General features: G+C 34.3%; 191 protein-coding genes, 27 pseudogenes, 2 riboswitches and 3 other annotated features (2 of these 223 only partly in view). Of the genes and pseudogenes, 69 read left to right on the forward strand and 149 right to left on the reverse strand.

Annotation, left to right across the window (positions count from 1 at the left end; all coding sequences use genetic code 11):
* The 8 genes and pseudogenes from fdhF to MHH45_RS06765 all read right to left on the reverse strand — a co-directional run.
* A protein-coding gene (gene fdhF, locus MHH45_RS06735; RefSeq protein WP_088094371.1) for a formate dehydrogenase subunit alpha crosses the window boundary here: on the reverse strand, window positions 1-1,386 show its start. The gene continues 1,554 nt to the left of window position 1, outside the view; only the first 1,386 of its 2,940 coding nucleotides appear in the window; the start codon lies at window positions 1,384-1,386; its stop codon lies beyond the left edge, outside the window.
* Window positions 1,355-1,546, reverse strand: a complete 192-nt coding sequence (locus MHH45_RS06740) for a hypothetical protein (protein WP_088094370.1) — start codon at window positions 1,544-1,546, stop codon at window positions 1,355-1,357. Before MHH45_RS06740 ends, fdhF begins: the two co-directional genes overlap by 32 nt.
* A 160-nt stretch (window positions 1,547-1,706) precedes the next feature.
* A pseudogene (locus tag MHH45_RS28025) lies at window positions 1,707-1,827 on the reverse strand (MarR family transcriptional regulator); the annotation flags it as partial.
* 859 nt (window positions 1,828-2,686) lie between these two features.
* Window positions 2,687-3,816, reverse strand: a protein-coding gene (locus tag MHH45_RS06745) for an IS3 family transposase (RefSeq protein ID WP_088093830.1) whose coding sequence is annotated in 2 segments (ribosomal slippage) — window positions 2,687-3,561 and window positions 3,561-3,816 — 1,131 coding nt in all. Because the reading frame shifts where the segments join, the coding sequence is not laid out codon by codon here.
* 70 nt (window positions 3,817-3,886) lie between these two features.
* Window positions 3,887-5,965, reverse strand: coding sequence for a nuclease-related domain-containing protein (locus tag MHH45_RS06750; protein WP_088094581.1), 2,079 nt, complete (start codon window positions 5,963-5,965; stop codon window positions 3,887-3,889).
* A gap of 245 nt (window positions 5,966-6,210) precedes the next feature.
* Complete coding sequence (locus MHH45_RS06755; protein WP_088094582.1) at window positions 6,211-8,379, reverse strand: DNA topoisomerase III; 2,169 nt, start codon at window positions 8,377-8,379, stop codon at window positions 6,211-6,213.
* 46 nt (window positions 8,380-8,425) lie between these two features.
* On the reverse strand, window positions 8,426-9,004 hold the full coding sequence (locus MHH45_RS06760) for a recombinase family protein (protein WP_088094583.1): 579 nt from the start codon (window positions 9,002-9,004) through the stop codon (window positions 8,426-8,428).
* A gap of 189 nt (window positions 9,005-9,193) precedes the next feature.
* Window positions 9,194-10,501, reverse strand: coding sequence for a GIY-YIG nuclease family protein (locus tag MHH45_RS06765; protein ID WP_088094584.1), 1,308 nt, complete (start codon window positions 10,499-10,501; stop codon window positions 9,194-9,196).
* A 181-nt stretch (window positions 10,502-10,682) separates the two neighbouring features.
* Between MHH45_RS06765 and MHH45_RS06770 the strand changes: the two genes are divergently transcribed.
* The gene (locus MHH45_RS06770) at window positions 10,683-10,913 is read left to right on the forward strand and encodes a helix-turn-helix domain-containing protein (RefSeq protein WP_088094585.1); all 231 of its coding nucleotides are present in this window, start codon (window positions 10,683-10,685) and stop codon (window positions 10,911-10,913) included.
* A 314-nt stretch (window positions 10,914-11,227) separates the two neighbouring features.
* On the opposite strand, the gene MHH45_RS06775 is transcribed toward MHH45_RS06770, so the two are convergent.
* Both MHH45_RS06775 and MHH45_RS06780 read right to left on the reverse strand, forming a co-directional pair.
* The gene (locus MHH45_RS06775; RefSeq protein ID WP_088094586.1) at window positions 11,228-11,479 is read right to left on the reverse strand and encodes a hypothetical protein; all 252 of its coding nucleotides are present in this window, start codon (window positions 11,477-11,479) and stop codon (window positions 11,228-11,230) included.
* 99 nt (window positions 11,480-11,578) lie between these two features.
* Window positions 11,579-12,490, reverse strand: a complete 912-nt coding sequence (locus tag MHH45_RS06780) for a restriction endonuclease (protein ID WP_088094587.1) — start codon at window positions 12,488-12,490, stop codon at window positions 11,579-11,581.
* A gap of 165 nt (window positions 12,491-12,655) precedes the next feature.
* Between MHH45_RS06780 and MHH45_RS06785 the strand changes: the two genes are divergently transcribed.
* The 4 genes from MHH45_RS06785 (at window position 12,656) to MHH45_RS06800 (ending at window position 18,863) form a co-directional block, all read left to right on the forward strand.
* Window positions 12,656-15,409, forward strand: a complete 2,754-nt coding sequence (locus tag MHH45_RS06785) for a type I restriction endonuclease subunit R (RefSeq protein ID WP_088094588.1) — start codon at window positions 12,656-12,658, stop codon at window positions 15,407-15,409.
* Between the two features lie 161 nt (window positions 15,410-15,570).
* The gene (locus MHH45_RS06790) at window positions 15,571-16,161 is read left to right on the forward strand and encodes a restriction endonuclease subunit S (RefSeq protein ID WP_088094589.1); all 591 of its coding nucleotides are present in this window, start codon (window positions 15,571-15,573) and stop codon (window positions 16,159-16,161) included.
* A 22-nt stretch (window positions 16,162-16,183) separates the two neighbouring features.
* A complete protein-coding gene (locus tag MHH45_RS06795; protein ID WP_088094590.1) occupies window positions 16,184-17,737 on the forward strand; it encodes a type I restriction-modification system subunit M in 1,554 nt (517 codons plus the stop codon).
* A gap of 4 nt (window positions 17,738-17,741) precedes the next feature.
* The gene (locus tag MHH45_RS06800; protein WP_140386107.1) at window positions 17,742-18,863 is read left to right on the forward strand and encodes a restriction endonuclease subunit S; all 1,122 of its coding nucleotides are present in this window, start codon (window positions 17,742-17,744) and stop codon (window positions 18,861-18,863) included.
* 159 nt (window positions 18,864-19,022) lie between these two features.
* Here the strand turns inward: MHH45_RS06800 and MHH45_RS06805 are convergent, their stop codons facing one another.
* The 8 genes and pseudogenes from MHH45_RS06805 to MHH45_RS06835 all read right to left on the reverse strand — a co-directional run bounded on the left by MHH45_RS06805 (window position 19,023) and on the right by MHH45_RS06835 (window position 28,408).
* Window positions 19,023-19,403 (reverse strand): DUF6262 family protein, encoded by a 381-nt coding sequence (locus tag MHH45_RS06805; RefSeq protein ID WP_088094591.1) that lies wholly within the window; start codon window positions 19,401-19,403, stop codon window positions 19,023-19,025.
* Window positions 19,396-19,733, reverse strand: a pseudogene (locus MHH45_RS28030) (tyrosine-type recombinase/integrase); the annotation flags it as partial. The gene MHH45_RS06805 and the pseudogene MHH45_RS28030, both read right to left, overlap by 8 nt.
* A gap of 3 nt (window positions 19,734-19,736) precedes the next feature.
* Window positions 19,737-19,889 (reverse strand): annotated as a pseudogene (locus MHH45_RS06810) (tyrosine-type recombinase/integrase); the annotation flags it as partial.
* A gap of 364 nt (window positions 19,890-20,253) precedes the next feature.
* Entirely contained in the window at window positions 20,254-20,595 is a 342-nt protein-coding gene (locus MHH45_RS06815; protein WP_249922738.1) for a HEAT repeat domain-containing protein, read from the reverse strand.
* A gap of 414 nt (window positions 20,596-21,009) precedes the next feature.
* Window positions 21,010-21,819: a hypothetical protein gene (locus MHH45_RS06820; protein WP_088094592.1), complete on the reverse strand. Its 810-nt coding sequence runs from the start codon at window positions 21,817-21,819 to the stop codon at window positions 21,010-21,012.
* Window positions 21,816-24,266: a tyrosine-type recombinase/integrase gene (locus MHH45_RS06825; protein WP_088094593.1), complete on the reverse strand. Its 2,451-nt coding sequence runs from the start codon at window positions 24,264-24,266 to the stop codon at window positions 21,816-21,818. The genes MHH45_RS06820 and MHH45_RS06825 overlap by 4 nt, the downstream gene beginning before the upstream one ends.
* A gap of 3 nt (window positions 24,267-24,269) precedes the next feature.
* Entirely contained in the window at window positions 24,270-26,975 is a 2,706-nt protein-coding gene (locus MHH45_RS06830) for a site-specific integrase (protein ID WP_088094594.1), read from the reverse strand.
* Between the two features lie 14 nt (window positions 26,976-26,989).
* The gene (locus tag MHH45_RS06835) at window positions 26,990-28,408 is read right to left on the reverse strand and encodes a hypothetical protein (RefSeq protein WP_088094595.1); all 1,419 of its coding nucleotides are present in this window, start codon (window positions 28,406-28,408) and stop codon (window positions 26,990-26,992) included.
* Between the two features lie 79 nt (window positions 28,409-28,487).
* Here MHH45_RS06835 and MHH45_RS06840 point away from each other — a divergent pair.
* Window positions 28,488-29,617 (forward strand): IS3 family transposase gene (locus MHH45_RS06840; protein ID WP_088093830.1). Its coding sequence is split into 2 segments (ribosomal slippage): window positions 28,488-28,743 and window positions 28,743-29,617, totalling 1,131 coding nucleotides; the frame shifts between segments, so codons are not numbered across the junction.
* Here MHH45_RS06840 and MHH45_RS06845 read toward each other — a convergent pair.
* From MHH45_RS06845 to MHH45_RS06865, 5 genes and pseudogenes are all read right to left on the reverse strand, one after another.
* The gene (locus MHH45_RS06845) at window positions 29,601-30,086 is read right to left on the reverse strand and encodes a hypothetical protein (protein ID WP_088094414.1); all 486 of its coding nucleotides are present in this window, start codon (window positions 30,084-30,086) and stop codon (window positions 29,601-29,603) included. The genes MHH45_RS06840 and MHH45_RS06845 overlap by 17 nt on opposite strands.
* 229 nt (window positions 30,087-30,315) lie before the next feature.
* Window positions 30,316-30,462: pseudogene (locus MHH45_RS06850) on the reverse strand (DNA topoisomerase); the annotation flags it as partial.
* Window positions 30,463-31,054: 592 nt separating this feature from the next.
* Entirely contained in the window at window positions 31,055-32,032 is a 978-nt protein-coding gene (locus MHH45_RS06855) for an HD domain-containing protein (RefSeq protein WP_088094415.1), read from the reverse strand.
* Between the two features lie 77 nt (window positions 32,033-32,109).
* Window positions 32,110-32,292 carry a hypothetical protein gene (locus MHH45_RS06860; protein WP_088094416.1) on the reverse strand — a complete coding sequence of 61 codons (183 nt, stop codon included), beginning with the start codon at window positions 32,290-32,292 and terminating at the stop codon, window positions 32,110-32,112.
* Window positions 32,293-32,573: 281 nt separating this feature from the next.
* Window positions 32,574-33,614, reverse strand: a complete 1,041-nt coding sequence (locus tag MHH45_RS06865) for a YheC/YheD family endospore coat-associated protein (RefSeq protein ID WP_016132732.1) — start codon at window positions 33,612-33,614, stop codon at window positions 32,574-32,576.
* A gap of 198 nt (window positions 33,615-33,812) precedes the next feature.
* Here MHH45_RS06865 and MHH45_RS06870 point away from each other — a divergent pair, with 198 nt between their 5' ends.
* Complete coding sequence (locus MHH45_RS06870; protein ID WP_016114449.1) at window positions 33,813-35,045, forward strand: ATP-grasp domain-containing protein; 1,233 nt, start codon at window positions 33,813-33,815, stop codon at window positions 35,043-35,045.
* 174 nt (window positions 35,046-35,219) lie between these two features.
* Here MHH45_RS06870 and MHH45_RS06875 read toward each other — a convergent pair whose 3' ends face one another.
* Both MHH45_RS06875 and MHH45_RS06880 read right to left on the reverse strand, forming a co-directional pair.
* Window positions 35,220-36,068, reverse strand: coding sequence for a YitT family protein (locus MHH45_RS06875; RefSeq protein WP_088094417.1), 849 nt, complete (start codon window positions 36,066-36,068; stop codon window positions 35,220-35,222).
* A gap of 59 nt (window positions 36,069-36,127) precedes the next feature.
* A complete protein-coding gene (locus MHH45_RS06880) occupies window positions 36,128-37,024 on the reverse strand; it encodes a LysR family transcriptional regulator (RefSeq protein WP_088094418.1) in 897 nt (298 codons plus the stop codon).
* A gap of 502 nt (window positions 37,025-37,526) precedes the next feature.
* Here MHH45_RS06880 and MHH45_RS06885 point away from each other — a divergent pair.
* Window positions 37,527-37,757: a DUF896 domain-containing protein gene (locus tag MHH45_RS06885; RefSeq protein WP_088094419.1), complete on the forward strand. Its 231-nt coding sequence runs from the start codon at window positions 37,527-37,529 to the stop codon at window positions 37,755-37,757.
* A 141-nt stretch (window positions 37,758-37,898) separates the two neighbouring features.
* Here MHH45_RS06885 and MHH45_RS06890 read toward each other — a convergent pair whose 3' ends face one another.
* The 16 genes and pseudogenes from MHH45_RS06890 to MHH45_RS06965 form a co-directional block, all read right to left on the reverse strand.
* The gene (locus tag MHH45_RS06890) at window positions 37,899-38,501 is read right to left on the reverse strand and encodes a nucleotidyltransferase family protein (RefSeq protein ID WP_088094420.1); all 603 of its coding nucleotides are present in this window, start codon (window positions 38,499-38,501) and stop codon (window positions 37,899-37,901) included.
* Between the two features lies 1 nt (window position 38,502).
* Complete coding sequence (locus MHH45_RS06895) at window positions 38,503-39,453, reverse strand: XdhC family protein (RefSeq protein WP_088094421.1); 951 nt, start codon at window positions 39,451-39,453, stop codon at window positions 38,503-38,505.
* Entirely contained in the window at window positions 39,453-39,920 is a 468-nt protein-coding gene (locus MHH45_RS06900; protein ID WP_088094422.1) for a (2Fe-2S)-binding protein, read from the reverse strand. The genes MHH45_RS06895 and MHH45_RS06900 overlap by 1 nt, the downstream gene beginning before the upstream one ends.
* Window positions 39,920-40,759 (reverse strand): FAD binding domain-containing protein, encoded by an 840-nt coding sequence (locus tag MHH45_RS06905; protein WP_088094423.1) that lies wholly within the window; start codon window positions 40,757-40,759, stop codon window positions 39,920-39,922. The genes MHH45_RS06900 and MHH45_RS06905 overlap by 1 nt, the downstream gene beginning before the upstream one ends.
* Window positions 40,746-43,097 carry a xanthine dehydrogenase family protein molybdopterin-binding subunit gene (locus MHH45_RS06910; protein WP_088094424.1) on the reverse strand — a complete coding sequence of 784 codons (2,352 nt, stop codon included), beginning with the start codon at window positions 43,095-43,097 and terminating at the stop codon, window positions 40,746-40,748. The genes MHH45_RS06905 and MHH45_RS06910 overlap by 14 nt, the downstream gene beginning before the upstream one ends.
* Window positions 43,098-43,421: 324 nt before the next feature.
* Window positions 43,422-43,817 (reverse strand): cytidine deaminase, encoded by a 396-nt coding sequence (locus tag MHH45_RS06915; protein WP_016114440.1) that lies wholly within the window; start codon window positions 43,815-43,817, stop codon window positions 43,422-43,424.
* 39 nt (window positions 43,818-43,856) lie between these two features.
* Complete coding sequence (locus MHH45_RS06920) at window positions 43,857-45,158, reverse strand: pyrimidine-nucleoside phosphorylase (RefSeq protein WP_016114439.1); 1,302 nt, start codon at window positions 45,156-45,158, stop codon at window positions 43,857-43,859.
* Between the two features lie 48 nt (window positions 45,159-45,206).
* Window positions 45,207-46,388: a NupC/NupG family nucleoside CNT transporter gene (locus MHH45_RS06925; RefSeq protein ID WP_016114438.1), complete on the reverse strand. Its 1,182-nt coding sequence runs from the start codon at window positions 46,386-46,388 to the stop codon at window positions 45,207-45,209.
* Window positions 46,389-46,499: 111 nt separating this feature from the next.
* Entirely contained in the window at window positions 46,500-47,171 is a 672-nt protein-coding gene (gene deoC, locus MHH45_RS06930; protein ID WP_088094425.1) for a deoxyribose-phosphate aldolase, read from the reverse strand.
* 468 nt (window positions 47,172-47,639) lie between these two features.
* The gene (locus MHH45_RS06935; RefSeq protein ID WP_088094426.1) at window positions 47,640-48,587 is read right to left on the reverse strand and encodes a sugar-binding transcriptional regulator; all 948 of its coding nucleotides are present in this window, start codon (window positions 48,585-48,587) and stop codon (window positions 47,640-47,642) included.
* Window positions 48,588-48,970: 383 nt separating this feature from the next.
* A pseudogene (gene nheC, locus MHH45_RS06940) lies at window positions 48,971-50,052 on the reverse strand (non-hemolytic enterotoxin subunit C).
* A gap of 432 nt (window positions 50,053-50,484) precedes the next feature.
* Window positions 50,485-51,585, reverse strand: a pseudogene (locus MHH45_RS06945) (hypothetical protein).
* A 38-nt stretch (window positions 51,586-51,623) separates the two neighbouring features.
* Entirely contained in the window at window positions 51,624-52,730 is a 1,107-nt protein-coding gene (locus MHH45_RS06950; RefSeq protein ID WP_088094427.1) for a hypothetical protein, read from the reverse strand.
* A gap of 219 nt (window positions 52,731-52,949) precedes the next feature.
* Complete coding sequence (locus tag MHH45_RS06955) at window positions 52,950-53,624, reverse strand: response regulator (protein WP_088094428.1); 675 nt, start codon at window positions 53,622-53,624, stop codon at window positions 52,950-52,952.
* On the reverse strand, window positions 53,587-55,110 hold the full coding sequence (locus tag MHH45_RS06960; RefSeq protein WP_088094429.1) for a sensor histidine kinase: 1,524 nt from the start codon (window positions 55,108-55,110) through the stop codon (window positions 53,587-53,589). The genes MHH45_RS06955 and MHH45_RS06960 overlap by 38 nt, the downstream gene beginning before the upstream one ends.
* Window positions 55,111-55,738: 628 nt before the next feature.
* Window positions 55,739-57,565, reverse strand: coding sequence for an APC family permease (locus MHH45_RS06965; RefSeq protein WP_016114433.1), 1,827 nt, complete (start codon window positions 57,563-57,565; stop codon window positions 55,739-55,741).
* 141 nt (window positions 57,566-57,706) lie between these two features.
* A riboswitch (cyclic di-AMP (ydaO/yuaA leader) is annotated at window positions 57,707-57,855 on the reverse strand.
* 378 nt (window positions 57,856-58,233) lie between these two features.
* On the opposite strand from MHH45_RS06965, the gene MHH45_RS06970 reads away from it, so the two are divergent.
* Complete coding sequence (locus MHH45_RS06970; RefSeq protein WP_088094430.1) at window positions 58,234-60,666, forward strand: PAS domain S-box protein; 2,433 nt, start codon at window positions 58,234-58,236, stop codon at window positions 60,664-60,666.
* A 418-nt stretch (window positions 60,667-61,084) separates the two neighbouring features.
* Here the strand turns inward: MHH45_RS06970 and MHH45_RS06975 are convergent.
* Both MHH45_RS06975 and MHH45_RS06980 read right to left on the reverse strand, forming a co-directional pair.
* Window positions 61,085-61,237: pseudogene (locus MHH45_RS06975) on the reverse strand (phospholipase); the annotation flags it as partial.
* Between the two features lie 387 nt (window positions 61,238-61,624).
* Window positions 61,625-62,539: a ketopantoate reductase family protein gene (locus MHH45_RS06980; protein WP_088094435.1), complete on the reverse strand. Its 915-nt coding sequence runs from the start codon at window positions 62,537-62,539 to the stop codon at window positions 61,625-61,627.
* Window positions 62,540-62,711: 172 nt separating this feature from the next.
* Here MHH45_RS06980 and MHH45_RS06985 point away from each other — a divergent pair, with 172 nt between their 5' ends.
* Window positions 62,712-63,257 carry a GNAT family N-acetyltransferase gene (locus MHH45_RS06985; RefSeq protein WP_088094432.1) on the forward strand — a complete coding sequence of 182 codons (546 nt, stop codon included), beginning with the start codon at window positions 62,712-62,714 and terminating at the stop codon, window positions 63,255-63,257.
* A gap of 144 nt (window positions 63,258-63,401) precedes the next feature.
* On the opposite strand, the gene trhO is transcribed toward MHH45_RS06985, so the two are convergent.
* The gene (gene trhO, locus MHH45_RS06990; protein WP_088094433.1) at window positions 63,402-64,376 is read right to left on the reverse strand and encodes an oxygen-dependent tRNA uridine(34) hydroxylase TrhO; all 975 of its coding nucleotides are present in this window, start codon (window positions 64,374-64,376) and stop codon (window positions 63,402-63,404) included.
* 550 nt (window positions 64,377-64,926) lie between these two features.
* Here trhO and MHH45_RS06995 point away from each other — a divergent pair.
* Complete coding sequence (locus MHH45_RS06995; RefSeq protein WP_016114427.1) at window positions 64,927-66,222, forward strand: Nramp family divalent metal transporter; 1,296 nt, start codon at window positions 64,927-64,929, stop codon at window positions 66,220-66,222.
* 41 nt (window positions 66,223-66,263) lie between these two features.
* Here the strand turns inward: MHH45_RS06995 and MHH45_RS07000 are convergent, their stop codons facing one another.
* The 3 genes from MHH45_RS07000 to MHH45_RS07010 form a co-directional block, all read right to left on the reverse strand.
* Complete coding sequence (locus tag MHH45_RS07000; RefSeq protein ID WP_016114426.1) at window positions 66,264-67,163, reverse strand: M23 family metallopeptidase; 900 nt, start codon at window positions 67,161-67,163, stop codon at window positions 66,264-66,266.
* 83 nt (window positions 67,164-67,246) lie between these two features.
* Window positions 67,247-68,341 carry a HAMP domain-containing sensor histidine kinase gene (locus MHH45_RS07005; protein ID WP_033671115.1) on the reverse strand — a complete coding sequence of 365 codons (1,095 nt, stop codon included), beginning with the start codon at window positions 68,339-68,341 and terminating at the stop codon, window positions 67,247-67,249.
* Window positions 68,307-69,005: a response regulator transcription factor gene (locus MHH45_RS07010; protein WP_016114424.1), complete on the reverse strand. Its 699-nt coding sequence runs from the start codon at window positions 69,003-69,005 to the stop codon at window positions 68,307-68,309. Before MHH45_RS07010 ends, MHH45_RS07005 begins: the two co-directional genes overlap by 35 nt.
* A gap of 312 nt (window positions 69,006-69,317) precedes the next feature.
* Between MHH45_RS07010 and MHH45_RS07015 the strand changes: the two genes are divergently transcribed.
* Window positions 69,318-69,773, forward strand: coding sequence for a GNAT family N-acetyltransferase (locus MHH45_RS07015; RefSeq protein ID WP_088094434.1), 456 nt, complete (start codon window positions 69,318-69,320; stop codon window positions 69,771-69,773).
* On the opposite strand, the gene MHH45_RS07020 is transcribed toward MHH45_RS07015, so the two are convergent.
* The 7 genes from MHH45_RS07020 to MHH45_RS07055 form a co-directional block, all read right to left on the reverse strand.
* Window positions 69,759-69,977 (reverse strand): helix-turn-helix domain-containing protein, encoded by a 219-nt coding sequence (locus MHH45_RS07020; RefSeq protein ID WP_077295453.1) that lies wholly within the window; start codon window positions 69,975-69,977, stop codon window positions 69,759-69,761. The genes MHH45_RS07015 and MHH45_RS07020 overlap by 15 nt on opposite strands.
* A gap of 455 nt (window positions 69,978-70,432) precedes the next feature.
* A complete protein-coding gene (locus MHH45_RS07030; protein ID WP_016114421.1) occupies window positions 70,433-72,061 on the reverse strand; it encodes a peptide ABC transporter substrate-binding protein in 1,629 nt (542 codons plus the stop codon).
* A 182-nt stretch (window positions 72,062-72,243) separates the two neighbouring features.
* A complete protein-coding gene (locus tag MHH45_RS07035) occupies window positions 72,244-73,569 on the reverse strand; it encodes a bifunctional S-methyl-5'-thioadenosine deaminase/S-adenosylhomocysteine deaminase (RefSeq protein ID WP_170927960.1) in 1,326 nt (441 codons plus the stop codon).
* Window positions 73,570-73,661: 92 nt separating this feature from the next.
* Entirely contained in the window at window positions 73,662-74,006 is a 345-nt protein-coding gene (locus MHH45_RS07040) for a YunG family protein (protein WP_016114419.1), read from the reverse strand.
* Window positions 74,007-74,033: 27 nt separating this feature from the next.
* Window positions 74,034-74,480 carry a GNAT family N-acetyltransferase gene (locus MHH45_RS07045; protein WP_016114418.1) on the reverse strand — a complete coding sequence of 149 codons (447 nt, stop codon included), beginning with the start codon at window positions 74,478-74,480 and terminating at the stop codon, window positions 74,034-74,036.
* 78 nt (window positions 74,481-74,558) lie between these two features.
* Window positions 74,559-75,164, reverse strand: a complete 606-nt coding sequence (locus MHH45_RS07050) for a pentapeptide repeat-containing protein (RefSeq protein WP_016114417.1) — start codon at window positions 75,162-75,164, stop codon at window positions 74,559-74,561.
* Window positions 75,165-75,221: 57 nt separating this feature from the next.
* Window positions 75,222-76,145, reverse strand: coding sequence for an alpha/beta fold hydrolase (locus MHH45_RS07055; protein ID WP_016114416.1), 924 nt, complete (start codon window positions 76,143-76,145; stop codon window positions 75,222-75,224).
* 232 nt (window positions 76,146-76,377) lie between these two features.
* On the opposite strand from MHH45_RS07055, the pseudogene MHH45_RS07060 reads away from it, so the two are divergent.
* Together MHH45_RS07060 and MHH45_RS07065 are read left to right on the forward strand one after the other, a co-directional pair.
* A pseudogene (locus tag MHH45_RS07060) lies at window positions 76,378-76,587 on the forward strand (dioxygenase); the annotation flags it as partial.
* 548 nt (window positions 76,588-77,135) lie between these two features.
* The gene (locus MHH45_RS07065; RefSeq protein WP_033671114.1) at window positions 77,136-77,504 is read left to right on the forward strand and encodes a DUF6262 family protein; all 369 of its coding nucleotides are present in this window, start codon (window positions 77,136-77,138) and stop codon (window positions 77,502-77,504) included.
* Window positions 77,505-77,600: 96 nt separating this feature from the next.
* Here MHH45_RS07065 and MHH45_RS07070 read toward each other — a convergent pair whose 3' ends face one another.
* The 4 genes and pseudogenes from MHH45_RS07070 to MHH45_RS07085 form a co-directional block, all read right to left on the reverse strand.
* Window positions 77,601-78,260 (reverse strand): serine/threonine protein kinase, encoded by a 660-nt coding sequence (locus MHH45_RS07070; protein ID WP_141497420.1) that lies wholly within the window; start codon window positions 78,258-78,260, stop codon window positions 77,601-77,603.
* 140 nt (window positions 78,261-78,400) lie between these two features.
* On the reverse strand, window positions 78,401-79,021 hold the full coding sequence (locus tag MHH45_RS07075; protein ID WP_340862176.1) for a recombinase family protein: 621 nt from the start codon (window positions 79,019-79,021) through the stop codon (window positions 78,401-78,403).
* Window positions 79,022-79,386: 365 nt separating this feature from the next.
* A pseudogene (hfq, locus tag MHH45_RS07080) lies at window positions 79,387-79,573 on the reverse strand (RNA chaperone Hfq).
* A 365-nt stretch (window positions 79,574-79,938) separates the two neighbouring features.
* Window positions 79,939-80,301 (reverse strand): MerR family transcriptional regulator, encoded by a 363-nt coding sequence (locus MHH45_RS07085; protein WP_016132729.1) that lies wholly within the window; start codon window positions 80,299-80,301, stop codon window positions 79,939-79,941.
* 111 nt (window positions 80,302-80,412) lie between these two features.
* Between MHH45_RS07085 and MHH45_RS07090 the strand changes: the two genes are divergently transcribed.
* The 4 genes and pseudogenes from MHH45_RS07090 to MHH45_RS07105 all read left to right on the forward strand — a co-directional run.
* On the forward strand, window positions 80,413-81,174 hold the full coding sequence (locus MHH45_RS07090; protein WP_016132728.1) for an SDR family NAD(P)-dependent oxidoreductase: 762 nt from the start codon (window positions 80,413-80,415) through the stop codon (window positions 81,172-81,174).
* A 49-nt stretch (window positions 81,175-81,223) separates the two neighbouring features.
* Complete coding sequence (locus MHH45_RS07095) at window positions 81,224-82,069, forward strand: hypothetical protein (protein ID WP_016114406.1); 846 nt, start codon at window positions 81,224-81,226, stop codon at window positions 82,067-82,069.
* Window positions 82,070-82,541: 472 nt separating this feature from the next.
* Window positions 82,542-83,228 carry an IS6 family transposase gene (locus MHH45_RS07100; protein WP_016114405.1) on the forward strand — a complete coding sequence of 229 codons (687 nt, stop codon included), beginning with the start codon at window positions 82,542-82,544 and terminating at the stop codon, window positions 83,226-83,228.
* 48 nt (window positions 83,229-83,276) lie between these two features.
* A pseudogene (locus MHH45_RS07105) lies at window positions 83,277-83,507 on the forward strand (DDE-type integrase/transposase/recombinase); the annotation flags it as partial.
* Window positions 83,508-83,643: 136 nt separating this feature from the next.
* On the opposite strand, the gene MHH45_RS07110 reads toward MHH45_RS07105, so the two are convergent.
* Both MHH45_RS07110 and MHH45_RS07115 read right to left on the reverse strand, forming a co-directional pair.
* Window positions 83,644-84,504 carry an HAD-IIB family hydrolase gene (locus MHH45_RS07110; RefSeq protein WP_088094682.1) on the reverse strand — a complete coding sequence of 287 codons (861 nt, stop codon included), beginning with the start codon at window positions 84,502-84,504 and terminating at the stop codon, window positions 83,644-83,646.
* Window positions 84,491-85,812: pseudogene (locus tag MHH45_RS07115) on the reverse strand (DegT/DnrJ/EryC1/StrS family aminotransferase). Before MHH45_RS07115 ends, MHH45_RS07110 begins: the two are co-directional and overlap by 14 nt.
* 98 nt (window positions 85,813-85,910) lie before the next feature.
* Between MHH45_RS07115 and MHH45_RS07120 the strand changes: the two are divergent.
* Window positions 85,911-86,900 carry a LacI family DNA-binding transcriptional regulator gene (locus MHH45_RS07120; RefSeq protein WP_016114401.1) on the forward strand — a complete coding sequence of 330 codons (990 nt, stop codon included), beginning with the start codon at window positions 85,911-85,913 and terminating at the stop codon, window positions 86,898-86,900.
* Between the two features lie 484 nt (window positions 86,901-87,384).
* On the forward strand, window positions 87,385-87,660 hold the full coding sequence (locus MHH45_RS07125; RefSeq protein ID WP_016131314.1) for a hypothetical protein: 276 nt from the start codon (window positions 87,385-87,387) through the stop codon (window positions 87,658-87,660).
* Between the two features lie 67 nt (window positions 87,661-87,727).
* On the opposite strand, the gene MHH45_RS07130 is transcribed toward MHH45_RS07125, so the two are convergent.
* From MHH45_RS07130 to MHH45_RS07140, 3 genes and pseudogenes are all read right to left on the reverse strand, one after another.
* Window positions 87,728-87,961, reverse strand: coding sequence for a YuzF family protein (locus tag MHH45_RS07130; protein ID WP_002068860.1), 234 nt, complete (start codon window positions 87,959-87,961; stop codon window positions 87,728-87,730).
* A gap of 425 nt (window positions 87,962-88,386) precedes the next feature.
* Window positions 88,387-88,764 (reverse strand): annotated as a pseudogene (locus tag MHH45_RS07135) (DDE-type integrase/transposase/recombinase); the annotation flags it as partial.
* Window positions 88,765-88,810: 46 nt separating this feature from the next.
* Entirely contained in the window at window positions 88,811-89,515 is a 705-nt protein-coding gene (locus tag MHH45_RS07140; protein WP_016114399.1) for a YoaK family protein, read from the reverse strand.
* Between the two features lie 373 nt (window positions 89,516-89,888).
* Here MHH45_RS07140 and MHH45_RS07150 point away from each other — a divergent pair, with 373 nt between their 5' ends.
* Window positions 89,889-90,575 (forward strand): IS6 family transposase, encoded by a 687-nt coding sequence (locus MHH45_RS07150; protein WP_016131757.1) that lies wholly within the window; start codon window positions 89,889-89,891, stop codon window positions 90,573-90,575.
* 154 nt (window positions 90,576-90,729) lie between these two features.
* Here the strand turns inward: MHH45_RS07150 and MHH45_RS07155 are convergent.
* The 6 genes and pseudogenes from MHH45_RS07155 to MHH45_RS07180 all read right to left on the reverse strand — a co-directional run.
* Window positions 90,730-92,700, reverse strand: a pseudogene (locus MHH45_RS07155) (Tn3 family transposase); the annotation flags it as partial.
* A 90-nt stretch (window positions 92,701-92,790) separates the two neighbouring features.
* The gene (locus tag MHH45_RS07160) at window positions 92,791-93,345 is read right to left on the reverse strand and encodes a recombinase family protein (RefSeq protein WP_016132722.1); all 555 of its coding nucleotides are present in this window, start codon (window positions 93,343-93,345) and stop codon (window positions 92,791-92,793) included.
* Between the two features lie 405 nt (window positions 93,346-93,750).
* Complete coding sequence (locus MHH45_RS07165) at window positions 93,751-94,122, reverse strand: ATP synthase subunit I (RefSeq protein WP_016114392.1); 372 nt, start codon at window positions 94,120-94,122, stop codon at window positions 93,751-93,753.
* Window positions 94,123-94,156: 34 nt separating this feature from the next.
* Window positions 94,157-94,612: a MarR family winged helix-turn-helix transcriptional regulator gene (locus MHH45_RS07170; protein ID WP_016114391.1), complete on the reverse strand. Its 456-nt coding sequence runs from the start codon at window positions 94,610-94,612 to the stop codon at window positions 94,157-94,159.
* A gap of 151 nt (window positions 94,613-94,763) precedes the next feature.
* On the reverse strand, window positions 94,764-96,293 hold the full coding sequence (locus MHH45_RS07175; RefSeq protein WP_088094624.1) for a cardiolipin synthase: 1,530 nt from the start codon (window positions 96,291-96,293) through the stop codon (window positions 94,764-94,766).
* Window positions 96,294-96,530: 237 nt separating this feature from the next.
* Entirely contained in the window at window positions 96,531-97,715 is a 1,185-nt protein-coding gene (locus tag MHH45_RS07180) for a YhgE/Pip domain-containing protein (RefSeq protein WP_016114389.1), read from the reverse strand.
* A 205-nt stretch (window positions 97,716-97,920) separates the two neighbouring features.
* Here MHH45_RS07180 and MHH45_RS07185 point away from each other — a divergent pair, with 205 nt between their 5' ends.
* The 4 genes and pseudogenes from MHH45_RS07185 to MHH45_RS07205 all read left to right on the forward strand — a co-directional run bounded on the left by MHH45_RS07185 (window position 97,921) and on the right by MHH45_RS07205 (window position 100,484).
* Window positions 97,921-98,535 (forward strand): TetR/AcrR family transcriptional regulator, encoded by a 615-nt coding sequence (locus MHH45_RS07185; RefSeq protein ID WP_016114388.1) that lies wholly within the window; start codon window positions 97,921-97,923, stop codon window positions 98,533-98,535.
* A gap of 17 nt (window positions 98,536-98,552) precedes the next feature.
* A pseudogene (locus MHH45_RS07195) lies at window positions 98,553-99,065 on the forward strand (AAA family ATPase); the annotation flags it as partial.
* Window positions 99,040-99,630, forward strand: a complete 591-nt coding sequence (locus tag MHH45_RS07200) for an ABC transporter permease (protein WP_088094625.1) — start codon at window positions 99,040-99,042, stop codon at window positions 99,628-99,630. The pseudogene MHH45_RS07195 and the gene MHH45_RS07200, both read left to right, overlap by 26 nt.
* 125 nt (window positions 99,631-99,755) lie before the next feature.
* Window positions 99,756-100,484, forward strand: a complete 729-nt coding sequence (locus tag MHH45_RS07205; RefSeq protein WP_077295659.1) for an ABC transporter permease — start codon at window positions 99,756-99,758, stop codon at window positions 100,482-100,484.
* Between the two features lie 59 nt (window positions 100,485-100,543).
* On the opposite strand, the gene MHH45_RS07210 is transcribed toward MHH45_RS07205, so the two are convergent.
* Window positions 100,544-101,257 carry a DUF554 domain-containing protein gene (locus MHH45_RS07210; protein ID WP_016114384.1) on the reverse strand — a complete coding sequence of 238 codons (714 nt, stop codon included), beginning with the start codon at window positions 101,255-101,257 and terminating at the stop codon, window positions 100,544-100,546.
* 464 nt (window positions 101,258-101,721) lie between these two features.
* Here MHH45_RS07210 and MHH45_RS07215 point away from each other — a divergent pair, with 464 nt between their 5' ends.
* A complete protein-coding gene (locus tag MHH45_RS07215) occupies window positions 101,722-102,819 on the forward strand; it encodes a CapA family protein (RefSeq protein ID WP_016114383.1) in 1,098 nt (365 codons plus the stop codon).
* Between the two features lie 46 nt (window positions 102,820-102,865).
* Here the strand turns inward: MHH45_RS07215 and ilvA are convergent, their stop codons facing one another.
* The 7 genes from ilvA to MHH45_RS07250 form a co-directional block, all read right to left on the reverse strand.
* Complete coding sequence (gene ilvA / locus MHH45_RS07220) at window positions 102,866-104,128, reverse strand: threonine ammonia-lyase IlvA (RefSeq protein WP_088094626.1); 1,263 nt, start codon at window positions 104,126-104,128, stop codon at window positions 102,866-102,868.
* 32 nt (window positions 104,129-104,160) lie between these two features.
* The gene (gene ilvD / locus MHH45_RS07225; RefSeq protein WP_016114381.1) at window positions 104,161-105,834 is read right to left on the reverse strand and encodes a dihydroxy-acid dehydratase; all 1,674 of its coding nucleotides are present in this window, start codon (window positions 105,832-105,834) and stop codon (window positions 104,161-104,163) included.
* Between the two features lie 43 nt (window positions 105,835-105,877).
* Window positions 105,878-106,891, reverse strand: coding sequence for a ketol-acid reductoisomerase (locus MHH45_RS07230; protein ID WP_088094627.1), 1,014 nt, complete (start codon window positions 106,889-106,891; stop codon window positions 105,878-105,880).
* A 15-nt stretch (window positions 106,892-106,906) separates the two neighbouring features.
* Window positions 106,907-107,137, reverse strand: a complete 231-nt coding sequence (locus MHH45_RS07235; protein ID WP_016114379.1) for an ACT domain-containing protein — start codon at window positions 107,135-107,137, stop codon at window positions 106,907-106,909.
* Complete coding sequence (ilvB, locus tag MHH45_RS07240) at window positions 107,134-108,858, reverse strand: acetolactate synthase large subunit (protein WP_016132718.1); 1,725 nt, start codon at window positions 108,856-108,858, stop codon at window positions 107,134-107,136. Before ilvB ends, MHH45_RS07235 begins: the two co-directional genes overlap by 4 nt.
* A 24-nt stretch (window positions 108,859-108,882) precedes the next feature.
* Window positions 108,883-109,782 carry a branched-chain-amino-acid transaminase gene (gene ilvE, locus MHH45_RS07245; RefSeq protein ID WP_016114377.1) on the reverse strand — a complete coding sequence of 300 codons (900 nt, stop codon included), beginning with the start codon at window positions 109,780-109,782 and terminating at the stop codon, window positions 108,883-108,885.
* 464 nt (window positions 109,783-110,246) lie between these two features.
* Window positions 110,247-110,492, reverse strand: a binding site (T-box leader).
* 225 nt (window positions 110,493-110,717) lie between these two features.
* Entirely contained in the window at window positions 110,718-111,776 is a 1,059-nt protein-coding gene (locus MHH45_RS07250) for an FUSC family protein (RefSeq protein WP_016114376.1), read from the reverse strand.
* Between the two features lie 265 nt (window positions 111,777-112,041).
* On the opposite strand from MHH45_RS07250, the pseudogene MHH45_RS07255 reads away from it, so the two are divergent.
* The 4 genes and pseudogenes from MHH45_RS07255 to msrA all read left to right on the forward strand — a co-directional run.
* Window positions 112,042-112,401: pseudogene (locus tag MHH45_RS07255) on the forward strand (RNA-guided endonuclease InsQ/TnpB family protein); the annotation flags it as partial.
* A 251-nt stretch (window positions 112,402-112,652) separates the two neighbouring features.
* Window positions 112,653-113,069: a DUF1259 domain-containing protein gene (locus MHH45_RS07260; RefSeq protein ID WP_016114374.1), complete on the forward strand. Its 417-nt coding sequence runs from the start codon at window positions 112,653-112,655 to the stop codon at window positions 113,067-113,069.
* A gap of 593 nt (window positions 113,070-113,662) precedes the next feature.
* Window positions 113,663-113,767, forward strand: a pseudogene (locus MHH45_RS07265) (SDR family oxidoreductase); the annotation flags it as partial.
* Window positions 113,768-113,857: 90 nt separating this feature from the next.
* Window positions 113,858-114,394, forward strand: coding sequence for a peptide-methionine (S)-S-oxide reductase MsrA (msrA, locus tag MHH45_RS07270; protein ID WP_016114373.1), 537 nt, complete (start codon window positions 113,858-113,860; stop codon window positions 114,392-114,394).
* Window positions 114,395-114,580: 186 nt separating this feature from the next.
* On the opposite strand, the gene speB is transcribed toward msrA, so the two are convergent.
* Window positions 114,581-115,525, reverse strand: coding sequence for an agmatinase (gene speB / locus MHH45_RS07275; protein ID WP_016114372.1), 945 nt, complete (start codon window positions 115,523-115,525; stop codon window positions 114,581-114,583).
* A gap of 518 nt (window positions 115,526-116,043) precedes the next feature.
* Here speB and MHH45_RS07280 point away from each other — a divergent pair.
* Entirely contained in the window at window positions 116,044-117,120 is a 1,077-nt protein-coding gene (locus tag MHH45_RS07280; RefSeq protein WP_088093767.1) for an N-acetylmuramoyl-L-alanine amidase family protein, read from the forward strand.
* A 157-nt stretch (window positions 117,121-117,277) separates the two neighbouring features.
* On the opposite strand, the gene MHH45_RS07285 is transcribed toward MHH45_RS07280, so the two are convergent.
* Together MHH45_RS07285 and MHH45_RS07290 are read right to left on the reverse strand one after the other, a co-directional pair.
* Window positions 117,278-117,916, reverse strand: a complete 639-nt coding sequence (locus tag MHH45_RS07285) for a FusB/FusC family EF-G-binding protein (RefSeq protein ID WP_016114369.1) — start codon at window positions 117,914-117,916, stop codon at window positions 117,278-117,280.
* A 142-nt stretch (window positions 117,917-118,058) separates the two neighbouring features.
* A complete protein-coding gene (locus MHH45_RS07290; RefSeq protein ID WP_016114368.1) occupies window positions 118,059-118,322 on the reverse strand; it encodes a CD3324 family protein in 264 nt (87 codons plus the stop codon).
* A 340-nt stretch (window positions 118,323-118,662) separates the two neighbouring features.
* On the opposite strand from MHH45_RS07290, the pseudogene MHH45_RS07295 reads away from it, so the two are divergent.
* Window positions 118,663-118,926: pseudogene (locus MHH45_RS07295) on the forward strand (polysaccharide deacetylase); the annotation flags it as partial.
* A 51-nt stretch (window positions 118,927-118,977) separates the two neighbouring features.
* On the opposite strand, the gene MHH45_RS07300 reads toward MHH45_RS07295, so the two are convergent.
* The gene (locus MHH45_RS07300) at window positions 118,978-120,315 is read right to left on the reverse strand and encodes a sodium-dependent transporter (protein WP_016114366.1); all 1,338 of its coding nucleotides are present in this window, start codon (window positions 120,313-120,315) and stop codon (window positions 118,978-118,980) included.
* Window positions 120,316-120,618: 303 nt separating this feature from the next.
* Window positions 120,619-120,842: a binding site (T-box leader), on the reverse strand.
* 230 nt (window positions 120,843-121,072) lie between these two features.
* Here MHH45_RS07300 and MHH45_RS07305 point away from each other — a divergent pair.
* Window positions 121,073-122,707 carry a putative polysaccharide biosynthesis protein gene (locus MHH45_RS07305; RefSeq protein WP_016114365.1) on the forward strand — a complete coding sequence of 545 codons (1,635 nt, stop codon included), beginning with the start codon at window positions 121,073-121,075 and terminating at the stop codon, window positions 122,705-122,707.
* A gap of 50 nt (window positions 122,708-122,757) precedes the next feature.
* Here MHH45_RS07305 and cysK read toward each other — a convergent pair whose 3' ends face one another.
* The 5 genes from cysK to MHH45_RS07330 all read right to left on the reverse strand — a co-directional run bounded on the left by cysK (window position 122,758) and on the right by MHH45_RS07330 (window position 129,757).
* Window positions 122,758-123,675, reverse strand: coding sequence for a cysteine synthase A (gene cysK / locus MHH45_RS07310; RefSeq protein WP_016114364.1), 918 nt, complete (start codon window positions 123,673-123,675; stop codon window positions 122,758-122,760).
* Between the two features lie 15 nt (window positions 123,676-123,690).
* Window positions 123,691-124,899 (reverse strand): MFS transporter, encoded by a 1,209-nt coding sequence (locus MHH45_RS07315; RefSeq protein WP_088093768.1) that lies wholly within the window; start codon window positions 124,897-124,899, stop codon window positions 123,691-123,693.
* A 361-nt stretch (window positions 124,900-125,260) separates the two neighbouring features.
* On the reverse strand, window positions 125,261-126,823 hold the full coding sequence (locus MHH45_RS07320) for a Vga family ABC-F type ribosomal protection protein (RefSeq protein WP_016114362.1): 1,563 nt from the start codon (window positions 126,821-126,823) through the stop codon (window positions 125,261-125,263).
* 330 nt (window positions 126,824-127,153) lie between these two features.
* Window positions 127,154-128,413, reverse strand: a complete 1,260-nt coding sequence (gene hflX, locus MHH45_RS07325; RefSeq protein ID WP_016114361.1) for a GTPase HflX — start codon at window positions 128,411-128,413, stop codon at window positions 127,154-127,156.
* Window positions 128,414-128,962: 549 nt separating this feature from the next.
* The gene (locus tag MHH45_RS07330) at window positions 128,963-129,757 is read right to left on the reverse strand and encodes a polyphosphate kinase 2 family protein (protein WP_077295106.1); all 795 of its coding nucleotides are present in this window, start codon (window positions 129,755-129,757) and stop codon (window positions 128,963-128,965) included.
* Between the two features lie 114 nt (window positions 129,758-129,871).
* Between MHH45_RS07330 and MHH45_RS07335 the strand changes: the two genes are divergently transcribed.
* The gene (locus MHH45_RS07335) at window positions 129,872-130,693 is read left to right on the forward strand and encodes a YwqG family protein (protein ID WP_088093769.1); all 822 of its coding nucleotides are present in this window, start codon (window positions 129,872-129,874) and stop codon (window positions 130,691-130,693) included.
* Between the two features lie 559 nt (window positions 130,694-131,252).
* On the opposite strand, the gene MHH45_RS07340 is transcribed toward MHH45_RS07335, so the two are convergent.
* The gene (locus MHH45_RS07340; RefSeq protein ID WP_016114358.1) at window positions 131,253-131,726 is read right to left on the reverse strand and encodes a MarR family winged helix-turn-helix transcriptional regulator; all 474 of its coding nucleotides are present in this window, start codon (window positions 131,724-131,726) and stop codon (window positions 131,253-131,255) included.
* Between the two features lie 153 nt (window positions 131,727-131,879).
* On the opposite strand from MHH45_RS07340, the gene MHH45_RS07345 reads away from it, so the two are divergent.
* The 4 genes from MHH45_RS07345 to MHH45_RS07360 all read left to right on the forward strand — a co-directional run bounded on the left by MHH45_RS07345 (window position 131,880) and on the right by MHH45_RS07360 (window position 135,173).
* Window positions 131,880-132,464 carry a DUF3238 domain-containing protein gene (locus tag MHH45_RS07345; RefSeq protein ID WP_016114357.1) on the forward strand — a complete coding sequence of 195 codons (585 nt, stop codon included), beginning with the start codon at window positions 131,880-131,882 and terminating at the stop codon, window positions 132,462-132,464.
* Between the two features lie 129 nt (window positions 132,465-132,593).
* Window positions 132,594-133,178 (forward strand): DUF3238 domain-containing protein, encoded by a 585-nt coding sequence (locus MHH45_RS07350; RefSeq protein WP_016114356.1) that lies wholly within the window; start codon window positions 132,594-132,596, stop codon window positions 133,176-133,178.
* 74 nt (window positions 133,179-133,252) lie between these two features.
* On the forward strand, window positions 133,253-133,879 hold the full coding sequence (locus MHH45_RS07355; protein WP_016114355.1) for an FMN-dependent NADH-azoreductase: 627 nt from the start codon (window positions 133,253-133,255) through the stop codon (window positions 133,877-133,879).
* A gap of 163 nt (window positions 133,880-134,042) precedes the next feature.
* Window positions 134,043-135,173, forward strand: coding sequence for an MFS transporter (locus MHH45_RS07360; RefSeq protein WP_088093770.1), 1,131 nt, complete (start codon window positions 134,043-134,045; stop codon window positions 135,171-135,173).
* Between the two features lie 102 nt (window positions 135,174-135,275).
* Here the strand turns inward: MHH45_RS07360 and MHH45_RS07365 are convergent, their stop codons facing one another.
* The 4 genes from MHH45_RS07365 to MHH45_RS07380 all read right to left on the reverse strand — a co-directional run bounded on the left by MHH45_RS07365 (window position 135,276) and on the right by MHH45_RS07380 (window position 139,314).
* Window positions 135,276-135,404 carry a hypothetical protein gene (locus MHH45_RS07365; protein WP_016114353.1) on the reverse strand — a complete coding sequence of 43 codons (129 nt, stop codon included), beginning with the start codon at window positions 135,402-135,404 and terminating at the stop codon, window positions 135,276-135,278.
* A gap of 388 nt (window positions 135,405-135,792) precedes the next feature.
* Window positions 135,793-137,076, reverse strand: a complete 1,284-nt coding sequence (locus MHH45_RS07370; RefSeq protein ID WP_088093771.1) for an MFS transporter — start codon at window positions 137,074-137,076, stop codon at window positions 135,793-135,795.
* A gap of 395 nt (window positions 137,077-137,471) precedes the next feature.
* Window positions 137,472-138,035 (reverse strand): undecaprenyl-diphosphatase, encoded by a 564-nt coding sequence (locus MHH45_RS07375; RefSeq protein WP_016114351.1) that lies wholly within the window; start codon window positions 138,033-138,035, stop codon window positions 137,472-137,474.
* A gap of 682 nt (window positions 138,036-138,717) precedes the next feature.
* Window positions 138,718-139,314 carry a DedA family protein gene (locus tag MHH45_RS07380; RefSeq protein WP_033671108.1) on the reverse strand — a complete coding sequence of 199 codons (597 nt, stop codon included), beginning with the start codon at window positions 139,312-139,314 and terminating at the stop codon, window positions 138,718-138,720.
* A 636-nt stretch (window positions 139,315-139,950) separates the two neighbouring features.
* On the opposite strand from MHH45_RS07380, the gene MHH45_RS07385 reads away from it, so the two are divergent.
* Window positions 139,951-140,352: an SMI1/KNR4 family protein gene (locus MHH45_RS07385; protein ID WP_016114349.1), complete on the forward strand. Its 402-nt coding sequence runs from the start codon at window positions 139,951-139,953 to the stop codon at window positions 140,350-140,352.
* Window positions 140,353-140,433: 81 nt separating this feature from the next.
* Here MHH45_RS07385 and MHH45_RS07390 read toward each other — a convergent pair whose 3' ends face one another.
* Both MHH45_RS07390 and MHH45_RS07395 read right to left on the reverse strand, forming a co-directional pair.
* Window positions 140,434-142,146 carry an MFS transporter gene (locus MHH45_RS07390; RefSeq protein ID WP_044880802.1) on the reverse strand — a complete coding sequence of 571 codons (1,713 nt, stop codon included), beginning with the start codon at window positions 142,144-142,146 and terminating at the stop codon, window positions 140,434-140,436.
* A 74-nt stretch (window positions 142,147-142,220) separates the two neighbouring features.
* Entirely contained in the window at window positions 142,221-142,763 is a 543-nt protein-coding gene (locus MHH45_RS07395) for a PadR family transcriptional regulator (RefSeq protein WP_033671831.1), read from the reverse strand.
* A 293-nt stretch (window positions 142,764-143,056) separates the two neighbouring features.
* On the opposite strand from MHH45_RS07395, the gene MHH45_RS07400 reads away from it, so the two are divergent.
* Entirely contained in the window at window positions 143,057-143,518 is a 462-nt protein-coding gene (locus MHH45_RS07400; RefSeq protein ID WP_016114346.1) for a hypothetical protein, read from the forward strand.
* A gap of 44 nt (window positions 143,519-143,562) precedes the next feature.
* Here the strand turns inward: MHH45_RS07400 and MHH45_RS07405 are convergent, their stop codons facing one another.
* From MHH45_RS07405 to MHH45_RS07420, 4 genes are all read right to left on the reverse strand, one after another.
* On the reverse strand, window positions 143,563-144,825 hold the full coding sequence (locus tag MHH45_RS07405; RefSeq protein ID WP_088093772.1) for an MFS transporter: 1,263 nt from the start codon (window positions 144,823-144,825) through the stop codon (window positions 143,563-143,565).
* A gap of 227 nt (window positions 144,826-145,052) precedes the next feature.
* Window positions 145,053-146,669 carry a YndJ family protein gene (locus tag MHH45_RS07410; protein ID WP_016114344.1) on the reverse strand — a complete coding sequence of 539 codons (1,617 nt, stop codon included), beginning with the start codon at window positions 146,667-146,669 and terminating at the stop codon, window positions 145,053-145,055.
* Entirely contained in the window at window positions 146,657-147,286 is a 630-nt protein-coding gene (locus MHH45_RS07415; protein WP_016114343.1) for a DUF4166 domain-containing protein, read from the reverse strand. The genes MHH45_RS07410 and MHH45_RS07415 overlap by 13 nt, the downstream gene beginning before the upstream one ends.
* Before the next feature lie 4 nt (window positions 147,287-147,290).
* On the reverse strand, window positions 147,291-148,199 hold the full coding sequence (locus MHH45_RS07420; protein WP_016114342.1) for a DoxX-like family protein: 909 nt from the start codon (window positions 148,197-148,199) through the stop codon (window positions 147,291-147,293).
* Window positions 148,200-148,412: 213 nt separating this feature from the next.
* A riboswitch (Lysine riboswitch) is annotated at window positions 148,413-148,599 on the forward strand.
* A gap of 232 nt (window positions 148,600-148,831) precedes the next feature.
* Here MHH45_RS07420 and MHH45_RS07425 point away from each other — a divergent pair.
* The 3 genes from MHH45_RS07425 to MHH45_RS07435 all read left to right on the forward strand — a co-directional run bounded on the left by MHH45_RS07425 (window position 148,832) and on the right by MHH45_RS07435 (window position 152,014).
* The gene (locus MHH45_RS07425) at window positions 148,832-150,061 is read left to right on the forward strand and encodes an aspartate kinase (protein ID WP_016114341.1); all 1,230 of its coding nucleotides are present in this window, start codon (window positions 148,832-148,834) and stop codon (window positions 150,059-150,061) included.
* Window positions 150,062-150,206: 145 nt separating this feature from the next.
* A complete protein-coding gene (locus tag MHH45_RS07430) occupies window positions 150,207-150,926 on the forward strand; it encodes a response regulator transcription factor (RefSeq protein ID WP_016114340.1) in 720 nt (239 codons plus the stop codon).
* Window positions 150,923-152,014, forward strand: a complete 1,092-nt coding sequence (locus MHH45_RS07435; protein ID WP_016132712.1) for a sensor histidine kinase — start codon at window positions 150,923-150,925, stop codon at window positions 152,012-152,014. The genes MHH45_RS07430 and MHH45_RS07435 overlap by 4 nt, the downstream gene beginning before the upstream one ends.
* Window positions 152,015-152,204: 190 nt before the next feature.
* On the opposite strand, the gene cyoE is transcribed toward MHH45_RS07435, so the two are convergent.
* From cyoE to asnA, 6 genes are all read right to left on the reverse strand, one after another.
* The gene (gene cyoE / locus MHH45_RS07440) at window positions 152,205-153,128 is read right to left on the reverse strand and encodes a heme o synthase (protein ID WP_016114338.1); all 924 of its coding nucleotides are present in this window, start codon (window positions 153,126-153,128) and stop codon (window positions 152,205-152,207) included.
* Between the two features lie 275 nt (window positions 153,129-153,403).
* A complete protein-coding gene (locus MHH45_RS07445; RefSeq protein WP_077295096.1) occupies window positions 153,404-154,207 on the reverse strand; it encodes a DUF4097 family beta strand repeat-containing protein in 804 nt (267 codons plus the stop codon).
* Between the two features lie 21 nt (window positions 154,208-154,228).
* Window positions 154,229-155,806 carry a hypothetical protein gene (locus tag MHH45_RS07450; RefSeq protein WP_016114336.1) on the reverse strand — a complete coding sequence of 526 codons (1,578 nt, stop codon included), beginning with the start codon at window positions 155,804-155,806 and terminating at the stop codon, window positions 154,229-154,231.
* Window positions 155,790-156,680 carry an ABC transporter ATP-binding protein gene (locus MHH45_RS07455; protein WP_016114335.1) on the reverse strand — a complete coding sequence of 297 codons (891 nt, stop codon included), beginning with the start codon at window positions 156,678-156,680 and terminating at the stop codon, window positions 155,790-155,792. Before MHH45_RS07455 ends, MHH45_RS07450 begins: the two co-directional genes overlap by 17 nt.
* A 605-nt stretch (window positions 156,681-157,285) precedes the next feature.
* Entirely contained in the window at window positions 157,286-159,301 is a 2,016-nt protein-coding gene (locus MHH45_RS07460; RefSeq protein WP_016114334.1) for a class I SAM-dependent methyltransferase, read from the reverse strand.
* Window positions 159,302-159,817: 516 nt separating this feature from the next.
* Complete coding sequence (asnA, locus tag MHH45_RS07465; protein ID WP_016114333.1) at window positions 159,818-160,801, reverse strand: aspartate--ammonia ligase; 984 nt, start codon at window positions 160,799-160,801, stop codon at window positions 159,818-159,820.
* 70 nt (window positions 160,802-160,871) lie between these two features.
* Window positions 160,872-161,132: a binding site (T-box leader), on the reverse strand.
* A gap of 603 nt (window positions 161,133-161,735) precedes the next feature.
* Between asnA and MHH45_RS07470 the strand changes: the two genes are divergently transcribed.
* Window positions 161,736-161,873: a DUF3934 family protein gene (locus MHH45_RS07470; RefSeq protein WP_016114332.1), complete on the forward strand. Its 138-nt coding sequence runs from the start codon at window positions 161,736-161,738 to the stop codon at window positions 161,871-161,873.
* Between the two features lie 144 nt (window positions 161,874-162,017).
* On the opposite strand, the gene MHH45_RS07475 is transcribed toward MHH45_RS07470, so the two are convergent.
* The 7 genes and pseudogenes from MHH45_RS07475 to MHH45_RS07505 all read right to left on the reverse strand — a co-directional run bounded on the left by MHH45_RS07475 (window position 162,018) and on the right by MHH45_RS07505 (window position 172,714).
* Window positions 162,018-165,239, reverse strand: a complete 3,222-nt coding sequence (locus MHH45_RS07475) for a DEAD/DEAH box helicase (protein WP_016132711.1) — start codon at window positions 165,237-165,239, stop codon at window positions 162,018-162,020.
* Between the two features lie 208 nt (window positions 165,240-165,447).
* A pseudogene (locus MHH45_RS07480) lies at window positions 165,448-165,735 on the reverse strand (LysE family transporter); the annotation flags it as partial.
* A gap of 136 nt (window positions 165,736-165,871) precedes the next feature.
* Window positions 165,872-166,804: a response regulator gene (locus MHH45_RS07485; RefSeq protein WP_016114329.1), complete on the reverse strand. Its 933-nt coding sequence runs from the start codon at window positions 166,802-166,804 to the stop codon at window positions 165,872-165,874.
* A gap of 1 nt (window position 166,805) precedes the next feature.
* A complete protein-coding gene (locus MHH45_RS07490; RefSeq protein WP_016114328.1) occupies window positions 166,806-168,110 on the reverse strand; it encodes a sensor histidine kinase in 1,305 nt (434 codons plus the stop codon).
* 82 nt (window positions 168,111-168,192) lie between these two features.
* Window positions 168,193-169,926 carry an oxaloacetate-decarboxylating malate dehydrogenase gene (gene malS / locus MHH45_RS07495; RefSeq protein WP_098116885.1) on the reverse strand — a complete coding sequence of 578 codons (1,734 nt, stop codon included), beginning with the start codon at window positions 169,924-169,926 and terminating at the stop codon, window positions 168,193-168,195.
* A gap of 52 nt (window positions 169,927-169,978) precedes the next feature.
* A complete protein-coding gene (aspA, locus tag MHH45_RS07500; protein ID WP_088093775.1) occupies window positions 169,979-171,418 on the reverse strand; it encodes an aspartate ammonia-lyase in 1,440 nt (479 codons plus the stop codon).
* 24 nt (window positions 171,419-171,442) lie between these two features.
* Window positions 171,443-172,714 (reverse strand): cation:dicarboxylate symporter family transporter, encoded by a 1,272-nt coding sequence (locus tag MHH45_RS07505; protein ID WP_016114325.1) that lies wholly within the window; start codon window positions 172,712-172,714, stop codon window positions 171,443-171,445.
* Between the two features lie 517 nt (window positions 172,715-173,231).
* Between MHH45_RS07505 and pyrH the strand changes: the two genes are divergently transcribed.
* Window positions 173,232-173,975: a UMP kinase gene (pyrH, locus tag MHH45_RS07510; protein ID WP_088093776.1), complete on the forward strand. Its 744-nt coding sequence runs from the start codon at window positions 173,232-173,234 to the stop codon at window positions 173,973-173,975.
* Window positions 173,976-174,152: 177 nt separating this feature from the next.
* Here pyrH and MHH45_RS07515 read toward each other — a convergent pair whose 3' ends face one another.
* Window positions 174,153-174,821, reverse strand: coding sequence for a uridine kinase (locus MHH45_RS07515; RefSeq protein ID WP_088093777.1), 669 nt, complete (start codon window positions 174,819-174,821; stop codon window positions 174,153-174,155).
* A 350-nt stretch (window positions 174,822-175,171) separates the two neighbouring features.
* On the opposite strand from MHH45_RS07515, the gene MHH45_RS07520 reads away from it, so the two are divergent.
* Window positions 175,172-175,594: a GNAT family N-acetyltransferase gene (locus MHH45_RS07520; protein WP_016114322.1), complete on the forward strand. Its 423-nt coding sequence runs from the start codon at window positions 175,172-175,174 to the stop codon at window positions 175,592-175,594.
* 171 nt (window positions 175,595-175,765) lie between these two features.
* Here MHH45_RS07520 and MHH45_RS07525 read toward each other — a convergent pair whose 3' ends face one another.
* The 6 genes from MHH45_RS07525 to MHH45_RS07550 form a co-directional block, all read right to left on the reverse strand.
* On the reverse strand, window positions 175,766-176,977 hold the full coding sequence (locus tag MHH45_RS07525; protein WP_140385975.1) for a phospholipase D-like domain-containing protein: 1,212 nt from the start codon (window positions 176,975-176,977) through the stop codon (window positions 175,766-175,768).
* A 110-nt stretch (window positions 176,978-177,087) separates the two neighbouring features.
* Complete coding sequence (locus tag MHH45_RS07530; protein ID WP_088093778.1) at window positions 177,088-178,251, reverse strand: ABC transporter permease; 1,164 nt, start codon at window positions 178,249-178,251, stop codon at window positions 177,088-177,090.
* 1 nt (window position 178,252) lies between these two features.
* Window positions 178,253-179,362, reverse strand: coding sequence for an ABC transporter permease (locus MHH45_RS07535; RefSeq protein WP_016114319.1), 1,110 nt, complete (start codon window positions 179,360-179,362; stop codon window positions 178,253-178,255).
* A gap of 32 nt (window positions 179,363-179,394) precedes the next feature.
* Complete coding sequence (locus tag MHH45_RS07540; RefSeq protein WP_016114318.1) at window positions 179,395-180,333, reverse strand: ABC transporter ATP-binding protein; 939 nt, start codon at window positions 180,331-180,333, stop codon at window positions 179,395-179,397.
* A gap of 133 nt (window positions 180,334-180,466) precedes the next feature.
* Window positions 180,467-181,570, reverse strand: coding sequence for a sensor histidine kinase (locus MHH45_RS07545; protein ID WP_016114317.1), 1,104 nt, complete (start codon window positions 181,568-181,570; stop codon window positions 180,467-180,469).
* 4 nt (window positions 181,571-181,574) lie between these two features.
* The gene (locus tag MHH45_RS07550; protein ID WP_044880819.1) at window positions 181,575-182,213 is read right to left on the reverse strand and encodes a response regulator transcription factor; all 639 of its coding nucleotides are present in this window, start codon (window positions 182,211-182,213) and stop codon (window positions 181,575-181,577) included.
* 325 nt (window positions 182,214-182,538) lie between these two features.
* On the opposite strand from MHH45_RS07550, the gene MHH45_RS07555 reads away from it, so the two are divergent.
* Genes MHH45_RS07555 through MHH45_RS07570 form a run of 4 tightly spaced genes read left to right on the forward strand, consistent with a single transcriptional unit; the run spans window position 182,539 to window position 185,444 of the window.
* Window positions 182,539-182,979, forward strand: coding sequence for an RNA polymerase sigma factor (locus MHH45_RS07555; RefSeq protein WP_420482319.1), 441 nt, complete (start codon window positions 182,539-182,541; stop codon window positions 182,977-182,979).
* Window positions 182,976-183,428 (forward strand): hypothetical protein, encoded by a 453-nt coding sequence (locus MHH45_RS07560; RefSeq protein WP_016114314.1) that lies wholly within the window; start codon window positions 182,976-182,978, stop codon window positions 183,426-183,428. The genes MHH45_RS07555 and MHH45_RS07560 overlap by 4 nt, the downstream gene beginning before the upstream one ends.
* A complete protein-coding gene (locus tag MHH45_RS07565) occupies window positions 183,421-184,491 on the forward strand; it encodes a hypothetical protein (protein ID WP_088093780.1) in 1,071 nt (356 codons plus the stop codon). The genes MHH45_RS07560 and MHH45_RS07565 overlap by 8 nt, the downstream gene beginning before the upstream one ends.
* Window positions 184,488-185,444 carry a LiaF transmembrane domain-containing protein gene (locus tag MHH45_RS07570; protein WP_016114312.1) on the forward strand — a complete coding sequence of 319 codons (957 nt, stop codon included), beginning with the start codon at window positions 184,488-184,490 and terminating at the stop codon, window positions 185,442-185,444. Before MHH45_RS07565 ends, MHH45_RS07570 begins: the two co-directional genes overlap by 4 nt.
* Before the next feature lie 87 nt (window positions 185,445-185,531).
* Here MHH45_RS07570 and MHH45_RS07575 read toward each other — a convergent pair whose 3' ends face one another.
* The 3 genes from MHH45_RS07575 to MHH45_RS07585 all read right to left on the reverse strand — a co-directional run bounded on the left by MHH45_RS07575 (window position 185,532) and on the right by MHH45_RS07585 (window position 189,262).
* Window positions 185,532-186,779, reverse strand: a complete 1,248-nt coding sequence (locus tag MHH45_RS07575) for a DUF445 domain-containing protein (protein WP_088093781.1) — start codon at window positions 186,777-186,779, stop codon at window positions 185,532-185,534.
* A gap of 191 nt (window positions 186,780-186,970) precedes the next feature.
* Complete coding sequence (locus tag MHH45_RS07580; RefSeq protein WP_016114310.1) at window positions 186,971-188,326, reverse strand: D-serine ammonia-lyase; 1,356 nt, start codon at window positions 188,324-188,326, stop codon at window positions 186,971-186,973.
* 381 nt (window positions 188,327-188,707) lie between these two features.
* On the reverse strand, window positions 188,708-189,262 hold the full coding sequence (locus MHH45_RS07585) for a TlpA family protein disulfide reductase (protein ID WP_088093782.1): 555 nt from the start codon (window positions 189,260-189,262) through the stop codon (window positions 188,708-188,710).
* Window positions 189,263-189,431: 169 nt separating this feature from the next.
* Here MHH45_RS07585 and MHH45_RS07590 point away from each other — a divergent pair, with 169 nt between their 5' ends.
* Window positions 189,432-190,130, forward strand: coding sequence for a Type 1 glutamine amidotransferase-like domain-containing protein (locus MHH45_RS07590; RefSeq protein ID WP_016132706.1), 699 nt, complete (start codon window positions 189,432-189,434; stop codon window positions 190,128-190,130).
* Window positions 190,131-190,203: 73 nt separating this feature from the next.
* Here the strand turns inward: MHH45_RS07590 and MHH45_RS07595 are convergent, their stop codons facing one another.
* Both MHH45_RS07595 and MHH45_RS07600 read right to left on the reverse strand, forming a co-directional pair.
* Window positions 190,204-191,613, reverse strand: coding sequence for an MATE family efflux transporter (locus MHH45_RS07595; protein WP_016114306.1), 1,410 nt, complete (start codon window positions 191,611-191,613; stop codon window positions 190,204-190,206).
* A 30-nt stretch (window positions 191,614-191,643) separates the two neighbouring features.
* Entirely contained in the window at window positions 191,644-192,408 is a 765-nt protein-coding gene (locus tag MHH45_RS07600; protein WP_016114305.1) for a DUF2087 domain-containing protein, read from the reverse strand.
* Between the two features lie 411 nt (window positions 192,409-192,819).
* Between MHH45_RS07600 and MHH45_RS07605 the strand changes: the two genes are divergently transcribed.
* Window positions 192,820-193,578 carry a nucleotide disphospho-sugar-binding domain-containing protein gene (locus MHH45_RS07605; protein ID WP_229165998.1) on the forward strand — a complete coding sequence of 253 codons (759 nt, stop codon included), beginning with the start codon at window positions 192,820-192,822 and terminating at the stop codon, window positions 193,576-193,578.
* On the opposite strand, the gene MHH45_RS07610 is transcribed toward MHH45_RS07605, so the two are convergent.
* From MHH45_RS07610 to MHH45_RS07635, 6 genes and pseudogenes are all read right to left on the reverse strand, one after another.
* Window positions 193,533-193,922, reverse strand: a complete 390-nt coding sequence (locus tag MHH45_RS07610; protein WP_016114303.1) for a hypothetical protein — start codon at window positions 193,920-193,922, stop codon at window positions 193,533-193,535. The two genes, MHH45_RS07605 and MHH45_RS07610, sit on opposite strands and share 46 nt — an antisense overlap.
* Before the next feature lie 92 nt (window positions 193,923-194,014).
* Window positions 194,015-195,403 (reverse strand): class II fumarate hydratase, encoded by a 1,389-nt coding sequence (gene fumC, locus MHH45_RS07615; RefSeq protein WP_016114302.1) that lies wholly within the window; start codon window positions 195,401-195,403, stop codon window positions 194,015-194,017.
* Window positions 195,404-195,553: 150 nt separating this feature from the next.
* Window positions 195,554-195,787, reverse strand: a pseudogene (locus MHH45_RS07620) (TerC family protein); the annotation flags it as partial.
* 192 nt (window positions 195,788-195,979) lie between these two features.
* The gene (nhaC, locus tag MHH45_RS07625; RefSeq protein ID WP_016114300.1) at window positions 195,980-197,383 is read right to left on the reverse strand and encodes a Na+/H+ antiporter NhaC; all 1,404 of its coding nucleotides are present in this window, start codon (window positions 197,381-197,383) and stop codon (window positions 195,980-195,982) included.
* Between the two features lie 339 nt (window positions 197,384-197,722).
* Window positions 197,723-198,253 carry a cysteine hydrolase family protein gene (locus MHH45_RS07630; RefSeq protein ID WP_016114299.1) on the reverse strand — a complete coding sequence of 177 codons (531 nt, stop codon included), beginning with the start codon at window positions 198,251-198,253 and terminating at the stop codon, window positions 197,723-197,725.
* 96 nt (window positions 198,254-198,349) lie between these two features.
* A pseudogene (locus MHH45_RS07635) lies at window positions 198,350-198,877 on the reverse strand (TIGR03943 family putative permease subunit); the annotation flags it as partial.
* Between MHH45_RS07635 and MHH45_RS07640 the strand changes: the two are divergent.
* Window positions 198,868-199,427, forward strand: a pseudogene (locus MHH45_RS07640) (CobW family GTP-binding protein); the annotation flags it as partial. The pseudogenes MHH45_RS07635 and MHH45_RS07640 sit on opposite strands and share 10 nt — an antisense overlap.
* 36 nt (window positions 199,428-199,463) lie before the next feature.
* Here MHH45_RS07640 and MHH45_RS07645 read toward each other — a convergent pair.
* Window positions 199,464-199,799, reverse strand: coding sequence for a DUF3784 domain-containing protein (locus tag MHH45_RS07645; protein ID WP_016114296.1), 336 nt, complete (start codon window positions 199,797-199,799; stop codon window positions 199,464-199,466).
* A 155-nt stretch (window positions 199,800-199,954) separates the two neighbouring features.
* Here MHH45_RS07645 and MHH45_RS07650 point away from each other — a divergent pair, with 155 nt between their 5' ends.
* Window positions 199,955-200,920 (forward strand): DMT family transporter, encoded by a 966-nt coding sequence (locus MHH45_RS07650; RefSeq protein WP_016114295.1) that lies wholly within the window; start codon window positions 199,955-199,957, stop codon window positions 200,918-200,920.
* 16 nt (window positions 200,921-200,936) lie between these two features.
* Window positions 200,937-201,608 (forward strand): GntR family transcriptional regulator, encoded by a 672-nt coding sequence (locus tag MHH45_RS07655; RefSeq protein WP_016114294.1) that lies wholly within the window; start codon window positions 200,937-200,939, stop codon window positions 201,606-201,608.
* Window positions 201,609-201,670: 62 nt separating this feature from the next.
* Here the strand turns inward: MHH45_RS07655 and fbpA are convergent, their stop codons facing one another.
* Both fbpA and MHH45_RS07665 read right to left on the reverse strand, forming a co-directional pair.
* Window positions 201,671-201,841, reverse strand: coding sequence for a Fur-regulated basic protein FbpA (fbpA, locus tag MHH45_RS07660; protein WP_016114293.1), 171 nt, complete (start codon window positions 201,839-201,841; stop codon window positions 201,671-201,673).
* 216 nt (window positions 201,842-202,057) lie between these two features.
* A pseudogene (locus MHH45_RS07665) lies at window positions 202,058-202,236 on the reverse strand (cation transporter); the annotation flags it as partial.
* Between the two features lie 223 nt (window positions 202,237-202,459).
* Between MHH45_RS07665 and MHH45_RS07670 the strand changes: the two are divergent.
* Entirely contained in the window at window positions 202,460-203,533 is a 1,074-nt protein-coding gene (locus tag MHH45_RS07670) for a WD40/YVTN/BNR-like repeat-containing protein (RefSeq protein WP_016114291.1), read from the forward strand.
* A gap of 46 nt (window positions 203,534-203,579) precedes the next feature.
* On the opposite strand, the gene MHH45_RS07675 is transcribed toward MHH45_RS07670, so the two are convergent.
* From MHH45_RS07675 to MHH45_RS07685, 3 genes are all read right to left on the reverse strand, one after another.
* Window positions 203,580-204,680, reverse strand: coding sequence for a DUF4179 domain-containing protein (locus tag MHH45_RS07675; protein WP_088093784.1), 1,101 nt, complete (start codon window positions 204,678-204,680; stop codon window positions 203,580-203,582).
* Entirely contained in the window at window positions 204,677-205,243 is a 567-nt protein-coding gene (locus MHH45_RS07680; RefSeq protein ID WP_016114289.1) for a sigma-70 family RNA polymerase sigma factor, read from the reverse strand. The genes MHH45_RS07675 and MHH45_RS07680 overlap by 4 nt, the downstream gene beginning before the upstream one ends.
* A gap of 254 nt (window positions 205,244-205,497) precedes the next feature.
* Window positions 205,498-206,292: a protein phosphatase 2C domain-containing protein gene (locus tag MHH45_RS07685; protein ID WP_033671830.1), complete on the reverse strand. Its 795-nt coding sequence runs from the start codon at window positions 206,290-206,292 to the stop codon at window positions 205,498-205,500.
* 162 nt (window positions 206,293-206,454) lie between these two features.
* On the opposite strand from MHH45_RS07685, the gene MHH45_RS07690 reads away from it, so the two are divergent.
* The 3 genes from MHH45_RS07690 to MHH45_RS07700 are packed head-to-tail and all read left to right on the forward strand — an operon-like array spanning window position 206,455 to window position 208,126.
* Complete coding sequence (locus tag MHH45_RS07690) at window positions 206,455-206,865, forward strand: MarR family winged helix-turn-helix transcriptional regulator (protein WP_016114287.1); 411 nt, start codon at window positions 206,455-206,457, stop codon at window positions 206,863-206,865.
* A complete protein-coding gene (locus MHH45_RS07695) occupies window positions 206,849-207,178 on the forward strand; it encodes a DUF3147 family protein (RefSeq protein WP_016114286.1) in 330 nt (109 codons plus the stop codon). The genes MHH45_RS07690 and MHH45_RS07695 overlap by 17 nt, the downstream gene beginning before the upstream one ends.
* Before the next feature lie 12 nt (window positions 207,179-207,190).
* Complete coding sequence (locus MHH45_RS07700; protein WP_077295086.1) at window positions 207,191-208,126, forward strand: alpha/beta hydrolase; 936 nt, start codon at window positions 207,191-207,193, stop codon at window positions 208,124-208,126.
* A gap of 46 nt (window positions 208,127-208,172) precedes the next feature.
* Here the strand turns inward: MHH45_RS07700 and MHH45_RS07705 are convergent, their stop codons facing one another.
* The 8 genes from MHH45_RS07705 to MHH45_RS07740 all read right to left on the reverse strand — a co-directional run bounded on the left by MHH45_RS07705 (window position 208,173) and on the right by MHH45_RS07740 (window position 214,626).
* A complete protein-coding gene (locus MHH45_RS07705; RefSeq protein ID WP_016114284.1) occupies window positions 208,173-208,562 on the reverse strand; it encodes a hypothetical protein in 390 nt (129 codons plus the stop codon).
* Between the two features lie 119 nt (window positions 208,563-208,681).
* Window positions 208,682-209,245 carry a histidine phosphatase family protein gene (locus tag MHH45_RS07710; protein ID WP_016131308.1) on the reverse strand — a complete coding sequence of 188 codons (564 nt, stop codon included), beginning with the start codon at window positions 209,243-209,245 and terminating at the stop codon, window positions 208,682-208,684.
* A gap of 144 nt (window positions 209,246-209,389) precedes the next feature.
* On the reverse strand, window positions 209,390-210,478 hold the full coding sequence (locus MHH45_RS07715; protein WP_016131307.1) for a serine hydrolase: 1,089 nt from the start codon (window positions 210,476-210,478) through the stop codon (window positions 209,390-209,392).
* Window positions 210,479-210,613: 135 nt separating this feature from the next.
* The gene (locus MHH45_RS07720; protein WP_033671093.1) at window positions 210,614-211,240 is read right to left on the reverse strand and encodes a cupin domain-containing protein; all 627 of its coding nucleotides are present in this window, start codon (window positions 211,238-211,240) and stop codon (window positions 210,614-210,616) included.
* Between the two features lie 171 nt (window positions 211,241-211,411).
* Window positions 211,412-211,573 carry a hypothetical protein gene (locus MHH45_RS07725; RefSeq protein ID WP_016132696.1) on the reverse strand — a complete coding sequence of 54 codons (162 nt, stop codon included), beginning with the start codon at window positions 211,571-211,573 and terminating at the stop codon, window positions 211,412-211,414.
* A gap of 165 nt (window positions 211,574-211,738) precedes the next feature.
* Entirely contained in the window at window positions 211,739-212,533 is a 795-nt protein-coding gene (ucpA, locus tag MHH45_RS07730) for an SDR family oxidoreductase UcpA (RefSeq protein WP_088093785.1), read from the reverse strand.
* Between the two features lie 164 nt (window positions 212,534-212,697).
* Window positions 212,698-213,222, reverse strand: a complete 525-nt coding sequence (locus tag MHH45_RS07735) for a DUF4398 domain-containing protein (protein ID WP_016114279.1) — start codon at window positions 213,220-213,222, stop codon at window positions 212,698-212,700.
* A 135-nt stretch (window positions 213,223-213,357) separates the two neighbouring features.
* Window positions 213,358-214,626, reverse strand: coding sequence for an MFS transporter (locus MHH45_RS07740; protein WP_016114278.1), 1,269 nt, complete (start codon window positions 214,624-214,626; stop codon window positions 213,358-213,360).
* Window positions 214,627-214,744: 118 nt separating this feature from the next.
* Here MHH45_RS07740 and MHH45_RS07745 point away from each other — a divergent pair, with 118 nt between their 5' ends.
* The 6 genes from MHH45_RS07745 to MHH45_RS07770 all read left to right on the forward strand — a co-directional run bounded on the left by MHH45_RS07745 (window position 214,745) and on the right by MHH45_RS07770 (window position 217,815).
* A complete protein-coding gene (locus tag MHH45_RS07745; protein ID WP_088093786.1) occupies window positions 214,745-215,959 on the forward strand; it encodes a helix-turn-helix domain-containing protein in 1,215 nt (404 codons plus the stop codon).
* Between the two features lie 68 nt (window positions 215,960-216,027).
* Window positions 216,028-216,207 carry an H-type small acid-soluble spore protein gene (locus MHH45_RS07750; protein WP_006094378.1) on the forward strand — a complete coding sequence of 60 codons (180 nt, stop codon included), beginning with the start codon at window positions 216,028-216,030 and terminating at the stop codon, window positions 216,205-216,207.
* A gap of 226 nt (window positions 216,208-216,433) precedes the next feature.
* Complete coding sequence (locus MHH45_RS07755) at window positions 216,434-216,769, forward strand: antibiotic biosynthesis monooxygenase family protein (protein WP_088093787.1); 336 nt, start codon at window positions 216,434-216,436, stop codon at window positions 216,767-216,769.
* A 3-nt stretch (window positions 216,770-216,772) separates the two neighbouring features.
* Entirely contained in the window at window positions 216,773-217,378 is a 606-nt protein-coding gene (locus MHH45_RS07760) for a dienelactone hydrolase family protein (RefSeq protein ID WP_016132692.1), read from the forward strand.
* A 12-nt stretch (window positions 217,379-217,390) separates the two neighbouring features.
* Complete coding sequence (locus MHH45_RS07765; RefSeq protein WP_016114273.1) at window positions 217,391-217,570, forward strand: hypothetical protein; 180 nt, start codon at window positions 217,391-217,393, stop codon at window positions 217,568-217,570.
* Window positions 217,571-217,635: 65 nt separating this feature from the next.
* Complete coding sequence (locus tag MHH45_RS07770) at window positions 217,636-217,815, forward strand: DNA mismatch repair protein MutT (protein ID WP_229161556.1); 180 nt, start codon at window positions 217,636-217,638, stop codon at window positions 217,813-217,815.
* Between the two features lie 526 nt (window positions 217,816-218,341).
* Here MHH45_RS07770 and MHH45_RS07775 read toward each other — a convergent pair.
* Window positions 218,342-219,688 carry a SpaA isopeptide-forming pilin-related protein gene (locus tag MHH45_RS07775; protein ID WP_016114271.1) on the reverse strand — a complete coding sequence of 449 codons (1,347 nt, stop codon included), beginning with the start codon at window positions 219,686-219,688 and terminating at the stop codon, window positions 218,342-218,344.
* Between the two features lie 827 nt (window positions 219,689-220,515).
* Between MHH45_RS07775 and MHH45_RS28035 the strand changes: the two are divergent.
* Both MHH45_RS28035 and MHH45_RS07780 read left to right on the forward strand, forming a co-directional pair.
* Window positions 220,516-220,596, forward strand: a pseudogene (locus tag MHH45_RS28035) (IS6 family transposase); the annotation flags it as partial.
* Window positions 220,582-220,743 (forward strand): annotated as a pseudogene (locus MHH45_RS07780) (IS6 family transposase); the annotation flags it as partial. The pseudogenes MHH45_RS28035 and MHH45_RS07780, both read left to right, overlap by 15 nt.
* A gap of 58 nt (window positions 220,744-220,801) precedes the next feature.
* Here the strand turns inward: MHH45_RS07780 and nrdG are convergent.
* Together nrdG and MHH45_RS07790 are read right to left on the reverse strand one after the other, a co-directional pair.
* A complete protein-coding gene (gene nrdG, locus MHH45_RS07785) occupies window positions 220,802-221,251 on the reverse strand; it encodes an anaerobic ribonucleoside-triphosphate reductase activating protein (protein WP_016114269.1) in 450 nt (149 codons plus the stop codon).
* The gene (locus MHH45_RS07790) at window positions 221,248-223,116 is read right to left on the reverse strand and encodes an anaerobic ribonucleoside triphosphate reductase (protein WP_016114268.1); all 1,869 of its coding nucleotides are present in this window, start codon (window positions 223,114-223,116) and stop codon (window positions 221,248-221,250) included. Before MHH45_RS07790 ends, nrdG begins: the two co-directional genes overlap by 4 nt.
* A gap of 442 nt (window positions 223,117-223,558) precedes the next feature.
* On the opposite strand from MHH45_RS07790, the pseudogene MHH45_RS07795 reads away from it, so the two are divergent.
* Window positions 223,559-224,266 (forward strand): annotated as a pseudogene (locus MHH45_RS07795) (IS6 family transposase).
* Window positions 224,267-224,397: 131 nt separating this feature from the next.
* On the opposite strand, the gene MHH45_RS07800 reads toward MHH45_RS07795, so the two are convergent.
* The gene (locus MHH45_RS07800; RefSeq protein ID WP_016114266.1) at window positions 224,398-225,765 is read right to left on the reverse strand and encodes a glycosyl hydrolase family 8; all 1,368 of its coding nucleotides are present in this window, start codon (window positions 225,763-225,765) and stop codon (window positions 224,398-224,400) included.
* Window positions 225,766-226,179: 414 nt separating this feature from the next.
* Window positions 226,180-226,410: pseudogene (locus MHH45_RS07805) on the reverse strand (IS4 family transposase); the annotation flags it as partial.
* Window positions 226,411-226,606: 196 nt separating this feature from the next.
* Between MHH45_RS07805 and MHH45_RS07810 the strand changes: the two are divergent.
* Window positions 226,607-226,960, forward strand: coding sequence for an SdpI family protein (locus tag MHH45_RS07810; RefSeq protein ID WP_016114264.1), 354 nt, complete (start codon window positions 226,607-226,609; stop codon window positions 226,958-226,960).
* Between the two features lie 470 nt (window positions 226,961-227,430).
* On the opposite strand, the pseudogene MHH45_RS07815 reads toward MHH45_RS07810, so the two are convergent.
* Both MHH45_RS07815 and MHH45_RS07825 read right to left on the reverse strand, forming a co-directional pair.
* Window positions 227,431-228,738 (reverse strand): annotated as a pseudogene (locus tag MHH45_RS07815) (N-acetylmuramoyl-L-alanine amidase); the annotation flags it as partial.
* Window positions 228,739-229,419: 681 nt separating this feature from the next.
* Window positions 229,420-230,686, reverse strand: partial view of a glycoside hydrolase gene (locus MHH45_RS07825; RefSeq protein ID WP_016114260.1) — the 3' portion only. The gene runs 1,064 nt beyond the window's last position; 1,267 of the gene's 2,331 nt are visible here — the last part of the coding sequence; its start codon lies beyond the right edge, outside the window; the stop codon is at window positions 229,420-229,422.

Below are 230,686 nucleotides of genomic sequence, written 5' to 3' on the forward strand. Positions count from 1 at the left end.
TTCAGTTTTACGAAGATCTGCGACAATTAGTTTTTGACCGTGAAGTTTATGTGCACGTTTCACTCGAGTAGCTAAAACAGGGTGGCCTTCTGTTGGATTACAACCAACGATAATAACGAGACCTGATTGTGCGATATCTTTAATCGTTCCTGCATCTCCGCCCATACCAATTGTACGGAATAATCCATCTGTCGCTGGCGATTGACAATAGCGTGAGCAGTTATCAACGTTATTCGTTTCGAACACTTGACGCGCTAATTTTTGAATGACATAGTTATCTTCATTCGTAATTTTAGAAGAAGAAATAAAGCCTACGGAACCACTGCCGTATTGTTGTTTAATGTAACCTAATTTATTTGTGACTACATTAAGCGCTTCTTCCCAAGTCGATTCAACAAACACTCCATTTTTACGAATTAAAGGTTTAGTAAGTCGTTTTTCAGAATTAACGAAATCCCAACCAAATTTCCCTTTCACACAAGTAGAAATTGCATTAACCGGTGCTTCAGAATTTGGTTGTACTTTAAGAATTTTACGTCCCTTCGTCCACACTTCAAATGAGCAACCTACACCGCAAAATGTACATACTGTTTTCGTCTTCTTCGTACGAGTATCGCGCATCGCAGCTTCTACTTCTGAAACAGCGAAAATACCGCTATATCCAGGTTCAACTTCTTTTATAAGATCAACCATAGGCTCAAGAATATCAGGTTTCAGCCCTGTCATAAATCCAGCTTCACCAAGCATCGATTTCTCCATTAATGCATTACAAGGACAAATCGTTACACATTGACCACAGCTTACACATGAAGAATCGTTAATATCCACTCCATCGTCCCAAATAACACGAGGACGCTCCGCTTCCCAATCTATAGATAACGTTTCATTTACTTGTAAGTTTTGACACACCTCTACGCATTGACCGCACGCGATACACTGGTTAGGATCATAGCGATAAAATGGATGAGACATATCAACTTCACTTGCATCAACTTTTGGCTCATAAGGATATTTTTGATGCTCAATTTCCATTAATTCTGCCGTATTATGCAATTTACAATTCCCATTATTGTTGTCACAAACCGTACAGTAAAGTAAATGATTTTCCAATAATCGGTCCATCGCCTCATGCTGCGCTGCCTTCGCACTAATAGAGGACAACTCAATATTCATACCGTTCGTCACTACTGTAGAACAGGATCGCACAAGCTTCCCATTAACTTCTACAATACAAGTATCACACGTTTGAATAGGATCCACTTCCGGCACGTAACAAATTTGCGGATGTTCAATTCCGTTCTCATTAATAATGCCCAGTATAGTTGAACCAGGCTCAGCACTATATTCTTTGCCGTCAATTGTAATATGAACCATGCTGTTGTTCATGGTTACTCCCCCTTTTTGAGAATAAAAAAACTCCACCACGAAAATATACGCACCACATTTTTGGTACGCTATCATCATGGTGGAGTAGTTTATTAGCACATCTTGCTAAAATACCAATCCATTTATTCATAAATAAAATGATAGATTCATAACAGGTCATATCACGATTCCATCTTTAACACTATAATTATAGCGTTTAATCCAAAAATACACAATATAAAAATGATAAAAAAGTCACGGCACTCAATGCTCTGACTTGTTTGGATATATTCGTTTAATCAGGGAGCCATGCATTGACAAGCATAATTGCACCGCATGCTACTGAGCTTTCGGTGAATTAACTTTGCAGTCTCCATCCGTTTCAACATAGGGGTAAGCGTTCCTTTATCCAGCCTTCACCGTGCTTTGTTTGCTTTCCCAAAGTACCAGAGGAACAAGATATTACAGATGAGTCAAATTCAGTTCTTTGATAGCTGTAGGACTAATTATTTATTTTTGTTATTCCCGTAATAAAAGTTCACTTAATAATAAGTATTAGCTCACATAAAAAAATAAATGTAACTTAATTTTAAATACACGGTTATTTATTAAGCTAAAGGATTTCTTATAAAAAATCCTCCAGCTTTTTTATAATCATAATTTGAATTAGCAAACTTTGATGAAACATATCTTTGTACAACAAAAAGAAAGCATAAATCTGCATTTTATGCAAAGTTATACTTCATATCACACGTTGTTTTATATTAGAATCAACGTGCAATGCTATTTTATTATCTTTTAAATGGCTTTATTATTTGTTAAACACCGTTTTAATTCGTGAACATTAATTCTCCAAATAAACCCTTTGTATAGTTATTCTTATTCTGAATGGCTTATATTGTCTTGACGCAAGATATACGAAAAAAAGCACTCCATCTTGCTACAGAACCTTTTTACCTAGTAAAGAACTTTTTTATCTTTTACCACATAATAAAATTCAAGCTAAAAAGTGTCTTAAGTAAAAAACTTTTTTATTCTAACTTATTTTTAAATATTTTCAGATTATATCATATTCCATATGCCTATATTTTATCATTATGTACTGTTGTTTATAATCTTTATTGCACAATATTAGATAGAAAATACACCTAGATTTTGAATACACAATGATATAAATAAGCATATATCATTGTGTATTCAAAAATTTTCAGGATTACTCCATCGTCCTAAATAAGTTGAATGATCTACATTAAATATATTCTTCATAGAGATAAATACTTTCGCACCTTTCAGAATAAAGAAGTGGTGTGTCAACACGAAACTAGACAATTTTTTTAAGGTGCTCCTGCCTGTACTGAACAGGGCTCAAATAGCCTAATGTGCCATGGATTCTAACATTGTTAAACCAGTTTACGTAGTCGTTCAATTCTAAAATCAATTCTTCTAAACTTGTGAAATGACGATCGCGAACGAACTCTGTTTTAAAGATTTTGTAGGTTGCTTCCGCTACCGCATTATCATATGGACAGCCTTTCGCACTTAATGAACGCTGGATTTTGAAGGTCTCTAACGTGTCATGGATCAGCTTGTTTTTGAACTCATTTCCTCGATCTGTATGAAATAAGGTAATCCGATTTAAGTTTGTTTTCACCGTTGCGAAAGCTTGTGAAACAAGCTCGGCATCTTTCTTTTGGCCTGCGCTATGGCCTATGATTTCTCGATTAAAGAGATCGACTAATAAACATACGTAATTCCACTTTTTGTTCACACGGACGTATGTTAAATCACTTACGACTACAGCCAGCTCTTCTTGTTGGTTGAACTGACGATTGAGTTCGTTTGAAATGTTTTCTTCGTTACAGCTAACTCTCTTCGGCTTAAATTGTGCAATCGTATAGTTCGATACTAAACCTTGGTTCTGCATGATTCGCCCAATACGGCGACGTGAAATCACATATCCTACCTTTTTTAGTTCTACTTTTATCTTTCGTGTTCCATAGTTCTGACGGCTCTCTCGGAAGATTTCTTTCACGAGTGGTGACAATTCATCTACTGTATCTTGTGCTTGTTTGGCTTCATAATAATACGTTGCTCTTGATAATTGTAGGACATTGCACATTGCTGATATTGAGTATTTATGTAGGTTATTCTTCACTACTTTTACTTTCGTCCTAGTATCAGCGCTGCTTGCTTTAAAATATCATTTTCCATAAGAAGTTGTTTGTTTTGTTTTCTCAACGCTTCCAACTCTAGTTGTTCAGCGGTCTTATTATCTTTCTCTTTAAACGAGCCAGACGTATGATTTTGATTGATCCATCGATCCAATGATGATGGTGTTAATCCATATTCCTTAATGATGTCTTTCCTTGGTTTACCATTCTGATACAGTTGAACCATTTGGTGCTTAAATTCCGCTGTAAAGGTTCTTCTTTCTCTTTTATTGTTCGTCATAGTAGATTCTCCTCAAATATATTAGTTGTAGTCTACTTGACCTTAATTTTTTTGTCTAGTTCAGTGTAGCCTATCCACTTAGTGGTATAGTTTTGTTAGTTTGTTTTTGTCGTTCTAACAAATCTGTAAGATGTACACTAAGTTTTCGTCTTGTTTCTCCATTTAAATTAAGAAAAGAACTGGAAATTTTAGCTCGCCCATCCTTATTTTTTATATCTAACCATTTTATTATCTCCTGTATCTTCTGAGGTACTTCCTGTTTAGGTTTTGGTGGTGCTGAATTATCAAAAATTAGTTGATTGAAATATGCATCCAAGTCCTCCCGGTATCCTTGCCAAAAGACTCTTACTCCTTTTTTCTCTTCTGCCAATTGAGCGTAGTCATTATGATGTATGTACATACCTAAATGATCAAGTTCATCAAATAATTCTAATTCCTCAGTTTTTGCCCCCTTTATTCGTTGTTCTAAAAAATGTGTAAACATACTTGGTGATTCAAAGTAGTTTGTATATACCCTTAAATCATCGATAGAGAGACTCCAAACCGGAAATTCATTAATTTCAATACCTAAAGGCTTTAATTTTTCTGCTCTTGCTGCAAACGAAGTGAAATTATCTATTGTTAAACAACAAATGGTTATCTGTCGAAAATCATCTTTTCTCAGCTCTCGAATCGGCTTATGCGATTCATCATAAATTGTAACCGCATTATCACTAAAAATATAATCAATAAATCTTTTAGCTTGTTCATGTGGATTCTTAATAAGAGCCTTAATTGATTTAATATAAGCTGGAAAGTCAGTAGCTGGCGAAGTATAAGTAAATGAACCAGCTTTAACTTCGATAACTATAATGTGATCATCATATATAATGATCCCATCATTTTCACACCACTGTTTTTTCTTTCCAATTCGACTCGGATAATAAATAGATTTGTACATTTCAGGTTTATTCAGTAACTTATTAAATAAAGTGAAGGGCAATTCTTCCGAAATTTCTTTTTGTTCTTCATTCCATGTTTCCTTATAATCCGGTTTAAGATTAAAAAGAAGTCTCTGTATTACCCTATATAAATTTTCAAACATGCTATAAACATCAAAACAATAATACTTATCGTTTATAAAAATGAAAGGACGTTCTTCTATAGGCATTCTTCTAAGAGGCCATCCAGCATATTCACCTTCAGCAAAGAAACTCTTTTCCTCTCCAGGAGCCCATGATAAATTTCTTAATAAAACATCTGGTAATCCAGTAATCTTTTGAACGTCAAATAAATCATAACCAAACATTTTACCCAAGGCAGAGTCTCTCAACTCCTCTAAACCCAATTTTTCAATTAATTTCTGCATTTCTTTCTGAGGTGTCATATCTAAATTTGCACTAACATTAAACTCCAAAGCTGGTAAAGTTTTTTCTCTTAATAATTCCATATCATTTTTACCATCATTAAAACCTTGCATTAATGAATATTGTAATTTTGAAATTCCAGTCAAGAAATCTTCAACAGTTATGTTAAAAAGCTCCCTAAAAATGTTATCATGAGGACTTAGTAAATCACGTAAATGAGGAATTTCATGAATTGAATATCTCTGCCCTCTTACATGTGCTCTTAACCCTTGTGCCTGTACATATATTGAATCATACTCTGGATCGTAGTTTGGATCATTAATTTGAAGGTGCGCGCTTTTAGTAAGATGATATTCCTTAAGATTAGAATATAACTCTGATACTTTGACAGAGATTTCACCCCATAGTTGTTCAGAGATATCTTTATCACTTTCTTGTTGCTGTGGTTCAGATGAAACAATAATACTTTGTACATAATCTAGCATTCTCACTGAAACACTATCGTCAAATTCACCTTGAAACTCTGATGTTATATTCATTTGTGTCATCAGTAGCATGAAATAACTTTGATGTAATATTCGTAATGGATCTCCCTTAGTCACCAAATTACGTATAGAGTTTACTAAATCATCAATTTTTTTATATATAGTAGGATGCTGTTCTGCTAAAGATTGTATAAGTTTACGATGTTCTTCCTCTGACATATTATTCTGCATAATTACTGCGTTTTCAAGTTGAAAAACTTCGATTGGACTAGTATTCTTACTTATCTTAGTATTTTTGTATTTTTCTGCTTTTTTCAAAATTGCTTCCCCCTTATATATAGCTAATATATCAATATTTATATATCCCTTGAATTACAAAGGAGTTTTTTCTTAAAATCCTTCTTTATTTTATATATTATAGAATAAAGAAGCATGACATCAAATTGTCATGCTCTTGTCCTAAGGTTTAAAACTAATACTTTTTTCAATGTAAACCCTTCTTCCACCCTAACTTGTTACAGAGTTTTTTACTCAGTTAAGAACTTCATTCTTTTTTGATATTTTCACTTCTCAAACACAAAATTAATTTTATCATCTTTCCACTCTAGCTTCGCATCGAATGCTTTATCATTTTTCTTAAACCCTTTAATTAAATCTGTCTGTTCACCATGTAATAATTTCTTCATATTCTTCTGTGAAATTGTCTTTCCTAATATTTTTTTCGAAATTGTAAAATCACATTTTGTTGTGGAATAATTCGAGCATCCATAAAAAGTGGATTTGTCAACGACATCTCCATCACACTTTTTACATCTCCCAACTTTTGTTCCCATTGATGATTTCTTTTTAGAACCTGATTTACCTTGAAATTGCGTAAGATCAAACTGTTGGAAATTCCATTCTGTACTTTGTTCTGTTGCATCATCAATAAGCTTTAGAGTAAGTTTCTTCGTTTGTTCCATAAACACACTTGGTGATGCAACTCCATCTCCAATTTCATCTAACCTTTGTTCCCATTTTGCTGTCATCTCTGGTGAAGCTAAAATGCTATCACCAATGGCTTCTATTAAAAGTTTTCCCTTGTCAGTAGCTGATACCTGGTTCTTCTTAACCTCAATATATTTGCGATCTTTTAGAACACCTATAATACCAGCTCGAGTTGCTTCTGTTCCTAATCCCTCTGTCTTATTTAATACCTTTGTTAACTCTTCATTATCTAAATATTTACCTGCCGTTTTCATAAGTGTAATGAGTTGTCCTTCTGTATATCTCTTAGGAGGTTGTGTTTTGCCCTCTTTTACAGTTACATCTTGAACAATACCCTGTTCTCCCTTTTCTAGTGAAGGTAAATCTTGTTCATCCTCATCTTTATTCTTTTCCTTCTTATTACCATAAATAACTTTACGCCAGCCAGATTGAATTTCTTCTTTTCCTTTAGATATAAACGCTGCTCTTCCATCAACCAATGTGTTAACTGTGGTATAGTCAAAGATTGCTTTATCATAGTGTGCAGCAAGTAAACGTCTAATAATTAAATCATATATTTTTTGTTCTTCTCCAGACAATCTAGACGGATTTATTACTTGTTCTGTTGGAATAATAGCGTAGTGATCTGTTACTTTTTTTTCATTTACGTAGCGCTTATTTTCCATAATTGAAGAAAAAGGCAATGGATATAATGAACTATATGCCTCTATACTACTTATTTTCTGTAGTATATCCGGGAACATTGATGCTTCTTCTTTGGTCACAAAGCTTGAATCCGAACGTGGATAAGAAATAATCCCTTTGATATACAACTTTTGAGCGATATCTAATGTTTGTTGTGGTGAATATTTAAAGCGTTTATTTACCTCAGCTTGTAGCGAGGAGAGATTAAATAGAAATGGTGGCTGAAATTCCTTTCTTTCCTTTTCAAGCTCATGAACTTCAGCATCTTTTCCTTTACAAAATTGTGCAATTTTATGAGCCATAGCTGCTTCTTTTATTCTCGAGTCATTATCTTTATGCCATTTGCCCATATAAACCTTACCATCCATATTAAATGTAGCATTAACCTCCCAAAAAGGTTCAGACTTAAAGTTCTCAATTTCCTTTTCTCGTTTAACAATTAAAGCAAGTGTTGGTGTTTGAACTCGTCCTGTTGAAAACACATCTGAAATACCTTTTTGTTGTAATAAAAGTGTATATGCGCGTGAAGCATTCATACCAACAAGCCAATCTGCACAAGAACGACTATATGCTTCATAGTAAAGATTTCGAGTCTCTTTTTCATCTAACAAATTTTTAAATCCATTTGTAACCGCATTTTGAGTTAATGAAGATATCCATAAACGCTTCATCGGTTTATTATTTCTACACAACATCAACGTTAACCTAATAATAGCTTCCCCTTCTCTTTCGGCGTCTCCCGCTATTATTATTTCGTTAACTTCATTATGATGGACTAATTCCTTGACTATATTAAATTGCTTCCATTTTGATTTTGTAACTCTATGATTAAATTTCTCCGGAATAATGGGTAAAGTATTTAAACTCCACTTTTTCCATTTTGGATCATATTCCTCAGGTGGAACCAATTCACATAAATGGCCAACTGCCCAACTTAAATATGCTCCTTTAGGAAATACATCATTTGGAGCAATTTCAATATACCCATTTCTTTTTTTATGCGAAAAAGGTGCTGCCAGTTTGGCACCTTGATCTGGTTTTTCAGCGATTATTAATTTCATGTCTTTCTCCTTTGATTTAAACCTAGAGCACATCTCTTTTACATTTTCATCTTGTAATATTGTTACTTCTCAAATATTGATAAAATGAAGCTCTTCCAATTTTAGTTATATCACATATTTCTTTTACTGTTTTTTCTCCCTGTTTATACAACTCAATTGCATGTAGAAGGGATTTGTTTTTTTCGTTATATGTTTTCACACGACCACGATATTTCCCTTTTTCTTTCGCAATAGCAATCCCTTCTTTTTGACGCATATTTATTAAGTCACGCTCTAATTGATTAACTCCAGCCATGACTGTTAATAAAAATGTACTATAGGGATTATCACTGGACATATCTAACCACGTATCCTTTAAACTTTTTAAAATAACACCTTTACTTTTAATTAACTCCAACAAAGAAAATAAGTCTTGGGTACTACGCGTAATACGTGTTAAATCCGTAACTACTATTATATCTCCTTCTTGGAGTTCTCCTAGCATTTCTTGTAACACGATTCGATTTGTTGTGGATCCGCTAGTCTTTTCTCTATATATTTTTTCACATTTATATTCTTGTAACTGCTTTAATTGTCGAGCTAAACTTTGTTTTTCAGAACTTACTCGTGCATAACCTAAAATCATTGAAAGCCTCCCCTAGGCAATTCTGTCATTACTATTTTAGCACTTAATTTCTAGACATTCTATCTAGACATTAGTTTCCTTTAAATACTCTATTCTTCTTTTTGTCTAGATAGGGTGTACTCCATTTACACATTATGATTTTAATTAGGCAATACTATTAATAGAAAAATTTACATCTAAAAAAATTAGTTAATCGTTCTTAATTTTAAAAATATAATTATACACATTCATGAATTCTTTATCTTGAAGATATTCTTCACTTAGAAGATATACAATTTGATTTTTCTGAAGCGTAAACCATTCTGTGGAATTAAAAAGTGGATGTCTGTGATTTAAAAATTTCTTTTTAATATATGCTTCCAAATTATAAGCATTATCATTACAAATAACCTTTAATTTTTTCAGTTCTCCATTAGGATATTTATGTTTATAACTTTCTTCAGCCTCAAAAAAACGTCTTAAAAGTGAATTGTATGTAACCCCTACCTTATAAGTACCAGTGCCATGATCACCAAATAAATATAACATTCTTGCATTTCCATAAGTCTTTATAAGCTTAAAATTATATGTTAAATTAGCAAAATGATTTTTATAACAATATACATCACCTGGAAAATGACGCCTTACAATAAATTCTTCCTTTTCAAATTTTTCTTTCAGAGATATTATTTCCTTTTGAAATCTATGCTTCGTATAACCAAGAAGATCATTAGTAGTTGCTAATAAATATTTATATAAAATATCAATATGTACAATTCGTGATTCAGAAATATAAAACCTTTTATATCGAGTTAAAAATATCAGATTTTCTAGTAGCGTCAAAACTTCAGATAAATCCTTCTCTTCTATGGATTTAGCATTTGCTATCCACTTATATCCCTTATAGTAGCTAGTCCAATTGTTTAGCTGATAATCTATCTTGTTACATATATCCTTTGCCTCTTCATCAAAAATTAAGTTATTTCCAAGAAATCCAGATTCATATTCCCCTAACTTATTCCTTATATTATTTATTACTTCTATCCTTTTTTGTTTCAATTTACCCATATTTAATAACGACTTGCACATAACCTTTGATTCTACAACTAGAACACACATCTTTTCTCTAACTGTAAAGCTTAACTTACTATCATTTGTGTAGCAAGAATCTAACTTTTTTTCGAGCTCTATAATTTTAAGGTTGTGATCAGATATTTGCTTTATTAAAGAGACGTTTTTAGTTAATAATTTTGTATACGCTCGTTTATATTCTATTTGTTTATTTGATGCTACATATAATTTTTGATTTAATTGTGTGATTTTAGCACTCTGATGTCCTTTTTCTTCTTCTAGTTCTATTATTATTTTTTCTGCTCTCCGAACTTTCTGTTCGAGAAAATTTATATATGTATCATCTAACTCCATTTCTTGTAAATAACTCCTAAACTCTTTCTCATACTCCAACAATCTTTCCAATGCTGAAATACGTGTATAAAACCATTCAACAAACACAAGCATCCTAGCATCATCTCCATATATAAGTACTGTACTAAAATTCATAATTTCTTATGTTGAACTTTTTTCAGAATTTACTGTATATAAAATTATACAGCAAGCACCTATATGTAGACTATAGTCTGTAGATAATTCATTCTCACTCTTTGAAAATAAAACTATACTGCGTTGGAGAGTGAGTCTCTTGGACATTGAACAAGCATTTGGATTTGTTATAAAAAAATACCGAACTGAACTTTCAATGAGCCAGGAAGAATTGGCTTTAGAATCCGGTTTAGATAGGACTTACATAAGTATGCTAGAAAGAGGAAAACGTAGACCCACTATAAATACGTTATTTTCAATTTCCAGCACATTAAATGTTAGGCCTTATAAGTTAATCAAAGAAATTGAAGAATTCATTGAACAATCCTAGCAAATTTAACTATAAAAAGAGGAGTAATCAAAAGAACACTCCTCTTTTTGTTTATTATTAGGCTCTGTTAATCTTTAGTGTTGATTGAGCCCTTTTGTATTTCTTATTGAACTAGAGAGCTCATTTTGTAGCTTTATAAAAAAATTGATTATGGATCTTTATCAAGACCTAAATCCTAGAAAGTCATAAAAAATAAAGGGTGATACATATTATACATGAATAATATGTATCACCCTTTTACTTCTTGCTTAACAATCACGCCCGATTGTTAAACCATCCAACATTGTTTGCGAACTACAAAGTAAAGGCTTAGTTTATTTTCTTTTATTTTTACCAAATTTCTCATTACCACGTTTAAAGTTACCCGTAATTTTAGCTACCAATAACTGTACTTCTGTTATATTATCTCCACCTTCTTTGATTCTTGCTATAAGACGCCCTGCCTCCCTATCCTTTACAATTTTAATTTGTTTACCTCCGTAATAGATTACTATCGTTCCTTTTTTCGTTATTTGATAAGCAAAAGGTTCTTTACTTAATCTGTTTTGTTTATTTACTTCGCTCACTGCACCGTCTCCCTACCTATTTTAGTTTCGAACAAGATTCAGACATGATTCGTTGCCGTCATTATGATACGGCTCAGCGTAATGTAGCTAAGTGAGGTTTTATTCTTCAAAGAAGTCCAAATCGATTTTTTTGGTAACAAAAACTTCTTCATCACTAACACCAACATTATATTTAAACATTAAGTCTGTTAGCTGTTGACCATCAATCAGTATTACTCGCTTATCAATAGAATTGGCATATTCAATTGCGCTTTGTGAAAACTTTGCAGTAGTAATAAAAATACCTTTTGATGCTTGTTTACCTACAAGGCTACCTACAAACGTTTGAATATCTGGTCTAGATACAGTAGATTCTTTCTTCCATCTCTTAGCTTGTAGATATATCATGTCTAGCCCTAAAACATCTTCCTTTATAATACCATCTATACCTTCATCTCCAGATTTTCCAATAGCTTTTCCCGCATCTTTAACAGACCCTCCGTAACCCATGGATATAATTAATTCAACAATCAATCTCTCAAAAAAGCCTGGTGAACAACTACGTATTTTTTCTAATAGTAAATCTTGAATTTCATTTTTTAATATATTAAAGTTCTCGCTCATCAGTTCTAATGGTGTTTTCTCTTCTGTATCTTCAATATCCGAATCAGTATTTTCTTTAGAAACTTTATTAATAAATTCATTAAAGCTTGCATACTTAGTTAAAAATTTTCGATCAATCTTTGTTATAGTCGGATCATTAAGTACTCTTAATCCTTCATCTGTTATTTGAAAAACAGCTCTTCTTACAACTTTTATCAACCCTGCTTTATATAGATGTGTCCTTGCCCACCCTACTCGGTTAACCAATAAGGTTTGTTTTCCGCTAGGAAGTGTCTCAGCAATATCCTCATCACTTAAATTGAAATATCTTGCTAAAATCGTATACAAATCTTGTAATCGATACTCTTGCCTATCTTCTAACTGATTCAAGAATGGGTACATAAAGTCTTGATAACCTGGTACTGCCATACGTTCATCCCCTTTTATTATCTTACTTCCACTATAACAAAATATGGATTTTAAATAGCTACTAAAATAGAAAAAAATAATACTTGAAAGTTGCTATTAATATAACACCCATATATTAAATTTTTAGTATAATAAAAGGATGATGGTATTAAGGAGGTTTTCAGCATGGCATACCAACCTGAAGCAGAACTTGAAAAAAAATTACATACCCAGCTTGTAAATCAAAGCTACAAATCGGTTAAGATTGCCGATTATGACGCATTGTTAGCCAATTTTAAGCAGCAACTCAATACATTCAATGAACATAAATTAAACGGAAAACCGTTAACAAATATAGAATTTAAGAGAATTCTTACATTAATTGAAGGCAAAAGCATATATGATTCAGCGAAGATTTTGCGTGATAAGTTATTGATTGAACGTGAAGATGGTACACAGTTATATGTAGAACTTATGAATACAAAAGACTGGTGCAAGAACTTATTCCAAGTAACTACGCAAACAACAGTAAAGGGTACCTATACAAATCGTTATGATGTGACCATTCTTATTAATGGTTTGCCGCTTGTACAAATTGAATTGAAACGTCGTGGTTTAGATTTTAAAGAAGCGTTCAATCAAATTCAACGTTATCGTCGTCATACGTTGAATGGTCTGTATCGATTTTTACAAATCTTTGTCGTAAGTAACGGAGTAGATACGAAGTACTTCTCCAACTCAGACTATGACATTCAGTTTGGCTTTACGTTCTTCTGGACAGATGAAAAGAATGAACTGATTACGAACTTACAAGATTTTGCAAGTGCGTTCTTAAAGCCGTGTCATTTAGCCAAAATGATTAGTCGTTATATGGTCATTAATGATACAGATAAAGCGTTAATGGTTATGCGGCCCTATCAAGTATATGCAGTTGAAGCACTAATACAGCGTGCAACAGAAACAAATAACAATGGATTCATTTGGCATACAACAGGTTCTGGTAAAACCTTAACCTCTTTTAAAGCTGGTCAAATCTTAGCAGATGAAGAAAGTATCAAAAAAGTATTCTTCCTTGTCGATCGCCAAGACTTAGACAGCCAAACCATTTCTGAATTCAACAAGTTCCAAAAAGGCGCGGTTGATCGTACAGATAAAACAGAAATTCTTATCGAGCAAATTCAAAATCCAATGAAGCGATTTATTGTTACAACCATTCAAAAAATGAATAATGCTGTTAAAAATCCTAAATATGCAAAAGTCATGGAACCATACAAACAAGAGCATGTTGTGTTCATCATTGATGAATGTCATCGCAGCCAATTTGGTGATATGCGAAAAGAAATTGATCAACATTTCCAAAATGCACAGTACTTCGGCTTTACAGGTACCCCACGCTTTGTCGAGAACAAGAGCCAAGATGGACGTACAACTGCTGACCTTTTTGAGAAGTGTCTGCATCATTACCTCATTAAAGATGCGATTCGTGATGGTAACGTATTAGGTTTCTCAATCGAATATATTCGTACATTTAACGCCAATATTGATGAAACAGATGATACAAAAGTACAAGCGATTAATACAGATGAAGTATGGCATGATGAACGACGTTTAAATCTCGTAGCTGACCATATTATTGATAATCATCCACGACGTTCGAAGAGTAAAGGTTATTGTGCAATGTTCGCAGTAGATTCCATTCCAACTTTAATTAAGTATTACGATATTTTTAAATCGAAAAATCACGACCTAAAAATCGCAGGTATTTATTCATATGGGCAAAATGAGGATAGTGATGGAACAGGTGAACATTCTCGTGAAGCGTTAGACCGCATGATTGCAAATTATAACAAAATGTACGACACAGACTTCTCGACAGAAATATGGAATCGCTATTTTTCTGATGTATCCAAAAAAGTAAAAAATGCCCAAATCGATATTTTACTTGTCGTAAAAATGTTCTTAACTGGATTCGATAGTAAGCCACTCAATACACTCTATGTAGATAAGAACATGGTGTATCACGACTTGTTGCAAGCATACAGCCGTACAAATCGTGTAGAGAAGTCGACTAAACCATATGGTAATATCGTTTGTTATCGAAATTTAAAAGACAATACAGATGATGCAATTAAGTTATTCTCTCGAACAGACAATGTTGATACCGTTCTAATGGGGAGCTACGATGAATACTTAAAAGCGTTCAAAGAGGCTGTGAAAAATTTACGAAACATTACAGTCATCCCAGAAGAAGTAGATGAGCTAGAACGTGAAGAAGACAAACGTCAATTCATCATTGCATTCAAAAATGTGACGAAACTACTTCAACGTTTACAGTCATTCTCTGATTTTGAGTTTGATGAAACTGAATTGAAGATTTCACAGCAAACATATGAAGATTTCAAGAGTAAATACTTTAAGGTATACGAAGATTTTAAACGTAGTGAAGTACCAAAAGAATCGATTTTGCATGACATCGACTTTGAGTTAGAGCTAATGCATACAGACAAGATTAATGTCAGCTACATTTTGAATCTGATTGCGAGCCTTAATACTGAAAATGAAAAAGAACGTGCCAAAGAGATTCGTTTCATCAAACAAGAATTAGACCATGCATCTGATCCGAAGTTACGTCTCAAAACTGAATTGATTAAAGGTTTCTTAGATAAGGTTGCGCCAATGTTAGCACCTGATGAATCTGTTATAGACGCATACAATCGTTATGAAGAAGAAATGAGTGAGCAGGAACTCTCAACATTTGCGAAAGAAGTACATATTGAAGATAGTGTATTACGTAAACAAGTATCAACGTATGAGTATTCCAATTTAATTGAAAAAAATGCGATTATGGATTCTTTATCAGGATCATTCTTGAAAAAGAACAAAGCAATCAAAGCCATTACATCATTTATCCGTGACTTTACTGAAAAATATGGCGCATAGACTATATATTTGATTAAAGAGCGCTAATCAGGCGCTCTTTTTATGTTATTTTAAAAAATATCAAAAAACGCCTTAAATGTATTGATATTTTTTAAAATATCATTTATATTTAAGGCACTAGATATGATATATTAAAAAATATCAAAAAAGTGGGGTGTGCGATGAAACTCTATCAAATTGCCGAATTTACACAAGGTGCATTTACAAACCGTTTAGAAACTTTAACTTCTGATATTGAAACGTCAAAAGTTAAACCTCTGTCATTAAAGGAATTCAACGAAACACTTGGTTTATCTTATCGAATTTCAAATGAAAAAAATGCGGAAATTACTGTACTGAAAGAAAAATTGGTACCACAGCTACTAACTGACACAAACAGTCTTATTCTACACACACATACACAAAAAATTGCTTTGTTACCTGAAAAATATAGTGGATTATTGTTAACAAATAACTTTATCAAAATTCAATTAACAAGTGATGTAGATGAAGCCTTTTTTGAATGGTACTTTAATGAACATCCATCCATTCAAAAACAATTGACGGTATTAAGTGAAGGAACAGTCATTTCATTATTGAAACTATCGCATTTAAAAGATTTAGAAATTGACTTACCACCTATCCGACAGCAAATTATGATCGGAAAAATCGCTCAGCTTAAAAAGAGAAAAGAATCACTAATGGCTGAAAAAGGTGAATTACAGCAGCTGTATATTCATCAAAAACTAATCCAAAGTATTACTAATAACTAATCCACCTTAGGAGGGAATTACGATGACAACAAGTGAAAAACAACGTCAGCAACAAGCTGAACTGCATAAAAAATTATGGACAATGGCAAATGACCTACGAGGTCAAATGGACGCCAGCGAATTTAAAGATTATATTTTAGGATTAATTTTCTACCGTTACCTTTCCGAAAAAGTAGAAGTACGTGCAAATGTATTATTAAAAGAAGATAATATTTCATTTGCAGATGCATGGAAAAACGAAGAATACCGTGAGGACTTAGCAGCGTACTTAATCGATGAATTAGGTTATGTTGTAGAGCCCCAATTCCTATTCTCTCACTTCCTTGGAGAAATCGAAAAAGGAGCTAATGGTAACTTTGACGTCGAAATGCTTCAAAATGGTGTCAAAGCGATTGAAGCCTCTACCTTAGGAACAGACAGCCAAGACGATTTCCAAAATCTATTTGATGATATGGACTTAACATCATCACGTTTAGGACGTACAGTAAAGGATCGTACAAACTTAATTAGTAAAGTAATTGTGAACATTGCAGACATTCCATTTTTACAAGATGATATAGAAATTGATATTTTAGGCGATGCTTATGAATATATGATTTCTCAATTCGCAGCAAACGCTGGGAAGAAAGCTGGGGAGTTCTATACACCACAGCAAGTATCGAAAATTTTAGCGAAAATCGTCACTGCTGGGAGAACGGAAATTCGCGATGTATATGACGGTACCTGTGGATCAGGTTCTTTGCTATTACGTGTAGGAAAAGAAGCGAAAGTACACAAATACTACGGACAAGAAAAGGTATCAACAACATATAACTTAGCTCGAATGAACATGTTGCTACATGATATTCCGTATCAACGCTTCAATATTGAAAATGCAGATACATTAGAAGATCCACAACATCTAGATCATCGCTTTGAAGCAATTGTAGCCAATCCTCCATATAGTGCGAAATGGAGTGCAGATGACAAATTTAAAGAAGATGAGCGTTTTAGTGCCTATGCGAAACTAGCACCAAAATCAAAAGCAGACTTCGCATTTATTCAACACTTTATTCATCAATTAGATGATAACGGTACAATGGCTGTTGTGTTACCACATGGTGTCCTATTCCGTAGTGCAGCAGAAGAAGCGATTCGTAAATACCTAATTGAAGAAAAAAATTACCTAGATGCAGTCATTGGCTTACCAGCAAATATTTTTTACGGTACAAGCATTCCAACGTGTATCCTTGTATTCAAAAAGTGCCGCAGGCATGATGACAATGTATTATTTATTGATGCTTCCAATGAATTTGAAAAAGGGAAAAATCAAAACCTTTTATCAGATAAACATGTTGAAAAAATCATCGCCACATTCTTAAGTCGTAAGACAATCGATAAGTATTCATACGCAGCGACACTAGAGGAAATTAAAGAAAACGATTATAACTTAAATATTCCTCGCTACGTGGATACATTTGAAGAAGAAGAGCCGATTGACTTACAAGCTGTTGCACAACGTCTGAAAGAAATCGATGACGAAATTACAGAAGTGGATCGTGAGTTAGAGAACTATTTTAAAGAGTTGGGGGTTTAATTTAATGTACCAACTTGATAAAATTATATCCCCATCTTCCCACTATAAATTAAAAGATATTGTAGAAAGAGTTGTTAATCCCGTTGAAGTGATTCCTGAAAAAAAATATACACAAATTGGGATTCGCTCTCATGGTAAAGGGATATTTATAAAAGAAGGAGTTACTGGTAAAGAATTAGGTAATAAACGTGTCTATTGGATAGAACCAAATTGTTTCATTGTAAATATCGTTTTTGCTTGGGAAAGAGCCGTAGCTAGAACAACATCTAATCTAAATGGTTTAGTAGCTTCACATCGCTTTCCTATGTATAAATTAGATGATACAAAAGTGGATTTAGATTACTTTACAAGATTATTTTTAACTAAAAGAGGACAAACACTTTTAGAATTAGCCTCTCCTGGAGGAGCAGGGCGAAATAAAACTCTGGGACAAAAAGAATTTTTAAATTCAGAAATCATTTTACCTAATATCCGAATACAAAAATTTATATCTTCATTCTTGGAAAAACTAGATAATAAAATCCACCTTCAACAAGTAAAGATCGACTTGCTAAAAGAACAGAAAAAAGGCTATATGCAGAAGATTTTCAGTCAGGAATTGCGATTTAAAGATGAGGATGAACAGGAGTTACCTAAGTGGGAGTTAAAGACTTTAGGAGATGTTATTAAAGTAAATTCAGGACGAGACTATAAGCATTTAAATTCGGGAAACATCCCTGTCTACGGTACAGGTGGTTATATGCTTAGTGTTGATAAATCTCTATCTGATGAAGATGCTATCGGTATAGGACGAAAAGGTACTATCAATCAACCTCAAAAACTAATAGCTCCATTTTGGACAGTGGATACACTTTTTTATTGTACTTCTAAGAAAAGTAACGACTTAGATTTTATTTATACTCTGTTTCAGTTTATAAATTGGGAAAAATATAATGAATCAACTGGAGTTCCTAGTTTATCAAAAAAAATAATTGAAACTATTGAATATGCAATTCCCTGTTATGAAGAACAAAAGAAAATTGGTGCATTTTTCAAGAAAAATGATGAAAGAATATTTTTAGAATTAGAAAAACTAACTGAATTACAAAACCAAAAACAAGCCTTCATGCAACAAATGTTCATTTAATGAAAACAGCACCGTCCATATATGTTGGAATGGTGCTGTATCTATTTTTCAGAAAAAACCTCATTTACTTATGGTACGGTTCCCCATTGTTAATGCTAAACTACATCTACAAAAATCTGGCCCGTTTGTTGTAGAAGGAGAACATCGTTCTCCTATTGACTATAACTTTTTATAAACATCTGCGTAAGCTACTTTCAGTTGGTCTCTTAATTGCTTGTTTTCATCTTCTAATTTCTTATTTTTCCTTTGAAGTGATGCGATAAGTGCACCCTTGTTGCTTTCATTCATTTCTCGCTTTGCTTGTTTCGGTGTAGGTACTTGTGATTGTTGCTGTCTTAGTTTTTCAATTCTTTCACGAATATCCACATTATTATACAGCGTTGCCTTAGTCACACCTGATTCATTTGATACGCTGTTAAAGTTTATTCTTTCATTGGCTCGTATGAGCCTTTTAATAGCTTCATCTACTTTCTGATGGGTGTTTGCTTTCCGATGGGCATGGATAGATTTTAAATGTTCAATACGGTCATATTTAGACATTTATGACACCTTGCTTTTGTTTTAAGCGTTCCAATCGACCAAAGATGATGTTACACCTTCAATAGTATTTAAAATGTTTTGATAGCGTTCTAAGTTCTTTTTGTTTTTTTCTACAATTTCTTCTCTCCCACGTTTTTCTAATGCTTCAACGGTCCTTGTAGTGGTTTTTATTAGTAGCTCATACTTTTGTTGATCTAATTCAGAAAAACCAATAGCTAAGTCCTTACATGGACTGCCACCGTTACACGTTAGACATGGATGTTCTTCGGCATAAGGACAATTTCCATTGATTCGTGCATGGCACGTTCCATATGGATTGTCTATCGCATTTCATTTTGCTCCGTTCTCTAATTCTCCCCGATCTACTAATCGTATACGATGTCCGTTCTTATGATCAAAAATAAAATCCTCAATGAACAATGAAAGCACTTCTCCAATACGTAATCCTGTTTCAAAAAGAATTTGAATTAATAATTTATCTCGAATATATGAAAAACTTGAGGATTAATAATCATTATTAACTTCTTATTACAAATAGCTAAAAGGTATCGAGTTTAAATTTTAAAAATGAACACTCTCATATAGAATTACTTTTCTTATTGAACTAACGGGGTGCTTTAGTTGAATAAGGGGATTTAAAACACTCAATCTTTTTTATAAAAAACAGTTCTTAAAAATAAAAGAAAGCTACCGTTTTGATCAATCTTTATTCAAAACGATAGCTTTTTATATGCAGTAAAATCAAGGGTTTAAGGTGATTTATAATCAAACTTTATTCTAAACCAACACATTTGTTTCATAAAACTGTTATTATAACTTTGTTGTGGTTCCTTAGCTAAAAACATTCGTCCTATTTCATTTTTTTAAGTCTTTCTAATTTTGAGATGGCTTGCTTTAATTCCTCACAAACTTCTTCATCATGTTCGCTCAATAGCTTGTTATGTAATATAGGTAAAACCGATTTATCACCAATTTTACTTAATACATAAACTTCATATCCTCGAATATCACCGTTTGAATCGTCAATACAGGTCAGTAAAGAACTTATTAATCTTACATCCGGAAAGAATATAGCTAATTCTGTTCCCCAGTATCTTCTACCTCCATGGCTATCTTGTATAGCCGTAATTAAGTGTGGAACTATCTCATCATTACTAAACTCACGCAAAATACATGTTGCATGTTCATTCACACCATAACAATCATCTACACTGAAGGGCATCATAATAGGTTCTATGTAACTTGGATGGGGATTGTCTTCAAAATATATAATTGCGCTCGCATATTCATCTTCATTTCAGTAAAGGTAAATTTCCCCTCAACACATTATTCGTCCAACGGGGAAAACTCCGCTATCGATTACTTAATACAGAGTGAGAATAACATCACCTGAATAAAAAGTTTACAATAGTTTGAAGAAAGCCCCTGTATTTTATTCGTACTGCTACATAGACTAATACCAGCGGAGCTGACATAGACCGCAAAATAATTATGTGTGAGTGAAGGGTAACTTGTTCACTATAATAATAGTATCAATTTAATTTTTCTATGGTGTTTAGCTCAACTTAATTCAACTAAATTAAAAAGCGTATTCCTAATTTCACTTTTATTTTTTACAATATTCTACTATTTCTTTCATAAAACTATAAGCATTAATATCTTTTGGCAATTTTTTTTTAAACAAATTTAAATAACTATATAATAAATCTTTATCAATGGTTGTTTGTGTTAAGGTATTTCCATCACCAACTATAAAAAAAGCATCATTTATCTCTTCATTATTAATATGAAATAAACCACTTATTAAATTTTTATTTACTTTTTTCAACCTTTTATTTTCTTCTCTTAAATGTGCCAACTCTTTAACAGAGACAACCTCTTCAGAATCATTTGCATTAGTTAATAGCGAGCTTGTATTTAAACGCTTTACAGCACGTTCATAAATAGAATTGTAAGTCTCCAACGACAAAGTAGCTTTACTTATTTTCAATCCTTTTTGTTCCTTCTTTTTTATTAATAAGTCTGTAAGAAAAGCTTTTGACATTTTTTCGCATTTTAAATTTCCTTTTATTATTGAATCAACAATCTCATCCACAGACTGTTCGATCTTTTTATAATTTTGCATAACTAATTTTTTACGAACTTCTAGCGCTTTTTTACGAACCTCTTCCATTTTTTTGAGTTTCAATCCTGTTTCTTCTTCAATCCACTTCTGAAGATTAGACTTATAGTACTCTTTTTTTGACAATGTATTAACAGCTATTTGCTTGTTTAAATCATTTGGAAATAAGTCTCTTGTTGTATTTGATATCATTTTATTGGAAATATTCAGAATTCCCTTCCCATCTAAATGGCGAATGGCAGCCCTAATCCCTTCTTCTTTTTCTCTCCGAAGTAAATCATTTTTATTATTCATTTAAATACCACCCTGTTTGTTTTTGAGCGATATAATAAAAGATTAATATCTTCAAATTCCCCATTCTTTTTTAATCCCTTAATATGTTTTATAATTTCTTTATCTAAATCACTCTGTCTATACTTGAGCATTAGATGATAAATAAATTTATCTGCCCGAGCTTCTTCCAAGCCAAAACCCGTTTTATTCGAAATAAGTGTTATCTCTTTAGCTGCTTCAATACTTTCAAAACGACTCACAAGGCTTAAAAGAGCATTTTCCAAAATCACTTTACCTCTTTTGGATATCATGCTCCGTTTAAATTTATTGATATTATTAATTTGATAATCAATCGCTTTTATTTGCTCTACTAATATCCTAGATATATTGTCTATCTTTTCCTCACTATACTGTCCAGCTCTAAAATCATTACACCCTAAACACGAAATACCAGTTGCTGAACAAGAAATAATTACTTCACAAGCTGTATTTTTATCAATATAGGCCTCCGCATCTCTTATCTCTATCCGATCATGCCTTTTTTCAAACTCACTTAAGTATTCATCAATATCTTTTAAGAGGACATACTCTTTTCTATTAACTTCCTTATCAATCACTTGATAATTAGAAGTAACTAATTCATTTTTTGCTCCATAATGATTATGTTCTTCCATCATTTTTGCTACTTTGAACATCATTGCTGTCGATTTTTGATACTCATCCTGACTATTTATATTCCTATGTCCTATATAATCTTGAATTTCATATTTATTTAGACCACCATGTAATAATAACCAATTTATCTTTGCGTGTCTAAGATCATGTGTAACAAATAAAGCCTTTCTTTTTTCCAAATTCCCTTGTAAGTATGGCATTCCTTCATATAGCTCTCTATTCAAAACATCGTAATGGGAACCACACACTATCCCATTTTTTAATTGAATTTCTATTAGTCTTATATAAACTGAAGTCGTATCGGTTTTCCCGTTCTTTCTATTAGGAAATAAGAATCTATCCTTCATCTCTAAACCATGATACATATTTTCAGCAGCTTCTATTGATTCCTTGATTATCTCAAAATGTATTAAATCAAACTCATAACGATTTTCTCCAATTTTTTCTCCCCTATACAATTCAAATGCTCTATCATTATTCCCTTTTAAAGTTTTAATCAAAATATAAGGTTCCTTATAATCAAGTGATCTTTTTACATCATCAAGCTTCAAATTACATATTTCTCCAACCCTTGCTCCAGTTAACATGATTAGCCAAATAAGACGTACATGTATAAAATGTATTTTTTCAGATTCTTTCATTTTCGAAAACCTATTTAATCTTGACTGAATAATTTCACTTCCTACTGAAGAAATTAAAGCTTTAATTCCAGTTTCCATAATTCCTGTATGATTTACATTTGTGGGCTTTCTAGGTAATTTACTTGAAGAAAATAGAGAAATAATTTTTTGATTATCATATCCTTCAAACAACACATCATTATAGAACTTCAAAATATCTCTTATAGACTGAAATTTCCCATGCGATTGAGAAATATTCACTAGTGCAAAAAAATCTCTATGTTGAACATTTACCTCACTAATTTTTGTAATGTTGTGTTCTACACAAATCCCTGTAAGTTGAGACCAATGAGTGATTATTACTTTTATTCTCTTAGGATCATATATTTTTTTGAATAGACACTCTTCTATAAATTTCGTACACACATCATAAAATTCCGTGTTAGTATAGCTTCCCATCTTTTTTTTGAAAAAAAGCCTTACATCTTCCACTATATCAATAGGTTTATTAGCCCACCTTTTAGATAAATACTCTATAACGTTATCTTTTTCACTCATCAAGGTATGTTCCTTAAAAACCGGGTAAAACAGCTGTGTGAATTCATTAAATCGTTTTCCTAAATTTCTTGCTCGATTTGAATGAAGCCTGTAATAATAAAGTAGTTGTACAACGATAGTCTCCTCATCTAACGCATCCCACTTATAAAAGATTACAATAGATATAATAAACCATTTATTTTTGTTTTCCTTAATATAATTAATATCAGGAAGTTCACTTAGTTTTAATAAGTCGTACAGATAGCATAATGCTTCAAACCTCCCCAAACCAATAAACCCTTCGGTATATATGTATTTTTCAATAAACTCTCTATTTATATCAATTCTATCGAAAATCATATTTAACAAAATATAATCCAAAAACACCTTCTTTTTTCTTTTTGAATACGAAGAAATAATAGTTTCACTTTCCTCTGAAGTTATTATTAATGGATTGATGAGTCCATCTTTGGCCCATAACTCAAAACATAAATTAATATTTGGAACAAATGAATTAGACACAAACCCAAAATGTTTTCTTAGAATTTTATACTCTTCAATCGTTAGTAACCCAGCAGAACGTTTACGTTTAGGAAGTTCTGATTTTACAAACTCCTTTTTTATGACTTTCTCCAATTTTTACACCTCCCGTTTTCTTTTCTTTGCAAGCATTTCCAATATTCGAGTTGGCGTGTAATTAAGTTCTTTTGTTAATCGTTCTGATAAAGAAGTAATTCTACTGCGTAAAGATTTTAAGTGGTCTATTGCTCGAATATCCCCAGAATATAGCTTATAAATTTCTTGAATTGTTTCATTACATCTGAGAATTTCATCAATCATCATAGGAACATCTTTGTCTTGTAAAATATGATCCGTACAACTTACACACGTAATATTTTCTTTCAATTTAGGGCAACTAAAGTTAATACACATACCAAAATATGCTGCTCCCTCTGGAACAAGTCCTCTATTTCCATCTACATGTGGTAAATAATCTAAGATACTTTTAAATGATTTATTACTGGATAATTTCTCTAAGACATCATCACCTATAATGCCATAAGGTAAAGTAAGTAATTTAATCACTTTATCAATATTTGGATTAGTTAAGTCCACTTCCAAATCTTTTTTTATTTTCTCTTTTATCGAATGTGTATGCATTTTCGCATCTACATTCGAATATTGCATAACATCAGGTAAACTTTTCATAAAAATCAATTTACCTTCTGTTAATAAATCTAATAGTGCAGACCAATTATATTCCTTTGTCATTAAATTACTTCTATGCCTCAGCAATCTCTTAACTACCATCTCTTTATATTCATAGTCGTCTCTATATTCAAAATCATAATAACTCATACAAAAGAAAAAATACTCTGCACTTCTATGTCGTAAAGCATGAAATCTCTCTCCAGGTTGTCGAGATATATTAGCTTGTTTACAAATTTTATCTAGATGTCTTGTTAGGGTTTGTTCGCTAATATACGTTACTTTTTTATGCCTTGGATGTATATGTACAAACTGTAAAACATACTCAGCTTGTGACTTTACCTTCCCTTTTGTCCTATCTAAAATCGGCAGTGCTATTAGACTGTCTTGATATTCTCTTCGTATTTTCATACATTTCTCCATCATTTTAGCCGTTTCTTTTCCAATGGGTACGACACCAAACCTTTCAAATAACTTTGACCAGCCTAGCACGCAAATGTGAACATCCTCTTCTTTTAAGTATGATAGTGCACCATATGGGGCATTGATAACCTCACTAACCCGAACACCGCTATCTGCAATAACTCTTAGCATTGTTGTCATTTGTAATTCATTAAAATACTTGATAGTTCCTGGTTCTTCTTGAATATTATAGTTATAAATAGCTCTTACTAATTGATCCACTTCAGCTATATCATGTTTCAATGTACCCTTTCTTATTTCTTCATTCATATTTTCTTGTTTTTTGATACTATATTCCATCAGATTCAATGTTTGATTGGCAATATTCACTGATCCATTTAGATTATTATTCCAACGATAAGTCTTGTTCTCTGATCTTATTTCATAATTTTGAAAAGGGAAATTTACAATCAATCGTAAAAAAGCTCCCGTTTCAAATGTTATTTTTAACTCTTGCAAAATCGTACAAAAATAGTTTACTCTTCTCCATGCTGTTTGTTTTTTCAGCCCATTAGCAGCTGCATATTCTAGATAACAATCGATCCATCTTTTTAAATTTTCAACTGTTAAGTATTCAATTTTTTTAATATCTTTAGGCTTATGTTTCAATAGTTCTTGAGCTTTTTGGTATGCATTTATTCCTCTTCGGTTCATAATCAAATAGTTTCTATACGATTTAAATACATATACTATTTCATCCTCTAATAGCAAAACTTCTTGATCATAAGAATTAATTAATTGTAATCCCCCTTCAATACCCAACTTTTGATAATATATATAATTCAAAGCTACTATATCATTGTTTTTTGACAACTCAGAATATTTAATATACAACAGATTCCTTATATCAAGATCTTTAAACTTTATTTTCTCCCAATCATTTCTAATTTCACCTTCAGCATTTAGAAGGAGAACGATGACAAAATAATATAAATTATTCGTACGTTTTAATAACGTAAATCTCTTTTTCTCATTAATTAAAGGTATTAGCTCCTTTTCAATTGAGTCTGTATTTTTAGTGTAAGATAATATAACTTTTACATAGCAATTGATATTTAAGCTGTCTAATGTTTTTAAACTTTTCGTTTTATTAATATTTTCAGTTATAGAATTATAATAAAACTTTTTAAAAGCACCAATAGAAGTATCCATTTGAATTTTGATATTATGTTTTAAGGCTATACAAAATCCGACAGTATTAATGCACATTGTCATATGCGGTTTAAAACTCGCCTTCCCTTTTATACTAAATTCCACCATTTCCTGTGTTACTAATAATGAATCTAAAACATGATTTAAACATTCTGTTATATATACAGCTATACGGTATTTATGAGTCTCAGTTAATTTTATATAATCGGCGGCCTTATATTTTTCTATCTGATTTAGTATTTCAATAACCTCATCTCTAGAAATCAAATCATTCGAAGCTTCCCACTGTATACTTGTATTTGGCTTCAATATTTTTTCTCCTAACCAATACAGCACAGCTATATTGGCATCATCATCTATTTCACCATCAACTACCCAGCCATCTTGTCCTTGATATCTCATAGGTGTATGGATTTTCAATATTCTATAAAAATTACTTTCACTGACTCCCATTTTCGTAGCTATATCCGATATTCTCTTATTATCTTTTATCAACATATCTTTAATGTCTTTTAATAACATATTTCCCCCCCTCCCTATTCATCCTTCTTCTTTTCTTCATAAAAAATTACTTTATTAATATTCTCTCGCATATAATTAAAAAGCTTAGTTTGAGCTTCCTTAATTACTTCACCATTTGAGAAAAAATACGTTGTTGCTGCTACAGTGGATGTAGGAACATGTCCAATTTCTCTTTTCATTAAGGCATCATTATATATACAACTTTTTGTTTCTACTGTTATCCGAGCTGAAATATAGGTATGCCGAAAGGAATGTACACTCAATCCTTTCTTTTTGGCATGTTGTAAAACGCGATTAGGTATATATAAATCCCTTACTATTTTAGGCTCAACAGTACTACAAATCTTATCAAACCAATGAATTTCTATAGTTTGTGGTTCAATAGGATTACATTTATTATTTTTAAAATTTATAAAAAGATAATCTTTATTTATTTGATTATTAATGTGTTTTTCAAATAGTAATTGTCTCTCTATTAAATATTGTCTTATTAAATTTCCTAGCCAAGATTGATTAATTAAATTTCTAATTTTTTGAATTCTATAGCTATAGATTGACGAATACTCTGGATCAAATATTGAGATTCCCTTACGCTTTTGTTCATAGTGATAAACCATTATATCTTTTATAAATTCTGCTGGGGCTTTTTCTCTACTTTCTAAAATTAGCTCTTTTTCAAATGTTTTCTCTATATCTTCCTGTGTAATAAAGATGCTCTTACACTTAAGATTTAATAAATCCGGAAGAGAAAAATAATCCTTTAATACTGTAATCCTTGGTGTCTTCGTCTTATTCTTTCTCCTAGCAGATTCATAAAGTGGTCTTTTAGCAAAACGTAGTGTGAAATTAAGATATTTATTAAGGAGTATATCAACGTCTTCATCATTCTGCGGTTCATCAAACATATCTTCCCAATGAACTATAGTTTCTTCTGAGAGTGGTTGACACTTATTTTTTCGGGGAATTGAAACTTTTACATTTTTAATTAGTAAATTAAGACATTCTGATACACGAGCACCAGATAACAATAAGAAAATAAAAAATAATTTTCTTTGTGAATGACTTTGTAACATATAGGATTCAAAAAATCTTTTTAACTCTGTTTCATAAAAAACTCTCTTTCTTCTCTGATTTATCATAGAATCTTCTACATCGGCTATCTTTTTTATTCTATGATTAACATCCCAAGTTACATATTCTTTTCTACTTCGAGGATTATACTCAATTGATCTTCGTGTGACCTCAGGGTTAATTATTTTATATCTATGCCGCCATTCCTGTGCAACACTTAGCCAATTTAAATATTCTAGTACATGCTTTACAGTTGCTTCAATATATTTAATGTTAAAACTCCATAATTGTTTGTCTTCTTTAAATTTTGTAATACGTGGGTTGTATAAGGCACTTACATTTCTCTTTTCTTCTGAATACAACCTGGATAGGCTACACTGAACTAGACAAAAAAATTAAGGTCAAGTAGACTACAACTAATATATTTGAGGAGAATCTACTATGACGAACAATAAAAGAGAAAGAAGAACCTTTACAGCGGAATTTAAGCACCAAATGGTTCAACTGTATCAGAATGGTAAACCAAGGAAAGACATCATTAAGGAATATGGATTAACACCATCATCATTGGATCGATGGATCAATCAAAATCATACGTCTGGCTCGTTTAAAGAGAAAGATAATAAGACCGCTGAACAACTAGAGTTGGAAGCGTTGAGAAAACAAAACAAACAACTTCTTATGGAAAATGATATTTTAAAGCAAGCAGCGCTGATACTAGGACGAAAGTAAAAGTAGTGAAGAATAACCTACATAAATACTCAATATCAGCAATGTGCAATGTCCTACAATTATCAAGAGCAACGTATTATTATGAAGCCAAACAAGCACAAGATACAGTAGATGAATTGTCACCACTCGTGAAAGAAATCTTCCGAGAGAGCCGTCAGAACTATGGAACACGAAAGATAAAAGTAGAACTAAAAAAGGTAGGATATGTGATTTCACGTCGCCGTATTGGGCGAATCATGCAGAACCAAGGTTTAGTATCGAACTATACGATTGCACAATTTAAGCCGAAGAGAGTTAGCTGTAACGAAGAAAACATTTCAAACGAACTCAATCGTCAGTTCAACCAACAAGAAGAGCTGGCTGTAGTCGTAAGTGATTTAACATACGTCCGTGTGAACAAAAAGTGGAATTACGTATGTTTATTAGTCGATCTCTTTAATCGAGAAATCATAGGCCATAGCGCAGGCCAAAAGAAAGATGCCGAGCTTGTTTCACAAGCTTTCGCAACGGTGAAAACAAACTTAAATCGGATTACCTTATTTCATACAGATCGAGGAAATGAGTTCAAAAACAAGCTGATCCATGACACGTTAGAGACCTTCAAAATCCAGCGTTCATTAAGTGCGAAAGGCTGTCCATATGATAATGCGGTAGCGGAAGCAACCTACAAAATCTTTAAAACAGAGTTCGTTCGCGATCGTCATTTCACAAGTTTAGAAGAATTGATTTTAGAATTGAACGACTACGTAAACTGGTTTAACAATGTTAGAATCCATGGCACATTAGGCTATTTGAGCCCTGTTCAGTACAGGCAGGAGCACCTTAAAAAAATTGTCTAGTTTCGTGTTGACACACCAACCATTCATTGTACCACTCATTGTAAATTTTTTTTATTATTTTCTCATCATCAGTAATATAAGGATGAATAGGTAGAAATTCAATCTCTGAAGGATGAATACGTATCCGCTTAAATATCCTTTTGGGAATTACACTTAAATATTTTATAAATCCATTAAGTGCTGTATTAGTTAACTCCTTTTCTATATCTATACCGCATAATCTACAATAATTGTAATAATGACATATAGCATCTGTCTCTTTTTTTAATTGTGTCTTACTTATCCTATCCTTGAATCTAGACCTCAAATAATCTAGTGCGGGTTTAACTATATAATGATTAGGATGAAAAATAATCCATACCCCATTTTCATCTTCTTGAAATGTTTTATTTATCCCATGGCCGCTTTCTACATAATACATACCATTAATCTTCCTAGCACTCTTTCTTAAGTAATTAATCTCTTTCATTTCATACCTCTTCTCTTATCCTCCAATATTAATATTCAACTTCCACCAAATTAAGTTAGCGTAGAATTCATTCACATTTCTATTCATAACATATAAAAAAACAATAATCAAAATAAATTTAATTTTCAAACAATAAAGACCTATCATTTTATCTATTTTGATAGGTCCCAACTTAATAATAAGTGTCTAATTTTTATTTTTATTTTTATTTTTAAAATAGTGTATTAATCAAATGACCAATTGCCCATGTACAGTAAGCTCCATTTGGAAATAACTCATTTGCTTCTACTTCTAAATAGCCGTCTTTTCGGCGATATTTAAATTGAGAAACAAGGGCCAAACCTTGATCTGGTTTCTCGGCTATGATTAGTTTCATTTTATAACTCCCTATCTAAATTCCAGTGCTACTTTCATTTTATCTCTGTTTTATAAGTGATGAAAAATATCTATCATTTTTATCATTCACAATTTGTCTTATATTTTTTAGACCTATAATATTATACGCTTAACCTTCACACCTTCACAATAGGAGACTATATAAACCATAGATTTAATAAAGATATGGAATTCATATAGGGTGCGGGAGATCCAAAGAAAAACCATGCAAATAAACCATCTTTTGCGGAGAACCCGTTCCTTTTCCCTTAGATATAAAAACATCCCTTTAGATATTCGAACCTAAAGGGATGAAACCATGCAACTTTTTTTACAAACACCGGGGCTTTGTTCTAAACATATTAACTCTATTTCAAGTCTGCACTAGGATTTTTTTTGCATGCCCTCAAATTTTATATATATTTTTCCTTAAAAACACAAAAATAAAAAATGATCCAAAATTGCATTGATCTTATAATAATAAAGACAATTAATAGTTACCATAGCGCTTGAAGTTCATAACCTTTTAACAATAAACCGAATTTTTATACAGCTATTGACAAAAAACAGAAAGTAAAGACGAGCCTTATAAATTAATTAGAAATTACCTTTACATACATTCCTCTTATAGATTTTTCATAAGCTATATTACTCATATTTCTTACTTCTTCTGATAAAATAGACGCTTTAACTAAGCCTTTTCTAATAAAAAGTGAAGGGTCAATAAGACGAACTTTCTTTTTACGATATAAATCGTAATCATTTCTATCCTCTTTTACTTCTACATTTGGATGAAGTTTCCTTAATAAAGCATGTACTTCTTTATCTTTAGATAATTTCATTTTATAAATCACTTCATGATCTTCGGCAAGAAAATCATCAGGATGAATAATTTTTTTATCTAAAGATAACTTTAGAGCCCTAGCTAAAATATCATTTCCATAAATATTTAAAGGATTCATGAAAAAATCTATAACTTCTTGATAATAAGTTTTAACAAACCATTCAGCTATTTCAATGTTTTGAAGAATCATTTTCCCCTCAACAACTATTAAATCACTTAAGAAATCTTGAACCTCTTTTAAAGAAATATATCCATATTCATACATATCTCGTAATGTATAATCTACTCTATCAGCACATAGGTCAGGTGCTGACTGCTCAAGCAATGTCCACTTTGAATCATCAAATAAAATATCTTCATAATTGTAATCATATTTCGCAAGAATTCCTGGAATTTCTGAGTTTTTGATTACAGTACTGTATATTTTTTCATGATAATCCTCATCCTTATTATCAAAGACAAAATCAATTACATGAGAAAATGCAGTATGCGATATATCATGTAACAAACCTGCAATTTGTTCTTCTACTGAACCACCGAGTTTTTTTATTAAAAGCATTACACCAACTGAATGATCAAAGCGAGTTACATTCCATTTCTCATTAATCAAGTAACTCGCTCCAGCTTGGTGAACACCTTTTAATCTCTGAACAGGCTTACTTAAAATTAATTCTTCTAATACTTTATCAACTTCAAATTCTCCATATATTATATCCGATATAATCACTCAACAAGCCCCCTTAATTCAAATAAAACTCGGCTCTAGTATATAGATAAATTCCCCTTCTATCAAGAGAAGCATTATCACTTTAATTGAGCCTTCCAATTACTATACATCTCTTCTGATAGTCTATTGTTAACTAAATAACTAACTCCACCGATTATTAATTCTGCCAAACCTGCAACAAATGAAGCAATTGTTAGTGCGTATACCCGTATATTCATTTCGACTGCAAATTCTTTTTCTCGCCATTTCCACTCAGACATGCAAATACTATAATTAATCCTAATAAGACAGCATAGAAAATACACAATTCTCCAACTTGATGCTGAATATCCTGACGAATAAATAGTGTATATCGTTAATCATTGTTTTGAATAGGGACTCCAATACTGTTCAATACCATATTATCAAAAAAGCCAGTAGCAAATAAACGATTGGGATATGTTGCAATCCCATTGTATAGATTGCCATGTAGTACATTCTCAATCATCTCTTCACTAATATTGATTTTTTAAAAAGCATCACCCTATCGTTTCCCTTGTTTTTATCCTCTATTTTGTTTGTATTTATTGGCCAAATATCTAGCATAGTGAATCGTGTTTCTAACTACATCTAATTCGAGATTAAATATACTAGGTGCACCTGGTCTCCAATTCACTTCAAACAGCCACAATTTTTGGTCCGCATCAATTCCAACATCAATTCCTAATTCATCAAATGATACACTGTCATATAAAGAATCAAAATGGTTAACAAAGCTTACCGCAAACCGCTCTAAATACCTTTGAATATTGTACCAGTTGTCATCAAACTCTGTTTTCAAAAAAATTTCTAGATACGTGCTATAACCACCACTACCCATATTTGATACAATGCTTCCCAATGGACCTATCCTTGGAAAAATTGAAGTAATGACCCATTTTCCTTCTCCGTTTCTTTGGACATGCAGCCGGAAATCATAAACATGACCAGATTTCATTTGACATGAAATAAATTGTTGAACTAGGTAAGCTTGTTTTTGTATTTTATGAGATATAAAGTCTATTAATTGTTTTTCATTAATGGATGAGACTTGCCCTGCCTCATTCATTTTGTAATGCTCTTGCCCTTGTTTTTCAATAAAAACGATGCCTCCGCCTTGATGTCCAGACATTGGTTTGATAATAACTTTTTTATAGCGCTTAATCACGTCAAAAAACTTCCTAGCATCAGTTAATTTATAAAAAGGAATAAGATATTGTTCAAACTCTTTTGCTTTTTTAATTCTGTTATATACACTTAATTTATCTCCAATCGAATGACTTGTGAACGGAATCCTATCGTATAGATAATCAAAGATTTTCTCAGTTTTATCACTAACAGGAGCGCTTGCATTATAAATGACATCGGGAAAAGGAAATTCTTTTTCAATCCACTCGCCGTTTTCATAGATTTTCCCTAAAATCGTTTGATTTTCTATATTTACTTTCCCTGGGGTAAAGTAAAAGAAGTTGACACCTTCAGCTTTTGCTACAGCGGCACAAGCATATGCTTTCCTTACGTTTCTTGGATCTTCTCGATGATGAAGCATACCAATTATAGTCATATTGGTTCCCTCCCCCTCTTTCTAAAGTTCTTTTTCAACATACAGATCAAATTCAACTTATATATATTCATATTTTTTCCGTATTTAACCAATTTTCAAAAAATCAAGAACAATCTTTGTCCCATTTTTATATTCTATTTATATAGATAACAGAGCTTATTTTTATAAAAGCGATTAAAGATAGGGTGGGGTAAGATTATGAATACTATTGTTTTTATTGAAACAAATAAATCTGGATCGAGTAGGGAAGCAATTAAAGTAGCAGAGAAACTTAATTTCTTTACGATTTTGTTAACAGAAAAAAAAAGATTTCTTGAAGAACGAAGTGAATTTCCAGATGTACATCAGATGATTTTTACTGATATAAACGATTATGATAATTTAAGTACAATAATCCAAAATCTAGAAAAAACAGGAAAAAATATAAAAGGAATTTTTAGTTTTATGGATTCTTTTGTTTATGTCGCTGCATGTTTGTCCGAGAAGTTCTGTAAAAGTATGGTATCTACTGAATCAATTTATCATATGGAAAATAAAATATTGACCCGTAAAGTGCTTCAGAATTTACCGATCTCGCTCAATTATTTAATTTACAAACCAACAGAATCCTTATCATCTTTTCTTAAAACTAAAAAGATGACTTTTCCTCTTGTCGTTAAATCTCCTGAATCAGCAGGGTCAAAAGATGTATTATTAGCAAAGGATAGAAATCAGTTAATTTCATCTATGCAAACCCTTTTAAACAAACGGCCTAATGAAGAAATTCTACTTGAGGAATATGTAGATGGACCGCAGTACTTAGTTGAAGTTTTAGTTCACAATAAAAAGCTTCATATTATTGCAGTAATTGAACAAGAAATTACATTTGGTGAACGTTTTATCGTCACTGGTTATTCTTTGTTAGGACGCTTAGACCCGAGACTATATTATAGTCTTCTCAACGCTACTCATTCTATTATACAAGCTTTTGATATGAAAAATGGTGCTTGTCACCTAGAGCTCCGTAGAGTACATGGTATTTGGAAGTTAATTGAGATAAATCCGAGAATATCAGGCGGAGCTATGAATCGTATGATTGAAGTTGGACATGGAATCAACTTAGTACAGGAAACGATTCAGTTAATGTTAGGAAATAAACCTTCGCTGAATAAAAAACATTATAAATATGTGTATACGCACTACTTAACAGTCGATTCTAGAGGGAGATTAATTCGAGTTACAGGAAAAAAACGCAGTTCTAAATATCCAGGTGTGGAAGAAATATATATAAAACCTAAAAAGGGAACTATCCTAAAACCACCTAAATCAATGGGAGATCGATGCGGCTACATTTTAGCAGCATCATTTTCTAAACAAGAAGCTAAAAGAATAGCTTTAGAAGCAGCTAAAGAAATTTCTTTTGACATTGAACCAATGAATACAACAGCATAGATTATGCTGCATTCAAACGATACTCAAAATACAAGCGAAACCCTTATATATTAAAGTGTTTCGCTTTTTTTATCGTATTTGTTATGACGTTGTTTCTTAAAACTATAAACTAATGATTATTTTTTACTTACTTAAACAAAAAAGCTGGTCCTCAAAATTTGAAGACCAACTTTTTTAACTCGCTTTAAAGCCGCCACCTAATACATCACGTACATCGTGAATGACAACGAATGCATTTTCATCTTTTTGGCTCACGACTTTCTTTAATTGAATGAGCTCTTGTTTATTGATGACAACATATAATACTTCTTTGTTATTTCCTGTGTAACCACCTTTCCCCTCTAGTACTGTTACACCACGTATCATATTCTTCATAATAGACTCTCTAATCATGTCTGGATAGTTTGAAATAATTGTTACAGCGGTCTTTGTATTCAATCCTTCTACAATAAAATCAATAACCTTTGCACCGATAAATACCGCTACAAGCGTATACATCGCTTTTTCCTGTCCAATAATAAATACTGAACCTGCAATAACGACGATATCAATAATTAGTACACCTTTTCCAACACTCCAACCTAAATATTGGTTTGCTAATTGTGCTATAATCGCAGATCCGCCTGATGTACCACCTGCACGGAACATAAATCCTAAACCAACGCCAACGAAAACACCCGCAAATAGAGCTGCTAACAATGTATCATGATTTACCGGAGTCGCAATACCTTCTGTGATATATAAAAAGAAAGATGAAGAGACAATACCAAGTATTGTATACACCATTGTCTTTTTATCAAAAAACTTATACCCAATTGCAAGTAATACTGCATTTATTAAAAGGTTTACAGTACCTGGTGACCATTCAAACAAATAATATGTAATAACTGTAAGTCCAATAATGCCACCTTCAGATAATCGATTTGGAATAGCAAAAAAGTTAATTCCAATCGCAAACAATAATGATCCAATTACGACAAGTGCTACTTCTTTTACTCTCTCATTCATTACTCTTTCATTCATTACTTCTCCCCCTATCTACCCCAATGTATATTTTTCCAGCCTACTTTCAGATCAGAGAATCAAGTAAATCCTTTCCATTTTTCTCCATGTCTCTCTATCATTTCAATTAATTTCTTCATTGTAGGAGTTAACCATTTACTCTTATGATATGCCAATTCAGTTGTAACGAAATCTTCGCTATACGTCCATGGTAGTACGCTTAGCTTGCCTTGCTCGATTTCTTCCTTTACCGTTATAAACGGTAAATAAGATATCCCTAGCCCACACATAACGGTTTGCTTAATCGCTTCAATACTCCAAAAATGAATATGAGAACAATTAATACCATCTTCTTTAATCCGTCTTTCTAACAAATCTCGGTAACTCCCTGGCTCTGTAAGCAACAACATTTCTCCTTCTAAATCAGCAGGACTAATGTTCACCTTTTTTGTTAGTGGATGTTTGGGCGGAGCAATAAGCACAATCTTCTCTTGAACAAGAGAATGAGTAACAATGTCTGTACCCAGTTGTTCCGGATGTGTAAATAAAGCAAAATCAAATTTTCCTGATTTTAGCTCATTGTGTAATTCTTGACTCTCTGATGGTTGTAAAATGATATGTACTTGCGGATACTTCCTTTTAAATTCATATAAAACAGCAGGTAATCGATAAATCATTAAAGACTCATTCGCTCCAATGCGTATTGTCCCTGAAAATTTCCCGTTCATTTGAGATGATTCCAATGCTTCATTTGATAATTCCAATATTTTATGCGCATAAGAAAGCATATGCTCCCCTACATCAGTTAAAATTACCTTTTTTCCAAGACGATCAAATAATGGATTTCCAATCTCTTCTTCTAATGATCGAATATGATTAGTAATTGTCGATTGCGTATACCCAAGTTGTTCTCCAGCCCGTGTAAAGCCACCGCTTTCCGCTACAATAATAAAAGTTTTCAAATGGCGCAGCTCCATACTTACTCCTCCTGTTGCACGATCATATAATTTCTTGATGTTTTTCTTGTTATAACCCTATCTCCATAATAATGAGAAAATGAATATGTAAGTTACATAGTTTTCTTCTTACGCGAAAATGCAGTCCATTGTTTAACGAGATATCAAAAATAATCATTCTCATGAAATTAGTTGGTTTTAGCAACAATCTCATATATTTTCAAATTAAGTGATTCTCTAAAAAATCATTTATTCTCTATCCTAACTACTCATTAAGTAGCTGTTCCTTTGCACTCACCTAATCGCTATTATATATTTAGAACACAAATAAATAAAATGAATTATTTTAATAGAAATCATTTATAAAAATGATGGGTGAATCTAATGTACTATAGTTAACCACCCTTCTTGGCGAAAAGGATGGCTTTTTCATTTACAACTATTGACATAATCAAAAAGAAACATTAAAATAACTATAAATTAGTAAGTTGATAATTTATAGTTATTAAAAGGAGTGAGCAAAATGAAAAATATATTATTTCGTATTAATGAATTAGCGAAAAAAGAAAAAACTTCCGGACTCAAAGAAACTGAAAAACAGGAGCAACAAATGTTAAGACAAAGCTATATGAAAGAATTTCGCGGGAGTTTAGATTCCATTTTATTAAATACAACAATTATAGATCCTAATGGAGAAAATGTTACTCCACTTGCTTTACAGCATGTACAAAGTCGTATGAACCTTAAAAAATGAGATCCAAAATCGATTCAAACGACCAATTTCACAAAATAGTATCAACATAAAAAGAGCCCAATTTCTAAATCGAGAAATTCTGGCTCTTTTTATAGTATAGACATTGTTCTATACCTACTACATTGTAATTTAAATATCATATCAATCCGCATATTCTTGTTTCACCTGTTGATACTTTTCCCATGTATCGATATCGAAAAATATTTTGTCATTTTGAGACAACAATGAAATTCCATTTATCGTAGGCTTCATAAAAATCGCGCGTGCTCCTACATCTCCTTTCAATGCTTGAAAAAGTGGAAATACTTTCTTTGTAAATAAAACAGGAGGTTGCCTTATTCCCCTATAACTCGCTGCTACAAAATGAATGTTTTTATTTTGCTCATAGCCATCTATTATCTTATTAATAAATTCAGCTGTCACAAATGGTTGATCAGCCAGAAGGACCATCACTCCATCTACATTCATTCGTTTCGCCTTCTCAATGCCGCATTGAAGAGAGTACGACTGTCCTCTACAAGCATTTGGACAAGAAAGAATGTGCACATTTTCACGGTGCATTCTTTTTAACATCCAAGCAGGCTCATTCGTAACAACAATAATATGTGAGAGCCTTGAAGAAATTGCTGCTTGTAACGCTAAATTCCCAAGTGGCTCCCCTTGTAATGGAAGGTGCAGCTTGTGTATTCCGGGTCCCATCCTCCGACTGTTTCCAGCAGCTAAATATATCCCTGCAATCTTTATTTTACTTCCCCCTTAATTCTTGGATGATTTCAGCTATTATACTAATCGCTATTTCAGTTGGCCCTTTTCCCCCAATTGCAAGCCCTACCGGAGAATGAACATTTTTAGGTATCGCCTTTCCTTCTAACAGACGAGCAGTGCGGTGACGTGGACCTAAAATACCGATATAGCGAACACATTGTTCCAATAAAAGTTCAACCAACTGCCGATCGCGTTGAAAGTGATGAGTCATAATCACAACAAAATCTTCTTCTCTTAATAGAAGTTGTGGTACAATCTCTTTTGGAAAACCATTCATACAAACATCTGCACTCGGAAAATGTGAAGAATTACATAACGATTCACGCCAATCACAAACTGTTACAAAAAAGTTTACTTCTTTTGCAAACCGAACAAGCGGTGTTGCATCCTCTCCCGCTCCAAAAATAAAAAGTCTTGGCCTTGGTGTAAAGTGTTGATAAAACCATTTACCGTGTAAACCATGTAAGGAAAGAGTTGGAAACAAAGCTTCTTCATTCCCAAACGTATCACCATTCTCACTAATAAATAATGTTTGTATTAAAGAAATATTTTTTATCATCCGAACTGAAATACCCTTCTTGAGATATTCATATAGTGTTTGCAAAAAAACTTGGTACTCCTCATCTATATACTCAACTAATATATGAATGATACCATTACATCCCATTCCCCAAGATAAATCATCTTCTGCCCTCGTATTAAATTGATGAATAGACCATGTTTGATTCTCCATTACTTCGGCTGCATAAATAGAAACCTCTTCTTCTAAACAACCTGCACTTAACATTCCGACTTTTGTTCCATCTTCACAAAAAAGCATGATAGTTCCTTCTTTACAATATGCAGAACCTTCCACATGGATAATAGTTGCTAAGGCACACCGTTGTTCACACGATAGTAGTGCTTCTAGTACAGTATGAACAGAAGTCATTATTGATTCTCCCGTTGCTTTTGCAAGATAGATTTCACAGCTTCTTCAATCTCTTGATAACTTGTGCACCGACAAATATTAGAACTTAACCATTCTTCAATAACTGAATCATCCACATCCATTTTTTGTGTAACAAGCGCATGACAATTTATAATAAACCCAGGCGTACAATACCCACACTGAAAAGCCCATTTGTCTTCAAAAACTTTCTGAATAGGAGTTTCTTGTAAACCTTCCACTGTTATAATCTGCTTACCAATTGCTTCTACTGCTAATATAATACAAGACTTAATAGGTATCCCTTCAACAAGAACGGTACAAGCACCGCAATCACCATTTTCACATCCTGGCTTGGCTCCTGTTAGACCAAGTCGATGTCGCAATGTATATAATAGCGTATCCGCCATTCTAACAACGACCTCTCTGTCCTCGCCGTTCACATGAAGACTTAATTGCCCCTTTCCCATTATCCCCTCACCTCTTCAAACTTTATTAATACATCATAAAGCACATGTTTCAAAACAAACTTACGATACTCACGCGAACCTCGTATATCATCCAATATAAGTGCAGGAATATGAAAAAGGGCGTGCTCAATTCTCTTCTTGACTGGTATACTTCCATCGTTTAACACCGATTCTACCGCGCGCGACCGAAATGGAAATGCGCACAATCCACTAAATGCGATTCGAATGGTATCATCACTTTTGAGTGCAGCAACCGTTACAAGTGGGTAATCGATTTTCTCTAATTGCCTTTTTTTCACACTGTAATAAGGAGATTCTATATATTTTTGATTGGTGATAATTTGTATAAGAAACTCACCTTTTTGCAATTGTAACTTCTCAATAAACGCTTGCTGTGACTTGATATACTTTATACCTTCTTTTCCTGCAATAACAAATGTGCTATCAGCTAGTAAAAAAGGGAGCACTGCTTCTCTATAAATAATTTCCCCTGCAATATTACCACCAAGCGTAATTTTATTTCTTGCTGTGTGATCTGCAGCTCTTCCGGCAGTCTCTCCAAGAAGAGGGAATACTTTTTCCTCTTGAACTTTTGTTAATGTTAATGTAGCTCCAAGAATAAGCTTTTGGTCATTCCATTCACAAATGTTACATTCGGGAATATCTTTCAAATCAATGACCGCATTCGTAATCATTTGCTGCAGACGCCCCATTGTAATAATTTCAGTGCCTCCCCCATAATAAATGGGCCTTTTTCCCTCTTTATCCAGCTGATGAAATAATCGGATTGCTTCTTCGATACAATTCGGACGATAATATTCAAAGTCAAATGGTATCATATACACCATTCTCCTCCGCTTGTTTTACTTTCCAAATCAATTCAGGATTAATAGGTAATTGACGAAGTGAAATACTAGCTGCAATAGATAACGCATTCGCTAAAGCAGCGGGCATACCGATAATTCCATGCTCACCAAGCCCTCTTGATCCAAATGCAGCTTGATCATGCGGTACTTCCACAAATTCAGCGATATATTTTGGATGTTGCCCATAATGCATCACTTTATAAGAACGAAACTGATTATTAAGAACTCTCCCATACAAGTCATAGTGAAATGTTTCTCTCGTCGCAAAACTTAATCCCATACTCATAGCCCCTATAATTTGTGTTTCTGCTCCCTTTCTATTTAAAATCCTTCCTGCATCTACAACCGTTACTGCTTTAATTAATTTATACGTATATAATTGTGGATCAAATTCAACCTCTATTGCCTGTGCTCCCACTCCCCACTCTGGTCCTTGTTGTCCTTTTCCTGTTTCATAGTCAATCTTTGTTATTCCTTCAAAGATATATGTACCTCTTCCGATTATTTGCGCCCCTGCTACATTCCCACTCGAATCAACATATCCAAAAACAATTTTTGAAAATGGTACGTAAATATCTGGATTTGTTTTTACATATACAGTCTTGTTTGCAATTGTTAATTCACCTGCTGATATTCCAAATACATTAGCCGCCGTATCTAGTAACTGCTTCATTACATCTTCCGTCGCTTTTACAACTGCATTTCCAACAAGGTGTGTCGTCCGACTGGCAGCTGTTTTCCAATGTTTTGGCGCTATTTGTGTATTGACTTCCATCATAATAGATACATCTTTAACATTCATATTCATTTTTTCTGCAACCATTTGTGTTAAAGTTGTTTTCGTTCCTTGTCCAATTTCCACTGCACCACAATTGACATTTACACTCCCATCACCATTAAAGGTTATAGTCGCACCCGCTCCAGCATTATTTGGTGTAGTCGAATTTTTCCAAAAGCAACTAATTCCTTTTGCCCGTATCCTCCCATTTGGTAAAACAATACGATTCCCTTCTTCCCAACTAATAAGCGATTTTAACTTTTGTAAACACGCCCGAATATCCCCAGTATTACTTTTTGTGACTAATACTTGTGTTGGTGTTGTATCTCCTCGCTCAATTCTATTTTTCATACGAAACTCAAGCGGACATATATTTACTTTATTTGCCAATATATCTATCATTCTTTCAATTACAAATGTATACTCGGCATGACTAAATCCACGAAACGATGTCGCATATGGATGATTCGTGTACATACAAAGCGAATCACACGATACATGCTGAATTGAGTATGGACCTGTACAGTCTAATCCGGCCGCTTTACTCATGGTCACTGCCCGATCAGCATATGCACCGCCATCAAATAAATATAAAATCTCGGCAGCTTGCAATTTCCCATTCTTTGTACATCCAAGCTTTACTTTTGCTTGTAAACCAATATGAACAGGCGATGTTACAAAATCTTCTTCTCTACTATTCCGAAGGGTAACACGCCTCCCCCCCACTGCTTTAGAAGCAAGATATACTAAATACTCAAGTTGTACCGTTGTTTTTCCACCATACGCCCCTCCAACTAAAGGCACATGTACAATTATTTTTTCTTCAGCAATTTGAAACGCCTTACTAAGCAATCTTTTAATTTCAAAAGGGGCTTGCGAAGTAGAATGAATAATAACCTCTCCATTTGGCTTAATTTCTGCTTTCGCACATCGCGTCTCTATTGCAGTATGATCAGATTGCCGAAAAGAAAACGTTTCCTCTACAACAACTTCACTATTTGCAAACCTTTCTCGAATATCTCCCTTACGAATTTTTGTTCTATTTGCAATGTTTGTATGTGCTTCTGGGTATACTTCTTCTTCTAATTCATATTGCTCTACGTTTTCATGTACGAGTATATCTCTTTCTAAATAGGCTTGTAGCGGGGCATGAACCACAGGGAGTTTCTTATATGTAACACGTATTTGCGCTGATGCATGTTTAGCAATCGCTTCGCTATCCGCTACGATAAGTGCAATAGGCTCACCAAAATACCGAACTTTTTCATAGGCTAACGGGGGACGATCTACAATACTAGAACCGACAAGAATAGGATAATCTGCTCCTGTTATCACAGCATGAACACCAGGGATTTCCTCAGCTCTCCTTATATCAATACTTTCAATAACAGCATGCGCATACACACTCGTTAAGAGTTTTGCGTATAAAGTACCTATCTCAATCTCGTCATCTACATATTTTGCTCTTCCCGTTACTTTGTCCGCACCTTCTTTTCGTTTAATACTTTTTCCAATGATGTGATACGGTTTCATTTTAGACCTCCCTCCCTTCCTTCTACTCTTCTACCAACCTATTCGTGGCCCCCCTCGTTTAGTACGAAACTCTTTATAGATGTACAATACATTAAGGCGAACTTCCCCTAACCTTGTGGACAGTTTACGAGGTTGAACTAGATAAGAAGCAGACAGAAAGAGTAATCCTGCAAAACGTTCGATCACCCCAGCAAATTCTCATTCAAATAGAAAAATGTCTTTCATGAACAGAATTCCAATGGTTAATAAAAATATATTCTTCACAAAAAAAGAAGCTCTCCCAACATATTTTTAGGACAGCTTCTTTCGTATATTCATTTGAAATTAGATTAAATCCTCTATCGAAAAAGCACCTGGCAACAATTGTTCAACCGTTACTTCTTTTTCATCGCCTTTTTGATTTGTTAATAAAACTGGCATTTTAGGCTTACAAAACTCAGCAATGACTTGTCTACAAGCTCCGCATGGTGAAATAGGCCCATCTGTTTTACCTGTAATTACTAAATAACTAAAATCACGTTCCCCTTCTGATACTGCTTTAAATATAGCTGTTCTCTCAGCACAATTACATAAACCGTAAGAAGCATTCTCTATATTACAACCTGTATAGATTTTACCTTCTTTCGTAACTAGCGCTGCGCCAACTGGGAATTTAGAATACGGAATATAAGCTTTTTCTAACATTTTTGTCGCTTCTTCAATATATCTTTTTTTATCCATATTATTTCCTCCTCAAAGTAAATTCCATTCTACGAATCATTAATCAGTTATAATTGTATGAATTAAGTTAGGAGTTTCAGCTTTTTCTGATACAGAAATGTTTTCATAAATTTTAGCTTTTACATCTTCCACGTTTTCACGATTCGCGTAAATCGTAACAAGTGGTTCCCCTTCTTTTACAGCTTCACCAACTTTTTTACGTAGCATTAAACCAACTGCTAAATCAATTTCATCTTCTTTTGTTGCACGACCTGCCCCTAGAAGCATGGCAGCAATACCTATTTCATCTGCCACAATGTTAGAGACTACACCTGAAGTTTTAGCAGGTACATCAATTACATATTTAGCTTGTGGTAACTTTTCTGGATGATCTACAATTGAGCTATCTCCACCTTGATTACTCAAGAACTCCTTAAACTTCTCAATTGCTTTTCCATTTTTCATAACTTCTTTTAGCATTTCACGTGCTTCTTCTAACGTATTCGCTTTTTTCCCAAGTACAACCATTTGACTACCTAATACAAGTACTAATTCCGTTAAATCTTCTGGACCTTCCCCTTTTAATGTATCAATCGCTTCTTGTACTTCAAGAGCATTACCAATTGCAAAACCAAGAGGTTGTGACATGTCTGAAATAACAGCCATCGTTTGACGTCCAACATTATTTCCGATTCGTACCATTGCGTGTGCTAATTCTTTCGCATCCTCTTCTGTTTTCATGAATGCACCAGCACCTGTCTTAACATCAAGAACAATTGCATCAGCACCAGCTGCAATTTTTTTACTCATAATCGAACTTGCGATTAACGGAATTGAATTTACTGTTCCCGTAACATCACGTAGTGCATATATTTTTTTATCAGCAGGTGTTAAATTTCCTGTTTGTCCAATAACCGCAACCTTATCACGATTCACTAATTCAATGAACTGCTCTTTCGTAATTTCAACATGGAAGCCTTCTACCGCTTCTAATTTATCAATCGTACCACCTGTATGACCTAAACCACGACCAGACATTTTTGCAACTGGTACATCTAAAGCAGCTACTAATGGTCCTAACACTAATGTTGTTGTATCACCAACACCGCCAGTTGAATGTTTATCTACTTTAACTCCTTCAATCTCAGATAAATCAATTGTTTCTCCAGAATGCACCATAGCCATCGTTAAATCGGCACGTTCACGGTCAGACATGTCTTTGAAAAAGATAGCCATTGCCAGTGCACTTACTTGGTAATCAGGTATTGATCCATCTGTATACCCTTTGATAAAGAATTGAATCTCCTCTGTTGTTAATTCTTTACCATCACGTTTTTTCGCAATAATATCTACCATTCTCATCTGAATCACCAATCCTTTTTATTTTTTATTCGTCTAGCTCTTAAATTCTTAATATATTAAACCAACTATTGTTGCTGATAAAAAGCTTACTAAAGTTGCACCAAAGAGTAATTTCAAACCAAATCTTGCTACTACATTCCCTTGTTTTTCATTCAAACTTTTAACAGCACCGGCGATAATTCCGATTGAAGAGAAGTTTGCGAATGAAACAAGGAACACTGATATGATTGCTGTTGTTCTGCCTGAAAAATTAAAATTCCCTTGTGCTAAATTTGTCATAGCTACAAATTCATTTGATACAAGTTTCGTTGCCATGATGTTACCTGCGTTAACAGCTTCATGCCAAGGGACACCTATAATAAAAGCAAATGGCGCAAATACATAGCCAAGGATTTCTTGGAATGAGATACCAATTACTCCTTTAAAAATTGCATTAATGAAAGCAATTAATGCAACAAACCCAATTAACATAGCCGCTACTGTAATAGCAACTTTAAAACCATCTATTATATATTCCCCTAACACTTCAAAAAAGCTCTTTTTCTCTTCCTCTTGTACTTCTAACATATCTTCTTCTTCAGTAACCTCATAAGGATTAATAATCGAAGCGATAATAAAACCACCAAACAAGTTAAGCACTAAAGCGGTTACAACATATTGCGGTTTTAATAACACCATATATGATCCAACTATAGACATAGAAACCGTAGACATTGCAGACGCACATAATGTGTATAATCTTCTTTCTGATAGTAGACCTAGCTGCTTCTTAACAGAAATAAACACTTCTGATTGTCCTAAAATCGCTGAAGCCACAGCGTTATACGATTCAAGTTTCCCCATCCCATTTATTTTACTTAAAGCTAAACCAATGTATTTCACAATAAATGGCAATACCTTAATATGTTGCAGGATACCAATTAAAGCTGATATAAAAACAATTGGCATTAATACCCCTAAAAAGAATGAAAATTCTTTTTGGTTTACCAAACCACCAAATACGAAATTAACACCATCGCCAGCATACTTTAACAATTGTCCAAAACCATCTGCAATTCCAGCAATTAGTACATTCCCGATGCTTGTATTTAATAGTAAGAAACCTAAAATAAACTGAAGTACAATCATCGTTATAATAGGACGATATTTCACTTTTCTTCTATTATTACTAGCAAGCCATGCGATACCTAAAATAATTACGAGACCTATGATACCTACTAAGTATTTCATAAAACTTCCCTTCCTTTTCCGTATCCGCTTACATATTTTTCAATTATTAAAGCAATAGATACACCATGCCTTTTTAACACTCGTGTACCTATTGCTTCTAGCTTTTATTGATTAGTAATTATCTGAAACACCATTTTTGTCATCTAATACGATTGCAACACTTGCACTTGCACCGATTCTAGAAGCTCCAGCTTCAATCATTTTTTCTGCATCTTCACGTGTACGAACACCACCAGATGCTTTCACACCAACGTTTTCTCCAACTGTTTTACGCATTAATGCGATATCTTCAGCAGTTGCTCCACCAGTTGAGAATCCAGTTGAAGTTTTTACAAAATCAGCTCCAGCTTTTACAGATAATTCACAAGCACGAACTTTTTCTTCATCTGTTAATAAGCAAGTTTCAATAATAACTTTTACAAGTGCTTTTCCTTTTGCAGCTTCTACAACTTCACGAATATCGTTTTCAACAAATTCATTATCGCCATCTTTTAAAGCACCAACATTGATTACCATGTCTACTTCAGTTGCACCTTTTGCAATTACATCTTTCGTTTCAAATACTTTTGTTTCAGTTGTATTTGCACCTAAAGGGAATCCAATAACTGTACAAACATCCACATCATGGCCTGCTAATTCTTCAGCGGCTAATTTTACCCATGTAGGATTAATACAAACAGAAGCGAAATTATATTTCTTTGCTTCTTCTAAAACTTTCATAACATCTTCTTTTGTTGTATTCGGTTTTAAAACTGTATGATCAATTAATTTTGCAATGTTCATTTTCTTCACTCCTCATATCTTTTAACAACTTCATTCTAACTCCACTTTGAACAAATGTAAACGAACTTTTGAAATTTTGTTCAACATTTTTTGAGATATTGAAATAAGTTTTTAAAATTGACACAAAAAGGGCGCCGCCATATTAACAGCTCCCTCATAAAACACAAAATTTATTCATTCATAAAGTGAAACTTTAATTAGTGGGGGTTTTTTTCATCCCACTGATTATTAGCCCTCACCAATCGAGCTTTTACGGGCAGCTTATCTCCCACCCAACTTCTTTGCTTTTTCCCAATTTTAAGGTGGGAGTTTTACTGCCCGTTAATACGGGATAAAAAAATCTATTTCACAAATTTCTTATCCAAACCATTATTTCATCATGAAATTTTCATTGAAAAACGCACATGTTGCACAGCCACATACGAAAAGAAGGTTTCTCAAATTTATACTTTTGAGAAACCTTCTTTTTTAACCTTTTTTATAATTTAACAGTTCTTTCGCGGTATGCTGATCTATAATCAACACATTTGCATACCCACCGCTTAACGCACCATCAATTGCCTTCACTTTTCGAGAACCTCCAGCAACCAGAACAGAACGTTTCTTTAACCTTAATTCTTCTAAATCAATTCCAATTGTACGCTTATTAATTTCCTCACTACAAATATTACCGTCTCCATCAAAGAAGCGTGAACAAATGTCACCAACAGCTTGATTTTTCAATATGTCCATTTCGTTCTTATCCAAATAACCTAATCGAAATAATAACGCTTCATCTCGTACAGTTCCCACAGTAAAAATTGCAATGTTCGCTTGTTTTCCCATTTCAATAATGTGATGAATATGTCTATCCTGTTCTACTAATTCCTTTGTCACTGCATTATCAAAGATAACTGGGAGTGGCAAATTTCGAGGTGTCGTTTGAAAGGCATCTGCAAATAAAGCAATTGTTTCATTCGCATACGTATTAACACTTGAGTGACTAATACCCCCTTTTAATTGAACAACCTCTACCCCTTTTACATGTTGAGGCACAATTTTTCTCGCGATTTCATACATAGTGGTTCCCCAGCTCACACCAACGATATCACCATTTGTAACAGTCTTCTCCATATATTCAGCAGCATACTTACTAATATACTCCGTAATCGCCGTGTACTCTGGTACAGGGGAAAATAGGACGTGCGCTTCTAATAAATTATATTTTTCTTTAAGTAGGTTACCTACATTATCTAAATCAGCAAATGGATCCGCTATATGAATTTGAACAAACCCTTTTTCTTTCGCATATTTTAACAGTCTTGAAATGGTTGGTCTGGAGATATTCAATTTATTAGCAATTTCTTGTTGGCTATAATCAGATTGGTAGTATAATCTTGCAACTTCAACGCTTAGTTGTTGTTTTTCTTTATCCATACTAAATATATCCTTCCTTACATTTTCTATACTCAAATACATCATACTTACAAGCATTATACCGCTTTATTCCAGAAAATTCGACCATCTAAATTGATAGCCAACATTTTCAGAGTAACTGCATTCAAATTTATCACGCTATTTGTAGGCAGTAAGACTCCCACCTTAAAATTCGGCAAAAGTAATGAAGTTAGATGGGAGTCTTACTGCCCGTAAAAGCCTTCACTTTATTTATTTTGGAAAAAATCTCTATTAATAAATTTCTTTTTTCCGTCCCTTGAATTAAAGCATATGAGGTTCCTTAAACCTCTATTTATCCTCGTTTCAAACTTCAACCAAAACAAAAAATCAGTGGAGGCCACCCCACTGATTAGAGTCTTACTTTATTTCACTACATCCTCATGTAATTTTTCTGTATAATTCTTGACATCCTGCCAGCTATCTCTAGCTGTATTCAGATCTTCTTTAATAAAAGTAAACTCCTCAGGACTGATACTTTTTACATTTTGTAACAAGTTATTATACTTAGCACCAATTGTATACCACTGATTCGAAATATTTTGAAGAGAAGTAATGGCTGCATCAATTGTTTCCGTCATGTTTATTGTTTTATTTTTCACATCAGTCAAAATAGCTACCTCTGCCTGCGCCCCAGAAATTCTCGCCTTTAAATTTCCGATTTCTCTCTCTGCATTTGCAATATCTTTCTTGGCAACAGCAATCATTGGTCCACCTGCAAGACACGTAATTAACGCCGCGCAAAGCACTGACCCAGCAATCACCATATCATTACTTTTTTTAATTGAATCATTATAAGTATTGATTTGCTGCTGCAAAAGTGGAATTCCAGCATTCGTACTTGCTAAAATTGCTGTTAATTGATTTGCATCACCTTTAAAGCTTTTTGTATCTTCCGCCATTCTATTTCGAAACGTTTTTAGATTTTCTAATAGCTTATCCACTTCACTCTGATTAGTCAAAATGATATTGTATAATTTTTCTAAATCGGATTTCAATTTCTCTCTGTTTTTCTGGTCAACAGCTGCTATTAGACTGCTGTAATAAGATTGAAACGTCCCATTAAATTCCACTATATTTTGATCTGTTTTCATAATTTGAGGTTTCATTTCATCTAACCAATATGTTGCATTCGTTTTTTCCTCTTTTTGATGCTTAAGCATATTTTCTTTTAAATCACCATTTATTGAACTTATCTTACTCAAATCTGTTTCTTGTTGATTCCGAATTGTTTTCGCATACGAATCCATTGCAAATACACTAGATGTTGTTTGCGCCATTACATCTTGAAATCCAGCAGGACCAAGGGAATAGTTTTTATCACTTTCTTGTAATGAATGGATTTTTTTGGTTCTGCTGCAAGAGGATGCAATGGTACAATATTACTTGTCGTAACCCCAAGAACCATCATTGACAACATGATTTTCTTATAAAGCCTCTTATTCATATCTCCACCTACTTTGTATAAAGTACAACTTCTATCAGCTGAGATTCTCTTTATCTCAATCATTCTCTGTGTCTCTCTGTTCACGAATAATGAGATTAAAAATCTCCTGCTCAAAATTGAACAGGAGACCTGCATCCCATACTTTATATGTCCGAAAAAATTACCAAGTATCTCTATATAGAGCATTAGTGATTTATTACGCTTTTGTATCCACTACTTTAATAACTCATTTTCTCTTTTTATAAAAAAAGAAAATGAATTAATCATCCTCCTGATGAAAGCATTCCCTTTCTGCTCTTTTATTCATAGGTAGTAAGTCCCATCTATCTCCTATATTCATTACCTAAAAGCGAGCGATTACTGTACTCAATTAAATGGTAAAATTTACTGAAGAACCCTATTTTATTTCTACTTTTTGATTAGCAAAGTACGCTACAAACTACCACAGTGTCTACATCTATTACGCCTACGATAATAATATGCAATCGTAGCACCAAACAGAGCCAATCCCCAAATTGGCCATAATAACTCTGGACCTTCCAATGCCCATCCCCTATGATCTAAGCCCCCTTTATTAATAAAACCTCGGATGTACATCAAACCAGCTGAAGTAACCATAATGGAAACCAGTGAAGCCGGGATAATCGCTAATGAAAGAGGTACACGCTTACCAGAAACGAATGGAAACCAACGCGGAAAAATTTCTCCCCATCGCTGAATAAGCCCTAGCGTAAGAATTGCCCCTCCAAGCGCTACTGTTGCCAAAGACGCACCCATTAATCAAATTCCAGGTGAATCACGTTCAAAAGAATCAAGTAATTCTTTAGTCGTTCCTAGTGGAATGCCTATCGCCCAACACCATCTTGTTATGGAATAACAGATAGGAATTATAATAGCAATGTAAGTGCACCATTTCCCCCAAGATGCTGCTCAGGATTGTGATGTCCATTTAGAAGGATTACTATTTCGGCCACAATACAGACAAGCATTTCGTGTTTGACGTTGGTAGGCTAAAGCAGTAGTAATCCATAGAAAGGATCCGAGCATACTAACATATTGATTTACAACCGTCCCATACATCATATGTTCAAAAAAATTAGCTCCAGGTGGAAAATCAAATGGCGCTCCAACCAGAAAGACAATTCCATATGCCGTAGTCGCCAAAATACGGTAATCGATAACTGCAAATAATAGAATCGCTACTAACATATACACAAACGTAAGCAATATTATTCGGAAAAGTCCCTTGCCCCAGCCAAGAATCATCAGGACAGCTACAATGACTCCCATTAATCCAAATCCAACCATCATAGGTGCACCAATCTCAGGCCTCAAACCAGCTAGCATTGAATATTCAGAATGTGGATCCCCTTTCCCAAGTGGAAAACCTTTTCCTCCCAACGCCCAATACTGACCTAGTATCAAATACATCAATGACCAAATACCCGCAGTATACCCCATCCATTTGGGCCATAATGATAACCATCTAAAAATATGAATTCCGTTTTCGCTTTTTTTCTCAGTATTTAACAACATGAAAGAACAACTCCTTCTATTAGAAAGTTATAATACTAAAATCTTCTACAATATTTACACTGTCCCCGCCTTCTTTGATAATAAGCAATAGTTGCTAGCCCTAATGCTACTCCCCATGGAAGCCAAAATAGTGAAGGTCCTAATTCTCCCCAATTTCCAGTATTGATTGAACCGTCCAATATTTTCAAAATGATAATCGGACTTATTTTTAATCCCGCAAGAGTGATAAGAACAGATGCACATGTTGCCGGTATCACCGCGAACCAAATAGGAACACGTTTTCCAGCCAAATAAAGGAACCAACGAGGAAACTTTTCTCCCCACTTTTGGATAAGTCCCAATGTAAGAATAGCGCCGCATATAGGTAATCCACCAAGTACGGCCTCTATCAAACGTTCCGTAAATGATTGATTGCTAATTAATGTTGCTGCTGCATCACTTACTCCCAATGGAATCTCTGCAGCCCACGCTAAGCGGACAATACCATAAGGAAGTGCCATAACGATAGCAATGTAGGTTGCATATTTCCCCAAACTGTTTCCGGCAATTGATGTATTTTGAGTCCCCTTTTGGCGTCCGCAATTCACACAAGCTTCCCGGCTCCGCCTCTGATAGGCCAAAGCTGTTGCTCCCCACAAAAATCCTCCTACCATACATAGAAGTTGATTTATTACAGGCCAATCAATGAGTTGGAAATGTAGCATGAATGAATAAGCGAAATTCTGTAATACCCGGACATCAGGAATCACAAATACTAGAGTGATACTCATTATCCATGCGAAAATGAGCAGGACTGCACGTGGAATCATTTCCCCCCATATTCGGATTGTAGCCAATGCAGCGATTGCTCCAATCCCTCCAATGTAAGCGATTGTCACTCCTCCTACATCCGATCGTATGTTTGCTAAAAATGATCCCATCATAAACCCTCTTGAATCATTTTCACCAAAAGGAAATCCTGCGCCTCCTAAAGCCCAATAAAGCCCTAGAGATCCGTAAAAGAAGGACCAAACTGCAGTTATATAGGCAATCCATCGATGCCAATTTGATAGCAAAAAATTCCGCTTTCCCCTCCCATCTTTCAATGTATTTTGTGAATAGTGATCAGCCGACTTTCGTATATCATTTAATTTAAAAACCATATTCTTCAACTCCCTAGTGTATATTGATGAATAAGTTCATATTATGATAAGAAAGCCAGTTTGAAACGAATCCACAGAACTGTTTATAAACAGTTCTAGAGGTCTGTTTATAAAACAATTTTCATAGTCAAAGTTGCAGATTAACAAACTGGAAAGACGGAAAAATAAAAATACCAATTCCGCGTAATGGAATTGGTATAAGAAAATTTCTAATCTATATTAATAATTTTTTTCCTGATTCGGACGCATATACCCTTGTTCCCAAGCAAAAACAGCAGCTTTCGTTCGATCAAGCATATGAAGCTTACTTAAAATGTTACTAACATGGCCTTTAACTGTCTTTTCACTAATGAAAAGACCTTTAGCAATTTCAGCATTCGTGAGACCCCTAGCAATCAATCGTAATACTTCCAATTCTCGTTCACTCAGCTCGGAAAATGGATTAGGAGATGCCTGTTTCGTAGCACGAATCTCAGTAACAACCCGTGCAGCCACTCGTGGATGCATAATGGATTCGCCTTGTACGCCTCTCCTTACCGTTTCAACTAATTGATTAGGCTCAATGTCTTTAAGCACATATGATATTGCCCCTGCACGTAATGCTGGAAAAATGTACTCATCCTCATGATACGAAGTCAACACAATCACTTGAGAACGAGGACTAACTTGTTTAATCATTCGAATCGCCTCTATACCATTAGTACCTGGCATCACTAAATCCATTAGTACGATATCCGGCACAAGTTCAGCAGCTAGAGCCGTAGCAATTTCACCATTTTCTGCTTCTCCAACTACCTGAAAGTCAGATTGAATTGTGAATAGAGTATTCAATCCTTGTCTTACAATTGCGTGATCATCAACAATTAAAATCGAAATTGGATCTTCCTTCTCCATTTTCTATCCCCTCTTCTAAATAACAATCGGCATTCGGATTGGTATCTTCTCGAATATCTGTCTGTTTACATTGAACGGTAATTTTCACACCTTTCTTTATTTCACTTTGGATATCAATATCCCCCTTTAACGCATGCATCCGTTCACGCATAGAGGACAAACCTACTCCTTGTCGAGCTCCCCTTTGAATATCAAACCCACAACCATTATCATAAATAGAAAGAGTCACAACTTCTTCACAATCTAGATGAATCACTACCATATTTGCCTGACTGTGACGTGCAACATTATTCAGTGCCTCTTGTGTGATACGAAAAAATGTTTCTTCAATAATAGGAGATACTTGTTGCTGTCCACTTGTCTCCAAATTAACTATAATACCCGTTTGTTCTTGCCACATCCCCACATAATCTTTTAATGCATGTGCCAAATTCTTCCCCTCCAATGGGACAGGACGTAATTCCCGAATCAATACACTTAGCTCCCTCTGCGTTTGATGTAACAAGTTTTCTGCCTTTAACAAATGGCCTTTAGCGGTATCATCATCTTTTCCGATAAAAGATTTGCTAGTATTTAACCAGATAGATGTAGCAAACAGTTGCTGCTTAATACTATCATGTAGCTCACGAGCTAATCGATTGCGTTCCTCAAGTGTCGCTAAATCTTGCCGCACTCTAAGTAAGGTATGTAATTGTTTCGCCATTTGATTCAACTTACGTGCCAACTGCCCCAATTCATCCTTTGAAGGATCATGTATAAATGTTGTGAAATCTCCTTGACTCCATTGATCTGTAGAGTTTAATATCTTTTGAATACGACGAACGAGACTTCGAGAGGTGATAATTCCAAAGGTAATACCAACAATTGCTGCACCAATAAAGAAAGCTAAAATACTAAATCCAAAAAACTGAAAAGTAGCCCTCCAAAAATCGACCAAAGAAAAATGTATGTTTTCTGCTTTGACTACTAATACCCCAAGAACATCTTTCTCATTAGATAACGGAGCAACAATATATAAAACCCCACCTTTATGATAGCTATATGTTTTTAATTTACGTGCTTCGGATGGTTTCAGTGACAGAGCTGTATATATATTTTGATAAACTTTCGCAGGGAATTCTGCTTTAAAATCAATAAACTGGGGCACATTCTCTCCAGCACTTGCGAGTAATCTCCCGTTTGGATCAGTCACCACAGAAAATCCATCGAATTCAGTCCCTACTTCTATGGGCCAATCCTCTAAAGCCTTCTTCAGTTGATTTTGATTAATCAATGGTCCATTAAAGTTAGAAGATATATTTTGGGCCTGTATGCTTATCTGTTGTTCAAACATTTGGTCAGCATTATATTTCACTAGACTAAGTGAAATAAGAAAGCCTACCACTTCAAGGGTTAATAGAACACCAATGGTTGTTAACACGTAAAATAAAGTCAGTTTCCACTGCAAACGGTGGAAATATCGGACAAAACGAGGCAGAAATTTCATGTTCTTTTCTTCCTAATTGAAAATATAGTGACTATCGTATTGTTTAACTTTTATTAAAACCTACTCCCTACTATATGATATACATTATAATTTCATATCCCTCCCCCCCCAAGATTCTGCTTTATATAATTGATTTTAAATTACATTTTTCTTGATAAATCAAAGATTTCCTGGCATACTTTTAAAATTATTTGTGCACGAATATAGCCTCTCCTTACACTTCTATAAACCAAATCCTTTCCCTTCTTATCATTACTTCTTAAAAATGTAGATTGGGATGGAGAAACATATATAAACTATACCCTTTTACTTAATGGAGAATGTAGATGTGGAAAATTCATTTTTGGAATAATATTCTTAAAGGAAAAATCAAAAACTATATATCTTTATTGTATTAATTAAAGACATTCATAAAATATGGATAATCATTTAAAAAACCGAGGTCGTTCAAAGAATTGGTGAAAATAAACGGGAGGAATTTTAACAACGTTAGGAAAAATAAATTTTGGGATCGTAAACAGCTTCGAAATACCAAATTTAAAACAAAGATTAGGTATACAATCTATTAATATAAAAAGGTAGCTCTACATAAGTAAAGCTACCTTAGAAATTGTTTGTTCTATAATCTTTATTTTTTCAAATGATAAGGTACCGTCGTAATAACTACATTTCTCTTATACAGCAAGAATGCGCGAATCAGTAAGCTCGATTGATTATGAAGAATATTGTGCCAACCTTTCTTAGGAATAAATTGCGGTATTACTACAGTAACCCGATAATTTGATTCGTTAGCTTTATATTGAACTGTATCAATAAATTTAGTTAGCGGCTGAATAATACTTCTGTAATGAGAATGTAGTGTCACCAGCCTAACTCCAGGCTGCCATTTCTTCCATTTTTCTTCAAACTTCTTCTCATCTTCTCTTTCAAAAGAAACATAAACAGCTATGACCTGATCTGGTGAAAGGGATTTAGCATAATTTAATGAGTTCTCTACTACATGAGTCATGCCAGCAACAGGAACAATGATTACATTCCCTTGAATCGGCACAATTGGTTCACAAGTTCTAAGACTTAATTGATCACCTACTGCTTCATAATGCTTTCTAATTCGATGAAAAACAATGATAATGACAGGTAAGAAAATTAACACTGTCCAAACTTGTGCAAACTTAGTTAAAAAGAACATACTCATAACTATAAAACTAATAATAGCACCCGTTAAATTAATCGTTAATTTTAAAATCCACCCTTTAGGCTTTTCACGAATCCATTTTACCACCATTCCAGACTGGGACAACGTAAATGGAATAAACACGCCTACTGCATAAAGTGGAATGAGATGTTCCGTTTGCCCTTGGAAAGCAATAATTAAAAGAATTGAAGCAATTCCAAGTATGATAATTCCATTTGAATACCCTAATCGGTCTCCTCTAACTGTAAACATTCTAGGTATAAACTTATCTTTTGCAAGATTAACTGCTAGTAAAGGAAAAGCAGAATAACCAGTATTAGCAGCAAGTATTAATATCAACGCTGTTGTTCCTTGAATAAAGAAATACATGAAGTTCCGTCCAAATGTTTCTTCGGCAATTTGTGAAACAACTGTTACCTCTTCACTTGGAGTAACACCATAATAGTAAGCTAAATATACGATTCCTGAAAATAACACTGCAAGTAAGGAGCCCATCGCAAGTAACGTTTTAGCAGCATTTTTAGGAGCCGGATCTTTAAAGTTTGGAATCGCATTGGAAATGGCTTCAACACCTGTCAAAGCAGAACTACCTGATGCAAATGCTCTTAAGAGTAAAAACAAACTAACCCCTGCTACTGGTGTACCAATTGGTGTATGCAAATTAGGTGAGACTTCACCTGTTACAATGTTGTATATACCTACACCGATTAATATAAATAACGCTAAAACAAATAAATAAACGGGATAAGCTAAAACAGAAGCTGATTCCGTTACTCCTCTTAAGTTCAAAATTGTAATAAATAAGACAAAGATAATAGCAATAACCACATTATGAGCATGTAGACTAGGAAAAGCAGATGTAAGTGCATCTGTACCTGCAGATACACTTACTGCCACCGTTAAAATGTAGTCTACTAATAAGGAACCTCCAGCTATTAACCCTGGATTCACACCTAAATTTTCTTTTGATACTACATACGCTCCTCCCCCATGAGGATACGCAAAAATAATTTGTCTATAAGACAAAATTAGAGCTGTTAGCAAAACTAAGACTCCTATTGCGATTGGAATAGAATACCAAAATGCTAACGCCCCCACTGTAGATAGAGCAATTAATATTTGCTCCGGACCATAGGCAACCGATGATAATGCGTCAGAAGATAGAATCGCTAACGCTTTCGTTTTATTAAGCTTTTGCTCTCCTAATTCGGTTGATTTTAATGGTCTTCCAATTAAAAACCTCTTTATAGTTGAAACCACTGCTGTCCACTCTCCAATAACTTTGTACGTACATTTCTCTTTTAGTCAAATTAATATACTATTTTTCAGAAAACAAAAAATGTCTACAAGCCATAACAAATAGACTTGTAGACATTAATTTTTTTGTCGCACAAGCTCCACCTTCCTTCTCATATAACGCTTACGAGGTTAGCTGTCGGATTCGGGCCTGTGAGTAGCCCTACCTCTTTTGCAAGGATTCACCCCTTGAATTATATATCAATCCACAAAAACGGTTCCCCCGTACCATCAGGTTTCAGCGATTTAGAAATTCGAAACTGTCGATTATCATACTCCCTTATTTAGAAAAAGTAAACAAAAATTTTTAAACAATAGCTTAAATTTTTAGAAATAGAAAAATTGTGATGATTATATAGGATATTACTTCGTAAATGAATATAATGCATCATATAAAATTAGCTTTTGAAGTTTTTACACCACAATCAAATTATTTATATATACGCTATCTATTAATGAATAGACTTCACCTTTTTTCAATTACAGTATACATATATCTAGACCCATCGATTACTTCTATCAGTTCCCCTATTAATACTCCTATTGTTCGAAATATTAAATCTAAAACCCGTTTTATTTGTAGGATTTCCTTACTTTTTGTCGAATATATTCAATAGGAGGAGGAATATTACATGATTTTCAAAGGATTCTTCATTAATCTATCCATTTTTGCTTTCCTAGTTAGCTCAGCTATATTTATTCGAGTGTTGATTTTGAATATTAATTCTAAATTAAACCAGCTATATGGAGGAGTAGTTGCCGGTATCATAGCTGCTATTTTGATGGTCTTTAATTTTAAGCACATGGGATTGTTTTATGATCTCCGAATGGCTCCTCTTATAATTTCGTACATTTATTTTGGTCGTACGGCTGGTTGGATTACAATAACATTTATTATAATTATGCGCATTTTCTATCTTGGTGGTAATTGGGGACCATCTTTGATTGTGTCTTTAGGAATAGCTACTATATATACTATTTTTGAAACATATCTCAAGAAGCTTCATCCCTTTAAGAGAGTCTTTCTCTATCTAGCTGTTTATATAGCTATGATCCATTTGGTATTCGGGTTCTTTTTTCCTTCTATACCTCTTATACTTTTTGACATTCAAGGTACATTATTTATATCTTCTGGACTATTGATCAGTATTTTTCTTATGGAGTCCTATCAAAAATTATATTATTTAACACAAAATTTAACTAAAGCGAATGAAACATTACTAGAATCCAAGCAAGAATTAAGGGATACCGTACATGAATTGCAAGGAGGTATTTTTAAATTTAAAAAAGAAAATGGGGATTTTATCCACACTTTATGTGATGGGCAGTTATTTTATCACCATGGGTTTCACTCCAAACAAGTGGTAGGAAAAAGTTTACTGACCATAGATTCTTCCATTGTTCCATTTCATTTACTTCCTCGACTATTAAAATATTATCAACAGGCATGGGATGGTGAAGAAGTCAATTTCGAACTGCCATGGCCAAATGATGAGACTATTATCCTTTTCTCTCTTAGGCCTGTTAAACGAGAAGGAACAGTTATTGAGGTAGTTGGTTCTACTGTTGATATAACGAAAAGAAAAAATGCGGAAGATGAACTAAAGGTGACGAAAGAACGGCTGGAATCATTTATAAATCATAACGTAGATGCTATCACTATATTTGATTTAGACGGACACATGATACAAGCCAATAAAGCTTATGAAAAGATATTTGGATGGTCAGAAAAAGAAATCTTGGGGGAAAAATTACCTTGCGTACCAGATTTTTTAATGGATCAAACTCTAGAAAATATTAAAAACATTACCGCAAAAGATCCTCTTATTACTAAGTTAGAAACAGTGCGACAACGCAAGGACAAAACTCTCATTGATGTAAGCTTGACGGTTTCACCCATTCTAGATTTAAGGGGCAATGTAATTGCTTTATCAGGAATTTGTAGAGACATTTCTGAAAGGAAACAAGCAGAAAGAGAACTCCATCGATTACATCAACAATTAAAAGACAGTGAAATGAAATACCGTGCACTAATCGAACAAGCAACTGACGCAGTATATGTAGTAGAGCTGAATGAGGATCAACTTCCAACAGGATTTATAGAGGTAAATCCTGTTGGGTGTAAAAGATTTGGATATAGTAGAGAAGAGCTTCTCTCGATGCCATTTTCTAGTACCGTTCCGCCAGATTCTCCAATGGTCAAAAGAGTAATAGAAAAAATTAGAGAAGGGCAAACTTCTTTCACTTTGCAAGATGAATTTGTTTTTCCAACAGGAAAAACAATAACAACTGAGTTTGGTGTCCGTGTTTTTAACTTGAATGGCAAAAACGTTTTCTTAAGTATCTCTCGAGATATCACGGAACGGTTAAAAACAGAAGAATTATTAAGAAAATCGGAAAAACTTGCTGTAGTAGGTCAATTAGCCACTGCAATTGCCCATGAAATTAACAATCCTTTAACAGCAATGAAAGGATTCATGCATTTACTAAAATCAACAGAAAATAAGGACAATGAGCATTATATAGATATCGTGTTATCAGAGATTGAGCGAATAGACAGTATTACAAATGAATTTATGGCGCTAGCAAAGCCTCAGGCGTTAGAAATTAAAACAAATGATCTTAATGTATTAATGGAACAAGTTGTAATGATACTTCAGCCTCAAGCAATGATGAACAACATACAAATTACAACTGAGTTTACATCTGATACTTCATTCATCCTTTGTGAAGGAAATCAATTAAAGCAAGTTTTTATAAATATCTTAAAAAATGCGATTGAAGCGACAGCAATGGGAGGGGAAATCTTGATTCAAATCGAATATATACCTGATAAAAACCAGGTAAACATTCGATTTACTGATTACGGATGCGGAATTGAAAAAGATCGTATACCTTATCTAGGAGAGCCATTTTATAGTATTAAAGAAGATGGTATCGGTTTAGGATTAATGATCTGTTATAAAATGATTGAAAAGCACCAAGGAAAGATACTTATTGACAGCGAAGTGGGGAAAGGAACAATAGTTAATATAAATCTTCCCATAGCTACTCTCAAAAATTAAAGCTCTTATTCATCTTTTTAGGTACACCCTTTCACCATGAAATGAAAAAGAAAAACATCTCAAAAACGAAAAAGTTTCTTTTCTATAGTTTAGAAAAAGAAACTTTTTCGCTTTTGAATATTATAAATAATTTGTTTTTCGAAGGCAAAGAACAATATCTATTAGAAGCTGGTGATGGTGTAAAAATACTAGCAAATTTGAAACATAAATGGGAAAATTTTTAGATATGGTGAATTATTCCTAGAATCGTTGCCGTATCTTAATAAGGTCATCCTTGTCGTACAGACAATTGGTATACCAAACATGATTGTAATACACAGATCGATCAAATGAACTTAATAGAAAAAGAAAGAGAGGACCTTTCTAGTAAGAGCTCCTCTCTTTTCATATTAATTTGTGTCATGTATAAGTTTATTTCTTATTGATTCACGTACGTATCAAACCATAAATGGATATATCCATCTGTAATACGCTGTGCTTCCATTAAACGTTTTCCCGTTACCGGTGTTACTTCAGCACGCCATTTAGCAGCAGAATTTTGTGATACAGCTGCTTTTAGGAACCAACCTTTCATTGAACTTTAAGGTGAGAGTCTTACTATCGGCGAATAGCGGGATAAAATATTGAATGTTCATATACAATTACCTAAAATGAATATTTTATTAAAAAGTGAAGCTATCCCAAAAAGAATCACCGCAAAAAAGTAGCCTGCAATTGCACTCCAATAAACAAAACGTGCAAATTTAATTTGGAACGTATCACCTTTTTTGCAAGGTTTACCGAACATAACTTGGACAAATTTAATCAATGCAATCACCTCTCCTTATGCTGTAGCTTGTTTCAAGAGACAACAAGCCAATTATATCTCATTTACAGTAACTCACTTGGAAATGTCTCCTCAAAAATCCGTCACACCAGCAGGTCTACGAATCTCTCTATAGACTGTTGGAATGTTCGCTTACAGCATCTCTTCATAAACTTTTAAATTTTGATAAATAATTTTTAACAATGGCGCATCTATATGAAATTGTTTTGCTAATTTCAGCAAATATCCTTGTAAGTACTCCCCCTCGATAGGTGAATCTTTCTCCATATCCCGCTGCATAGAAGATTTCATATCATATGAAATCTTATCAATCGTCTTCATATGTTCGTCAACACTATTATCCTGAATTGGGGCTCCAGATGCTTTCATAATCTGTGCTGCTTCTTCAAATAAATTCCGAATCAAGTCCCGTCCCCCATCACTTTCACGGATTGGTCCTATTGGTGCGCGCATTAGCGTAGTCACACCTGACATAACAGTAATAAATAAATATTTATGCCACATATCTTGCACGATATGATTACTCAAAACAAAACTTGCTTTTGTACCCTTTAATGTATTGGCAATCCCATATATTCGCTCTGTATGTAGATGTTTAATTTTCCTAAATACAAGTCGGTCAGCAGAGCTAGTTTGAACAACATCTCCCTCACCGTTTAATGTTGTTTCAATAAAACACAAACCTCCAATAACTTTATCCTCACCAAATACCCGTTGTAATGCAGATAGATGGGCTATACCATTTAGTAGTGGTATAATAATTGTGTTCTCACCAACAAATGGCTTCAAATCGTTTATTGCTTCTTCTAAATGATAAGTTTTTGTTGAAAATAAAATTAAATCGAATGGATCTGCGGATTCAGTTTTTGTGATTAATTGTGGTATAAAGGAGAAATCTCCATTTATGCTACGAATAACAAGACCATTTTTCTCAAGCTGTTGTTTTCGCCCACTACGAACGAGAAAAGTAACGTCTTCCCCTTTTTCTACTAAACGGCCTCCAAAATATCCTCCGACTCCTCCAGCTCCTAGTACTAAAATACGCATATAGAACTCCCCTTTTCCAAACATGAAAATTTCACTTCCTTGTAGCATAACTATATTATACATCTGACTCGTTAATTAAACAGAAGATTCAACTTTTTAATAAGGTTTTATTTTAAAAATTATGTATTATAAACTTAGTAAAGACTTGTATAGTTAGAAAGGATGAGAAGAAATGCAATATCCAATGTTCTTATCTAAAAGATTAACAATACGCCCATTTGAATTAGATGATGCTCCGAGAGTTCAAGAATTAGCAGGCGATAAAGAGGTTACGAAAACTACTACAATTATTCCTCACCCTTATCCAGATGGCTGGGCAGAAGAGTGGATTACCTCTACTCATACAGCTATGGATAAGGGAGACAGTTTTCACTTTGCAATGGTTAATGAGCAAAATATGCTCATCGGTTGTATTTACCTTTTTATTAACAAAAAACACAATAAAGGAGAATTAGGATACTGGCTGGGTAAATCATATTGGGGTAAAGGATACTGCACGGAAGCCGGTCAGGTCATCATTACATATGCATTTGAAGAATTACAGCTAAATCGTATTTACGCCGATGCTTTCACTAAAAACCCAGCTTCTTCTAAAGTTATGCAAAAATTAGGCTTGAAATATGAAGGCACATTTAAACAAAGTTGTTTGTACTGGGGAGTTTATGAAGATACTGTTGTTTATGGTTTAACAAGATCTGATTATAACAAAAGTAAGTAGCTTCTCTTCTTTTTAGAAATTCAAGAACTATATATAAGCTACTGCAAACAAGCAATGTGTAGTCTTTTTCATTATCTAAATAGAAATTTTAAAAACGGATCCTCTCTTTTACGATTAGATCCGCTTTTTTATTAAAATGAAATATTATCCTAGTTTAACTTTATTTTCTTCTTCAATTTTTTCTAATGCAGTAGCCACTTGCTCTTCTGTTAATTCATGTTCTTTTACATAACGGTTACGCGGGTGAACACGGCATTCGTGTGAACATGCACGTAAATATTTCTCTTCATTTTCTTCCAAGCATAAGATTTGTTTGTTACATTCTGGATTTGCACAATTTACATATCGCTCACATGGTTCTTTTGTAAAGTGGTCTTTACCAACAATAACATGTTCTTTTTGGTTTACTGGTACACCAATACGCTCATCGAATACGTAACATTGTCCATCCCATAGTTCACCTTGCACTTCAGGGTCTTTTCCGTACGTTACAATCCCGCCGTGAAGCTGACTTACATCCTCAAATCCTTCACGCACTAACCAGCCTGAAAACTTCTCACAGCGAATACCACCTGTACAATATGTTAAAATCTTTTTACCTTCGAACATTTCCTTATTTTCATCAATCCAATCTGGTAATTCGCGGAATGATTTAATATCAGGTTTAATCGCGCCTCTAAAATGCCCTAGCTCATATTCATAATCATTTCTTGCATCTATGATAACTGTATTTTCTTCCTTCATTGCTTCATAAAACTCTTTTGCTTCTAAATACTTACCTGTTGTTTCTTTCGGATTGATATCATCTTCTAAACGAAGTGTAACAAGCTCTGAACGAGGGCGCACATGCATTTTTTTGAACGCATGTTCATCAGCTTCATCCACTTTAAACACGATTCCAGTAAAACGTGGGTCGTTCTTCATTGCTTCCATATATTTCTCTGTTTGTTCAATAGTACCTGAAGCAGTTCCATTAATTCCTTCTCCTGCTACAAGAATTCTTCCTTTTAACTCAAGTGAATTACAAAATTCTAAATGCTGAGCAGCAAATTCTTCCGGATTCTCAATTGTAGTGTACATGTAGTACAGTAACACTCTGTATGGTTTTGTATTTGACATTTTATTTTTACCACCTATCTAATTCGATATTTTAAAATCATGTATAAGTTAACGATCATATCGGAACATATAAGAATAAGAAAAGATATGTTAACTATTGTTCAAATAACTTTCTCCTATTTGTAATGTTTTCCTATAAGTTAACGCAAATGAAAAACGAGATTACATCACAATCCAATAGAGTTGTGATGTAATCCCAATATATTATATAACATACAAATTGGTTTCCAGCAATTAATATGCTGTGTTCTCTATTTTATCATTGAAAAACATGCCTTTTTCTAATCCATATTATAGATTAACTCTCTTTATCCACCTAAACTCCAAAAAGTTACAACTACATATTCGATGTTTTATTCATTTTTGTTAAATAATTATCTATTCCTCAATTCTAGCACACCTTTTATTGTACACTGTCATATAATTTGCATTAAGGAAACATTTGTGTTCAAATAAAAAAATCAACTAAAACATCTAAATGTATTGAAATAGATAGTAAGAATAAATACAATAATTGCATCATGCTAAGAAACTAAAGGGGAAAACTACTATGAATAAAAATATAACAAAAGATGAACATATCCCTTCTCAAAGTACAACCGTTCAATCTGCTCATCTAGCTTTAAGTGGTGAAACAAAGGGACTAAAAAAATTATTACCTTTTCTAGGACCTGCATTCATCGCATCTGTTGCTTATATTGATCCAGGGAACTTCGCTACAAATATTGCAGCTGGATCACAATATGGTTATTTACTACTTTGGGTAATTCTCGCTTCCAATTTAATGGCCGTTTTAATTCAGTCTCTATCAGCGAAACTCGGGATTGCTACTGGTAAAAACCTTCCAGAAGTTGCTCGCGAACATTTCCCAAAACCCGTTTCAATTGGTTTATGGATACAGGGTGAACTCGTTATTATGGCTACTGATTTAGCCGAGTTTATCGGTGCTGCTTTAGGATTATATTTGCTATTTGGCATTCCAATGTTACCTGCTGCTTTAATCACAGCAATCGGATCATTCATTATTCTTGAATTTCAGCGCAGAGGCTTCCGCCCATTAGAAGCTGTTATTACAGGGATGGTCTTTATTGTTGTTGTTGCATTTGGTGTACAAATGTTTTATGCGAAACCAGAGCTAAGTCCCCTTCTTTCGGGACTATTTATTCCTAAATTTCAGGGTATAGATAGTATTTTACTTGCAGCTGGGATTTTAGGTGCAACAGTAATGCCACATGCAATTTATCTACATTCTGCCTTAACGCAGCGCCGCGTAGTTGGGACAACAGATGAACAGCGCAAAAAGATTTTTCGCTTTGAATTCATTGATATCATTATTGCAATGGTGATTGCTGGAGCAATTAACGCAAGTATGCTAATCGTAGCAGCTGCCTTGTTCTTCAAAAACGGATTACATGTTGAAGATTTAGACGTTGCTTTTAATGAATTTAGCAACTTAGTTGGACCTGTATCAGCCAGCCTTTTCGGAATTGGATTGTTGGCTGCTGGTTTATCTAGTTCTTCCGTCGGTACAATGTCTGGTGATATTATTATGCAAGGATTTATCCGCATGCATATTCCTTTATATGTAAGACGCTTTATTACAATGATCCCGCCCCTTGTTATTATCGCTTTAGGTGTGAATCCAACTTACGCTCTTGTTATGAGTCAAGTTATACTATCATTTGGAATCGCATTTGCATTAGTACCTCTTATTATGTTTACAAGTAGCAAAAAGATTATGGGTGTACTAGTGAATCATCGCATTACAAACGCAATTGCCTGGTTAATTGCCGGGCTCATTATTGCTTTAAACATTTTCTTACTGTATCAAACATTTACTGGTTAATAAAAATTCCCCTCTGCTTGAAATGCAGAGGGGAATTTTTATTAGAAAGGTGAAATAACATCTCCTACCGGTACCTCATTTCCATTCTCCATACGAACGCCACCTTTTGGCATAGCTGGCCCATCAATATCCCGAAAATATAATGGCAAGCCTTCCGAAAGAAACATGCTCGTATTGGATGGATTTTGCCGCTGATGATGAATATGCAAATGTGGCTCACTGGAACTTCCTGAATTTCCAACTTGGGCAAGGCTTTCTCCTTTTGTTACATGTTGTCCCTCCTTCACTCGTACCGATCCTTTCTTCAAATGCGCAAGAATAAGATATGTTCCTGTTTCATCTAAGCGTAAGTATATGTGATTGCCAGTCATAGAATCAAAGTCATCAGTTCCCGGTTTCAAGTCAGGTTCATCATTATTGATGGATACAACCATTCCAGAAGCCGGAGTGATTACCTCTGCTCCATATATACCGTAGTCTTCTAGCTTTGAGCTTTTTATCCCAGCCGGAGGAACAAGAAGATCATATGCCCAGCGTTCAAAGGGTACCATGACGTGAGGATAGTTTGTTTCGATTCGATCTCCTCCCCATCCGACTAACGCGGCTTGATTCAACGGAAGACGAACCATTGCTTTCGGGGTTGCCGAATGAACATCTGCTGGATAAGCAATTTGCCCTATCCCGGCAAACCAACATGCTGGCCAAGCTCCAACTATGGATAAAACAAAAATAAAAATAATTGTTTTATCTAAACAATTTCTAGAAAATAAATTTCGTGCAATTAAAATAACTGAAATGGTTAGGATAATGATAGAAAAAACACTAAAAACTTGTACTCCCCACCAAGCGAAGATTGATACAACACCCCTAGCAAAATAAATTGATCCCCAACTTATAAACAAAACGATAAATAAAATTGTAAGTATTATTTTCTTCCACATGCTGTATCCTCCGTTTCTATATCTTCATTCGTTATGATACAAAACAAATTTTAAGACCTATGAAAGAAATACTTACGACTTTCTTACAATTCTTCTTTATATTCTGGTAAGAGGATCGTGAATGTTGTTTCTTCATTGCTACTACATACCGTTATATCCCCTTCATGAAGCTGAGCAATACTTTTAGCAATAGCCAGCCCCATTCCTTTTCCACCAGTATGAGCATTCCTTGATTTTTCTCCACGGTAAAATTTTTCAAATATATATGGAAGATCTTCTTTTGAGATACATTGTCCATAGTTTTTAATTTTTATTTCGACATTCGGTTTTTTCTGTAGAATTTGAATGATAATTTTCTTTCCTGATTTCCCATACGAAATACTATTACTGATCACATTTTGTATTAACCTTACTATTACATGTATATCCGCTTCAATTTGCAAATTTTGTTTACACTCAATCTCAAAGTGCAGCTTTGCCTCATCTAATTGTGGTACAAAATCAATCATGATTTGTTCTATTAATGCTTTAACTCCTATTATCTCTTTATGTAACTGAATTTCCTTGTAGTTTATATGACAATATTCTAGTAAATCATCTATTTGATTCTTTAACTCATCACTTTTTCGCTTTAATACTGCTACATATTGATTGCATTCCTCTACATTTGAATGAAGCTTACTTTCTACTAAATCAACATAACCTATTAAAGATGTTACAGGTGTTCGTAAATCATGGGAGATATTATGAATCATTTCATTTTTCATTTCTTGTGATCGTTTTTCTTTCTCAATCGATTCCTTTAAACTTTCAGCCATCCCATTAATATTCGTTGCTAATTCTCCAATCTCATCACTTTTCAAAACAGGTATATGTACTTCTAAATTGCCTTTGCTTATTTGTTTCACACTATGATTGATTTGTTCTATTCGTTTTACTGTACTCTTTGACAATAATAAGAAAAAGAGTGAGGTTAAAATGAGAAAAATAACAAAATAGATAAAGGAATATTTTTCTTCGTACCTAGCAACATCTGCATATATACTTCCAACCAAACTTTGAAATAGTATAATGCATATGGTAGCGAATAAAATGCTACATATAAAAGCAAGAAAAAATTTCATCCTAATCCCTTGCAATAATTTAATCTTCAATTTTGTATCCGACTCCCCAAACATTTTGTATAATTTTTGATTCCTTTGGATTTTCTTCTATCTTATTTCTTAATCTTGCAATATGAACCATGACAGTATTATTACTTTCATAGGAAGTTTCTCCCCACACACTTTCAAATATTTCTTCTAATGTGAATACTCGATTTCGATGTTTTGCCATCAGATGCAATATATCATATTCCGTTTTTGTAAGATTGATTAACTTTCCATATATTGTTACCTTTCTAGATAGTTGATCTATTTCTAATCCTCTAATTTGAATTTTCTGTTCATGTAGTTGACTTGGAATTTGGTTGAAATATGTATACCTTCTTAATTGTGCTTTCACCCGTGCCACGAGCTCAATCATACTAAATGGTTTTACAATGTAATCATCTGCTCCTGTACTTAATCCAATGACTTTGTCTATATCCGACGATTTTGCACTTAGGAAAATAACTGGGATGTTATACTTTTCCCTAGTTTTTCTACATACTTCAACTCCATCCATTCCGGGCATCATAATATCAAGAATGACCAACTGAATGTCATTCGTATCTAATATATACAATGCCTCTTCTCCATTATAAGCTCTTAAGACTTTAAACCCTTCTTGTTTCAACTGCACCTCAATGAATTGAACAATATCTGCGTCATCATCTACGATTAATATAGATTGTTGTTTCATAGTCCATCCTCTTCAATGTTATTTGAAATATATTCCACACACCTATATTAACATGTGATAAAAGAGAATCATCATTTCTTTTTAATTAGATTTCCAAATTATCCTTATAATTATTTTCAGCACACTTTTAATCTTGTTTTACTTACAATCAAAATAAAAATGCACGTCAGCATACAATAGAGCCACTTATATAAAGATCGATTAAAAAACATTTTGATGCATTTTATTATTACTCTAAGTCATTGTTAAAAATTTGATATTTTCTAATTTCAATACAAACTAATGAATATCTAGTTTTATAGGAGTGAGAGAATGTTCCCTATATTAGAAACAGAACGGCTAATTTTGAGAGAACTTACAGAATCCGATGCACAAAGTATATTAAATTGTTTTTCTAATACAGATGTATTACGTTACTATGGTCAAAACCCATTAAGAAATATAGAACAGGTAAAACAAATCATTAGAAATTTTGCAGAAAGTTATAATGAAAAACGTGGTATTAAATGGGGAATTGAGTTAAAAGGTAAGAAAGGTACTAGTATTATTGGAACAATTGGTTTTCACGATTGGTCTTCAGAACATAGAAGAGCCGAAATAAGTTATGCACTTTTCCCTGAGCAATGGGGAAATGGCTATGCTACTGAAGCAGTTTCTACAGTTATATCATATGGTTTTAATACTCTTAATTTAACACGTATCGGAGCAGTTGTTTTTCTTGAAAATGAATCATCAAATCACTTGTTAACAAAACTAGGATGTGAATGACCCCTCCTTAACACTCTTATCGATTACTTGTTGCTTTTGCATATCAGAACGTGTATACAATTGTTTGTTTTCCTTATATTTTCTTTGTTTATCTAAAAGAGCAGAGTTATAAATTTGACGACAATATTGTAGCCAACGATCTAACGTTTCTTTTTGTTCTTTAGTTGGGAAAATCTCGTATTTTTGGCTTAGCAACATTGTCATCCCCTCCCCCTTTTTTCGATATAGTTTTTCAGATTCCTAACACAAAACAGAATATACGTTCCCTTTTCTCCTAGTATACACAAAGTTACATAAAAAGGAAATAGAAACTTCGTGCTATGCACGACCAACGTTCATCTCCTCCCTATCACCTGGGCTATGCCCTACACGTGCTTGAGGAAGGGGACTTCTGTTGGAGTACTGTTAAAAAAGAGGGAATTCTGAAAAATTATATGTATCAAAATGATGTTCCACATGATACAAATGTTTATTCTTTACTGAAATCTATTTAATAGAAGGCATACACAATTCCTTTCATTAACAATATAATTTTCAAACTTAAATGCAAACTCTCCTTTGAAAAGCTTTTTCTAGATTTGTTTTAAAATAATTCTAAAATCCATAAAAAAAGAGCTAATGCCTCCATATCAAGCAATTCGCTCTTTTTTTATAGATTATTATTTTTTGCTTATAAACGCATGTTTATACGTATATCCCCCACCAAATTGATGCTTTTCAATGCCTTTTACATATTCCTTCTGTATATATGCCGAACCAGTATGATAAAGCGGGGCGATTGCAGCATCTTCCAATACTATTTGCTCCGCCTCTTGTAAGGCTTTCCATCTTTTCTGTTGGTCTAGTACAATATCATATTTTGCTTTCTTTATAAGGTCATCATAATAAGAATTCGAGTACCCCATCTTATTATTCGGATTATCTGTCGTAAATAATTCTAAGTAACTTATCGGGTCTTTATAATCTGGCCCCCATACTACCATAGATATATCATATTGTCCTGTTTGTTCTAGCTGTAATTTTTGCTTAAATGGTTGCTGTTTAATCTGCACTGTTAAACCTTGTAAATGCTTTTCTAAATCCCCTTTTATATATTCAGCTATACGTTTCGCATTATCTTGTTCAAATGTCAAGAACTCTACTGTGACACTTTCTATACCAAGTTCTTTTTTCGCATCTTCCCAAAGTTTTTTTGCTTTTTGCAAATCATAACCAGCAATATTTCCATTTTCCTTTCGAAAATCTTTTCCATTTGTTTCATTCGTATATCCTATTGGTATAAGACCTTGTGCAGGAACTGCGCCATTATTCATAAAATGACTTACAAATCCTTCTTTATTCAGTGCTAAAGAAATAGATTGACGAAATTTTTTATTTGCCAGAAAAGAATTTGCTTCATTAAAACGAAGCATCGCTATTGCGGACTCGCTTGCCATATGTAATTCTTTATTATCTTTATATCGATCTACAAACATAGAATTTATAGGAACTCGATCAAGACTACCAGATTCATATAAATTTACAGCTGTCATTGTATCTTTTACAATATGAAAGTTTATTTCATCTAGCTTCACTTTCCCCTTATCCCAATATGTATCATTTTTCTTTAATTGAAATTCTTGTTCATGCTTCCATTTTTCTAACACAAACGCTCCATTGTATATAAGATTATCTGGTTCTAATCCATAACGATCTCCTTGTTCTTTCACAAATGATTCATGCTGTGGTAAATAAATAGGCAACGCTAATAATTGCAATAAATAAGGGACAGGCTGCTCTAACTGTACTTCTAGCGTATAATCATCTAATGCCTTTACTCCTAGTCGATCAGTAGCTAATGTACCTTTATTAATTTCTTGTGCGTTTTTTATATAAAATAGCATGTATGCATATTGAGATGCTGTTCCAGGACTCAATGTCCGTTTCCACGAAAAAGTAAAATCATGTGCTGTTACCGATTCCCCATTTGACCATTTTGCATCTTTACGCAAATGGAATGTATATCTTTTCCCATCCTCACTTTTCTCAAATGACTTCGCCACACCAGGTACGGGCTTGTCTTGATTATCTAGCACATACAACCCTTCAAATATATTTTGCATCACATGTGATGATGTACCATCCATCACTTTCGCTGTATCAAGAGAAGGAATTTCTTCTGATACTGTTACATTTAACACTTGTTTTTGAGTCTCTTTATTAACTTTATTCGCTGTACTACTACAAGCCGATAAAATCAAAGATGTGACAAGTGTAATTACTAGTAAGCGGCTCTTTTTCTGCTTCATGAATTTTTCTCCTTAAATTCAAATAATATTATAAAACGTTATACATTATAACAGAAGGACCAGTATAAAGTCGTGATATTCTATTGAATATTTATTGTTTCACATAAAATTCACAGAAAAAACGCTTCCCTCTTGTATTTTATTAAAAAGGGGAGCGTTCGTTATCAATTCCTCTATTTCAACTACATCTTCAATCCTCGTTTATAACAACTTGCCTCAAAAATAATTCGCTCTTCATCTAATGTTTTACATTCACCATTCCACACAATATGTTTCCCATTAATTACAACATCAGATACATCTTTTCCACTTGCTGCATACACAAGGTGTGACAACACTTCTTCTGCTGGCTGTAGATGCGGCTTATTGGATGGATCAATTGTAATAAAGTCAGCACACTTTCCTACTTCAATGGAACCTGTTTGTTTCATCCCAATGACTTCTGCCGCTCCTTTTGTTGCGAGTGAAAGAGCTGTTTCAACTGGTAATGCAGTCGCATCTTTATGAATACCCTTTTGCAATAAAGTTGCAACTCGAAGCTCCTCAAACATATCTAAATTATTGTTAGATGCAACGCTATCTGTTGCAATACCAACTTTGATTCCCGCTTCTAACATTCCTTTAACATTCGCTATACCAGACCCTAATTTTAAATTGCTATTTGGATTGTGTGCTACACGAACGTCATGTTCCGCTAAGAATGCGCGCTCATCTTCATTTAACATAACGCCATGTGCAATAACTGTCGGTCTCTTAAATACACCACAGCTTGCTGCATATTCTACGGGACGTTTGCCATATTGCGCTTCAATATCGCGTACTTCACGCTCTGTTTCTGAAAGATGGATGTGAACCATCGTATGGTTTTCCACCGCGATTCTCGCACACTCTTCTAACATTTCAGTAGAGCATGCATATGGACTATGAGGAGCGACCATCGTTGTTAACATGCCGTTTTCACTGTAATATCGTTTTACATATTTTTCAGCATCTTGAATTGCTTTCTTTTCATCCTCTTTCGTTCCAAAGCTAAATAAAGTTCTTGAAACAGCCGCACGCATTCCACTATTACGAACCGTTTCCATAATCGCGTCCTGATCTACACCAATTGGATTAAACATATCAGAAAATGTTGTCGTCCCACTCTTCACCATTTCTAATAAACCAAGTTCTGTACTAGCAACCGCAAGCTCTGGCGTAAATTGACTTTCAAGTGGCCAAATTCTCGTTTCAAGCCAAGGCTGTAATAACATATCATCGCCAATTCCGCGTAAAAGACTCATCACAACATGCGTATGTGTATTCACAAGACCTGGAAATACCCATTTCCCTTTAAGATTTACTACTTCATCTACTTGATTTCCATTAGAGAATTCACCATTTCTCACTTCTATAATTTTACCATCTTCTACAAGAATATATCCGTTTTGTAACACTTCATTCTGTTCATTTAAAGTTACAATCGTAGCGCTTACATAAGCTGTTTTCAAAAGTATTTCCCCTCTCAACTCTATGAAGTACGTTCCCTTTGATAAGTTACCACCATTATAGTAACTTATTAAACATTAAGAGTCAAAAGATATTTCACTTCAGACAAATTCTATTGCATAAAGATATGCATTTTCTGTTTTAAAGTATAATATTGCCTATCATTTGTGTCTGCAAATGCTTCTTCTCTATTAGAAGGAATATCCATATAAGCTATCTCTTCAAAAAATTGTGTTGCTGTAAAATCATATCGCTTTCCATTTATAACATTGTAAAAGTGCCAACCTTCGCCAACTTGCGTCTTTTTTATTTCCCCTCCAAACAAATCATGTATAACAAGTGCTGTTACACCACATTGCCCTTTTGCCGGATTTTCTATCGTCCACTTTGAACTTGTTTCAAGTGACCAAGATTTCATTAAAATCTTGTAGATTTGTGCGATTTCAAAACCGTCCATTTCAGCATCTCCTATGTATACTCATTTTTATACATCATATTGCAAAAGTGGCAGAACACGATCTTTAAAAACTGTTGAAGGTGTCTCTCCAATCAATTTTGCACCCATTTTCATGTAGTAGCCTTTCGCATTTGGATCACTATCAATTGTAAAACTCTTAATTTCTAATTCAACCGCTTTTTCTACGACACTTTGCCATAGAATGTTACCATAACCCTTTCCCTTATAATTTGGATGTAAATATAAAAAATCGAGAACATCTTCTTCTTTTCGTTGAAATGAAAAAAAACCAATTTTCACTCCTTCATTTTCTAAAATATATACGTAGTGATTTTTAATATACTCTTCCGTAATCGTTAAATCTTCCTTACATGCTAGTATAAATTCTTCGCTATAATCCCAAGTTGCCTTTGATGTTAGTGCTATATGACTTAGTTCATTTGCCTCGTTTAATAATGCTTTCCTCACTACCATTTCTCCCTCTCCCTTTCCTTTAAATTACAAAAAGAACCCTTACTGATACTTTATCATAGTAAGAGTTCTCTCATCATTTTAATCTACCTTCGCTCCATAACACCTCGCCACAGCAACCGCCTGCGTTATATCCAATCTTACATTCTGTAAATCAAATGCTCTAAAGTCAATTCTATCCACTACAGCTCCTCTTAAATCTGCACCTATAAGCTTGGCTTTTCCTAATTGTGCACCTGTTAAATCAACATCACGTAAATCAGCTTTTTCTAAATTACACTCACAAAGATCCGCTTCAACTAAGCGAATACCCTTTAATTTTTGTTTACTTAAATTCGCAAATCTTAAATTTGTATATGACCAATCACCAAATACAATCGTTATTCCATCTAAATTCGCCTCTTCAAAATCAGAACCCGTCATTTTACATTCCTCAAACTTAGAAACAAATAAATTTGCTCCAGAAAATTTACAATTTGCAAACGTACTTCCCTGGTGAATTGAAGCATTAAAAAGAGCACCTGTGAAGTCACATTCTATGAAATTACAATTTTCCGTTACAATTTCTGATGCATCTACACCTCTAAAACGACACTTTATAAATGTACAATTTTTTAATTCCTCTTCTTTTATAGCAACATCGCGAAAATCTATTTCTATATACTCTTTATTTACAAATTCACTCATACTTTCCCTCCAAATTCCCAAAAAGAAACCTCACTACAACAAAAGTGAGGTTTCTTTTTATATAATATGTTCATCTAACCAAGAAATCAAATCTTGAAATACTTCATCCCTATTTACTTCATGGAACATTTCGTGCCTTCCATTTTCATATAGACGAAGTGTTACATCTTTCACACCGCAATTTTTATACATATCGTATACTTCTTTTACGCCTTTCCCCATATCTCCCACTGGATCACGATCTCCGGAAAAAATATGTATCGGGAGGTCTTTAGGTGTTTTTTTATATTCCTCTAGTTTATTCACTTCAAGCACACCGTTAAATAATTCACGATAAAAACTTGTTGAACAAATAAAACCACATAATGGATCTTCTATGTATCTATCAACTTGATTTGTATCTGAAGAAAGCCAATCAAACTTTGTACGATTCGGTTTAAAGTTCGAATTAAAATTTCCAAATGATAAAAAGTTCAACATTGGGCTTTTTGTTTTTGCACCACGAAGCTTCATTTCAACTGTTGCCACTCTATGACCTACTACACCTAAAAACCCAGGATTTCCACCTGTCCCAGAAATAAGGAATCCATCATATAGTTCACCACGAAGTTGTACAGCACGTCTAGATAAGAAAGAACCCATACTATGCCCTAATAAAAAAAGTGGACAAGTATGTTCATTACGAATAAGTTCCGATACAAAGATTATGTCAGTAACAGCTTGATCCCAGCCAATATTCGGTTCAAAATGGCCGTAATCCTCTTCTTGTTTTGCTGTTTTTCCATGTCCCCGGTGATCATGAGCATACACACCATAACCAGCTTTCAACAAAGCATCAATGCATTCTGTATAGACACCAGCATGTTCCGTCATACCATGTGCAATCTGTACAATTCCACGAAGTCCACTTTCCGGCAGCCACTTACGTAAATAAATTTCCGATCCATCCAATACCGTAACAAAGCTTTCCTGTATGTTCATTTTGACGGCCTCCAAATCTATATAATCTATTGCAGAACAATAGCAATCTATATCCTAAAAAAATGAATCACTATTCATTCTTCTTACTATGTATTATATGCAATTGTTTTCGTTATGACAAACACTGTATTTTCTAAACGAATCCTCAAATTATTTTATCTTGACGAACAATAAATATAATTATATAGTTACTTACGTAAAGTAATCATTATATTTTTAGGAGGTAGCAATTATGATACCATCATTATTTTTAGCACACGGCTCACCAATGCTTGCTATTCAAGATACAGATTATACACGTTTTCTAAAAACACTTGGAGAAACATATAAACCAAAAGCAATTGTTATTTTTACAGCACACTGGGAAACTGAAGTATTAACCATCTCATCTTCAGATAATGAATATGAAACCATTTATGATTTCGGCGGATTCCCTCCCGAAACGGATATATCTCCGTAAACTTTTATGTACATATTCTTCAAATATCATCCAAACCTTTAATTTTCAAACATATCACGCATTAAAGGTTCACTGTACATAAATAGGACGCTCACGATAAAATGTGTACATGTTGATTTGAAATAAAGTCGTACCGGTTTGAAGAAAGTTTAACCGTTTTAGAGGAAGATTTTTCAAGAAAACATTGTTGTTGCAAGGTTTATAAAAACTTTTGATCGAACTTTCTTATAAAATTTGTATACGGGGTAGCACCACATGCCCATCAAGCTAAGATTATATAAATTTAATTTTACGTGAGATTTTTCTTTTTCCTAAAGATCCAGTGTAAGCCCTTTAAAGATTTGCACACCAAATAAACCCTATTGGGTTTATTTGGTATGCAGATTTTGAGACAGCTGATATAAATTCTTTAGAAAAAAGAAAAAATCTAGTTGAACGGAGTTTCACTTAGTCTTAGCTTGATGGGTATGGGGTCCCACCCACATTTTAACGAAAACATACGCTAAGCAAATTTCGACTGTGAAGAGCAGCTGAGGAAGCTACACGAAAAAAGGAAACAGACAACTATAGCTAAGGTTGAGGAAGCTATAAAACGTCTAACCAAGAGCTCTAAAGCAATTAACTTCAATAGTGTGGCAGAAGAAGCCGGAGTGAGTAAAGCCACACTGTATAACCATACAGAGCTCAAAGAACGCCTCAATTTCTTGCGAAATCAACAAGAAAAAGCATTTGTGGACTCTAGGATTAAACAGGACGAGAACAATCAAAATGCCGTCATCGTTTCTCTTAAAAGAAGAATTGAAAAGTTAGAGAAAAAGAATAAAGAGCTTGAAGAAGAAAATAAGCAATTGCGTGAAAAAGAAAATAAAAAGTTTACTAATTACTTCATGAAGTTATAAAATTAGGACCGTACATATTAGACATATCTAAAATGTACGGTCCTTTTGTTTACTAGTGGTTCACTTATCTAACCTAAAGATAAGTATGTGGTCCTTTTACAATTTGAATTTCTTTTTAAGCTTCTTATATTTTCTATATGAACGTCTAACAATGTTTAACATGAAATACGGTATTTTAACAGGGAAAGGCAATTTATAAATGAAAGGCAAGTAAAATGTAAAATATGCCTTTTCTAGGTCTCTCCACTTACTATCTTCTTTTGTTTTTAAGAAATCAGATACATCGACTACATATCCCCTTCCGTTTTCCATCATCACATTTTTCCCGTGAACATCACAAGGAGTTAATCCTTGTTCCCTTGCATACTCTAAAGCTTCATTGATATCAAGGATTACCTGCTTAGGAATTTTAATCCCCTTATGAATAGCATCGTATAAGGTAATTTCTTTTAAACGTTTCAATACTATGAAATTTTCTCCTTTATATATAAGCTTCGAATAAGAAGGATGATTTCCGATTCTTCGGTATACTTCTGACTCTTTTTCAATTCCTTCTCCTTCTCGCGCGTAAACTTTCACTACCCAATCTTTGTATTCTTTGTGCATAAATACTGCGGCATAATTACCTGTCCCTAAACACTTCCAAAGTCTAGGAATATCTTTAACTACTACAGGCTCGAATTCATCCTCACTTCTTATGCTTACCTCTTTTAATAATTCGTCCTTTATCAATCCCACAAAACTATTTATACTCATAATTCGTCCTTTATCAATCCCACAAAACTATTTATACTCATCATTTCCACTCCGGTTTTGCTAAAAGGGGGCCCACCCACATTTTAACGAATGTTGGTGCTACCTCAATTACTATCTTAACAAATTAAAATTTTGTCTCTCTATTCTTTCATTCTTTCCTCATACTGTTTAGCAAGCTTATAAAAAGAAGAACGTTTGATGCCATACTTTTTCATGGTTCCTACTGCTGTAATTGAACCAGATTTCCATTCCTTGTAAGCATCCGTAAATTCTTCTGTTATTTCAACAGGCGGACGTCCTAAACGTCTACCTTGTTTTCTGGCAAGAGCAATTCCTTCAGCTTGACGTTGTTTAATATCAATTCGCTCTTTTTCTGCAAAGGCAGATAATATTGTCAGTGTTGCTTTTTGAATTGCGCTCTGAATAACATCATTTGTACTTTCTCCAGTGTAATTGACGTTAATGTATGGTTCCTTTATAAATTGTAAATTTACTTTATGTTTTTCGTAATATCTAAATTCTTCTAATGTATCATTCATATTTCTTCCAAGTCTTGTCAAGGAATCAAACACAATGGTATCTCCTGTACGAACAAGACGTTTTAGCATTTTATAATTCTCTCGCTCCATATTTTTTCCAGATTCTTTATCTATGAAAATATCCCGTTCTTCTATCCCTAAATTCTTCACATTCTGAATTTGCCGTTCTTCGTTTTGATCTTTACTCGAAACTCGCACATATCCAAATTTTTTATGTTTCATATGCTACACCTCATTGATAATTATAGCAATTATGTCTGTAAAGGTATATAAAATAAACGGATGTCTGTAAAATAAGAAACGGATATTTATAGACGTGGTTTTTTATAGTTTCCTATATATCTGTAAAGGTATACTTTTATAGACGCACCAAGGGTTCTCCACATCTTTGAATACGTGGTAATAAAAAGTGGCTCAAAAGGTGTACCTTTCGGAACAAAAAAAGAACCCTAATCATTAGGATTCTGTACAGGAAACAACAAATATATAGAAGTAAGATAAAGAGAATTACTTATTATTATATCGCATATATGTATAATGTAATATTGAGAAAATGTTAAGAAATGGTCAAATCATTCTCATATGTATTATGTAGTAATAGTTGAAACGGCTTGTTTGTAAACAAGTTGCTGTTTACCATGAACCATCATAAGAATCGTAAATTTGTCCATTGCAAGAATCTGCCCAGTTATCCGAACCCCACTCTTTAAAAATACAGTGACTGGCTTTTTTTTCTTTAAATAATTCATACGTTTTTTCTTGTAGACCATTCAAATGAATCCCTCCTTTTTATAATCGTATCATACTGAAATTTAAATACTGGTTTATACACGTATTTCTCAATATAGCCATTCAAAAGGAATCTCCTAGTATTATGGATTTGTTTTTTATTACAAGAAAGCTCATTTTTTCGTTTTAGGGTAATTCTGAATTCTTAAGTTGATGGGCATGGGTCACCATATCAAAAAAAGAAAATTGTACGTTTAGACACATTTTAGACGCAAAACAACCGATTCCTTGTACGTTAAGGATTCGGTTGTTTTTATTTTTATATTTATTGGACAGATGATTACTCCAAAATTGACGGATGCCCCTTCTACCCCATGGAGATGTGGCGTTCGCCCTTATAGAGCCTGCATCTAATCTCGTTTACTGATGAAATCTTTGTAAGCCGCAATTTTATATTCAAGCATCTCATCCGCAGCTTTTAACGTTCTGATTTGTTTCTTAATAGAGTGTTTATGTTCATCTAAAAGGCTTAACCGCTCTAGTGCGGTATGTTCTCCTTCTAAAACTAATGAAGCATACTTCTTTATTTTCGCAATAGGCATTTGTGTTTCTTTTAACTTGATAACAAATTGCAGCCATTTAATATGAGAATCGTTATATCGTCTGTCTCCGCTGGCATCACGACCAGGAATTATAATTTTTTCCTTTTCGTAATACCGCAAAGTATGTGTACTTATCTCTAAAATTTTAGCCACTTCACCAATGGTGTGCATAAGAAACCTCCACATTAATTTTTCTTGACTTAGAGCTTACTCTAATCATTATAATCAACTCATAGTTCATTCACAATAAAATCAATTGGATAAAATTCAGGAGGAATTTATATGAAATATACAGTTATTACAGGTGCCAGTTCAGGAATTGGGTATGAAACGGCTCTTGCTTTTGCGGCTCGCGGAAAAAACTTAATCGTAGCAGCTCGCAGAACGGAGGAATTGGAAAAGCTAAAATCAAAAGTGGCTGACATTAACGCAGACCTTGATGTTGTCATTCGAAACGTAGACTTATCTGTTACTACAAATGTTTATGAATTCTACGAAAGTCTTCAGGATTATCAAATTGAGACCTGGATTAACAATGCTGGGTTTGGAAACTTTGCTTCCGTTGGGGAACAAAATTTAAATAAAATTGAGACGATGCTTCACTTGAATATTGAATCATTGACCGTTCTGTCCTCTCTTTATGTACGTGACTATGCAAATGTTGAAGGAACGCAAATTATCAATATTTCTTCAGGAGGAGGATACCTGATTGTTGCCGATGCTGTGACCTACTGCGCGACAAAGTTCTATGTAAGTGCCTTTACAGAAGGTCTAGCACAAGAATTGAAAGAAAAAGGGGCAGTCATGCAAGCAAAGGTTTTGGCTCCTGCTGCAACTGAAACGGAATTTGCTAAACGTTCTTTGGATGCAGATGAATTCCAATATGAAGATGTAATTCCTAAATTTCATACTGCAAAAGAAATGGCTGGATTTATGTTAGATCTGTATGATAGCGAGAATGTTGTTGGAATTGTGAATGGAGAAACGTATGAGTTCCAATTAAGAGAACCAATTTTTCCGTATGTGACGAGAACAAGAAAATAATCTGGTGTACCCAATTTGAAGTTTTAGATCCTAAAGGAGCGTAAAAAACATGAAAAAGTTTAAAGACATTCAAAATAATCATTTAGCATTAACACAATACTATCGTTGGTATCAAGTATATGAAGTCCCATTTAACAAATATCGTCTAGAAAACCAGTTAGACATTTTAGGGGATGAAATTGAAATTTCATCTCAAGCTGGAACTTCTAAAGGTAAAAGTGGTTTAGAAGATAGATTAAAAATGTTTGAAGGATGGCAAAATGCGCATCATGTTGAAAACACATCAATCAAACAGTTGAACGATGAAGAACTTTCATTAGAAGCAGATATTCTTTATCAAAATATACGCCCAGATGATAGTAGATACAGCTACAGAATTCATTATTCAACAATCCTGAAACTTAGAGAGAATGACTTGCCTCCTTTTACAAAGGTCCATATAGAGCCAATCGGTAATGTGGAAAATCCACAATTTACATCTGCCTATGCAGACAATAGAGCAAAATCATTTATGCATTATTGGTTATATTTAATGGAAACAGCATCTGTGAACGGTGACAAATTCAAAGAATTACTAGCAGAACAATTTGAATTGAATTTAAGTACAGGTTCTGAAATCGATACATTAAAAGGATTTAACGAATGGTTGGCAACCGCTTCGAGTCAAGTGAAACAAAGCGGACATTATCCAAAAAACCTCTCAGTTACAGAAAATGTGGATAACACGATAAATGTTTCCGTAGATTTTGAATGGGAAGGTATTTCTGTGGATAATAAGCCAATGGTTGCAGAAACACATCATGAATGGGTGCTTGAAAATAATTTAGATGAGCGATTTGCTCGTATGAGAATGATGAAAGTAACTCAAACAAAGCCATTTCAAATAGTAGAATAATTTAGAACATAGCCTTTTTCTTTTATGATAGATAAAAGAAAAAGGCTATGGGCTTGATACGAACAAAAAAGAAAATCGTACGTTAATAAGTCGGCAATTCTTATTAGAGGTAGAAGGAGCAACCGTGCCGGGAAGTGCAAAGTAACTCCTAATAAATTGGGAGGGTTTCAACGTCGCTCTTTATGATATACCAAAATATGTTGACCAAGCGGTGGAAAGGTTAACATATTTTTTCGTTAAAAATTTGTAATCGGTCGAATCCAATAGTTTTTTATATTAAGAGTGGGAACGTGAGGGTCAGTTCCCGCTCAACATTACCTCCATAGGAAAGGAATTCATGAAGAAAAAAATGATTTATTTATTCATATTTTTAGGTGTGGTATGTATTACAGTTTCATTGTTTTTAAGGTTCTGTTGCAAAGTTTTCTAAACTAAGCTACACTTTCGAAAAAGAAAACGAGGAGAATCACAGATGGGATATTTTAAAGGGAAACAGTTCAAGAAGGATATTATTTTAATAGCCGTTGGCTACTATTGTCGTTTTTCTTTAAGTTATCGCGATGTGTCTGAAATTCTCAAAGAACGTGGTATTTCTATTCATCCAACAACTATCATGCGCTGGGTTCATGAATATGGAAATCTTATCTATCACATTTGGAAAAAGAAAAACAAAAACATATTGTTATCTTGGCGTTTGGATGAAACCTATATCAAGGTGAAAGGGAAATGGTGTTATTTATATCGAGCAATTGATAAAGAGGGACAAACCCTTGATATTCAACTTCGTCAAAAACGGGACACACAAGCAGCATATGCTTTTATGAAAAGACTTGTTCGATCTTTTGGAGAACCAACGGTTCTGACGACAGATAAGGCCCCTTCTTTAGCTTCCGCATTCAAAAAATTAAAGGAGATAGGTCTTTACAAAAATACCTTTCATCGTACAAGCAAGTACCTCAATAATATCATTGAGCAAGATCACCGACATGTGAAACGTCGATTCTCCTGTTCTTTAGGATTTCAAAGTCTTCGCCATGCCTCACGTACTATTAAAGGTATAGAAACTGTTCATGCCATATACAAACAAAAACGAAGTCTTCAACCAAACTTCGTTTTTTCGACGTATAACGCATTACATGAATTATTAATAGTTTCATAAAACTGGTTCACAATATTCCCCATCTCTTTATATCTTCGGAAACTTTGCAACAGAACCCATTCTACAATCAAACATTTCAATAATTACATAGAACAAGATCATCGCCATGTGAAGCGCCGGTTTGCTAAATCCTCAGGATTTCAAACACTTCGCCATGCTTCACGTACAATAAAAGGAATTGAAACGGTTCATGCCCTATATAAACAAAGAAGAAGTCTTCAATCAGACTTCTTCTTTTCGACTTATAACGAATTACAAAAATTATTAACGGCTTCATAAAATTCAATTGCAATTCCTTCAACTTTTTATGTGTTAAAAAACTTTGCAACGGAACCTAGTAGATAATGCTCTACAGTGAGCTTTTGCAATTCCACCTGTACCTACAATTCCAATATTCATTACAAGAACATCTCCTTTAATTAATAATGTGCTTTAGAGTATTTAAAATTCCAATGGAATATTCACCTTGAACTAACATAGAATGCGCTTTTTTAGCTTCTTCTGTCGCGTTTTGTATTAAGTAACCATGTTGAACCGCTTTAAGCATTTTTAAATCATTCCCACTATCTCCAAACGCAATTGCATTTTCTCTTCTTAAATCGTATTTACCTAAAATAAACTTAACAAATTCATCTTTCCCAGTTCCAATCGGAATAAAATCTACATCATAGCAATCCTCTGGATCACCTGCTAATGGATTACACCGGTTAATATTAACCCCTACTTGATATTGCTCTGCAATTTCTTTTATATTTTTCAAACTTTTAGTATCTACAACTTCATTTTGTTTTTCATAATAAAAATTAAATTTGTATTTAGAGGTTCCTAATTGTGTCTGTGGTTGTAAAAAAACACCATAATCGCTTTCTAATAAATCAATGATTTCATCAATTTTTCCAGGTGCAAATCCACTATTATCAAGCTTTTCTTCCCATCTTTGATCAGTTAATGTAATACCATTACTATTAAAGTATGCTATTTCTGTCCCAAATCCACTTGCTATAAAATGAGGGAAATACTGGATGGATCCTTTTTTCATTTTTTCAATGATAGATTCTAAACTACTCCCAGTTACCCAACCAATTACTAGATGACCATTACTTCCTTGTTCATATAAGTACTCTTCTAACAATTTCATGTTATTTCTTTTGGATTCATCCATATCATGAGGGTAATAAGTTTCATCAAAATCACAAAACACTACAAATTTAGGATTTTCAACTTCTGGTAATCTTTCGAATGTTAAAGAATTTAAAGTTTTATTATTTAGTAACATTAATTAATCCCTCCATCACATAGTCTTCTTCTTCTAATGTTATATTTGGGTATAAAGGTAAATGTAATATCTCTTTATGAACTAACTCTGTATTTAATAAATTAGCATTTATATATTTATCCTTAATCAAACAAGTGTTTTGCTTATGAGCTAATACAGGGTAATAAATATCTGTTTCAATGTTATACAGCTGTTTCAACTTCTTTTTCAGCTCATCCCTCTTCCCATTTCTAACTCTAATAGGGAACAGGTGCCATACATTGTCTTCCGTCATCTTAGATAGTTGTATTAATTCTTTATTCATTAATCCCTTTAGATTATTTATATATCGCTGAGCTAAATATACTCTTTTAAAATTGTTATACGATAAATGTTTAATTCTCTCCAAACCAATTGCTGCTTGTAAGTTATCAATTTTAGAATTGAAGCCAAAATCTAATACCTTTTTATTTTTCTTATCGACTTCAAAACTGTGATAGCTATATTGATTACACTGAATTGCAAGATCTTCATCATTACTAACGATTGCGCCAGCTTTACCACAAACACCGAAGTTTTTATATGGATTAGAACTGAGAACTAAAATATCTCCGTATTTCCCAAGATCCGAAGAACCTATAGCCTGACAAGCACCCTCAACAATTCTCAATTGATAAGTATCTGCAATTTGACGGATCTTTTTCATATTACATTGTTTACCATACAGATGTACTAGTAAAATACATTTTGTTTTTGGAGTAATGGCTTCTTCTATTTTAGTTGGATCCATGTAGTAATTTTGACGATCTATGTCTACAAAAACAGGTTTTGCTCCAATTGCTAACACAGCATTCTCTGTAGCAGCAAAACTATTAGCAGGCATAATTACCTCATCGTCTGGCTGGATTCCAATAGATAATAATGAAACCATAAGAGCATCTGTACCACTACTTGTTGCAATTACAAATTGCTTGTTTAAATACTCCCCGATTACTTCCTCTAACTTTTTTGAAAATGGGCCACTTGTAAATTGTCCTGTCGGTAATACTTCTTTTAAGGTTCTCATTATTCCGTCAATTTCTTCTGTAGAAATTAAACGGTTTACAGGCATGAATTCTATTTTCTGTATATTTTTCTGCTATAATTGAAAATATCTTTATTTATATCGACATTATTATCCAATTTATTATCTTTAAATAATTTTTTCATTTTATGATTCGGTAATATATTGCTAATTTCGAATTCAATACCTTTTGTTTCGCCCTGTAAGTATTTCAATAAGGCTAAATGATCTTTGCTATGACCAGAAACTGTAGTAAGAGTTTTCACGTTAAAATCACCTCTAAGAAATTATTTTAAAGATCATGAATAGAATATATTTTATGTTAACGATTACATGTCAACATTTTTTTTTATGGAGTGATTCTATGGTAACAATTAAAGAAATAGCCAAACTATGTAATGTATCAAATGCCACAATTTCAAGAGTGTTAAATAATCATCCTTATGTAAATTCAGAAAAACGCGAAAAAATATTGAGAGTAATGAAAGAGTTAAACTATACTCCTAGTTCTATTGCTAGGAATCTTAGGATAAATAAAACACAAACCATAGCCCTATCTATTCCTAATATTGCTCATCCTTTTTTTGGTCAACTTGCTAAAGAGATATCTAAAGAATTATTAAAACACAATTATAAATTACTGATTTATCAGACTTTTTACGAAAAAAAAATAGAACTTGAATTACTAGCATTGTTAGAAAATAAAGCTGTGGATGGTGTAATTCTCGCATCCTTAGAAAATAAGTGGAAAGATGTGGAGTGTTACTTAACACATGGTCCAATACTACTGTGTAATGAATATGAGGAAACTGCTCCTATTCCAATAATCTGCTATGATGAATATGAAGCGGGCTATAAAGCAGTTAAACATTTAATTAGTAAAGGACATGAGAAGATTGGTTTTTGCTACGATTCGCTTAATAGTCAAGCTCAATTAAAACGTAAACAAGGATATCTTCATGCTCTAGAAGAAAAACAGCTATCATATAAAAAAGAATGGCTATTTGGAAATGCAATTACTGTTGAAGATGGGTTTAGAATTTTTGAGAAGTTAAATAATTTAAAAGACAGACCTACGGCATTATTTACTGGTAATGATCAAGTAGCAGCTGGAGTTATTAAAAATGCTACTTTAAAAGGGTATAATATTCCAACTGACCTTGCCGTTTGTGGCTATGACAATCAGTTAATTTGTAAAGTTACAAGTCCAACAATAAGTACTATTGATATTCCAATAGTTGAATCAAGCAAACGTGTTGTTAGTGAAATACTAATATATATAGATTCAAAAGATAGTATTGGCCGTAAAATTATTCAATACCCTACGAATCTAATTATTCGTGAATCGACATAAATGTAATTGGTCATTTTATATGAGATGAGCTATTCATGCAAAAGATAATTGTTGAGAAACTTATATATGAAGATAAAATCTTCAATTTTGTAATACAATGAATTTTTTCGGACTATTATTCTTGCATTTTTGCAGTAACTTATAACATATTGGGGTATGGCAACATGCCCATCAAGCTAATATTCTGAAGTGTCCCCAAAACGAAAAGTATATTATTTTACAGTTATTTATGAGAATTCAACTCATTTTCTTCGTTTTGGGGAACTACCAATTTCTTAAGTTGATGGGCATGGTCACCATACCCAAAAAAGAAAATTGTACGTTTAGACATGAAATTGACACATTTCGATCAGTTCCCTGTACGTTAAGGAATTAGTTTGTATATTTGAGGAGATGTGGGAGACAGGTGTAAATTTAGGGAAATCCAATATTTTCTATTCAAATATGATAGAATAGAAGTATATCCAAAACGGAGGAACAACAAATGAACTCAAACACAAAGCAGTTTATTTATGATATCCAGCAAAGAAAGAATAATTATATAGAAGATGTATTAACAGCAATACAACACCCTAAAAAAGAGGAATCTGAACAGGTCATTCAAAATATAGTAGAGAAGATGGATATGATGATTAGTTTAGTTACTACTTACATGGCTATTGAATCAGAATCTATGAAAGAATTAAGAGAGCTTCAGGAAGAAGTTATTCATGCTCAAGCATATATTCAAAAACGAAAATTTGAAGAAACACAGAGATAAAACCCTGTGTTTTTACTTGATCGTCTATGACACTAATCTTTTATAAATCAAATTAGGTATAATTTGATTATTGTTTTGGCATAATCCATACAATTTGTTGAATGCGTACAATATACGGTACCGTATCTTCAATGAGCAAATGATCTGGTTTCACATCCTTTAACTTTCCTCTTACATTACCTCTTACAGTTTCAATAACCACATGTTTACCAATTACTGATTGTAATGTCTGATATACGTAGGGATTTGGTACACTTACCATATTTTGTTCACTAAAGTCATTTCCCTCCAAATAACTCATTCTATAAGACTCCTTTCTAACTTGCATTCTTTCTCTTAATATATGATATAAATCTTATAAATATGCTAGAAGGATAATTCATTATATGAACGAAAATAACATTTTAATAAGGTACGTTTTCTATTTCTAAATTACTAAAAAATTATTTATATAAGGTTATTTTTACTAGTTAATAGGTAATGATATAGGGATATTTTGAATGTACATCTAGGTTGTTCCTTTCAAGATATTTATCATTTTATATACGCCCTTTATTAGAATACTGCTTATACTTTTTTTGAGATTCTTTAGTAATACGTGCGTTAAGTAAAATTGCTAACAACAAAAACACTCCATATTTTCCCCCTGTAGCTCTTATGATAATCACAGATTCTGTTGCAAAGTTTCCGAAAACATAAAGAGATGAGGAATATTGCGGACCAGTTTTATGAAGATAGTAATAATTCATATAATGCGTTATATGTCGAAAAAGCGAAGTTTGGTTGAAGACTTCGCTTTTGTTTGTATATGGCATGAACAGTTTCTATACCTTTAATAGTACATGAGGCATGGCGAAGACTTTGAAAGCCTAAGGAACGGGAAAATCGACGTTTCACATGTCGATGATCTTGCTCGATGATATTATTGAGGTACTTTATTGTACGATGAAAGGTATTTTTGTAAAGACCTATCTTCTTTAATTTTTCGAATGCGGAAGCTAAAGAAGGAGCCTTATCTGTCGTCAGAACTGTTGGTTCTCCAAAAGTTCGAACGAGTCTTTTCATAAAAGCATATGCTGCTTGTGTGTCTCGTTTATGAAGAAGCCGGTAATGAACGACATGCAAAAGTGAGATATTATTAAAAAATCTTTCATTTCAGCATTTGAGATTTTCTCCAGTACCCTCTATCTTTATGATACAAAATCAAAGCAATCACTAAAATTCCTGATGCAATCCAAATTGATCTGTTCCCTATATGAGTGGTAGTAAATGTGCCTAACAACGCACCAAGTATAAAAGAAAGAATAATCACAAGAAATTCTTGAAATCGCTTTTTCTCTTCCTGATCATGTTCTATAAATGCTAAATATGCTGCCTGCGTTACAGTTCGAAGATTCCCTGTTGTCATCGTTGAATTGTAGGCCCACTTGTCTAGTTTATTAAAAGTGGAGATCTGTAAAGATGATACAAACGCAATACATACCGTTATCACTATGTTAGGGATACTTTTGGGCAAGATACCTACAATGATTAAAACTATACATTCCAGTATTAGAATAGAGCGTCTATAACTATGCAATACATGTCTTATATGAGGAATCTTTACTACCTCTGATATTAAAACACCTAACATAAAAGCTAAAATAGGCGGGATATATAGCAAAGCATTATGCCATTCTCCGTTAGCTGCTCTTATAGCGAGTAATACTACATTCCCTGTCTGCGCATTGGCAAATACTCCGTCCCTACTGATGAAAGTATACACATCTAGAAAGCCTCCAACTACTGCTAACAAAGCACCCAAATAAATAGAGTTTGAAGATAATGAGGGGATTGTACCTAGTTTGTCTTTCATATTATTATCTCCTTGTACCTTATATTGCATATATTATCTAATTATACAAATAACAATATTATTTTGATAATATTTACAAGATATTCGTAATTTATATCTTGATGTTTCTTCCTTTTACTTTTTCCTAATATGATATAATACCATACCAAGATTTTTACCTACAATCAACACAATTTTTTAACATGTTTTAATTGTTTAATTTCGTTCACTTATCAGCCTGAACTAATCTTATTAACAGTAAGGTGGTACCTACGGTACAATTTGAGTTTTCGTAACCTGGTGGAAATGATGGAGGAAAGAGGATTATCGGTTCTGTTGCAAAGTTTTTTAAACTAAGCTATATTCTAGAAAAATGAGACGAGGAGAATGACAGATGGGATATTTTAAAGGAAAACAATTCAAACAAGACATTATTTTAGTAGCCGTCGGCTACTATTGTCGTTTTTCTTTAAGCTATCGCGTTGTATCTGAAATCCTGAAGGAACGTGGTGTTTCGGTTCATCCGACAACCATCATGCGCTGGGTTCATGAATATGGCAACTTGATCTACCAAATTTGGAAGAAGAAAAATAAAAACGTACAATTGTCTTGGAAATTGGATGAGACTTTTGTAAAAGTCAAAGGGGAATGGCGTTACCTATATCGTGCGATTGATAAAGAGGGTTACACATTAGATATTCAACTGCGTAAAAAGCGAGATCATCAGGCCGCATATGGCTTTATGAAAAGATTAGTGAAAAAGTTTGGAGAACCAACGGTTCTAACAACAGACAAAGCTCCAGCATTACTTTGTACGTTTAACAAATTAAGGGAACAAGGCTTTTATAAACATACAACTCATTGCACAATCAAGCATTTGAATAATCTCATAGAACAAGACCATAGACATGTAAAGCGACGTTTTGCCAAATCCGCAGGATTTCAAAGTCTTCGCCATGCTTCACGTACCTTGAAAGGAATCGAAACGATTCATGCCATACATAAACGAAAACGCAGTTTGCAACCAAACTGCGTTTTTTCAACATACAATGAATTACAGCAATTACTTAGAATTGTATAAAATCCATCTGTAATCAGCCCAATTTTTTATCTGTTAAGAAACTTTGCAACAGAACCATAAATTTTTAGCTTGATAGCAATGGGGTACCGCCAGCATTTCGGAAAAAAACCACGCTAAGCAAATTCCGACAAAAAAAGAGCCGGATTTTACTCCGCTAAGAGTAAACCGGCTCTTTTTTATTTAATGGGCGTAAATTACGTAAACTTGAATCATATGCTACATCAAAGTTATATTCACCTAGAAAGTTTATGTGCTCCCAACCTAATGGGGACACGTGGGGCATTAACTCTTCCCTGAATTCTCCCTTTTTTTTGAGCTCTTCTGTAGCTTCCTCTAAATAAACCGTGTTCCAAACACTAATAGCATTGATTATGATATTGAGTGCACTTGCTCGTTGTAATTGATCTTGGAGAGCGCGTTCTCTAAATTCACCAAGTTTTCCAAAGAAGATAGCTCTGGCAAGTGCATTCACAGCTTCACCTTTATTTAATCCCCTTTGTATACGTCTTCTCAAAGTTTTACTTGAAATATAATCCAGGGTAAATATCGTTTTTTCTATTCTCCCCATTTCCCGAAGTGCTTTAGCAAGCTTATTCTGTCTTGCGTAAGAACCTAATTTTCCCATGATTAAAGCTCCAGAAACTTTACCTGTCCTTACAGAGTACGCTAAACGTAATACATAGTCGTAGTTTTCTTGAATTACCTTTATATCTATCTTGCCTCTAAGAAGTGCTTGTACATCAGGATATTCTTGAATGCCATTTATAGTAAACAATTTAGTATCAGCTAAATCACGAAGACGAGGGGCAAAACGAAACCCAAGTATATGAGTTAAACCAAATACTTGATCAGTATACCCAGCTGTATCTGTATAGTGTTCTTCAATGTTAAGATCTGTCTCATGATGTAGTAAACCATCAATAACATGAACAGCATCACGAACATTTGTATTAATTACTTTTGTATAAAAAGAAGAGAACTGATCACTAACAAAGCGATAAATTGTAGCGCCTTTTCCTGTACCATAATGAGGGTTTGAATCAGCATGCAAAGAAGATACGCCTACTTGCATGCGCATACCATCAGAAGATGATGTAGTTCCATCTCCCCAGTATGTTACTAACTTTCGTTGGTGATGAAAGTTGACTAAAACCGCTTGAGCACGATTCATAGCATCTTCATACATTCTCCATTGAGCAACATTGGCCATTTGTCTATAAGAAATACCTGGAGTAGCTTCCGCCATCTTAGTTAGACCTATGTTTGTTCCCATAGCCATAATGGTTGCCAACAGAATATTCTTTTCTTCCTCATTAGGAGCTTTATTGCTTGAGGCATGAATAAATTGTTCATGAAACCCAGTCCAACTCGCCACCTCTAGTAATAAATCTGTTAGTTTTATCCTAGGTAACATACTGTATAGACGGGAACTATAGACTTTTGCTTCTTCAGGTGTATCTTTATCGAGTCGGTGAACATAGAATTTACCTTTTGCTATATCAACTCCCTCTAGGTCGTTACTATTTCGAGATAACCAATCTAAACGTTGGTTTAGCGAGTCTATACGTTCCATTAAATATTCTTCAACTCTGATCGGGACCGCAAGAAAATCTTGCACACTAGTTACACTTTTCCAATTCTCTTGAGATACAAGATAATCATCAAATGCTTTATGTTGCCTACTTCCAGGAACAAATATGTCTCCTGATCGAATATAGTTTCTTAATTCTGTCAGTGCTGCAAGTTCATAGTAATGACGATTAATATTCCCCTCCTCATCATACACATGATTTTGCCAACGATTTGAAACAAAACTAAGATTCGCGTCTATTGGTACTTTTCTCTTACCAGTTTCATTTAACTCATGGATGGTTTCCAATGCTTGCAAAACAGGTTCAGCAGACTTCGTTGCTCCAAACTTAAATGTTTGTAATAGTGTAGGTGTGTATTTTCTTAAGTAAGAGTATCGAGTTTCCAATAAATCCAAATAATCATAGTTAACAGGCCTAGATAGCTGTTTAGCTTCTTCAACTGATTCTACAATTTTATTCCAGGGCATTACACCATCTAATGCTGTAAAAGCATCTATTCCTTCTTCTTTTGCTTTAATAAGTGCATCACATATACCTTGGCCCAGTACCAGCGTTGCTGTAACCAGGGGCAAAGTAGCAAATAATGATATATTATTTCTACTCTGTGCCATTCATTTGTATTGCTAATTATCTTTTTGTTGTATTTTACGATACAGCGTCATGCGAGAGATACCAGCTTTTTCTGCAGCATCAGTACGATTCATTCCTTGATCTATAAGATATAAAGCATAATTTACCTTTTCTTCATCAGTTTTGGGTCTTCCGGGATGCTTCCCACGTTTCTTGGCTGCTATGATTCCCTCTTTTGTTCGTTCAGAGGTCAAATCTCTTTCAAATTGAGCAATCCCTGCAAAAACAGTAAAGAGCATTTTTCCGTGTGCTGTTGTTGTATCAAGCCAAGCTTCTTTTAGACTTTTCAAGTTTACTCCTTTTTGAGAAATGAGTTCGGCAATTTCAATTAAATCTTTTGTAGAACGAGAAAGACGAGTCAAATCTGTTACTACTACTGTATCTCCTTGGCGTAGAAATTCTAACATACGATTCAACTCAGGACGATCTCGTTTAACTCCTGTTATTTTTTCAAAGAAAATACGTTCACAACCGGCTTCTTTTAATTGTTGTTCTTGGCGATCTAAATTTTGATCAATCGTAGACACTCGCATATATCCAAATTTCATGTAATTCTTCCTTTTTTTATTTTTATTGTATCAAAAATGTCTTTTAATATATATTGTTACAAATAATTTTGTTACACATTTTTGTTACGCCGGGATTGCTGGTTTACTTGACTTCATATTTTGATACAAACTGCTGTAACAAAAATGGTCGTTTTAGTTACAATCCTTAGCTTACAAAAATCAAGGTTTTCACTTCCGAAAAATGTCTTAACGTGGTTTTTATGTCATTTGGCTGACGGGACCCCAATAAAAAAATGAAACCCGTTAGGGTTTATTTGATATGCAGAATTTCCAATAATCTACACTGGTTTTTTAGAAAAAGAAAAAAGCCATTTTTGAAAATGACTTTTATTAACCTGAGCTTGATAGCGATGTGCTGTGTCCCAAAAAAAGTTTTATGCTAATCTATTTCTTCCCATCTTTCATGCTATAATACCCTAAATTAATCACAATTAAGAAATAACCACCCATAATTCCGGCAGCAAATGTCCATATGACACTATGGTGTTCAATCTCATACATAATAATCGCACCGAGTATCGCTGCTGCAAACCGATTAATCATACCAAGCGTCGGTGTTTTTGTTTTTTTTACAATGCTATCTCCAAACTTTTCAATACGCCTTCCTAAAATCCAAACACAATACATACTAACAAGCAAGCCAATGCTTGCACCTAAAAAATGGGGCGAAAAAGGCGTCATAATCCATCCTAATAACATCGTGCCTAGCAAATAATACATTTGTATTTTAAATGCCCTTAGTGCCATACGAATCATGCTGTACTCCTTTACCTTTCTCATTGAGACTTTATTACTTAGGCTCAAGGGTCTTCTTCTTTTCTTCCAGTATAATTTGATTTATTTTAATTAAGGTATCGGTCATTTGCTGCAAGGCTTCGATATCAATTTTAGAGAAGTATTTCTCAATAAGTAAATCATCTAGCTGAGACAATCGTTCTATATACTTGCTACCGTTAGGACCAAGTGTAAGGAAATACTCACGTTTATTGTTAGGATTTACGTGTTTCGAAATCATATTATGTTTCTCCAATTTAGATAAAACTTGGCTGACAGCACTTTTGGATATATTAAAAGTGGTCGCAATACTGTTAGCTGTAGTATTTTTATTTAAATTAATATAGATTATCATGTTCTCTTGCTGCGCTGTAAGACCAAACTCATTCTTTAACTCCTGAGATAGTAAAATGTTTAATTCATTGTAGGCTCGGTTCATGTCGGTAATTACTTCTTTATAAGAACTGGTCATATTATTCTTCCTCCAATCATTCTGTTATTTCATTGTACGCCGTTTTTTCGTTTCGACATATAGTTAAGTTTAATTAACTTAACTATATGATATCTTTATGTTAGTGTAAAGGAAAAAGTAAGCAAATTTGTTTTGATTACTTTTTTCGGAATTATAATAAAGGGGAAATTAGACGCATTAGGGATTCCAGTATTCGTTTTCGAATACTACGTTTTTGAAATGATTTCCATCGAATTTCAGACGAATGGTTAAAGTCCTCTTCAAAATCACGTTTAATATCAAGAACTGTCTTAGATTCATAAAGTACGCTAATGATTTCATAATTTAGTTCAAAGCTACGGACATCCATATTTGCTGTGCCAATTGTTGCAATTTCATCATCTACAAGTACAATTTTAGCGTGCACAAAACCATCTTTATGGCTGTAAATTGAAGCACCGGCTTTTAGAAGTGGTGTGAAGTATGATTGAGATGCTAGATCACTAATAATTCTATCTCTCTTACCTGGATATAGAATACGGACATCTATTCCAGCTATTGCACTTAAACGTAGTAATGTTAATGTTTCTTGGTCCGGAATGAAATAAGGTGTTGCGATCCAAATTGCTTTCTTAGCAGAACCTATAACAGCAAGTAAAGTATTACGAATGTTTGTATCATCTGAACTTGGTCCACTTGCTACAATTTGAATAGCACCTTCTGCATGAGAATTTTGTTTACCTGGAAAGTATTTTTTATTCATAAATTGATTCCAAGAATAAGTATTTAAACCATTAGTGGCATAAAGCCAATCTTCAAGGAATATTGCTTGTAATTTGTACAATGCTTTTCCTTCTATTCTTAAGTGGCTGTCACGCCAAATTGGGAATTTTTTAGAACGACTAAGATACTCATCGCCAACGTTGAGCCCACCTGTAAAACCAATCTCTCCATCTACAATGACAATTTTACGATGGTTACGATAATTTATTGTTTCAAGTGGCCATGATGAAAGAATAGGATCAAATGCCACAACCTCAATTCCTACATCTTTCATGGGTTGTAAGAAACGATTTCGTAATGAATTGCTTCCGATCCCATCATAAAGAAAGCGTACAATTACACCAGATTTTGCTTTCTTAATTAATGCATCGCGAATTTTTGTACCAATTTCATCTGCTCGATAAATAAAGTATTGAATATGTATATGATGTGTAGCATTTTCAATAGCTTGTATAATGTTTGTAAATGTTTGATCCCCATTTGTTAAGAGTTTTGTTGTGGTATTATTGGCAACAGGACCGCCACCGAATTTTTGTACAACCTGTGTTAAATAAGTAGAACGCTCACTTAATGAGGAAGTGAATGATAAATCTAGGCGTTTTCCTTCTAAAATCTCACGGAATAATTTTCTTTGCTCTTCTGAACGATGTAGATGCTTCTTTCTTCTCCAACGACTTCGGCCAAAAAGAGAGTACAAAATTACACCAACACGGGGAAGAAGTGCTAATACTAAAAACCATGCTAAAGTACTTTGTGGGGAACGGTTTTCGATAAAAATAATGAAGGCAATTCCTACTATTGTGATAGACCATAGTACGTCGACAAAGTTGTATAGTGAGATAATGGATATATTCAACAGAAAGAGAACGATAGAGACAAGTGTAAATACAAATAATAATTGAACTTTAGGGTTTTTCATCTTTATAAAATTCACCTATTCTTTCTTAAATATAGGATTCATATATGGAAGCTGTAACCTAACATTTCTATAAGGGAGAATCACAGGGTTGCTGCTCTAGTCCGTCATATCATTTACATAAATGGAATTTTGTGATATTCCATTTATGTAAATGATGCTGAATAAAGTCGAGCTCATGAAAGCCAAAGAGATACAAGGGAAATCCCTTGTATCTCTTTGGCTTTAGATCTACTCTCTCTACACTGACTCAGTAGATAAAGAACCTTTTTGTTTATCTTTCCCTTTGAATACAGCCAGTACCATAATTATAAGAGATACAAGTCCAAGAAACCCCATCGTCTGAACATATGAGCCTATCCCGTATCCTCCAAAGAAGAAGCTGTTACGAAATGCTTCTACACTGTACTTAAAAGGAGTCCAAGAATACAACCAGTGTTTTGTCACATCCGGAAGAAATTCGTGTGCCAGTGATAAGGTTGGCATAGAAAAGAAGAAGACTACCATTAATATTGGTACCCCGACACGGCCAATCCAGTTGAGTACTGCACTTTGCAAAAGGAAGAACATGAAACCAAAGAAAAGTAATAATAAGAAAATTTCTCCTTGGTTCGGTATGTTTACATCGAGTATGGTATGAGCAATGAAAAGGGTTAAACTTGCAATTACCGTCACGAAAACAGAACCTGCAAGAATCTGTGATAGGACTGATTTTCCTGTAACGCGTCCGTTTGTAAACTTTTGGACAGCTATAAATAAGACTAAGGAGCTGATAAGAGTAGTAATCCATAAGATTTGTGTCAGCATTATAGGAATATTTCCATTACCTGTACGTGCTTGAACTGGATGAATCAACTCCGTTTTAGCAATAAATGGGTTTGCCAATAACTTTGCCTGTTCAGTTGTTAGTGTCATATTTCTTTGTGAAAGCTGATCAAGCAAGGTATTACGGATATTTTCGTTTATCCCTCCAATGAACCTATCAATCATTTGGCTCGAAACCATTGCGGCATTATAGTTCATTCCTTGATTCACCAAGACTTGTACCTCGGCTTGTTGTCCCTTAGGTGTGGTCAGCGATACAAGTTGCTGGGATATTTCTGGTGGAAACACGATGGCAGCGTAGTACTTCTTATCCTTCATCCCTTGCAATACATCTTCTTGCGTTTGTAAGAACGTCCATTTAACTGGGCTTTGCTTATTTTGCAGAATTTGCTCTTTTATTTTATCTCCTAAATTTACACTTCCTTGTCCTGGTAAGTTCACACCTGTATCCTGTATTACCATAGCGATCGGCAAGTCTTTGGGTATAGGATTAACAGTTGAACCCATAAAAGCAAAACTAGCGATGATAACAGCAGCCATAATACCTAAAACGCCACCTAGAATCATCTTTTGTTTGAAAAATTGCTTTACTGTAAGCATTTTAAATTATTCCTCCTAGCATTCATCCAACAAAAAGATAGATAACGAACAACATGTAGTTTATAATAAAAACATGTTGTTTATAATGAAATTATATCGTTTTTACTACACATTGCAATTTACATTTAGGGCATAAATGTAAGATAAGAAACAACCGGATGAAATCTGTTGTTTATAATGATAATAACGAACAGGGAGGTATAAGATGTTGAAAAAGGCGGATCTGCGGATTATTCGGACAAAGAAATTTATATATGATGCTTTTATCAAACTGATAGCGGAAAAGGGATACGATGCTATTACCATTCAAGACATCACAGATGAGGCACTCATCAATCGAGCAACATTTTACTCGCATTACAGGGATAAACAAGCTTTGTTAACAAAGCTTAGTGAGAATGTACTAGGAGAGTTGACAAGTAAGATGGTCCTATATGCCCATGTGCAGGGACATCAAATAGATCTTTCGGAATTCGAGGGGATTTTACAATCCATATTTGAGTGTATATTAAAACATGCAGACTTTTATAAAAGCATGCTTGGACCTCATGGCATTCATGATTTTAACCTAAAAATGCAGCAGACTATTATGGATAATCTTGAACAAAATTTCATTGAGCTTAAAATTGAAGACCATGACTTAGATATTCCAAAGGATATGGTATTCCATTTCATCACTTCCTGTGTTGTTGGGATGGCAATTTGGTGGCTTCAAAATGACATGAAATATTCACCGAAATATACTGCAAAACAATTAGTGAAGCTTATGACTAAAGGACCCTTGTGTGCAGTGGGTTTTACTTTGTTTAATGAGGGCTAGAAGGAGCAACTGTACAGGGAAGTGCAATTGCCTTACTTGGTGATCCACAGCTATTAATTTTAGATGAACCGACAAACGGACTTGATCCAGAGGGGATTCATGAGATTCGTACGTTAATTAAGCAATTAGCAAAAGAAAGAGGAATTACCATCCTTATATCTAGTCACTTATTAAGTGAAATTGATCAAATGGCAACTTATGTTGGTATCATTGCAAAAGGAAAGCTTATTTTTCAAGACAAAATAGAAACATTGCGCCGCCATGCTCAGCATTCTATTACACTTAGGACAGACAAACCAGATGCAGCTTGGAAGCTCATTCTCGCTAAAGGGATTCCTTCTATGCAAGAGGAGAATCAAATTATTCTATCAAATGTATCAAATGAAACTGTTGGCGAAATTGTAAAAACACTTGTAACACATAACATTTCTGTATTCCGAATTGAAGAAAATAAAAAGTCACTCGAAGAAATATTCTTACAGCTTATAAAGGAGGAAGAGACACATGTACAAACACCTCTTTCAATCTGAACTTTTAAAAATAAAAAGAAAGTGGATTTGGTTTTTAATCTTTTTAGGACCAATAGGTGTTATTTCTCTTCAAGCATGTAACTTTTTTCTTCGATATGATTGGTTGACAAAGAAATATGCGAAAGACTTATGGAGCGGCCTCATTTCTGAAGCTCAACCGCTTGCTCTCACAACTCTTATATTAGGAATTACGATTGTTACTTCTTTAATTGCACACATAGAGCATCATTCTAGTTCATGGGAGCATCTCTTATCCTTACCTATTAATAAGCGACATATTTTTCTAGTAAAATTCATACTGGTAGTTTTCCTGCTCGCTGTATCTTGTTCCTTATTATTGCTTGGCATAGTTGGATTGGATTTAGCATTACAATTCGATGCTTCAATTCCATGGATTTCTATATTTAAAATGAGCTTCTATCCTTATTGGTCGGCACTGCCGATTGTAGCGCTACAACTATGGATTGCTATCATATTTCAAAACCAAAGTATCGCATTTACAATCGGACTTTTAGGAACTATTTTCACAATATTTTCAGTAGCTCTTCCCAATTGGTTCATATGAAGATGGCCAAGCCTACGTATTGACTGGGGGTCTCCACTTCTATGTGTAGCAATAGGCCTAATCGTTGGTATATGTATGTTATGTATTGAAACAGCAGATTTTACTAGAAGGAATGTGCATAAATAATGCTTTGGCTTAAAACCATACAAGCTGAATTTTATAAAATGAAAAAAACCAAAATATGGACATTACTATTTTTAAGCCCGATTTTAGCAGGAGTAACAGCTTATGCAAATGCCTCAAACTATCCCGATTATAAACATTGGGAGTTAATTTATAATATCATGATAATGGTACATGGTATGTTGCTTCTTCCATTATTAACAGGCATTTTCACTGCATTTATTTGCCGATATGAACATTCAAATGGTGGTTGGAAACAACTTTTAGTACAACCTATATCACGATATCACGTCTATATTATAAAATTTCTCTTTATTCTCTTATTTATAGGTGCGATGCAAGTCTTCTTCATTATAAGTTATATTAACGTTGGACAACTTTTGCATGTCCCTGGGCCATTCCCTCTAGCTACTATAGTAAAAAGTGTAGTAGGCGGCTGGATTGCTACCCTCCCTTTAATCGCCTTACAATTATGGGTTTCAAGTATTTGGTCCAGCTTTGCAGCACCGATTGCTTTAAATGTTATAGCTTCCATACCCGCTATGATAATTGCGAATTCTGCAAGGTTCGGTCCCATCTATCCATGGTCCCAACCTTTTCTCGCTATGCTTCCTAAAGAAGGCTCTGGGCTGTTTTATATCTCTGTTCAAACACTAGTATTTGTCGTAATCGGGAGCTTTGTGATTTTATTTATAGGTGGCTTTGTTCATTTTATGAAAAAAGCATATTAATTTTTTACATACAAATAGCCCAAAACTGTTTCAAAGCAGGATTGGGCTATTCAGCCTAACTAAACATACAAATCATATCCATATATAATAGAAACAATAATCCCAACTACCACTATCCCAGGTAATAAATTTGCCACTTTTATCTTAATAAATCCAAGCAAATTGAGTCCGATTGCAAAAATCATAATACCACCAGTCGCAGTCATTTCTACGATAAACTGATTCATTAGCTTCTCTGGTACAACACTATTAATTTGCGTCGCGAAAATCGCAATACCTCCCTCATATAAAATGACTGGTATTGCTGAAAATAGTACGCCTATTCCGAGTGTTGTCGTTAAAATAATAGAAATAAATCCATCAATAATTGCTTTTGTAAATAGCACATCATGATTGCCTCGGATACCGCTATCTAAAGCTCCAAGTATCCCCATTGCTCCGATGGCAAAGATTAATGTAGCTGTCACAAATCCGAGAGATATACTCCCTTCTCCTTTTGAGCCAACCTTTTTTTCTAGCCAATCCCCTAAACTCTTTAACTTTTCTTCTAACTCCAACCATTCTCCAATCACTGCACCAATGACAAGACTTATAATTACAACGAGAAAGTTTTCACTTTTCAATCCCATTTGAAGACCAAGTACAGTAACAGCTAAACCAATTGTATGCATAACTGTCCCTTTCATACTTTCTGGAATATTGCTTAATAGTTTACCTAATATAGTACCAATTAGTATACAAATTCCGTTCACTACTGCTCCTAATATAACCATTATGCCTTCTCCATCCTCTTCAACCATTATTTTTTAATTTTTATATCTAACATACAACAAAATACACGGAATTTTAACAGAATTTTCAAAAGCACACAAGTAAAATCGACTTATGTATTGTATTTTTTCCTCGTTTCATGTTACCGTAATATTGCATACACTATAAGATGAGCTCTCAATACATGCCTATAATCTAACAGAAGCATCTTTTATCCTACATATCATGTCTAACATACATAAAGTGAAACTTTAATCAGCTCTCACCAATCAGACTTTTACGGGCAGTTCATCTCCCACCTGAACCTCTTTGCTTCCGCTGAATTTTAAGACGGGAGTGTTACTGTCCATAAATAGCGGGATAAACTATTAAGCACTTACTCATTTTTGTACATATTATATGAAACTCTCATCATTGAACTTTCTAAAAGGAAGTCATGATATAAAAAGAAAAAGGAAAGATAACTATGACACCTTTATTTAAACGATTTATTTTAATAGCAATTCTCATTACACCGATTGTTTTATTGATAAATAACTCCTTTACATCAAAAGCAAAAGATATAGCTGGGGTAGAAAATAAAACGGAAAAAGCAACGGACACAAAGAAGAAAGAGAATCCTGAAATTACAATTACTTTCTCTGGTGATACGATGTTCGATTGGAATTTACGACCAGCTATTCAAAAAAACGGTGCTGATTATCCGTTCCAGCATGTGAAAGATGAAATAACCAAAGCTGATATCTCCTTTATAAACTTGGAATCTGCATTTACAACACGGGAGAAAAAAGCCCCTGGTCAGTCATTCTGGATCAAAAGCGATCCTTCCACACTACAAGCTATTAAAAACACAGGCTATGACATTGTGAATATTGGCAATAACCATACGCTCGACTATGGACAAGATGGTTTAATGGATACGATATCTCATGTAGAAAAACTAAAACTCCCTTATATTGGAGCTGGAAAAAATGCAGATGATGCATACACCGCTAGAGAAATCACAGTAAAAGGGAAAAAAATTAAATTCCTTTCCTTTGTTCGTTTTATGCCTGACTTTACCTGGGTAGCTGGTAAAGACAAGCCAGGTGTTGCAAATGGATATGATATCAATCTAGTAACAAAAACGATTAAAGAACAAAAGAAAGACGCCGATTATCTGATTGTGTATATGCATTGGGGTGTTGAAAAATCTAATAGACCTGTAGACTACCAAAAACAATATGTACCGAAAATAGTCGAAGCTGGTGCTGATGCGATTGTTGGAAGTCACCCACATTGGTTACAAGGATTTGAATACTACAACAAAGTCCCTGTCGCTTATTCATTAGGAAACTTCCTGTTCCCTAACTATGTAAAAGGGAAAAGTGCTGAAACAGGTGTATTAACTCTTACATTTAAAGGAAAAGATGTACAAATGTCATTTAATCCTTATATCATTCGTAATGATCAAATTTCACCAGTCACTCCTGAGGAAAAGAAAAAAACATTACAATATTTACAAACCGTTTCAACTGATGTAGAAATTGATGAAACTGGAACAATTAAAAATAAACGTAGTTAGAAAGAAAGGAAGCTTTTTACTAAAAAGCTTCCTTTCTTTTTGTATATTAAATTAACAAATCAAACAAAACAGGATTTTTATTTAGCTCCATAAATTGAATATTATTTTTTTGAAAACGGCTAATTAATGGCTCATAATCTTCCTTATGTTTTAGCTCCACCCCAACAAGTGCAGGCCCATTTTCTTTATTGTGTTTTTTAATATACTCAAAACGAGTGATGTCATCTTCTGGTCCTAATCCTTTATCAAGAAATTCTCGCAATGCTCCTGAACGTTGCGGAAATTCAATTATAAAATAATGTTTTAACCCTTCGTAAATGAGAGAGCGTTCTTTCATTTCCTGCATTCTATCAATATCGTTATTTCCACCACTTAACGTACAAACAACGGTTTTCCCTTTAATTTCGTCCTTATAAAAATCGAGTGCCGCAATTGAAAGAGCACCAGCTGGCTCCGCAACGATTGCATTTTTCTTGTACAATTCTAAAATCGTTGTGCAAATTTTCCCTTCAGGAATCAATACAATATCATCCAATACGTCTTTACACGTTTCAAAGGTTAATTTCCCTACCTTTTTGACAGCTGCTCCATCAACGAAACTATCGATTTTTTCTAGGGCCACGTTTTCATTTTGTAAAAAAGCTTCTTTCATCGATGCTGCTCCCTTTGGTTCCACACCGATTACTTTTGTCGTAGGACTCACACCTTTTACATATGTACCAATACCTGATGCTAAACCACCGCCACCAATTGCTGTGAAGACATAATCCACATGTTTCTCCATATCGTGTAAGATTTCAACAGCGACTGTCCCTTGACCCGCAATTACATATGGATCATCAAACGGATGAACAAACATCATGCTATTTTCCTCACAATAGTGCTGCGCTTCTTGGAAAGAGCTATCAAATGTGTCCCCAACTAACACAATTTCCGCATAAGTACCACCAAAAAATTGTACTTGAGATACTTTTTGCTTAGGTGTTGTTGTTGGCATAAAAATTTTAGACTGAATCTTCAATAAATTACACGTATAAGCAACCCCTTGCGCATGATTACCAGCACTAGCACATACAACCCCATTTTGTAATTGTTCTTTCGATAAGCTTTGAATTAAATTGTAAGCACCTCGAATTTTAAACGAACGAATTACTTGTAAGTCTTCTCGTTTCACATATACATCACATTCATATTTCTCAGATAAAACTGAATCCCGCTGGAGCGGTGTTTTATTGACGATATCCTTCATATGATTATGAGCCACAAGGATATCTTCGATTTTCACTCTCTCCCTTACATTTTGCACCATCTCGTATCATTCCTTATCTCTTTTATATGGATTTAATCAAAATTTTGCATTTTTAGCACTGCACCTGTATTCGCTGATGTTACCATTTGTGCATAGCGCCCAAGCCATCCTGTTTTCACTTTTAACTCTGGTTTTTTCCATTCTTTCCTCCGTTTTTCTAATTCTTCATCACTTACTCTCACTTCAAGTAAACGTTCCTCTACATCAATACATACAATATCGCCTTGTTCGAGAAGTGCAATCTCTCCGCCAGCAGCAGCCTCTGGTGAAATATGTCCTACTGAAATGCCGCGTGATGCGCCTGAAAACCGACCATCTGTTAATAGTGCAACATCTGCGCCTAATCCCATACCAGCAATTGCTGAAGTTGGAGCTAACATTTCTGGCATACCAGGTCCACCTCTTGGGCCTTCATAACGAATAACAACAACATCTCCTTTTTTCACTTTACCTAGCATAATCCCTGCAAGCGCCTCGTCTTGAGACCCAAAAATAACACATGGTCCTTCAAAACGTTTCACTTCTGTTGCACCACTTTTAATAACAGCACCATCTTTTGCAAGGTTTCCTTTTAATATACGCAGACCACCTTCTTCACTATGAGGATTTTCAAGAGAGTGAATTACTTCTTTATCTTGAATCTCTGCATGAGCGATGTTTTCTCGTAATGTCTGGCCAGTAGCTGTAATACGGTCCAGATGGAGTACACCTTCTTTTCTACTTAATTCTTTTAAAATAGCGCTGATACCACCTGCACGATCAATATCTTCCATATGCCAATTAGAAGCTGGGCTCACTTTACATAAATGTGGAACGCGTCTTGAAACTGCATCAATTCGGCTCATATCATAATCAAGTCCCGCTTCCTGTGCGATTGCTAACGTATGTAATACCGTATTTGTTGATCCTCCCATCGCCATATCTAATGCAAATGCATCGTCAATCGCTTCTTCTGTTACGATATCTCGTGGTTTAATATCACATTCAATTAATACTTTTAATTTTTCAGCTGCTTGTTGAATTAGTTCTTCACGCCTTGGGTCTGTTGCTAAAATGCTACCATTCCCAGGAAGCGCAAGCCCTAATACTTCACATAAACAGTTCATTGAATTTGCAGTGAACATACCTGAACAAGAACCACAAGATGGACAACCGTGATCTTCAATATCCTTTAACTCTTCTTCTGAAATTCTCCCAGATTGATAGGCACCTACCCCTTCAAAAACGGAACTTAAGTCGACTACTTCTCCTTTTGATGTTTTCCCTGCAGCCATTGGACCACCAGAAACAAATACAGTCGGAATGTTAACACGTAATGCGGCCATCATCATACCTGGTGTGATTTTGTCACAGTTCGGAATACAAATCATCCCATCAAACCAGTGTGCATTTACTACCGTTTCCACTGAATCGGCGATAATTTCACGGCTTGGGAGCGAATAGCGCATACCGATATGCCCCATCGCAATCCCATCATCTACCCCAATTGTATTAAACTCAAACGGAACCATACCAGCTGCACGTACCGCTTCTTTTACAAGACGACCAAATTCATTTAAATGTTTATGACCTGGAATAATTTCAATAAAAGAATTACAAATTGCTACAAACGGCTTATCAAAGTCTTCATCTTTTAAACCAGTTGCTTTTAATAAACTACGATGTGGTGCTTTGTCAAATCCCTTTTTAATCATGTCACTTCTCATCTTTTCAAGTCCCTTCTGTTCATTTTCACTTATCTATCTCCTACTACTTTTTCACTAACTCTTTCTCCTTTGGTTGCTGGATCCAAGTCATCATCTCTCGTAATTCTGCTCCTACTTTTTCAAGTTGATGATTTTGCTCTGCCTTTTTCATCGCATTGTAAGTTGGACGTCCTGCTTGATTTTCTAAAATCCATTTCTTTGCAAATTCGCCTTGCTGAATCTCCGCAAGAACTCGTTTCATTTCTTTTTTCGTTTCATCTGTAACAATTCTAGATCCTGTTACATAGTCACCAAACTCTGCTGTATCTGAAATAGAATGGCGCATATTTGTTAGACCACCTTCGTACATTAAATCAACAATTAACTTTAGCTCATGTAAGCATTCGAAATATGCAATCTCCGGACGATATCCACCTTCTGTTAACGTTTCAAAGCCTGCTTTCACAAGTGCAGTTACCCCGCCGCATAATACAGCTTGTTCTCCAAATAAATCCGTCTCTGTTTCTTCTTGGAATGATGTTTCAATTACACCAGCACGTGTACAACCAACTCCTTTGGCATATGCAAGAGCTACATCAAAAGCGTTTCCAGTCGCATTTTGATAAACGGCAACTAAAGCTGGAACACCATTTCCTTCTTGAAATACGCGGCGAACAAGATGTCCTGGACTTTTTGGCGCAACCATCGCTACATCTACGTAACTTGGTGGCTGAATTTGTCCAAAGTGAATATTAAATCCATGCGAGAAAAGTAACATTTGTCCTTCGCGAAGATTCTTTTCTACTTCATTTCGATATACATGTGCCTGCTGTTCATCTGGCAATAATACTTGTACAACGTCTGCGGTTCGTACCGCTTCTGAAACTGACATTACTTCAAAACCATCCGCTTTCGCTACGTTAAAAGATTTTCCTGGACGAACCCCCACTACAACATGAACACCGGAATCACGTAAATTTTGCGCTTGCGCATGACCTTGTGACCCATAACCAACTACTGCCACCGTTTTCCCTGCTAATACCTCTAAATTTGCATCTTGTTCATAATATGTTTTCATTTTTTCATACACTCCTTATAATTTATTTACTTGCAATACATCAATTAACTTTTTCAACTGATTTACGAGCAGTGTCGCTTCATTTTCAGTACAAACCGCTGTAAGTTTCATTTTCGAAATTTCTCTCGTTTCTCCTTCATTTAAATCTAAAGAAGAAATATTATAACCACGCCGAGCAAAAACCCCACTTACTCTTAGTAAAACTCCAGGGTCGTTATTGACAACGAGTGAAAAAGTATGACTCATTCTTCCCACCTCTTCATAATCATTTCATGATTCCCTTTATTAGGAGGAACCATTGGAAATACGTTTTCGCCCTCTTCTACACAAAAATCAACAACAACTGGCCCTTGATAACAAAATGCTTCTAACATGGCTTGTTTCGCTTCAATCGGATTTGTAGCACGCAAACCCTTTACTACATATGCTTCTGCTACTTTCACAAAATCAGGTGATCCAATCTGTGATTCTGATAAACGATTTTCATAGAACATCTCTTGCCATTGTCTTACCATACCTAAAAACTTGTTATTAATAATAAAAACTTTCACTGGAATATTATTTTCAGCAATTGTTTGCAATTCTTGAATGTTCATTTGAAATGAAGCATCTCCCGCAATACAAACAACTAACTTATCCTCAAAGGCAAGCTGAGCACCGATTGCTGCTGGGAATCCAAACCCCATCGTTCCTAGTCCGCCAGATGTAAGAAATGTTCGCGGTTTTTGTGCCTTATAAAAATGCGCTGCCCACATTTGATGCTGCCCAACTTCTGTGGTCACAATTGCTTCACCATTTGTTAGTTCACTTAGTAAAGCAATTACATGTTGTGGTTTTAATTTCCCTCCCTGTTGTTCGTATGACAGTGGGTACTCTTCTTTCCATTCTTTTACTCTCTCTACCCATGTATCAGTTTGACACTCTATTCGCATATCTCCTAATATGTGCAACGCTCGCTTCACATCTCCAACAACTGGATATTCTACAGTCACATTTTTATGAAGTTCCGCTGGATCAATATCGATATGTACCTTTTTAGAATGAGGTGAAAATAGTTCTAACTTTCCTGTTACTCGGTCGTCAAAACGAACACCTAAGGCAAGAAGTAAATCACATTCCGTTACTGCCATATTTGCGGCATACGTACCATGCATGCCTAGCATTCCTAAAAACAGTGGATCTCCCGGCGGATAAGCGCCGAGTCCCATTAAAGTCGAAACGACTGGAATACGGTTCTCTCTTGCAAATGTTAGAAGCTCTTCGGTTGCATCTGCATGAATTACACCGCCGCCGATATATAGTAGCGGGCGCTCTGCTTTTGAAATGGCCTCCGCTACGCTCTCCAGCTGCATTTTGTCTGGGACGATTCGTGGCTTATAACCCGGAATTTGAACTTCCCCTTCAAAAAAGTTCGTTACAATAGCATTTTGAATATCCTTTGGAATATCAATTAATACTGGGCCTGGCCGTCCACTTTTAGCAATATAATATGCCTCCTGTAATATACGTGATAGCTGATTTACATCTCGTACTTGATAATTATGTTTTGTAACCGGCATTGTAATTCCCACAACATCCGCTTCTTGAAATCCATCTTTTCCAATGAGAGGTGTCGCCACTTGACCTGTAATTACCACTAAAGGAATCGAATCCATATACGCATCTGCTAAACCAGTAACTAAGTTTGTAGCTCCTGGGCCGGAGGTAGCAAATACTACCCCGACCTCTCCAGAAGCTCTCGCATACCCTTCTGCTCCATGAATAGCTGCTTGTTCATGTCGCGTTAACACATGTTTTAATCCACTGCCATACAGGGCGTCATAAACTGGTAAAATAGCTCCGCCTGGATAACCAAACACTGTTGTTACACCTAATTTTTGCAAGCATTGGATGACATGTCCGGCACCTGTTACTTTTTTTATTTTTCCGTAATCCACTTCATCACACACTGCATGTTGTTCCACCATTTCGCTAACTCCTTCCCCTATTCGTTAAGCTAAGCTTTCCGCTAGTCCCGGAACGCGCACTCCTCGCTCTCTCGTTAACTTTTTAAATTCTTCTGTTAACTGTTTCGTTACTTCCCCTGGCTTTCCATTTCCGATTTCTCTTGAATCTACTTTGACTACTGGAATTAACTCAGCTGCTGTACCAGTTAAAAAAACTTCATCTGCCACGTATACATCGTGGCGAGTAAATGGTCTTTCTTCACATGGAATACCTAACCTTTCACAAAGTTCAATAACACTATTCCTTGTAATCCCTTCAAGAGCTCCTAAATATGCAGGTGGTGTTACTACTTTTCCATCTTTCACAACGAACACGTTATCTCCCGATCCTTCACAAACATACCCTTGCTGATTTAACATAAGCGCTTCTAGCACACCCGCTTGTGCTGCTTCAATCTTTACGAGTACGTTATTTAAATAGTTCATCGATTTAATACGTGGATCAAGCGCATCTGGCATATTTCGACGAGACGCAACAGATACAACGCTAAGACCATTATCATAAAATTCTTGTGGGAACAACTTTAACTGTTCCGCAATAATGATGACGCTTGGTTTCGTACAGCTTCTTGGGTCAAGTCCTAAATCTCCTTTTCCTCTTGAAACAATCAATCTAATATATGCATCTGCATATTCATTTTTTTGCAGTGTTTGTAAAACCGCCTGTTCCATCTCTTCTACTGTCATCGGGATCGTTAGTAAAATTGATTTCGCAGATTCATATAAACGCTTTAAATGCTCTTTTAAACAAAATACATTTCCTCCGTAGCTACGAATCCCCTCAAATACGCCGTCTCCATATAAAAAACCGTGGTCATAAACAGATACAACCGCCTTTTCTTTTTCTACTAATTCCCCATTCATATAGATATACTGGTTTCCCATCCTACATCGCTCCTCTTTTTTTATCTATTTACATGCAATCCATCTTTATATCGATTGCTGAGAAGAATATATTTTATCTGAATCTTCTGTATATTAACTATAAAAATATCCTCGTCTCAACAATCGATTTTCTACAAACGTGTAGCAATCCATTGCTGAGACGAGGGAATCGTGGTACCACTCAGCTTCCTTATACTTCTCGCGAAATATAAGCTCTGTAAGTCCTATTAGACTTTTGTTCTTTTATCGTGAACAACTCCGCTGCTCTCTACTCACTTTGTTCGAAGGCAGTGCTCTGAGGTGATCTTCAACCGATGCAATTGTTACCACCCTCACAGCCACGGGGCAGCTCTCTGAAACAATTTGTATCGTTTACTCTCCTCTTCTTTGCATTCTTCTATTCTATTTTCTAAAATAAAAACTCTCGCCTCAGCAATCAATCACTACATCATAGTAGCTTTGATTGCTGAGGCGAGAGTTTCGCGTTACCACTCAGCTTCCTTATATTTCTCACAAAATATAAGCTTTGTAAGTCCTATCAGACTTTCATCCTTTTACCGGAGATGAAACCGCCGCCCTCTACTCAGTTTTCCTTTCGCAAGCGATGCTCCAAGGTGATTTTCAATGATTCAATCGTTACCACCCTCACAGCCACGGGGCAGCTCTCTGAAACTTTCATAATCATCTACTTTCCTCTTCTTTGCATATAAAATATATGAAAGTTAGAAAATTCTTAATTAACTTTCAGTTGTTACACGTATTATAGGACTTTGTTCGTTTTATTGTCAATATATTTTTTGAAAATTTATATTTTAAATTATAATCCGAATGCTTAAAGGTAGATCTTTTTTGTTAAAACATAGATTTCGGCATGTTAAGAAGAAACTTTTTTGCTAACCTAGCATCCCCGCAGATTTTTTTGTACAAGAACCGAGCTAGTAATAATTATCCTTCCTTAACTCTTGAATAAATTTAAGCGTTTCATTATACAAACCCAATTGATATCTATAGTGCTCTAATTCTGGTGAGATATTGATTTGTACAGAAATCGAAGATAAGTCTAATAAATCTAGGTGAAATTTAGAAACCCTAGAATTTTGACGATCCTCTGAACTCTTATTGAGTTGATTTTCTATGTATCTTCCTAGCATTTGTAGTTGAATCGTCCATTGTTGTTGATCCGTTTTTGAAATGCAGTCTGTGTTAGACCAGTCACTGAATGTATTGATTATATTAGAAAGATAGATATACCCTACCTTTAACTGCACAAGGAATTGTTCGTTTTGTTTTAATATTTGTTTTTTATTCTTAGCAAATGGATTCAATTTCAAACTTTTTTCCGCCAGCTTAAAATCTTTTTGCGCTTGATGCAGTTCCTGAAGTAGATTCGTCACATCTTTTCTTAACTGCTGTCCGTTAACAGAGCCACAATTCGTATTTACCCAATTAGCTGTTCTTTCAAACAACTGTACAAGATGAAATCCAAATTGACTTAATGTCTGACGAGCTTCCTTCACATAATTGGGTGGAAAAATTATTACATGGATAATAATGGCAATAAGTGCCCCTATAATAGTATCTCTGATTCGATCTATGACATAATAGTTTGTTTTATGAACAAAGACAAAAACTAATAAGATAGTTAAAGCTACTTGATGTATTATGGTTTTATGTACTCTTAGTATAACTGGGAGCAACATTCCTCCGAACAATAATAATCCTATCGTCCACCCATTTACTTCTAAATGATTGATAATAAAAACGGTAACGGAAATCCCGAAAATAGTGCCGATAATTCTGTAAAAAGCATACATGGCAGAATGTTGGACTGTTTCTTGTATAGAAAGAATAACAGTCAGTGGTGCCAAATAAGGATGTTTTGATCCTAGCATTTTTGCTAATTCCCATGATAAACCCGAAGCTAAAGCTATTTTTGTTATCAGCATTACTCCTTTTAGTAGTCCAGTCTTTTTCTTACCTATGTTTTTTTTCATAAAAACTCCTTTGTTCAAAAAATCACTTTATATAAAATCCCCTACACTTACTCTAAATGATGGAAAATCAAGTTACCACAAATGAAACTTGATTATTTCACCAATACAAGAATAAATCGAACCTTCATGAAAATGTGTATTTAACCTAAATACACGAGTCTATATAAAAATAACTACAAAAGCAAATATATTTATATTTATACTTACTATTCATGCCCTGTTCTATATTTTTTATCCTTCCATTATCAATAGGACTAAACTTTTCAAGCAATCGAACTTCCTTCATCATAAGTCAAAAGAATTAGTCGATAACTTTGATGTTGTAGCAATTGAAGACTTGAACATGAAAGGGATGTCACGAGCACTTAACTTTGGTAAAAGTGTTGCTGATAATGGGTGGGGGATGTTCACGACTTTTTTAGCCTATAAGTTACAAGAACAAGGCAAACAACTTGTGAAGATTGATAAATGGTTTCCTTCTACAAAAACATGCAGTAGTTGTGGAAACGTAAAGGATTTAGCACTATCTGAACGAGAGTATGTTTGTGATTGTGGTACGTCAATAGATAGAGATTATAATGCTGCAATCAACATCAAAAATGAAGCGATACGCTTGTTAGCATGATCATAAATCATATCAAAGAACCTATGGAACATGGGAGATAGCTCGTGGTCTTACGACTAATTCGTTAGCTAATAAAAGTAACGACTAACCGAGAAGCCCCCACTTCAAACAGCTCGTAAGAGCGTTAAGTGGCGGGTAGTTCACAAAATCTGCATGAGCCTATCGCATGAACTATACGATAATATAAGATAAATCTTTTTTATCTTATAACTCTAAATACATCATTTTGTACGATAAAGGGGAGTAGATCCATGAATGACTTAAATATTCTTTGCGGACAATTTGCTACAATTCTTAAAGGAAAAAGTAAAATAAATCAAAATGGTTGTTCGGTATCTTTACGTCGCAATTTTAATGTTCTTGTTCAAGGAAAGCTGAGTGGCTATGTAATACCTGTAGGAGTAAGTTTTGAATCTTTGGATCAAAGTGGAAATGCTTTAAATTTAGGAGAAATTGCTGTTTTGCAAGAAGAAATCCCTTCATTTATGCGTTCAATTGTGCAACAGGGAATTATTGTTAGTGCTTTACACAACCATTGGTTATATACGAGTCCATTAATCATGTACATTCATCTCCAATCAGTGGAGCCCCCATTACATTTTGCGAAAAAATTAGCAAATTCTTTTTCAGCCTTAAGTAGTTATCCGGTTGCTGACACCGAGAGTTAATGTTAGACGAATCATGTGTATTTACTTTTACTAATAATGTGCAATTATACCAAAATAATCATTAAAATAAGATCCATTTTACTACAACTCTTATCATTTGAATGAATATATAAAAGCTAAAAGAGAACTCACCGTTCTTTTGCGACTGTTACCTCTTATCATCAAAAGTCCAATTTTTATAGGGAGTAAGAGTTTTCTTTGCCTACTTATTTTTAGGGTCAAGCTATTCGTACAATTATTGGCTGATAGGAAGTTTTCAGGTACTTCACCGTTTATACTCCAAATAAAAATTTGCTACTGAATCTAACCGTACACCTACCCTAACCTTCTGTTCTTGCATCTTTTTTAGATCCTAGGAGATATAGCTCAATTCAACTTATGAAAATTCATCGCATTCCAATATAATGAATTTTCACGCTATTTGCAATATCCTGAAATATGAATCGTTGTTCTTTAATGCGCCTCCATAATGATTCAGATTCATCATTAAGTCATTTGTATAGCCAGCTTAAATTCATTGTGAGGAATACAAAAATGTTCACACTGTCTACAATCCCTTTAACTTTCTTTACAGTAACCTAAGAAGTGAGCAAGGTGAAATAGAGGACATTGCAGATACTGCTGCATTTCTTGCTTCCCCTGATAGCCGTTGGATTACCGGTCAATTGATTGATGCGAGCGGTGGTTCTTGTCTATAAAAAACATATAGTTTCAAATCTTTTTTATTGCGCAATAAAACAATTTATATAATACTAGATAAAACATATCTATTTAGGAGGATTACAGCAATGACAGAAAAAACATACGAACTCGCAACCTTTGCAGGTGGCTGCTTTTGGTGCATGGTAAAACCATTTGACGAACTTCCTGGTATTCAAAAAGTTGTTTCAGGCTATGCTGGTGGTCATATCGAAAATCCAACATACGAACAAGTGAAATCAGGAACATCTGGACATTTAGAAGTTGTTCAAATTACATTCGATCCCTCTATTTTTCCTTATCAAAAATTGCTAGATTTATATTGGCCACAAATTGATCCGACTGATGACGGTGGACAATTTTTTGACCGTGGGCCATCCTATCGCACAGCAATTTTTTATCATAATGAAAGCCAAAAAGAACTAGCTAAGAAATCAAAGCTAGCAATAGCAGAAAGCGGTATGTTTAAGGGTCCAATCGTGACGGAAATTCGTCCAGCTGCTCCTTTTTACGAAGCGGAAGAATATCATCAACATTTTTACAAAAAAAATCCTGAGAAATATGCTCAGGAACGTAAAGAGTCCGGTCGTGAAGATTTTATTGAAGAAAATTGGAAAAAGAATTAATCATATCTCTCACTACCTTTTCAATAATTTGAACAGGTAGTGTTTTTTTATTACCTGACATCTTGCTATGGTTAACTTTTATTATCTTTTAAAAATTCCTGCTTCATGAACAACGAGAATACTTTAGGTCAATGAGAAGATCTTCTCATTGACCTTTTTTATTTTCCAATATAATAAATCATTTCTCTACTTATTCGCTGCATTTTTCAACTGTAATGCAATCAAACTAGCAAAATCATGTACTAGTGTCGCAGCTAATAAAGAAGTAATTTGAGCTTGATCATATGGCGGTAACACTTCCACTAAATCGAAACCAATATAATTAAAACCACTTAATGAACGCACCATATTTAATGTCTCACGACTGTTAAATCCCCCAACTTCTAATGTCCCTGTACCAGGCGCACAAGATGGATCTACAAAATCAATATCAAACGTTAAGAAACACGGTGTATCGCCAATCGTTGTTCGCATTTGCTCAAGGACACTTTCAAAACCACGATTACATAATTCTGCTGTTGTAATAACGTTATATCCTAAGTCATTGCTAGCTTCTATATCACCAGGATGATTCAATGTTCCACGAATTCCAATTTGAAATACTTTGTCTGGCTGTAGTAACCCTTCTTCATGTGCACGTATAAACGGCGAACCGTGCCAATATTTTTCCTCATAATATGTATCCCATGTATCTGTGTGCGAATCGAAATGAATCATTGCCACAGGTCCATGAACTTTCGCTGCCGCACGAAGGCTTGCTAATGTAACAGAATGATCCCCTCCAAGACCTATTGGAATGATTCCTTGCTGCATTAACCCAAAAACGGCTTCCTCTATTAAATCATAGCTGCGATGAATATTATGTGGAATCACAGAAACATCACCAATATCAATCGCATTTGTGTCATCAAACGGATAAACATGATGAATCGGATGATATGGAAACAAAGTCATCGATGCTTGACGGATTGCTTGTGGAGCAAAACGCGCACCAACGCGAAAAGAAGCAGCAGTATCAAAAGGCATCCCTAAAATAGCCACTTTTGCTTGCTCATTACTTGAAGGTAATCTCATAAATGTACCTGTCGTACAAAATTCCGGTTTTACATCTGGTGTTAGTGGATATTTCATTTCTCATTTCCCCTTTTCAAACATAATTTTTTGCACCCGAAAGAAACTTTTTTTATATGAATGTTTTTTTATTAAAGTGCAAAAATCATGCCATATAGAAAATGATTCGTTACCCTCTATTCACTCTTTTTCTGTCTATGCATAATTGAATAGCTTATTCTAATCAACATACAAAGTATGAAAAATAGTTTTTATTAAAAGGCAAGAAATTTCATAAATCACTTATTAAAAGAGTGCGTTTATAAAATGGCACACATGATATAATAGGCGTTTTTATTTTACATATATAATTGTAATTGGTGCGGTCTATTCAAGGGATGATAATGATTCAAGAAATAAAGTAAGTTACTTAAATTGGAAACCCACTTAATTTATGACAAAAAAGCAAATTAAATTTCAATAAATCAAAAAACATTACATTTATATTACAAGACACATTGATTATTTCAATATTACAGAATATAATTCTTTTGTGAAAATAAAAACTAAAATTATTCATTATTTGGGGGATATGGAAAATGAAGAAATCTATTTTACCAATTTTAATGGCTGCAATGTTTGTAGTTCCTACAGTTTCTCATGCAGAAGAAAATGTAGTTGTTCAAAATCATACATATGCAATTGAGCAAGGTGAAGTAAATGGGGCTATGGTTCCACATTGGTCAAAATATGGAGGTTCTTGGTATTACTTTAATGAAGATGGTAATACAGCTAAAGATTGGAAAAAGATCAACGGCACTTGGTATTTCTTTGGTAAAGATGGAATTATGGTTACAGACTTGAAAACTATTAATAAAAAAACATATTATTTTAATGATAATGGAGCTATGATGACAGGTTGGAAACAATTTAATGGACCTGTGTCTTATAACGGAAAATGGCGTTATTTTAATGAAGATGGCTCCATGGTTAAAGATTGGAAAAATATTAAAGGCACTTGGTATTACTTCGATGAAGAAGGATTCATGGCCACAGATAAAAAAACGATTATAGGACAAACATTTTACTTTAATGATAATGGCAACATGGTGACAGGTTGGAAACACTTTGGTGGTTCCGACGGCTGGCATTACTACAATGAAGATGGTTCCATGGCTATAGGGGAAAAATTGATTAATGATAAAGGGTATTATTTTAATGATAATGGGACTATGGTGACAGGTTGGCGTGAGATTACTAGTGGGCCCTATAAAGGCACTTGGTATTACTATAATGAAGATGGTTCCATGGCTACAGCATGGAAAAATATAAAAGGGACTTGGTATTTCTTTTATGGAGATGGGACTATGGCTACAGGCTGGTTACCAGCAGGCGATACTTGGTACTATCTAAATGCAAATGGTTCTATGGCTACTGGCTGGTTAAAAGAAGGATCTACTTGGTATTATCTAAATACAAATGGTTCTATGGCTACTGGCTGGTTAAAAGAAGGATCTACTTGGTATTATCTAAATACAAATGGTTCTGTGGCTACTGGCTGGTTAAAAGAAGGATCTACTTGGTATTATCTAAATACAAATGGTTCCATGGCTACTAGCTACCTGTTCATTGATGGAAAGTGGTATCGCTTTGCAGATAATGGCGTTATGATCTAAGTGAATTTCAATGGGTAGAGATTTACATCTCCTACCTATTGAAAAGTATCCCTAGACCTGTTCCCTCTATTCTTTAGGGAACAGGTCATTTTTGTTTTCTTGAACTCACATACAATTATAGTGATGAATGTAGTTTAGTACGATCTTTTGCAATAATTTATTTCCTCAATCTCTCAATAAAGTCATGTAATTTATCAAGTGAAGTCATATTCTGATTACACACTATACTATCTTTGCAAATATAGTTTCCTTTCTTAACAAAGGTACCTGGTACATCACCTTTTATTTCAACTAAAAACATCCCTACTTCTTCATGACCGTGGCATAATGAGCAAATGCCCTTTTTATTTATACTTTGGAATGTGCCTTGCAAGCCAACAAACTTATTTTTAGCCTTTGCTACAATAAACTTTCTGCCCGTTCCTTTATCAATCCAACCTAAATACGACATTTCTTTCATATTTATTTCTTCTATTTCAGGAAGCTTCAATTTTTTAGCTTTAGGAAATATTTTTTTTAACGCTTGTGGTGTAATTTCCTGAAACGGAATAACATATGGATTTAACTGAAGTAAAAACGCTTCTGCGTTCTCTCTATTTTCAACTGCCAAAATCGTATCGATTATTTTTTTTTGTTCATCAGTAAGATTTTCAAAAACATGTAACACTTTTTCTATTGCAAGAGACTTCAGCGCAGCAATAACACCTCTATCGTTTGCTGTTGCGTGTCCATGCGCTAGAATATGAGTTTGTGATTTTATAAAATTATATTGATCACTTCTAATAAATGCTTCCATTATTATCACTCCATACAAATTGTTGATCTCTTTTTATTGTATACAATACACTTATTTTATAAAATGTCGAAAACGATTCATAAACAAAGTATACACAAAAAGCACTGATTATTTCTAATTGAATAATCAGTGCTTTTCATTATTATTTTGAATACACGATTTTTTTTATCGTTTCCGTAGAAAGAAAGTATTCCTCTGCTAATCGATGAATGGTAGTTCCACTTTTAAAAGCATGTTTAATGTCTCTATTCCGTGCATCAAGTTGCTTTCTTCCGCCAGATCGTGCACCCCATTTATAATGTTTAGTTTCTTGTTTTGGAATGTAAATTGTTTCACCTTGTACATACTTTTGAATTTCTGCAATTAAGCTTTCTGGTAAAACAGTCGCTGCCTTTACGTATTTCATTTCTGCTCGCCCCTTATTTTTTATAGTTCATTTCAATAAGGTGCAAAGCCAAATATAAAAGAAATGATACGAGCTCATTTTGGCGATTGAATATTACTTGTCTACCTCACGCAAAGTATCGCCATTTCCATACTTGGCTTTGCATGAGACGCTGCAGTGTCTGGCAATTGTATTGTAATCGCCATATCAACACCTCCTAATATACCTTTTGATTCAACTTTATTATATGATAAATTTTCCTCACTTGCATCCCACTACTTTTTAAAATTAAAAATAATGTGAGGGCGCTTTATGAACAAAAGAATCATTACATCATTGATTATACTAACCACTCTTCCTACTCTTTGGAACTTATAAATTAATGAATTCACGAACGTATCAACTATTTGGTAAATTAACAAATCGAGTAGAAACAAATCAAAAAGTCTTCGCCCTAACCTTTGATGATGGTCCTACAAAAAATGTAGAACCTGGATCTATCATTTTATTACATTCCATGTATGACGATTCTGATAATTCCTTAAAGACCATTGAAGGCATTTTAGATTCTTTATCTAAAAAAGGCTATCAATTTGTTACAGTAAACGAATTGCAGAAAAGATAATTCTATAATTAAAAGGCTCTAGCATAACGTTATGCTAGAGCCTTTTGTACTTTAAATCACTCCAATTACATTTAAAAATACGGTAATAATTGCAATTGGCGCTATATAGCGAAGTAAGAACAACCATAATACAAATAATTTATAGCCTTTATTTTTACTTACACCCAGTTCTTTCATTAATACATCTTTCTTCATTTTTAACGGCACGAAGATTGCAACTAATAATACACCAAGCGGCATAAGAACGTTACTTACTGCAAAGTCTGCTAAATCAAACACTGTTTTTCCAAAGAGCTTCACATCACTTAATACACCATATGATAGTGCCGATGGAATTCCAACAACAAAGATTAGTAATCCAACAATCAATGCCATTTTTTCACGTTTTCCCTTTCCTTTTTTTGTTAAGGAAGCAACACTAATCTCTAACATAGAAATTGCAGATGTTACAGTAGCAAAAAAGAATAGTAATAAGAAAATAATGAAAAATAGTTTTCCAAATGCCATTTTACTGAAGATAGCCGGTAATACAATAAATAGTAATCCCGGTCCTTGAGATGGCTCCATTCCAAATGCAAATACAACCGGGAAAATTGCAAGTCCCGCAAGTAATGTAATAACAAGTGTTAAACCAACAATAGAAAATGCTGAACGCGGTAAATTTTCTTCTTTCGGCAAGTACGAGCTATACGTTACCATTACTGCCACACCGACAGATAATGAGAAGAACGATTGCCCCATCGCATATAAAACAACCTCAGACGTTACATGCGAAAAATCAGGTTGTAAGAAGAAACGTACCCCTTCTCCCGCTCCATCTAATGTAAGCGCACGAACAATTAACACAAAGAACAAAACGAATAGTGCTGGCATAAAGTATTTATTTACTTTTTCAACACCATTTTGCACGCCTTTACTTACGATAAAAATAGTAATAAGAATAAATAATAGCTGTGATCCAACTGCTAAATATGGATTGGAAATGATTTCACCAAATGTTGCTTCGTATGCACCATTTCCTTCCCATAGTCTACCTGTAATTGCATTCCATAAATATAATAAAATCCAACCTCCTACAACACTGTAGAAAGAAAGCAATATGAAACATGTTACAATCCCTAACTTACCAACCCACGGCCATAATGTTTTAGGAGCGATCTCTCTATACGCATCAACAGCCTCTTTTTGCGTACTTCTTCCGATTGAAAATTCTGCCAATAATAAAGGTAAACCAATCAGTAAAGTAAAACCAATGAATATTAGGAAGAAGGCACCGCCCCCTCCAATACCGGCCATATACGGAAACTTCCAAATTGCGCCAAGGCCAATTGCTGAACCTGCTGCAGCTAAAACGAAACCTAATTTCGATGTCCATTGCTGTGAATTCATCTTTCTATCTCCTCTCTTCTTCTATTTTTTCTTGTTATTACATTTCATACTTACTCGTATTGTTCTATCCTCTTCCCTTTCTAATACAACCACTTCCCTTCAGAAACAAAAAATCGCCCCTACAGTAACGTAGGGACGATAAAAATATCGCGGTACCACCCTAGTTGTGAAGAATACTAAGAAACTGCCGAAATAAAAAAAGCCCCTACGAAAACGTAGGGACGATAAAATATCGCGGTACCACCCTAGTTATGAAGATACAACTAAAATAACCCCTAAATAAAAAACGTCCCTACGTAAAAACGTAGGGACGATATATATCGCGGTACCACCCTAGTTGTGAAAAAATTCTTCACCACTTTATTTGATAACGGTATATACTACCGTCTTTCATTTCTTCACAATGTGAGATTTATGAAAGATGCTCCAGGACGAACTTCATGAATAATCTATATACTGATTCGCACCAACCATCAGCTCTCTGTCATAGGGAGATTTTCACTACTTTACCCTTTCATTGCCCAACTATATGTTTTCCGAATTGATTACTATCATTTTTATCATACAATAAAAAGAGTGTCAACTGATTTTTTTGAATTTTTATGTATTAATTTGCTATTTGTTGCTATAAAAATTCAAAATATGACTTTTTGATGAATACTATTGCACGACTTATGGTTTATGCTTTATAAAATCCACTGACAGGTTTATAGTAGTATAGGATGATTGTAACAGAGCACGAGTAGGAGGAAAGGTTTTGTCTACTTCAAAAGTTTTAAAAGGTACAGCTTTACTAAGCGGTGCCACAATGATTTCGCGTATTTTAGGCTTTATATACTTCTTTCCCTTTCAACTATTAGTTGGTGAACAAGGGGTTGCTTTATATGCGTATGCATATTCTTGGTATGGCATCTTGCTTAGCTTTTCAACAGCCGGCATTCCAATTGCTGTATCGAAATTTGTCGCTAAATATAATGCATTAGGTGACTATAACACAAGTAAGAAACTGTATAATTCTAGTGTGAAAATCATGCTGCTTATGGGTTTCGCTGGATTTTTAATCTTATTTATCGGAGCACCTTACGTATCGCAGTTTATTATTCGTTCCAAAACACCTGATCCGGGGTTTATCGCTGATGTAACACTTACAATGCGAGCATTAAGTTTTGCGCTCATTATTGTTCCAGCAATGAGTGTAACACGTGGATATTTCCAAGGATTCCAACATATGAAGCCAAGTGCTGTTTCTCAAGTTGTGGAACAAATTGCACGTGTCATTTTCATTTTAGTAGGTAGTTTTATCGTTTCAAAATTACTAGGTGGTTCCGTTGCTTCTTCTGTTGCAGTCGCTACATTCGGAGCTGTTATTGGAGCAATTGCCAGCGTTTCAATTTTAATCATGTATTGGAAAAAATATAATCATTTAAAACCACCTGCAGGCGAACTAAAAACAAGGGCTTCAAACGTTTCATTAAAAAGCATTTATATGGAGCTACTTCGTTACGCAATCCCTATTGTTTTTGTAGGGATCGCTATTCCACTTTATACTTTAGTGGATCAATATACAGTTGCTGATGCACTAAGAGCAATTGGAACACCGCTTGAAACTGCGAATGCGATTTTCGCTTATATAACGAACTATGCTCAAAAATTAATTATGATTCCCGCTTCGCTCGCAACTGGATTTTCACTTACGATTATTCCAGCGATAACAAAATCATTTACAAGCGGGAAACTAGAAGAATTACAAGAACAAATTACAAAGATTTTCCAGTTGTTATTATTCTTCACAATCCCTGCTGCATTCGGACTCGCTAGCATCGCATATGACGCATTCCGAATGGTATATATGAGTCCTGATACCGCTTTAGGCGGGTCTCAATATTTAATTTCTTATGCACCATCAGCAGTATTAAGTGCGATTTTCACTGTTTCAGCAGCCATTTTACAAGGCATTGATTATCAGCGAAAAACAATGATTGCATTCTCAGTTGGTATTCTCGTAAAAATCTTAGTGAATACGCCACTTCTATATCTATTAGGTGGGCATGGAGCAGTACTTGGAACAATTCTTGGATATCTCGTTTCTGATATCATTATGCTATATTGCATCGTCAAATTTGCGAAGTTTGATATTGCAGAAACAGCTAAAACAGTATTTCTTATTACAATTTACTCCGCAGCAATGTCCGCTGTCGTAATAGGATTAAAAACGATTATCGGATGGCTAATCCCTGGACAACCTTATATCGAATCATTGCTAATCGTTATTATTTGCGGCGTGGTTGGAGGAATTGTCTATCTTACTTTCGTATTAACAAGTGGCCTAGCATCACATATTCTTGGTGATCGGATTGGTCGTTTACCTATATTAAAAAAATTAGTAAAATAAAACAAAGAAGAGATTGTATATGATACATACAATCTCTTTTATTATGTTTCTTATTCAAACAATCCCATACTTAAATAACGCTCTCCCGTATCAGGTGCAATACATAACACTTTCTTACCAGCACCTAATTGTTTTGCTATCGTGATTGCAGCATAGACCGAGGCACCTGAAGATGGTCCTACTAATATCCCCTCTTGTTTTGCTAGATTTCTCATTGTACTAAGCGCTTCTTCATCCGCAATTTGAATAATTTCATTATATATTTCCGTATTTAAGTTTTTCGGAATAAACCCTGGGCTTGTTCCAACCAGTTTATGAGGACCCGGCACACCACCAGATAAAACAGGAGATCCTTTCGGTTCAACTACTGCAATATATAAATTTGGTAGTTTCTCTTTCAATGTTTCCCCTGTGCCAGTAATGGTTCCACCAGTTCCGGCAGTTGCTACAAATGCATCTAACTTTCCATCCATTTGTTCATAAATTTCAAGAGCTGTTGTATAGCGATGAACATTCGGGTTTGCTGGATTTTCAAACTGCTGCGGAATAAAGCTATTTGATATTTGTTTTTGTAATTCTACTGCCTTCGCAATTGCTCCTGGCATTCTTTGTTCTGCAGGTGTCAAAACAACTTCTGCTCCATATGCCTTAAGCAAGTTAATCCGTTCTTTTGACATATTATCCGGCATAATTAAAATCGCTTTGTATCCTTTAGCAGCTGCGTTCATCGCTAAACCAATCCCTGTATTTCCACTTGTTGGTTCAATAATCGTATCACCTGGCTTAATGAGACCTTTCTCTTCCGCCATATGAATTAAATTATACGCCGCTCGGTCTTTCACACTACGAGATGGATTAAACATTTCCAATTTCACATACACATCTGCCGCATCTTCTGGAACGAATCGCGATAACCGTAAGACAGGTGTATCTCCAATTAATTCTGTAACATTTTGACATAGTTTCATAGCGCAGCCCCTATTCTATCGTGTTTTTCGATCGCTTGGTAGTAACCATGACGTAAGTCCAATTAATGGTAAACAACTACATAATACCATAATAAATTGCAGACTATACACGTCTGCTAATTTCCCAAGAACAACGGCACCTAATGCTCCAAGGCCAAACGCAAGACCGACAATTAATCCTGACACCATTCCAACTTTTCCCGGAACAAGCTCCTGCGCATACACAACAATAACACTAAAGCTACTGGAACTAATAAAACCGATACATAAAAATAACGGCACAACCCACGCTAGAGAAACATGTGGTAATAAAAGTGCAAGCGGCGCAGAACCTATCATTGAAAATACGATAATATTTTTCTTACCAAATCGATCTGCTAATGGCCCGCCAAAGAATGTACCCAGTACCCCAGCAATCATAAAAGCAAATACAAAGTACTGTGCATTTCTAATAGACAAACCATAATGCTCGATTAAATAAAACTGATAGAAGTTCCCAATGCCAGCTCCATACCAAGAACGAACAAAGGTTAAGAAAACAAGAAGAACAATTACAAACTTAATACGTTTACTAACAATTGCATTCTCCGCCTCAAGTGCAGCTCGTTTCTTTCTTCGCATCGCACCATTTACTAACTCTTTTTTATACCAATTTGAAACAAAAATTAATAACACAATACCTACCGCTGCAAAAGCCGTGAATCCAAGTGATCCAATTTGCCCAAGCGGAACAAAAATTAGTGCTGTAAAAATTGGTGCAAGAGAATTCCCTGTATTTCCTCCTACTTGATAAATTGACTGCGCTAACCCTCGCTTTGCACCAGCTGCCATATACGCAACACGTGCGCCTTCAGGATGAAAGACTGCTGATCCTAATCCGATAAATAAAACTGAAATAATAACGATAATAAAGTTTGGTGCGAACGCAAGTCCAATCATCCCAAGCATACTCGAAAACATACCGAGCGGTAATAAAAATGGAGATGGTTTCTTATCTGAATACATCCCAAACACCGGCTGCATAATCGATGACGTCATATTTAACGCGAATGCAATCCATCCTACCTGCATATAAGACAAATTCATCGACTTTTCCAAAATAGGAAACAGCGCCGGTACAACAGCTTGCATCGAGTCATTTAAAAAATGACCGAAACTAATCGCAAATAAAATACGATATATCGTTGGTGAAGCTATTTTATTTTCCTTTGAAACTACCTGCATAATTCACTCTCTCCTTCCCTAAAAAACAGAAAATGTAACTAATTAACATTACAACTTACTGTAATAATTTCTGATTTTTAAAACATTTTCTATTCTATACTGGTTTTATTTCTTTTTCCAGCAACACAACTTCGATTTCACCTATATACATAAATCATTAAATTTATATATTTTTATAACGTTGAATGGAAGGAGTTTTCTTTAGATTATTTTATATCAGCAAAGATGAAGAGAGAGACAAACAAGATTGTTGCACTCTTAAGTTCTATCCGCATGTTAGCAAAAACAAAAGACAGCACCTAGCTCAAAAAAAGTACATCACTCCATTAGTCGTGATGTACTTTTTTCTAATCAACTTTAATTATAATTCTCGTTTTTCTTTTAAAAGTTTTTGAAATTCTATTTCTAATTCTTCGGACGGTTCAATACTTAAGCGACTTAGCACTTCCGATATTTTTGTTTCAAGTAAAAGAAGCTTATCTTCTTTCGTATCTCGCGTCTTTCCCACTTGATTGAGTTTATATTGCTGATAGTTCCCTTCAAATAATTCAATCTTTTGATTACGAATTGTTAAAATTCGCGTAGCAATATTTTCGATAAACCGGCGATCATGCGAGACAAAAATTACACTCCCTTCATATTCTTTTAGAAGAGACTCTAACGCTTCAACAGCTTCCATATCAAGAAAGTTCGTCGGCTCATCTAACACTAAAGTATTAATATCACTTAAAAATAGCTTTGTCAGCGCTACTTTCACTCGCTCACCGCCACTTAAAACCCCTACCCACTTATAGACATCATCTCTGAAAAAATGCATTCTCGCAAGAACTGTTCGAATCAGTGTTTCATCCTGTTTTGAAGAGGATTGGACATTCTCGATAATTGATTTCTCTGTATCTAATATGTTTAAATTTTGACTAAAATATCCAATTTTAACAGCCGGTGAAAGCTTAATACCATACTCTTGGTTCATGATTTTTTTTACAAATGTCGTTTTCCCACTTCCATTTGAACCGATAATCGCTAATTTATCACCGCCTCGAATGTGAAAACTTGTTTTGCTCCAAAGCACACGTTCCCCAACTTTACCTGTTACACCATCTACACGAAGAATAATCCGGTTTTTAAACGTTTCTGCATTTGGCAAATTCATCTTAATTGGCGAAAGCTCTTTTACTTTTTCTACCTTTTCAAGCTTTTCTAATCTCGTTTCAATGGCCGTTGCTGTTTTTTGTAGCTTCTTTTGCTTTTTGGCAAAGTATGGCTTTGCTCCTGTAATTCTCGCTTCGGATTTACTTACCTTTTTTGGCGCCTTTGTTGCTCTTTCCGCTTTTTTCTCCTTTAACTTCAATGCTTCTTCCAACTGCCTTTTCTTTTTCTCATACTTTTCATACGCTAATTGTTCTTGATTGAGCTCTACTTCTTTTTGTTTTACATAATCGCTATAGTTGCCTGTATACTCTTTTATCTTTCCTTCATCCAATTCCCATATCGTTGTACAAAGAGCATCTAAAAATGCACGATCATGTGAAATAATGATAAATGCTCCTTGCCACATATTTAGCTTCTTCTCCAACCATTCGATATGTTCTGTATCGAGGTTTGTGGTCGGTTCATCTGCAAGTAAAAGCTCTGGATCTTTCAGAAGAGCTTTTTGGATATATTCTTGCGTCACTTCACCACCGCTTTTTGTTGTATCTGTTCGTTTAAGCTGCGGTAAAAGTTCACACCCAGTATGTTGAATAACGCTCCCTTCTTCTGGAGAAATTTTTCCAGCTAACATTTGGAATAACGTTGTTTTCCCACTTCCATTTCTACCAACTAATCCAATTCGAGCATTTTTATGGATTTGCAATTGATCCACATCTAGTAATAAACGATCCTGTACATAGTACTTTATATGATTAGCTTCTAATAAAAACATAGTAACATCTCCTTTTATCCAATGTAGGAGACAAAAAATGCCCCCTATATCCATTCAGAATAGGAGGCATAAATCATTTATAGGTGTACCCCAAAAGAGACTACCCCTTTTAGATCCAACTATAGAAGTCCCATCCTATTCTGAAAAACGCAAATTGAAGACATCACAAATAACAGAGTAATGATCTGCTAAAAATAACCTTCAATTGTTTGCTTTCGTAAATAGGATTAGTACTTCATGTAATTGGTTCACCCTTCCGTTCTTTCAATTTCATTAACGCTATTTTTAGTATAGCTAGAAATTTCAAATAAAATCAATATCTTTTTCATTTTAAATAACAAAACGCTTATATTTTTCAAAATCACTCGTCTTACATTCAAGTGAAATTTTCGTACCTTCATTTTCATAACTCGTAGATGTAACATGTGCATAATCATTGAAATAAGAAACAACTTGCCCTTGGTCATAAGGAATTAACATCTCACACTTTGTATACTCTTTGTAAATGTGAGAACGAATCATTTCTACAAGTTCTTCAATCCCAATTTGTTGTTTTGCAGACAGATATACTCGGTCCTCCTGGGTTTTCGGAATTTCAACATCCATCATATCTGATTTATTATATGCGTAAATGGTCGCGATATTTTCAACACCAATTTTCTTTAGTGTTTGGTTTGTAATCTCAATTAATTGTTCATAATTTGGATTTGCATAATCGACCACATGAATCAATAAATCTGCCTCCGCTACTTCTTCTAATGTAGAACGGAATGCCTTTACAAGATGATGTGGCAACTTGCTTACAAAACCAACTGTATCTGTTAATAAAAACGATTTATTATCTGGAAGTTCAATATTTCGCACTGACGTTTCCAACGTCGCAAATAGCATATCCTTTTCGAATACTTGTTTCTCAGTCGAACCGTTAAAGATCTCAAGCATCGTATTCATAATCGTTGATTTACCAGCATTTGTATATCCCACTAATGAAACAACAGGGATTTCATTTTTCTTACGCTGTTTACGCTGTGTTTGTCGCTGCGCAACAAGCGCTTCTAGCTCTTTATTTAATACTGCAATCTGTTCTTCAATTTTACGACGATCGAGCTCTAATTTCTTCTCACCAACACCTTTGTTTTTCGTACCAACGCCGCCGCTCTGTCTTCCTAAAGATTCACGAAGACCAATTAAACGTGGCATCATATATTGCAGGTGCGCTACTTCAACTTGCAACTGTGCTTCTTTCGTCTTAGCACGCTGCGCAAAAATATCTAAAATTAAAATGGTACGATCAATGACCTTACAATCTAAGTCAGCTTCTAAATTTCGAATTTGCGAAGGTGATAACTCATCATTAAAAATAACCATATTCGCATCTGCTTCCTTCACAAAAGCAGAAACTTCTTCAATTTTCCCTTTTCCGATATAATGCGATGGATTCACGCGATGTAAATTTTGCACAACTTGCCCTACAACTTCCACATCACACGCTTCCGCAAGGTTTGTTAACTCCTCCATTGAATATTCAAAATCACTTTCATTATTTAAATTCACTCCGACTAATATTGCTTTTTGTACTAGTTCTTCCATATATTCATTCCTCCATTTCGATTACGTAAAATTAAAAAACACAGGTCACTGCCTGTGTTTTTCGTAAACGGATGAGAGTGCGACAAATAAACAAAAGAAAGCATAGCTTTCAAATTGTTACATGGCCAATACGTCACAAATGATATACGTATCCCTAAAAAACATACACATATATCACATCATTCTATTATAAAGGCAAAACAAAAAGAGGGCGTATTCGTCCCTCCCTCTTTTCACATATCAGTTCAATAAAGGGTTCCTTTAAAATAGGCAGACCAATCCCGTTCACTCTGCACACAGACAGAGCCTTTGAGCGCTATTCAATTATCGGCACAAAGTATTGAGACGTAATCTGATTAAAATCAAAGGAGACCCCTCCGTTCATTAAAAGTTACATAAAGCTTAGCATAATTATACTGGTTTCACAAGAATAAACTTCAATTATGGGCATAAACAAATTCATTAATTTTCGATAATATTCTTCATTTTTTGCATACACTTCTTATGATGAATAACGTTCAATCCCTTGGAAATTTAATACATTATATCTTACACACGTTCGCTTTCCTCTTGCATGTTCTCTTTCATTTCATGATAGTATGATGGCAATTCGATTCCATGCTCCACAAAATAATCTTCAATTAATGAAATGATTACTTTCAATGTTTTCACACGTGCATATAATTTATCGTTACTGGCGATAATATTCCATCTTGCATTCGGTTTATCTGTTTTCTCAAACATTTCTTCGATTGCCTCGACATATTCATCCCACTTTTCACGATTGCGCCAATCTTCATCTGTAATTTTCCATCTCTTCAAAGGATTTTTCTCACGATCTTTAAATCGTGCCAGCTGCTCATCTTTACTAATATGATAGAAGAATTTTGCTACTATGTAATGATCATCTGTTAATCGTTTTTCAAAATCATTGATTTCATCATATGCTCTCGTCCATTCTTCCTTTGTAGCAAATCCCTCTACACGCTCTACCAATACACGACCATACCAAGAGCGATCAAAAATTGTGATTTGACCATACTGAGGAATTTTCCGCCAGAAGCGTTGCAAATAATGGTAACGTTTTTCATGAGAAGCAGGCGCACCAATTGGATTTACTTGAAATCCACGCGGATCCAGATGCTCAGTAATTCGTTTAATTGCCCCTCCTTTTCCAGCCGCATCCCAACCTTCCATCGCCATAATAACGGCTATTTTTTCTTTTTGTAAAATTTGCTGCAACGCTAATAAGCGCCTTTGATACTTTTCAAGCTTCTTATTATACTTTGATTTTGATTCCATTCTTTTCGTTAAATCTACCTGAGCAAGACGATCTTTTGTCATAAAATAATCCCCCTTTTCCTACACTAACGCTATTTTAACATAATTTTCAATATTTTTGATTATTTCCAGAAAATACAAACAAGTTGTTGTACAATAAGAATGGGGTGATACATTATGAAACAAACAATACAAAATGTGCTCGGAAAATATAGTGCCATGCATCTAGAAAAACATATTTTAAATTCTCTTGAGCCAACAATTCAAATTCGTCTACGTAAAGGATCTGATGAGCAAATAGCAATAGGAACGTCCAAATTAGGGGGTTTTCCAGATTTACCTGATGAATTAAAGATTCCAACATACAACGACATACCGCTACACTTTATTGGACAACTGAATTTAGAAGAAGTACAACCTTATCACAAAGGAAACCCACTGCCTACGAAGGGCATGCTGTATTTCTTTTATGACGCAGAAGAACAACCGTGGGGATTTGACCCGAGGGATATGGGAGGACACTGCGTTCTGTACACGAAAAATATAGAAAACCTAAAGCGACGAGAACTTCAAACAGAAGTGTTCCCTCCTTCCATCATTTCCTTTCAAGAAACATGGACATTAGCAAAAGAAAAAATCGAAAAAACAGGTTTATCAAATGATGATGAATGGGATCTTTATAAAGAAATAGAAGATTTATATCTCGATGGACTGCATCATTTACTCGGCTCCGCACAAGCTATTCAATCAGAAGAAATGGCGGAAGAGTGTCATCTTGTTACAAACGGAATCTCTTTAGGAAATGGGTATCCTTCAGATAAAGAGATAAAACATTTGCCTGGCAGTCCTCAAGATTGGATGTTACTGTTACAACTTGATACTAACGATGAGTCTGGAATGTACTGGGGAGACACTGGCTTATTGTATTTCTGGATCAAAAAAGAAGATTTATTGCGAAGAAACTTTCAAAATACATGGCTGATTTTGCAATGTTGTTAAATCAACCATGCATTTACAACATATCCCTCTCCTCTGTTCCTATACATTGCTGTAATTGGTATAAAGCGAAAGAGAATAGAAAAAACGGCTAACTTTTTCTATAAAGTTGGCCTAGTCATTATAATTCAAACTCCGCTATACGAAGAAATATGGTAACTGCTTGTGAACTCCTTTGCCCCTTAGTTTTTGCATCATATTGTCCACATGATTACGGACATGCCTTTTTGTTATTAAATAATTCATCTATAGTATCAAGATACCCCTCCGCCTCCTTGGCAGTGGAAAGATTGAAATATTTATATAGACCCAAAATTTGTTTGGATCTATAAAGACTAATCATAAATTCTCTAATATATACTCTTCACTAAAATACAAAGAAGCTACCCAATAATCAAAATGGGCAGTCTTCCTTATTTCACTTCTTCCATTCCATCCAATGATTCCTGAAACAAAAATTTTGTGCACATTCGATAGAAAAGCACCTACTTTTATCATTTAGGGGATTATCTGTTTCCTAAGTTAATGGGTGTTTAGTTGGTCATCTTTGTAAACTCTACGTTTACCAAACAGGTCTTAACCTCGATGATGATTTACCTTCATTTGCTTCATAAACTAATTTTGTTAAATCCTCTTTGAGCATTTGCATTCGTTCAGCGCCTATGTTTTCAATCCAACGTTGTTCAATTTCAGTTAGTATCTTCTCTTTTGCTTGCACTACTAGCCAACCTTTTTCTGTCAAAACAATAATTTTCCCTCTCTTATCAGTTGGATGCGCTTTGCGCATTACATAACCACTTTTCTCAAGATAATCCACCATTTTACTCACAGCTTGCTTTGTAATTCCTAAATATTCGGCTAGTTCTATACCTGTCGCTCCATTAGGAGTGATGCATTTAAACATAAAACCATGTACAGGTCTAATGTCTCCAAATCCCAATTCACTCAATTTGTCATGTAGTTCATTGATTGATGCGCTAAAGGATAATGACAAAAGTGACGTAAGATCCAATTCACTAAATACTTGATGACTCATACATAAAACCTCCTTAAACAAAGTCAATCAGGTTGACTACATCTAATTTCTATTGTACTATATGGAATATAGTCAATCAAATTGACTATATTTAGTTATAAGAGATATAAGGGATTCAACGAAACAAAAATTAATAAATTATGGAGGTTTCTCATGGCTAACATCGTGAAAATTAGAGGAAGTGTCTTTGCCCCGTATGCTTGGTTGGAACCTATTAAAGATCCTACAACAGGAAAACTTTTTGAATATACTGGTGATGCACGTGAATTTACACCTTATGCTGTAAACACAATGCGGTCGAGATTAGAGCAAGAAGTGATTATTGATTTTTATAAAAAAGAAATTTTTTCACATGCAAATGCTTGTATCGTAACTGTGAAAATTACAAATCCAGATGGTTCTATCGAGTATAAAAAAGGGAAAACAAGCACAGAAAATATTGTATGCACTAATGTTGTGTGGGGTACTGATGAAGTTTCTTTTAAAATGAGTGCAAGTGCCAGCAATCCTTTAAATACAGCAGCACCTGCAGCTGACTATGTATTAACTATACACGTTAACAAAAGTGGGGTTGCACATATTGAGGGTGCACATGATGGGTTCCCCTGCTATGAATTTTATAAACAAACAGATTTTGATCCATTTGAATTAATATATACACATGATTTCAGAAAAACTGGTGACACTCCAGCAGCGCTAGCTGGGGAAATGGAATACAGTTTTAAAACGACAATCTAGATATAAATACTGAATAGAAGTTTACAAGCAGCAAAAATATTTATACGAAAGAAATTGCGATCTGTTTTGCTCAATGGGTCAATATTATTATTATCCAAAATAAAATTAAGAATTGCAGAGGTGTGTCTCATGACTAATATCGTTAAAGTTAGAGCAAGTGTATTTATTCCAATGTCTTGGACTGAACCTAAGAAGGATACTCAAACAGGAAACGTGATTCAATTCGAAGGTGACTCACGTGAATTTACACCATATGCTGTAAACGCTATGCGTTCCAGAATTGAACAAGAAATAGTTATAGATTTTTATAAAAAAGAAATTTTCACATATGCGAATACCGGCATAACAACAGAAAGAATCACAACTCCTGATGGTTCCGTTAATAAGAGAACAGGAAAAGCTAGTACGGAAAATATTTTGTGCACTGATGTTGTATGGGGGTCAAATGACGTCAAATTTAAAATGAGTGCAAGTGCTAGCAATCCATTAAATGTATATGCACCTCCTGTTGACTATCTATTAACTGTACATGTCCAAAAAGATGGTACTGTCGATATTGAAGGTGCACATGATGGATTTCCTTGTTATGAATTTTATAAGCAAGTAAATTTTGGTCAGTTTGAGAAAATTCATACACATGACTTCAGAGAAACTGGTGATACAGCTGAAGCTCTAGGTGGAGACATGGAGTATAGTTTTAAAAAGATATTATAAAGAACAATATAATACCCTTTTTATTAAATAAATATATAACAACATAAGAGAGTGAGTAACAGGAGGAATAGAGAATGACAACAGTTTTATTTGTAAAAGCAAACAATCGTCCAGCAAACCAAGCAGTTAGTGTGAAATTATATGAGGCTTTTTTAGCAAGCTACAAAGAATCACATCCAAATGATACAGTGGTAGAGCTTGATTTATACAAGGAAGAATTACCATATGTAGGTGTAGATATGATTAACGGTACATTTAAGGCTAGTAGAGGATTTGATTTAACAGCAGAAGAAGCAAAGGCTGTATCTGTTGCTGATAAATATTTAGATCAATTCCTTGCAGCTGATAAAGTTGTATTTGGTTTCCCGTTATGGAATTTAACAATTCCGGCTGTACTACACACATATATTGATTACTTAAACCGCGCGGGCAAAACATTTAAATATACGCCAGAAGGTCCAGTAGGTCTTATTGGAAATAAGAAAATTGCATTATTAAACGCAAGCGGCGGTGTATATTCTAAAGGTCCAAAAGCTGAAATGGAAATGGCTGTTAAATATGTAGCAAGTATGATGAGCTTCTTCGGTGTAAAAGATATGGAGAAAGTCGTGATTGAAGGCCACAACCAATTCCCTGATAAAACAGAAGAAATTATTGCTGCAGGGCTTGAAAAGGCTGTTAAAGTAGCAAGTACGTTTTAATTAACAAAACACTTGGCACTCAATATGGCAGTACCAACACTTCTATAGCGGTGGTACTGCTTTTTTATTTGCTTATCTCGTTACTTTTGAGCAGTAAAAACCCAATTGATGCGAGCTTTCCATTCTCAACTTATTAAACGATAGAAAGCAGGATTACATTACAATGGAACGTTTATGGACAAAAAGCTATATAATGCTGACAATTACAGCATTATTACTATTTAGTGGTTTTTATTTACTAATGCCAACATTGCCTATGTTTATTAAACAATTAGGTGGAAGTGAATCTCAAGTTGGATTTATTATTGGAGTGTTTACAATATCAGCAGTCATTTTTCGTCCTATTGTTGGAGGATTAATGGATCGATATGGCAGGCGGGTATTTATAATAAGTGGACTACTATTTTTTGCAATGACAATGTATTTTTATGATTGGGTAACAGGAATTGTATTTTTAGTTGTATTACGTATCTTACATGGAATCGGTTGGGCAATTGCTACAACCTCGATAGGAACGGCTGTGACTGATGTTATTCCACAATCTCGTCGCGGAGAAGGAATGGGATGGTATGGACTTGCAATGACTTTAGGCATGGCTTTAGGACCAATATTAGGTCTTTGGGTAGCAAAATCATTTTCATTTCATTATCTATTTCTTCTATGTACAGCATTAGCAATTATTGCATTCATACTTGCACTTGACACAAAAGTCCCAGTAGTTCAACATACATCAAAAAAACCAATATCATTTTTTGAAAAAACCGTTTTACCAATCGCTATTGTTACATTTTTCCTATCCTTTACTTTTGGTGGCATTACAACATTTTTACCACTGTTTGCGGCGAAAATTCAAGTTAATGTTGGTACTTTCTTCTTAGTTTATGCTGTTACACTTATAGTAATTAGACCACTTGCGGGAAAGATATCCGATAAACATGGAGAAGGAGTCATTATTGTTCCTGCGCTTTTTATACTGATAGTCGCACTATTAGTCCTAACAATGACAAATGGGCTTATCGGACTAGTTATTACAGCTATTTTGTACGGAATTGGATTTGGATCGGCACAACCTGCTCTTCAAGTAGCAACTATACGATTAGCTCCACCAGAGAAAAGAGGAGTGGCAAACGCTACATTTTTTACTGCTTTTGATTTAGGGATTGGTTTAGGAGCTATTCTTCTAGGATTTATTTCACAGCTCATGGGATATCAAATGATATTTATTGTTTGTGCTGTATCGGGACTTATTAGTTTGTTAATTTTTATTTTGTTTGTAAAAAAGACACTAAAATAATTATAAAATTTACGAAAAAACTGACTACCTGTTCCCTATAGAATACAGAGAACAGGTAGCCAGTTTTTTCTGATATACGCCCCATTTTAAGTGTTTACTTCATTAAACAAGAGACTTTGTATCTTTTCGCTTTATAAAATATGATTCTAAAGCTTGTAAAAACGCTTCCTCTACCTTGAGTGTTCCGTATGTTTCATTTCCAAGTTTAAGTGGGGATGCTTTCCTTGTCATGTAACATCACCTCACTCCAATATATGCAAAAACACTTTATGGACTAACCTATTTTCCAAAAACAGCATTAATTTAATTACATCAGTAAAAGTTTTCTATACTATATATTTACTCAGTAAAATATACCGAATTGAACTTTATCGAATCGTATTCATTTGCAAACACTACACATCACATTACTAATATGATTGCAGACAAGCCTTCTACTAAAATACACCTTTTATCAGCGGAGGGCTTCAGCCTCTACTAAGCTATTAAAAGAAGATATACCTCTTACAATTTTATGAGATTCATTTTATGCAGTAACTTCTTTGATTTCTTCTAGCAACTATCTATCCATCTCTTTTTCTCTGTCAGTACAAATCAATCTGCAAAACTTTCAGGACTTCTATTTTATGTCATGCTCTTCACCTTTTCGAGACCAAATCACAACAGGAACGAGCAACAAGGCTAAAGCCCCTCCAGCTAATGATAATGCCGTATAGCTTGCATTAGCTACCACCATGCCTGACATTGCTCCCCCAGAAGCTCCTGCCAGCGCAATAAAAACATCTACTTTCCCTTGTGTCTTTGCACGCGTTAAAGGTTCTGTTGCATCAACAATTTGAGCAGTCCCACTTATTAATCCAAGGTTCCATCCTAAACCAAGTAAAGAAAGAGCAATGATCAGGAGAATTAAAGAATCGCTCGGTGCAATGGCAGCTACCACTCCCGCACTAAGTAGTATAACTCCGGAAGCAATACTCATTGCCATTCTACCAATCTTATCAACAAGAATTCCTGTAACGAGTGATGGAAGGTACATTGCTCCTACATGAAATCCAATAACAAGGCCCACTTCATTTAATCCATGCCCATGGTGTTCCATATGTACTGGAGTCATAGTCATAATCGCAACCATAACAATTTGAGTAAGTATCATAACAATTGCCCCGACTGTAACGCCTCTTGTATTTTCTATTGATTTCTTAGTTATCACATGCCCTTTATTTGTCTGTTCCTGTTTATATGTTTCTATCATGTTCGCTATCATTAATGGATCTGGACGAAGCATAACGAACAGTACGAGACATGCTAACAAAAACGCAGCTGCTGATAATATGAATGGACCAGCAAGTTTAGGAATACCAATAGAGAGAGCGAAATTCCCCATTACACCCACCAAATTGGGTCCTGCTACCGCACCAAAAGTCGTCATAACCATTGTAATACTAATCGCAGTTGCCCTTTGCTTCTTATTTGCTAAATCTGTACCAGCATAACGAGCTTGTAAATTTGTGGCTGTGCCTGCACCATATATGAGTAAGGAAGCAAGTAAGAGAATAATACTATTTGTTAAAGCTGCGATTACGACACCAATAGCACCAAGCCCACCTACCATAAACCCTGTTGCAAGCCCAATCCGGCGCCCATAACGTTGAGACAGCCTTCCTACTATTAAAGCTGCTCCTGCAGATCCCATTGTAAACATGGCTGCTGGCAATCCTGCGAATACATCTGTTCCAAGCATTTGCTGTGCAAGAAGTGCACCTACAGTAATACCAGCAGCTAACCCTGCGCCACCAAACATTTGTGAAATACTTACGATTACTAACGTTCGTTTATATAACTTTTGTTGTTCTTCTGCTGTATACATATGATTCCTTATTGAACCATCAGCTTTATCGAGCATTTTCTCACCTTCTTTATGAAAGATTTTCCTTTTTTAAATGTACTATGTTTAATGTTTCCTATTCAATAACATTTTCATCTGTTCTCTTAGTTCTAAAAGAGAAAAACAAAAAAAGTTGTCCAAACACCTTGAGTTAGGGCAGTCTTTTCTTAGGCACAAATATTTTCTATTTATAAAACTAAGCTTCTCTTATATACTTTTAATCCATACCTAAAAGCCCCTATTTAATTAGGAGGCTATCAGTCTTTTAATCTTATAAAACACACTTCCACAGTTTGTAGGAATACTTCTTCAATACACACTTACTAAAAATCGTGTAACCATGTTTCTGCTTTTATCTATTCTCTTATGCGCATGAAAGCTAGCACTCATCCAACCGACTCGACTCTTTTTAGCTAGTTTTCCCCTTGAAAAATAGGCTTTGCAATCAATGTAGAAACAGGACGTATTTTAAATACAACATACTGCGTAAATAATGCTATCAATACTCCATGTACAATTCCTGCAATTACATCAAATGGATAATGCACTCCTACCCATACTCTCGAAAACGCTACAACGAGTGCTAAGAAAAACCAAGTATATTTAAAGCGATAGGCAGATAATAATAGTGTAGCTGCAATTACAATAGCTGATGTTGCATGATCACTTGGAAAAGAAGAATTGGCAGCATGATCTACGAGTTGTGTGATGTTATGTGAGATAAAGGGACGGTCTCTATAAATAAATAACTCAATAAATCTATTTATGGAATAAGCTAAAGTAAACGCAACAATCGATTGAAAAGCCATTACACGAAAATTAGGTTTATTCTTTATCCATAACAGGATGAGTAGCAACACGAAAGCATATTGTACATATTCTGCAAATACAATCATTACATTATCTATTAATGGATATTCCTGTACTTTACTATTTATAAAGTTGAACCATTCATAATCTAAATCTTTAAAATTCATTACATAATCTCCTTTAATGCTTTAGTCCACTCTACATTTTAACAAACTCTACCTTATTAAATGATTTTTCATAGGATTCTAATAAATTCTTATTATATTTTTTATTGTTTTCCACCTACAAATCATATCCTATTCAATTTTAAATAGATTACTCACAATGTACTATCTTATTTTGTGACATAAACATTACATTTTTGTAAGGTTCTTTTTTCATTTTGATAGTTCAACTTATCTGAAATTTTATAAAAAAAATTCAATGTTAACAAACACACTAACATTCACATTCATTATAGGATTACTCCTTACTTAAATCAGCAAAAAGAGGGACCCAAAAATAAAAATAAATATTATTAGGCTGATATTGCAGTTGTTGTAATACTAACGATTTGTGGCTTGTATAAAGAATACAATGAAGAGATTAAAATTAGTAATGAAGACAAGACCATAATTCAACAAGCTATATGCTGATTATTTATTTTATAATGAGGCCATAATTCGCATCGTCAGACAATGAAAGATTACATGATTTGAATAGAGAAAAGACCGACTCACGCATAGAAGTCGGTCTTTCATTTTGTCAACAAAATCAATAATATAATAAATTCTTGTCATTATTTGCAGGCAGTACATATCGCTAATTTGCATATGCTTTAAAATAATATTTATTATGATTATCCATCGCTCATCGCCTATCTTTTTTGAATCGAAAGTATAAAACAGCCAAACATGCAATAATCAATAATAAAATCACAAGAACAAAACCATAATGGTGAACATAATGTCCTACCTGACGCCATTTTTCTCCGACCACTAACCCTAACTTAATAAAAGTGAAACTCCATAATAATGCTCCCGAATACGCATAAAGGCAGAATGCCGAAAATCGATAGCGGGAAATCCCAGCTAAATAGGCAGTAACATGTCGAACTCCGGGAATAAAATAGCCAATAAACAATAGAGCAGGACCAATTTTTTGGAATAAAACCTGCGTCCGATTTATTTTCTTTTCTGTAATATGTATTTTCGGACCAAATTTTTTCAAGAATGGAATCCCGAGTTTCACTCCTAACACATAACTAATAGAAATACCAATTGACGATCCAATCCATGCACTTAGTAACGCAAGCAGAAATTTCATTTTTCCCTTATATACATAGTATCCTACAAACGTTAATAGCGTTTCATCAGGTATCGGTAATCCGATAATTCCCCCCACCAAAGCAATAATAATCCCAAAATATCCGAAATGCGAAATGAGATAATGCAATTGTTGTTCTATTTGTAATCACCATCCATACCAATTGCGAACTGGTATCTCAATCATTGAGACACTTTTCAAACAAAAAACATTATATACCTCCTAGTATTATTCCAATAAACCCCATTAAAATTCTAACCGTATAACTTACTTCCAAATATAAAGTGAAACTTCCATCAGTGGGAGTCTTCACTTCCCCGCAGATGGTTAGCTGAACGAATCGAGCTTTTACGAGATAAAATGTGGTACTAAACTTTTTTCTATATTTTCAAAATGAAATTGTATGGATTTTTCTTTTTTATCCAATATAGTTAATTTAAACAGGAATTTTGTATTATGCTAATAATAGCCTCTATTCCATTGTGTTTATCTCTAGAACTAGTAATATAAAAGATAAATAAGCGAGTCACATAAGATTTATGGTTTATAAGAAAAATCAAAGTTAACAAAACAGATAAAGTGAAACTTTAATCAGTGGGGGTTTTCTTCATCCCCCACTGATTATTAGCCTTCACCAATCGGGCTTTTACGGGCAGTTGATCCCCCACCTACCTTCCTTGTTTCTCTCCGAATCTTGAGGTGGGGATCTTACTGCCCGTTAATGCGGGGTAAATTTATAATATGTGGTTACACAAAAAACGTTTGGAGTGTTTACAAATGGTATACAAAGATATTATTAAAAAGATTCATGATGCACCTACTGATTATGATTTTAGTACATTAACTGATTCTATTATTGAGGAAGAATCCATGCTTAACGGTGTACCCCAAGATTATATTTCCTTCTTAAAGGAAGTGGGCTATGGATCTGTTTCTAATTCCTATTTTATGTTCTACGGAGGACTTATCGAAGCAGATGAAATATATGATGCGGATGACAATCCAGAACTGAAAAATGTTTTACTATTTGGTGATAACTTTGCCGGCGATGCTATAGGCTTTCATATAACAAATAACTGGGAAATTATTGAGATTTGGCATGAAGACGTATCAATCGTACCAAGGGAGGAAAAGAGTTTTACAGAATTGGTTCAAAACATATTTTCGAAAGAGCTTTAAGTTAGTAGTTACTTGATATAAAACAGAAAAACATTCCACTAATGCAGCTGCGGAATGTTTTTCTCTAATTAAACTTACTTTCTAGCCTTTACTCATTAAAACCTTTCTTCTTTTACCAACCCAGGGCTTCCCTTCATAAAACACCAAACTCACCAAACCACAAATCAAAATGATTGGTACACTCAGTTTATATAAATCTGTAAAACTCATTGCCATCTTGCTTTCTGCATAATGACTAACATCATTTGAGAATGCGAGAATCTCTCCTCTTACTTTTTCTTGTTTTTCCTCAATTATTTTTGTTACTTGCTTTGTAATTCCCTCTCTTTTTACCTCTCTATATTCCACTGGAACTCCGTTTAAGGCTTCGTTCACTTTTTCATGAATCAATTTCTCTTTTTGTTCCTTGCTCAAGCCGAGATCGTCTTCACTTTGTTTCTTTTCAGCATTTGATTCTAAACTTTTATCTCGGATTTTTTCTTTTGTTATTTGCAATATTTTTTCTTGCTCAACCTGATCCACATGAATATCACGAACTTTTTCTTCAGCATAACTGTAAACCTTATCTTTATTTACAGATAGATTCTGAGTTAAAGTTGATACAAATATAGCAACAGCTAATACAATCCCTACTTGTCTCAACATCGATACAATGCTTTGGGAAGCGGTTAGTAATTCCCCTTCAAATGAAGAAGCACTTAAAATCGTAATGGGACCTACGACTAAACCATATCCAACACCCAATATCATACAAGGAACAATGATATCTTTACTCGTTGAATCTACTCCAATCATTTGTAACCAATAATAAGCTAAGCTCATCACGATAAAACCCGATAAAATAATAAACACTTTTCCTAGCTTCTTAATCAACAAAGAAGCAAATGGGGAAACAACAAATATCATCGCTGAAATAGGCGTAACTACAAGAGCTGCTTCCATTTCTGTTCGATGTTGTATTTTTGTAAGAAAGGTTGGGAGTAATACAGTCACTCCAATTAAAAACAAATTGCTTAATATGACAACAATAGCAGCTCCAACAAACGTTCGATCTTTAAATAGTTGTAAATTCACCATAGGCGCTACGGCTTTTCTTTCGACTACAATAAATAATAGGAAAGAAATAATACTAGTAATATAGCAAATCCACGCTAAAATACTCAGCCATCCCCATGTATTTCCCTTTACTAATACGAGGGTGAAAAAGAAAATTGCTGAACTACTTAGTATTAATCCTATCCAATCAATTTTCGATACAACTCGTTCTTCATTTTTTATTTGTAGCATAATAAAGCATAAAACAATCCCAATAATACAAATTGGAATATTGACAAAGAATACCCATCTCCATCCTAAATTTTGTGTAATAATCCCGCCTATTACAGGGCCAATCGCAGCTGATAAACCTTGTGTTACTCCTAAAATACTAAGCGCAATATGCCTCTTAGCTAACGGAACTGCTGATACTCCAATTACCATACTCGTCGGAAATAAAATTGCAGCTCCTATACTTTGAATAAAGCGAGAAAATATAAGGAAATCTCCTGTATTCGCAAAGGCACAAAGCGCCGATCCACCACCAAAAACGATTAAACCAATGATGTACATCTTAGCCTTTCCAAAAATATCAGCAATACGTCCTAACGGGATTGCTAGCACCGCAATTGTCATTGTATACACATTTAATATCCAAGACATTTTTTCTAATGACGTATTTACACTAGACTGAATTGCCGGTAAAGCAATGTTCATAATGGTTGTATCAATCATACAAAGAAAAATACCTAAACACATCAAAAATACAATCTTAATTCCCTTTGATTGCTCCGTATCAATCTCCCCCTTTTATTTACCTTGAACACTTCTTTTTACTCTTTCATTTCATTAGTCTCTTCTTTCAGTGCAAGCTGGGCTAATTTCTTCTTTAATGTCTCGACTTGCGCAGTATACGATGCAATACCAACATCAAGAGAAATCTCTTCTGCAAAAGTAATGCCTTCCTTCCACTTCTCATACTTCAAGCGAAGATCGGCGATATACGTTTCTTTTCTTTCAATTTCTTCTTCAATCCACTTTTTCATCGTATTTGTATCACTATAGTCTCCAAAATACATACGCATTAGAAAATCAGAACGTAGAACATCCTTCTCTACATCAGTCTTCATATATTGATAAAACTCTTCTCTTCCTTCATCCGTTATGAAGTACATTTTTTTATTTGGCTTTCCTTCTTGCATGATTACCTCTTTTTTAATCTTCCCTTCCTTCTCTAACTGCCTTAAAGTTGGATAGATCATACCGAAGCTTCCATCAAAAAAATGAGCGAACACATCTTCAAATACAATTTTTATATCATAACCCGACAGCTCTTTTTCCATCAATAGCCCTAAAACAACGTCTCTTCCCTTCATCATAAACACCCCATAAGTTTAATATAATCAATAATCATATTAACAATGTTAATATGATTATTGATTATATATTATATTTTAAAATTTGTAAAATGTAACCAGTTATTTCGTATTCTTTAAAAAATTTAAATACAAAAAAGACTGTGTAGAATTTTTTCTGCACAGTCTTTTTTGACACTGATATATCCACTTTTCTATAACTGCTAAATCAAATATACATGCATAACTTCTTTAAAATTAGAAAATGCTAACAAAATCAAAACTATCCGCTATAGCGAATTGGAGAATTGTACATGAAAAGAAAAATACTATTCTTACTTACCTTCATATATTTCGTAGTTCCACTTCAAATAAGCGCTTTTACTTTCACAGGACTCCCTGCTACATCAAAATCTACACAATGGTATATTAAAGTTGATAAGACTAAAAATCCTGAAATAGTACAATCAAAAGAAGATACGTTTCATACATACAGTTTACTTGTAAAAAATATCGGTAAAGACGTATCTAATGTATCCGTTGAGATACGCGACAATAACCCAAAATCCAAAGCCTCTTTCAAGCCTTTCAACAAGTCTGATATGAGTGTGTCATATAGTCAAACTAGTTTTACACAAATGAAATTCCCATTATATGAAGACGCCAATTCATTTGACATTGTTATTAGCTGGGAAGAAAATCAATTTAGTTATAACGGTCACCCAGAAAAAGCAGAAAAGGAATTCACACAAACATTCGTATTTCATGAACAGTAAGCTCTGCCATTTGGCAGAGCTTACTTATTTTTTGTAAACATATATTAATCAAATTGACGAATACTCGGAACAAGTAGTGCGATTACTACTACTACAATTGCTGCAATGGCTAAAATCGTAATCGTCACAGTACCACCAATTATATTCGCCAACCAACCGACAACTAAATACCCTAACGGTAATAATGCAAAAGACCCTAACATATCAAGACTTGCTACTCTTCCGAATGCCTCTTCTGGCACGAGTTCTTGTAAGCTCGTTTCCCATATTAGACCAAAAATCATAATCCCAAACCCTTCTAATGCCATTAACCCAATTAACCCTGGAGCCCATGAAACAAAAGGCAGTATTAAAAGTGCCGCCCCACTAATGAAGACACCGCCATAAGCGAGTAAGCCTCGTCTATGCCACCTCTGTCTCCCGCCAAAAATAAGAGCTGCAACAACGGCACCTCCTCCAGAACATGCCATTCCAAGACCATAGACAAATGGTTCAAAGTGATGATGTACATTAAATAACCAAGGGATTAATACAACGATAATTCCTGCGTAACAAATATTAATAAATGAAAATGCTAAAATTGTAATCCAAAGCCAGGGATGGCTTTTTAAGACAACAATGCCTTCTGTAAAATCTTTTTTGAAATTCATTTTTTGATTTGTCTGTTCCTGTACTTTTTTAGCTGTTACATCTTTTAAAAATAATAAACATATAAAAGACAACAAATAAGTCAATGCATCTAAACCAAATCCAATTCCAGCCGATGCAACCGAAACAATAAGACCACCAAGCGCTGGACCTATTAAACGGACACCTTGATTACTCATTTGTGTTAATGCGTTAGCTGCATTGCGAATTTCCGGTACAAACACCTTTGCTCGCACTGCTGAATATGCCGGTTGAAACAGGCCTTCCATTAGTCCATATACTGCTACTAATACATATAGAATATTGATTGTTAAAGTGTCTGTAAAAATAAGTGTCGCAAGTGTTATCATCACTATGCATCGAACAATATCAGTAAATAACATTAATTTAACTCGATTCATGCGATCAACGATTAACCCAGAAAACGGTAAAATAAGAATATTCGGAAGCATATACATAGCCATCGTCATTCCCATAACAACCGTTGATCCTGTTAGCGTATATACAACTACAGGTAGAATCACCATTGTAACCGAACTTCCAAGTACCGAAAGCAGCTGACCAATCCATAAGAAAGTAAACTGTCGTGACTTTGTAATTGGTAATAATAACGTATTTACATAACTAGAACTCTTTTCTTTCTGTATCTCTCCTTGCATATGTATCCCCTCTCCCTAGACATCTTCCTTCTTTTTCCTTTTATTATAACATTTAATTTTCTCCCTTTTCTTATAATTGAGTTTTTAGATGCACAAAACATCAATACATTTCGATTTACAACTGAATTCAATTCATGAAATACACTATATAATAAGGTATCCCTTACCATTACACACACATAATACAAGGTTCATAATATTCCCCAAGCCTTGTACACAAACATATTTTAATGTCTATTCTCCCTCATTCTCTCAATCTCATAATCAATCTCTAAAAACCTCACACCAAACACCCACATTTGATGGTGCGCTGTCAAAATCTGATCAGTTTTTTCTTTTATCGTAAAAGTCTCAGCTAACGGTAATCGAATCGTAAAGAAAGGGGTATGTAAATAAATCCCTTCGTCTCCTTTTGTACTCTCTCTTAACTGACTAGTAATGATAAGATCTTTGTTATCATTACGTAATTTTAAAATACCCGTCATATTAGAAAATGGTAGCGGCAAAGCAATATTCATATATGTATCTCCGCTATATGTATGCTGCGAGTAAAGAGCTACAAAGATTGTTTCATCCTGTTCATTTTTTCGAATCCATGCTCTCACATCTTCTCTACCATCTCGTTCACCTTTTATCGCAATGATATTACCATGCATGACTTCCCACCTATTTCCCATTCCTAAATGAATTTGCTGTACATGTCTACTTATTTTTTCATAGAGAAAAGCAAAGGGACGAAACCAATGAGACCACTTAATATTTGCTTTTAATTGAAAATTTTTCGTACGCTCATAAAAATCAATGATAAGTGGAGATACTTTTCTTTCATCAAACTGCATACTATGAAAATCACTCATTTGATCTATAAGACCTGTATGCATCTTCTCCTCTATAAAATCTGTTCCTCCTACTTTCATCTTCCCTTTGATACGACTCATCGGTTTTCCATAATGAATGTAAGCTGGCACATTCTTTTCAATCATCCAGCCAATAAAAGCGGGCAATGTTACACCAATTCCATTCATAACACCATGAATCCAAACCATTTGCGTAATTGTGATTGTCATAACTTGTTTAAAGTTTCCGTATGAATATACGAGCGAAAACAAAATTGTTATCATAAGTGTACTCGATGAAATGATTAGAAGAATTTTTGCAATTATCGAAGTGAATTTTGTTTTCCATACATAAATACTATAAGCATAAAGTGAAATGAGATAAACTAATACCGCATAAAATTCGAATGTTCTTGAATAAGTAATACCAATCGCTACTGTCATCGGTGAAATAACAATAATAACCGTGATAAATTTATATAGTTTACTTTTCTTTTGTTGCTTTCTCCCAAGTAAACCTACAGATAAAGGTAGTAAAAAGGCTGAATAATGAAAGTGAGCTGCTGTAAGCAAAACAATATCTGAACTAAACTGCATAATGGATATATTCGCTACAGAGGCAAAGAACCAAAAACCCCCTAAAAACAAATAAATAAACCCACTATCAATTGCCGTCTCTTCTAACGGCTTCCATCCTCTTTCTAACAATCTACTTACACCGAATAACGCAATAATGCCTGTATATATCAACCAAATAATTGCAAACAAAAAATAATCTGTTATAAAAGCAAGCGTTGCACTGATTGCAGCAACTGGATAAAATAACGATACAAGTTTATAAAATGACACCTGAGATCCATCTCTTTTCTCCTTATCAACAATACAAAGTGCCATTGGTATGAATAGGAGAATAGATAGTAATATAATTGATTCAACAGGATTTAATTTCGACCATTCCAATATAAGAAAAATCATATAACAAATAAGGCCAAGAATTATATTTCCCATCTAGTCTGATCCCTTTCTACAAACGTTCCCTTATATGAGAAAAGCGGGCCAAACAATGGATTTCGTACTTGAACATGAATTTTGTAACAGTTTAATACATCATCATAGCTCTCTATAACTTTCGCCTCTCCATATAAAAATTTGGGTAGTGATATTTTCTTCCCAAGTATGTAAAACCATTGTTTTTTTGATGAGATATGCATTGCTCCTTCTTCATCAACATAAAACGCAAGTGTTGATACGAGCAAATGCGGTTCACCAAAGTAATCAATAATTTCATTCTGTTTTGTATTCAGGTACATAACGGCATTGAAATAACGTTTTTTGTTATCAAACCGAAACATCCGATTCCACCTTACAAAAACATTTCCTTTCGCATCCTCTTCAGCAATATTATGTATTGTAAACGGTACTTCTTTTCCTCTTTCTGAAAAGAACATGTGAAACTTAGATGCAACTCTTAAAAGCATTTTGACAAGGAACGATCCCTCATCAATTTCATCCATTTTCCCTTCACCCATAAAACTATTGTTTTCCGTAATTGCATAACGTTTTTGTAATTTTGGATGTAGCTGCTGATAAGATTCTCCTAATAATAGTTCATAGATGCTAGCCACGCATTTACCCCCTTCTTTTTCTCTTACAATTTTTCGCTCTTGGTAAATCACTACTGTTCATATACCCAATAATTGATAATCCAATTAATATAAAATTTAAGGAAATGGGGTTAAATGGTTGGATAAAACTCAAAATATTTGTGAATCCTGCTACTATGGTTAAACCAATTAAAATAATAATGTGCAGCAGCAATAACTTCTGTTTTTGAAACGGCAGCAACCACATGATCCCGAATCCTATTTCTAAAAAGCCAATTATTTTAAGAGCAAGAATGCTATTTTTGTTTAAACCAATAAATACAGAAAGCATCTGTACCTCTTCTGGGTGATTAAATAATACTTTTGGCATAAGCCCTTGATACATCCATACAAAAGAAAGTAAAAAACAAATAAGCCAATACGTAATCGATTTTCTTATTAACAAGCGAGGATGCAACCCTTTTTCTAACCATAATTTTAAAGCATCAAAGCTCCATGCTGTCGCCCATCCTAATAGCGGCCGAAATACATATGAATCTATAATTCTCCCTACACCACCAAATCTCGTCTCATAATCATACTGCGTTTCAAAGCAAATCTTTTCTCCATTCGGTGTATATTTCCAATAACCTCTTCCTATTTGTATCAATGAAAGTCTATTGTCTGTCCAAAATTTTAACGAAGATATTCTTTCTCCTGTTTCCTTTTGGAATTCCCCTACCGATTCCCCTTCACCAACTATTTCAAGCCCGAAACCGATTTTCGTTTTGTATAAAAAACGTTGTGGTTCATCATCTTGTTTCTCTAAATATGATATTTCGGTAAACCGAGCATCCCACTCTGTATGTAACATTGGATCTTGTGTATACTTCCAGAGTTCATCCATCGATGTTTCCATTTCTGTTTGAACATAAATCGGTTTCTGCTTCTTCATCCACTATCCTCCAATCACTCTATATCTATATCACTAATGTATATGTAAAAAATGGTTCCCGCTATATTTTTCAGATAATTCTTTTATTAAATCCTCTCTAAAAAAGATTCAATTTTCAAAATATTAATAAAGCACTTGATTTCCTAAAATATTTTAATTATTATAAAACAAATGTTACCAAACAACTTCATAAACCAAACACTCTCGCCCAAAACGTGAGATAGAGGTTGCAACGCTTATAAGTATTCTAAAGGAGACACAGAGATGTCGATGAATTTAGAAAAAAGGAAGTGTTGCCGAAATTAATAAATTTCTCTGCATTTATTAATTGGGGCTGTTTTCGAATAGAAACAGAACTGTCATATGTACAGACGTGTATATATGAAGAGCTATCTACAAAAAAGAGATATCATGTTTTATATGGTATTCCTTTTTTGGCGGTTTTTTTATTAGCTCCTTTTTCTGTTTCCCTTTTCCTGTAACAGCACCATCCTCACCTATTTGAGATGGTGTTTTTTGTTTTTCTTTCCGGTAACTACAGGAATACTGGGGGATTTATACATTTCTCTCTTATATGTTTTTTATACCTTTCCTAATTTATAAATAAAAACGGACGAAAGAAGGAATTTGTAATGGAAACGATTGTTCAAAAATTCGGTGGTACTTCTGTCGGAAGTATCCAGCGCATTCAACATGTAGCAGATTTAATTATTGAGGAATACGGGCAAGGTCATAGCGTTGTTTCTGTTGTTTCTGCAATGGGAAAAAGTACGGATGAACTCGTTGCACTCGCTACCGCTATTACAGAAAATCCAAGTAAACGCGAAATGGACATGCTTCTAACAACTGGCGAACAAGTAACCATTTCACTATTAACAATGGCATTACAGACAAAAGGGTATAATGCCATTTCACTAACTGGTTGGCAAGCTGGCATTACGACAGAGTCCGTACATAGTAGCGCACGGATTACTGATATTCATACAGAACGCATTCAATCACATTTACAAGAAGGTACGATTGTAATTGTTGCTGGTTTCCAAGGATTAAGTGAAGAAAACGAAATTACCACACTTGGCCGCGGTGGTTCTGATACAACTGCTGTTGCATTAGCTGCTGCACTAAAAGCGAAAAAATGTGATATTTACACAGACGTAACAGGTGTCTACACGACTGACCCACGCGTTGTAAACAGTGCCTATAAACTCAATGAAATTTCTTATGATGAAATGTTAGAGCTCGCAAATCTTGGTGCTGGTGTACTGCATCCACGTGCTGTTGAATTCGCGAAAAATCATAACGTAGTTTTAGAAGTTCGTTCAAGTATGGAACAAGAAAACGGAACAATTGTAAGGGGAGAATGTAACATGGAACAACAATCAATCGTAAAAGGTATTGCATTTGAAGATAATATTACACGCGTAACAATTAAAGGATTAGAACAAGGAGTACTTTCAACTGTTTTCTCTACGTTGGCTACCGCTCACATTAACGTTGATATTATTATTCAAAGTATTACAAATGAAGGTACTGTACATCTATCCTTCTCTATTCATTCGGGTGACTTAAGAGAAACATTAGAAGTATTAGAACAAAATCAAGAAGCACTTCACTATGAATCTGTAGAATATGAAAATCATCTAGCTAAAGTGTCTATTGTTGGATCTGGCATGGTATCCAATCCAGGTGTTGCCGCTGACATGTTCTCTACATTAAAAGACGAAAATATCCATATTAAAATGGTAAGTACATCTGAAATTAAAATATCTGTTGTTATTGATCGTCTACACTTAGTCGATGGTGTAGAGGCACTCCATCAAGCATTTATGGCTAAAATTGAACCATTAGTACAAATGAATTAATTTGATTATCAAAATAACAACAAAGAATAGTTCTTTGTTGTTATTTTTTATCTAGCAAAATAGTATTATGTTACACTATTACATGTGAAATATTTTCCAAAAGTCTTTCTAACAGATTCGAAAAACATGTAAAGGTGGATTTATAATGAGAACAGAAAAAATCCTTTTAGTAGATGATGAACAAGGCATATTAGATATGTTAGTACTTACGCTAAAAAAAGAAAACTTCACGCATATAACAACCGCTCTAAACGGAAGTGAGACGTTAAACTTAGTTAAAAATCATCCATTCGATATTATCTTACTCGATGTTATGCTACCAGATATAGACGGCTTCGAATTATGTAGACAAATACGTAACTATACAAATACCCCCATTCTATTTGTGACAGCGCGCTCTAGCGATTTAGATAAATTAACAGGCTTAGGAATTGGCGGAGATGATTATATAACGAAACCATTTAATCCTTTAGAAGTCGCTGCCCGAATTAATGTCCAATTACGTAGACAAAGTATGCTGCTAAATAACCGCCAAGCAGAACATTCAAACTTACATTTTGAATCCTTTTCTCTATATCCAAGCGAGGGACTGATAACAGTAAACGGAGAATCTGTACATTGCACTGCTAAAGAACTAGAATTACTTACTTTCTTATGCACACATCCAAATCGAATTTTTACTGCTGAACAATTGTACGAACAAGTATGGGGACTGACTTCCATGGGTGATGATAAAACAGTAGTAATACATATTTCTAAATTACGTAAAAAAATAGAAGAAGATCCTAAATCCCCCACATACATTGTTAATTTGAGAGGAATTGGCTATAAATTTATCCCGCATACTAAGGAGCAAAAAAAATGAAAATTGGTTTTCGACTAGGCTTTCATTTTATTCGTAGTTTATGTATCGGTACTTTTTTTATGGGTATTTTCATGGCAATCTTCATGGAAGGCATACTACCTCTTATTGGAATAAATAAGGATAACAAGGACACAGAAGCTCTTATCGTTTTTAGTCTATTTATATGTACTCTTATTTTAGGTGCTATTATATATGGGTGGCATATCGGGAAACCTTTATTTCGAATAATTTCATGGATTAACCATCTAGCAGAAGGCTCTTATGTAACTCCAGAAAGTACGAAACAAATGTACAATAAAAAAACTGGAAAATTAAAAGGCCCTTATCGCTTATATAAAGACGTCTTTCTAAATATAGAACATTTAACAAATAGATTACGAGAAATAGAGAATGAACGAGAACAACTTGAGAAAATGAAACGCGAATGGATGGCAGGAATCTCTCATGATTTAAAGACACCTCTCACTTATATTACAGGGTACAGTGCACTTATGTTATCACCCGATCATGAATGGAGTGAGGAAGAAAAAGAGAAGTTTCTGCAAGAGATTCAACAAAAAGGGGACCATATGAAGGCGTTAATTGAAGACTTAAACCTCTCGTTCCGCCTTCATGATTCACAAATCCCGCTAAAAAAAGAAGAAATAAATATCATTGAATTTACAAGAAGAATGATAGCTGATATGACAAATGATCCACGATCTGAACACTATCATTTTAGCTTTCACGCAGACAAAACAAACATTATTATTCCTATTGATACAAAATTACTACATCGCTCTTTGCAAAATTTATTTATGAACGCCGTCTTACATAACCCTGTAGAAACAAAGATCCATACATCCATTCTATTAAAGGATACTGTACATATTACAATAGAAGATACTGGCGCCGGTATGGATGAAGTAACGGTGCAAAATTTATTTAAACAATATTACCGAGGGACGACTACAAATGTTTCAAGTGAAGGCACCGGCCTAGGAATGGCGATCGCTCAAAAAATTATAACAGCACACGGCGGGAGCATTCATGTAGACAGTGAAATAGAGAAAGGCACAACGATTCATATTACACTTCCAACTCTATAGTACTTATTATCGAAAAAAATATAGTTTTATTAAAGTGACGATTACTTTCGTTCAATTTAGTAGCACAAACGTAAGTGAAATTTATTCACACGCTAAAAAACCAATCTCTCATTCTAATACACGAGAAATTGGTTTTTTCTTATTCTTTACAAATTAAATCGTTCTAAAACTTTTCATTCCTTACCTATATTCATCTTCCAAAAAAGACACCTATAAGGGAATAGATAATGATCGTTGAAAATAAAATCGTCATATGGAAAAGAGAAAAAATAAACAATGATTTTGCCCATTTCTCTGAATCCATCTTTTTATAACCATAAATGCTTAAAACAAGCCATAAAATACTTAAAAGAAGCGCTACTAACATAAGACCAATGCTTAAAGTTCCTAAAAGAACACTTATTCCAATTAAAACAATTAAATAGATATTCGTTTGTATATATGTTCTTTTAACACCTTTGACTACTGGAAGCATCGGAACCTTTGCAGCCTTATACTCATCATGTTTACGAATAGCTATAGCGTAGAAATGAGGCATTTGCCAAATAACCATTATGATAAAAAGCCCAATAATAGCCGGATGCATTATATCCGGATAAATAGCAGCCCAGCCAATGAGTGGTGGCATTGCTCCTGAAATACTTCCAATTTCTGTGTTGTAAATTGTTCTTCTCTTACTCCACATTGTATACGGTACAACATACAAAAATAAGCCTAAAAACCCTAATAAGGCTGCTAAATATGTGGTTAGTGCAAGAAATACTAATCCGGAGATTGTCATCAATATTCCAAGCCATAATACAGCCTTAGAGCTTATTTCTCCGGTTACAGTTGGTCTATTTTTTGTTCTCTCCATAATCGAATCAATATCACGATCATACAGATTATTAAAAGCCCCTGCTGCACCTATGATTAAAATAGAACCGATGAAAGCAAATATAATCTCTGGAATTTTCTCAAACGGGCTAATCTTATATTTATATAAAGCCAATGTTAACCCAGCAAACATTGGGACCAAATTCGATTTAATAATTCCGGTTTTAACCGTTTGGGCTAAAATGTTCGATAACTGTCGTTTCGAATTCGAATTTGTTAATTCTTTTTTCCTTCGCATGACACCCTGTACTCCTTTTCATTAGACGTTTTTACCATGTATATAGTATTAATATACTCCCCGGTATATTAATACTATATGATATTCATGTCAAGAAAAAGAGAGTATACAGTGCACTGATGAAGAGCAGTCTAGAATAATTTAAAAAGCTTAAATAAACACACCTATAAAGAGATTTATACTGTACAAACATATTCTAAGTAGAGCGAGAGTATCCATTCAGAATGTATCTTTCATAATCGAACTTTATTTTTTAAAGCTGTTTCACACTCTCATTACTCATTACGTTTTAACTCAATCGTTCCTGTCATAGACTGCACCGTTAGCTTTGTATCATTCTCTTTTCCAGTTCCTATACGACCTTTTACTTTATGATTGTTTCCTTTTTCACCAGTTGAAAGTGAAAATTCATTTTTTATTTGACCCGCACGCGTTGACAAGTCAACCTCTAGATTTTTTGGCTCTCTCTTAAAGTTTATATTTATATGAGATGATTCGGTTTTTATTTTACTTTCATTTTTTAGATTTGAAACAGCGGATACATTCACCTCTCCCGTGTCGTTTTGAATATCGAAGCTTCCTTCCACTCCCTGTAACGTAATCCCTCCTGATTTGGAAACTCCTGTTATATTGTTTCCTTTATACTCTTTTATTGTCATATCACTTGAATCGCTATACAAATTCAATTGTTCAGCTGCTATATTTTCACTTATTACCTCACCTGATTCTGTTTTAACATCTATTTTTTTATATGTTTTTTCAGGAAGATATACATGTACAGTAGCTGTTTTCAAATTCACAATAGACGTCGAATTCTCCGTGATAATCTCTAATTTCTCCCCATCTTCTTTTACCTTTGCATCTTTCACTTCTCCTGTATCAACTTTAATATCTTTTTCTGTTGTAGAATGAAGTTTAATATTTTCTCCTACTGTTTTTATATCAATCTCATTTATATTTTTCACGGCGAACTGTTTGGAGACTGGCGCTTCACTCTCTTTTGTACCACAAGCTACTAGACTTAAAGTCATTAGACTTATAGATGAAAATAAATATATTTTCTCTTTGATACCCTTCATTACATCACCCCTCTTGACTACTTACTTGAATATTAGCCGTAGCCTTCCCATTTGCTGCAACTGTCCAATTAATGCAATACTTAGCAATAAGATAGATAACCCCATATACAAAATAGCGTATGATGTTGATATTCCTAAGAAGTCTACATATGGAAGATGATTCACTGGCCCTAAATACCATAAAAGTATATACACGACTTCAAACAATTTATGCGTTCGGCTCCACACTCCAAATACTAACGCTAGCGTTGGAATGAATACTATACCGCTAAGCCAAGAAAACAAGAATGAAATATCTTCAATTAATATAAATTGAATGATAAGACCACTGGAGATAATGAGGCCCACGATAACACCTGAAATCCATGCTGCAAAAAACTTATACAATGGGGAACAACTCGAAATAACAATTTGATCCGTACCATAGTATTTTTCTCTCGTCATCATCTGTGACCAAATTGCAATTGGCCAAATCATAATGATAGATAGCCACTCTCTTGCTATATTTACTGGACATATCAACCCAAATGCGATCAGTCCAATTGCAATTACATACCACCAAATCGAAAAGCCTTTTAACATAATAGATAACTCAGCTTTTACTAAACGCAACATGCTAACACCCTTTGTTCTCGTTATAGAAGTCAATGTAAATAAATTATTACTATGTTCACTCATAGCAATTAATTCGTTCCCTTGTCTTAACTCAGTTATCTTCTTTTTCCCTTTACTAGGCATACTAAATCTGTGAAATACAAGTGAAGTAAGCAAAATGAGTACCAATGTAATCCCCAACCAAATAAAACGCGTTATCAATATTTCACTGGTCCAATGCACTCCATCCCATTGAAATGTTTGCATCTGCCCCTCTATTGGATAATAGCCAAAACTTCGATTTTCTTCACCCCTGCTTAAAAATTCAAACTTACTCACTGCATCCTGAAGCATGTCAGAACTAATTATATGTAAACCAAAGACATCCCAATAATTATTTGGTTGCTCCATCGCCATAATCCCCAAGAAAACCCACAAAAAAAAGAAAACAATATTTCCAACTACGCCCTTTAAACCAGGAAATACATCAAAGAAGGTAGTCAATGCCGCTAAAAGCGCCAATGAAGGAAACACGATATAAAGCAGTGGATATACATAACCACCTAATTGAAACGAAAAATCTTCCCCCCGTATAAATTGCATAATGATAAAAGCAATCATAAATACCATTTCAATGACGACTAACACAACAAAATTAGAAATTGTTTTACTGAAAATATATTGAAATTCACTTATAGGTGAAGCAGCAATCAATTGTCCTATTCCTAATCGTTGATCATCTGAAATTTGGCTTCTTAACATATAGAAACCAAACAACCATAGAAATAAAGAAGAAATCATCGCTCCCATACCACCAAGCCAATTCGAATTATATACTCCTCTCACACCGCCAAGTTCAAATACTTCATAGCCAGAAGAAGTTGCTGGCACACATGCATACCCCAAAAAAACCGTTAGTCCAATTACGATTAAAAATGGATAACTTCTCATTTGTCTAATTAAATTTTTTTTAATGAAATATAGTAGATTATATACATTGTTCAATTTTCCCACCTCCCAGCGAAGAAACATAATAAAGATAAGCATCTTCAAGTGAGGCTGCAATCATATGCGCCTTAGTACTAGGTGCATTATCCGAAACAATGCGCGCATGAATGCCATCAATCCGGTGAACTGCACTACTTACTATATATTTCTTTTGAACATGATGTAACTCAGAAGCTGGTATAACCCATTCCCATACTTTTCCCTCTACATGCTTTAATAGTTGTTCAGGTTTCATATGAGCTAATACATTTCCTTTTGATAATAAAGCAATATCTGTCGCAATTGATTCAATATCCGTTACAATATGCGTCGATAAAATAACAATTCTATCCGTAGAAAGACTAGATAATAAATTTCTAAATCTAATTCTTTCTTCAGGATCCAATCCTACTGTCGGCTCATCTACAATCAATAATTTCGGGTCATTTAATAACGCTTGTGCAATTCCAACTCTTTGCCGCATTCCACCAGAGTATCCACCTAATAGTCGTTTTCGATCATTCGTTAAGTTCAGCGCTTCAAGCAGCTCATTAATTCGCTTTTTTGAAGAGCTCATTGATAAACCTTTCATCGCTGCGATATACTCTAAAAATTCGACCGCGTTCATATTTGGATAGACGCCAAAGTCTTGTGGTAAATATCCAATTTGCGAACGTAACAACTTCGGTTTCTTTTGAATATTTTCCCCATCCCATACCACGCTACCATCCGTCGGTTGTTCAATTGTTGCTAGCATACGCATAAGTGTAGACTTCCCCGCACCGTTCGGTCCTAAAAGTCCTAATACTCCCGATTTTAAATGTAAACTACAATCATTCAGTGCTATTTTCTCACCATATTTTTTTGTTACGTGGTCAATTATTAATTCCATCACGTTACCTCCTCACTTTATGAAACAAGTGTAAATTTTTATCACTTACGTTTTCTTAGTTTCATTGTAGGGGGTGAAAGTAAAATCTAAGTAAAATCTAGAGAAAATCAGCTTAAAATATACAGTGCAACTTTAATCAGTAGAGGTTTTCTTCATCCCTTATTGAATATCAGCCCGCACCAATCGGACTTTTACTGCCAGTTAATGCGAGATAAACTAGGAAAAAATTTCCAAAGATTAATTCGTGTTCTAAAAAAAGATTCCGAAACAGATTATATTCAAATCTGTTTCGGAATCTTTTTTACTCTTTATTCCCTTCGACAGTAACTCTTAAAAACCCAAACATAGGAGGCAAAAAAAAGACTACTAACAACCAAAACATTCCTATTTTTTCTTTCGCAAAACTCTTTTCAATTATCTAATAACATGCTGTGATGATACCTATTGAGATATATGTAAAACCTATGATTCGATCTATTTGTTCCCACATACATATTCTCCTTATACTTTTCCTCATATTGATCATATGTATAATAAGGTGAAACTTTAATCAGTAGGAAGCTTACCGCCCATTCATGTGCAGTAAAATGCAAACATAAAAAAATTTATATTTTCTCAAACACAATCAAACATGTACTATTTGGCAACGCGATTTGTTTACCGTGCTCGTCATACAATGTAACTTTTGGTGATAAATGTTCTATATAACCTTCTAAAAGATACTGCTTAACTTCGATTACTTTTACATTCTCTGAACCTACAACACTCTCTACAAAGTCAATATATTCTTGAAGTGTGAATACACCAAATTGCTCTTGCACCTCATGTGGATATGCTTCTTCTCCCCACGTATACGTATATAAAAATTCCATTGCATCATTAACTGGCATTCTTACTCGATCCACATCTAATATATTCACCTTAATTTGTCGCCCTTGAAAATCACGTTGATAATTTTTTAAGAAAGGCATAGCGGTTTCATCATGAAAATGTAATTCACACCATTCTTTACTTTCTGTCTTTACTCCATCACGAATAATCCAACGTCCTCCAGGAGTCAATACCCGAAATACACTTTTCACTAGACGTTCCATTGTCGCAACATTAAATTTCTTACCATCTGTTTCTCCGTAAGAAAAAATCTCATGATTTACTGAACCACAATGAACTGTAGAAATACTTTCCGGATGGAATGTATCTGCAAGATGTAAAGCATCTCCTAGTGTAACTTCCCAGTTGTAGCCTTTTTCGTATTTATCACTTGTTAACTTCTCAATTACATTTCGTGATAAATCTACTCCGATAACCGATTTATTTGGATACACCTCTTTAAATTTATTCATCATCGCGCCCCCGCCAGGGCCAATTTCTACTATTGTATCGCCTACTACATATGGAAGAACTGCTACTTTATCATCAACACTTCCATTCATATGTGAAAGATATTCTTCTTCATTTTCCAATCGATCAAACGCATCCCGGCGCAAACCAAATATTTCACATAACATCATGACAGCTTGTTCATAATGAGCATTATTTTCTTTTTTACAAGCTAAACAAAATTCGATAAGCGTCTTTCCAACTTCACTTGTTCCAAAACCAATTGTTAATACGTTTTCAGTTTCCTTTAATTCAGGATACATTTCTGATTGAGGAATTCGACTCATATTTAGCAATTCTACTATTGATACACTTCGCAATACTTTTTCAATTGCTCGTTTCGTATAAATATTTAAGTATTTTTCTTCCTCTCTCTCATAATACAATGCGTCCATAAGAGGCTGGAAACTGATATGATCTACATTCTTTTGAGTAATATGTTGATAAGCTAATGCGAATACTTTCACGAATTCTTCGAAACTAAAATGAGTTAATGCTGCTTCTACATACCAAAGGTCATAATCAAATAAAACTGTAAACATTTCTTCTAACCTATCATTCATAATTGAATCATACTCTTGAACAAAATATGTATCGTTAGGTGAAGCATTCGTACGTAACCGCCGAATTCGTTGCTTTACACTATATTCAATCAGTTCTCCGCAAAGTATTTGTTCAATACGTTCATATACCTCTCCCTTCACTCTTATCCATAACTTATCAGATACCCCGGTAATAATACATTCATTTAAAACACGAAGCACTTCACGCAGTTCATCTTTTTGAATCACACCTCGCTGCCATAATCTTACCAGTTCGTCATGAGAAGTCATGGATACTTCTCCTCGTAATACTTGCCCTATTAATCCATGTGTACGAATGAGTGTAAACGTTACATCATCATATGGAAAATAGCGTCTATAAATATAAGCTGAATCTTCGTTATGTGCTAAAAACGATACCCCTAAATCCTTCCACTTCTTGCGCTGCGTTACAGAACCACACTTCGATACTTCACTCCAGCATAATACAGTTTCTACACGAGCACGAATACCGTATGAAACATTCATTTTTTCTAAATGCCTTAGCGTCCGTTCCACATACTCTAATACACTTCGGTAATTCCTTTCTATACTTACTACCCCATATTCTTCCAACAAAAACCCTAACCATATATTTGCTTCTCTCGTATATATGTTTCCATTTCGTGCTTCTTCTATTGCATGTAAACTATGTAACATACTCTTCTCTCCTTTTGGTTATTCAATACACATTCTATCAGAGACATCTACAAAACAAATGCGTAACCTGTATCCTAATAGACTAATTACTACATACATGTTTCAAATTTCAGTCTATCATACAATTAGCTGTTATTTCTTTTGATAATGTACGGTATTCCAATTTACGAAACGCAAAAAACATCCAAAAATATCATGTGTCTCTTTTCTTCTGCTTTATCTTCAACAGAAAAAGATAGCCTTTGATATTTCGGATGTTTTTTTGAAGAGCTTCACACTTCAAAACCAGTGAAAAGGTAAAGCTAATTTAAATCATTCTTTTTGTAGATTTATAAAGTGAAACTTCCATCAGGGGGGTTCTTCATCCCCCACTGATGGTTAGCCCTCATCAATCGGGCTTTTACAGGTACGTTTCTTCCTTACTTCTCACTGAATCTTGAGATGGGGGTCTTACTGCCCATTAATGCGGGATAAATCGTCAATCCTCGTTCAAAAAACAATTCAATTCATTCTTCATTAAAACAAATGAATGTTTTCCTTCTTACAGGCTTCACGTAAATCATCAGGCCATACAGAAGATTGAACTTCGCCGATATGCGCTTTACGTAAGAAGTACATGCACATTCTTGATTGTCCTATACCACCACCAATTGTAAGTGGAAGTACTTCTTCTAAAATACCTTTATGGAAATCATAATCACGTTTGAAATCTTCACCTGTCTTTGTTAACTGTTTATCAAGTGATTTACTATCAACGCGTATTCCCATTGATGATAATTCAAATGAAGATTGCAATACTGGATGCCAAAATAAGATGTCTCCGTTTAATTTCCAATCGTCGTAGTCAGCTGCACGTCCATCATGTTTTTCACCAGAGCGAAGCGCATCGCCAATTCCGATAATAAAGACTGCACCGTGCTCTTTCGCAATCGCATGCTCACGATCTTTCGGTGTTAACTCTGGGTATTTATCTTCTAACTCTTGGGATGTGATAAATACGATATCTTCTGGTAAATACTTGCCAAGGAACGGATATTTTTCAAACAAATGATCTTCCAATTCTTTGAATATTCCATAAATTGTTTGTACTGTTTTTTGCAAGTAATCCACTGTACGCCATTCTTTTTGAACAATTTTCTCCCAATCCCATTGGTCAACATAAATTGAATGTGTTGCATCAAGTTCCTCATCACGGCGAATCGCATTCATGTTTGTATATAAACCTTCACCAGCTTCGTAACCATATTCGTGCAAGGCAAATCGTTTCCATTTCGCTAGTGAATGAACAATTTCTAATTCTTCTCCTGAATGAAGCATATCAAATTCAATTGGACGTTCTACACCGTTTAGGTGATCGTTTAAACCTGATTTTTTCGTTACGAATAATGGTGCAGATACGCGGAATAGTCCAAGACGTTTTGCTAATTGATCCTCAAAAAATGTTTTAACTTCCTTAATTGCGATTTGTGTCTCTCTTACTGTCATTAATGATTGATACATGTTGGTTTCCTCCTAAAATGTTTGGATGTAGTGGAAAGAAGCCAACAAAAAAAGCCCTTCTTTCCCAAAAAACTGGGACGAAAGGCTTTGGTTCCGCGGTACCACCCAAATTAGCAACAGAGGTTGCTCACTTATTCAGTACGGAGATTAGAGAAATCTCGATACTGTTCTTCTTGTAACGGCGAAGTTTCCGGCTAAGTCTACTTTCCTCTAAAGGATTTCGGTTAGCGACTCCAGGAGGTTCTTCATAACAGGCTTCGTATCAGGCTCACACCACCCCTGACTCGCTTTGACTACATCCTACTACTACTCGTCCTTTCACAGTCGTTTTGTTGTCACATCTCTGAAACATTTTATTAATGATTATTCTATACAAAAAAACAAGAAAGTCAACAAAAAGTTTGAAAATATTTTTCAATTCTTTATTTTACGGCTTTATTGATTGTTGTAAATAAAACATCTTTATAAAGTAAAACTTTAATTAGCGGTGGGGGCTTCATCCCCCACCTATCTCCTTTGCTTTTGCTGAATTTTGAGGTGTGGATCTTACCGTTCACGAATAGCGGGATAAAATTTATCGCTTCTTTTGTGGCTTCAATCCAAAAAATAATTTACTCAACGTAACCATCATGTATATGACAAGTAGTGTAATTGTCCGAAAAACAGAATCCATTGTATTTCTCATAAATTTCATTTTCTTTATAATTTTTATCATATGTAATAACATTCTACAATTCGAATAAATCTATACAAATTTCGATAATGATTTCATAATGCATCAAATTACTTCCCATTTTATGATATACTAGAGCATTCAGTTGTTTGTTCTGATCAGCAACTGTTAGGAACAAACATAGTCATGGATCGAGATTATATTTCAAAGACATTGACTACTATCAAAGTAGATTTTCTATAATAATAACGGAGTGATTATATGAGTAAAACGAAAACTAAAGCTAAGAAAGGTACAGGACAAGGAACGGGAAGTAAAGGCTGGAACCGCTGGCAATCTAGTGCTAAGAAAAAGAAAAATGCTAAACCTTATAAAAGTAAAGGTACAAAAAATAACTAAAAACCCTCGTAAAAACAAGTAATCCAAAGCAGGATAATTAGCATTAATATCCACTTATTTTAAACGAAGAAAAATGTGATTATTACGTTCATAATGAAAAAAGCTATTCTTTCGTATCTATGGAAGAATAGCTTTTTTATTCTGTTAAATCATAAGAATATCCCTGATTTCTTCTTCAGTGATCGAAGACAACTTTTCTTGTCCGGGTTCAATAATCTCGGCAATTAGATTCTTTTTGCTCTCCTGCAGCTCATGCATTTTTTCTTCAATCGTGCCATGTGCTACTAACTTGATAACTTGTACAGTGTTCTTCTGCCCCATTCGATACGCCCGGTCTGCCGCTTGCTGTTCGACTGCAGGGTTCCACCATAAATCGTACAATATAACGGTATCCGCTCCTGTTAAATTGAGACCAGTACCACCAGCCCTTAAAGAAATAAGGAACAAATCTCCCTCTCCTTCGTTAAACCGATTACATAACTCTACACGTTCAAACGCCGGAGTATTCCCATCTAAATAAAAATACGGGACAGCTTGACGGTTTAACTCCCGTCCAATAATGGAAAGCATCTTCGTGAATTGTGAAAATATAAGAATTCTCTTCCCTGTACTTCTGCACTCCTCCACAATTTCTAGAAGCTGTTCAAATTTAGCTGAACTCCCCCTATAGTCATCGACAAACAAACCTGGGTGACAACAAATCTGCCGAAGTCTCGTCAAACCAGCCAAAATTCTAATTTTGTTTTTACGCAATGTATCTTTGTTTAAATGCTTTAATGTTTCTTCTCTCAACTTTGCTAAATAAGCTGCATATATTTTTTTCTGCTCTGGAAGCAATTCTGAAGACTGTAAATGCTCAATTTTCTCTGGCAATTCTTTTAACACATCTTCTTTCAAACGACGTAATACGAACGGTTTCACCCGCTTTGCAATATTTTCACGCTTCAAGTCCCCAAATTCTTTTCGTCCTGGTAACAATTCTGGGAATACTACATAGAAAATAGACCAAAGTTCCTCTAAAGAATTTTCTACAGGCGTTCCGGTCAATCCAAAACGATACTCTGCTTGAATCGTTTTCACTGCCTTTGCGGTTTGCGTCGTATGATTTTTAAATGCTTGTGCTTCATCAAGAAATAACGTATGGAATGGCTGTGCATATTGCCTTACATCTCTTCGTAATAAAGGATACGACGTAATAATAACGTCAAACTTTGTAGCATCTTTTAAAATATTTCGACGTTCTGTTTGATTTCCATCCACAATAATAGCTCGAATATCTGGAGCAAATTTCTTTAATTCACTTAGCCAGTTATAAACTAAAGAAGACGGCGATACGACTAATACAGGTAGCTTCTTCTCTCGAATTTCAGGCAAAATAGAAGCGATAAAAGTAATGCTTTGCAGCGTTTTACCAAGTCCCATATCATCTGCTAATATGCCACCAAAACGATAATATGCGAGTGTCTTCATCCATTCAAATCCATCTTTTTGATATTCTCTAAGGATTGTATCTAAGCTATCTGGTACAGTAAACTTTAGATTTTTAGGGCTTTGAATGTTTTCTACCAACTCTTGAACAGATTGATCTACACTCAAAACATTTCCTTCTTGAAGTGAACTCATCCATTTTACACTGCGCACGAGCGGTACATTCACTTCTTCTCCTTTTAGAATTTCTTTGCGAATACCCGATTCCTTTATAAACTGGTTAATCTCATTAAACTCCTCACTCTCTAGGGATAGCAAGGAACCGTTCGCTAATCGATAATATTTACGTTTCTCCTCAAGTGCTGCTAATACACCTTTAATCTCAGCTTCCGGAATTCCTTTTATATCAAAACGGAATGATAACCAATCAATTCGCTCTTTCCGCCTTACCCTTATGAGAGGTGCACTGTTTCCTCTATGAATGCGCAACTTAATAGCTGTAGTCGCATAAATCTCCAGTAAACCTTTCAATTTCGGAACAACGTGATATAAGAAATTATATTCCGCTTCCTCATTATGCATAAAATAACCGCCTTCTGTATTCGCGAAGGCACTCTCATTCATAATTTCTAAAATTTCTTGTTCTTTTTTCTCCTCCCGATTGAAAACTGAAGGTTGTCCATCCTCTTCTAACGGATTGATAACAACATTTCCATATTGGAATTCTAGTCCTGCCAGTAACCGATCCTTGACTCGATCTAAAAACAATTTGGCTTTGAGAGGTGTTTTTTCAATGCGTTCCGATACAACCTCATCAATCCGAACGTTACCAAGCTTCATTAAACCTGGTACTACTTTCGCTACGAAATGTTCCATTTTCTCAGTTGGAATATGAAATTGATTACTTCTAGAACGATTCATCATTCTCTTTAATTCAATAAGCCGATTACAATCCTCCACGTTTAAACGATATAGCTTCCCTCCAAAAAGAGCATAACTATATGTATCCATTACTTGAACTTGTTGTAACCCACTAATCTCAAGTATATATCCCCCATTTACACCTTTATTGAACTCAAAATTTATAGGTAATAATCCTTTTGATAAATGTACACCATGAAATGATTTCCCATCATGCTCAACCGTTACAAATGAAGTAGCGGAAAGCAGTGAAAGCATATAATCCCAGGACGCAGGTGGAATTAAAATCATACTTTCATCTTGTTGAGCGTTTATTTGCAACGATTCTACATACATTTTTTCATTTCGGTAAATTTGAATCAGTTGCTGAATAACAGCATCCGTTTCTGGCTGAAAACTATAAGCATCTGACGTGTAAGTAAAATTATTTGAACATATGAAAGGCTCTCTTTGTTCCACTCTACTAAGAAAATCCCTAATTTTATATACAGGGTATTGCTTCTCAAGCTTCACCTGGATTCCAAACAAAGCCCCCCCATTTCTTGAAGCAACCGGAATACAAACGAATTCCACATCAAGTATCTTACGTGTATCAAATCGATGCTGTCTACTTTTTGGCCGCAATGGCTTCTCACCAAACAAATTCAACATCCCGTTCGCTAATTGAACATCCCTAGACGAACTATTCATGAGATCCTTTTTTGAATTAGATGCTAGTGATTGTCCGGTTTGTTGAAAATCATTTATATATAGTAATGTAGCTGCGATATGTTGACAATATGCATGAAAAGAAGCTAGTGAAGGACAACTGCATTTCCCAATAATTTCATCATTATCAGCGGTTTCTATCGTGACATAAAAATCTCCGTTTCCTTTCACTGTCGCCTCGCAAATATTTCTCTTAACATCATAATTAGTAATATTAACTTTGTTTGTCCTATAATAGGCCTCACCTTTTTTATATGAGGTTTCTCCACATAACTGTTTAATTATTGTTTTATTTAATGTAAAACTCATTATTTTGACCCTTCCCTAAAAATAAAAATTCACCGTTCTAGACGTTATATTAGAAAACCTTTAGACTACAAGTTTTTCTAATGTTTCTATCTACTATGAAGTATCTACTCTTATACAACATTTTACATGTATACACATGAATATAAAATAGCAATTACTTTTGAAGCACAAAATAGATTGCGTCTTCACAACGCAATCCCTTTTCTTATATGAGTTCCCCAACCCCTTTAATTGCTTCATATCCAAGATATAGTAGCGTAAAAAAGCCAAATATCCAAATAATTAACTTCGCACCAGGTGTTGTTAAATAGACAGAAACACCAAAATAAATTAAGAGCATCATAATGACATCTGCGGACATTGCTCCTACTCCAACAAGCCACGCACTTAAAAAACCATTCTTTATCCCTTTATTAATTTGAGCAACATTGATTGGTTCAACAGGTGCTGAGAGAGAAATTCCAAGCAACAAGTAACTAAAAATAGTGCTTATCATTTTTCATTTCACATCCTTATATATGTACTCCAAAACAAATTTATATTCAATTACACCCTTCCATTACCATTAAATGGAGAATATTTAAAATTTTAATAATAGAAAAAAGGACGCTCATTTGTAAGCATCCTCTTTTCTATTCTACCTCCATCAACCTCTTCGCCTCAAAATACAATACTTGAATAAACTTCTTCGTATTAATTCTCGTATGCCCAGATGCCGATAGCTCTTCCTTCGTCATTTCTGTCATACGTTTACGAACAATGGTAAAATCAAAAAATTTCGGAGCATAGCTTTCAAATTTAGGGTTCGAAAAATCAGTTAAACCAAGAGAGGCTAAATGATTTAATGACTGATAAATCGCTCGGCGCACCCTTTGTTCTGAAGCTTTTCTTTCTTTATCAATTTCCGTTTCTGAAGCTGCACCACCTAATTTTTTGACCGTAATATAGTGAAAAATATCTTTCAATGCCGGAAAACCATATTCAAATGTTTTTTCCTTTTCTTGTCCCAATAAATATTCCAACATACTAAGTAAATCTTTACTTCCATTCTCTCCAGCAATACCAAGTTCTGATAATAAATAGCGACCTGAGTCCATTATCCTCTTCTCTTCTAGCAACGGTTCATTTCGCACTTGCGGTTGTTCCCATTGAAAGACGTTATTCAGTGATTTTTGAATATCTTGTATAGATCGTTCCAGACGAATACGATCCATCACTTTTCGCACAACAGATACAACCTCAATTTTATTTAATGGTTTCGTAATATAATATTCAACCCCAAGTGAATACGCTTCTCCGATTAGTTGTTTAGATTCAACTTGAGAAATCATAATTACTTTTCCTGTAAACGCTGGTGCGATATGGCGAACTGTTTCAATCCCATCTCGAATTGGCATTAATAAATCAATAAATAAAATATCTACCTTTTTAAAATTCAACTGATCTGCTTCAACAAAAGCACCATCTTCCGCTTCTCCCGCTACTTCTCCAAGATCACCATCTTCAATAATTTGTGATAGCATAGAGCGGAATACTTCATCATCATCTACGATATAATAAAACACTCTATTCCCCCTCTCGCGTTAAACTAGACTCTGGTAAACGGACAATAAACTTGCATCCTCTGCCGTTCTCCTTGCATTGCAGATTCACTTCTCCCCCAAGTTCTGTAACCATCTCTTTTATATAAGAAAGACCAATTCCTGTAGATGGTGTACCCGTTTGATCATACTTCGACGTAAAACCTGGTTTAAATACGAGTTCTTTATATTTCGGTGAAATACCGGGACCATCATCTATTACTTCAAACATTATATTTCTTTCTTGTTTATATGTCATTATTATAATTGTACCAGTGCTCTCAATTGCTTCAACAGCATTTGCAACTAAATTATTTAATATCGACAGTACAGTATAAACATGATATTCCGCATGCTCACCTTCTATGTTTTTAGAAAATGTTATCTCTTTTCCTAATAGTTGAGCGTACTTCTCATTTATCCTCACAATCATTTCTATCAGTTCATGACCTTCTATGTATTCAGAAAGATTTTTATCTAATAAAAGTTTTGATAACCCCGCAAAAATTCTTTGATTATCTTTTTTTATTTCGTGTACTTCCCCAGCAATTTTTAATGCTTTTTTACTTTGCATTTCTATACCGCTGGCACCATTACTAGCTTGTAAATTTCGATATAATTGATACGCTTCTTGTGTAATTAATTCTGCATTTTGAAGTGTCTTTTTTAAATGAACAGATTCCACATATAAGTTAGAAAGATGCATTAACATTTTTTCATTTTCTTTCCGGACTTGTGCTTCCTTTAATTTCGTTTCATATAGACTCATCATATTTAAGAAACCAAGGGCAAAAAAGCTTCGAAAAACAGCAATAATAATCAATTTATTTATTTCAGAAATAGTAATTGTTGTACCAAGTACTAAAACATGATAAAAAGCTAATTCTGACATACTTGCTATAATCTCAATTGTAATCCCAAGGCACCCTATTATGAATGGTTTCTGATGGAATTTATTCACTCTACATAATGAAAAAAGACTTCCATAAACAAAATAATAAAAGAAGACTGGATAACGTAAATAAAAAGAGTCTGTTATATGAAAGGATCCTTGTAACATCCCATCAAGAACAACCCGAAATCCTACAACAGACAGCCCAACGAGTGTACCTGCTATAGCGGCTGGTATTTTTCGTAGAAATAATAGCAAAAAGAAAAAAATTGGCGTCCCAAAGCTAACACGGAATGTATCATTAAACGGATGAAAATTCAATTGTCCAGCAATTGGAACAATTAACATTAAAATAATTAAAAGGGACATATCTTTCTTCCACAATTGATTCCAATTCAAAGATGCCACTTCCTATTTATGAAATATATTTTTCAAAAATTGAACAAGGAAAGCCCGCTTATGATATAAACGGGCTTTATTTCTATATTGTTACCTGTTTAGCTGCTTTTACTTGGCGATATTCAGGTTGCCACATTGCCTCTTTAACAGCTTTTCTGATATCGTTATCACTGAATTTCTCACGAGTAACACCTTCAGCAACTGCTGCTTTAGCTACTTCAATTGCTACTATCTCTGAGATGTTACGTAGTTCTTCTACCTCTGGAAGAATAGGTGCTCCTGGTTGACTTGTATCTACCATGCTTGCCACTGCTTCTGCTGCTGCTGCAAACATACCATCTGTCATTACACTCGCACGAACAACAATTGTTCCAAGACCAAGACCTGGGAAGATAAGCGCATTATTTGATTGTCCGATTACATACGTAACACCATCATATGTAACTGGCTCAAATGGGCTTCCAGTTGCCACAAGTGCCCGTCCTTCTGTCCAATGTATTAAATCTACCGGTTTTGCTTCTGCAAGCGGTGTTGGATTCGACATTGGTAAAATAATTGGTCGTTCTACATGAGAAGCCATTTCTTTTACAATTTCTTCTGTAAATGCACCAGCTACTGTTGATGTACCAATTAAAATTGTTGGTTGTACATGTTTCACAACTTCTGCAAGCCCAACCGTTTCACTTTGCTTCCATTCGTTCACTTCAGATTCCATACGTGTATATGGGAGTTGGAAATCAAGAAGACCTTCCATATTATCTGTAAGTAAACCATTACGGTCAATACACCAGAAGCGCTCGTTTGCTTCTTTCTCTGATAGCCCTGCACGAACCATCGCATCTCGCACTTGATCAGCGATTCCAATTCCAGCTGTACCAGCTCCAAAGACGACAACTCGGTGTTCACAAAGTGGGACACCTGAAGTTTTCACTGCTGATAATACAGCTGCAAGCGAAACTGCACCAGTTCCTTGAATATCATCATTAAATGTACATACATGATCACGATATTTATCTAAAATTCGACGTGCATTGCGTGAGCTAAAGTCTTCCCAGTGCAACAATGCTTTTGGAAACTTGTTACATACAGCTTTTACAAATGTATCGATAAATGTATCATAGGCCTCGCCAGTTATACGAGGATGACGGTTTCCAATATAAAACGGATTACTTAAAAGATCCTCACGGTTCGTACCAACATCTAAAATAACAGGTAATACACGACTAGGATCGATTCCAACTGCTGCTGTATAAACTGCTAACTTCCCAATAGCAATATTAATACCACCAACGCCCCAGTCACCAATTCCTAATATTCCTTCACCATCCGTTACAACGACTAAGTCGATATTTTCAGCTGTTGCACCAATATTAGAAAACGCTTCTTCTATGCCAGAAGGATCATTAATGGATAAATACACTCCACGTGGTTTACGATACTCATGACTATATCTTTGAATCGCTACACCAACAGTTGGCGTATACACAATTGGAAGCATCTCACGTAAATGATCTGTTAGTAAACGATAAAATAACACTTCATTACGATCATGTAATGCTGTTAAATATACGTTTTTTAATAAATCGTCTGGCTGTGAACAAAACTGTTTATACGCACGGCGTGCTTGTTCATCCAATGTTAATACCGCAGGTGGTAATAACCCTTTTAGCCCTAGTTCTTCTCTTTCTTCTTCTGTAAAAGCAACCCCTTTATTTAAAAGTGGTGTAGCTAATACTTCTACTCCTCTTAATGTCGTTTCTAATACACCATTAGAGGTAACTGTAAATTTACTCATACCATCCCTACCTTTATTTATATATGCCATTTCTATATTGTAAACAAAAAAGAGGGGAATGTCCCCTCCTCTTTTAATTTTTCTTTAAAAGAGTTGCTCCTGCAATCCCCGGATGTGTCATTTCATATGGGTCTAAAATTAAGTCTAATTCCTCTTGGGATAATACACCATTTTTCACGCAAAGGTCTCTGACAGACTGCCCAGTTGCAATTGCTTCTTTTGCAACACGAGCCGCTGCTTCATAGCCGATATGTGGGTTAACAGCTGTAATAATCCCTACACTTTTCTCAACGTATTCTTTCAAGTGCCCTTCGTTCGCTTCAATTCCTTTTAGACAATTATCTGTAAAGGCACGGAAACCATTATTCATAATGCTAATTGATTGAAGTAAGTTGAAAACAAGTACTGGCTCCATAACATTTAGCTCTAATTGACCCGCCTCTGAAGCAAGGCAAATCGTATGGTCATTACCGATTACTTGGAATGCGATTTGGTTAATCACTTCTGGCATAACAGGGTTTACTTTCCCTGGCATAATAGATGAACCTGGTTGACGAGATGGAAGCATAATTTCTGCAAGTCCAACACGCGGACCAGATGCCATTAAGCGTAAATCATTTGCGATTTTAGACATATTCATCATACATACTTTTAGTGCAGCTGATACTTCCGTATATGCATCTGTATTTTGTGTTGCATCTACTAGATCTTCTGCTCCAACAAGAGGCAATCCACTAATTGAAGCTAAATGTTTCACCACTGCTTCAATGTACTCAGGATCTGCATTTAATCCTGTTCCAACTGCTGTTGCCCCCATATTTACTTCATATAAATGTTGACGGGATTGCTGAATTCGTTTCATATCACGTCCAATTACACGAGCATATGCTTTAAATTCTTGTCCAAGACGAATTGGTACAGCATCTTGTAAATGTGTGCGCCCCATTTTAATCACATGGTCAAATTGTTCTGCTTTTAATTCAAATACATCATGCATATAGCCCATTGTTTGTAATAACACTTCTAATGCATTTAATGTCGCAATGTGAATTGCTGTTGGAAATGCATCATTTGTTGATTGTGCCATATTCACGTGGCTATTTGGGCTAATATAATGATAGTCTCCCTTTTCCATTTCTAATAATTCAAGGGCACGATTGGCAATGACTTCATTTGCATTCATGTTCATAGAAGTTCCCGCGCCGCCTTGAATTGGATCGACGATGAAATGATCATGCCATTTCCCTTCAAGAATTTCTTGCGCTGCTTCTGCAATCGCACCGCCTTTTTTCAATTCCAATCTACCTACATCAGTGTTCGCAAGTGCCGCTGCTTTTTTTACAATTGCCAAAGCTTTAATTAACCCTTCATGGATTTTATACCCTGTAATTGGAAAATTCTCTACAGCACGCATTGTTTGAACTCCATAATAAGCATGCATTGGTACTTCTTTTTCACCTAAAAAGTCTTTTTCAATTCGTACATTTTTTGTAGTTTCAGTTAATGTTGCCATTATTACTCACTCCTCATCTATTTCTTATGCTGCTTCTGTTTGTTTGACTGTTTCTACATATTGTTTCGCTTTCTCATGATCAAATTCGCCTTCCCACTTCGACATAACAATGGCTGCTAATGCATTCCCTAACACATTGACAGACGAACGAATCATATCTAAAATGCGGTCGATACCAGCAATTAATGCTATACCTTCTAACGGCAATCCCATTGAACCTAATGTCGCAAGTACAACAACAAATGAAGCACCTGGAACTCCTGCCATACCTTTTGACGTTAACATTAAAACGAATAATAATGTTACTTGCTCTGTTAAAGACATGTGTACACCATACATTTGCGCGACGAATAACGCTGCTAATGCTTGATAAATAGCCGAACCAGTTAAATTAAATGTATACCCTGTTGGAATAACGAAAGAAGCGACTGCCTTCGGACAACCGAACTCTTCCATTTTTCTCATTATATTAGGTAAAACAGCTTCTGAACTTGCTGTTGTAAACGAAAGAATAAGTTCTTCTTTTAAAACTTTCATTAATGTAAAAATGTTTATCCCTACCATTCGTGCATTAATACCTAATACAACAATAACAAATAGTATAACAGTTACATACACAGCTAGCACTAATTTTCCTAAAGGAAGTAGTGTTGCTACTCCAAATTTTGCGACCGTAACCGCAATTAATGCAAATACACCAAATGGCGCAAATTTCATAACCTGATTTGTAACCCAAAACATCGCTTCGAGTACACCTTCAAAGAAGTTAAATACAGGTTTTCCTTTTTCCCCAATTGCTGCAACTCCTAAACCAAATAACACAGAGAAGAAAATAATCGGTAATAAGTCGCCTTGTGCAATTGATTCAAATACATTCTTTGGTACAATGTGAACAATCGTTTCTGCAAAACCTTTTTTCTCTGTTGCATCAGCCGTCTGTTTATATGATGAAATATCACTTTGCTGTAAGTTATTCATATCAACACCCGTTCCTGGATGGAACACGTTTGCTGCGATTAATCCCATTAAAATCGCAATTGTTGTGATAATTTCAAAATAGAGAATTGTCTTACCGCCTAATTTCCCCAGCTTTTTCATATCCCCTACACCAGCTACTGCAACAATCAGCGCTGAAATAACGATCGGTACTACAATCATTTTAATTAAATGGATAAATATATCCCCAATTGGTGTGATATAAGAAATCGCTGTTTTATTGCCATAAAAGATTGCCCCTACTACAATCCCTAAAACAAGTGCAACAAAAATCTGTGTTGCTAATCCGAATTTTTTCATATATTTTCATCCCTTCATGCGAACGCTTTCAATTTGAATTTATAAAAGCTTACTCACATAATATAGGCGAACCTACAAAATCAGACAAAAAACTACAGATTCGTCACAAAAAATTCGAATTTTTTTCTTTAAATATTCATTGACACCCTTTGAAGATAAAAAAATGAAAATAACATTGATAAAATATCTGATTTCTTTGTATAATCTAAAAGATAGGTTTATTTGAACATATATAAAATGAAAAGGAGTGGAGGTTATGAAGAATTCTACGAAAGGTTTCATTACAACTCTTCCTTTCCTATTTCAATTTCTCTTAAAGGAGCAAAGGCATTCGCCTCTGCTCCTTTTTTATTGCAAATCGATATGCTACTTGCATGCAAAATTTTTTCACATGAGCAAAGCAAGTAGATCAAGAATAAACTGTCTATAAGAATCCAAGTATGATGAGAACTAATTCTCAGTGATAGTTACGGACTCCACCGGAAAAACCTTTTCTTCAAAATAAGGAGTGATGATAATGAAACCATACAAGCGTGTTTTAATTAAACTCAGCGGCGGCGCTCTTGCTGATCAAGATGGAAATAGTTTCGGTTCCAAACGTTTAGAACATATCGCAACGGAGATTTTATCAATCATCGATTTAGGTATTGAAGTTTCTCTTGTTGTTGGTGGAGGAAACATTTTCAGAGGAAACTTAGCTGAAGAATGGGGGATTGATCGCGTTGAAGCAGACAATATAGGGACATTAGGTACAATTATTAATAGTCTCATGCTGCGCGGTGTATTAACAAGTAAGACAGATAAAGAAGTACGCGTTATGACATCTATCCCCTTTACAGCAGTGGCAGAACCCTACATCCGTTTACGGGCTGTTCATCATTTAGATAAAGGATATATCGTTATCTTTGGCGGCGGGAATGGGCAACCGTTCGTTACGACAGATTATCCGAGTGTCCAGCGAGCAATCGAAATGAATAGCGATGCCATTTTAGTTGCAAAACAAGGTGTAGACGGTGTTTTTACAAGTGACCCAAAACGAAATAAATCAGCCAAAATGTATCGTCATTTAAATTATAACGATGTTGTTCGGAATAACATCAAAGTGATGGACCAATCAGCCTTGTTACTTGCTCGTGACTATCATTTACCAACACATGTTTTTAACTTCGATGAACCAGGAGTTATGAAAAAAATATGTTTAGGTGAGCATATTGGCACATTAATTAATCATGAATTAACAGAACTCGTAGAAGAAAAATAATATTTTCTCGAATAGAACAACTGTAACTTTGACCTTAAAAATAGGTGCGGTATTTTGCCGCACCTTACTCTTTCTAAAAAAGTAGTACCCTAGCGGTATTGAAAAGAAAACAGTGCCCTATTATCCACTATTCATAAAACTACCTTATAACAATCGCTATCAATACCATTGCTAAAATCACAAATTCTGAAATACAACCCTTGGTGCTTCAATAACATTATTCATAAAAACTACATCTGCACATTGCTTTGGTGCATGCTCTTCTATATACATATGGCAAGCCGCATGATATCTTTGTAAAAATATTTCCTCTGCCCTCTTTTTATTCCCAAAGGCTTTCGCCTCCCGACTTGAACCACGTTCTCTTGCAGTTTCAAAATCTGTTTCTACAAATATTTTATAATCAAATAAATGTTGGAGCTCTTTTTTTAATAAAAAAGTACCATCTATTATAAATATCATATCTTTTAAAGCGAGTATAGATTCCGTTTTAGTATACATATCCGTTTCTAAATCATGTGATTTCATCACATATCGCATATCTCCATCAGGTCCTAACGGAACCAATAATCGCTCAGCAAATGCTTGATAATCATGAGCATCTTCATAATATCCTTTAGCTGATTCCTTACCTTGTGAATATCTAACTACCTTTGGATTGTGAAAATTATCTATACTCGCCCGAACGACTTTTCTTCCTTGCAAATGAATTTCGTTTTGTAACTCATTTGCAAATGTTGTTTTCCCAGAAGCTGTTATACCACTAACACCGACTCTTAATGGGTGATCTAGTTTAAGCATGAGCATGCGCTCCACAATCTCACGAATAGCAATTTGACGATTCAATGCTAATCCACCTCCAAAACATCTATATTTATCCTTCAAAGGATATTTAAATGGAAAAATACGGTTCCGCGTGTGAAATATTATAGAACTTATTCTCGCTTGTTAATTGTTATATGGTTCGAACCGGTAAAATAAAACCCAAAATAGTATTCCTTTCCATGAGTTAACAGTAGATGTTATATACCTAAGCCAGAGGCTAGACCGAATTATTATTTTTGAATATCAGAAAACACAAAACAGAATATTGTAAATTTTATGTTAGAATAAGTATATTGAGATGATGTACTTATTCAATAAAGAAATTCGTTTCATATTTATCATTTCACAAAAAATTGCGGGAGGAAAGACGAATGGATTTACATATTACGAAAGAATTAAATGCAACTAATAAAGACAACATTAATAATAAACTTTATGAATATAATTTAAAACATTTCCCAACAGATTTAAGGGGAAGATATCAGGAGATTCATTTATTTCTTAAGGATGAAGACAGCAAGATTCGCGGAGGAATATTAGGTGAAATTTGCTGGAATTGGTTAGAGATTCATACTTTTATAATGGATGAAGACATACGCAAACTGGGTTATGGAACTAAACTTTTATTAGAAATCGAACAAATAGCTTTAGAAAAGAATTGTGATTTCATAAAAGTAGATACTTTAAGTTTTCAAGCATTAGATTTTTATAAAAAGCACGGTTATCAAGAGTTCGGTGTCCTTGATAATGTCGGTAGAGACTTTAAACATTACTATTTAAAAAAAGATCTATAGGCAATTTTTTTTAAGAGATTGAATTCAAAATACTATACAATAAACAATAAAACGCTTCGAGTGTATTCTCTAAGCGTTTTTGAATACAAATTACTTTATTATTTCATTTACTATTTGAAATTCCTTTCACAACAATAGAACTATTTTACATGAATCCCACATCTACCTTTATTATAAATAATAATTAAACACCCACGCTATTTTTTCTTTGCACTTCTCTAAAAATGATAAACGATCAAAAAAGGATGAAGTGATCTCTTTTGAATCTTGAAAATCTTGTGTCAACGCGTGATTCACTTGTTGAATCATCGGGCCACCGTATACATAAAAGTCCATCTCATCATTAATATGAAAACTACGCGAAGTAAAATTTGTTGTACCAATCACAGTTATTTCATCGTCGAATACCATTACTTTCCCATGAAACATTCCTTTTTTATATCCATATACAGCGATTCCATTTTCAATCGACTGACGAATATATGGGTAGGCTGCTTCTTTAATAAGCGGAACGTCAGGTTTATAAGACCAAAGTATTTTTACCGATACTCCCCGTTTTCGTGCCTGAATTAAAGCATTCATAAGTTCTTTATCTCTTGGTATAAAATAAGGCGTGGCGATCACGATAGAACGCTTTGCTTGTTGTATTAATTCCATATACTTCGTAACTACTTTATGTCCATTGTAACTAGACATAGTGTGTAACGTTTTTCCTTTAATAACAGGCTCAGCTGTTCTCACAATTTCTTCCGAAGTATCTCGTTTCCAATCTAATACAAACTGCTCCTCTAAATCTGTTATCCCTTCTCCCTGCAAGCGTATATGATAATCCCGCCAATATCCAAAGCGCTTATCTTTCCCTAAGTATTCATTACCTATATTAAATCCACCACTATACCCGATTTTCCCATCTATCGTTGTAATGCGGCGGTGATTACGATGATGGAGCGAATAAAAAAAGAATGGGAACTCCGGTTTCCTGCTATATGTAAAATGAACACCACTTGCTTGTAATTCATTTTTATATTTTCTTTCGAAAGACAAATCATTAATCCAATCGACCGATAAGTATACTTGTACTCCTTCTTCTGCTTTTTCTTTTAACAAATTTAAGAAAGTATGGCTACTTTTATCATTCGAAATAATATAGAAATAAGTAAAAATAGAACGCTTTGCTTCTTTTATATCAGAAAATAATTGACTATATAGAGGTTTCCCCTCTACATATAATTGAAAATCACTATAATGAGGAACATATTCTTTCCGTTGGTTTTTATCAGCTTCTACTTTCCTTCCCAGTGTTACATCAATATGCATCCAAACAACTAGAAGAATTACTATGCTAATAATAATAGAAATAATGCGTAATATTTTTTTTGCCATTTTGTTTTCCTTCCGCACAAAATAATTGTCTTCAGATAGTATTTCAATAGCGATTATGTTTTATGAGCAATTACAAAAAAAGGATGCGGCATGATGCCGCACCCCTTTTATTAAATAAAATTCCTCGCATCATTATTATGGCCAAACTTATAAATCGCAATTAAGAAGAAGGCAATCGCAAAGGCGAATAAAATTAAAATGTTTAAATACAAATCAGAAAACGGTGTCCCTTGCTGTAATTCCCCTATCGTATCTAATAACCAACGCTGAGGAAGAAAATCAGCTATTTTTTGCACAGATGCTGGCATAATTTCAAATGGAAAGAAGCATCCCGCTAGCAAACATGTTGGTGTAATAATGATATTTTGCATTGCATTAGCAGAAACTGAATTCTTAGCAAAAGACACAACTGCTAACGATAAACCAATTGCAATTAAACCAAATATCATCAGTACTCCAATCATAACAAGCAAAGGCATATTTGTATCAATATGAAATACATTGGTCATAAACAGTACCGTTACAATGATTTGCACCATCATGATAACCATATTAACAGCAACGTTAGATAATATATATTTCTTCCCATCTATCGGTGTTGATAATAATCGAAAATACGTTCTATTCTCTTTTTCTCTCAAAATCCGTTCTGAAAAATTCACTGCTGAAAACAACATAAACATAATGAGATAACCAACTGTTTGATTCGTCATATCTTTATTTTTCGAAGTATCCTTAAGCGTATATGCTGTTAGCTTGAATGAATTTTTTTGATAATTTGCATACATCTTATCAAACGTACTTTGATCCTTTTGTGCTACTTTACTAATTGCTGTTATATTATCAATATAATTATACAAATACGATTTTATAAACTCTGTTACTTGAGCACCTTTAATCGAGGAAATTTGAATATGACTCGGCTTACCATCTCGAACACTTTGCGAAAAACCTGAATCTAACGTAATCACTCCATCAAGTTTTTTCGAGGCAAGCTTCTCTTCTATTTCTGACGCCTTAATTTTACTCACTTCTACATGATTTAACCCTTCTACATGATTTAACCCTTCTATAAATTTCACCGTATCATTTGCTATATAATGATTTTCATTATTTACAACCCCAATACGTAGGGTACCTTGCCCTGCATTTCCGTATATTAAAAATGCCATTAATGACCCTACTATTGGCAATCCAATAATAAGAAGTAACCCTTTTTTATTTTTCAAAAGTACAGATAATGTTTTTTGTATGAGCCATAAAATATCTTTCATGTTATAGCCCCTCCCGTCTGCGTAATGCGATAATCGCAATCAATAAAAACAGTGCTGAAATCCCAAGGTTTAAAAAGATTACTGGAAGTGCCGCTCCTACTTCATTCGCATAAATAATTTTCATAATCGCTGTATTCGCCCATGTTAATGGTGATAAATTTGTAATCATATTTTCTTCAACTACGAAATACGCCCCTCCAAAAATAGAAGCTAATTGTACAACAACCATAATGATTGCCTTAGATGCCTCACCTGTTTTCGTAATATACCCGATACCTAATCCGAAGCTAATTGCAAGAAATACTTCTGTTAGTAAAATAAGAAAGACTACTCCAAGATGGTCGCCCCAATTTGCCCCATAAACAAATTTACTAAAGAAAACGACGAGAAAAAGACAAAGTGCATTTACTACAATACTACCAAGTATCTTCCCAATGAAAATTTCCGCTTTACTAACAGGTGCAGCAATTAAACGATCTCCCGTTTTTCGTAATCGCTCTCCGCGAATCAGATAGCTTGCTCCCATCGCTCCATACAAGGCAATCATTGTCGTCATCGCAATCGCATAATAGTCCATAGAACCTGGTTTCTTAGCAGCTTGTAAAGATGTCTCTTTTATATAATCATCATGATTTCCACTTGAAATAACTGTACTAACTTTCCCTGGATCTACTGTCGCAACTTCCACCGCTACGTTGTACTTATCGACGAATGTAGTAAGCATCCCTTCAATAATACTTCCTTCAATACTATTCCGATCACTCTCATATAACTTCACGCCGTTTTGATTCATTTCTACATAGCCGGCATACTTATTTTGTTTCACTTCTTCTTTTCCATCTACATCCTTTGCTGCTTTTTTAAAGTGAATGCCCGATTTGCCTGTTTCCTTTATCAATGTTTCAAAGGCCTGAGAGAACCTACCACCTGCTTCATCTTTGTATAACACCTGGATATTTTTAATAGAAAGGTTATCACTATTAAATGCATTCGTTAAAGCAGTGCCCAAAATGAGCATAAGCATAACCGGGAATGCTAGCATAGACACTAACGTTTTTATATCTCGAAAGTCACTTTTGATTTCCTTTATGGCTATATTGAAGATGTTCAATCGATGAACCTCCCTTTTTTTACTAGTAAATCTTATTTATCCCGTAGATTTCTTCCTGTCAATGTCAAGAATACTGTTTCTAAGTTAGGTGCTTGCTCTTCAAGTGAACGTATTTCTATATCATTATTGATAAAATGCTGAACGATTTTGTTTAAGTTGTTGACCCCTGTATCAGAATTCACTTTAATTACGTTTTCTTCTATTTGAACAGCCTTAACACCACTAATTTCTTTTAATTTGTTCACATCTATATTTTCAACTGACTTTACTTCAATCCAAATATCTTTTGTATCTGTAATAATAGCTTTCAATTGTTCTTTCGTACCTTCTGCAATAATTTTTCCGTGATCAACAATTGCGATTTTCGTACAAATCTCTTCTACTTCCTCCATGTAGTGACTCGTATAAATAATGGTGCTACCCATTTCATTTAATTTCCGTACAGACTGAAGAATATAGTTTCTTGACTGCGGATCAATTCCAACTGTCGGCTCATCCATAATAATTAACTTCGGATGATGCGCAATGGCACAAGCAATGTTAAGTCTTCGTTTCATCCCACCGGAAAAGTTCTTTGGATAACTTTTATGTTTATCACTTAGCCCTACAAACTGCAGTGCTTCTTCTACTCTCGCTTTTAATTCTGCACCTCGTAATCCATACAGACCCGCAAAGAATTTCACATTTTCATAGGTGGTTAACTCCTCATAAATTGCTATATCTTGCGGTACAATTCCGATATTCATTTTTGCAAATCGATTATGTTTCTTTATATTTTTTCCTAGTATGCTAATCTCACCTTCATTACTTCTTAACAATCCAGCAATCATATTAATTGTTGTACTTTTACCAGCACCGTTTGATCCTAGAAATCCAAATATCTCTCCTTCTTTAATAGCTAAAGACATATTATCTACTGCGATGAAATCACCAAATTTTTTTGTTAAATTTTTTATTTCTAATGCGTTCATCATTTCACCCCTATTTCGGTTTCTCTGCTGTTATTATAAACAAAAAGAATGAACCTGCTCAGTGCAGAAGTTCATTCTTTTCACATGAGAATATTCACTTTTTTCATATGAGATCCTTCATCTCAATCATGTCTTACTGAATCGGCAACAACATTGTTACCGAAAAGCCATTCGTTCCATCTACAATTATTTTCCCATTAACAGACGCTGTTCTCTCCTCCATCCCAATAATACCGAGTCCTTTTTTAACAAAGACTACACCCTTTCCGTTATCTTTCACCTGTACCTTGACCATCTTGTTAAGTACATGAATATCTATTGAAATAACTGTCGCATCAGCATATTTCATCGCATTCGTTAACGCCTCCATAATATTTTCACCAATGATTTTCCATTGGATAGGGGAAATTGTATCCAAATTCCCTTTATACACAAACGGAATTTTTATATCATGCTTGCTCGCAAATTCATCTATGAATAATTTCATACGATGAATTCCAATTTGTTCAGTTGGTGGTTTCATATTTTTAAGGGTAATTCTAATATTTTCAATCCCATCTTTAGAAATATGAATCGCATTTTGTAGTAACTCCGTAGCTTTCACTTTATCTATTTCCATCAATCTCTTTGCTGCTTCCATTTGAATAAGTGCGCCTGTCATGGAGTGACCAATTTTATCATGAATTTCTTGTGATAATCGATTTCGTTCTTCTAACTTAAATGTGTATTCTGATTGCCTTATGTATTCTTTATTTTCATTTAAACTTTTTGTGAGCCGCTGCATATCTTTTCGCATCTTATCATTTTGCTTTTCAAGCTTTAGTAATCGTACTATGTAACGGTCTGCCATCATTAAAACAAGAAAACAAAATGCAGTAATGAGTCCATATGTCATTTGAACACTTTCATCCGCAAAAACGATAGGGAGAATCATAATGAAAAAGATCTGCCATTTCTTTTCTATGTAATAAGATACAATTTCGTATAAGTTCAAAGGTAAAAACAAAATAAAAAACGGATGAATCCTCCATGTAAACAAAGCGATAATACCGATTGATAGTCCAATTAATATTTTTTTATACGCATCTTTTTTTAAAATAGAAATTGTCACGTTTATACAAAGGTACGAAAGCAAAGTAAATATAACCCACGGTAAGTTCGTAACATTTGAGTGAATATAACTGAACACTATATATAAGAAGACAATTAATTTACTTACAATTAACCAAAACTCCATAAAATTAGTCTACTTTCCCTGTTAAATAATAAATCGCAATTTGCGTACGATGTTCAAGACCCGTTTTCCCTAAAATAGACGTAATATAATTCGCAATTGTTCCTTCCGATATAAAAAGCTGTTTTGAAATTTCTTTATTAGAGAAACCTTTTGCAATTAATGCGATAATGCTAAGTTCCCTTTCTGTGAAAAGATTCTTATCTATTTTTGATTCCTCTTCTTTATTTTCCAGTAAGTTACACTTAATTTTATCAAGTACTACGTCTTGCATAACAGTTTGCCCGTTATATACCCCCTTTATCGCATCACGAATGCGCTCCGGATCGTTATTTTTTAGCAAATAGCCTTTCGCTCCGTTCTTTACTGCCTCCAAAATATACTCATCATCATCAAATGTCGTTAAAATAAGCGGCTTTGTTTTTGTCTCCTCACAAATTAATTTTGTGGCTTCCACACCATTCATATTTGGCATACGAACATCTAAAAGCGCAATATCCACATCATGTTTTTTGCAATAATCTAGAGCCTCTTGCCCATCATTTACTGTTTCTAGCACTTCGAATTCTTCGTATGTACTTAAAATAATCTTCATACCTTCTCTAATAAAAGAATTATCATCGGCTATCAATACTTTTATTTTCATGTTTGTTAGTATAGGAGTTCCTCTACTAACATTCACATCCTTTCTCCCATGTAACATTTCCCTATTGCTCATTATATACTTCCCTAAACCATTTGTTCACACTTTTTTGAAGTAGTCTCTTCCCCTAAAATATATTATTCTTTTTATGATATATGTGTAGGGTTACTTATCATTTCTTACGTCTATATAATAGAATGCGTCAAAAAGGAGGGAGAGAACAATTGAAGAAAGACAATTAATTGAAAAAGCACAGCAAGGAAATGAACATGCTTTTCGCATCCTTGTAGAAACATACCGTCATTATATTTTCCAAGTTATTTTTGCTATTTTAAGACATGAGGAGGATGCCCAAGATGTCACACAAGAAGTATTCGTAAAGATTCACGCTTCTCTCCCTAACTATCAATTCCGCGGATTAAAAACGTGGATAACGCGGATTGCTACAAATCATGCCATTGATTATAAGAGAAAGAAAGCAAGGGAAAAAGTAGAGCTCTCCTTATCAAAAGAAACTCAGGAAGATATAAAATCCTCTCATAATATTGAGGCATTGTTACTGACGAAAGAGCAAAAATTGCTGATTACTCAAAAACTAAGAGAACTTCCAGAGAATTATCGTGATGTCGTTCTCGCACATTACTTAGAAGAAAAAAGTTATCAAGAAATTGCTACTCAACAAAACGCTGAAGTCAAAACAGTCGAAATGAAGCTTTATAGAGCAAGAAAATGGATCAAAAAACATTGGAAGGAGGAAGATTTTTCATGACGCATTTTTCAAAAGAAGCTTGGTGCAATTACACTTTAGATCTTCTATCACATAACGAACGTGAATCCATGGAACAACATCTTTATGAATGTGATCATTGTTTAGCACTTTATATGGAAATCATTGATGAACAAAATGAAAACCTTCCAATGATAAATGATGATTCATTTACAAATGAGGTTATGAAGCAAATCAACTTCGAAAAACTTAAGTTTGAAGAAAAAATGAGTAATAAGCAACCAAGACAAATGAAAAGTACGCTCATTCACTACATAATTGCAACTGCAGCTACTTTAATTTTTATGGCAAGCGGTTTATTCCATTATATTTTCACAGTAACTTCTAGTTTTGAACAATCTTCCAAACAAAGTGGGATTTCGATTTCAAAACAAATTTTAAACAAAGCTATACACACTTCAAAAACGAACGGAGGTTCAAAACATGAATAAAAACCCATTTTTAGCGCTAGTTCTAGGGTTAATTCCTGGGCTTGGACATTTATATTTAAAGCGAATTGGTCGTTTTATTATATATGGTGGTAGTTCATTATTATTATTTCTCGCTGCGGTAGGCTTTACTATTAACTTCGGAAATCACGGGATTGTTTTCCTTATCCTATTTTTATTAGCACTTGTATGGGGAATAAATATACTAGACTTAATTATTTCTATAGTGAATCAGTCATGGAAAAAAGAGAAAGACCTAACGCAAGAAGCAGCACGTGAAAGTGAACGATTTTATATCATTCTCTTATCCATCATCCCTGGACTTGGGCATTTCCAATTAGGACTTATGCAGCGTGGACTTACATTTTTAGTCGCTTTTACAGGACTAGGTAGCATGATTATATTCGTTACACTATTAACATCTCGTGAAAGTTTTCTTATCTTTCTCGCTACGTTACCTGTTCTATGGATTTATAATTTCTTCGATGTCGTCCAGCAGCTGCAGAAAAAAGAATGTGGGGAAATATTAGTCGATCGTACTATTTTCGAAGATTTTGAGGAGCACCGAGAACAAGGAAGGAAAAGTAAAACATACGCTTCTATTTTAGCGATGTTCCCTGGAGCGGGTCATATGTATTTAGGCTTACAGCGCCGTGGTCTTCAGCTAATGGCAGCCTTTCTACTTGCCATTTATATGCTTGATTTATTAAGACTTTCCGCCTTCTTATTTTTAGTACCTATCATTTGGTTTTATAGCTTTTTCGATACATTACAGCAAACATCCAAATACGGAAAAGAAGACTTACAAGACACACCTATTATCGATTATTTTATTAATCATCAAAAATGGCTTGGCATCGGACTCATCGGGTTAGGATGCTATTATTTACTAGATCAAACACTCCTCCCTATTTTTGACGATTATTTCGCTACTATATTTAAGATTCATATTAGCGAATTATATTATCGCTATTTCCAAACATCTATCGTTGCCCTCCTTTTAATTGGTGGTGGCTTTAAATTATTACTAGGAAATAAAGAAGAAAAAGGCGGTGCTAAAGAATGAGAACATGGCGTGTAGGAACGATATCTATGGGGATTTCAATTATCGCATTAGGTTGTTTCTTATTATTTTCAACTATAAAAGGTATACAAGTATTTGATAACTTTACAGCCTGGTGGCCTATTCTTTTCATTGTGCTCGGTATTGAAATTTTACTATATATTACATTCTCTAAAAAAGATCAGCCTATTATTAAATATGATATATTTAGTATTTTCTTTATTGGTGTATTAGGAACAGTTGGAATTGCATTCTATTTCTTATTATCCACTGGATTGCTAGAGGAGATTCGTTATTCCATTGGAACAACTGAACAAACAAATAACATCCCAGAAGTGCAACATGACATCCCTGATTCTATTAAAAAGATTGTAGTTGATACGAGTAATACTCCTCTTACAATAGAAGGTAGTAACATTAATAAAGTACATTTATTAGGAACATATGAAATGACTATGAAAGCAAATGAAAAAAGCAAACTAAAGCAGGACGATTTCATTGCCATTCACACAGTTGGTGAAACAATGTATGTAACATTAAAACCTTTACCTGTTCACCATAAATTCTTTGCTTCGCAGTCAAGAATGACAGCAACACTCGTTCTCCCTCAAAATAAAAATGTGGAAATTCGCGGTTCTGAAAGAGAACTCTCTCTTTACCCAGGCCAATTACAAAGCAATTGGTCTGTACAAGAAAGATCAAACGTGTCTGTTCATCTTGTAAAAGATAGCGACATAACACTATCAGCAGTAACAAATCAAAAAGATTCTCATGGGAATACACCTTGGGAACATGTAGAAGAATTAACGAAAAAGGTGAATAATTCTTCAGAAGAAAATCCAGATTCAAATCAGCAAGAACAATGGTATAAAAACACACTAAAGCTCGGAAACGGGACACATCAGCTAAACATTCAAAAAGCTTATAATATAAACATAAGCCTTCTTGAAGAATGAAGCGCTAGCATATAATTGAGGAAGGAAACTTCTTCGGATACTAAAAAACCTTCCACATGCATTTCATATCATGAGGAAGGTTTTTTTCTATATAAGTGCTTTAATCCCTTCCAAAACTACCCCAATCATAAACCCGCAAACAGCACCATTAACACGAATCCATTGCAAATCTTTGCCGACGTTATTTTCAATCATTTCAATCAATGTTTGATCGTCTAACTTATCAAGGTTTTCTTGTACAAGCTTTCCAATCTTGGAATGATTGTTCTCAACAAGATTTACAATTTGCTTTTGCAACCAGCCTTCTATTTTTTGAACTGTTACTGGATCTTCTTTCACTTTGTTCATTTGCTTCGTTAAAAATGGAAGAAGATATTGATCTGCAAACTCTTCTTTTTTAATAAAAGCGCCTGCTCTTACCTGCGCTTGTCCTAACAATTCTTTTATCTTGTCAGCCGCATTCCAATTTGCGATCCAACTTTCTTTCCAATTCTCTAATTCCTGTAATACCGCTTCATTTTCCTTCACATTAATAAGTTCTTGACGAACTTTCATTAATATAAGTTGTCTTGTGGTATTATCAGGATTTTGTAAACTACTAATATTACTAATCACAAACTTCTGCAATATGCTTCCTATTTTTTCTTCATCTACAATATTCATGAAAGATTTTAGAGTAAACTGCAAGAATCCATCCACTTTTATATTTTCCATCGCTTTCATGCCTAAACTTCCAAGTTGATAACGAGCTTCATCTTGAGCCGTCCACTCTTTCGCTTTAACTAACATGTAATCAAGTGTTTTTTCATCATATTCTTGTACAACCAATTGATCAATAAGGACTTGCAGTATATTTCCTGTATTAATCGTATGTAAATATGTTTTTAATTCTTTTTCAATTACAATAGCTAACTTTTCGGTATCAATTTGAAGAATCGCTTTTTCAGCAATTGTAACAATCCCTTTTTTCACAGCATCAGATTGCAGCTCTCTTTCTGCAATCTGTAACACCATTTGTGCTAACTTCATTTCCTTCACTTTATTTGTTATGCTTTCTTTTGTCAGCCAATCATTCTCCAGTGTGGAAACGAGACCTTTCGTAATCCGTTTACGATTTTTTGGAAGTAGGGCTGTATGCGGAATTGGAATTCCCATTGGATGACGGAATAGTGCCGTGACTGCAAACCAATCAGCAAGCCCCCCTACTAATCCTGCTTCAAATCCACCTTGTACAATTGTTCCTATCATCGATCCCTGAAATGGAATAGTCGCCGCAAACCCTACTCCCATTACCCCAAGTGAAATACCCGCTAAATATTTTGACTGTAGTGACATTGTATATACACATCCTCTTATTTATGTAAAATGAAGCTTTCTATTGCATAACGAATTTATTAAGCTTATATCGTCAAGTCCTTACTTTCAAAAAAAGCCTATATCTATACTATAATGAACCACGTTAAAAATAACAAAAAAATTCGAATAAAAAAACACGGGGGTTAAACTACCCTCGTGTTAAATTACTTCTAGTTCTCTGGCGCTAAATTCAAGCCTTTTTGATAATATTGATTCCTCACTTCTTCAGGAACCATACTTCCGCCAGTCCCCCAAATAATATGTGTACCCTTCCTCACTTTTTCTGTTAAATTATGCTTCAATAAATAATCGGTTCCCTCTTTACATAATTTCATTGGTCCTATCATCCCTGCTAGTGCAGAAGGTTCTAAATGGAGCCCCTCTGTATCGACTAATTTCTTAAGTAACTTATACAACTGTTCATCGCTAACTGTATAACTACCACTTAAAAAAGGTTCCATAGTTTTACCCACAAATCCAGATGGTCTTCCTACAGCAAGTCCGTCCGCGTCTGTGACATTATCAATGCCAATATCTTGTACAGAAATTTTATCATGAAGTCCAGTCATTAAACCAAGTAGCATACATGGAGAGTGGGTAGGTTCTGCAAAGAAACAATGGGCATTGTCTTTATACAATAACTTTAAGCCAAATGCTACTCCTCCAGGTCCACCACCTACTCCGCACGGAAGGTAAACAAATAAAGGATGTTCATCATTTACTGTTATCTCTAACTCTTCTAATTGTTTTTGCAATCGAGATGCAGCTACCGCATATCCTAAAAACAAATCATGGGAGTTTTCATCATCAACAAAATAGCAACTAGGGTCTGCATTTGCTTGCAGTCGCCCTTCTTCTACCGCTTTACTATAATCAGCTTCATATTCAATCACTGTCACATTTTTACTTCTTAACAAATCTTTTTTCCACTCTTTTGCATCGGCTGACATATGAACAGTCACATTAAAACCTAACTTAGCACTCATAATACCTATACTAAGACCTAAATTTCCAGTCGAGCCTACTGCAATTGAATATTGCGAGAAGAAACTTCGAAACTTATCACTATCTAAAATCGAATAATCATCTTGTATCGTTAACATTTGATGTTGAAAAGCTAATTCCTCTGCATGTTTGAGAATTTCATAAATTCCCCCTCTTGCTTTAATAGATCCTGATATAGGAAGATGACTATCACACTTTAACAATAATTCACCTAATATAGGTTGTTGATAATCCTGTTCTAAGGATTGTTTCATGAAAGGAACTCTCACTAAAGGTGATTCTATGATACCGTTCATTCCTTTTGTTTCTGGAAAAACCTTAGCAATATATGGAGCAAAACGTTTCAGCCTTTCCTCTGCATCCCTTACATCTTCTTGAGTGAGGGGGGATTTTTTAATTCCCGTTTGAAATTTTTCGATATTGGGATTAATCCAAAATACTTCTTCCATCGAAATGAGCCTGCTTAGTAAAGGATATTGGTCTTTCCATTTTTGTATATCTTTGCTTTCAATCTCCTTCATTTATCTAATCCTCCTAATTTTCTTATAGCAATTTGCACAATAAAATTACATTAAATTAATTTTAATACAGTTTAACATATAATTATCTTTACGTTAATTTTTATTTACTTTGTTTAAATTAAATTTAACACTTTATTAAAGAGAATCCATTATAGGCAAACAACTTTAGTCAAAATGCAGATGGAAGCTTGTAAGAGCATTAAGTGGCGGGTAGTTCACTGTAGATACATGTACAATCGATCGTATTTATTAAACAAGAAGTAAAAGGGTAATACATATTGTACATCGCTAATATATATTATCCTTTATTTTTTATGACTTTTTACGATTTAGATCTTGATAATAACTTCATTTCAAATCAACAAGAGGAATATCCCCCTCTTACTTCTCAATTAATTCTTTAAATTTCTTTTCCAACTGATCCGGAGGTAATACTCCACGCGCTTGATCTACAATAATCCCATCTTTATCAACAAAAAACGTTGTTGGCAGTGAAACAATTTTATAATCAAGTCCAGCCACCCCATCCATATCTAATAAAACTGGGAACTTAAATCCGAAACGATCTGCAAACGCCTTTGCTTCTTGTACTGGATCCCCAATTGTTGCATTTACCGCAAAAATTTCAACGTCTTCTTTATACTTATCATAAAGACGAACTAAATCTGGCGCTTCCATTTCACATGGTCCACACCATGACACCCAGAAGTTGATAACATACGGTTTTCCTTTTGCATCATTTAATGAATAAAGCTTTCCATCTAATCCTTTTAGTGTGATTTTCGGCGCCTTAAATCCTACTTGAGGTAATACTTCTTTCTCTTGCAGTGCTGCTTGTTTTGCTTTCCGTTCTTTTTCTTCTTGCTTGGAATTATAAAAGTTAACTCCAGCCCAAATAAGTGCTCCAGCTAGTATAATTACAATTAATTTTTTCACTATTTCCCCTCCTATTATCGAGTTCACTTTTTATTTAACTTCGGTATATCACACACCTTCCCTTTATTCATTCATGCTTTTTACTTTTCATCTTTTGTTGCAGAAGGAAAGACACTCTCCTGTAGCGAAATTTTATCAATAATAAAAATCTATTAGGTGGTGCTTCATTATGAAGTTAGCTGTAATTGGCGGAGGTTATCTCGAACAGACAGATCATTTCCATATAAATCAACGACTTATAGAACTAACTGGGAAACAATCTCCAAGAGTATTGTTTATCCCAACAGCAAGCAATGATGATGAAGGTTATATAAAAGAATTTAGAGAAACATTTGAAAAGCAGTTAGGGTGTGATGTTCACATTCTATGTTGCATAAAGGAAAGCTATAGCGAAGATACAATAAGTGAAATGATTCATTTTGCTGATTTCATCTATCTAGGCGGAGGAAATTATATCAATATGCTTGAAAAGTGGAGGGAAAACAAAATAGATGAAAAGTTAATAGCAGCCCTACACAATGGAACATTCATTGCAGGATATAGCTCTGGTGCTATGTGCTGGTTTACAACCGGCTTCCGTTCTAATTATAAAGGAGATGGCTATATAGAAAGCGATGGCTGGAATATGGTAAACAAACACTTCTGTCCCCATTACAATCAGCCAGATAGAGCAACTGCTTTCCATTTATTCTTACAAAATCATGCATGTGATATAGATGGAATTGCTTTAGAGGATAATTGTGCTTTATATATAACAGAAAATTCCTTTGAGATTATCGGAGATCCAGAGAAAGCTTGGGAATTCTATATGAATGATGGAAAACTCATAAGACACCATTTTGATGTAACTTTGAAAAGTTATTTATGAGTTCTTTGTACTCATACAAAATAAAAATGTCCCTAAGCTTTCAAGCTTAGGGACATTTTTATTTACTTTCAATCTAACTAACAAGTCGCGTAATCCGTTTCTTCTGCCATGAAAGTTTATAATACCCATATTGTAAAAGTAAACTCACAATAAATGCTGCTGGATATCCAATCCATATACCCTTTATACCAAGACTTGTATGATACGAAAGGTAATAGGCAACAGGAACTTCTACAAGCCAAATTGATACAACACTGATAATAGTCGGCCATAGTACGGTTCCACTTGCCCGCATTGTCGCACCAATAATTTGTGCATGACCGAAAATTAAATAACTCCATAATGTAATCATCACTAAACTATGAGCAATTTCGATTGTATTTGGACTTGTTAAGAACAACGATAAAATTTCTCTTGAGAACAAATAAATAAGAGCAATTAATACCCCGCCGATGATATAATTCATCACAATACCTGCCCGAACAACTTTCTGTAATCGATCGAATTGATTCGCACCAATGGATTGTGCAGCAAAAATGGATACTGTAATTCCAAGACTCACTGCTGGCATTTGTACATAACTTGCCACTTGGTTCACGACTCCATAGGCTGCGGTCGCATCAGAACCGAAGCGATTTACAAATGCAATGACTGCAATCTCAGATAACGAAACTAATATCATATTAATACTTGCTGGAATACCAAGACGTAGTAATAACTTTAATAATTCCCAATCCATCCGAAGATATTTTCGTACTGCCCCATCCAATTGCAATGGATGATTTTTCTTCTTTAAATAAATAAGCATTACAACAAACGTTATAATCGTTGATATAACAGAAGCATAAGCTGCTCCATAAACATCAAGTTCCGGCAATCCTAACCAACCAAAAATAAGAACAGGCAACAATATCATGTTCAATACTGTACTAACAATTAAAAAGTAAAATGGCGTTTTAGAATCTCCTGTACCTCGCATAAATGTTGTATATGCAAAATATAAGAATAAGACCGGCATTGAAATAAATAAGATACGTGCATAGTGAACACTCATATCAATAATGTTTTCTGGTGTCCCCATAAGGCGCAGAATGTCCATTGCAAATATGCTTCCAACTACCGCTAAAATAGCTCCAATAATAAATGTAAATGTGAGCGTTGTACCGACAACCGCTTTTATCCGATCTTCATTTCGAGCACCAAATGCCTGCCCGATTAAAATTGAACTACCAGAGCCAATTCCAATTACAAATGAAACAAGTAAAAAGAACAATGGAAAAAATGCAGAAATGGCAGCTAAATCATTCACACCGAGCCATCGTCCTACCACTACCATCCCAAACAATTGTCCAACTGATTGTAATACATTACTTAAAAGTAAAGGAACTAAGAACATGGACATTGATTTCCATATCGGTTTCCCTTCCTTCTCCTGATTCTGTGATTCTACACCTTCTTCGGTGTTATCTGTAGGTAATTTCAAATTTCATTTCTCCTTTCTTTTGTCTTTTTCTTATAACTTAACCCAATATTTACTTCCATCAGCTGTTCGATCTAGAAAACCATATTCAATTAAATATCTTCTCAAAGTTACAAAATCCGGATACACACTTTCTAAAATTTGATTCACTTCTTTTTCTGTATACTTCTCACTACTATCAAACTTTTTCACTAAATGTCTCAATATGATAAGTTTACGCTTTTGTTTCTTCGGAAATTTAACAAGTGGCCCATCTAATCCTTCGGTAAAATGCAATTTCAGCACTTCATCATTCTCATCTTCTGTAATATTATACCTGTCATCCACCATTGTAGCTGTGCGGTGAATCGGTAAAAATTTAGACTGCACTTTTGATTTTTCTTCCGACAATTCCATCAGCGCTAAAAACACCTTAGCCTGTTTCATCTTCTCCCGTAATGTAAATCGATGATTACGAATTGTCGATGTACTGCCTCCATCCATCTCTTTCACAATTTCTTTATCATTTAAACCCATATAAAAAAATTGCACCATTTTCTTTTGTAAATCTGTTAAACCTGTAAACTTCTTATCCAGACTTAATAAATATGCGAACATAGATGTATGTTCCTTTTCAATATGCAGCTGTGCGAATTTCTCTGCTTCATACAAAACATTATGCTCTTGATAAATAACACCTTTTATAAAAGTTTCTCCGCAAGCTAAGCAAACGTATTCTTCTGTATCCTCTTCAAATACATATCCTTTTTTCAGTTCTTCAACGGAAGCGTCCCAAAACTTCTCTGAAATATCACTCATATTAAACAATCCTCCAAAAAGTTTATTATTAACCTAAACAAATTACGATATCGTTTATCCACTTTATCATATTAGCATAAACTCAACAAACATTTCAACATTACGTTTACTTATTTTATAAACAAATTCAAAAACGTTTGTATACAATGTGAAATGAAAGGAATTTTATAATTAATAAAAAAACAAAAATCTGTGAAAAGATTTTTGTTTTTTACGCCCAATTATATCGCCTTATTTACGATTCATGTTCATGTTCATTTCCATATCATGATCAAAAGCAACAGATTACTATTTCACCACAACATCTATCAAGATCTTACTTACTTTTATAATTTCTTTTTTATTCTCTAGTTGGTTCCAATCCCCTCGAGATCTATTCGAATATTCACAACCATTCAAAGTGAAAAGCAGTTGAGTTTTTCTTCATCTCCCACTGAGTATTATCCCTCACCAATCCGACTTTTACGGACAGTTAATCCCCAGCCTCAAGAATATTTATTGCAATTTCTAAATGCAATGGAAATGATCACCGACTCCATTCTAGAGGAAATTTCCAACGAAACGTATGATTATATTATATACGATGCACAGTCTTTACCTGGAAAATGGATTGCCCACCAAAACAAATTATTATCTATTGCAACTTGGACCACTTTTGCATATTCACAAGATCCAAAAATAAATATGTCCCTGACAGGAATAGATGATATGGAACAAAAACAAGAGCGTTTGACCATGCTAAAAGCATTTTTACAATTAGAAGAAATCGCCAAACGCAAACAATTAAAAGCAGAGCAGCTAAAGAATATACCCGATAATTTTATTGTTCGTAACTATGTTCCTCAATTAGATGTACTTCGCCAAACTGACGTCTTTATTAGCCATTGTGGAATGAATAGCACCAGTGAATCACTTTATTTTGAAGTACCCTTAGTTATGCTTCCTATCATAAATGATCAACATACGATTGCTGAACGAGTGAAAGAACTTGGTGCAGGAGCTATGTTAAATATTCAACAACTATCGGCGGAGGATATCAAAGAAGCTGTTAGTGAAGTGTTAAGGAATCCTATTTATAAGAACAATACGAAAAAAATTAGTCAATCATTTCGTAACGCGGGTGGTTATTCTAGGGCTGCTAATAAGATTTTCAAATTTACTCGTTCATGAAAATCATTAAAGATCCATGTTTTCACTAACATAGATTTTTTTTCATAGCCCATAAGCATTATCTTGTAGCTCCTATTACCGGATTTACTTTTAATATAAACTCTTTTCCTTCTCTCAATAAATTTAAGTGTAACAAATCCTACAATGAAAGATAAAAAAACGAAGAATAATTGTATGTAGTCAACATCAAAGAAGTAATTAGCAGATACCGCTGGAGTTATTGTTGCAACGCTCGTCCAATCCCGTGAATCCTGCATGTAAAAGTATGTGAATATAGTTCTTGGTAACAATTGTAATACGATAAATGTAATCAGCACCGCTAGTGTAGAAATGGCGTATTTCATTCTCCTCACCTTCCTTTCATTTCAAATATTTTACCATGAAAAAAGAGCCAAGATTCTAAAATTAGAACCTGGCTCTCCATTATGAATTAAAATTATTCTTTCGGCGCAATCATTTTCTTCGGATCTACAATTTCATCAAACTGTTCTTCCGTTAATAATCCTGATTGTAATGCTGCTTCTTTTAACGTTAATCCCTCTTTATGAGCATGTTTAGCAATTTTCGCTGCATTTTCATAGCCAATATGTGGATTTAATGCTGTAACAAGCATTAAAGAACGATTTACATTTTGGTTAATCACTTCTTTATTTGCTTCGATGCCAACCGCACATTTATCATTGAACGAAACTGTTGCATCAGCTAATAAACGAGCAGATTGTAAGAAGTTATATGCAATTACTGGCTTAAATACGTTTAACTCAAAGTTACCTTGGCTCGCCGCAAATCCAATTGTTGCGTCATTTCCCATAACTTGCGCTGCAACCATTGTTAATGCTTCACTTTGCGTTGGATTTACTTTACCTGGCATAATAGAGCTTCCTGGCTCATTCGCAGGAATAATAATTTCACCCAGACCACTACGTGGACCGCTCGCAAGCCAACGTACATCATTAGCAATCTTCATTAAATCAGCTGCTAATGCTTTTAATGCACCATGTGCAAACACAACTTCATCATGACTCGTTAATGCATGAAACTTATTCGGTGCAGACACGAATTGTTTTCCTGTAAACTGACTAATTTCCTCTGCGACCATCTCACCAAATTTAGGATGAGCATTAATTCCTGTTCCAACTGCAGTACCACCAATCGCAAGTTCTTTCATATATGTATTGCTATCCGCAATCATACGCTCTGTTTTTTCAAGCATACGATGCCAACCACTAATTTCCTGTCCTAGCGTTAAAGGCGTTGCATCTTGCAGATGCGTACGACCAATTTTAATAATATTTTGAAACTCATTTACTTTTTTCTCTAATGTTACTTTTAATTTTGTAATTGCCGGTAACACTTGGTTTTCCACCGCAATCACACATGCAACGTGAAGTGCTGTCGGGAATGTATCATTTGAACTTTGAGACATGTTTACATCATCATTTGGATGAATATGTACATCAAGCCCTTTTCCCTTTAAAATTTGATTCCCCCGGTTTGCGATTACCTCATTCACATTCATATTTGATTGTGTACCGCTGCCTGTTTGCCATACAACAAGCGGAAAATGTTCATTCCATTTTCCTGCTAGGATTTCATCGACTGCTTCTACAATCGCCTGCGCTTTTTCTTCTGATAACTTCCCTAGTTTCTGGTTACTAATCGCAGCACTTTTCTTTAAAATTGCAAATGCTTGTACAATTTCAATCGGCATATACTCTGTTCCAATCGGAAAGTTTTCTTTACTGCGTTGTGTTTGCGCTGCCCATAATTTATCAGCTGGAACTTTCATTTCTCCTAATGTATCTCTTTCAATTCTGTACTCCATGTTTTCATCCCCTTGAAAATATAATAGCTACGCTTTTATTGTAACAGACTTCCCTTCAAACGATAAGGATTCTCACTCCTGTTTATTCATAATTCTATATTTAAAAAATTATGTTTCAGATGAATCGGGAGATAAAAACCAACCAGAAACACCAATCGCTTGCATCTGCCATACATTCACAAGAAATGAAATTAAAAATAATGACCCAAATCGAAATATGAATGCTCCGAATAATCCATAAAATAAAGCCTTTTTTCTATCATCTTCAGGTATATGTTTAACCATAATAGCAAGTACAAGAGCATTATCTGCAGATAAAACTCCTTCTAATGCGATAAGAATTAATATAACTCCCCCATACTCCAGCAGTAATGATTCAGTCATATTTCTCCTCCTGTTTTTGATACTATATATTTTGCTTTTTGATAAGCGAAATATACTAATCTCATTAGAAACTGAACAACCCGTAAGTTCTAATCGAACTTACGGGTTAACTTCGTACTATACGATGAAGAATTGTCATCTTCTATAGAAATTAAAAATCTCTAATACACCAATGGAAGGGATGATTTTATATTATGACACTTGTTTCCCTTTTTCAGCATCATCAACATACCAAATGAATTTCCCTGTATATCCGTATATAACTGCCAATGCTAATGATACAAAGCTCATCCACATGAATGGAATGTATGATAATGTTGCGACCCCTAATATACCAGCCATGTAAATCCCATTATCAGACCATGGAACCATACCTGAAGTTAGCGTTCCACCCACTTCTGAGTTACGAGCCAATATACGACGATCGAGCTTTAATTTATCATAGCTGTCTTGCATAATTTTTGGAGTTAAAATAAGTGATACGTACATTGCGCAGCCGAATACGTTTGCTAAGAAAGCGACGATTAATGTGGACAGTGTTACATTTCCTGCAGAGTTTAGTTTCTTCTCAAATTTTGATACGATTACTTTTAAAACACCGAGTTTTTCAAGTAACCCTCCGAAACCTAATCCAAAAATAATAACTGCTACTGATCCAAGCATACCATTGATTCCACCGCGATTTAGCAACTTATCAATGAAGTCCACACCTGATTCAATAGAAAAACCGTTATATGCTGTTCCAATTGCCTCTCCAAAGTGCATACCTTGGAACAGAGTTGCCCAAACTGCACCGAGAAGCGCTCCCATTGCAATTGTTGGCATTGATGGTTTTTTCATTGCTAATAGTCCGATGACAATAACCGCTGGTACAAGCATCCATATTTTAATATCAAATTGCTTTAATAAAGCTTCTTTTAAAAATTCCACTTTGTTTAAATCAACATTATCTCCACCATACATCCATCCGGCAACTGTAAACATAATACCGGTAATAATATATGCTGGTACATCTAGTACAAGCATCGCACGAACGTGCGCAATAACATCTACTTTTGCCATTGAAGCAGCAAGTACCGTACTATCAGAAAGCGGAGATAACTTGTCTCCAAAGTATGCCCCTGAAAGTACTGCTCCGGCAACTAATGGCAGCGGTAAACCAAGACCTTCACCGATTGCCATCATGGCAATACCAGCTGTACCAACTGTTCCCCATGATGTACCTGTTGCAATAGAAGTAATTGAACAAATAATTAAGGTTGCTAATAAGAATATACTCGGATGAATAAATTCTAATCCGTAATAGATTAATGTCGGTACAACCCCGCCAGCAATCCATGTTCCAATTAGTGCTCCTACAGCAACTAAGATGAGAACAGCTTCTAATCCGTTAGAAATTCCTTTCGTAATTGCATCTTGCAATTCTTGATAACGAAACCCTAGCCTTAATCCAAGCGCAATTACTAAAAACCATGAAATAAATAGCGCTAATTGAATCGGCAAATTAAAGATCGTTTGAAAGGAAAAGACAACAGCAAGAAACAGTAATAAAAGAATAATGATTTCTGGAATCGATGGTAATCTTACACTTTTCATTTGCTTCTCTCCTTACAAGTCGATAACATGATGTGTGTCGTCTTACGTGTATACGATATACAATGAACGAAGACAAAACGTAATTTTCACATTATTTCGATTTATTTTTTCAGTATAATATATACGACCTTTTCTATTGTAAAAGTAGATTGAGATTTTCGCAATGGAAATTATAAAAAATATTGTATTTTTATTTATAATTTACAAAAATACATATGAAAACCTTACGAAGAAAAAATCTAGAAATCGCTTACAAAATAACACTATATGTAATCCGAATCATGTTTCAATCTGAAATCAATTGTATATTCGTACTATATTATAGAATGAAAATACCCACTAAAATCTAATTTGCTCAGCAGGTTTAACATGAGCGAACCATTGTCCAATTACTTGGTTATGATGATCGATAATTTGGGATGCAGATAAGATTGTGGAGTCGTATGTACTATGTCCATCTTCTACAAGAGTAAGATTATATCCAAGACTATAAGCACGTCTACATGTTGCATCCACACAAATCTCAGTTTGAATTCCTACCATTACAATTTGTTTTATACTTCTTTCATCTAGTTCCTGCTGTAAGCTCGTTCTATGAAATGAATCAGGATGATTTTTTTCAAGAGTAATGTCTTCTGCTAATGGAGCTATAGATTTATGAATACTCCAACCTGAAGTCTCCCGTTCAAGTGGAGAACCAGCTTTTCCATTATACTTCATGTAAATAATAGGTGCTTGAGCAGTACGAGCTTTTGAAATTAACAACTGAATATTTTCTAATAATTCCTTTCCTTTATATAAAGGTTGCTTCTCTTGAAAAGAACCTGTTTGTACATCAATAATGAGTAATGCTACACAATTTCTTCTCATAAAAAATACCTCCAAAACATTTCTTTCTAATACAATTTCTAAACATGTTCACTTGAAAACTCACATTTTTAAGTGTGTCCAAAATATATGATTCGATTACTCATCATTACGAAACGAAATTAGCATTTGAAGGATAGCGTTGCATTTCATATCTGAGTTTTTAATAAGAAATAATCTCCATACTGAAGCGTCTGCAATACAACATGTAATACCATACCTGGCAACTACTATTTTATCTCCTTTTACTTCTTTATCGTTATAAATAAAACCTGTAAATGTAATTTGTTTCCCTTTAAATCCAAGAACATCTTTTCCGATTATATTCATTGTTTGAATATAGTTTTTATCATCTATTTGTATTTCCTTCTGGTTCATTATCGTTTTCTCTAACTGTTCTGATGTAGGTAGATTTTGAATTGGCTCTTCTTCCTGATCAACTAATAATTCTCTCCAATCAGAACTGATCTGTTTCGTTTGTGGTACTTTCTGCTCTACACTTTTTGCCTGTGCACTCTGATTCATTTCCCTGTTCGCTGCGAGACTACCATTAATTGTTACGTTGGAAAATAAAAACGCACTTACAATCGGAATAACAAACAGTGCATATAGAAGAACAATCTTCATTTAGTGCAGTACCACTAAATGAAATTTTAAATACAAATTTATTTAACTATGATGAAGCAAGTCAATCAGCTGGCTGGATTCAGGAGTTAAATAGCGAACACCATACACCAGAAACAGAAGAATACGGCATTAGTTCCTTTGTTTATCGCCGTAAACGTCCATTTCATCCTGTTCGACTTATGAATTGGTTAAAAAAATGGCCTTTGGATGTTGTAAGAGCGAAAGATTTTTTCTGGCTTGCATCTCGTAATCACATGATGGGGCTTCTATCTCAAGCTGGCTCTTCCATTATCATCCAAGGAGCTGGTGAATGGATTGCAGCATTACCAGAAGCTGAGCAGCAGCAAATACTTATAGAAGAGCCAGAAATACTAAAAAATTGGATGAGCAGTACGGAGATCGCATAACAGAGCTAGTCTTTATTGGAGTTAAAATGAAACAATATGATATTGAACGCTCTTTAGATACATGCTTATTAACCGATGAAGAAATGAGACAGGATTGGGATGATTTTGTTGATCCAATCCCTCCTTTTACCGTGGCATCATAATACAAAGTAGAAAAACAAGATGGTTTCCCTAAAAGGTTACCATCTTGTTTTCGTTTGTTCTTTAGAGTTACTAGGCTTATTTATTACATTAGCCCATATAACAAGTACAATTGTACTTATAACAACAAAAATCCCATAACCAATTCCCGCAGCATCACCAATTGTTTCTAATCCAAATGGTAACAGAGCCGTAGTAATTCCTATTACGTAAGAAAAAACCCCAAATATTTTTGCAAGTTTCTCTTTATCCCCCACGAAAGTCTCTTCTTGATATCCTGCAATGAGAAATAACCGCTTTTTTATATGAATTTGGTATCCCATAATAATGATTAACATGCCTACAAGAAAACTGATTATAAATCCACCGATCATCAAATCCCTCCTTTACAATATTTTACCATGATTATAACTATCACATGTCTATCTTTAATATTAAAAAATTCTGTTTTTTTAATATTACTCGTGATATATTACATATTGTATTCAATATTTCAATTAAATTTTCTTTCTGAAAGGAGAACCCAGCTATGGATTCAGGAAGGTTGAAAGGCATTATTATGGTCATTACAGGTGCTAGTTTATGGGGATTATCCGGGACCGCTGCACAACAACTGTTTCAACAAGAAAATGTTTCTACAGAATGGTTAGTTACAATTCGATTACTTATATCCGGAATTATTTTGCTCTTATTCTCCTCATTTGGCAGTAAAAAATCAGAAGTGCTTGGTATTTGGAAGCAAAAAGCCGAGGCAAACAAAATAATTCTGTTTGGATTGTTAGGTATGCTGGCTGTACAATATACCTATTTTGCTTCTATTCAGGAAGGAAATGCTGCAGTCGCAACATTGTTACAATATTTAGCACCAATATTTATAACTGTTTACCTTATCTTTAAATGGAATATTCGTCCTACTAAAATCGATTTTATTTCTATCGTACTATCTTTAATCGGGACCTTTTTCTTGCTAACGAATGGATCCATTGATAATTTAGCTGTTTCAACACCAGCTATCGTTTGGGGCATTTTATCCGGTTTATCACTAGCATTCTATAGCCTTTATTCAAAGGAATTATTAGAAAAATGGTCTTCATCTGTCATTGTTGGATGGGGGATGATTATTGGAGGAGTTGGTGTAACCGTCTTACATTTTCTCTCCACGAACGAGTTTATCTTATTATCTGGCATGAAATATTTACAGCCTAACAATCTTTTTCTCATTACATTCGTTGTTATTTTCGGCACACTCATCGCATTTTATTTATATTTAGACAGCATACGATATCTTACACCGAAAGAAACTACATTATTTGGTTGTACAGAACCACTTGCAGCTATCATTTCTTCTATTCTCATTTTGCATGTTCCGTTTCAATCATTTCAATTTTTAGGCGCTCTTTGTATTATTGTAATGGTACTTGTACTAAGCCAAAAGCCAGATGAAGGAAAACCGAAACTACGACTTGCCGTTACGAAAAAACAAAACATAAAATGAAAGGAACTGTTCGATTATGCCTATTCCTCAAAACTATCGAAAGCAAGAAAGAGTATCTGCTAAATCCCTCGTTTTAAATCAACTACAAGATTGGATTATTGAAGGTGTTTTACAACCTGATGAAAAGATTAATGATGGAGAGCTAGCTGAAGCTTTAGGTGTGAGCAGAACACCGGTTAGAGAAGCACTGCAAGTGTTAGAACTTTCAGGACTGGTCGAGATGGTTCCAGGACAAAAAACAAAAATCGCTCCTATAAAATTAGAAGATGTATCTGTCATTTATGAAACGATCGCTGGTCTTCATACCATTATTGGAAAACAAGCAATTCATCAAATAAACGACACCGACCTGATAAGACTTTCTGAAATAAACGAGGCATTTCAAAATGCCATAGATGAAAAAAATTCAAAACAAGCATTAAACTTAGATATACAATTTCATAATACAATCGTATCAATCGCTAAAAATACATATATCGAGCCTTTCTTAGCAAACATACAACTTCATGTGTTACGTCTTGAATACCTTTTTTTCCAAAACTTCATTCCTGCACGTAAATCGATTGAAGAGCACAATTTAATAATTGAGGCATTAAAAAACCAGGATGCAGCACAAATAGAACAAATCATGTCTCAAAACTGGTTACGACCAATGAAAGAAATCCAAAAAATAATCTCTATGAAATAATGAAAAGAGCCGTTTACGTGTTCTCTCAACGCAAACGGCTCTTCCTTTACAATTCTATATAACTATGCGCGAATCTCGGCATATTTCTCAATGTCCCTATACTCTTTTTCTAGTTCCTCTAAAGAGAGCTCGTATAATTGTCGATTGAGAATTTTAAACACACCCGCCCCAATTAACTGATCAATTAACTGCCTCTTACGATTTTCAACAGCAAAACGGAGTTGACTGCTCATCTTTTAAAAACTCCTTTCTACAATCATTGAAAATGATAATCTATATCAATTACCACTTTGATTATAAAAGATGATATTTTAGAAGTAAAGTAATATCATGAAATATTCACCTTACAAACTGTTTGTGGCCACATTATATATATGTATGTTTCCTAAGATGGTTTATGACACTTTTTATCATCTTTTTTCTTTCATACTTTGCAAAGTGGTTCTTTATGTTTTTTCTCCAATTTTAAAAGCAAACAAACTTAAAACAAGAGATACCGCGTGTCACTTAGCATATGCCCAGCATCTGATAAAAGTGCTAAACTATTCGTTACAAATCCGCCAATGACTTCAGCAATCATTAATGCTTTTTTATTTTGTGAATGACCATGATGATGTGAATGTCCCATGTGAATTTCCTAAAAAAATAATTCCTGCATTCTATTATGTGACAGACCTTACCAATTTATCCAAGTCTATTCACTTATATCCCTAGCCACGATCCACCCCTTACTTATACCCCTTTCGTTATTCCTACTACCATTTCCTTTTTTCTCAACAAAAAATAAGACTACTTCTTTTTCTTTCTCATATTGTTTAATACTGTTAAGAAATGAAAAGGAGGATATAAAATTGAAGCGATTATTCCTTTGTATGGAACGTGAACTTCTTGTCGTAGAAGAAAGAAATGAAGAATTTCAAGTTCAATATCACTTACAAAATATGCAACCTACTTGTATTGCGGTTGACCCATTTCAACCAAATCGTATATATTGCGGAACATTTGGTCGGGGATTATGGTTAAGCGATGATCGAGGTGATTCTTGGAGACCAATTGGAGATTCTTACTACTATTTTGACTTTCCTAAAGAAGATGGCATTTTACATTCTGCTATTACTTCTATCGCTATCAATCCCTTAAAACAAGTTAATGGCTATGGGATTGTTTATGTAGGAACAGAACCTAGCGCTTTGTTCTATTCCGAAAACGGTGGTGAAACATGGAAAGAGTGTAAAAGTATGAAATTATTACTTTCTTCATATACATGGGCATTTCCACCACGTCCATTTACACATCATATTCGTTGGATTACAGTTGATCCAAATAAGCAAGATACGATCCATGTATCAATTGAAGCCGGAGCTGTTATTCAAAGTAAAGATAATGGACAAAATTGGGAGGATAAAAAATTCGGCGCTCCTATCGATGCTCACCAACTACTTATGCACCCTCAGGCTCCTAATCGCCTGTATGCATCATGTGGCGACGGATTTATAGGCGGACCTGACCGTGCATATCTTGAAAGTTATAATAGCGGGCACAGTTGGACTTCTTGTAGCGAAGGTTTAGAACATCACTATTTATATAGTATGGCTATCGATCCTGGTGATTGTGATACGATACTTGTCTCTGCTGCACCAAGTGCTGACCTAGCTCACCATCGTATACCTTATGAATCTTATATTTATCGAAAAACAAAAAACACTCCTTTCCAAAAAGTGCAGCACGGGCTACCGTCAGCAATCGGAACTGTCATCTCTATGCTTGCAACAAATCCTGCCGAACCTCATACATTTTATACTTTAAATAATAATGGTGTATTTCAATCTTTAGATAGCGGGCAAACTTGGGAGCAATTAAGCATTCCTTGGAAAGAAGAATATAAAACACAGCATCCACATGCTTTATTAGTTACAACTTCTTAATAAAAGAAAAAGGACTGCTTATTTATCAATACAGTCCTTTCCTTTTTTATTTCTTTAAATCAATTACGATATCATCTAAAACAATATCTTTACTTTTCGCTTCTTTTTTAGGCACTTCAATTTTCTTTTCTTTTCCGTCTCTCATTTCTACCCCGCCATGATTTTCGGGGGTATGAATTCGTAAGTTAACACGAGGAGTGATAATAAGTTTCGTTGCATTTTCATTGAGCTTTTGAAATGTATCACTCCAATGAATATTATAGGAATCCTTACCTGATCCACCATTTCCTTCTCCAGAATAATGATTACCTAAATCATCTTTAACTTCCAACTCAACATCTACAGCATCCCATTCCTTCCTTGTATTTTTAGAAACTTCTTGATTGTAATAAAGAATAAACGATATCGGTGACACTGCCACCTTTTCCATATTTACTTTTACGCCTTCTTTTTCGGAACTTTCACTAATTGTTTTTTCTTTACTATCCATTGCCTTTACAGTAAGAGCAAAATTCCAATTCCCTTTTATTTCTTTCTTTTTATCCGGTGTTTCTATTTTGTCTATATTCCATCTAAGGTTTATTTTGTCTTTTTTATTACTGTTATGATGTGTCGTTGTCGCCATACCTACATACTTTTTATCTGCAACTTTAGAAATTTTAGAACTTCCTGTTCCTCCATCAGACCCAATTATATCTAACCCACCTAATATAATTGGGTCATCTCCTAAATCTTGCTCACTTTCCACTGAATATGTTATTGATACAGTTCGTCCATCAGAAATCACATCATTGATTGTTATTTTAATCCCATTACTTTCTCTCACCATATTTAACTCAGTAGAAAATTCTTTATAATTTTCATAAAATCCCGTTCTACCATTATCTAAAAATCGAAAAATATTCCCTACAATCGGAAGCCCTCCTGCATAAGTAGGAAATCCAATTCCAAGTGTTACAACTGACAAACCTACTAAAATAGATGCAACAGCGACACCCTTTTTCCAGTTCTTCGTTTTTTTCTTTTTATGTATAGCCTGTTTTAAGTTACGTTTCACTTTTTCCTTTTCAAATTCATAAGCCTTCATTTCCTCTAATTCTTTTTCATCTATATCAATGTCATTTAACAGCTCGTAGATGTCTTTCATATTACACTACCTCCTAAACTAAGATTCGTAGCATTTTTTTGTAATTTCTTTTTCCCTCGATAAATCCGATTATCTATCACCGCTCGCGTTAAACCGAGCTTTTCTCCTATTTCTTCTGTCTTTAACCCTAGAAGAAATTTCATGATAAAAATCTTTTGGTCCACAGGCTCTAATTCATGAATTAGCTTCATAAGTTCATTTCTATCTTCCATTACAATTAATTCATCTTCTGCCGATTTTCCTGTATTTACATCAAAATCATCTGAAGTAGCCTTAACTCTCTTACTAACTTTTCTGTAATAATCAATTGCCTTAAATTTAGCAATCGCTGCAATCCACTTCTTAAAATCTTCCGGCTCTCCATGAAACTTGTTTGCATTATTCCAAACTGAAAGAAAAATATCATTGATACATTCGTCTATAAGTCCATCATTTTTAAGCGGAATAAGGACCTTATGTACTATTGCTTTTATTAATGGCAAATAAGTATCTACAATAAACTCTAACGCATCTTCTTTTTGTCGCTGCAGCCTTTTTATAAAATTTTTCTCATTTGATTTCATTTCGTAATTCCCCTTATTTTTTTGTAAAAGCTTCTACACTTTATATAACGTACAGGAAAATTTTTTCTCTCATATTTATAATCATTTTTTCATTTTCACAGAGTAAATGTGTTTCCACATATACAATAAACCTTCGATACACTAGAAATATACTGAAGGTTTGTTTGCATTGGATTATTTAAATTTTACTTTTATTCAAGAAAAAGAAAATGAGCTTAGAATGGATTTATCCTAAGCTCACTTTATGAAAAATATTAATTCGCACATTCTCTATTTTCTGTATCAATTGACCACCCAATGATAGTCGCACAATCTCTTCCCTTCCATTCAAGCACATTCGCTAATGCAGGTTCAATCTGAAGAGAATCTCCTTTATGCAGTACTTCAAGTAAGGAATGGTCATCATCAAACGTTTGCTTATCACACTCTAACACACCGTCTGTCGCCAAAACAATATGATTCATTCCCTTCTCTAATCCACGAACCCCAGAAGTGAAGCAGGGCGAATTAGCAGCAAAAACATTTTTCCTTCCAATATATTCATAAAATTTACGCTTATTTAATCTCCCTTTTCCATTCTGTAATTGTTCCGAATGAAATAAATAAGCAAAGCACTCTCCTACTGATAACCAATATAAAAATTCACCTTTTCGTAAACAAATTAAGCACGCGAGTTCTTCATTCTCTTGTTCACATTTCTCAATAAATAACTCATCTGTAAATAACGCTAATAAATACATATGTGTATGATGAAACGCAAGATGAACTGGATATGAGAATAATTCTTGTAACTTCTCTTTTCTTTCAGAAATTGCTTCTATTATATAATGTATATTTTTCGTTTTATGATGAGCATCAAAGATCATAACAAATTCAAATTCTAATTGCGGATCCCACCAAGCTAGTACTGCATCTCCTCTTTCATACGCATCACTCTCTTGATTCCCCCCATATACACCAACTGAAAGAGGACCACATTTTTCAACATGTATTTGGTCTAAATACATCTTTTCATGACTAATCCATTTAAATGTATTCACTTCTATCATCCTCTCTCTTGCTATTTGTATGCCTTTACACTAAGAGTACCGTATATTTCAAGAAAAATAAACTTTTCCAATAATTTTTATGCAAATAAAGGAATTTACTTCTTGCAAAACGAATATATCGTATTATAAGATATAAATAAAAAACGGAGGAATATTATCATTATGAGGAACATCAATCAAAATTGGGAAACCATTTATTATCATTTACGGTATGAATATGAAGATAATCTCTCTCACCAAGCTATCCGGATTCTGCAAATCATTTCCCGAGAAACGGAAACTACAATTGGTAAGGTCGCATCTGAATTAGGCTTATCTCATAATACAGCATCAGAGCATGTGAAACGCCTTATTCAAAAAGGATTCGTGATAAAGGAGCGAAATAAACAAGATGAACGAGTCGTTAATCTAACATTGACTACAGAAGGTAAGGAAGCATTAACGAAACATACATTATTAGATGAAGAAAAATTAAAAATGTTAGAATCTCAATTTTCAAAAGAAGAACAGCAATTAATCGAAAAGGCTTTTTCATTACTAGCAAAGGAGTCAAAATATGCATTTCCTCGTTAAAGTAATCGTTTCCGCCCTCATCATCGGTGGTGTAACTGAGTTTGCCAAACATTATAGTACAATTGGTGGTTTTATTGCTGCCCTTCCACTTATCAGTTTGCTTAGCTTGTTTTGGCTTTCATTTGAAGGTGGGAGCAAACAAGATTTAAGTCAATTTGCTTTAGGAGTATTATACGGATTTCCTGCATCAGCACTTCTATTATTTGTTGTTTATATTGGATTAAAAAATTCTTTTTCACTCAGTACCTCTGTACTATTCGGTGTAGGCATTTGGTGTATCGCATTTGCTTGTCAAAGAATATTTCAATCCTAGAGGAGGATTACTATGAATCATTTTGTAGAAGTACTTAGAAAGAAGATGGAAGTTTGTATAAAAGGAACTGGTTCTCAAATAGTAGTTATTCAAACTGGAATGGGCTGTTCTTTTTATGATTGGATGCCAATTGCAGAGAAGCTTGCTCTCAATTATAAAGTTATTCTCTTTCATCGCCCCGGTTATGGGAAAAGCGAACTTGGTAACGAACCACGTACGACACTACAAGCAACAAAAGAATTACGCGAATTATTACATGTGCTTACTATTCGGCAACCCATTATTTTAGTTGGTCATTCTTATGGAGGACTATGTGCGCAGCAGTTTGCTATGTTGTATCCGGAACAATTAAAAGCTGTTGTGCTTGTTGATTCCACTTCTATGAACTTACATCGATTAGATGAGCTTGATTTACCTATCTCTGATCAAACCGACTCAGATGATATATGGCTACAAAAATATAGGAGTTACTCCAATATGAATTCAGAATCACTTCGGGCAGTACTACAATCTACATTGTTAAATCAATACAGTCTCTTGTCATCATATAAACAAAAACAATATGCAGAATTTCTTACATCCCCTTTCTTATATAAGGCTACTACTTCTGAGCTTTCAGAATGGAAATCTTGTGCACAAAGAATAAAACAACTTGGAGTAACATTAATAACACCATTGATCGTCATGGGAAGAGATCCAAATCATTCTATCGAGCAAATGATTCAAGGGGGAATGCCTGATGAAGAAGCTATAAAACTTGAAAAAACATGGCAAGAGCTCATTCAAGAACAACGTATGCTCTCTCAAAATAGCCGGTATATCCTCGCACAAAATGCTAGCCATGGAATCGAAAGTGACCGTCCTGATATCATAATTCAGGCAATCCATTCCTTCGAAGTAAGTGACGTACATGACCCTGAAAACAATGAGCATTCTAAAATTAAATAAACATGCAAAAAAGAAAGCAGCCTTCACTGCTTTCTTGCCTTTTCATCTATTCATAATCTTCCTCGTCTTCATTACCATCATAATACGAGTTTCCATTATTCACATATATAGGTCCATTTGCAACATCAACACGAAGTACCCATGCCCAAGGTACAGCTAAGCGTTTATGTAATGCCCGCCAAAACCCTATTGACTTTCTTTCATACTCCTGGAACTCCTGAAGTATATCCTTGTAGGAGGAACCGTCTAACTGAATATTTGCTTCTAGTAAACGAGAATAGGCATAGTGCTGTAATTCGAGTTCGGCAGCAACTTCCATCTCTTCTGGTGTTGCCATACCAATAATTGTTCCATCAGGTGGCACAATTTCATATACGTTATGAACTTCAATGAGTCCTTCTGGATGATCTACTAACCCCTTCTCTTTCTCAAACATGTAAACAGCCTCCTTTATCACGCATTTTTTTATGTTACAAAAGCATACTTCTCTAACAAACCCGTTCTTTCCTGCTTTCTCGATAAAATTTTACAAATTATTCACATGATGACCTGTTTCTATATTTTAGTGCGCTCTTCTACTCTTGCAGTAGCAAGTAAACTCTCTTCATTAAAAGTCAATTTATATACATCTGGCATGTCGAGTGTTTTCCAAAAATGATAGTCATATGTAGAATCAAAATAATTCATTATTAACACCATAATATTTCCATGGGTACCAACTACAATATTTTTCCCTTTATATTGTTTTAATATATTTTGAATACATTTGACACCACGTTTTTGTGCTATATCATTTGATTCCCCGCCTTCAAACGAGAAGGCGGGATTCTCCCATACTTTCATAATTGCTTCCTCAAAATCTTCTACCTGTTCTTTACTTAATAGCCTCTCACGTAAATCTTCTTCAATTTTCATAGATAATTGAAATTGATTTGCAACTCCTTGGACAGTTTGAATCGCTCGTTTGTATGGACTAGAAATTACAACATCAATTTTCTCTTCTTTTAATAACTCTGCCACACTTTGCGCATCATTCCGTCCTTTTTCGGATAATGGGCGTTCTCTTTCCTCCGGTGTATAGACAGAATGAGCATGACGAACAAAATAGATTTGAGTCATAAAATCCCTCCTTTTTACTTTCTCTTCTATCCAAATTGATTCTATTAGATATTGACCAATTCCTTTCAATATTTTTTGCTGTATAACAAACAAAAGGCACTTCATGAAAAAAGCACCTTTTGTTTACATAATAAAATTATATTGTTATAACTTTTCTCTAAATTCCTCACTCGTTACTACAGATCGAATAAAATAATCTAAGTTATTCTTAAGTTTTTGTGATTCCATAGAATCTAAATCATTAGACATAAAGACTATTTCAACCTTGTTTCCTTCTTTATCTGTACCATAAAAACTATTTGTCAATACAAATGGAGTTGAACCTCCTTTTTTACCAGCATGTTCATATATGCTATCTCCAACAGTCCCATTAAAAATCTTCTCAATCTCATCTTGCATTGGCTTTGGAAAAGCAGTTCTATTATTGATTTTCCCTATTAGACTCATATAGTCTTTTGCAGTTGCCCTTACTAGCCTATCAGACCAAATACGTTGAAATTCCATGTCAACTTTTAATGGTATATTGTGTTTTTTCCATTCCGCTTCATCTTTCATCCATTCATGTATTTTCAAAGCATGCTTTCTATATTCATCCATAGACATTTTACGTAACACTTCTAATGATTGATCTTTAGGTACATTCAGTTCTTTTTCTACATATCCTCTCATATATAAGGAGGATGTATATGGATAGAATGCATCATGGCTATTTAGCTCTAATTCTTTTAAGCTATTATTTATTCTTTCGAGTCCTAATTTTTCTAATAAATAGGTTGTATTTGCATTAGAACTAAAGTGAATCATACCTCGGGCTACTTCTTCTAAAGAAAGCTTTTCATTTTTTATTGCATTTCTTATTTTTGCATCCTCTAACCATGCAGGATGTGCTCCAGCATCTGTGTCTGGTACGTAGTATTTTTCTAAATCTTGTAATGGAATTTGCTCCTGTGGATTTATCTTTTCTTCTGAAACTTGTTTTGCAAATTCCACTGCTACTACTATTTTTGCCATACTTGCTACTGGTAGTTTTTTATTCTCATTCACAGTAGCTAAAATTTCACCATTTCTTCTAATCATTAATGAACATGTTTGCTCATTCTTATGCTCTTTTATGTAATCCAGCACATAGTTTGGATCTTCTTTTGAATAGTAATATTCCATAATCGCTAAAATCGCTATGATGATTGCTATAATAATAAAAATACTCCATCCTATAACCTTTAACACCTTCACTATATTACTCCCCCTAACAAAATACCATTTATCAATATATCTATTATATCAAATATATAAAGGGAGGTTATGTAAAAAAATACAGTATTTTGCTAGAAACGCACAAATGAAATAGCCCTCACTCGAGAACAAGGGCTACTCTACCTCACACGAAGTTACCTCTCCATTTAGTACAACCACTATATCGGACCGTTGTTCATCCATAGAACGCTTTAAATTAGGTGGCCCAATCACAACAGATCCTTTAATAGGTGCAAGATCCTTAGCTAAATGTTCAGCATTAACACCGTAAGCGACTTGGAATACTTCTGGTGGGGTCATTCTAAGTACATCTGAACCCTCAGCTGTTTCAAATTGATCATTATTGAAGAAGAGATGTAAATGGGCTTCTTCTGATACAGCCGTAATCCAGTGCCACCAACCCATTGGAATAAATACCGTTTGTCCAGCTTTTGCTCGATAATTTTGCAGTTGATTTGTTTCTGGATTTAAAATAGAAGTAATTGCTTCTCCAGAAACGATGACATCTAATTCCCAAGCGTTTGGATGCCAATGTGGTTCCCTCATATGACCTTTCGTCATAAAAAGATCGACAAACGCTCCTCCAATCATTGCTGGTAATTGTGTTGAAGTCACTTCATAAGCAATATTTTTATCATCTCGTTTAAAAAATACATTTTCTCGTGAGTCAAAGAAAAGATTTGGTGTCCCAGAACTTTTCTTTAAGTTTTTATTATCTGGAACATATCCTGAATTAGCCATTCGATCCCTCTTTTCTATTCCCAACATTTCATACTTAACATTGTATCGTATGGAAGAAATGGAACGAATGTGCCTATCTACTATCGTTTTTACATAACAAAAAAACATGCTCCACAATGCTAGCATGTTTTGTGATATCCTTCACATTATTTAACTGAAAAATAAACCTCTTTACTTACCATGATGTAACATTAAATCGCTAAGTTCTTCTTCAATATGATTTAACTTTGCAATCCCTTCTTTCCATTTGTGGATATAACGTGAAACTCCAAAAACAAATAAAGCAATAATAGTAGAAAGAATAATACCATATACGATAGCTACAGTACTCATAAATTACACTTCCTTGTAATAGGTTATACATTTATTATATTCCTTTTTTTGATGAAATAGTGGAAATTCAAGTTATTGTAACAAAATTGATTTTTCTAATTATACGAAAAATTACCCTAATAGGAGAAACCCTAAAAACATTAAGATTCCTCCTATATTTAAATATTATTCCACACCAACAGAAACCGTTTCTGGCAACGTACTTCCACCATCAATTACAATGTGTGTCCCTGTTATGTAACTTGATTCATCTGATGCAAGGAAACCAGCTAATTGACCAACCTCTTCAATCTTCCCTAAACGACCTAACGGAACGCCTGAAGCGATTCCATCAATAATACTATTCGGTTCATTTGGATCGGACTCATTTGCAATTTGCTCTGCCATTGGCGTCATAATATAGCCTGGACAAATCGCATTTACAGTAATATAATGCTTGGCTACTTCACGTGCTAACGCTTTTGTAAATCCCCAAATAGCGGCCTTTGTTGTCGCATAAGCTGTTTCTCCTTCATCTGCAACTAGCGTTCCTGTTACAGATGACATGTTCACGATTTTTCCATAGTTTTTCTCAATCATATATGGCAAGACTGCTTTAGAGAAGTTCCACACACCGTTAATATTTACTTGAAATTGAAAATCACGCATTTCATCTGACATCTCTAAAAAGTTAGCAAGACGAATAACTCCTGCGTTATTCACTAATATATCAATCTTCCCATATTTTTCGTATGCATCTTTTGCTATTTCTTTTACAGCTGCAAAGTCAGTTACATCTACTTCGTAACTAGCTGCTTCTAACCCCTTACTAACAATTTCTTTTGCTGTTTCATGAACCTTGTCTGAAATATCAACAAGTAATACTTTCGCTCCTAATTCAGCAAATACATGGGCAATTCCAGCACCATTCCCCATTGCAGCACCAGTGACAAAAGCAACTTTTCCATCTAATTTTCCCATTTCATAGCCCCCTTATGATTTGTAGAAAACCCTTTCAACATTTCCATCATACCAAATATTTCCTATCTTTTAAAAAATTTTTCAATTTGTTAAAAAACGTTCAAAAAGAAGAAGCTGTCTTAACAAACGACAGCCTCATACATACCTTTTCAAATACTATTCTATTAGTTTTTCTTCGATTCTATTTTTTCTTTTGCATTTTCAGCTTTATCCAATACTTCTCCAGCTTTCTTCTGCTTTTCTTTTACTTCATCAATACTATCTACCGCTTTAATTACTTTATCAATTCCTTCTTCGTCCACTTTTTTCTGCTTTGCAATTCTTTCCTTTTCTTTTTCTTCCATGTCTTTTGCCTTTTGAAGCATATTTTCTGCGTTTGACTTTACAGATTTCTCAAGGGATGCATCCTTTTTCTTTTGTAATACTTGGTTCGCGTCATCCTTTGCTTCTAAATATTTACCATCTTTTAACGCCGTTGCACCATGATCCATCAGGCTAGCAACTTCTTTATAGGCTTTTGCTTCGTTCGTAGATTTTTCTTTTTCTGCTTTTTCAAACCACATAATTGCGTCACTATATTTCTCATCTTTTAATGCCTGCATACCTGTATCAACTTGGATATCGTAATTACTGCTACATCCAGCCATTGCAAACAATGCACATAGCATAACCAATATTTTGTACTTCATGTTGTACTTCTCCCTCTCTCAGTATTCCACATGGACTTCTTCATTTAATGTATCATAACTAAAAAACACTTTCAAAAAAGAAGAGACTTCATTTTCCTTAATAATGAAGTCTTTTTATAAACATACATTCTACACCTACGCTGATACATCCACTTGTTTTTTCACATCCATTTGTTTCATCCCTAATAATACTACCATCCATACTCCAATAGCCGAAATAACCATTACCATACTAGTTGGCATTATATCTAATAAAAATCCATACAAAATAATTCCAAGAGGCGTAATTGCCGTAGAAATTGTTTCAATTAATCCAAAAACCCGTCCTAAATATTGTGAATCAGTTGTTTTCTGAACATATACTTGAAGGGGAACATTGATGGAAATGCTCGTCATTCCAAAAATAAGCATAAAAATTATATAGTAAATAAAACTTACCGTCCCTGGAATTGTAACTAATAACGGAAATGCAGTACACAAATACAAACCCGCTAAGACAAATAAACTAATGCGAACCGTGCGAAATAAATTATTCATTTCCTTACGAACAGATAAAACAATTGATGCAACCAGCATTCCTACCGCCAACATTCCTTCCACAACACCTAGTTGCTGAGACGATAAACGTAAGTTTTGAATGATAATATACGGAAGTGCAACAAACAGTGCACTGCCAAAGAAATTAATCCAAATAAACACTTTTAACATCGTATACATATCATCACGTCTTTTTACATATAAGAATCCTTCTTTAATACTGGATAAAAAATGAGCTTTCTTCAGTTCTGCTTGTACTTTATACAGATCAAATGCAATAAAGAACTGTACAATTACCGCTAAAAAAAATGTAATACCATTTAACAGAAAAAAGAATTTCATTGAAAACAAACCAAACACCATTCCACCAATAACTGGTGCTAAAATAGTCGAAAGTGCTGTCGCTGTTTGGTTTAAAGAACTCGCTTGTTGAATACGTGCACTGTCAACTAAAGTTGGAATAGAAGCCGTAAAAGAAACAGAATAGAAACTTGCACATATCGATAACAGTGCTGCAGATACATAGATGAATAGAAGTGAAATGTCAAATAAAGTAGAAAGTGCAAACATCGTGAACATGATAAGACTACTTAATAAATCTGCAACAATAACAACCCACCGTCTGTTTATTCGGTCTGCCACAGCCCCAGCAATTGGTCCACATACCATTCTTGGAATAGAACCGCAAATAAGCGTAATTGCAAAACCTACGCCTGATCCCGTCGTTTTTAAAACATATAACCCCATTGCAAACGTATAAATCCCTGCACCTAATAAAGAAGTCATTTTTCCAATCATCATCAAAATGATATTTCTCGTTGCAATTTTGATTCTTGGATCATTTTGACTTATACTTACATCCCCCATTACGTCACTCTCCCCTTAAAAGTTAAATTGTGTTAAACTTATTATATAATCATTTTTCAGATTTCGACAACAAAAAGTTTAATTGTATTTAACTTTTTTGTGATAAAGGAGCAACAATATGGCTACTCTTGGTGAAAAAATTAAAGCATTACGAAAAGAAAAGCGTCTTACTCAGACACAATTAGCTGGCTCAGAGCTAACGAAAAGTATGCTGAGTCAAATTGAAAATGGGAAAGCAGCACCTTCTATGAAGACATTACAATATCTTGCTAGTCAGCTTGAATGTGAAGCAAGTTTTTTACTAGAGGAGGACAATGAAGAAGTAACAAAGCTGATTCCAAAAATGGAACAAGCTATAAAAAATAATCAATTTGAAGAAGCTTATCGTACACTGCTACCTATTGTTCAAAAAGAACTACCACCTACTTTAAGTACAGCTCGTTTATATAAACAATTTATAAGCGTTGCATTTAATATGAAAGATTACAGCATACATTCCTATATTGAAAAAGCCGTAGAAATTTTTCAAAAGTATACTTTATATCGTGAAAGTACACAAACTAGTTTAAAGCTATGTTATGTATTATTTGTCCATAAAAAATATAAAGAATGCCTAGAACTTCTTACCTCTATTCGAAAAGAGTATGAAGCAAAACAATTAGAAATGGATCTTATTATACAAATAGAATTATTCTTATGTGAGGCAATTGTTTTACTCGCATATGGTGATTATGAAGGGTGCGAAAAAATTATCTTACAAGCTCTTGACTTCTCAAAAGAAAATCAAGTGTATTATAAAACAGATGAATTTTATCGAATTCTCTCCTACCAAAATGTAATAGTAGCAGATGAAAATAAATATCTACACTATATAAAAAAATCCGAACAATTTGCCGTTTTCACAGAAAATATTTTATCTATTGCGATTATAGATATATTAAAAGCTTATTATTATAATACAATAACAAGTGAATATACATTAGCTCTCAAACATCTAGATTTATTTAGAAAAAAACTTCAAGATAAACCGCTCTTTCAAGAGGACGGGATTTATTACCTAGAAAAAGGAAAGGCTTTATACGGCCTTAAGCGATATGAAGCAGCATTAGAAACATTACAGCAAGCGACAATTCCAGATTATATGTTTCACCCACTAGACCAAGCATGGATTATAACTGGGGGGGCTTACCGTGCCCTTTGTTATATGGAACTCAAAAATAAGCAAAAGGCGCTTCAAGAAGCAACAGAAGCTTTTCATGCTATACAAGAATTCCCTGATTCGACATTTACTGTGTTTATTAAAGAAACATTACAAATAATACAAAAACTTTAAACCCATCTCAAAATGGTATATTATTCCTCCTTTTCAGCAAAAATAATAAAGATGGGAGGAATGTAAGAATGAATGTACAACGTGCAAAAGAGCTTTCCGAATCATCAGAACAAGCACATGTCAGTTTTCAAGGCATGCCCGTTATGATTCAACATGTTGATGAAAGCAATGAAACCGCCCGCATATATGATGCAACGAATCCAGATCGCGAATTAACAGTTCCAGTTAATAGCCTAGAAGAAATATAAGAAACCCCACTTCAGTTTTATTTGAAGTGGGGTTTTTCTTGTATGCCGTATGATTTGTCTTTCCAAATATTTTTATCATCACTGCACGAATAACGTAAATTTCTATTTTTTCAACAGTTATCCCAATATGGTACGGGATATTTCTCAAAACATTTTTATACTCAAAAGACATACTATTCAATCTTTATGATATGATACAATCCATAAGTATATTTGGAGGGATACGATGAGGGATACAACGCAAAGTAACGAACCTTATTATGCAGTTATATTCACTTCCAAGCTTTCACAAGACACGACTGATTATGACGATGTCGCTGAAGAAATGGAAAAACTCGCTAAAGGGCAATCTGGCTTTATAAACGTTGACAGCGTACGGGATGCATCTGGTCTCGGTATTACAATTTCATATTGGGATTCACTTGAAGCAATTAAACAATGGAGAGAAAATGCAGCACATACTATAGCAAGACAAAGAGGACGTGAACAATGGTATGAAAGCTTTCATATGAAAATATGTGTTGTAGAAAGAGAATATAATTTTCAGAGGAAAGGTTTATAATCAATGAAGAACAAAGTAGCTCTGATTGTTGTTCACGAAATATACGGCATAAATCAGCATATGCAGGATGTCATATCCAGGTTTTCTTCACCACAGATAGATATCTTCTGCCCAAGTCTTTTACAGCTAGATGCTCCCTTTCATTATAATGATGCAAAAAAAGCTTACTTGCATTTTATGCAAAACGTTGGATTCCAACATGGAAAAGAAAAAATTGAAGAAATGATTCAAACACTAGCAAAAGACTACCCATACATAGGACTCATAGGCTTTAGTATTGGGGCAACCATCTCTTGGCTATGCAGTAACAATCCAAAAGTTACTTTTATTATTGGTTGCTATGGCTCTCGCATACGAGACTACTCTTATATTATTCCTACATGCCCTACTCTTGTAATTTTTCCAGAAACAGAATTGAACTGTTCCATTTCTTCTCTTATCGCGACATTACAAAGACAAAACAACCCATTTCTACATATACAACAGTTCCCAGGAAATCATGGATTTCTGGATCCTTATACTACAAACTATAACGAACAATCTACAAAACAAGCATATGAAATGATTGATTCATTTCTTCTAAAAACTACAATGAAACAAATGTATTAAAGGAGTTTTGCTATGTCATTTACATTACTTTTACTTGCTTTCGTTATTCTAATCATTCTCATAACGCTAGCTTTTATTTTTACAACTCTTAAAAATCGTAAATATTTAAACCGTCCTTATCGACATTCCTTTATCGTTATGACCTTATTTCTTGGACATTGGATTTTAGTTTTGACTAGTTTTTATACGTGAGCGTAAAAGACAGGCTAAATTATATACATAGTACATCATTCGTAACAGATACAGGTGAAAATGTTGTGGATATTGTTTTTCTTTGCGAATATGAATCGGGGGAAGCATTTTCTAAAAGTCCCGATGAGGTTGAAGAGGTATTATGGTTAACTACTGAAGAAATATTAAACCACCCCAATTCGTCAATTTATTTAAAAGAAAGCATTAATCATGCGGAAGCGTTGATTCGTATTCATTCTTCATAACGCTTTAAATTTATAATTTTAGATTTTTAAACGACTTTATTGTTATATTTTTTAGTGTAGTGAAGTATCTTACATCAAGATTAAACAACTATATTTTAACCCCGTCCTAAATTTAGAACGGGGTTATGCTTGTTTGAGCTTTTAAAATTTCCGTAGTCTTTTAAGAATAAGTAGCTTACTAGAAATCAAAACAAATTCAATGAATAAAGAAAAAGGGTTCTGGTGCAAAAATGTTAGTTAGAAACATAGAATAGCAATTTCCTCTACATTTCTAGCTTATGAAGCTAAACCAAACAATTTATGAATAAATTGTTTGGAATTGCTGCTTAAGACTAGATTCCACTAGGAAACTTTTCGCCTCTTTATATCTTTCCTAAGTATTTGCACTAGAATAGTTTTTCCATAATTCGATTTATTGCAAGCGTTTTCATTTATAGGAATTTTTATAATCTACATTTTTCACAAAACATTTCTTAGCATATTTAACTTTAAACATTGGTAACAAATCCCTTATTGTTTATAGTTTTTAACTATGATTTTTTCTTATTTTTAATATATAGATTCCTAAAATAACAAATCCTAGTCCTACAAACGGGTCAGTTGGAAACTTCGTTCCTGTTGATGGCAGGTGATGCTTTTCCTTACTTGCAGGATCATTTTCTATTGTCTGCTCTTTACTTTGTATATCATAAGATTGTTTAGCATTTCCATATGTAGCATTCACTTTTTTAATTTCCAGGCCACTTGTTATTTTTTGATTCTTTATTTCTATTTCTGCTATCTCGCCAGTTTTTACTTCCATTTTTTTTATTGTAGGATCAAGTACATAACCCTCTGGAGCCTGAATTTCTTTTACAACATACGTACCAATAGGAAGTTTATTTAATGTAGCAATCCCATTCTCAGTTGTAGTGATTTCTTGTCTAAAATCGCCATTTTCACTTACAACCTCAAACACAGCCCCTTTTAAAGCTTCTCTATTTTCTCCTACCTTCATAATTTTTAACGACCCTAAAAATTCCCATCTTACTACTATATCTGTACTGCTTTTTTCACTCATTCTTGGTAATAAAGCAGTTGCATTTTGAATCCTTTGTTGGCCATCAAAGGTAATTGCTTGTAAACTCTGCAATTTTGCATTTACTCTTATCTTGAAATTTCCACTTGTTGCGTTTTTGGGAATCATAACTTTAAATTTTTCCTCTACAGAGAATTCATTCTTTTTTTCACCTTGTTCATTTATAATTTTAACTCCTTCTGGTGCGCCCTCCATTTGAACTGAGTATACTCCAGATACTGCATTTGATTGAACTCTATATAAATTTGTTTCAAAATATTCCCCATTTTGCTCTACAGTTTGTTTTCCAGTAGGTATTACGTTCAAATATGTTTCCTGAACTTCAGTACCTTTATAAGCTTTTTCTACCAAATGTTTTACAAGATTATATACCTGTTGGTTTTCTGGCTTTGAATCGGCAATTTCAATTTTTTTAGATGCAATCCAGATAGCTAGTTGAGTTGCATAGTAGGCTTCCTCTTTTGTAGAAACTCCTAATTCAGCCGGCGTTTTTTGAGGGTATCCATAAAGTAAGACACGATATACCAAATCATTCTCCTTTCCAATTTCAGGAAGATCATCTCCATTAGGTGAATTCAGATCAGGTGATAAACAATATGCAACATCTTTTGATGACGTTCTTAGTAAGTCTGCCTTTATCTTTACTTTAGTACCTTTGAATTTAATATAATTCCAGTTCATTTGAAACTTTTCTTGATGTATTATCTCGGCTGCTGCTTGTGGAATAGAAACCCCTAGCAATATAATGATTAAACTTATAATTCCAAACCATTTTGTTAACATCCTGCGTTTCATTTCATTCCCACCATTCATTAAATTTTCAGGAAAAACTTTACATGCTGATTGTATTTGCTGTAAAAGAATATTGGTTTGATTATTCAGAAATTTATAGGTATAAATAATGATTGTGTTATAATTTCATATTTCCTTATAATCTTTATCGTTTAACTATATTTATAATATTTGTTAAACACACTACTTACTTAACTAAATGTACGGGCGTAAATATTATTCTATACTATTAAAAACTAATTCAAAAAATCAATTTTCAGAATTTAAATCTATGTATTTAAAAATAAATATACTTAACAGTCCACCTATTAAATGAATGTTTTTTCTATTCAATTTACCTTCACAAAACACCTATCTGTATTTTGAAAAATTTAGCTATATTTTTCATTTATTACATTTAGAGAATACATGGCTTGCAATTCTTTTTTTATGTTATGATATTTTGTTTATTGATTCTTGTACAAGAATCAATAAACAAAATATCATAATTTTAATCCTTTATCATTCTTTTAGCTGTTTATATACATTCACGGATAGATTGAAAATCATATATACGCATGTGCGTTGTAACTTAGAAGGTTAATACACGGGACAATCAAACTGTTTCAACAGAAACATAAGGGACACTATTTGATGACTGGTTTGACAATTTCATTATATAACAAATATTAACAATTAAAGATTTAAATTTTGAGAATTATGTGAATTAAGAAAATAAAACCATTCATCGTATTTTTTATTCTTAAAAAATCCCAATGTTTCATTTTGGGTTCTGTTGCAAAGTTTTCTAAACTACGCTAAACTCTGAAAAAAACCAAGGAGAATGACAGATGAGATATTTTAAAGGGAAACAATTCAAAAAAGATATTATTTTGGTAGCCGTTGGCTATTACTGTCGTTTTTCTCATTCCTTAGGCTTTCAAAGTCTTCGACATGCCTCTCGTACTATAAAAGGTATAGAAACTGTTCATGCAATATACAAACAAAAACGAAGTCTTCAACCAGACTCCGTTTTTTCGACGTATAACGAATTACATAAATTGTTGACGGTTGCATAAAATCTAACCGCAATATTCCAGATGCTTTATGTTTCAGCTAACTTTGCAACAGAACCGTTCAATTTAAGTTTATAATACGTTGATTGGAGCTTCCGCGAAATGGAAGTGTCAAATCTCTTTTTTCGAGTTCAAATCTTCCATCAACTAAAACATCCCCATAATGTAACAACTCTATCATATCGTTGTTTTGTGAATTCTGGATCTCTTCTAACGTATAACCAGTATAAATCCATAGATTCTTGTTCAAAGCTTTTACGGCTTTTGCTACTTCTTTCACTTCGGCAGCTTGAAAAAATGGATCTCCACCTGAAAATGTTACATCATTCAACGAATTTGTAGCAATCTCTTTTACAATTTCTTCTGCGCTCATCTCGGTACCGTTACAAAGGTTCCAAGATTTTGGATTATGACAACCTAAACAATGATGCGGACAGCCCGCAAAAAACACAACTGTCCGAAGCCCTTCTCCATCTACAACACTATCATGAATAATATTCATTACTCTCATTTATGTTTCACTCGATCCGCTTCTTCACTACGTTTTGCACTGTTCCATTTCGACATGTCACCGACAAGGTATCCAGTAATACGGCGGATTCTTTCAATATGATGTTCATCTTCATTCCCGCAGCTTGGGCATTCATTCTCAATCACTCCATTATAGCCACAGCATTTACAGCGATCTACCGGGTGATTAATAGAGCCGTATCCAACTCCATATTGTGCCATTGCCTGTACAATTTGCTGTAATGCTTTTTGATTATGAACAGCGGCTCCGTCCAATTCAATATACGTAATATGACCGCCGTTACAAAGTGCATGAAACGGTCCTTCTAAACGAACTTTATCAAGTGCTTGAATAGGGTAATAAACCGGGATGTGGAATGAATTTGTGTAATAGTTATGATTTGTTACACCACTAATTGTTCCAAATTCAGCGCAATCTTTTTTTATAAACTTTCCTGATAATCCTTCTGCAGGGGTTGCGACTAATGAAAAATTCAACTGATATTCTTCCGTTGCTTGATCCATTTTTCTTCTCATAAAGGCAACAATTTCATTCCCAAGATTCCATGAATTTTTATCTTCTCCATGATGTTTTCCTGTTAAAGCAACTAAGCATTCAGCAAGTCCAATAAAACCAATACTTAACGTACCTTGTTTCAAAATTTCAGCAACAGAATCTTCTGGTTGAAGTTTTTCACCGCCGCGCCATACTCCTTGAGAATAGAAAAACTGAAAACCCCTTGCCTTTTTTGTAGATTGGTAAGCAAATCTTTCTAATAGCTGGCGAATGCCGAGATCTACATAATGATTCAATGATTCAAAAAATGATTCTTTTGAGCCACTTATTAATGCTAGTTTTACTAAGTTAATAGACGTAAACGATATATTCCCTCTTCCAATGGCTGTTTCTTCTCCATGAATATTAGCCATAACACGGGTACGACAGCCCATATAGCATACTTCACTTTCAGGGCGACCATCATAATGCATCGCATTAAATGGTGCATCTAAAAATGAAAAATTAGGGAACAATCGTTTTGCTGTCGTTTCTAATGCTAATTCAAACAAATCATAATTTGGATCGCTTTCTTCAAAATTGACACCTTTTTTTAATTTAAAGATTTGAATTGGAAAGATTGGTGTTTCTCCTTTTCCTAACCCAGCTTGAGTTGCTCGTAATAATTGTCTAATTAGCAATCTTCCTTCTTTTGATGTATCCGTTCCGTAGTTAATCGAAATAAATGGTACTTGTCCGCCACCGCGGCTATGCATGCTATTTGAATTATGAATAAAAGCTTCACACGCCTGATGCGTATCATTTTCTGTTTCTTTCCATGCAAACTCTTCTACCTGTTTTGCTGTTAATGGATATGCTGCCAAACGTTTTTTGTTTCTTTCAAACGTTTTTTTCACATACGGTGCTAAATCTATATCAAACATTGCAAAGGATTGCCCACCGTGCTGCATATTTTGATTTGCCTGAAAAATAATAGAAGAAAGAGCCAAGGCACTTTTAATATCTTGTGGTTGTCGCATATGTCCATGACCTGTATGAAACCCTTTTTCTAGTATTTGTGCTAATGGAATTTGTGAACACGTTGTTGTACCTGTTGCATAAAAATCTAAATCGTGCGGATATAAAATATTTTGATCAATTGCCTTTTTTACCTGTTCAGAAAGTAAGTGTTCCATCGCATAATATTTTGCACTCTCAGATGCAAATGTTCCCATCATTCCCATTGGAGATCGGCCATCAACATTTGCATTTTCTTGCATTAAGTCTTGATCGTTATCCCGTACAATAGTGTTAAATGTTGTCCATAAATTATCCCATGACTGTTTTGTTATTCTACTTGATGGATTCATTCGATCCGCTCCTAATCTATATATTGAGTTTGTTACGATGAAATGATACTACATATAGATTGTTTTCGCAAGGATATCAAAAAAGTATACTATCTATAAAAATATAAAATTAATATATGTGGTAATTGAAAATGATTTTTGAGGAATAGCTTTAGAGTTTAATAAATTTATCCTGCTATTCACGGGCAGTAATATCCCCACCTCAAACCTCGGTGAAAGCAAAGAAGCTAGGTTTGAGGTGGGGGAAGAAAAAAACTCAATGATAAAAGTGTCACTTTATAAAATAAAAGGTATAAAATCATAATGCAGTGATTTTACTCACATTATCCTTCCTCAATATAGTTTATCTTGGTTCTGGTGCAAAAACTCTAGGAAAATTGCAATGAATCTATAAATCTTGGACATACTGATACTACTAATCTAAAGGAGGTGTGTAATTGATATGGAAAAGGAAAATATATTCAAATGGAAGCATTATCAGCCTGATATTATTTTGTTAACGGTAAGATAGTACCTACGGTACAACCTCAGTTTTCGTGATTTGGTGGAAATGATGGAGGAACGGGGTTTATCCATTTCTCATACAACGATTATGCGTTGGGTTCATCAGTATGGTCCTGAATTGGACAAACGGATCCGACGTTATTTCAAACAAACAAATGACTCTTGGAGAGTCGATGAAACATATATTAAAGTAGAAGGTCAATGGATGTATCTGTATCGTGCTGTTGATTCGAAAGGAAATACAATCAATTTTTGCCTAAGCAAAACAAGAGATCAGAAGGCTGCAAAGCGCTTTTTCAAGAAAGCGTTGCGGTCTTTTCATGTTTCAAAGCCTCGTGTTATAACAGTCGGTAAGAATCCAGCTTATCCTATAGCAATTGAACAGTTGAAAAAAGAAAAAAGCATACCTAACGGTATGCGGATTAGACAACAAAAGTACTTGAATAACATAGTAGAACAAGATCATCGCTTTATAAAGAAGCGAATCCGCTCTATGCTAGGATTCAAGTCTTTTGGCACAGCAACATTCATTCTTGCAGGAGTAGAAGCCATGCATATGATTAAAAAAGAACAGATTGATTCACGGAATCAATCTGTCCAAAACCAGAAAGAATTTATCCATCTTTTGTTTGAGCTTACAGCATAAAATACAATTTCACTAGAAATATATGCGTTATATTCTCTTTTACTTTATCTTTGCAACAGAACCAACATAGCCATCTCTGCATTTTTTGCGAGATGAGAACTTCCAACCTTGCATTTATAGGAATCTGATATCTATTCCTTAAATTCAGCTTGAATTTCTGAATTTATTGGGCTTTGTACGTTTTTGTTATCAGGAGTTGGTTTCCACCAATTACCGGTTAAGAATAACATAGTTAATAGATTATAACTATCACTAAAATAGCTTTCTTTTTTATTCTTCATCCAATCCCAGCCGCTATTTACCCAACCTTGGTTATTACTGTTAGTTGTACCAGCAGCGATAAATGGTGAAACAAACACAGCTGTTGGATAGTCACCAATATTTGTTCCATTTAGTTGATAACCGTCTACGATTTTAGCTGGGTTACCCTTTGTTTTATTTTCAATCCACGTAGCGACCTTATCAGAAATCACCTTACTTCTTTTTTCTCCATACATTGCATAGTCCATAGCGATTCGGAGTGGTACACGACTAGCATTATAGTAATATGCATCGGTATGTTCTGATTCATCTAGAAAGTTTTTAGGAGCAGGTTGTGGTGGATTTTTTACAACAAAATCAGAAATTAATCCTGTAGTTGGCGAGTATTTATCTGTAAACTGTGTATAAACATTGTAGAGATTGTCAATAACGTTAAGCCAAGTTTTATCCCCCGTAAATTCGTAGAAAGCTCTAAGGTGAGACATCATCCAATCTGATGGTCTAGTATCAAATGAATTTTTCGAGTCCCAATCTCCTAAATTCAAGCGATTATTTTTTGTTACATTACTGGCCTTAATTCCTTTTGTGATCATGTCTTGAGCCTCTTTTAGATAATTAATTGAACCACTTGATCCCCATTGCTTATGTGCAAGAAGAAGTGAATACGCAATGTCTAAATCACCATCTGTCGCAGAATCAAAATGTCCTTGGGCTTTCTTACTGTCTGCTACAACCCATCCCATTAAATTAGGATTTTGAGAGCTTTTAAAAGCCCTAGCTGTTTTAAATAAACCATTATAAATAGTCTGTGCATCTGGATCATAACCTGCCATTAAAACTGTTATGACCATACCATATCCTTGTCCTTCAGATGTGCCCAGCGGTTTAAAACCTCCTGCATCTCCTGTAATTTCTCCTTTTACATAATAACCACCTGGCAATGAAGAAAGATCATTTTTCAGGTACTTCTTTTTCCAGTGATTATAATAATTTTTAACTGAGGCGTTTAAATTTTCTTGTGAAACATGATTTGGCTTAATCGTACCAGGGTAGTTTACTTGTTGAGGAAATGGTTTCTTAACTTTCTCCATAGCTGATACTTCAGAAATATTTACTGTACTTTCAGTAGTTATTGCTGAATTGTTTTCTATAACCATTGCTGCGGAAGCACAATTAGAGTAACTTGCTAAACCTATCCCACATGCACATATAACGGTGAAAATCTTTTTTTGTCTCATTTTTCGTCTCCTTTAAAAATAGTTTTTTTTAAAACAGAAACAATTTTAAATATACTTATATACACAACTTTACTATTTTTCCAGAATAATCTAAATTACTTTTGGTATTTTTCAATAATTGTCTGATTTTAATCTTTTTACTATCTTTATAGGAGTAATCGAGTTAACCAGGCATAAATGGGGGGTCTGGTACAAAAACTTCCAGACACTTGTAATGAATCTCTAAATCTTGGACATACTGATCCTATTACTCTAGAAAGGGGTACTGACGCATCGCCATCAAGCTAAGGTTTTGAAGTACCCCCTAAATGAAAATTTTCTTTCTCTACAGTTAGTTATTTTGAGAAATCAGCTCTTTTTTTGTTTTGGGGGTGTTTACTTTTCTTAAGTTGATGGCCATGTATGGTGACCCCTAATAAGTGTTCCTGTAGCTGCATGTAGTTGACTACACAGTCTAACTAAAGAATCACTCGCTATCCGTTGACTCATCCAAACACAGATAGTGGCTAAGTCATGTCCTGAAAACTTACGCTTTCGTTGAACAAAATCTAACTCTCTAGCAAGCTCTTCTAAAAATGAAGGAGTAAAATATTGATATAATTCCTCAGTAAATAATTGGAGTTCATCTTGAATCGAAAGATTCATAAAAAATGCCATCCTTTCTGCATATTTCTACAAAAAGAATAGCGATTTTTTCGCTATATGGATACAAATTTATCTTAACTTGATGGTGATGTATAGTGACCCCAAATAGTGATTTTATAAATGTCAGAGTGCCACCACAAAACACCATTAAAATGGTATAATTAGTTTATAATAACATTTTATGGAGATGGTTAAAATGATATACAGTCTTGTGAATATAGGAGTAAGTCTGGTAATTGGAATTATCTTTATATCAACTTCATTACTATTGAAAAAAAGACCACCGACAGATATTAATGCAATATTTGGCTATCGAACAACTAGATCTATGAAAAACATGAAACTTTGGGAAGCTGGAAATAGGTATAGTGCTGAAATCATGACACAAAATGGATTTATAATTATTATACTAGGAAGTATTATCAGCCTATTTTTAAATAGCCCTTCCACTGCAATACTTTTAATTATGGGATCTATGCTATTACTAATAATCAGTATGTTTATAAGAGTGGAGAATAAGCTGAAAAAACTGGAAGAACCATGTAGCTAAAATTTTTGTATAGAGTATTTGTGAAGCTTTATAAAAAAGTTCGATCAAAAATACTTTGCAAACTTATATTGTACGATAAAAAAACGAATCTTTTTTCAAAATAGATTCGTTTTTTTTGAATGGACATTCCATTTTTAAAAGATGTTTGATTAAAACCCACTTAGAATTTCTTAATTAAAGGAGATAGAATATCGCAACTTTTTTATAAACACCGTGACTTTATTTAAAAGCGACATTAGAAAGAATAACGTTTTTTTGTACTTAGGGGGAGTGAAATTTCTTAAGTTGATGGGCATGCAGCTGTACCCCTAATAGAAATTATTAAGTAAATATTGATGTAAATTTAGTGAAAAAGCTCTTTACTTTAGCATTCTAAAGAGCTTTTTCATTAATTATAAATATACGAGCGTGTATTGATTTTTATTTCCCCAAAATAATTACATGAAAATCTATTATTTCGAACTATCCCATGACCCATCTGAGTTAAAATAGTACCATTTGCCATTAATTTGTTGCCAGCCTGTTTGCATAGCTCCAGAAGAATTGAAATAATACCAAATACCATTAACTTGCTGCCAATCTGTTTGCATGGCTCCAGAAGAGTTTAAATAATACCAAATGCCATTAACTTGCTGCCAATCTGTTTGCATGGCTCCAGAAGAGTTTAAATAATACCAAATGCCATTAACTTGCTGCCAATCTGTTTGCATGGCTCCAGAAGAGTTTAAATAATACCAAATGCCATTAACTTGCTGCCAATCTGTTTGCATGGCTCCAGAAGAGTTTAAATAATACCACTTATTTTCTATTGTTCTCCAACCTGTTTGCCTGATACCAGTAGAATCAAAGTAATACCACTTGCCATCAATTTGTTGCCAGCCTGTTATAATGTCGTTTGTTGATTGAGAAAGGTTATTATAATAACCCTCAACACCATTTACGAATGAATTCCATAGTCCATTATTAATCATGTTAGCAGGACAGTTTTTACCACTCCATCTTTGGTGTTTTACGATATTATTTAACGGTACACCCGTTTCTTTCATTAAATAAGCTACAAGTTTCTTAGCGTTATTTACTGCTTTACTGTAGTTACCGTCTCTGTTAACTGCGATTTCAATTGCAATAGATTGTCTATTACCTGGACCATCACCGTCTCCTGCGTGCCACCCGTTCTCGTTTAATGGTAAGTGTTGATAAATCTCTTTATCGTCTACTGTAAAGTGCCATGATGCAGCTCGGTCTGTGTTCCCTACTGCTTGGTTATATAGATATTGAGCGTGGTTTCTAGCACCTGCTCCTACACTTGTATTATCAGTCTCATGAATTGTAATGTACTTTGGACTCATGTAGTTTTGAGGACGAATATTATCGTTACCTACTGGAACAATCCATTTAGTGAATGGAACACCGTTTATTGTACTAGAGCTTCTAGGTGATGTGAAAGACAGACTACGTTTTGTTCTGTTTGAATTGTTAGGAACAGTTAATGTACCCGTTTCTTCATGAATACCTTCTGAACGTTGAAGACTGTCTGCTTTCTTATTATCGACAGTACCTCCTCCACGTCCGTCTACCCCTTCAAAACTAGCTTCAATACTTTTTAAAGCCTGTTCATCTGATGCTTGAAGTTGGTCTGCTTTACCTTGTTCTTGGACGCTTGTAGGTTGCTTATTGTTTACTGATTGTTGTTCCTCTGCAAATGATGCCAATGGTGAAGATAATACCGTTAATCCTGCTGTTAATGCTACTACTTTTTTACTAAATTTAATATTCATTTCTACTTTGGTATATCTCACTATTTTAATAGATATACCTTCCTCCTTGTACTTCTTTTAGTGTGAATAATAGTGTGAATAATGATAGTCTGAACCCCAAAATAACGACTTGATTTTTCATTTCATATAATCAACTGAAATCTATAGATCCTCCTAGATATGTCAATATTTCAGAGTTATAACACAACACTAGGGCTCCTCCCACAACTAAGACCAATGAAAAGAGAATCTAACACAGATTTTTCTTCATAATTGTTTAAATGGATATTGGGGAGCGTTTCAAACAAATATCGAAGAGAATGATAAGGACTTAAATTGTTCTCTTTTGCAGTTTCAACCACACTATACATGATGGCACTCCCTCTAGTACCTTCGTAAAAATATAATTTAAATAACATAAATAACCTTTAATATACAAAACTATAACATTATACTTTATATCCCGTTTGTTTTCTATGAAATTCACAAATCTTTCAAAAATCCTGATTACAAATAAAAAGAGACTTCAAAACACAGAAGTCCTTTTTTATGTTGGTTTGGAATAAAGTTTGATCAAAACTCAGGAGTTTTACCGTGACAGCTTTATCTAATGATGCAAAACGGTGCAACTTTTTTGCAAACAGTTAAACTTTATTCAAAACAGTACGACTTTATTTCAAAGAAACAACCATGTCATGTATCTTAGTATTTAGGAACTTCTAATATACTCTTTTTCTTCCCATCATATACTATAGCTGTTTTTGCTTTTATATTCTCATTGTTATATGTAAAATCTTGGTTTGAGAAATTCACAATCACTTTCATGTTTTTTCCGAATGTCGTACTTTGAACTTGCCGATCTTCAGACAATACTTCAAAATTAGTCATTGGTTTTGTTACGGCTTTCTCATGAAATGGAGACCATACTTTCAAATAAGAGGTAATGATGGATTTACTTTTCTCCCATTCATTTTTATCAATATGATATAAAGGTGGAACATTATACAACATTTCAGATAACATTCTATTCCCAATTTCATCTTTAATTCTAAAACTCCCCCATCCCCATTGGTGAGTAGTAATAATCGAATCATTATATACAAGTTTATATAAAGGAACTGAATATACAGGATTATTATGAATATTTTTATAAATAGGTTTGATTGGTATTGTTTTGGCATTCGATTCTGGAATAGCACCATCTGGTGAAGTGGATTTATATCCGCCTACATAATATGGGCTCTGTTTATCTTTCATATCAGAGTCGGGCCAAATCCCAGGTGTTTCTATTCCATGCGCAAAGGCAATTATATTACTAGCAAAGTCATTCCCACCTTCCGATCCGACTACCATGTGTTTTTCTTCGCTAATATATTTCATTCTTTGCAATCTTGCTTTTACATCTTGTTCCTGAGTAGTAATATGATTTGGAGAATAATCATCATAAATTTCGCCTGTAGCATCGCAATCGACAAACCAAGAATTAAACGGTATATTATTTTGTAAAATATCACCTACACGTTCTTTCACACTAGGTAAGGATAAAGTTGGATTTAACTTTCTTCCTTTTCCTAAGAATCCTCCTATTTTTTTCCCTTTTTCATTCGATATTGTAGCATTTTCATATAAAGTTTTATCTTTAAAAGAAGCAGTATTCCAATCTCTACTTCCAACTTCATGAATCGAGTGATATGAATCATAAGGGCCGATTAAATACCCCATTCTATTTGCTTCTTCTACCATTTTGGGATTCATTAATCCATTAGCCCAATTAGGTAAACCTACCCATGCTTTTTTAACATTCGATTTCTTCATATCAACTAAAACATCTGTTGTTTCTTTCTGTTCCCATCTGCTTACTTCATCCACTGCCTCTGTTAACTTACTCTTAATTAATCCTTTATTCAGTGTATATAGTTCTTGTTCACTCAAGTTTTGGATTCCTTTTTTCAACAATTCATTTGTTCCA

The organism is Bacillus sp. FSL K6-0042, assembly GCF_038006685.1.
Classification (GTDB): Bacteria; Bacillota; Bacilli; order Bacillales; family Bacillaceae_G; genus Bacillus_A; species Bacillus_A pseudomycoides.

Excerpts from the sequence above, each read along its gene's own strand:
- MHH45_RS06740 (WP_088094370.1), bottom strand. The coding sequence starts at position 1,546 with ATGACCTGTTATGAATCTATCATTTTATTTATGAATAAATGGATTGGT.
- MHH45_RS07130 (WP_002068860.1), bottom strand. The coding sequence starts at position 87,961 with ATGAGTTATTTGGAGGGAAATGACTTTAGTGAACAAAATATGGTAAGT.
- MHH45_RS07610 (WP_016114303.1), bottom strand. The coding sequence starts at position 193,922 with ATGAAATACGCCATTTCTACACTAGCGGTGCTGATTACATTTATCGTA.
- cysK (WP_016114364.1), bottom strand. The coding sequence starts at position 123,675 with ATGAAACTATGTCAAAATGTTACAGAATTAATTGGAGATACACCTGTC.
- MHH45_RS07030 (WP_016114421.1), bottom strand. The coding sequence starts at position 72,061 with ATGAAGCAGAAAAAGAGCCGCTTACTAGTAATTACACTTGTCACATCT.
- MHH45_RS07075 (WP_340862176.1), bottom strand. The coding sequence starts at position 79,021 with ATGAAACATAAAAAATTTGGATATGTGCGAGTTTCGAGTAAAGATCAA.
- MHH45_RS07120 (WP_016114401.1), top strand. The coding sequence starts at position 85,911 with ATGGTAACAATTAAAGAAATAGCCAAACTATGTAATGTATCAAATGCC.
- MHH45_RS07705 (WP_016114284.1), bottom strand. The coding sequence starts at position 208,562 with ATGTTTGAGAAAGAGAAGGGGTTAGTAGATCATCCAGAAGGACTCATT.
- nhaC (WP_016114300.1), bottom strand. The coding sequence starts at position 197,383 with ATGAAAAGTGTAAGATTACCATCGATTCCAGAAATCATTATTCTTTTA.
- MHH45_RS07790 (WP_016114268.1), bottom strand. The coding sequence starts at position 223,116 with ATGAATCCATCAAGTAGAATAACAAAACAGTCATGGGATAATTTATGG.
- MHH45_RS07110 (WP_088094682.1), bottom strand. The coding sequence starts at position 84,504 with ATGTTACTAAATAATAAAACTTTAAATTCTTTAACATTCGAAAGATTA.
- MHH45_RS07475 (WP_016132711.1), bottom strand. The coding sequence starts at position 165,239 with ATGAGTTTTACATTAAATAAAACAATAATTAAACAGTTATGTGGAGAA.
- MHH45_RS07230 (WP_088094627.1), bottom strand. The coding sequence starts at position 106,891 with ATGAAAACATATTATGAACAAGATGCAAATTTAGAGGTATTAGCAGGG.
- MHH45_RS07540 (WP_016114318.1), bottom strand. The coding sequence starts at position 180,333 with ATGAACGCATTAGAAATAAAAAATTTAACAAAAAAATTTGGTGATTTC.
- MHH45_RS06875 (WP_088094417.1), bottom strand. The coding sequence starts at position 36,068 with ATGAATGAAAGAGTAATGAATGAGAGAGTAAAAGAAGTAGCACTTGTC.
- MHH45_RS06780 (WP_088094587.1), bottom strand. The coding sequence starts at position 12,490 with ATGGCAGTACCAGGTTATCAAGACTTTATGTACCCATTCTTGAATCAG.
- MHH45_RS06960 (WP_088094429.1), bottom strand. The coding sequence starts at position 55,110 with ATGAAATTTCTGCCTCGTTTTGTCCGATATTTCCACCGTTTGCAGTGG.
- MHH45_RS07365 (WP_016114353.1), bottom strand. The coding sequence starts at position 135,404 with ATGACAAGGAAAGCATCCCCACTTAAACTTGGAAATGAAACATACGGA.
- MHH45_RS07685 (WP_033671830.1), bottom strand. The coding sequence starts at position 206,292 with ATGATAGAAGTGAATACATTTAAATGGATTAGTCATGAAAAGATGTAT.
- trhO (WP_088094433.1), bottom strand. The coding sequence starts at position 64,376 with ATGTCAAATACAAAACCATACAGAGTGTTACTGTACTACATGTACACT.
- MHH45_RS07675 (WP_088093784.1), bottom strand. The coding sequence starts at position 204,680 with ATGAAAGACATCTACGAGCTGTTAAATGACATTGATATAGATGAAAAA.
- MHH45_RS07020 (WP_077295453.1), bottom strand. The coding sequence starts at position 69,977 with ATGACAATGTTGCTAAGCCAAAAATACGAGATTTTCCCAACTAAAGAA.
- MHH45_RS06970 (WP_088094430.1), top strand. The coding sequence starts at position 58,234 with ATGATTTTCAAAGGATTCTTCATTAATCTATCCATTTTTGCTTTCCTA.
- MHH45_RS07160 (WP_016132722.1), bottom strand. The coding sequence starts at position 93,345 with ATGAAATTTGGATATATGCGAGTGTCTACGATTGATCAAAATTTAGAT.
- MHH45_RS07390 (WP_044880802.1), bottom strand. The coding sequence starts at position 142,146 with ATGTGTTTAGGTATTTTTCTTTGTATGATTGATACAACCATTATGAAC.
- ilvA (WP_088094626.1), bottom strand. The coding sequence starts at position 104,128 with ATGGTGCAAAATGTAAGGGAGAGAGTGAAAATCGAAGATATCCTTGTG.
- MHH45_RS06955 (WP_088094428.1), bottom strand. The coding sequence starts at position 53,624 with ATGGAGAAGGAAGATCCAATTTCGATTTTAATTGTTGATGATCACGCA.
- MHH45_RS07125 (WP_016131314.1), top strand. The coding sequence starts at position 87,385 with ATGAACTCAAACACAAAGCAGTTTATTTATGATATCCAGCAAAGAAAG.
- MHH45_RS07735 (WP_016114279.1), bottom strand. The coding sequence starts at position 213,222 with ATGAAGTACAAAATATTGGTTATGCTATGTGCATTGTTTGCAATGGCT.
- MHH45_RS06760 (WP_088094583.1), bottom strand. The coding sequence starts at position 9,004 with ATGATTTTAGGTTATGCACGAGTAAGTTCTGAAAAACAAAGTTTAGCT.
- MHH45_RS06895 (WP_088094421.1), bottom strand. The coding sequence starts at position 39,453 with ATGACTTCTGTTCATACTGTACTAGAAGCACTACTATCGTGTGAACAA.
- MHH45_RS07015 (WP_088094434.1), top strand. The coding sequence starts at position 69,318 with ATGTTCCCTATATTAGAAACAGAACGGCTAATTTTGAGAGAACTTACA.
- hflX (WP_016114361.1), bottom strand. The coding sequence starts at position 128,413 with ATGGAAGAACTAGTACAAAAAGCAATATTAGTCGGAGTGAATTTAAAT.
- MHH45_RS07425 (WP_016114341.1), top strand. The coding sequence starts at position 148,832 with ATGGAAACGATTGTTCAAAAATTCGGTGGTACTTCTGTCGGAAGTATC.
- MHH45_RS07375 (WP_016114351.1), bottom strand. The coding sequence starts at position 138,035 with ATGAATTTTAAAGATTTAGATTATGAATGGTTCAACTTTATAAATAGT.
- MHH45_RS07185 (WP_016114388.1), top strand. The coding sequence starts at position 97,921 with ATGTTGAAAAAGGCGGATCTGCGGATTATTCGGACAAAGAAATTTATA.
- MHH45_RS07045 (WP_016114418.1), bottom strand. The coding sequence starts at position 74,480 with ATGGTAGTGAGGAAAGCATTATTAAACGAGGCAAATGAACTAAGTCAT.
- MHH45_RS07655 (WP_016114294.1), top strand. The coding sequence starts at position 200,937 with ATGCCTATTCCTCAAAACTATCGAAAGCAAGAAAGAGTATCTGCTAAA.
- MHH45_RS07580 (WP_016114310.1), bottom strand. The coding sequence starts at position 188,326 with ATGAAGGAGATTGAAAGCAAAGATATACAAAAATGGAAAGACCAATAT.
- MHH45_RS07175 (WP_088094624.1), bottom strand. The coding sequence starts at position 96,293 with ATGAAAAACCCTAAAGTTCAATTATTATTTGTATTTACACTTGTCTCT.
- MHH45_RS06765 (WP_088094584.1), bottom strand. The coding sequence starts at position 10,501 with ATGCTTGTGTTTGTTGAATGGTTTTATACACGTATTTCAGCATTGGAA.
- MHH45_RS07320 (WP_016114362.1), bottom strand. The coding sequence starts at position 126,823 with ATGTTTTTATTAGAAGCTAATCATATAAAGTACTATGTACAGGATCGT.
- MHH45_RS07370 (WP_088093771.1), bottom strand. The coding sequence starts at position 137,076 with ATGCTCGATAAAGCTGATGGTTCAATAAGGAATCATATGTATACAGCA.
- MHH45_RS07100 (WP_016114405.1), top strand. The coding sequence starts at position 82,542 with ATGGGATATTTTAAAGGGAAACAGTTCAAGAAGGATATTATTTTAATA.
- MHH45_RS06790 (WP_088094589.1), top strand. The coding sequence starts at position 15,571 with ATGAAACTCTATCAAATTGCCGAATTTACACAAGGTGCATTTACAAAC.
- MHH45_RS07335 (WP_088093769.1), top strand. The coding sequence starts at position 129,872 with ATGAAACAAACAATACAAAATGTGCTCGGAAAATATAGTGCCATGCAT.
- MHH45_RS07350 (WP_016114356.1), top strand. The coding sequence starts at position 132,594 with ATGACTAATATCGTTAAAGTTAGAGCAAGTGTATTTATTCCAATGTCT.
- MHH45_RS07280 (WP_088093767.1), top strand. The coding sequence starts at position 116,044 with ATGAAGAAATCTATTTTACCAATTTTAATGGCTGCAATGTTTGTAGTT.
- MHH45_RS07645 (WP_016114296.1), bottom strand. The coding sequence starts at position 199,799 with ATGATCGGTGGATTTATAATCAGTTTTCTTGTAGGCATGTTAATCATT.
- MHH45_RS07695 (WP_016114286.1), top strand. The coding sequence starts at position 206,849 with ATGCATTTCCTCGTTAAAGTAATCGTTTCCGCCCTCATCATCGGTGGT.
- MHH45_RS06935 (WP_088094426.1), bottom strand. The coding sequence starts at position 48,587 with ATGGATAAAGAAAAACAACAACTAAGCGTTGAAGTTGCAAGATTATAC.
- MHH45_RS07215 (WP_016114383.1), top strand. The coding sequence starts at position 101,722 with ATGACACCTTTATTTAAACGATTTATTTTAATAGCAATTCTCATTACA.
- MHH45_RS07525 (WP_140385975.1), bottom strand. The coding sequence starts at position 176,977 with ATGGCAAAAAAAATATTACGCATTATTTCTATTATTATTAGCATAGTA.
- MHH45_RS06980 (WP_088094435.1), bottom strand. The coding sequence starts at position 62,539 with ATGCGTATTTTAGTACTAGGAGCTGGAGGAGTCGGAGGATATTTTGGA.
- MHH45_RS07260 (WP_016114374.1), top strand. The coding sequence starts at position 112,653 with ATGAATGACTTAAATATTCTTTGCGGACAATTTGCTACAATTCTTAAA.
- MHH45_RS06755 (WP_088094582.1), bottom strand. The coding sequence starts at position 8,379 with ATGAAATTAATAATCGCTGAAAAACCAGATCAAGGTGCCAAACTGGCA.
- MHH45_RS07700 (WP_077295086.1), top strand. The coding sequence starts at position 207,191 with ATGAATCATTTTGTAGAAGTACTTAGAAAGAAGATGGAAGTTTGTATA.
- MHH45_RS06830 (WP_088094594.1), bottom strand. The coding sequence starts at position 26,975 with ATGTTATTAAAAGACATTAAAGATATGTTGATAAAAGATAATAAGAGA.
- MHH45_RS07570 (WP_016114312.1), top strand. The coding sequence starts at position 184,488 with ATGAGAACATGGCGTGTAGGAACGATATCTATGGGGATTTCAATTATC.
- MHH45_RS06805 (WP_088094591.1), bottom strand. The coding sequence starts at position 19,403 with ATGTCTAAATATGACCGTATTGAACATTTAAAATCTATCCATGCCCAT.
- deoC (WP_088094425.1), bottom strand. The coding sequence starts at position 47,171 with ATGAACATTGCAAAATTAATTGATCATACAGTTTTAAAACCGAATACA.
- MHH45_RS07150 (WP_016131757.1), top strand. The coding sequence starts at position 89,889 with ATGGGATATTTTAAAGGAAAACAATTCAAACAAGACATTATTTTAGTA.
- MHH45_RS07560 (WP_016114314.1), top strand. The coding sequence starts at position 182,976 with ATGACGCATTTTTCAAAAGAAGCTTGGTGCAATTACACTTTAGATCTT.
- MHH45_RS07505 (WP_016114325.1), bottom strand. The coding sequence starts at position 172,714 with ATGAAAAAATTCGGATTAGCAACACAGATTTTTGTTGCACTTGTTTTA.
- MHH45_RS06905 (WP_088094423.1), bottom strand. The coding sequence starts at position 40,759 with ATGATACCATTTGACTTTGAATATTATCGTCCGAATTGTATCGAAGAA.
- MHH45_RS07445 (WP_077295096.1), bottom strand. The coding sequence starts at position 154,207 with ATGAAGGGTATCAAAGAGAAAATATATTTATTTTCATCTATAAGTCTA.
- cyoE (WP_016114338.1), bottom strand. The coding sequence starts at position 153,128 with ATGCGAAGGAAAAAAGAATTAACAAATTCGAATTCGAAACGACAGTTA.
- MHH45_RS07720 (WP_033671093.1), bottom strand. The coding sequence starts at position 211,240 with ATGGCTAATTCAGGATATGTTCCAGATAATAAAAACTTAAAGAAAAGT.
- MHH45_RS06860 (WP_088094416.1), bottom strand. The coding sequence starts at position 32,292 with ATGTCTGAGTGGAAATGGCGAGAAAAAGAATTTGCAGTCGAAATGAAT.
- MHH45_RS06870 (WP_016114449.1), top strand. The coding sequence starts at position 33,813 with ATGAATACTATTGTTTTTATTGAAACAAATAAATCTGGATCGAGTAGG.
- ilvE (WP_016114377.1), bottom strand. The coding sequence starts at position 109,782 with ATGGGAAACCAGTATATCTATATGAATGGGGAATTAGTAGAAAAAGAA.
- MHH45_RS07520 (WP_016114322.1), top strand. The coding sequence starts at position 175,172 with ATGGATTTACATATTACGAAAGAATTAAATGCAACTAATAAAGACAAC.
- MHH45_RS06885 (WP_088094419.1), top strand. The coding sequence starts at position 37,527 with ATGAAAAATATATTATTTCGTATTAATGAATTAGCGAAAAAAGAAAAA.
- MHH45_RS07455 (WP_016114335.1), bottom strand. The coding sequence starts at position 156,680 with ATGGAATTAATAATTGACCACGTAACAAAAAAATATGGTGAGAAAATA.
- MHH45_RS07545 (WP_016114317.1), bottom strand. The coding sequence starts at position 181,570 with ATGGAGTTTTGGTTAATTGTAAGTAAATTAATTGTCTTCTTATATATA.
- MHH45_RS07005 (WP_033671115.1), bottom strand. The coding sequence starts at position 68,341 with ATGTTTGGGGAGTCGGATACAAAATTGAAGATTAAATTATTGCAAGGG.
- MHH45_RS07355 (WP_016114355.1), top strand. The coding sequence starts at position 133,253 with ATGACAACAGTTTTATTTGTAAAAGCAAACAATCGTCCAGCAAACCAA.
- MHH45_RS07550 (WP_044880819.1), bottom strand. The coding sequence starts at position 182,213 with ATGAAAATAAAAGTATTGATAGCCGATGATAATTCTTTTATTAGAGAA.
- MHH45_RS07800 (WP_016114266.1), bottom strand. The coding sequence starts at position 225,765 with ATGAGACAAAAAAAGATTTTCACCGTTATATGTGCATGTGGGATAGGT.
- fumC (WP_016114302.1), bottom strand. The coding sequence starts at position 195,403 with ATGGAGTACAGAATTGAAAGAGATACATTAGGAGAAATGAAAGTTCCA.
- ilvB (WP_016132718.1), bottom strand. The coding sequence starts at position 108,858 with ATGGTGGAACAACATGCAGTGTGTGATGAAGTGGATTACGGAAAAATA.
- MHH45_RS07410 (WP_016114344.1), bottom strand. The coding sequence starts at position 146,669 with ATGGGAAATATAATTCTTGGCCTTATTTGTTATATGATTTTTCTTATA.
- MHH45_RS07300 (WP_016114366.1), bottom strand. The coding sequence starts at position 120,315 with ATGAATTCACAGCAATGGACATCGAAATTAGGTTTCGTTTTAGCTGCA.
- MHH45_RS07760 (WP_016132692.1), top strand. The coding sequence starts at position 216,773 with ATGAAGAACAAAGTAGCTCTGATTGTTGTTCACGAAATATACGGCATA.
- MHH45_RS07170 (WP_016114391.1), bottom strand. The coding sequence starts at position 94,612 with ATGACCAGTTCTTATAAAGAAGTAATTACCGACATGAACCGAGCCTAC.
- aspA (WP_088093775.1), bottom strand. The coding sequence starts at position 171,418 with ATGGCAACATTAACTGAAACTACAAAAAATGTACGAATTGAAAAAGAC.
- MHH45_RS07330 (WP_077295106.1), bottom strand. The coding sequence starts at position 129,757 with ATGACAAAAGATCGTCTTGCTCAGGTAGATTTAACGAAAAGAATGGAA.
- ilvD (WP_016114381.1), bottom strand. The coding sequence starts at position 105,834 with ATGAGAAGTGACATGATTAAAAAGGGATTTGACAAAGCACCACATCGT.
- MHH45_RS06925 (WP_016114438.1), bottom strand. The coding sequence starts at position 46,388 with ATGAAATACTTAGTAGGTATCATAGGTCTCGTAATTATTTTAGGTATC.
- MHH45_RS06820 (WP_088094592.1), bottom strand. The coding sequence starts at position 21,819 with ATGAATAATAAAAATGATTTACTTCGGAGAGAAAAAGAAGAAGGGATT.
- asnA (WP_016114333.1), bottom strand. The coding sequence starts at position 160,801 with ATGTATCAATCATTAATGACAGTAAGAGAGACACAAATCGCAATTAAG.
- MHH45_RS07630 (WP_016114299.1), bottom strand. The coding sequence starts at position 198,253 with ATGAGAAGAAATTGTGTAGCATTACTCATTATTGATGTACAAACAGGT.
- MHH45_RS07165 (WP_016114392.1), bottom strand. The coding sequence starts at position 94,122 with ATGATTCGTATGGCACTAAGGGCATTTAAAATACAAATGTATTATTTG.
- MHH45_RS06845 (WP_088094414.1), bottom strand. The coding sequence starts at position 30,086 with ATGAAAGAGATTAATTACTTAAGAAAGAGTGCTAGGAAGATTAATGGT.
- MHH45_RS06920 (WP_016114439.1), bottom strand. The coding sequence starts at position 45,158 with ATGAGAATGGTAGATATTATTGCGAAAAAACGTGATGGTAAAGAATTA.
- MHH45_RS06900 (WP_088094422.1), bottom strand. The coding sequence starts at position 39,920 with ATGGGAAAGGGGCAATTAAGTCTTCATGTGAACGGCGAGGACAGAGAG.
- MHH45_RS07765 (WP_016114273.1), top strand. The coding sequence starts at position 217,391 with ATGTCATTTACATTACTTTTACTTGCTTTCGTTATTCTAATCATTCTC.
- MHH45_RS07235 (WP_016114379.1), bottom strand. The coding sequence starts at position 107,137 with ATGAGTCATACTTTTTCACTCGTTGTCAATAACGACCCTGGAGTTTTA.
- MHH45_RS07085 (WP_016132729.1), bottom strand. The coding sequence starts at position 80,301 with ATGCACACCATTGGTGAAGTGGCTAAAATTTTAGAGATAAGTACACAT.
- MHH45_RS07250 (WP_016114376.1), bottom strand. The coding sequence starts at position 111,776 with ATGAAAAAAAACATAGGTAAGAAAAAGACTGGACTACTAAAAGGAGTA.
- MHH45_RS07200 (WP_088094625.1), top strand. The coding sequence starts at position 99,040 with ATGTACAAACACCTCTTTCAATCTGAACTTTTAAAAATAAAAAGAAAG.
- MHH45_RS07775 (WP_016114271.1), bottom strand. The coding sequence starts at position 219,688 with ATGAAACGCAGGATGTTAACAAAATGGTTTGGAATTATAAGTTTAATC.
- MHH45_RS07180 (WP_016114389.1), bottom strand. The coding sequence starts at position 97,715 with ATGCTTACAGTAAAGCAATTTTTCAAACAAAAGATGATTCTAGGTGGC.
- MHH45_RS07285 (WP_016114369.1), bottom strand. The coding sequence starts at position 117,916 with ATGGAAGCATTTATTAGAAGTGATCAATATAATTTTATAAAATCACAA.
- MHH45_RS06910 (WP_088094424.1), bottom strand. The coding sequence starts at position 43,097 with ATGAAACCGTATCACATCATTGGAAAAAGTATTAAACGAAAAGAAGGT.
- MHH45_RS07710 (WP_016131308.1), bottom strand. The coding sequence starts at position 209,245 with ATGACTCAAATCTATTTTGTTCGTCATGCTCATTCTGTCTATACACCG.
- MHH45_RS07460 (WP_016114334.1), bottom strand. The coding sequence starts at position 159,301 with ATGTTACATAGTTTACATGCAATAGAAGAAGCACGAAATGGAAACATA.
- MHH45_RS06950 (WP_088094427.1), bottom strand. The coding sequence starts at position 52,730 with ATGGTTTTTAAATTAAATGATATACGAAAGTCGGCTGATCACTATTCA.
- MHH45_RS07405 (WP_088093772.1), bottom strand. The coding sequence starts at position 144,825 with ATGCAAGGAGAGATACAGAAAGAAAAGAGTTCTAGTTATGTAAATACG.
- pyrH (WP_088093776.1), top strand. The coding sequence starts at position 173,232 with ATGAAACCATACAAGCGTGTTTTAATTAAACTCAGCGGCGGCGCTCTT.
- speB (WP_016114372.1), bottom strand. The coding sequence starts at position 115,525 with ATGAAATATCCACTAACACCAGATGTAAAACCGGAATTTTGTACGACA.
- MHH45_RS07345 (WP_016114357.1), top strand. The coding sequence starts at position 131,880 with ATGGCTAACATCGTGAAAATTAGAGGAAGTGTCTTTGCCCCGTATGCT.
- MHH45_RS06800 (WP_140386107.1), top strand. The coding sequence starts at position 17,742 with ATGTACCAACTTGATAAAATTATATCCCCATCTTCCCACTATAAATTA.
- MHH45_RS07810 (WP_016114264.1), top strand. The coding sequence starts at position 226,607 with ATGATATACAGTCTTGTGAATATAGGAGTAAGTCTGGTAATTGGAATT.
- MHH45_RS07290 (WP_016114368.1), bottom strand. The coding sequence starts at position 118,322 with ATGAAATACGTAAAGGCAGCGACTGTTTTACCAGAAAGCTTAATTGCA.
- MHH45_RS07755 (WP_088093787.1), top strand. The coding sequence starts at position 216,434 with ATGAGGGATACAACGCAAAGTAACGAACCTTATTATGCAGTTATATTC.
- MHH45_RS07095 (WP_016114406.1), top strand. The coding sequence starts at position 81,224 with ATGAAAAAGTTTAAAGACATTCAAAATAATCATTTAGCATTAACACAA.
- MHH45_RS07530 (WP_088093778.1), bottom strand. The coding sequence starts at position 178,251 with ATGAAAGATATTTTATGGCTCATACAAAAAACATTATCTGTACTTTTG.
- MHH45_RS07750 (WP_006094378.1), top strand. The coding sequence starts at position 216,028 with ATGAATGTACAACGTGCAAAAGAGCTTTCCGAATCATCAGAACAAGCA.
- fbpA (WP_016114293.1), bottom strand. The coding sequence starts at position 201,841 with ATGAGCAGTCAACTCCGTTTTGCTGTTGAAAATCGTAAGAGGCAGTTA.
- MHH45_RS07725 (WP_016132696.1), bottom strand. The coding sequence starts at position 211,573 with ATGAGTACTGTAGCTATCGTATATGGTATTATTCTTTCTACTATTATT.
- MHH45_RS07745 (WP_088093786.1), top strand. The coding sequence starts at position 214,745 with ATGGCTACTCTTGGTGAAAAAATTAAAGCATTACGAAAAGAAAAGCGT.
- MHH45_RS06985 (WP_088094432.1), top strand. The coding sequence starts at position 62,712 with ATGCAATATCCAATGTTCTTATCTAAAAGATTAACAATACGCCCATTT.
- MHH45_RS07210 (WP_016114384.1), bottom strand. The coding sequence starts at position 101,257 with ATGGTTATATTAGGAGCAGTAGTGAACGGAATTTGTATACTAATTGGT.
- msrA (WP_016114373.1), top strand. The coding sequence starts at position 113,858 with ATGACAGAAAAAACATACGAACTCGCAACCTTTGCAGGTGGCTGCTTT.
- MHH45_RS07650 (WP_016114295.1), top strand. The coding sequence starts at position 199,955 with ATGGATTCAGGAAGGTTGAAAGGCATTATTATGGTCATTACAGGTGCT.
- MHH45_RS07140 (WP_016114399.1), bottom strand. The coding sequence starts at position 89,515 with ATGAAAGACAAACTAGGTACAATCCCCTCATTATCTTCAAACTCTATT.
- MHH45_RS07565 (WP_088093780.1), top strand. The coding sequence starts at position 183,421 with ATGAATAAAAACCCATTTTTAGCGCTAGTTCTAGGGTTAATTCCTGGG.
- MHH45_RS07430 (WP_016114340.1), top strand. The coding sequence starts at position 150,207 with ATGAGAACAGAAAAAATCCTTTTAGTAGATGATGAACAAGGCATATTA.
- MHH45_RS07090 (WP_016132728.1), top strand. The coding sequence starts at position 80,413 with ATGAAATATACAGTTATTACAGGTGCCAGTTCAGGAATTGGGTATGAA.
- MHH45_RS07690 (WP_016114287.1), top strand. The coding sequence starts at position 206,455 with ATGAGGAACATCAATCAAAATTGGGAAACCATTTATTATCATTTACGG.
- MHH45_RS07315 (WP_088093768.1), bottom strand. The coding sequence starts at position 124,899 with ATGCAGGTAGTTTCAAAGGAAAATAAAATAGCTTCACCAACGATATAT.
- MHH45_RS07575 (WP_088093781.1), bottom strand. The coding sequence starts at position 186,779 with ATGTCACTACAGTCAAAATATTTAGCGGGTATTTCACTTGGGGTAATG.
- MHH45_RS06865 (WP_016132732.1), bottom strand. The coding sequence starts at position 33,614 with ATGACTATAATTGGTATGCTTCATCATCGAGAAGATCCAAGAAACGTA.
- MHH45_RS07435 (WP_016132712.1), top strand. The coding sequence starts at position 150,923 with ATGAAAATTGGTTTTCGACTAGGCTTTCATTTTATTCGTAGTTTATGT.
- MHH45_RS07395 (WP_033671831.1), bottom strand. The coding sequence starts at position 142,763 with ATGAAGGGAAGAGACGTTGTTTTAGGGCTATTGATGGAAAAAGAGCTG.
- MHH45_RS07360 (WP_088093770.1), top strand. The coding sequence starts at position 134,043 with ATGGAACGTTTATGGACAAAAAGCTATATAATGCTGACAATTACAGCA.
- MHH45_RS07040 (WP_016114419.1), bottom strand. The coding sequence starts at position 74,006 with ATGGACGGTTTTGAAATCGCACAAATCTACAAGATTTTAATGAAATCT.
- MHH45_RS07385 (WP_016114349.1), top strand. The coding sequence starts at position 139,951 with ATGGTATACAAAGATATTATTAAAAAGATTCATGATGCACCTACTGAT.
- MHH45_RS07055 (WP_016114416.1), bottom strand. The coding sequence starts at position 76,145 with ATGAACATACAGGAAAGCTTTGTTACGGTATTGGATGGATCGGAAATT.
- MHH45_RS07400 (WP_016114346.1), top strand. The coding sequence starts at position 143,057 with ATGAAAAGAAAAATACTATTCTTACTTACCTTCATATATTTCGTAGTT.
- MHH45_RS07590 (WP_016132706.1), top strand. The coding sequence starts at position 189,432 with ATGAAGTTAGCTGTAATTGGCGGAGGTTATCTCGAACAGACAGATCAT.
- MHH45_RS06915 (WP_016114440.1), bottom strand. The coding sequence starts at position 43,817 with ATGGATAAAAAAAGATATATTGAAGAAGCGACAAAAATGTTAGAAAAA.
- MHH45_RS07680 (WP_016114289.1), bottom strand. The coding sequence starts at position 205,243 with ATGAAATCAAATGAGAAAAATTTTATAAAAAGGCTGCAGCGACAAAAA.
- ucpA (WP_088093785.1), bottom strand. The coding sequence starts at position 212,533 with ATGGGAAAATTAGATGGAAAAGTTGCTTTTGTCACTGGTGCTGCAATG.
- MHH45_RS07205 (WP_077295659.1), top strand. The coding sequence starts at position 99,756 with ATGCTTTGGCTTAAAACCATACAAGCTGAATTTTATAAAATGAAAAAA.
- MHH45_RS06795 (WP_088094590.1), top strand. The coding sequence starts at position 16,184 with ATGACAACAAGTGAAAAACAACGTCAGCAACAAGCTGAACTGCATAAA.
- MHH45_RS07000 (WP_016114426.1), bottom strand. The coding sequence starts at position 67,163 with ATGTGGAAGAAAATAATACTTACAATTTTATTTATCGTTTTGTTTATA.
- MHH45_RS07600 (WP_016114305.1), bottom strand. The coding sequence starts at position 192,408 with ATGAGTGATATTTCAGAGAAGTTTTGGGACGCTTCCGTTGAAGAACTG.
- MHH45_RS06995 (WP_016114427.1), top strand. The coding sequence starts at position 64,927 with ATGAATAAAAATATAACAAAAGATGAACATATCCCTTCTCAAAGTACA.
- MHH45_RS07340 (WP_016114358.1), bottom strand. The coding sequence starts at position 131,726 with ATGAGTCATCAAGTATTTAGTGAATTGGATCTTACGTCACTTTTGTCA.
- nrdG (WP_016114269.1), bottom strand. The coding sequence starts at position 221,251 with ATGAGAGTAATGAATATTATTCATGATAGTGTTGTAGATGGAGAAGGG.
- MHH45_RS07470 (WP_016114332.1), top strand. The coding sequence starts at position 161,736 with ATGAGTAAAACGAAAACTAAAGCTAAGAAAGGTACAGGACAAGGAACG.
- MHH45_RS07420 (WP_016114342.1), bottom strand. The coding sequence starts at position 148,199 with ATGAAGAAGCAGAAACCGATTTATGTTCAAACAGAAATGGAAACATCG.
- MHH45_RS07740 (WP_016114278.1), bottom strand. The coding sequence starts at position 214,626 with ATGGGGGATGTAAGTATAAGTCAAAATGATCCAAGAATCAAAATTGCA.
- MHH45_RS07010 (WP_016114424.1), bottom strand. The coding sequence starts at position 69,005 with ATGAAACAACAATCTATATTAATCGTAGATGATGACGCAGATATTGTT.
- MHH45_RS07070 (WP_141497420.1), bottom strand. The coding sequence starts at position 78,260 with ATGAGTATAAATAGTTTTGTGGGATTGATAAAGGACGAATTATTAAAA.
- MHH45_RS07050 (WP_016114417.1), bottom strand. The coding sequence starts at position 75,164 with ATGAGTGAATTTGTAAATAAAGAGTATATAGAAATAGATTTTCGCGAT.
- MHH45_RS06785 (WP_088094588.1), top strand. The coding sequence starts at position 12,656 with ATGGCATACCAACCTGAAGCAGAACTTGAAAAAAAATTACATACCCAG.
- MHH45_RS06880 (WP_088094418.1), bottom strand. The coding sequence starts at position 37,024 with ATGGAGCTGCGCCATTTGAAAACTTTTATTATTGTAGCGGAAAGCGGT.